The sequence below is a fragment of the Stenotrophomonas sp. LMG 10879 genome (genome assembly GCF_002750935.1).
Classification (GTDB): Bacteria; Pseudomonadota; Gammaproteobacteria; order Xanthomonadales; family Xanthomonadaceae; genus Stenotrophomonas; species Stenotrophomonas lactitubi_B.
On the sequence record NZ_PEJT01000001.1, the window covers coordinates 57,672 to 288,357 of the forward strand.

Annotated in this window: 189 protein-coding genes and 2 pseudogenes (2 of these 191 only partly in view); 74 read left to right on the forward strand and 117 right to left on the reverse strand. The window is 66.0% G+C overall.

All coding sequences use genetic code 11. The annotated features are described in order from the left end of the window. Together CR919_RS00250 and cueR are read left to right on the forward strand one after the other, a co-directional pair. Window positions 1-805, forward strand: the 3' end of a protein-coding gene (locus CR919_RS00250) for a heavy metal translocating P-type ATPase (RefSeq protein ID WP_099818315.1). The gene continues 1,697 nt to the left of window position 1, outside the view; 805 of the gene's 2,502 nt are visible here — the last part of the coding sequence; the start codon falls outside the window, past its left edge; it ends in the stop codon at window positions 803-805. Between the two features lie 12 nt (window positions 806-817). Beyond that, window positions 818-1,270 (forward strand): Cu(I)-responsive transcriptional regulator, encoded by a 453-nt coding sequence (gene cueR, locus CR919_RS00255; protein ID WP_099818316.1) that lies wholly within the window; start codon window positions 818-820, stop codon window positions 1,268-1,270. 76 nt (window positions 1,271-1,346) lie between these two features. Here cueR and CR919_RS00260 read toward each other — a convergent pair whose 3' ends face one another. Then, window positions 1,347-1,541, reverse strand: coding sequence for a heavy-metal-associated domain-containing protein (locus CR919_RS00260; RefSeq protein WP_099818317.1), 195 nt, complete (start codon window positions 1,539-1,541; stop codon window positions 1,347-1,349). Window positions 1,542-1,692: 151 nt separating this feature from the next. After that, on the reverse strand, window positions 1,693-4,767 hold the full coding sequence (locus tag CR919_RS00265; RefSeq protein ID WP_099818318.1) for a TonB-dependent receptor: 3,075 nt from the start codon (window positions 4,765-4,767) through the stop codon (window positions 1,693-1,695). 1,026 nt (window positions 4,768-5,793) lie between these two features. On the opposite strand from CR919_RS00265, the gene CR919_RS00270 reads away from it, so the two are divergent. The 6 genes from CR919_RS00270 (at window position 5,794) to CR919_RS00295 (ending at window position 15,668) form a co-directional block, all read left to right on the forward strand. Then, window positions 5,794-8,232, forward strand: a complete 2,439-nt coding sequence (locus tag CR919_RS00270; protein WP_165787234.1) for a GH92 family glycosyl hydrolase — start codon at window positions 5,794-5,796, stop codon at window positions 8,230-8,232. Window positions 8,233-8,328: 96 nt separating this feature from the next. Next, a complete protein-coding gene (locus tag CR919_RS00275) occupies window positions 8,329-9,378 on the forward strand; it encodes a LacI family DNA-binding transcriptional regulator (protein ID WP_099818319.1) in 1,050 nt (349 codons plus the stop codon). A gap of 70 nt (window positions 9,379-9,448) precedes the next feature. Continuing rightward, window positions 9,449-10,762, forward strand: a complete 1,314-nt coding sequence (fucP, locus tag CR919_RS00280) for an L-fucose:H+ symporter permease (protein WP_099818320.1) — start codon at window positions 9,449-9,451, stop codon at window positions 10,760-10,762. Between the two features lie 7 nt (window positions 10,763-10,769). Beyond that, window positions 10,770-11,765, forward strand: coding sequence for a carbohydrate kinase (locus CR919_RS00285; protein WP_099818321.1), 996 nt, complete (start codon window positions 10,770-10,772; stop codon window positions 11,763-11,765). Next, on the forward strand, window positions 11,762-12,988 hold the full coding sequence (locus CR919_RS00290; protein WP_099818322.1) for an AGE family epimerase/isomerase: 1,227 nt from the start codon (window positions 11,762-11,764) through the stop codon (window positions 12,986-12,988). The genes CR919_RS00285 and CR919_RS00290 overlap by 4 nt, the downstream gene beginning before the upstream one ends. Window positions 12,989-13,046: 58 nt before the next feature. Continuing rightward, window positions 13,047-15,668 (forward strand): glycoside hydrolase family 2 protein, encoded by a 2,622-nt coding sequence (locus CR919_RS00295; protein ID WP_099818323.1) that lies wholly within the window; start codon window positions 13,047-13,049, stop codon window positions 15,666-15,668. An 80-nt stretch (window positions 15,669-15,748) separates the two neighbouring features. Here the strand turns inward: CR919_RS00295 and mtnC are convergent, their stop codons facing one another. From mtnC to CR919_RS00320, 5 genes are all read right to left on the reverse strand, one after another. Then, complete coding sequence (gene mtnC, locus CR919_RS00300; RefSeq protein WP_099818324.1) at window positions 15,749-16,444, reverse strand: acireductone synthase; 696 nt, start codon at window positions 16,442-16,444, stop codon at window positions 15,749-15,751. 3 nt (window positions 16,445-16,447) lie between these two features. Then, on the reverse strand, window positions 16,448-17,005 hold the full coding sequence (locus tag CR919_RS00305) for an acireductone dioxygenase (protein WP_049467060.1): 558 nt from the start codon (window positions 17,003-17,005) through the stop codon (window positions 16,448-16,450). Between the two features lie 92 nt (window positions 17,006-17,097). Continuing rightward, a complete protein-coding gene (locus tag CR919_RS00310) occupies window positions 17,098-17,739 on the reverse strand; it encodes a methylthioribulose 1-phosphate dehydratase (RefSeq protein WP_099818325.1) in 642 nt (213 codons plus the stop codon). A 547-nt stretch (window positions 17,740-18,286) separates the two neighbouring features. Further along, a complete protein-coding gene (locus tag CR919_RS00315; RefSeq protein WP_099818326.1) occupies window positions 18,287-19,714 on the reverse strand; it encodes an amino acid permease in 1,428 nt (475 codons plus the stop codon). A gap of 97 nt (window positions 19,715-19,811) precedes the next feature. After that, window positions 19,812-21,287 carry an amino acid permease gene (locus CR919_RS00320; RefSeq protein ID WP_099818327.1) on the reverse strand — a complete coding sequence of 492 codons (1,476 nt, stop codon included), beginning with the start codon at window positions 21,285-21,287 and terminating at the stop codon, window positions 19,812-19,814. A 176-nt stretch (window positions 21,288-21,463) separates the two neighbouring features. Here CR919_RS00320 and CR919_RS00325 point away from each other — a divergent pair, with 176 nt between their 5' ends. Next, window positions 21,464-22,033 carry an NUDIX hydrolase gene (locus tag CR919_RS00325; protein WP_207760999.1) on the forward strand — a complete coding sequence of 190 codons (570 nt, stop codon included), beginning with the start codon at window positions 21,464-21,466 and terminating at the stop codon, window positions 22,031-22,033. Between the two features lie 118 nt (window positions 22,034-22,151). Here the strand turns inward: CR919_RS00325 and serA are convergent, their stop codons facing one another. Beyond that, on the reverse strand, window positions 22,152-23,393 hold the full coding sequence (serA, locus tag CR919_RS00330; RefSeq protein ID WP_099818329.1) for a phosphoglycerate dehydrogenase: 1,242 nt from the start codon (window positions 23,391-23,393) through the stop codon (window positions 22,152-22,154). A gap of 169 nt (window positions 23,394-23,562) precedes the next feature. Between serA and CR919_RS00335 the strand changes: the two genes are divergently transcribed. The 3 genes from CR919_RS00335 (at window position 23,563) to CR919_RS00345 (ending at window position 27,181) form a co-directional block, all read left to right on the forward strand. Then, window positions 23,563-24,951 (forward strand): FAD-binding oxidoreductase, encoded by a 1,389-nt coding sequence (locus CR919_RS00335; protein ID WP_099818330.1) that lies wholly within the window; start codon window positions 23,563-23,565, stop codon window positions 24,949-24,951. A 63-nt stretch (window positions 24,952-25,014) separates the two neighbouring features. Further along, window positions 25,015-25,314: a DUF2388 domain-containing protein gene (locus tag CR919_RS00340; protein WP_099818331.1), complete on the forward strand. Its 300-nt coding sequence runs from the start codon at window positions 25,015-25,017 to the stop codon at window positions 25,312-25,314. A 100-nt stretch (window positions 25,315-25,414) separates the two neighbouring features. Beyond that, window positions 25,415-27,181, forward strand: a complete 1,767-nt coding sequence (locus CR919_RS00345) for a DUF4105 domain-containing protein (protein WP_243379766.1) — start codon at window positions 25,415-25,417, stop codon at window positions 27,179-27,181. On the opposite strand, the gene CR919_RS00350 is transcribed toward CR919_RS00345, so the two are convergent. Next, a complete protein-coding gene (locus CR919_RS00350; RefSeq protein ID WP_099818332.1) occupies window positions 27,159-28,226 on the reverse strand; it encodes an ATP-binding protein in 1,068 nt (355 codons plus the stop codon). The genes CR919_RS00345 and CR919_RS00350 overlap by 23 nt on opposite strands. After that, the gene (locus CR919_RS00355; protein WP_099818333.1) at window positions 28,226-28,942 is read right to left on the reverse strand and encodes a response regulator; all 717 of its coding nucleotides are present in this window, start codon (window positions 28,940-28,942) and stop codon (window positions 28,226-28,228) included. The genes CR919_RS00350 and CR919_RS00355 overlap by 1 nt, the downstream gene beginning before the upstream one ends. Window positions 28,943-29,072: 130 nt before the next feature. Here CR919_RS00355 and CR919_RS00360 point away from each other — a divergent pair, with 130 nt between their 5' ends. The 4 genes from CR919_RS00360 to CR919_RS00375 all read left to right on the forward strand — a co-directional run bounded on the left by CR919_RS00360 (window position 29,073) and on the right by CR919_RS00375 (window position 34,562). Continuing rightward, a complete protein-coding gene (locus CR919_RS00360; protein ID WP_099818334.1) occupies window positions 29,073-30,221 on the forward strand; it encodes an efflux RND transporter periplasmic adaptor subunit in 1,149 nt (382 codons plus the stop codon). A gap of 21 nt (window positions 30,222-30,242) precedes the next feature. Beyond that, the gene (locus CR919_RS00365; protein ID WP_099818335.1) at window positions 30,243-33,407 is read left to right on the forward strand and encodes a multidrug efflux RND transporter permease subunit; all 3,165 of its coding nucleotides are present in this window, start codon (window positions 30,243-30,245) and stop codon (window positions 33,405-33,407) included. After that, a complete protein-coding gene (locus CR919_RS00370) occupies window positions 33,388-33,780 on the forward strand; it encodes a nuclear transport factor 2 family protein (protein WP_099818336.1) in 393 nt (130 codons plus the stop codon). The genes CR919_RS00365 and CR919_RS00370 overlap by 20 nt, the downstream gene beginning before the upstream one ends. An 83-nt stretch (window positions 33,781-33,863) precedes the next feature. Then, on the forward strand, window positions 33,864-34,562 hold the full coding sequence (locus CR919_RS00375; protein WP_099818337.1) for an MliC family protein: 699 nt from the start codon (window positions 33,864-33,866) through the stop codon (window positions 34,560-34,562). Between the two features lie 50 nt (window positions 34,563-34,612). Here the strand turns inward: CR919_RS00375 and CR919_RS00380 are convergent, their stop codons facing one another. The 7 genes from CR919_RS00380 to CR919_RS00410 form a co-directional block, all read right to left on the reverse strand. Next, complete coding sequence (locus CR919_RS00380) at window positions 34,613-35,161, reverse strand: hypothetical protein (protein ID WP_099818758.1); 549 nt, start codon at window positions 35,159-35,161, stop codon at window positions 34,613-34,615. After that, window positions 35,151-35,717 carry an elongation factor P-like protein YeiP gene (yeiP, locus tag CR919_RS00385; protein WP_099818338.1) on the reverse strand — a complete coding sequence of 189 codons (567 nt, stop codon included), beginning with the start codon at window positions 35,715-35,717 and terminating at the stop codon, window positions 35,151-35,153. The genes CR919_RS00380 and yeiP overlap by 11 nt, the downstream gene beginning before the upstream one ends. Window positions 35,718-35,766: 49 nt before the next feature. Continuing rightward, window positions 35,767-36,537, reverse strand: coding sequence for an SDR family NAD(P)-dependent oxidoreductase (locus CR919_RS00390; protein WP_099818339.1), 771 nt, complete (start codon window positions 36,535-36,537; stop codon window positions 35,767-35,769). A 79-nt stretch (window positions 36,538-36,616) separates the two neighbouring features. Continuing rightward, a complete protein-coding gene (locus CR919_RS00395; protein ID WP_099818340.1) occupies window positions 36,617-39,190 on the reverse strand; it encodes an EAL domain-containing protein in 2,574 nt (857 codons plus the stop codon). Further along, window positions 39,187-40,080, reverse strand: a complete 894-nt coding sequence (locus tag CR919_RS00400; protein WP_099818341.1) for a hydroxymethylglutaryl-CoA lyase — start codon at window positions 40,078-40,080, stop codon at window positions 39,187-39,189. The genes CR919_RS00395 and CR919_RS00400 overlap by 4 nt, the downstream gene beginning before the upstream one ends. A gap of 169 nt (window positions 40,081-40,249) precedes the next feature. Continuing rightward, window positions 40,250-40,636, reverse strand: coding sequence for a VOC family protein (locus CR919_RS00405; RefSeq protein WP_099818342.1), 387 nt, complete (start codon window positions 40,634-40,636; stop codon window positions 40,250-40,252). 1 nt (window position 40,637) lies between these two features. After that, window positions 40,638-41,426, reverse strand: a complete 789-nt coding sequence (locus CR919_RS00410) for an enoyl-CoA hydratase-related protein (protein ID WP_099818343.1) — start codon at window positions 41,424-41,426, stop codon at window positions 40,638-40,640. 119 nt (window positions 41,427-41,545) lie between these two features. Between CR919_RS00410 and CR919_RS00415 the strand changes: the two genes are divergently transcribed. Genes CR919_RS00415 through CR919_RS00425 form a run of 3 tightly spaced genes read left to right on the forward strand, consistent with a single transcriptional unit; the run spans window position 41,546 to window position 43,913 of the window. After that, a complete protein-coding gene (locus CR919_RS00415) occupies window positions 41,546-41,800 on the forward strand; it encodes a FeoA family protein (protein ID WP_099818344.1) in 255 nt (84 codons plus the stop codon). Next, window positions 41,797-43,659, forward strand: a complete 1,863-nt coding sequence (gene feoB, locus CR919_RS00420; RefSeq protein WP_099818345.1) for a ferrous iron transport protein B — start codon at window positions 41,797-41,799, stop codon at window positions 43,657-43,659. Before CR919_RS00415 ends, feoB begins: the two co-directional genes overlap by 4 nt. After that, window positions 43,659-43,913, forward strand: a complete 255-nt coding sequence (locus CR919_RS00425; RefSeq protein WP_099818346.1) for a DUF6587 family protein — start codon at window positions 43,659-43,661, stop codon at window positions 43,911-43,913. Before feoB ends, CR919_RS00425 begins: the two co-directional genes overlap by 1 nt. Window positions 43,914-44,094: 181 nt before the next feature. Here CR919_RS00425 and CR919_RS00430 read toward each other — a convergent pair whose 3' ends face one another. After that, window positions 44,095-44,676 carry an NAD(P)H-dependent oxidoreductase gene (locus tag CR919_RS00430; protein WP_099818347.1) on the reverse strand — a complete coding sequence of 194 codons (582 nt, stop codon included), beginning with the start codon at window positions 44,674-44,676 and terminating at the stop codon, window positions 44,095-44,097. Between the two features lie 54 nt (window positions 44,677-44,730). Continuing rightward, window positions 44,731-45,126 (reverse strand): MerR family transcriptional regulator, encoded by a 396-nt coding sequence (locus tag CR919_RS00435; RefSeq protein WP_099818759.1) that lies wholly within the window; start codon window positions 45,124-45,126, stop codon window positions 44,731-44,733. 159 nt (window positions 45,127-45,285) lie between these two features. Here CR919_RS00435 and dapB point away from each other — a divergent pair, with 159 nt between their 5' ends. From dapB to CR919_RS00465, 5 genes are all read left to right on the forward strand, one after another. Then, window positions 45,286-46,017, forward strand: coding sequence for a 4-hydroxy-tetrahydrodipicolinate reductase (gene dapB, locus CR919_RS00445; RefSeq protein ID WP_099818348.1), 732 nt, complete (start codon window positions 45,286-45,288; stop codon window positions 46,015-46,017). Window positions 46,018-46,344: 327 nt separating this feature from the next. Next, entirely contained in the window at window positions 46,345-47,475 is a 1,131-nt protein-coding gene (gene carA, locus CR919_RS00450) for a glutamine-hydrolyzing carbamoyl-phosphate synthase small subunit (protein ID WP_099818349.1), read from the forward strand. Between the two features lie 149 nt (window positions 47,476-47,624). Next, entirely contained in the window at window positions 47,625-50,867 is a 3,243-nt protein-coding gene (gene carB / locus CR919_RS00455) for a carbamoyl-phosphate synthase large subunit (protein WP_099818350.1), read from the forward strand. 8 nt (window positions 50,868-50,875) lie between these two features. After that, window positions 50,876-51,340 carry a transcription elongation factor GreA gene (gene greA / locus CR919_RS00460; protein ID WP_176022519.1) on the forward strand — a complete coding sequence of 155 codons (465 nt, stop codon included), beginning with the start codon at window positions 50,876-50,878 and terminating at the stop codon, window positions 51,338-51,340. Window positions 51,341-51,343: 3 nt separating this feature from the next. Beyond that, window positions 51,344-52,264, forward strand: a complete 921-nt coding sequence (locus CR919_RS00465; protein ID WP_099818351.1) for a phosphoglycerate mutase — start codon at window positions 51,344-51,346, stop codon at window positions 52,262-52,264. A 38-nt stretch (window positions 52,265-52,302) separates the two neighbouring features. Here the strand turns inward: CR919_RS00465 and CR919_RS00470 are convergent, their stop codons facing one another. Together CR919_RS00470 and CR919_RS00475 are read right to left on the reverse strand one after the other, a co-directional pair. After that, window positions 52,303-53,361, reverse strand: a complete 1,059-nt coding sequence (locus tag CR919_RS00470; RefSeq protein ID WP_099818352.1) for a DUF1176 domain-containing protein — start codon at window positions 53,359-53,361, stop codon at window positions 52,303-52,305. Continuing rightward, complete coding sequence (locus CR919_RS00475; RefSeq protein ID WP_099818353.1) at window positions 53,362-54,405, reverse strand: DUF1176 domain-containing protein; 1,044 nt, start codon at window positions 54,403-54,405, stop codon at window positions 53,362-53,364. A 122-nt stretch (window positions 54,406-54,527) separates the two neighbouring features. Here CR919_RS00475 and recJ point away from each other — a divergent pair, with 122 nt between their 5' ends. After that, window positions 54,528-56,285: a single-stranded-DNA-specific exonuclease RecJ gene (recJ, locus tag CR919_RS00480; RefSeq protein WP_099818760.1), complete on the forward strand. Its 1,758-nt coding sequence runs from the start codon at window positions 54,528-54,530 to the stop codon at window positions 56,283-56,285. Between the two features lie 12 nt (window positions 56,286-56,297). Here the strand turns inward: recJ and CR919_RS00485 are convergent, their stop codons facing one another. Beyond that, window positions 56,298-57,347 carry a DUF1176 domain-containing protein gene (locus CR919_RS00485; RefSeq protein ID WP_099818354.1) on the reverse strand — a complete coding sequence of 350 codons (1,050 nt, stop codon included), beginning with the start codon at window positions 57,345-57,347 and terminating at the stop codon, window positions 56,298-56,300. A 133-nt stretch (window positions 57,348-57,480) separates the two neighbouring features. Here CR919_RS00485 and CR919_RS00490 point away from each other — a divergent pair, with 133 nt between their 5' ends. Then, the gene (locus CR919_RS00490; RefSeq protein WP_099818355.1) at window positions 57,481-60,360 is read left to right on the forward strand and encodes a VIT domain-containing protein; all 2,880 of its coding nucleotides are present in this window, start codon (window positions 57,481-57,483) and stop codon (window positions 60,358-60,360) included. Window positions 60,361-60,462: 102 nt separating this feature from the next. Here CR919_RS00490 and CR919_RS00495 read toward each other — a convergent pair whose 3' ends face one another. Further along, window positions 60,463-61,674: an acyltransferase family protein gene (locus CR919_RS00495; RefSeq protein WP_099818356.1), complete on the reverse strand. Its 1,212-nt coding sequence runs from the start codon at window positions 61,672-61,674 to the stop codon at window positions 60,463-60,465. Between the two features lie 198 nt (window positions 61,675-61,872). Between CR919_RS00495 and CR919_RS00500 the strand changes: the two genes are divergently transcribed. The 8 genes and pseudogenes from CR919_RS00500 (at window position 61,873) to CR919_RS00535 (ending at window position 73,614) form a co-directional block, all read left to right on the forward strand. After that, the gene (locus tag CR919_RS00500; protein ID WP_099818761.1) at window positions 61,873-62,715 is read left to right on the forward strand and encodes a LytTR family DNA-binding domain-containing protein; all 843 of its coding nucleotides are present in this window, start codon (window positions 61,873-61,875) and stop codon (window positions 62,713-62,715) included. 90 nt (window positions 62,716-62,805) lie between these two features. Beyond that, a protein-coding gene (prfB, locus tag CR919_RS00505) for a peptide chain release factor 2 (RefSeq protein WP_099818762.1) occupies window positions 62,806-63,931 on the forward strand; the annotation gives its coding sequence in 2 pieces (ribosomal slippage) (window positions 62,806-62,880 and window positions 62,882-63,931; 1,125 coding nt in all). 99 nt (window positions 63,932-64,030) lie between these two features. Next, on the forward strand, window positions 64,031-64,813 hold the full coding sequence (locus CR919_RS00510; protein ID WP_099818357.1) for a helix-turn-helix transcriptional regulator: 783 nt from the start codon (window positions 64,031-64,033) through the stop codon (window positions 64,811-64,813). A gap of 488 nt (window positions 64,814-65,301) precedes the next feature. Further along, window positions 65,302-66,693 carry an NAD-dependent succinate-semialdehyde dehydrogenase gene (locus tag CR919_RS00515; protein ID WP_099818358.1) on the forward strand — a complete coding sequence of 464 codons (1,392 nt, stop codon included), beginning with the start codon at window positions 65,302-65,304 and terminating at the stop codon, window positions 66,691-66,693. Between the two features lie 75 nt (window positions 66,694-66,768). Then, the gene (locus CR919_RS00520; RefSeq protein ID WP_099818359.1) at window positions 66,769-68,409 is read left to right on the forward strand and encodes an acetolactate synthase large subunit; all 1,641 of its coding nucleotides are present in this window, start codon (window positions 66,769-66,771) and stop codon (window positions 68,407-68,409) included. Between the two features lie 175 nt (window positions 68,410-68,584). After that, on the forward strand, window positions 68,585-70,096 hold the full coding sequence (gene lysS, locus CR919_RS00525) for a lysine--tRNA ligase (protein WP_099818360.1): 1,512 nt from the start codon (window positions 68,585-68,587) through the stop codon (window positions 70,094-70,096). A gap of 203 nt (window positions 70,097-70,299) precedes the next feature. Further along, window positions 70,300-71,446: pseudogene (locus CR919_RS00530) on the forward strand (two-component system response regulator). Next, window positions 71,443-73,614, forward strand: a complete 2,172-nt coding sequence (locus CR919_RS00535) for a response regulator (RefSeq protein WP_099818361.1) — start codon at window positions 71,443-71,445, stop codon at window positions 73,612-73,614. Before CR919_RS00530 ends, CR919_RS00535 begins: the two are co-directional and overlap by 4 nt. 96 nt (window positions 73,615-73,710) lie before the next feature. On the opposite strand, the gene CR919_RS00540 is transcribed toward CR919_RS00535, so the two are convergent. The 5 genes from CR919_RS00540 to betI form a co-directional block, all read right to left on the reverse strand. Next, window positions 73,711-74,583 (reverse strand): crotonase/enoyl-CoA hydratase family protein, encoded by an 873-nt coding sequence (locus CR919_RS00540; RefSeq protein WP_099818362.1) that lies wholly within the window; start codon window positions 74,581-74,583, stop codon window positions 73,711-73,713. A 161-nt stretch (window positions 74,584-74,744) separates the two neighbouring features. Then, a complete protein-coding gene (locus CR919_RS00545) occupies window positions 74,745-76,421 on the reverse strand; it encodes a long-chain fatty acid--CoA ligase (protein WP_089240952.1) in 1,677 nt (558 codons plus the stop codon). Window positions 76,422-76,622: 201 nt separating this feature from the next. Continuing rightward, entirely contained in the window at window positions 76,623-78,305 is a 1,683-nt protein-coding gene (gene betA, locus CR919_RS00550) for a choline dehydrogenase (RefSeq protein ID WP_099818363.1), read from the reverse strand. Between the two features lie 101 nt (window positions 78,306-78,406). Next, window positions 78,407-79,879, reverse strand: coding sequence for a betaine-aldehyde dehydrogenase (gene betB / locus CR919_RS00555; protein WP_099818364.1), 1,473 nt, complete (start codon window positions 79,877-79,879; stop codon window positions 78,407-78,409). A 41-nt stretch (window positions 79,880-79,920) separates the two neighbouring features. Then, the gene (gene betI, locus CR919_RS00560) at window positions 79,921-80,511 is read right to left on the reverse strand and encodes a transcriptional regulator BetI (RefSeq protein ID WP_099818365.1); all 591 of its coding nucleotides are present in this window, start codon (window positions 80,509-80,511) and stop codon (window positions 79,921-79,923) included. A gap of 170 nt (window positions 80,512-80,681) precedes the next feature. On the opposite strand from betI, the gene CR919_RS00565 reads away from it, so the two are divergent. Beyond that, window positions 80,682-82,232, forward strand: coding sequence for a BCCT family transporter (locus CR919_RS00565; RefSeq protein ID WP_099818366.1), 1,551 nt, complete (start codon window positions 80,682-80,684; stop codon window positions 82,230-82,232). A gap of 195 nt (window positions 82,233-82,427) precedes the next feature. On the opposite strand, the gene acnA is transcribed toward CR919_RS00565, so the two are convergent. After that, entirely contained in the window at window positions 82,428-85,181 is a 2,754-nt protein-coding gene (gene acnA / locus CR919_RS00570) for an aconitate hydratase AcnA (RefSeq protein ID WP_099818367.1), read from the reverse strand. A gap of 272 nt (window positions 85,182-85,453) precedes the next feature. Here acnA and CR919_RS00575 point away from each other — a divergent pair, with 272 nt between their 5' ends. The 5 genes from CR919_RS00575 to acnB all read left to right on the forward strand — a co-directional run bounded on the left by CR919_RS00575 (window position 85,454) and on the right by acnB (window position 93,113). Then, window positions 85,454-87,544: a DUF4034 domain-containing protein gene (locus CR919_RS00575; protein ID WP_099818368.1), complete on the forward strand. Its 2,091-nt coding sequence runs from the start codon at window positions 85,454-85,456 to the stop codon at window positions 87,542-87,544. Further along, the gene (locus tag CR919_RS00580; RefSeq protein ID WP_133119573.1) at window positions 87,534-89,459 is read left to right on the forward strand and encodes a M48 family metallopeptidase; all 1,926 of its coding nucleotides are present in this window, start codon (window positions 87,534-87,536) and stop codon (window positions 89,457-89,459) included. Before CR919_RS00575 ends, CR919_RS00580 begins: the two co-directional genes overlap by 11 nt. A 391-nt stretch (window positions 89,460-89,850) precedes the next feature. After that, the gene (locus CR919_RS00585) at window positions 89,851-90,075 is read left to right on the forward strand and encodes an AbrB/MazE/SpoVT family DNA-binding domain-containing protein (RefSeq protein ID WP_008268694.1); all 225 of its coding nucleotides are present in this window, start codon (window positions 89,851-89,853) and stop codon (window positions 90,073-90,075) included. A 6-nt stretch (window positions 90,076-90,081) separates the two neighbouring features. Next, entirely contained in the window at window positions 90,082-90,480 is a 399-nt protein-coding gene (locus CR919_RS00590; RefSeq protein ID WP_008267153.1) for a type II toxin-antitoxin system VapC family toxin, read from the forward strand. 41 nt (window positions 90,481-90,521) lie between these two features. Next, window positions 90,522-93,113: a bifunctional aconitate hydratase 2/2-methylisocitrate dehydratase gene (gene acnB / locus CR919_RS00595; protein WP_099818370.1), complete on the forward strand. Its 2,592-nt coding sequence runs from the start codon at window positions 90,522-90,524 to the stop codon at window positions 93,111-93,113. Between the two features lie 162 nt (window positions 93,114-93,275). Here the strand turns inward: acnB and CR919_RS00600 are convergent, their stop codons facing one another. The 64 genes from CR919_RS00600 to CR919_RS00915 form a co-directional block, all read right to left on the reverse strand. Then, window positions 93,276-94,256: a hypothetical protein gene (locus CR919_RS00600; protein WP_099818371.1), complete on the reverse strand. Its 981-nt coding sequence runs from the start codon at window positions 94,254-94,256 to the stop codon at window positions 93,276-93,278. Between the two features lie 44 nt (window positions 94,257-94,300). Continuing rightward, window positions 94,301-95,884 (reverse strand): hypothetical protein, encoded by a 1,584-nt coding sequence (locus CR919_RS00605; protein ID WP_099818372.1) that lies wholly within the window; start codon window positions 95,882-95,884, stop codon window positions 94,301-94,303. A gap of 92 nt (window positions 95,885-95,976) precedes the next feature. Beyond that, on the reverse strand, window positions 95,977-97,050 hold the full coding sequence (locus CR919_RS00610) for a chemotaxis response regulator protein-glutamate methylesterase (RefSeq protein ID WP_099818373.1): 1,074 nt from the start codon (window positions 97,048-97,050) through the stop codon (window positions 95,977-95,979). Next, the gene (gene cheD / locus CR919_RS00615) at window positions 97,047-97,643 is read right to left on the reverse strand and encodes a chemoreceptor glutamine deamidase CheD (protein WP_025878962.1); all 597 of its coding nucleotides are present in this window, start codon (window positions 97,641-97,643) and stop codon (window positions 97,047-97,049) included. The genes CR919_RS00610 and cheD overlap by 4 nt, the downstream gene beginning before the upstream one ends. After that, complete coding sequence (locus tag CR919_RS00620; protein WP_099818374.1) at window positions 97,640-98,509, reverse strand: CheR family methyltransferase; 870 nt, start codon at window positions 98,507-98,509, stop codon at window positions 97,640-97,642. The genes cheD and CR919_RS00620 overlap by 4 nt, the downstream gene beginning before the upstream one ends. A gap of 32 nt (window positions 98,510-98,541) precedes the next feature. After that, a complete protein-coding gene (locus tag CR919_RS00625) occupies window positions 98,542-100,806 on the reverse strand; it encodes a methyl-accepting chemotaxis protein (RefSeq protein WP_099818375.1) in 2,265 nt (754 codons plus the stop codon). A gap of 827 nt (window positions 100,807-101,633) precedes the next feature. Then, window positions 101,634-104,003, reverse strand: a complete 2,370-nt coding sequence (locus tag CR919_RS00630; protein ID WP_099818376.1) for a methyl-accepting chemotaxis protein — start codon at window positions 104,001-104,003, stop codon at window positions 101,634-101,636. A gap of 98 nt (window positions 104,004-104,101) precedes the next feature. After that, entirely contained in the window at window positions 104,102-104,485 is a 384-nt protein-coding gene (locus tag CR919_RS00635; protein WP_025878966.1) for a hypothetical protein, read from the reverse strand. A gap of 137 nt (window positions 104,486-104,622) precedes the next feature. After that, the gene (locus CR919_RS00640) at window positions 104,623-105,114 is read right to left on the reverse strand and encodes a chemotaxis protein CheW (protein ID WP_099818377.1); all 492 of its coding nucleotides are present in this window, start codon (window positions 105,112-105,114) and stop codon (window positions 104,623-104,625) included. A 277-nt stretch (window positions 105,115-105,391) separates the two neighbouring features. Next, entirely contained in the window at window positions 105,392-106,165 is a 774-nt protein-coding gene (locus tag CR919_RS00645) for a flagellar brake protein (protein ID WP_099818378.1), read from the reverse strand. A gap of 179 nt (window positions 106,166-106,344) precedes the next feature. Next, on the reverse strand, window positions 106,345-108,591 hold the full coding sequence (locus CR919_RS00650) for a methyl-accepting chemotaxis protein (protein WP_099818379.1): 2,247 nt from the start codon (window positions 108,589-108,591) through the stop codon (window positions 106,345-106,347). A gap of 385 nt (window positions 108,592-108,976) precedes the next feature. Beyond that, the gene (locus CR919_RS00655) at window positions 108,977-110,956 is read right to left on the reverse strand and encodes a chemotaxis protein CheA (RefSeq protein ID WP_099818380.1); all 1,980 of its coding nucleotides are present in this window, start codon (window positions 110,954-110,956) and stop codon (window positions 108,977-108,979) included. A 45-nt stretch (window positions 110,957-111,001) separates the two neighbouring features. After that, entirely contained in the window at window positions 111,002-111,367 is a 366-nt protein-coding gene (locus tag CR919_RS00660) for a response regulator (protein ID WP_025878971.1), read from the reverse strand. Beyond that, window positions 111,364-111,672: an STAS domain-containing protein gene (locus CR919_RS00665; RefSeq protein ID WP_059064119.1), complete on the reverse strand. Its 309-nt coding sequence runs from the start codon at window positions 111,670-111,672 to the stop codon at window positions 111,364-111,366. The genes CR919_RS00660 and CR919_RS00665 overlap by 4 nt, the downstream gene beginning before the upstream one ends. Before the next feature lie 84 nt (window positions 111,673-111,756). Continuing rightward, on the reverse strand, window positions 111,757-113,274 hold the full coding sequence (locus tag CR919_RS00670) for a chemotaxis protein CheW (protein ID WP_243379772.1): 1,518 nt from the start codon (window positions 113,272-113,274) through the stop codon (window positions 111,757-111,759). Continuing rightward, a complete protein-coding gene (locus CR919_RS00675) occupies window positions 113,271-114,053 on the reverse strand; it encodes a ParA family protein (protein ID WP_099818381.1) in 783 nt (260 codons plus the stop codon). Before CR919_RS00675 ends, CR919_RS00670 begins: the two co-directional genes overlap by 4 nt. Window positions 114,054-114,057: 4 nt before the next feature. Then, a complete protein-coding gene (motD, locus tag CR919_RS00680) occupies window positions 114,058-115,071 on the reverse strand; it encodes a flagellar motor protein MotD (RefSeq protein WP_099818382.1) in 1,014 nt (337 codons plus the stop codon). 1 nt (window position 115,072) lies between these two features. Beyond that, window positions 115,073-115,813 carry a flagellar motor protein gene (locus CR919_RS00685; RefSeq protein ID WP_099818383.1) on the reverse strand — a complete coding sequence of 247 codons (741 nt, stop codon included), beginning with the start codon at window positions 115,811-115,813 and terminating at the stop codon, window positions 115,073-115,075. A gap of 125 nt (window positions 115,814-115,938) precedes the next feature. After that, complete coding sequence (locus tag CR919_RS00690; RefSeq protein WP_099818384.1) at window positions 115,939-117,777, reverse strand: chemotaxis protein CheA; 1,839 nt, start codon at window positions 117,775-117,777, stop codon at window positions 115,939-115,941. A gap of 2 nt (window positions 117,778-117,779) precedes the next feature. Then, complete coding sequence (locus tag CR919_RS00695; RefSeq protein WP_099818385.1) at window positions 117,780-118,385, reverse strand: protein phosphatase CheZ; 606 nt, start codon at window positions 118,383-118,385, stop codon at window positions 117,780-117,782. Next, window positions 118,385-118,777, reverse strand: a complete 393-nt coding sequence (cheY, locus tag CR919_RS00700; RefSeq protein ID WP_005413247.1) for a chemotaxis response regulator CheY — start codon at window positions 118,775-118,777, stop codon at window positions 118,385-118,387. The genes CR919_RS00695 and cheY overlap by 1 nt, the downstream gene beginning before the upstream one ends. A 19-nt stretch (window positions 118,778-118,796) precedes the next feature. Beyond that, window positions 118,797-119,540, reverse strand: coding sequence for an RNA polymerase sigma factor FliA (locus CR919_RS00705; protein ID WP_025878979.1), 744 nt, complete (start codon window positions 119,538-119,540; stop codon window positions 118,797-118,799). Further along, window positions 119,537-120,424: a P-loop NTPase gene (locus tag CR919_RS00710; RefSeq protein ID WP_025878980.1), complete on the reverse strand. Its 888-nt coding sequence runs from the start codon at window positions 120,422-120,424 to the stop codon at window positions 119,537-119,539. The genes CR919_RS00705 and CR919_RS00710 overlap by 4 nt, the downstream gene beginning before the upstream one ends. After that, entirely contained in the window at window positions 120,411-122,030 is a 1,620-nt protein-coding gene (flhF, locus tag CR919_RS00715; RefSeq protein ID WP_099818386.1) for a flagellar biosynthesis protein FlhF, read from the reverse strand. Before flhF ends, CR919_RS00710 begins: the two co-directional genes overlap by 14 nt. Before the next feature lie 145 nt (window positions 122,031-122,175). Next, a complete protein-coding gene (flhA, locus tag CR919_RS00720) occupies window positions 122,176-124,278 on the reverse strand; it encodes a flagellar biosynthesis protein FlhA (RefSeq protein ID WP_099818387.1) in 2,103 nt (700 codons plus the stop codon). Further along, on the reverse strand, window positions 124,275-125,405 hold the full coding sequence (flhB, locus tag CR919_RS00725; protein ID WP_089240997.1) for a flagellar biosynthesis protein FlhB: 1,131 nt from the start codon (window positions 125,403-125,405) through the stop codon (window positions 124,275-124,277). The genes flhA and flhB overlap by 4 nt, the downstream gene beginning before the upstream one ends. A gap of 165 nt (window positions 125,406-125,570) precedes the next feature. Next, window positions 125,571-127,700 carry a bifunctional diguanylate cyclase/phosphodiesterase gene (locus CR919_RS00730; protein ID WP_099818388.1) on the reverse strand — a complete coding sequence of 710 codons (2,130 nt, stop codon included), beginning with the start codon at window positions 127,698-127,700 and terminating at the stop codon, window positions 125,571-125,573. Window positions 127,701-127,862: 162 nt separating this feature from the next. Further along, complete coding sequence (fliR, locus tag CR919_RS00735; protein ID WP_099818389.1) at window positions 127,863-128,654, reverse strand: flagellar biosynthetic protein FliR; 792 nt, start codon at window positions 128,652-128,654, stop codon at window positions 127,863-127,865. A 16-nt stretch (window positions 128,655-128,670) separates the two neighbouring features. Continuing rightward, complete coding sequence (locus CR919_RS00740) at window positions 128,671-128,940, reverse strand: flagellar biosynthetic protein FliQ (RefSeq protein WP_005413254.1); 270 nt, start codon at window positions 128,938-128,940, stop codon at window positions 128,671-128,673. Between the two features lie 109 nt (window positions 128,941-129,049). Then, the gene (gene fliP, locus CR919_RS00745) at window positions 129,050-129,829 is read right to left on the reverse strand and encodes a flagellar type III secretion system pore protein FliP (protein WP_099818390.1); all 780 of its coding nucleotides are present in this window, start codon (window positions 129,827-129,829) and stop codon (window positions 129,050-129,052) included. A gap of 1 nt (window position 129,830) precedes the next feature. After that, complete coding sequence (gene fliO, locus CR919_RS00750; protein WP_099818391.1) at window positions 129,831-130,238, reverse strand: flagellar biosynthetic protein FliO; 408 nt, start codon at window positions 130,236-130,238, stop codon at window positions 129,831-129,833. Then, the gene (gene fliN, locus CR919_RS00755) at window positions 130,235-130,570 is read right to left on the reverse strand and encodes a flagellar motor switch protein FliN (RefSeq protein ID WP_099818392.1); all 336 of its coding nucleotides are present in this window, start codon (window positions 130,568-130,570) and stop codon (window positions 130,235-130,237) included. The genes fliO and fliN overlap by 4 nt, the downstream gene beginning before the upstream one ends. Next, window positions 130,567-131,571, reverse strand: a complete 1,005-nt coding sequence (fliM, locus tag CR919_RS00760; RefSeq protein ID WP_025878989.1) for a flagellar motor switch protein FliM — start codon at window positions 131,569-131,571, stop codon at window positions 130,567-130,569. Before fliM ends, fliN begins: the two co-directional genes overlap by 4 nt. Window positions 131,572-131,581: 10 nt before the next feature. After that, window positions 131,582-132,097 carry a flagellar basal body-associated FliL family protein gene (locus tag CR919_RS00765; RefSeq protein ID WP_099818393.1) on the reverse strand — a complete coding sequence of 172 codons (516 nt, stop codon included), beginning with the start codon at window positions 132,095-132,097 and terminating at the stop codon, window positions 131,582-131,584. Between the two features lie 198 nt (window positions 132,098-132,295). Beyond that, window positions 132,296-133,453 carry a flagellar hook-length control protein FliK gene (locus tag CR919_RS00770; protein WP_099818394.1) on the reverse strand — a complete coding sequence of 386 codons (1,158 nt, stop codon included), beginning with the start codon at window positions 133,451-133,453 and terminating at the stop codon, window positions 132,296-132,298. Further along, window positions 133,453-133,935 (reverse strand): flagellar export protein FliJ, encoded by a 483-nt coding sequence (gene fliJ, locus CR919_RS00775; RefSeq protein ID WP_099818395.1) that lies wholly within the window; start codon window positions 133,933-133,935, stop codon window positions 133,453-133,455. Before fliJ ends, CR919_RS00770 begins: the two co-directional genes overlap by 1 nt. Next, window positions 133,932-135,332 carry a FliI/YscN family ATPase gene (locus tag CR919_RS00780; protein ID WP_099818396.1) on the reverse strand — a complete coding sequence of 467 codons (1,401 nt, stop codon included), beginning with the start codon at window positions 135,330-135,332 and terminating at the stop codon, window positions 133,932-133,934. Before CR919_RS00780 ends, fliJ begins: the two co-directional genes overlap by 4 nt. Beyond that, window positions 135,329-135,937: a FliH/SctL family protein gene (locus tag CR919_RS00785; RefSeq protein WP_180167444.1), complete on the reverse strand. Its 609-nt coding sequence runs from the start codon at window positions 135,935-135,937 to the stop codon at window positions 135,329-135,331. The genes CR919_RS00780 and CR919_RS00785 overlap by 4 nt, the downstream gene beginning before the upstream one ends. Before the next feature lie 29 nt (window positions 135,938-135,966). Then, window positions 135,967-136,953 (reverse strand): flagellar motor switch protein FliG, encoded by a 987-nt coding sequence (gene fliG, locus CR919_RS00790; RefSeq protein WP_099818764.1) that lies wholly within the window; start codon window positions 136,951-136,953, stop codon window positions 135,967-135,969. Window positions 136,954-136,963: 10 nt separating this feature from the next. Further along, window positions 136,964-138,610, reverse strand: a complete 1,647-nt coding sequence (gene fliF, locus CR919_RS00795) for a flagellar basal-body MS-ring/collar protein FliF (protein WP_099818398.1) — start codon at window positions 138,608-138,610, stop codon at window positions 136,964-136,966. Between the two features lie 12 nt (window positions 138,611-138,622). Beyond that, on the reverse strand, window positions 138,623-138,988 hold the full coding sequence (gene fliE, locus CR919_RS00800) for a flagellar hook-basal body complex protein FliE (protein WP_025878997.1): 366 nt from the start codon (window positions 138,986-138,988) through the stop codon (window positions 138,623-138,625). Between the two features lie 808 nt (window positions 138,989-139,796). Beyond that, complete coding sequence (locus tag CR919_RS00805) at window positions 139,797-141,302, reverse strand: sigma-54 dependent transcriptional regulator (protein ID WP_099818399.1); 1,506 nt, start codon at window positions 141,300-141,302, stop codon at window positions 139,797-139,799. Continuing rightward, window positions 141,299-141,676 carry a response regulator transcription factor gene (locus CR919_RS00810; RefSeq protein WP_049460600.1) on the reverse strand — a complete coding sequence of 126 codons (378 nt, stop codon included), beginning with the start codon at window positions 141,674-141,676 and terminating at the stop codon, window positions 141,299-141,301. Before CR919_RS00810 ends, CR919_RS00805 begins: the two co-directional genes overlap by 4 nt. Window positions 141,677-141,690: 14 nt before the next feature. Continuing rightward, window positions 141,691-143,100 carry an RNA polymerase factor sigma-54 gene (gene rpoN / locus CR919_RS00815; protein ID WP_099818400.1) on the reverse strand — a complete coding sequence of 470 codons (1,410 nt, stop codon included), beginning with the start codon at window positions 143,098-143,100 and terminating at the stop codon, window positions 141,691-141,693. A gap of 300 nt (window positions 143,101-143,400) precedes the next feature. Beyond that, the gene (locus CR919_RS00820; RefSeq protein WP_025879002.1) at window positions 143,401-144,033 is read right to left on the reverse strand and encodes a response regulator transcription factor; all 633 of its coding nucleotides are present in this window, start codon (window positions 144,031-144,033) and stop codon (window positions 143,401-143,403) included. Window positions 144,034-144,124: 91 nt separating this feature from the next. Further along, a complete protein-coding gene (locus tag CR919_RS00825; protein ID WP_099818401.1) occupies window positions 144,125-144,703 on the reverse strand; it encodes a PilZ domain-containing protein in 579 nt (192 codons plus the stop codon). Further along, entirely contained in the window at window positions 144,700-144,993 is a 294-nt protein-coding gene (locus tag CR919_RS00830; protein ID WP_099818402.1) for a hypothetical protein, read from the reverse strand. The genes CR919_RS00825 and CR919_RS00830 overlap by 4 nt, the downstream gene beginning before the upstream one ends. Next, complete coding sequence (gene fliS / locus CR919_RS00835) at window positions 144,990-145,406, reverse strand: flagellar export chaperone FliS (RefSeq protein WP_089241027.1); 417 nt, start codon at window positions 145,404-145,406, stop codon at window positions 144,990-144,992. Before fliS ends, CR919_RS00830 begins: the two co-directional genes overlap by 4 nt. A 129-nt stretch (window positions 145,407-145,535) precedes the next feature. Continuing rightward, window positions 145,536-146,954 (reverse strand): flagellar filament capping protein FliD, encoded by a 1,419-nt coding sequence (fliD, locus tag CR919_RS00840; RefSeq protein WP_099818403.1) that lies wholly within the window; start codon window positions 146,952-146,954, stop codon window positions 145,536-145,538. A gap of 443 nt (window positions 146,955-147,397) precedes the next feature. Beyond that, window positions 147,398-148,639 (reverse strand): flagellin, encoded by a 1,242-nt coding sequence (locus CR919_RS00845; RefSeq protein WP_088099870.1) that lies wholly within the window; start codon window positions 148,637-148,639, stop codon window positions 147,398-147,400. 86 nt (window positions 148,640-148,725) lie between these two features. Further along, on the reverse strand, window positions 148,726-149,883 hold the full coding sequence (locus CR919_RS00850; RefSeq protein WP_033831047.1) for a flagellin: 1,158 nt from the start codon (window positions 149,881-149,883) through the stop codon (window positions 148,726-148,728). Between the two features lie 72 nt (window positions 149,884-149,955). After that, the gene (locus CR919_RS00855; protein ID WP_099818404.1) at window positions 149,956-151,173 is read right to left on the reverse strand and encodes a flagellin; all 1,218 of its coding nucleotides are present in this window, start codon (window positions 151,171-151,173) and stop codon (window positions 149,956-149,958) included. Between the two features lie 442 nt (window positions 151,174-151,615). Next, window positions 151,616-152,818: a flagellar hook-associated protein FlgL gene (gene flgL, locus CR919_RS00860; protein WP_099818405.1), complete on the reverse strand. Its 1,203-nt coding sequence runs from the start codon at window positions 152,816-152,818 to the stop codon at window positions 151,616-151,618. Beyond that, on the reverse strand, window positions 152,815-154,695 hold the full coding sequence (gene flgK, locus CR919_RS00865; RefSeq protein WP_099818406.1) for a flagellar hook-associated protein FlgK: 1,881 nt from the start codon (window positions 154,693-154,695) through the stop codon (window positions 152,815-152,817). The genes flgL and flgK overlap by 4 nt, the downstream gene beginning before the upstream one ends. An 8-nt stretch (window positions 154,696-154,703) precedes the next feature. Beyond that, entirely contained in the window at window positions 154,704-155,897 is a 1,194-nt protein-coding gene (gene flgJ, locus CR919_RS00870) for a flagellar assembly peptidoglycan hydrolase FlgJ (protein ID WP_099818407.1), read from the reverse strand. A gap of 1 nt (window position 155,898) precedes the next feature. Next, window positions 155,899-157,032, reverse strand: a complete 1,134-nt coding sequence (locus CR919_RS00875) for a flagellar basal body P-ring protein FlgI (RefSeq protein ID WP_243379775.1) — start codon at window positions 157,030-157,032, stop codon at window positions 155,899-155,901. 8 nt (window positions 157,033-157,040) lie between these two features. After that, window positions 157,041-157,733: a flagellar basal body L-ring protein FlgH gene (gene flgH / locus CR919_RS00880; protein WP_025879104.1), complete on the reverse strand. Its 693-nt coding sequence runs from the start codon at window positions 157,731-157,733 to the stop codon at window positions 157,041-157,043. A 22-nt stretch (window positions 157,734-157,755) separates the two neighbouring features. Next, window positions 157,756-158,541 carry a flagellar basal-body rod protein FlgG gene (gene flgG / locus CR919_RS00885; protein WP_025879105.1) on the reverse strand — a complete coding sequence of 262 codons (786 nt, stop codon included), beginning with the start codon at window positions 158,539-158,541 and terminating at the stop codon, window positions 157,756-157,758. 103 nt (window positions 158,542-158,644) lie between these two features. Then, window positions 158,645-159,394 carry a flagellar basal body rod protein FlgF gene (locus CR919_RS00890; RefSeq protein WP_099818408.1) on the reverse strand — a complete coding sequence of 250 codons (750 nt, stop codon included), beginning with the start codon at window positions 159,392-159,394 and terminating at the stop codon, window positions 158,645-158,647. A gap of 32 nt (window positions 159,395-159,426) precedes the next feature. Then, on the reverse strand, window positions 159,427-160,650 hold the full coding sequence (flgE, locus tag CR919_RS00895) for a flagellar hook protein FlgE (RefSeq protein WP_032974827.1): 1,224 nt from the start codon (window positions 160,648-160,650) through the stop codon (window positions 159,427-159,429). A 32-nt stretch (window positions 160,651-160,682) separates the two neighbouring features. Next, window positions 160,683-161,366, reverse strand: coding sequence for a flagellar hook capping FlgD N-terminal domain-containing protein (locus CR919_RS00900; protein ID WP_025879108.1), 684 nt, complete (start codon window positions 161,364-161,366; stop codon window positions 160,683-160,685). A gap of 23 nt (window positions 161,367-161,389) precedes the next feature. Continuing rightward, window positions 161,390-161,797: a flagellar basal body rod protein FlgC gene (flgC, locus tag CR919_RS00905; RefSeq protein ID WP_025879109.1), complete on the reverse strand. Its 408-nt coding sequence runs from the start codon at window positions 161,795-161,797 to the stop codon at window positions 161,390-161,392. 3 nt (window positions 161,798-161,800) lie between these two features. Further along, window positions 161,801-162,196: a flagellar basal body rod protein FlgB gene (flgB, locus tag CR919_RS00910; protein WP_025879110.1), complete on the reverse strand. Its 396-nt coding sequence runs from the start codon at window positions 162,194-162,196 to the stop codon at window positions 161,801-161,803. Window positions 162,197-162,347: 151 nt separating this feature from the next. Beyond that, the gene (locus tag CR919_RS00915; protein WP_025879111.1) at window positions 162,348-163,292 is read right to left on the reverse strand and encodes a chemotaxis protein; all 945 of its coding nucleotides are present in this window, start codon (window positions 163,290-163,292) and stop codon (window positions 162,348-162,350) included. Window positions 163,293-163,423: 131 nt separating this feature from the next. On the opposite strand from CR919_RS00915, the gene flgA reads away from it, so the two are divergent. From flgA to CR919_RS00935, 4 genes are all read left to right on the forward strand, one after another. Next, window positions 163,424-164,080 carry a flagellar basal body P-ring formation chaperone FlgA gene (gene flgA, locus CR919_RS00920; RefSeq protein WP_099818409.1) on the forward strand — a complete coding sequence of 219 codons (657 nt, stop codon included), beginning with the start codon at window positions 163,424-163,426 and terminating at the stop codon, window positions 164,078-164,080. Between the two features lie 75 nt (window positions 164,081-164,155). Next, window positions 164,156-164,461: a flagellar biosynthesis anti-sigma factor FlgM gene (gene flgM / locus CR919_RS00925; RefSeq protein WP_025879113.1), complete on the forward strand. Its 306-nt coding sequence runs from the start codon at window positions 164,156-164,158 to the stop codon at window positions 164,459-164,461. Then, window positions 164,458-164,796: a flagella protein gene (locus tag CR919_RS00930; RefSeq protein ID WP_025879114.1), complete on the forward strand. Its 339-nt coding sequence runs from the start codon at window positions 164,458-164,460 to the stop codon at window positions 164,794-164,796. The genes flgM and CR919_RS00930 overlap by 4 nt, the downstream gene beginning before the upstream one ends. Before the next feature lie 91 nt (window positions 164,797-164,887). Further along, complete coding sequence (locus CR919_RS00935) at window positions 164,888-166,105, forward strand: ATP-binding protein (RefSeq protein WP_099818410.1); 1,218 nt, start codon at window positions 164,888-164,890, stop codon at window positions 166,103-166,105. A 41-nt stretch (window positions 166,106-166,146) separates the two neighbouring features. On the opposite strand, the gene CR919_RS00940 is transcribed toward CR919_RS00935, so the two are convergent. Beyond that, window positions 166,147-167,922, reverse strand: coding sequence for an EAL domain-containing protein (locus CR919_RS00940; protein WP_099818411.1), 1,776 nt, complete (start codon window positions 167,920-167,922; stop codon window positions 166,147-166,149). A 4-nt stretch (window positions 167,923-167,926) separates the two neighbouring features. Further along, window positions 167,927-170,029 carry a PAS domain-containing sensor histidine kinase gene (locus CR919_RS00945; protein ID WP_099818412.1) on the reverse strand — a complete coding sequence of 701 codons (2,103 nt, stop codon included), beginning with the start codon at window positions 170,027-170,029 and terminating at the stop codon, window positions 167,927-167,929. 144 nt (window positions 170,030-170,173) lie between these two features. On the opposite strand from CR919_RS00945, the gene CR919_RS00950 reads away from it, so the two are divergent. Next, entirely contained in the window at window positions 170,174-172,933 is a 2,760-nt protein-coding gene (locus CR919_RS00950) for an EAL domain-containing protein (protein WP_099818413.1), read from the forward strand. Window positions 172,934-173,199: 266 nt separating this feature from the next. Here CR919_RS00950 and CR919_RS00955 read toward each other — a convergent pair whose 3' ends face one another. From CR919_RS00955 to CR919_RS00990, 8 genes are all read right to left on the reverse strand, one after another. After that, window positions 173,200-173,727, reverse strand: coding sequence for a hypothetical protein (locus CR919_RS00955; protein ID WP_099818414.1), 528 nt, complete (start codon window positions 173,725-173,727; stop codon window positions 173,200-173,202). A 151-nt stretch (window positions 173,728-173,878) separates the two neighbouring features. Beyond that, complete coding sequence (locus tag CR919_RS00960; protein ID WP_099818415.1) at window positions 173,879-174,343, reverse strand: hypothetical protein; 465 nt, start codon at window positions 174,341-174,343, stop codon at window positions 173,879-173,881. 161 nt (window positions 174,344-174,504) lie between these two features. Then, a complete protein-coding gene (locus CR919_RS00965; RefSeq protein WP_099818416.1) occupies window positions 174,505-174,720 on the reverse strand; it encodes a hypothetical protein in 216 nt (71 codons plus the stop codon). Window positions 174,721-174,818: 98 nt separating this feature from the next. After that, on the reverse strand, window positions 174,819-176,009 hold the full coding sequence (locus tag CR919_RS00970) for a methyl-accepting chemotaxis protein (RefSeq protein WP_099818417.1): 1,191 nt from the start codon (window positions 176,007-176,009) through the stop codon (window positions 174,819-174,821). Between the two features lie 218 nt (window positions 176,010-176,227). Further along, window positions 176,228-176,842, reverse strand: a complete 615-nt coding sequence (gene hflD, locus CR919_RS00975) for a high frequency lysogenization protein HflD (protein WP_099818418.1) — start codon at window positions 176,840-176,842, stop codon at window positions 176,228-176,230. Beyond that, the gene (mnmA, locus tag CR919_RS00980; protein WP_089241078.1) at window positions 176,839-177,981 is read right to left on the reverse strand and encodes a tRNA 2-thiouridine(34) synthase MnmA; all 1,143 of its coding nucleotides are present in this window, start codon (window positions 177,979-177,981) and stop codon (window positions 176,839-176,841) included. Before mnmA ends, hflD begins: the two co-directional genes overlap by 4 nt. Further along, a complete protein-coding gene (locus CR919_RS00985; protein ID WP_099818419.1) occupies window positions 177,978-178,439 on the reverse strand; it encodes an NUDIX hydrolase in 462 nt (153 codons plus the stop codon). The genes mnmA and CR919_RS00985 overlap by 4 nt, the downstream gene beginning before the upstream one ends. 1 nt (window position 178,440) lies before the next feature. Beyond that, on the reverse strand, window positions 178,441-178,929 hold the full coding sequence (locus CR919_RS00990) for a hypothetical protein (RefSeq protein WP_099818420.1): 489 nt from the start codon (window positions 178,927-178,929) through the stop codon (window positions 178,441-178,443). A 113-nt stretch (window positions 178,930-179,042) separates the two neighbouring features. Here CR919_RS00990 and clpS point away from each other — a divergent pair, with 113 nt between their 5' ends. Next, entirely contained in the window at window positions 179,043-179,369 is a 327-nt protein-coding gene (clpS, locus tag CR919_RS00995; protein WP_025879127.1) for an ATP-dependent Clp protease adapter ClpS, read from the forward strand. 112 nt (window positions 179,370-179,481) lie between these two features. On the opposite strand, the gene CR919_RS01000 is transcribed toward clpS, so the two are convergent. Continuing rightward, window positions 179,482-180,294: an APH(6) family putative aminoglycoside O-phosphotransferase gene (locus tag CR919_RS01000; protein WP_099818421.1), complete on the reverse strand. Its 813-nt coding sequence runs from the start codon at window positions 180,292-180,294 to the stop codon at window positions 179,482-179,484. A gap of 138 nt (window positions 180,295-180,432) precedes the next feature. On the opposite strand from CR919_RS01000, the gene clpA reads away from it, so the two are divergent. After that, on the forward strand, window positions 180,433-182,715 hold the full coding sequence (clpA, locus tag CR919_RS01005; RefSeq protein ID WP_049467362.1) for an ATP-dependent Clp protease ATP-binding subunit ClpA: 2,283 nt from the start codon (window positions 180,433-180,435) through the stop codon (window positions 182,713-182,715). Window positions 182,716-182,788: 73 nt separating this feature from the next. On the opposite strand, the gene CR919_RS01010 is transcribed toward clpA, so the two are convergent. The 3 genes from CR919_RS01010 to aat form a co-directional block, all read right to left on the reverse strand. Beyond that, a complete protein-coding gene (locus CR919_RS01010; RefSeq protein ID WP_099818422.1) occupies window positions 182,789-183,184 on the reverse strand; it encodes a hypothetical protein in 396 nt (131 codons plus the stop codon). A gap of 201 nt (window positions 183,185-183,385) precedes the next feature. Continuing rightward, window positions 183,386-183,604, reverse strand: coding sequence for a translation initiation factor IF-1 (gene infA, locus CR919_RS01015; RefSeq protein WP_005409596.1), 219 nt, complete (start codon window positions 183,602-183,604; stop codon window positions 183,386-183,388). Window positions 183,605-183,690: 86 nt separating this feature from the next. Further along, window positions 183,691-184,431 (reverse strand): leucyl/phenylalanyl-tRNA--protein transferase, encoded by a 741-nt coding sequence (gene aat, locus CR919_RS01020; RefSeq protein WP_099818766.1) that lies wholly within the window; start codon window positions 184,429-184,431, stop codon window positions 183,691-183,693. A 71-nt stretch (window positions 184,432-184,502) separates the two neighbouring features. Here aat and CR919_RS01025 point away from each other — a divergent pair, with 71 nt between their 5' ends. Together CR919_RS01025 and CR919_RS01030 are read left to right on the forward strand one after the other, a co-directional pair. Continuing rightward, a complete protein-coding gene (locus tag CR919_RS01025) occupies window positions 184,503-185,771 on the forward strand; it encodes a hypothetical protein (RefSeq protein WP_099818423.1) in 1,269 nt (422 codons plus the stop codon). 102 nt (window positions 185,772-185,873) lie between these two features. After that, window positions 185,874-187,151 carry a hypothetical protein gene (locus CR919_RS01030; RefSeq protein ID WP_099818424.1) on the forward strand — a complete coding sequence of 426 codons (1,278 nt, stop codon included), beginning with the start codon at window positions 185,874-185,876 and terminating at the stop codon, window positions 187,149-187,151. Between the two features lie 21 nt (window positions 187,152-187,172). Here CR919_RS01030 and CR919_RS01035 read toward each other — a convergent pair whose 3' ends face one another. Continuing rightward, window positions 187,173-188,297, reverse strand: a complete 1,125-nt coding sequence (locus tag CR919_RS01035) for a GNAT family N-acetyltransferase (RefSeq protein ID WP_099818425.1) — start codon at window positions 188,295-188,297, stop codon at window positions 187,173-187,175. A gap of 192 nt (window positions 188,298-188,489) precedes the next feature. Here CR919_RS01035 and CR919_RS01040 point away from each other — a divergent pair, with 192 nt between their 5' ends. Beyond that, window positions 188,490-189,965 carry an N-acetylmuramoyl-L-alanine amidase gene (locus CR919_RS01040; protein ID WP_099818426.1) on the forward strand — a complete coding sequence of 492 codons (1,476 nt, stop codon included), beginning with the start codon at window positions 188,490-188,492 and terminating at the stop codon, window positions 189,963-189,965. 117 nt (window positions 189,966-190,082) lie between these two features. Further along, window positions 190,083-190,979 carry a hypothetical protein gene (locus CR919_RS21265; RefSeq protein WP_207761000.1) on the forward strand — a complete coding sequence of 299 codons (897 nt, stop codon included), beginning with the start codon at window positions 190,083-190,085 and terminating at the stop codon, window positions 190,977-190,979. Here the strand turns inward: CR919_RS21265 and trxB are convergent. Next, window positions 190,903-191,874 (reverse strand): thioredoxin-disulfide reductase, encoded by a 972-nt coding sequence (gene trxB / locus CR919_RS01050; protein ID WP_099818427.1) that lies wholly within the window; start codon window positions 191,872-191,874, stop codon window positions 190,903-190,905. The genes CR919_RS21265 and trxB overlap by 77 nt on opposite strands. A gap of 232 nt (window positions 191,875-192,106) precedes the next feature. Between trxB and CR919_RS01055 the strand changes: the two genes are divergently transcribed. From CR919_RS01055 to lolA, 3 genes are all read left to right on the forward strand, one after another. Then, window positions 192,107-194,470, forward strand: a complete 2,364-nt coding sequence (locus CR919_RS01055; RefSeq protein WP_099818428.1) for a DNA translocase FtsK — start codon at window positions 192,107-192,109, stop codon at window positions 194,468-194,470. Between the two features lie 36 nt (window positions 194,471-194,506). Further along, window positions 194,507-196,447: a DUF3857 domain-containing protein gene (locus CR919_RS01060; RefSeq protein ID WP_099818429.1), complete on the forward strand. Its 1,941-nt coding sequence runs from the start codon at window positions 194,507-194,509 to the stop codon at window positions 196,445-196,447. A gap of 110 nt (window positions 196,448-196,557) precedes the next feature. After that, the gene (gene lolA, locus CR919_RS01065; RefSeq protein WP_099818430.1) at window positions 196,558-197,196 is read left to right on the forward strand and encodes an outer membrane lipoprotein chaperone LolA; all 639 of its coding nucleotides are present in this window, start codon (window positions 196,558-196,560) and stop codon (window positions 197,194-197,196) included. Between the two features lie 75 nt (window positions 197,197-197,271). Here the strand turns inward: lolA and CR919_RS01070 are convergent, their stop codons facing one another. Then, complete coding sequence (locus tag CR919_RS01070) at window positions 197,272-198,432, reverse strand: hypothetical protein (RefSeq protein ID WP_099818431.1); 1,161 nt, start codon at window positions 198,430-198,432, stop codon at window positions 197,272-197,274. 319 nt (window positions 198,433-198,751) lie between these two features. On the opposite strand from CR919_RS01070, the gene CR919_RS01075 reads away from it, so the two are divergent. Continuing rightward, entirely contained in the window at window positions 198,752-200,050 is a 1,299-nt protein-coding gene (locus tag CR919_RS01075) for a replication-associated recombination protein A (RefSeq protein ID WP_243379779.1), read from the forward strand. Between the two features lie 87 nt (window positions 200,051-200,137). On the opposite strand, the gene CR919_RS20990 is transcribed toward CR919_RS01075, so the two are convergent. Next, on the reverse strand, window positions 200,138-200,503 hold the full coding sequence (locus CR919_RS20990; RefSeq protein ID WP_133119574.1) for a hypothetical protein: 366 nt from the start codon (window positions 200,501-200,503) through the stop codon (window positions 200,138-200,140). Between the two features lie 185 nt (window positions 200,504-200,688). On the opposite strand from CR919_RS20990, the gene CR919_RS01080 reads away from it, so the two are divergent. Then, entirely contained in the window at window positions 200,689-201,090 is a 402-nt protein-coding gene (locus CR919_RS01080) for a DUF805 domain-containing protein (protein ID WP_099818433.1), read from the forward strand. An 84-nt stretch (window positions 201,091-201,174) separates the two neighbouring features. On the opposite strand, the gene CR919_RS01085 is transcribed toward CR919_RS01080, so the two are convergent. Continuing rightward, the gene (locus tag CR919_RS01085) at window positions 201,175-201,549 is read right to left on the reverse strand and encodes a hypothetical protein (protein ID WP_099818434.1); all 375 of its coding nucleotides are present in this window, start codon (window positions 201,547-201,549) and stop codon (window positions 201,175-201,177) included. Window positions 201,550-201,807: 258 nt separating this feature from the next. On the opposite strand from CR919_RS01085, the gene CR919_RS01090 reads away from it, so the two are divergent. From CR919_RS01090 to CR919_RS01130, 9 genes are all read left to right on the forward strand, one after another. After that, a complete protein-coding gene (locus CR919_RS01090; RefSeq protein WP_099818435.1) occupies window positions 201,808-202,836 on the forward strand; it encodes an alpha/beta hydrolase-fold protein in 1,029 nt (342 codons plus the stop codon). A gap of 121 nt (window positions 202,837-202,957) precedes the next feature. Then, entirely contained in the window at window positions 202,958-204,337 is a 1,380-nt protein-coding gene (locus tag CR919_RS01095) for an ATP-binding protein (RefSeq protein WP_099818436.1), read from the forward strand. A gap of 50 nt (window positions 204,338-204,387) precedes the next feature. Next, on the forward strand, window positions 204,388-205,434 hold the full coding sequence (locus tag CR919_RS01100; protein WP_099818437.1) for an ABC transporter substrate-binding protein: 1,047 nt from the start codon (window positions 204,388-204,390) through the stop codon (window positions 205,432-205,434). Next, on the forward strand, window positions 205,431-206,474 hold the full coding sequence (locus CR919_RS01105) for an iron ABC transporter permease (RefSeq protein ID WP_099818438.1): 1,044 nt from the start codon (window positions 205,431-205,433) through the stop codon (window positions 206,472-206,474). Before CR919_RS01100 ends, CR919_RS01105 begins: the two co-directional genes overlap by 4 nt. Further along, on the forward strand, window positions 206,471-207,232 hold the full coding sequence (locus CR919_RS01110; protein WP_099818439.1) for a heme ABC transporter ATP-binding protein: 762 nt from the start codon (window positions 206,471-206,473) through the stop codon (window positions 207,230-207,232). Before CR919_RS01105 ends, CR919_RS01110 begins: the two co-directional genes overlap by 4 nt. 69 nt (window positions 207,233-207,301) lie before the next feature. Continuing rightward, on the forward strand, window positions 207,302-208,051 hold the full coding sequence (locus tag CR919_RS01115; protein ID WP_099818440.1) for a hypothetical protein: 750 nt from the start codon (window positions 207,302-207,304) through the stop codon (window positions 208,049-208,051). A 383-nt stretch (window positions 208,052-208,434) separates the two neighbouring features. Next, window positions 208,435-210,477, forward strand: a complete 2,043-nt coding sequence (fusA, locus tag CR919_RS01120) for an elongation factor G (RefSeq protein WP_099818441.1) — start codon at window positions 208,435-208,437, stop codon at window positions 210,475-210,477. Between the two features lie 237 nt (window positions 210,478-210,714). Then, window positions 210,715-210,987, forward strand: coding sequence for a hypothetical protein (locus tag CR919_RS01125; RefSeq protein WP_099818767.1), 273 nt, complete (start codon window positions 210,715-210,717; stop codon window positions 210,985-210,987). A 111-nt stretch (window positions 210,988-211,098) separates the two neighbouring features. Then, window positions 211,099-211,854 (forward strand): SapC family protein, encoded by a 756-nt coding sequence (locus CR919_RS01130; protein WP_099818768.1) that lies wholly within the window; start codon window positions 211,099-211,101, stop codon window positions 211,852-211,854. Window position 211,855: 1 nt separating this feature from the next. On the opposite strand, the gene CR919_RS01135 is transcribed toward CR919_RS01130, so the two are convergent. Both CR919_RS01135 and CR919_RS01140 read right to left on the reverse strand, forming a co-directional pair. Continuing rightward, on the reverse strand, window positions 211,856-214,183 hold the full coding sequence (locus CR919_RS01135; protein ID WP_243379784.1) for an ATP-binding protein: 2,328 nt from the start codon (window positions 214,181-214,183) through the stop codon (window positions 211,856-211,858). Then, entirely contained in the window at window positions 214,180-214,806 is a 627-nt protein-coding gene (locus CR919_RS01140) for a response regulator transcription factor (RefSeq protein WP_099818442.1), read from the reverse strand. Before CR919_RS01140 ends, CR919_RS01135 begins: the two co-directional genes overlap by 4 nt. A 766-nt stretch (window positions 214,807-215,572) precedes the next feature. Between CR919_RS01140 and CR919_RS01145 the strand changes: the two genes are divergently transcribed. The 7 genes and pseudogenes from CR919_RS01145 (at window position 215,573) to CR919_RS01185 (ending at window position 226,975) form a co-directional block, all read left to right on the forward strand. Further along, window positions 215,573-215,944 carry a DUF3653 domain-containing protein gene (locus CR919_RS01145; protein ID WP_343124852.1) on the forward strand — a complete coding sequence of 124 codons (372 nt, stop codon included), beginning with the start codon at window positions 215,573-215,575 and terminating at the stop codon, window positions 215,942-215,944. A 672-nt stretch (window positions 215,945-216,616) separates the two neighbouring features. Next, window positions 216,617-217,099: pseudogene (locus CR919_RS01155) on the forward strand (site-specific integrase); the annotation flags it as partial. Window positions 217,100-217,318: 219 nt separating this feature from the next. After that, on the forward strand, window positions 217,319-218,338 hold the full coding sequence (locus CR919_RS01160; RefSeq protein ID WP_207761001.1) for an ABC-three component system protein: 1,020 nt from the start codon (window positions 217,319-217,321) through the stop codon (window positions 218,336-218,338). Beyond that, window positions 218,335-218,847 (forward strand): ABC-three component system middle component 2, encoded by a 513-nt coding sequence (locus CR919_RS01165; protein WP_099818445.1) that lies wholly within the window; start codon window positions 218,335-218,337, stop codon window positions 218,845-218,847. Before CR919_RS01160 ends, CR919_RS01165 begins: the two co-directional genes overlap by 4 nt. After that, complete coding sequence (locus CR919_RS01170) at window positions 218,810-220,687, forward strand: hypothetical protein (protein ID WP_133119575.1); 1,878 nt, start codon at window positions 218,810-218,812, stop codon at window positions 220,685-220,687. Before CR919_RS01165 ends, CR919_RS01170 begins: the two co-directional genes overlap by 38 nt. A gap of 713 nt (window positions 220,688-221,400) precedes the next feature. Beyond that, window positions 221,401-222,528: a hypothetical protein gene (locus CR919_RS01175; RefSeq protein WP_133119576.1), complete on the forward strand. Its 1,128-nt coding sequence runs from the start codon at window positions 221,401-221,403 to the stop codon at window positions 222,526-222,528. Between the two features lie 613 nt (window positions 222,529-223,141). Further along, window positions 223,142-226,975, forward strand: coding sequence for a GNAT family N-acetyltransferase (locus CR919_RS01185; protein WP_133119577.1), 3,834 nt, complete (start codon window positions 223,142-223,144; stop codon window positions 226,973-226,975). A 423-nt stretch (window positions 226,976-227,398) separates the two neighbouring features. Here CR919_RS01185 and CR919_RS01190 read toward each other — a convergent pair whose 3' ends face one another. The 3 genes from CR919_RS01190 to CR919_RS01200 form a co-directional block, all read right to left on the reverse strand. After that, on the reverse strand, window positions 227,399-227,710 hold the full coding sequence (locus CR919_RS01190) for a hypothetical protein (RefSeq protein WP_099818450.1): 312 nt from the start codon (window positions 227,708-227,710) through the stop codon (window positions 227,399-227,401). 115 nt (window positions 227,711-227,825) lie between these two features. After that, window positions 227,826-228,422 carry a hypothetical protein gene (locus CR919_RS01195; protein ID WP_099818451.1) on the reverse strand — a complete coding sequence of 199 codons (597 nt, stop codon included), beginning with the start codon at window positions 228,420-228,422 and terminating at the stop codon, window positions 227,826-227,828. 412 nt (window positions 228,423-228,834) lie between these two features. After that, complete coding sequence (locus CR919_RS01200) at window positions 228,835-229,545, reverse strand: hypothetical protein (protein WP_099818452.1); 711 nt, start codon at window positions 229,543-229,545, stop codon at window positions 228,835-228,837. A gap of 576 nt (window positions 229,546-230,121) precedes the next feature. Between CR919_RS01200 and CR919_RS01205 the strand changes: the two genes are divergently transcribed. Both CR919_RS01205 and CR919_RS21300 read left to right on the forward strand, forming a co-directional pair. Beyond that, window positions 230,122-230,478 (forward strand): hypothetical protein, encoded by a 357-nt coding sequence (locus CR919_RS01205; RefSeq protein ID WP_099818453.1) that lies wholly within the window; start codon window positions 230,122-230,124, stop codon window positions 230,476-230,478. Between the two features lie 12 nt (window positions 230,479-230,490). Next, on the forward strand, window positions 230,491-230,686 hold the beginning of the coding sequence (locus tag CR919_RS21300) for a hypothetical protein (protein WP_243379787.1). Its footprint extends 305 nt past the window's final position; the window shows 196 of its 501 coding nt (coding positions 1-196); it begins with the start codon at window positions 230,491-230,493; its stop codon lies off the right edge, out of view.

A 230,686-nucleotide genomic window follows, 5' to 3' on the forward strand; every position in this document is an offset into this window, starting at 1 on the left:
CGCGCTGCCGGAGATGGTTGATTTCGAGTCGGTGACCGGCATGGGCGTGCGTGCCACCGTCGATGGCGCACGCGTGGAAGTGGGCGCCGATCGTTTCATGCGTTCGCTGGGCGTGGACATCGGTGCGTTCGCTGCATTGGCCGAGCGCCTGGGCAACGAAGGAAAGTCGCCACTGTATGCCGCCCTCGATGGCCGCCTGGCGGCGATCATCGCAGTTTCCGATCCGATCAAGCCGAGTACGCCGGCCGCCATTGCCGCCCTGCACCAGCTTGGCCTGAAGGTGGCCATGATCACCGGTGACAACGCTGCTACCGCGCAGGCCATCGCCCGCCAGCTCGGCATCGATGAAGTGGTGGCCGAAGTGCTGCCGGAAGGCAAGGTGGAGGCGGTACGCCGGCTGAAGGCGGCTTACGGTCAGATCGCGTTCGTCGGTGATGGCATCAACGATGCGCCGGCGCTGGCCGAGGCCGATGTCGGGCTGGCGATCGGCACCGGCACCGACGTTGCGGTGGAATCGGCTGACGTGGTGCTGATGTCCGGCAACCTGCAGGGCGTGCCCAATGCCATCGCGCTGTCGAAGGCGACCATCGGCAACATCCGCCAGAACCTGTTCTGGGCCTTCGCTTACAACACCGCATTGATCCCGGTCGCGGCCGGTGCGCTGTATCCGGTATGGGGCGTGTTGTTGTCGCCGGTGTTCGCCGCCGGTGCCATGGCCCTGTCCAGTGTGTTCGTGCTCGGCAACGCGCTGCGCCTGCGGCGCTTCCAGGCGCCGATGACGGACGCGTCCCATGTGGCCCACTGAAGGAGCGATTGCATGAACATCGGTGAAGCATCGAAGGCCTCCAGCGTGTCGGCCAAGATGATCCGCTATTACGAGCAGATCGGCCTGATTCCGCAGGCTGACCGCACCGGTGCGGGCTATCGCGCCTATTCGCAGGCCGACGTGCATCGGCTGCGTTTCATCCGCCGCGCGCGTGATCTCGGCTTTTCGGTAGCCGAGATCACCGACCTGCTGGGCCTGTGGAACGACACGTCGCGGCATAGCGCGGATGTGAAGCGCCTGGCCGAGCAACACATCGATGACCTGGAACAGCGCATCGAGAACATGCGGCAGATGGCCGATACATTGAAATCGCTGATCAGCTGCTGCGCTGGTGATGATCGACCCGAGTGCCCGATCCTGCAGCGGCTGGGTGAAGGCGAGGAGGGCGCTGCGCCGGTTGCAGCGCCCGCAGGGGCAGTACGCAGGCGCGCGCGCAGGACCTGACCAAGACAGATGGAAAAGAAAATGCCCGCCCGGCAGTTGCACGGGGCGGGCATCGTTCATGCAATTGGCAGGGTGATCAGGCGGTACGCGGCGGGAAACCCGCTTCGCTCAGCGCCGCGACGATCTGCGCTTCGCTGGCCGAGGTCTGCACCTGCACGCGACGGCTGGCCGGGTCGGCCGACACGGTCGCTGCCGGGTCGACCAGCTCGATCGCCTTGGTCACGCTGCGTGCGCAGCCACCGCAGGTCATGCCTTCCACATGGAATTCCATCTGTAGCTCCTTTGATGCTCTGGGGGTGGAGCCAGTGTGCACGTTCCAACGATGGCAGGGTCAAGCGATACGCTGAACAAAAAACGGCAGCCACCTGTACCAGCGCGGCTGCCGTGGAGGATCGTCCCCGCGCGCAGGCGGGGGTACTGCGTTAGAACTTCCAGTTCACGCCGAAGTACAGCTGGCGGCCGGCGTAGATGTTGGACAGCAGGCGGGCCTGGCTGTCGTTGCCCAGATAGCTGCGCAGCTCGGACTTGGTGGCGTTGAGCACCGAGGCGGTAACGGTCCAGTCCGGAGTCAGGTTGTAGGCCACGTTCAGATCGAGCTGGTCGTAGGGCTTGGTGTAGGTGGTGAGGCCGTTGTTGAGGCCGCCGACCACTTCACCGCGACGGTTGTACGAGGCGCGTGCGAGGAACTTTTCGTTCTCGTAGAACACGGTCACGTTGGCCTGGTTCTTGGCGCTGCCCACCAGCGGCGAGGAACCGATCTCTTCGCCATCCAGCACGATCGAAGCCAGGTTGGTGTCGTTGTAGGTGTAGTTGGCCTGCACGCCCAGACCGAAGTCGAAGGTGTACTGACCATACAGCTCCACACCCTGCGAGACACCGTCACGGCCGTTGGCCTGGGTTTCATACTTCTGCACCGTCACCGATTGCCCGCCAACGGTCATCTGCTGGTCGCGCACCACCGGCACGGTGAAGTTGTCGACGTTCTTGCGGAACAGCGCCACGCCGGCCACTGAACCCGGCTTGAAGTACCACTCCAGGCCCAGGTCGAACTGCACGGCCTCGAACGGCTCCAGCGCCTTGTTGCTGCCCGAGCCGTACCAGCCGGGGGTGTCGGTGCCGCCGGCGACGCGGCGGTCGTTGCTGTATTCCTCGCTGACGTAGCGCAGGCCGCCCGGGTAGGCGATGGAGGTGTAGCTCGGGCGGGCGATCACCTTCGATGCGGCACCACGCAGCACCAGATTGTCGGTGATGTCCCAGGCGATGTTGAAGCTGGGCAGGAAGTCGGTGTAGGTCTTGTCCAGCGAGCTGAGCGTGTAGACCTTGTCACGGACCTGGTTGTCCGGCAGGCGCACGAATCCGCCCTGGCAGCGCAGGTTCGGATCGGCGGCCGGATCATCGCAGCTCATCGGTGCGCCGCTGGCGTTGTCCACGAAGTAGTCGTTGAAGCGCTCGACCGAATCGCTGGACTGGGCGAACTGCTTGGTGCGCACCACGCGCACGCCGACGTTGCCGCGCACGCGGTCGGTACGGAAGTTGGCCTGGAAGTAACCCGAGTAGATCTTCTCGTTGACGTCGTAGACGAAGTCCTCCTCGGTACGGTTATGCGAGCCGCCGTAGGTCTTGTTCAGGTAATCGATGTAGGCCGGGTAGTTGATGCCCGGGAACACGTTGGCGTTGAAGCCACCGGTGATGTTGCTGATCGGATTGGACAGGAAGAAGCCCGGCTGGGCATTGCCGGCGGTCGGATCGCAACCGGCCTGGTAGCGGTTGTTGTCATAGTCGGCCGGATCCAGGCCCGGGCACACCCAGTAGGTGTTGCCGGTGTTGCGGTGGACCTGGCCGTCACGGTACTTGGCGCCGAACTGGATCGAGTCCAGCCAGCCGGCTTCGAACATCTTGGTGACGTCGGCCTGGAAGTAGTTCTGCTTGACCTCGGTCTGCATCCACGACGAATCGGTCGAGCCGGTATCCACTTCGGCGATGCCGGCCATCAACTGCTGCTGCAGGTCCGGCGAGAACTGCACCGACGGCGTACCGGTCAGGTCCCACGCGGTGTACTGGTTACCCGACTGCCATTGGTTGCCGACCTTGCGGCGCGGCTTGGCCGACATCCGGAAGTTCATCGACGGGCCACCTTCGGACCAGGTGCGGCCACCGGTGAACGAGGCCTTCCACAGCGGGCTGATGTCCCAGTCGATGGTCAGGTCGGCAGTCTGCGAGAGCGCCTTTTCCTTGCTGTAGCCACCGGTCAGCTGCGGGGTGGGGATGGTGCAGTCGTCCGGGCCCCAGCCACCGGGCTTCATGCCGGCCGCTGCGGCTTCGTCTTCACTGCAGTAGTAGGTCTTGCCGGCCAGCTTTTCGTACTGCGCACCGGTGACGATGCTGCCGCTGGGGTCGAAGCTGAGCCCGTTGAGCAGGCGGCCGCCATCCCAGTTGCCGTCCTGGTTGTAACGGGCCAGGTTCCACTCCGGCACCTTCAGCATGTTCTGGGTGTAATCACCCTGCAGTTCGAAGCGGAAGTAATTGGCGGTCAGGGTCAGGTTGTCGATCGGCTTGAACTGGAAGGTCAGCTGGCCGCCCTTGCGCTCGCGCTTCTCTTCCTTCACCGCGAAGTTCACCGAGGTCGGCATGAAGAACTCGCTGTAGTTCTTGCCGGTCTGGTTGTTGAAGCCGGACTGGCCCCACCAGTAGTGGATGCCGTCCTGTTCCAGCAGGTTGCCGTTGGCATCGCGGGCGGTGGTGTTGTTGCCGTACCACTGGTAGTCCTCGGTGCTGGCTTCCATGGTGCGGCTGGTGCGCTTCTGCTGGGTCACGCCGACCAGCACGCCGAAGCGCTCGTCCTTGCTGTGCCAGGAGTACAGCGCCGACACCTGCGGGTCGACGTCGTGGCTGGTATCGGACGAGGTGCCTTCCAGGTTGACGTAGCCGGAATTGGCTTCCATCTCCAGCGGGCGGCGGGTGTGCAGGATCACCGTGCCGCCGATGCCGCCTTCGTCGATGCGCGCTTCCGGCGACTTGAACAGCTCGGCGCTGGACAGCATGTTCGACGGCAGCAGGGTGTAGTTGAACGAGCGGGTGGCTTCGTTGTTGGTTTCCGACGAGGCGACGAAGTTGCCGTTCAACTGGGTCAGGGTCAGGTCGGGCGCGAGGCCGCGCACGCTGACCGACTTGCCTTCGCCACCGCTGCGGGTGATGACCACGCCGGGCACGCGCTGCAGCGCGTCGGCCACGTTCTTGTCGGGGAACTTGCCGACGTCCTCGGCGGTGATCACTTCGACCACAGCGTTGGCGTCGCGCTTCTGCTGCAGGCTCTTTTCGATCGCGTAGCGGTAGCCGGTGACCTGGACGCTGTCCAGGGTGGTGGCGTCCTGCGCGCCGGTCGTTGCCGCCTGCTGCGCGGAAGCGCCAAGCGGAGCGACGGCGGCGGCCAGCGCCAGCGCGATGGCCAGCGACAACGCGTCGTGGCCCTGCGTACGTGTTGATTGCTTCATTGCCATCTCTCCCTCTCTCCTGGATTGATCCGGTGACTGACTGACGCGGAAACTTGAATCGATCTAATTCGTGATGCCGATCTTGCCTTCGCCGTGCAGATGCAACGAGCGCCTGGCGGATGACGCGGCACGTCCTGTCTTGCTCCCCAACTCCGGGCCATCGCGCTGTCGTCTTGGATCGATCTAAGCGATGGGCGGGGCGATTTTTAGCACGGCCGACGTGCCGACGCATGTTGCTGCGCAATATGGCAGCGACGTGTCGTACAAATGACCCTTTGTGGAAAGTTGCTGTAAGCGGTTACATGCGCAAACGGGGTGGGTCGGCCGGGCTGCGCCCGGCACCCGCAGAGGCCGAAGCCAGGGCAACAGCAACAGCAACAACAACAGCGGCTTTCCGTGGGATGGCGGGGTGGGTCCGGTTGCGGGGGACGCTGCAAGTACGTCCCTGTAAGCTCGGTCGCGCCATCCGTGGCGCTCACGCCCCCGCAACCGGACCCACCCCGCCTTCGACAGATTCCCGACGCCTTTGGTGGGTGTGGACCTTGGTCAACACTTGGATCCACGCCATGCGTGGATGAAATCCAATTCCATTCGATGATTTCGAAATCGGTAGGAACATCCATCCACGCATGGCGTGGATCTACCAGACATCAGGAAACTGTCAGGGGTGGGGCGGTGTGGGTGTGCAGGACCGTTGGCGCCATGGATGGCGCCATCGAGCCCCCATGGATGGGTTTACGGCGTGTCCTGCGTACCCACACCGCCCCGCCCAGCTCGGCAACCTGATTCTGCCCTTGCTCCGGCCTCTGCGGGTGCCGGGCGCAGCCCGGCCGAAGCCCCCTCTCATGCTGCGCCGCAGAATGCATTGGGCGAAATTCCCATGCTCTACTTGAATCGATCTAAATCCGCCGGGGTGCGGATTTGTACCGATGGAAACGAGGGCTCGGCCTGTGCTGCCGGTCTTCGCTGCCGCCCTGCCGCCAAGGAGTCCTGCCCGTGACCAGGTTGTCCCGCCGTCGTCCCGCCCGCCGCCTGTCGGCATTGTCCCATCGGCCCTTGGCCCGCATCGCCTGCCTGCTGGCGCTCGCGGTGACGCCCTGGCTGCAGGCCGCACCGGCCGCGCTGGAGCGCGAGGTCAATACCTTCATTGGCAGCAAGGATGACGGCAACACCTTCCCCGGTGCCTCGGCGCCGTTCGGCCTGATCCAGGTCAGCCCGATTGGCAGCCACTATTCGGGCTGGCGCTACGACGACGACAAGATCCGCGGCTTCGGCCACTCGTTCCTCTCCGGCGCCGGTTGCTGGGAGCAGGGCGGGCAGGTCTCGGTGCTGCCGGTGACCGGCAGCATCGGCCCCGGCGGTGATTTCGATACCGGCAACCCCAAGCAGTTCGACCACAAGGCGTATGCCTCGGCCTATACCCATGACGGCGAAATCGGCCAGGCCGGCTACTACAAGGTGCGCCTGACCAGCTACGGCGGCATCGATGCCGAAGCCACCGCACGTACCCGCGCAGCTGCCGAGCGCTACACCTTCAGCCAGGGCAAGGGCGATGGCCACGTGCTGGTCAATGTCGGCCAGGCCAACGAGCGCCACTCGGTGATCGGCAGCGTGGTCGATGTGGTCGGCGACCGCGTGGTCGAAGGCAAGCTGGTCACCAAGAGCTTCTGCGGTGGCCATCAGTACACCACCTGGTTCCGTATCGAGTTCGACCGCCCGTTCAAGGCGCATGGCACCTGGGGCGAGGGCGGCGGTCTGCCGGGCGCGCGGCACAGCATGGAAGGCGAGCAGAAGCCGAATGGCGCGTGGCTCAGCTTCGACCTGGCCAAGGGCCAGTCGGTCACGGCCGTCAGCGCGATTTCGCATGTGGACGCCGAAGGCGCGCGCACCAACCTGCGCGCCGAGGGCATGCAGGGCGGGGCGCTGCTCGGCTTCGATCGCATGCGCGCGCTGTCGCAGCAATCGTGGCGCGAGCAGCTGGCACGCGTCCGCGTGCAGGGTGGCAATGGCGATGACCGCACCGTCTTCTACAGCGCGCTGTACCACGCGCTGCTGCAGCCGATGACCGGCAATGATGCCGACGGCCGCTACCGTGGTTACGACGATGGCATCCATCGCGCCGATGGCTGGACCTACTACGAGTACTTCTCGCTGTGGGATACCTACCGCGCACAGAACCAGTGGCTGGCGCTGACGCGCCCGGACGTGGCGCGCGATATCGGCCGCACCCTGCTGGCGATCGACGAGCAGGGTGGTTGGCTGCCGCGCTGGGGCTATGCCAATTTCGAGACCAACATCATGACCGGCGACCCGGTCACCCCCTTCATGGTCGATCTGTGGCGCTTCGGTGCACTCAAGGGCCGCGAAGGACAGGCATGGGATGCGCTGCGCCGCAACGCGTTCGGCACGCCGCCACTGAACTCGCGGATGGCCGGTCGCTCCGGCAACCCGACCTACCTGGACAAGGGCTACGTGGTTTACGACCGTGCGTTCCCGTCCAAGGGCATGGACGTCGATCCTCACCATGGTGGTTCGGCAACGCTGGAGTACGCACTGGCCGACTGCGCGCTTTCGCAGATGGCCGATGGCCTCGGCCATGCGCAGGACGCGGCGACGCTGCGTGAGCGCGGTCGCAACTGGCGCAAGGTGTGGGACCCGCAGGTACGCGATGCGGAAACCGGCTTCAGCGGCTTCCCGCGCCCGCGCACCGAAGACGGCCAGTGGTATACCCCGGCTGATGGCCATTACAGCCCGCGCTCGCACCATGGCTTCCATGAAGGCACCGCCTGGCAGTACCAGTGGCTGGCGCAGCAGGACATGCCGGGGCTGGTCGAAGCGATGGACGGTCGCGAGCAGGCGGGCCGCCGCCTGGATGCGTTCTTCGCGATGGATGCACTGCAGGCCGACCCGCTCAATGCGGCGCGCCGCGAGTGGGTGGTGGGCCCGTACAGCTACTACAACCAGTTCCGCTACAACCCCAACAACGAGCCCGACCTGCATTCGCCGTGGCTGTACACGCTGATCGGCCAGCCGTGGAAGACCGCCGCAGTGGTGCGTGCGGCGCAGCAGCTGTTCACCAATGCGCCCAATGGCGTGACCGGCAACGATGACCTCGGCACGATGTCGGCCTGGTACCTGTTCAGTGCGATCGGCGTGTACCCGGCGGTGCCGGGCAGCGGCGAGTTCCTGCTGCATACGCCGCGCTTTGCCAAGGTCGAGGTCGAGCTGGGCAACGGCCGCACCCTGCGCATCGAGGCGCCCGGCGCCGATGGCCGCCGCCTGCAGTACGTGCAGGGCGTGCAGGTCGATGGCCAGGCACATGCCCCGGTGTGGCTGGGCTGGAACCAGCTGCAGCAGGGCCCGAAGCTGCGTTTCGCCCTCGATGGCACGGCGCCGACGCAGGGCTGGGGCACGGCGGTGAAGGATCTGCCGGTGTCCTGGTGCGCGGCCCCGGGCAGCCAGCTGCACTGAGCCGGGCTGTGCCGTTCGAGGCAACCCAGCGAACGGCACGGCACGACAGGGCCGCGATCCATTAGGCTTGAGCATCCATCGGAGTGCGGGAAGACGATGAACGACAACGGCGACAGTTCCAGCAAGCGTTCCGGCAAGGCGGTGACGGTGACCGACATCGCCCGTGCCATCGGCGTTTCGCGCGCGACCGTGTCGCTGGTGCTGCGCGGCAGCCCGCTGGTCAACGTCGATACCCGCGCCCGGGTGGAGGCTGAGCTTCGCCGCCAGCGCTATGTCTACAACCGCGCGGCGGCGAACCTGCGGCGACGCACATCGTCCAGCATCGCGCTGGTCATCAACGATCTGTCCAACCCGTTCTTCGCCGAATTCGCTTCCGGTGTGGACGAGGCACTGGGCGGGCGTGGCTACGTGACCCTGCTCGGCAGTACCGGCGAGTCACCCGAGCGCCAGCAGGCGGTGCTGTCCACGTTGATGGAGCACACGCCTGCAGGCCTGATCCTGTCGCCGGCCGAAGGCAGCGATGCCGCGCTGCTGCGGCAGGCGCTGGGTGCCAATGCCAACGTACTGCTGTTCAACCGCGAGCTGGAAGGCGCCGAGTGGGACTTCCTGACCCTGGACAACCAACATGGCGCCTACCTGGCCACCCGCCACCTGATCGAGCGCGGTCATCGCCAGATCGCCTTCTTCGGCGGTCATGCGGCATCGAGTTCCTGCCACCAGCGTCGCGCGGGTTTCCAGCAGGCACTGGCCGAAGCCGGGCTCGCGCTACCGCCGGGCTGGATGATCGAATCGGCACCCAACCGGCTGGAAGCGGCCGCGCGCACCGACGAACTGTTTGTCGACGGCCATCGGCCGAGCGCGGCGGTCTGCTACAACGACACCGTCGCGCTGGGCCTGATGCTGGGCCTCAACTCGCGCGGCATCCGTCCCGGCGGTGATTTCGCGGTGACCGGCTTCGATGATATTTCCGAAGCGTCGGTCGCCGTGCCGCCGTTGACCACCTTGACCGCCGATCCGCGCGAGCGCGGCCGGCAGGCGGCGTCCCTGCTGCTGCAACGACTGGAGGAACCGGATGCGCCCCCACGGCGCACGGTCGCCCCGGTACAGTTGCGCATCCGCGAAAGCAGTGCCGCACGTCCGAACTGATGCTCTGCTGCTGAACTGATTGCACCCTTCCACGCACCAACGACCTTTCGCGCATCGAGGCGCGTACCGCATGCCGATCTCCGCAACGCCCCGCCCATCCGGTTCCCCGGGCAACCAGCCTGCCGTCACCAACGGCAAGGCGCTGGCCGTGGTCACCACCATCTTCTTCATGTGGGGCTTCCTGACCTGCCTCAATGACATCCTGATTCCGCACCTGAAGGCGGTGTTCGAACTGAACTATGCCAAGGCGATGCTGGTGCAGTTCACCTTCTTCGGCACCTACTTCCTGATGTCGTTGCCGGCCGGGCGGCTGGTGGCAGCGCTGGGCTACAAGAAGGGCATCGTGGCCGGCCTGGTGATCGCCGGCATCGGCGCGCTGGGTTTCTGGCCGGCGGCCGAGCTGCGCGTCTATGGCGCCTTCCTCGGTGCGTTGTTCGTGCTGGCTACCGGCATCACCGTGCTGCAGGTAGCAGCCAACCCGTATGTCGCGCTGCTTGGCCCGGAGCAGACCAGCTCCAGCCGCCTGACCCTGGCGCAGGCGCTGAATTCACTGGGTACGGCCATTGCGCCGATCTTTGGCGGCATGCTGATCCTGTCCAACACGGCCATGAGCGGCGAGCAGATCGCCGCGCTGCCGGCCGCCGAGCAGCTGGCCTACCGTACCGCTGAGGCGCACGCGGTGCAGGGCCCCTATGTGGGCCTGGCCATTGCGCTGGTGCTGCTGGCCCTGTTCGTGTTCCTGTTCCGCCTGCCGGCGCTCAACGACACCACCGAGCAGGCTGACGAGGGTCATCAGCACAGCTATCTGGATGCGCTGCGCAAGCGTCACCTGCTGCTGGGCGTGCTCGGCATCTTCTTCTACGTCGGTGCTGAAGTATCGATCGGCAGCTTCCTGGTCAACTACCTGTCGATGCCTACCATCGGCGGCTTCAGCGAGCAGGAAGCCACGCACTATGTGTCGGCCTACTGGACGATGGCGATGATCGGTCGCTTCGCCGGTTCGGCGCTGCTGGCGCGCTTCTCGCCGAGCCGCCTGCTGGCGATCTTCGCGCTGGTCAATGTCGGCCTGCTGACGCTGACCATGATGACCTCCGGCAATGTCGCGCTGTACTCGGTGGTGGCGATCGGCCTGTTCAACTCGATCATGTTCCCGACCATCTTCGCGCTCAGCATCGAGCGTCTGGGCCCGCTGACCAGCAAGGGCTCGAGCCTGCTGATCATGGCCATCGTCGGTGGTGCCGTGGTGCCTTACCTGCAGGGCGTCCTGGCCGACCACGTCGGCGTGCAGGCCAGCTTCATCCTGCCGCTGCTGTGCTACGGCTACATCATTTTCTACGGACTGGTCGGCGCCCGCGCGCCGGCTGCCGGCACGCACGGAGGCTGAGTCGAAAATGGGTTCCATCGTCTGCTTCGGCGAAATTTTGATCGATCTACTAGCGCAGCCGCCGGCCTCGGCCGATACCCCGCGCGCGTTCCTGCAGTACGCCGGTGGTGCACCGGCCAACGTCGCGGTGGCCGCCGCACGGCTGGGCGCGAAGACCCAGTTCGTCGGCATGCTCGGCCGCGACATGTTCGGCGACTTCCTGGCCGAGAGCCTGAGCGAACACGGCGTCGGCACCGACTACATCGTGCGCACCGACGCGGCCAAGACCGCGCTGGCCTTCGTGGCGCTGGACGCGGGCGGCGAACGCAGCTTCAGCTTCTACCGTCCGCCTGCCGCCGACCTGCTGTTCCGTGACAGCGACTTCCAGGCGGGCTGCTTCGATGGCGCGCAGTGCTTCCATGTCTGTTCCAACAGCCTGACCGAAGCGGACATCGCCGAAGCGACGTTCGCCGGCATGGACCGCGCGCGCACGGCCGGTGCGGTGGTCAGCCTGGATCTCAACCTGCGTCCGGCGCTATGGCCGGCCGATGTCGACCCGACACCGCGGCTGTGGCAGGCGCTGGAACGCGCCGACCTGGTCAAGCTGTCGCGGGAAGAACTGGAGTACCTGGCAGCGCCGCTTGGCGATGACGGCGAGGTACTGGTGCTGCGGCGCCTGCTGGCCGCGCAGGCGCGCTGGGTGATCATCACCGACGGCGCCGCCACGCTGCATTGGTACACCCGCGAAACGCAGGGCAAGGTCACCAGCTTCCGCGTGCCCACCGTGGACACCACTGCCGCCGGCGATGCCTTTGTTGGTGGCGTGCTGGTCGGGCTGCTGGAGCGGGGTGGGGCGGGTGCGGGCTTTGCCGCGTTCTGCCAGGACCCGCAGGCGATCGCCGCCACGCTGCGCTTCGGCGCCGCCGTTGGCGCACTGGCGGTGACCCGCAAGGGCGCGTTCGCTGCGATGCCCTCGTTCGATGAAGTGCAGCAGTTGCTGCAGGCACAGGACCTTCCCGCATGAGCACCTCGCCCGATTTCCGTTCTCCCGCTTTCCTGCGCGCACACATCGCCGACACCATGGCGTTCTACCACCCGCGCTGCATCGATCCGAAGGGCGGTTTCTTCCACTACTTCCGTGACGACGGCAGCATCTACGATGCCAGCCATCGCCACCTGGTGAGCAGCACCCGTTTCGTCTTCAACTACGCCATGGCCTACCGCGAGTTCGGCAATGCCGAGTATCGCGATGCGGTCGAGCACGGCGTGCGCTACCTGCGCGAGGTGCATCGCAACCCGGTCACCGGCGGCTACGCCTGGACTCTGCGCGAGGGCGTGGTCGAGGACGACATGAACCACTGCTACGGCGTGGCCTTCGTGCTGTTGGCTTACAGCTGTGCATTGAAGGCGGGTATCGAAGAAGCCCGCACGTGGATGGATGAGACCTGGCAGCTGTTGGAAGCGCGCTTCTGGGAAGCGGAGCACGGCCTGTACAGGGACGAGGCCGACGGCCAGTGGAACTTCACCGGCTATCGTGGCCAGAACGCCAACATGCACATGTGCGAGGCGATGCTGGCTGCGTTCGAGGCCAGTGGTGAGCAGCGCTATGTCGAGCGCGCGCTGCAGCTGGCCGACAACATGACCCGCCGCCAGGCGGCCAAGGCCGCTGGGCTGGTCTGGGAGCACTACGACGTCAACTGGAACATCGACTGGGACTACAACCTGGACGATCCCAAGCATCTGTTCCGGCCGTGGGGCTTCCAGCCCGGCCACCAGACCGAGTGGGCCAAGCTGCTGCTGATCCTGGACCGCCACGTGCAGGCCAACTGGCTGCTGCCGACCGCGCAGCATCTGTTCGATGTGGCGGTGGAGCGCAGCTGGGACGAGGCGCGCGGCGGCCTGTACTACGGCTTCGCACCGGAGTCGCGCCGCCAGCCGGGCATGGACGGTGCGCCGATCGGCGGCGACAGCTTCGTCTGCGACGACGACAAGTATTTCTGGGTGCAGGCCGAGACGTTGGCCACCGCCGCACTGATGGCCAAGCGCACCGGCGATGAGCGCTACTGGCAGTGGTACGACCGTCTCTGGGCGTACTCGTGGGAGCACTTCGTCGACCACCGGTACGGCGCGTGGTTCCGCATCCTCGACGCTGACAACCGCAAGTACAGCGACGAGAAGAGCCCTGCTGGCAAGGTCGATTACCACACCATGGGCGCCTGCTACGAAGTGCTGAACGTCGTGCGTTGAACATCGTCCGAATGCAGTAGTGCCAGGCCATGCCTGGCAAAAACAACAGGAGCATCACGTGCATCGCCTTCCCCTCGTTGTCCGTCTGCTCCTGCTGCTGATCGCAGCTGTCGCGTTCTCCGCCTCTGCCGCCCCGCTGCAGGCGCAATGGGAATTCCGCCTGCTGCCCGGCGACGCGCAGGGCGCGGCGCATCCGGGCCTGCAGCAGTGGCGCGCGGCCACGGTGCCGGGCAGCGTGCATACCGACCTGCTGGCGCACGAGCTGATCCGCGATCCGTACGTCGGCGCGCCCGAAGCCGAGCTGCAGTGGATCGGCCTGGCCGACTGGGAGTACCGCGCCCGTTTCGATGTGGACGCCGTCACCTTGGACAAGCCCAACGCCGAGTTGCGCTTCGATGGCCTCGATACCTATGCCGAGGTAAAGCTCAACGGCAAGCCGCTGCTGCGTGCCGACAATGCCCACCGCACTTGGCGCGCCCGCGTCGAAGGCCGCCTGCGGGCGAAGGGCAACGAGCTGCAGATCGTGTTCCGTTCGCCGATCCGCACGCTGCTGCCGGGCGTGCAGGCGATGCCGCACAAGATCGCCGGCAATTATCCTTCGCCCTACGGCGATGAGCCCAAGGACGCGATGGTCGGCAACTTCGCGCGCAAGCCGGCCTACCACTTCGGTTGGGACTGGGGGCCGCGCTACGTCACTGTCGGCGTCTGGCGCGGCGTTGACCTGCAGGCATGGGGCGCGCATCGGTTGACCGACCTGGCCGTGCGCACTGATGCGCTTGATGCAGAAAAGGCGACGTTGGCCGTAGTGCTGCAGGTGGAACAGGGTGCGGCCGCCGGTCCGGTGGCGGTGGACGTTGAGGTGCGTGATCCCGACGGCCGCAGCGTCGCACGGGTGCAGCGCACGGTCGAGCTGAAGCCCGGCAAGAACAGCGTGGAGGTGCCGGTTGAACTGGCCAAGCCGCGGCGCTGGTGGCCGGTCGGCCATGGTGCGCAGGACCGCTACACCGTAATGGCCTCGCTCGACGGTGGCGCCGACTCCACGTTGAAGCGCGAACAGCGCATTGGCCTGCGCACGGTCGAGCTGCGCCGCGAGCGGGACGACAAGGGAGGGCAGGGCTTCGCCTTTGTCATCAATGGTGTGCCGATCTTCGCCAAGGGCGCGAACGTGATCCCGTTCGACGCCTTCCCTGCGCGCGTTGATGCCGCGCGCCTGCGCCAGGTGCTGGTCGCCGCGCGCGATGCCAACATGAACATGCTGCGCAACTGGGGCGGCGGTTACTACGAAGACGATGCGTTCTTCGATACTGCCGACGAACTGGGCCTGCTGGTCTGGCAGGACTTCATGTTCGGTGGCGGCATGCAGCCCGGTTACGACCCGGCATTCCGCGCCAGCGTGGTCGCCGAGGCGCGCGACAACGTGCGCCGGCTACGCCACCATCCCAGCATCGTGTTGTGGTGTGGCAACAACGAAGAAGAGACGGCGTGGAAGGATTGGGGCCATGGCCGCGACCTGAAGGCCGCTGATCCGGCGTTCGCAGCGAAGGTCTGGCAGGGCTACGTCGATCTGTTCGGCAACGACCTGCGCCAGGTGGTGAGCGAAGACGGGCTGGGCGTGCCGTACTGGTCCAGTTCGCCCAGCAATGATCTGGACGAGAAAGCCAACGACTCCGCCCGCGGCGACAAGCACTACTGGCAGGTGTGGGGCAATCCGGCACTGCCGGTGCAGGCCTATCTGCGCGAGACCCCGCGCTTCATGTCCGAGTACGGCCTGCAGGCCTGGCCTGCGGTGGCAACGGTGGACCAGATCGCTACTCGTGCGGAGCAGCGCATCGACAGTCCGGTGATCCGTGCACACCAGAAATTCATGGCCGGCGAGGGCAATACGCGCCTGCTGCACTACATCGAACTGGGCTACGGCACGCCGAAGGACTTCGAGGACTTCGTCTATCTGAGCCAGGTGATGCAGGCCGATGGCATCGCCATGGCGGCGCTGCATCATCGCGCTTCGCGACCGTACACGATGGGCTCGCTTTACTGGCAGCTCAACGACGTCTGGCCGGGTGCCTCGTGGTCGAGCGTGGACTACTTCGGCCGCTGGAAGGCGCTGCACTTTGCCGCGCGCCGCTTCTTCGCGCCGGTCACCGTGGCGGCGCTGCGCGATGAGGGCAGGACGCGCGTGCGCGTGATCAACGACCAGGCCGCGCCGTTGGATGCGCGGTGGCGCCTGCGGGTGATGGACGTGGAAGGCAAGGTGCTGCGTCGGCGCGAGCAGGCGGTGACACTGGTCGCTGCCGGGGTGACCGATATCGGCAATTACGTGGATGCCGAACTGCTGGCCGGCGCCGATCCGGCACGGACCGTGGCGGTGTTCGAGCTGCTGCAGGACGGCAGGGTGACGGCGCGGCAGGTCGTCGGATTCGTCGAAGCCAAGGACCAGGTACTGCCACGGCAGCAGCTGACATCAACGTTGGCGATCGACGGTGACCACTACCGCCTGCGGCTGCAGAGCGCAGCGCTGGTGCGCGCGGCCTGGATCGATTTCGGCGCGCTCGACGTGCAGGTGGAAGACAACCTGCTGGACCTGCTGCCGGGCGAAAGCCGTGACATCGCCGTGCGCGGACCTGTGGACCTGACTGCGTTGCGTGAAGCGTTGAAGGTGCGCACCCTCAACGATCGTTGAGGGGCACGCTTTGGTAGGTGCCAACCTTGGTTGGCACACCAGAAGCATGCCAACCAAGGTTGGCATCCACCAGTTTTTGCTTACAGCTGGATCTGCTGGAAGTTCTCGACGCGGTCATGGCCGTTGGCGGCTGCACCAATGCGCGGCATCGGGTAGTCGTCCAAGCGATCGATCAGGCGTGTCTGCAGGCCGGCTTCGCGGGCGGCGTCCAGTTCCTCGACCACATCGGACAGGAACAGGATCTCGCCAGCGGGAACGCCGATGGTCTGCGCGATATGGCGATAGCTGTCGGCCTCGCGCTTGCCACCGACTTCGGTATCGAACCAGCCCGACACCAGCGGACTGAGGTCACCGGCATCGCTGAAGCCGAAGAACAGCTTCTGCGCCGGCACCGAGCCGGAGGAGTACACATACAGCGGCAGCCCCGAGGCGTGCCAGCCCTTCAGCACCGGCGCCACTTCCGGGTAGAAGTGCGCGGTGTAGTCGCCACGACGGTAGCCCGCGTCCCAGATCAGTCCCTGCAGGGCCTTCAGTGCGGTGTGCTTGCGGTCCTGGTCGATCCAGCCCTGCAGCGTCTCGGCCACCAGGCTGTCCTGGCAGGCGCCGCCGATCTCGCTGGCGACGGCGTCCAGCCAGCGACGCACCTCCGGCTGCTGGCCATGTTCGGCGACGAAGCCGGGCAGCGCCTGGCGTGCGTACGGGAACAGCACGTTCTTGACGAACGAGATGCTGCTGGTGGTGCCTTCGATGTCGGTCAGGATGACGCGGGGCTGCATTGATCAGGACGCCTGGGTCGGAATGTAACGGGGGAATTTCTGCGCGATGTCGGTGCCGGTGAAGTGACCGACCCAGCCATCCGGCTCGGTGAAGAAGCGGATCGCCACGAAGCTGGGCTCATCGCCCATGTCGAACCAGTGGGTGGTGCCGTCGGGCACGGCGATCAGGTCATCCTTCACGCACTCGATCTCGTAGACCTTGTCGCCCACGTGCAGGGTGAACAGGCCCGAGCCGGCGACGAAGAAGCGCACTTCGTCTTCCTTGTGGAAGTGTTCGTCGAGGAACTTCTTCCTCAGCTCGGCGCGGTTCGGATTGTCCGGGGCGATCGAGGCCACGTCGACGCTCTTGAAGCCGCGTTCGGCGACCAGGCGGTCGATGTCGGCGCGGTAGGCGGCGAACACCTCGTCCTGGCTTGCGCCCGGCGCGACCGGCGCGGTGGCCTGCCAGCGTTCAAAGGTGACGCCGATCTTCTGCAGTTCGGCAGCGATGACCGCGCCGTCCTGGGTGTCCAGCAGCGGCGATTCGGGGCGGGTGTCGTCGTAGATGCGCAGTCGGCTCATGGCGGCAGCTTGAACGTCTCGGGGGGAGGACAGGGTAGCAGGGTGGCAACGACGGCCAGATTCCAGAATGGCATCTGGCCTTACCGGAAACGTCAGCGGCGCAGCTTGCGCAGCTCCAGTTCGCAATGCAGCAGGAACTCGAACGCTTCCATGTGCCGGCGCGCTTCGGCCATGTCGCGGCCCCACGCATACAGGCCATGGCCGTCGATCAGGTAGCCCCACAGGGTCTGGGTGTCGAGCAACGCGTCAACCTGGGCCGACAGCACGTCCATGTCCTGGGTGTTGGCGAACACCGGGATGTCGATGGCCATCTCGTGGGTGCTGTTGCCGGCGAAGGCCTTCAGCAGTTCGTAGCCCTCCACCCGGATATGGCCCTGCGGCGCATACAGGCGCGAGGCGATGGTCTGCACCGGCGAATGGGTATGCAGGACGCAGCCGATCTCAGGGAAGCGGCGGTACAGCTGGGTATGCAGCAGGGTTTCGGCGGACGGGCGCAGCGGGCGGCCGACGGCCTTGCCATCGAAGTCCACCACCATGATGTCGTCTTCGATCAGCCGGCCCTTGTCCTTGCCGGACACGGTGATCGCGGCGTGGCGGTCATCCAGGCGGTGGGAGAAGTTGCTGCTGGTGGCCGGGGTCCAGCCGGCCTGGGCCAGTTCGCAGACGTTGTCGATCAGCAGCTGGGCCAGTTCGCTCAGGCGCGCGGTGTCGTAGGGGAAGGTGGGGGCGTTCATGGGGGCGATTTTACTGGATTCGGCCAACGGCTGAGCCCCTCGTGGTTGGTCGAGTGGAGCGGTTCATGGGGTGGGCGGGGCAGGTGGGCCGTGCAGGGGACGCTGCAAGTACGTCCCTGTAAGCTCGATGGCGCCATCCATGGCGCCAACGCCCCTGCTCGGCCCACCCGCCCCGCCCCTGACAGGTTCCTGCGGGCGGCCAGCCCCGGAGTGAAGAAGGAAAAGCGAAAGCGGGTCGCTGCGCTGCGCTTGCTCGGAGCGGAGCATGGCTCCGCTCTACAGCAGATTCGTCCCCGACCATTCATTTCCGGGAACGCTTCATCCACGCATGGCGTGGATCTACTGACAGCTGCGTGGACCTGTCGAAGGCGGGGAGGGGTGAGATTGCGGGGGCGTGAGCCGCATGGATGCGGCGACCGAGCTTACAGGGACGTACTTGCAGCGTCCCCCGCAATCTCACCCCTCCCCGCCAAACCCTCAAACCCGCCGGTGCTGTTGCTGTTGCTCCAGCGGGTGCAGGGCCGCAGGCCCTGCAATGCAGAAAACCTTACTTCCCCCGCAGGCGGCTGTGCTTGAAGCCGTAGAAGAAGTAGATCACGAAGCCGACGAACGTCCACACGCCCATCAGCATCCAGTTGTGCAGCGTCATCGCCGACAGCAGCGCCAGGCAGCTCAGCACGCCCAGGCCGCAGATCAACCACGCGCCCCGGATGCGGAACGGACGCGGCAGGTCCGGCTGGGTGCGGCGCAGGATCAGCACGCCGGCACAGACCGCCGCGAAGGCGATCAGCGTGCCCATCGAGGTCAGTTCACCGAGGATGTCCAGCGGGAACAGCGCCGCCAGCAGGGCGATGCCGATGCCGGTGATGACCGTGTTGATATGCGGCGTGCGGTACTTCGGGTGGATCTTGGTGAACACCGGCGGCAGCAGGCCGTCACGCCCCATGATCATGAAGATGCGCGGCTGGCCGATGATCATCACCAGCACCACCGAGGACAGGCCGATCAACGCACCGATCTCCACCACCACCCGCAACCAGCCCAGCTGCGGGTGCGCGGCCACGGCGGTGACCACTGGCTCGTCGGTGCCCAGCAGCTGGTAGGGCACCAAGCCGGTCATGACCGCAGCCATCGCGATGTACAGCACCGTGCAGATCACCAGCGACAGCATCATGCCGATCGGCATGTCGCGCTGCGGCTTGTGTGATTCCTGCGCGGCCACCGATACGGCTTCGAAGCCGATATAGGCGAAGAACACCATCGCCGCGCCGCGCAGCACGCCTTCCATGCCGTACTTGCCGGGGCCTTCGTTGGCCGGGATGAACGGGGTCCAGTTGCTGGTGTCCACGTATTTCCAGCCGACCACGATCACCAGCACGATCAGGCCGGTCTTGAGGATGACCATGGCCATGTTCATCGCCGACGACTTGCTGATGCCGACGTAGCACAGCCAGGTCAGCAGCAGCACCAGGATTGCGGCGGGGATGTTGGCGATGGCGCCGGTGGGGCGCAGCTGCGCGTCCAACGGGGCACTGACCAGCGCAGCCGGTAGATGGATGTCGAAATGGCTGAGCAGGCTGAGGAAATAGCCGGTCCAGCTGACCGCCACGGCCGAGGCGGAGACGCCGTACTCGAGCACCAGCATCCAGCCGATGAACCAGGCCGAGAGCTCGCCGAAGGTGGCGTAGGTATAGGTATAGGCGCTGCCGGAGACCGGCACCATCGCCGCGAACTCGGCATAGGCCAGGGCGCAGAAGGCACAGCAGATCGCGGCCAGCACGAACGACAGCATGATGGCCGGGCCGGCGTGGTTGGCGGCAGCCTGGCCGGTGATGACGAAGATGCCGCCGCCGATCACCGCACCGATGCCGAGTGCGGTCAGGCCCCAGGGGCCGAGGTGGCGACGCAGGCTCAGGCCATTGGCGTCTTCGTGGGCGGCGTGCGGGTGCTTGGTGGCCCACAGTTGCTTGAACATGTGTGGTGGTCTTGTGCGGTGCGCCCCGTGAACGGGCGCGGGCGGAAATGCTTGCGGATATCGACGGGCCGGCGCAGGAGCCGGCCCGTCGGGAGGATCAGGGCGACTTGGCCAGCTTGCTGTGGCGGATGCCGTAGCCGAAGTAGATCAGCAGGCCCAGCACGGTCCAGCCCACGAACAGGTGCCAGTGCACCACGAACGCCTGCCAGAACAGGAACAGGCACGACAGCGCGCCCAGCGGGCAGATCACCCACACCAGCGGCACGCGGAACGGGCGGTGCAGCTCCGGGCGGGTGTAGCGCAGGATCAGCACGCCCACGCAGACCGTGGCGAAGGCCAGCAGGGTACCCATCGACACCAGCTCGCCGAGCACGTTCAGCGGCACCAGGCCGGCCAGCGAAGCGGCGATCACGCCGACCACGATCGTGGCCCAGTACGGGGTGCGGAAGCGCTTGTGGACCTTGCCGAACACCTTCGGCAGCAGGCCGTCGCGCGAGATGGTGTAGGCGATGCGGGTCTGGCCCATCATCATCACCAGCACCACCGAGGACAGGCCCGCGATCGCGCCGATTTCCACGGCGGTCTTCAGCCAGGACAGGCTCGGGTAGGCTTCCAGTGCGGTGGCCACCGGCTTGTCGGTGCCCAGCAGGTGGTACGGCAGCATGCCGGTCAGCACCGCGCAGACGATGATGTAGACGATGGTGCAGACCGCCAGCGAGCCGAGCAGGCCGATCGGCATGTTGCGCTGCGGGTCCTTGGTTTCGCCGGCGGCGGTGGAGACCGCATCGAAGCCGATGTAGGCGAAGAACACGATGGTGGCCGCGCGGAACACGCCACTCCAGCCGAACTCGCCGGACACGCCGGTGTTTTCCGGGATGAACGGATGCCAGTTGGCCGGGTCCACGTGGGCCGCGCCGATGCCCACGAACAGGCAGATCACAAACACCTTGATGGCCACAATGATCGCGTTGACGAACGCGGACTGGGTCACGCCCACGTACAGCAGGCCGGTCACCGCCGCCACGATCAGTACCGCCGGCAGATTGAACAGCTTGCCGGAGGCGGCGAACTCGTGCCCGTTCCAGGCGATCGGCGCCGCACTCAGTGCGTCCGGGAACGGCATGTGCAGCGTGGTGGTGATGAAGCTGATCAGGTACGCCGACCAGCCCACCGCGACCGAGGCCGAGGCGAACAGGTACTCCAGCACCAGGCACCAGCCGATGAACCAGGCCATGCCCTCGCCGAGGGTGGCGTAGGAGTAGGAGTAGGCGCTGCCGGAGACCGGCATCATCGCGGCGAACTCGGCGTAGCACAGGCCCGCCAGCGCGCAGGCGATCCCGGCGAACACGAACGACAGCATCACCGCCGGACCGGCGTGGTTGGCCGCGGCCTGGCCGGTGAGCACGAAAATACCTGCGCCGATCACCGCACCAATGCCAAGCATGATGAGGTGTTTCGCCGTGAGGGTCCGTTTCAACGTGGCTTCGCCGTCCAGGCTGCCTTCGATGGGTTCGCCGGCATCGACGTGCCCGGCCGGTTCGACCGGCTTGACCCTCAACAGAGCTTTCAGCATGCAGTACTTCCTGATGATCGGATTGGGAGGGCTGCCGGTACATTGCCAGCGGCCCGAATGGTGCAGGCCGCGCAAACGGCCCGCTGTACCTTAGCCAATGCTGAAGGCACCGCACAAGCGCAAACGCAACAATGAGCGGCGATAATGGCCGGTATTTTTCCGGGCACCCCGCATTCATGAGCGAAACCACCGAATCCCTTGCCGTGCTTGACGATCGCCTGCGCCGCCTGCTGTATGACTATGCGCGCAAAGAACCCGCCCACGACGCCCTCGCTGCCGAATTCGGCACATTGATCGACGATGCTGAGGATGCCTTCCGCCGCGAGCGGCTGGCAGGCCATTTCACCGCCAGCTGCTGGCTGGTCAGCGCCGATGGCCAGCGCCTGCTGCTGACCCACCATCGCAAGCTGCAGCGCTGGCTGCAGCTGGGCGGCCACGCCGACGGCGACCGCGACCTGGCCCGGGTGGCGCTGAAGGAGGCCGAAGAGGAGTCCGGCCTGACCGGGCTGGTGCTGGACGATCCGGCGATCTTCGACCTGGACAAGCATTGGATTCCGGAACGCAAAGACGTGCCGGGGCACTGGCATTACGATGTGCGTTTCGTGATCCGTGCGCTGGGCGGCGAGGATTTCGTGCTCAGCGAAGAGTCGCTGGAGCTGGCCTGGCGCCCGGTGGCCGAGGTCGCCGGCGATCCGCAGTCGGATGAATCGATGCAGCGCATGGCGCGCCGGTGGCTGGCACGCTGAAAAAATACATCCACGCATGGCGTGGATCTACCAGGGGATCGCGCGCCCAGTAGATCCACGCCATGCGTGGATGGCGTGGTGCCGGATGCATTCCGCCGGGCATGGCCCGGCGCCGCCATCAATACAGAATGCGCGTGCGCAACGTGCCCGGAATCGCCGCCAGTTCGTCACGCACCGCGCTGGCCTGTTCCTCGCTGGCGGTGATGTCGATCACCACGTAACCCACCTTCGGGTCGGTGCGCAGGAACTGGCCGTCGATGTTGACGTTGTGCCGCGAGAAGATCTCGTTGACCTTGGACAGCACGCCCGGCACGTTCTGGTGGATGTGCAGCAGGCGCAGGCTGTCGGCGTGCTCGGGCAGGGTCACTTCCGGGAAGTTGACCGCCGACAGGGTGCTGCCGTTGTCGCTGTAGCGCACCAGCTTGGCGGCCACTTCGATGCCGATGTTGTCCTGCGCTTCCAGCGTGCTGCCGCCGACGTGCGGGGTCAGGATCACGTTGTCGTGGCGGGTCAGCGGCGATTCGAAGACATCGCCGTTGCCCTTCGGCTCGACCGGGAACACATCCAGTGCAGCGCCACCGATGTGGCCGCTGGCCAGTGCAGCATCCAGCGCATCGATGTCGACCACGGTGCCACGCGCGGCGTTGATCAGGTGCGCGCCGCGGCGCATCTTTGCCAGCTCGGTGCTGCCGATCATCCACTGCGTGGATGGCGTCTCCGGTACGTGCAGGGTCACGATGTCGGCACGCGCCAGCAGGTCGTCCAGGCTGGCCGCCGCCCGGGTATTGCCCAGCGAAAGCTTGGTTTCCACATCGTGGAAGATCACCTGCATGCCCAGCGATTCGGCCAGTACGCCCACCTGGGTGCCGATATGCCCGTAGCCGATGATGCCCAGCACCTTGCCGCGCACCTCATGGCTGCCGCTGGCCGACTTCGACCAGCCGCCGCGATGGCACTCGGCGTTCTTCTGCGGAATGCCACGGGTCAACATGATCGCTTCGGCGATCACCAGCTCGGCGACGCTGCGGGTGTTGGAGTAGGGCGCGTTGAATACCGGTATGCCGGCCAGCTCGGCCGCATCCAGGTCGACCTGGTTGGTGCCGATGCAGAAGCAGCCGACCGCAATCAGGCGCTTGGCCTCGGCCAGCACCTCGGCGCTGAGCTGGGTGCGCGAACGGATGCCGACGATGTGCGCCTCGGCGATGCGCGCCTTCAGCTCGTCCTCGGGCAGTGCCTTGGTGTGCGCTTCGATCTGGCTGTAGCCGGCGGCGCTGAACACCTCCACGGCGGTCTGGCTGACCCCCTCCAACAACAGTACGCGGATATCCTGCTTCGGGAACGAGGTCTTCTTCGGCGACATGGGGCGGCACGGCCAGTGGGACAGGGGCTGACCACTATGCCAGATCGCAACGCCCATGGTGCAGTGCGCAATTGGTTGCAACTGCAGCTATCGAAGGCGCTGCGGGGCTGGACGCTGGGCCCCGCCGCTGGCACGCTTGCCCGTTCTTCACGCCCCGCGCTGGACCGTCATGACCGATTCCCGCATCGCCTCGTTGCAGCAGGCCTGTCCCGGCCTGAAGCTGAAGACCGACCCTGCCGACCTGGAGCATTACGGTCGCGACTGGACCCGGCGCTGGACGCCGGCGCCCTTGGTGATCGCGTTGCCGGCCACGGTGGAAGAAGTGCAGGCAGTGATGCGCTGGAGCGCGGCCGAAGGCGTGGCGGTGGTTCCGTCCGGTGGTCGCACCGGCCTGTCCGGCGGCGCGGTGGCGGCCCATGGCGAGCTGGTGCTGAGCCTGGAGCGGATGAACAAGGCGCTGGAGTACGACGCCGTCGACCGTACCCTGGTGGTGCAGGCCGGCATGCCGCTGGAGGCGCTGCACAACGCCGCGCTGGAGCACGGCCTGATCTACCCGGTGGATTTCGCCGCGCGCGGTTCCTGTTCGATCGGCGGCAACATCGCCACCAATGCCGGTGGCATCCGGGTGATCCGCTACGGCAATACCCGTGAATGGATCGCCGGACTGAAGGTGGTCACTGCCACGGGCGAACTGCTCGAGCTCAACAAAGGCCTAATCAAGAACTCGAGCGGCTACGATTTTCGCCAGTTGCTGATCGGCTCGGAGGGCACCCTGGGCGTGATCGTCGAGGCCACGGTGAAACTCACCGATCCGCCGCCGGCCAGCAACGTGATGCTGCTGGCGCTGCCCAGCTTCGACGTGCTGATGCAGGTGTTCGCCGCGTTCCGCGCGCGACTGCAGCTGCAGGCCTTCGAATTCTTCACCGACCGTGCGCTGGAGCACGTGCTGTCCCACGGCGCGCAGGCACCGTTCGATGAAGTACATCCCTATTACGTGGTGACCGAATTCGCTGCCGGTGACGAAGCGCAGGAAGCGGCGGCAATGGCCGCCTTCGAAGACTGCATGGGCAATGGCTGGGTCAGCGACGGGGTGATCAGTGCCAGCGATGCGCAGGCGGCGCAGCTGTGGCGCCTGCGCGAGGGCATCACCGAGGCGCTGGCGCGCTACAAGCCCTACAAGAACGATGTCTCGGTGCGGATCTCGTCGATGCCGGCGTTCCTGGCCGAGACCCAGGCGCTGATCGGCGACGCCTACCCGCATTTCGACGTGGTCTGGTTCGGCCATATCGGTGACGGCAACCTGCACATCAATGTGCTCAAGCCGGATGACACCAGCGATGCCGACTTCGTGACCCAGTGCGAGCACGTGACCAAGCTGCTGGCGCAGGTGCTGGCGCGCTTCAATGGCAGCATTTCGGCCGAGCACGGTATCGGCTTGGTCAAGAAGGGCTACCTGGACAGCACCCGTGGCCCGGCCGAGATCGGGCTGATGAAGGCGGTCAAGCGCGCGTTCGATCCCGAAGGGCGGCTGAATCCCGGCAAATTGTTCGACCTTTGACACGGGCAAAGACTTCACCCAGCCGTTACGCTCCACCCACCCAAATCAACGAACTTCCTGACCATGATCCGTCCGCTCCTGCTGGTTGCCCTGTTGTCCCTGCCGCTGGCCGGCTTCGCTTCGAGCTTTGCCGGCACCTCGGCCGGGTCGGCGACGGGCGCCTCTTCGGGTTCCTCGGGCAGCAGCTCGGGCGATGACAAGGTGGTGCTGGCCGCACGCGATGATGCGGCGGCTTTTGTCGCCAGCGATGGCCAGATCCGTGGTGCACGCCTGCAGGCGGCGCTGGTGCACCTGCGCGAGCAGGATGCAGCTGCGCAGCAGCAGAGCGACCTGCAGCTGGCGCGCGCGCTTCTGGCGCGTTGATCCGGGCAACATGACCTCCGCGTCATCGCTTGCTGTAGAGCCGAGCCATGCTCGGCTGAATGCCAAGCGCAGACGGACGATCACAGCTGCCACGCATGGCGTGGCTCTACTGCTGGCCGCTCAGGTCGCGCACGCGGCTGATCGCCTGCAGCTCGACCCGGCCGGTCTCGATCCGGCACAGCAGCAGCTCGCCAGCCAGACCCTCGCCGATGTGCAGTCACTGCTGCCGGAAGGCCTCCTGGCTGCATTGCCGGCGCAGGTGCAGGTGCGCTGGAGCGATGACCTGCCGGCCGATGTGCATGGCCGTGCCTTCGCCGGGCGCATCGCGCTGCGCCGCGACCTGCTGGATGACGATGTGGCCGGTGCCCGTCGCGCCCGCCGCAGCGCGCTGGTGCACGAACTGACCCATGTTGCTGACCGCAACAGTACGCACTGGTCGCGCAGCGCCCGCTGGCGCGACCTTGCCGGTTGGCAGCGCAAGCCGTGGCATCTGGGCCGCGGTGACAATGCCTTCCGCGACCGCAGCCCCGATGCCTACGAGCTGACCGACCCGGCCGAGTACCTGGCGGTGAACGCCGAACACTTCGTGCTGGATGCAGAGTTCGCGTGCCGCCGCCCGGCACTGGCGCAGTGGTATCAGGCGCACTTCGGTACGCCGCCATCGTTGCCTGCGCCGCACTGCGCTGGCACCGTTCCACTGCTGCAGGCCGATGCGGAAGAGGGCGCGGCGTCGCTGCTGCAGCTTGACCCGTCGCGTGTGTACGCCGTGGACTATCTGTTCGCCGAAGGCAGTGCGCAGCCGATGAGCCGCTGGGGCCACAGCATGCTGCGGCTGGTGATCTGCCGTCCCGGCCGCGCACCGGGACCGGACTGCAGGCTGGACCTGGAGCATCACCGGGTGCTGTCCTTCCGCGCCTTCGTCGACGATGTGCAGATTTCCAACTGGCGCGGCCTGACCGGTGGTTATCCTTCGCGCCTGTTCGTGCTGCCGCTGCAGCAGGTGGTGGACGAGTACACCAAGGTCGAACTGCGCGGACTGGCCTCGCTGCCGCTGCAGCTGGACCGCAGCGAGATCGCCAGCCTGCTCGAGCGTACTGCACAGGTGCACTGGAGCTATGACGGCCGCTATTACTTCGTCAGCAACAACTGCGCGGTGGAGACGGCAAAGCTGCTGCAGGCAGGTGTTCCGCGTCTGGGCGAAGCCGGCCTGGCGCAGCTCAGCCCGCGCGGGTTGCGGCGGCGGTTGGCGCGGCTGCATGCCCTGGACGAGCAGGTGCTGGCCGATTCCGCGCAGGCCCAGGCGCAGGGCTACTACTTTGCGTCTGCGCGCGACCACTACCAGCAGTTGTTTTCGGTTGCCGCCGCGCAGATGGCATTGCCGGCGCGCGATGTGCGCGCATGGCTGGCGCTGCCGGCGCAACAGCGGGCGCCGTGGTTGCTGCGCGGTGATGTGCGCGCCAGTGCCGGCCTGCTGCTGTTGGAACAGGCGGCGCAGCGGCGCGCGGAACTGCGCGCACGCGACGCATTGAAGCGGCGGTTGCTGGCTGACCCGGACAGCAGCGCCACCCGTTCACTGCGCGCGTTGCTGGAACAGAGCGGGCAGTGGTTGCGGCCCGGCCAATTGCTGGCCGACGCCGGCTACGGCCTGCCGCAGGCGGAAGAACAGGCAGAGGTGGCACGCGCAGTGGCCATCGCCAGCGCACAGGCCATACCCGCCTGGCAGGCACTGCGCGTGCAGCTGCGCGCGCAGTTGCCGCCACCGCAGCGACGTGAGCTGGATGACATCGACAACAATCTGGCAACGTTGGGCGCGCGCGTGCGTGAGCAGGCCGCCGAAGTGCCGCCTACTGGCGCGGCAGCTCGATGACGAAACGACTGCCGCCGGCCGTGCCCGGGGTGCAGTAGACCTGGCCGCCGTGTGCATCGGCGATGGCCTTGACCACCGCAAGGCCGAGACCACTGCCACCGCCCAGGCGCGATCGTGAACCGTCGCCGCGCATGAACGGATTGAAGATGTCCGCATGCAGGGCCGGATTGATACCCGGGCCTTCGTCCTCGATCGCCACCTGCACATGGGCCACGGTGTCATGCACGGCGATGCGTACCTTGCCCGGGTTGGCATAGCGGCGCGCGTTCTCCAGCAAGGCCAGCAACGCCTGCCGCAACCGCGTCGGATCGCAATGGGCGGGGTGCTCCTCGCGGCTGGTCTCCAGCTCCAGCACGAAGCCGGCACTGCGGAAAGCGGGATCGACCAGGGTCATCACCGAATGCACTTCGGCCACCACATCGGTGCGGGCGCGGCGCACATCAAGGCGGGCATTGTCGGCCAGGCTCAGCACCCGCAGGTCCTCGATCAGCCGTGACAGGCCCTCGACCTGCGCCAGCAGACTGCGGAACTGCGACTCATCGGGCTGGAACACGCCTTCGGCCAGGCCCTGCAGGCGCCCGCGCAGGATCGTCACCGGCGTGCGCAGTTCGTGGGCGATGGCCGCGTGCCACATCACCCGTTCGCTTTCCATGTGCTGCAGGCGGCGCGCCATCGCGTTGAAGTCGTCCACCAGCGCTGCGACCTCACCGGGGGAGTTGGCCTCGGCCGTGGCGCGCGCGCCGAGATCGCCGCCAGCCAGTGCGCGCACGCTGTCCACCAGTGAATTGAGCGGCGACAGGATGCGATGGGCCAGGCGGAACGAAGCGGCGATCGCCAGCGCCAGGCCGGTCAGGATCACCCCGACCATCCACGCCAGCTCCGGTCCCGTCGGCAGCCAGCCTTCCGGCTCTTCGGCGCTGGCCGGGAAGAATTCGATCAGCACGGCATACAGCAGCCACGAAGAGAGGATCACCATCACGATGACGCCGACGACCATCAGCGACATCGAGACGATGATGTGCCGGCTGAGCCCGGAGCGCCGCATCAGCGGTCGGCCATCAGTCGGTAGCCGACACCGCGCACGCTGGCCGGAATCTGGGTGAGGCCCACTTCGTCCAGTTTGCGCCGCAGCTTGCTGACATGGCTGTCCACGGTGCGTTCCAGTGCTTCGCTTTCCGGCAGGCATTCGTGCATCAGCTCGCTGCGGCTGAAGATCCGTGACGGCGCCAAAGCCATGCAATGCAGCAGCTTGAACTCGGTCAGGGTCAGCAGCAGCTCGTGGCTGTAGCCGTCGCCTTCCACATGCACCGCGTGGGTGGCGGTGTCGATCAGCAACGGGCCGACGCGCAGGGCAGTGGGCGCATCCGCCCGCGCACTGCGCAGCGTACGCCGCAGTACTGCACGCACGCGTGCTGCCACCTCTGCCGGGTTGAACGGCTTGACCACATAGTCATCGGCACCCATCCGCAGCGCGGTCAGCTTGTCCAGATCCTGGTCCAGCGCGGTCAGCATGATGACCGGCGTTTCGCCGCGCTGGCGCAGCTGGGTCAGCACGCTCCAGCCATCCAGCCGCGGCAGCTGCACGTCCAGCAGTACAAGGTCCGGGCGCATGCTGCGATGCAGGTCCAGGGCAATCTGGCCATCGGCCGCACGCAGGGTGCGCAGGCCCTCGCGTTCAAGGTAGGCGGCAAGGATGTCGGCGATCTCGGCTTCGTCCTCGACGATCAGGACCAGCGCCGCGAGGGCAGGGGAGGCATGCATGGCAAGGCGAGGCCGGAAGGTGCTTGCCCTCCATCGTATCTCCACAGTTCCTCCATCGAAACCCCATCATCGCCACGCACACTGCGCGCTTCATGATTCGTCAGCCGCGCCTGCGGCACTGTGCACAGCAATGAGAACCTTCAGGACTCCGGTCGCGCTGGTCGCGACCTTCGCCTTGGCCATGACGGCCTGCTCCCGCCCCGAACCCAGCGTCGAAGCGGTGCCGCGTGTCAGCGTGGTCACTGTCGGCCCGCAGGTGGTGCAGCGCGATGATGAACTGCCCGGTCGGGTGGCGGCGGTGCGCACCGCGCAGATCCGTGCGCAGGTCGGCGGCATCGTGCAGCGCCGGATGTTCGAGCAGGGTGCGGAGGTGCATGCCGGGCAGCCGCTGTTCCAGATCGACCCGGCGGCATTCCGCGCCGACGTCGATTCGGCGCTGGCGGCCCTGCAGCGCAGCGAGGCCGCCCTCGGCCGCAGCCGTGTGCAGTCACAGCGGCTGCAGGCGCTGGCCGCTGCGCAGGCGGTCAGCCAGCAGCACCGCGATGATGCCAGCGCCGAGCACGAGCAGGCCCGCGCAGCGGTCAACGAGGCACGCGCGATCCTGGCGCGACGCCAGCTCGACCTGCGCTACGCGACGGTCAGTGCACCGATCGATGGCCGCATCGACCAGGCATTGGTGACCGAAGGCGCGCTGGTTGGCGTCGCCGATGCCGAGCCGATGGCGGTGGTGCAGCAGATCGATCAGGTCTACGTGGACGTGCGCCAGCCGGCATCGCAGCTGCAGTCCCTGCGGCGTGGCGCGGTGGACGGCGAGCTGCCGGTGACGATCATCGGCGCGGCGGGTTCGCCGCTGCCCGAGCGCGGCCGGTTGTTGTTCTCCGGTGTCAACGTCGATGCACGCACCGGCGATGTGATCCTGCGCATCCTGGTCGACAACCCTGAGCGGCAGCTGTTGCCGGGCATGTATGTGCGTGCCCGGGTGCCACGCGGTGCGCCGGCCAGCGCGCTGCTGCTGCCACAGCAGGCGGTGCTGCGCAGCGCCGGTGGCCAGGCGTATGCCTGGGTCATCGCCGCCGATGGCAAAGCAGTGATCCGCACACTGGAGGTGGACGGCAGCGTCAACCGGCAATGGCTGGTGCGGCATGGCCTGAAGGCGGGCGAGAAGGTCGTGGTGGAAGGCCAGGAGCGCCTGCAGGAAGGCGTGCTGGTCGACCCGCGCGACTGGCAGGTCCCCGTTGCCAGTGCCAGTGCAACGCCTACACCCGCAAGCCAGGGCTGAGCCCTTCCAGGAACCCACGACATGGCTCGTTTCTTCATCGATCGCCCGGTATTTGCCTGGGTGCTGGCGATCTTCGTCATCCTGGCCGGCGTGCTGGCCATTCCGCGGCTGGCGGTCGAGCGCTATCCGGCGGTCGCGCCGCCCAGCGTCAGCATCTATGCCAGCTATCCCGGCGCCAGCCCGCAGACGTTGAATGACGCGGTGGTCGGCCTGATCGAGCGCGAGCTGTCCAGCGTCAAGCATCTGCTGTACTTCGAATCGTCGGTGGACACCTCCGGCGAAGCGTCGATCACCGCCACCTTCAAGCCCGGCACCGATCCCGAGCTGGCACAGGTGGACGTGCAGAACCGGATCAAGGCGATCGAGCCGCGCCTGCCACGCAGCGTGCGCCAGAACGGCCTGTTCGTGGAGGCTGCCGACTCGGGGTTCCTGATGCTGGTGGGCCTGCGCTCACCCGATGGCAGTGTCAGCGAAGCGGCGCTGGGCGATTTCATGGCGCGCAACATCATCGAAGAGCTGCGGCGCATCGACGGCGTCGGCCGCGTGCAGTTGTTCGGTGCCGAACAGGCGATGCGGATCTGGCTGGATCCGACCCGGCTGACCGGCTACGGCCTGACCATGGTCGATGTGGCCAGCGCGATCGAGCAGCAGAACCTGGAGATCTCGCCGGGTCGCATCGGCGATTCGCCCGGCGTTCCCGGCCAGCGCATCACCGTGCCCTTGAGTGCCGAAGGCCAGCTGTCCACGCCCGAGCAGTTTGCAGCGATTGTGCTGCGCGCCGGTGCCGATGGTTCGCGGGTGTTGGTGGGTGACGTCGCCCGGGTCGAACTGGGTGCGCAGAGCTATGCCTGGGGCACGCGCGAAGATGGCTACCCGGCGACGGCGGCCGGTGTGCAGCTGCGCCCCGGTGCGAATGCGGTGCGTACCGCCACGGCTGTGCGCGAGCGCATGGCCGCCCTGCAGCCGCTGCTGCCGCAGGGCGTTGAATCCAGCATTCCGTTCGATACCGCGCCCTTCGTCAAGGTCTCGATCCAGAAGGTGCTGCAGACCCTGGTCGAGGCGATGCTGTTGGTCTTCGCAGTGATGTACCTGTTCCTGCAGAACTGGCGCTACACGCTGATCCCCGCCCTGGTCGCGCCGATCGCGTTGCTGGGCACCTTCGCGGTGATGCTGGCGCTGGGCTTCTCGATCAACGTATTGACCATGTTCGGCATGGTGCTGGCGATCGGCATCATTGTTGACGATGCGATCGTGGTGGTCGAGGGCGTGGAGCGGATCATGGCCGAAGAAGGCCTGCCGCCGCGGGAGGCCACGATCAAGGCGATGCGTGAGCTGACCGGTGCGGTGATCGGCATCACCCTGGTGCTGACGGCGGTGTTCATCCCGATGGCGTTGGCCAGTGGCTCGGTCGGTGCGATCTACCGCCAGTTCAGCGTGGCGATGTCGGTGTCGATCCTGTTCTCGGCACTGCTGGCGCTGAGCCTGACCCCGGCGCTCTGCGCGACGCTGCTGCGCCAGGGCACGCGTGGCCACCATGGCCGCGGCGGTGTGTTCGGTGCGTTCAACCGTGGCTTCGAGCGGATGACCGGGCGTTACCAGCAGGGCGTGGCGGCGGTCCTTCGGCGCAGTGGCCGGGTGATGGGCCTGTTCGCTGCCTTGCTGGTGGCACTGCTGATCGGCCTGCATTGGTTGCCGGGCGCGTTCCTGCCGGAAGAGGACCAGGGCTATTTCATGACCTCCATCCAGCTGCCGGCCGAAGCAACCGCCGAACGCACGCTGGCGGTGGTCGAGGCCTACGAACAGCATGTCGCCTCGCGGCCTGCGATCGCCTCCAACCAGGCAATCCTCGGCTACAGTTTCTCCGGCTCGGGCCCGAGCGCGGCGTTGACCTACACCATGTTGAAGGACTGGGGTGAGCGCGGCGGCAGCACCGCAGCGGATGAGGTGAAGGCCGCGCAGCAGGCCATGGCGACGGTGCCGGAAGGCGAGGTGATGAGCGTGATGCCGCCGGCCATCGACAGCCTTGGTCGTTCCTCCGGCTTCTCGTTGGCACTGCAGGCGCGTACCGGCCAGGGCCAGGCCGAGCTGCGCGCCGCCCTGCAGCAGCTGTTGAAACTGGCGGAAGCCAGTCCGTTGCTGGCGGAGGTGCATGCCGATGGGCTGCCTGCGGGCAGCAACGTGCGGCTGGACATCGATCGCGCCAAGGCCGAAGCGATGGGCGTTGCATTCACCGATATCAGTGCAACGCTGTCGGCGGCGATGGGCTCGCAGTACGTCAACGATTTTCCCAATCGCGGGCGCATGCAGCAGGTCATCGTGCAGGCCGATGCCCCACACCGGATGGAGCTGGAGGACGTGCTGAAGCTGTATGTCCGCAACAGCGAAGGCGGCATGGTGGCGCTGTCCGAGCTGGTCAGCCCGCAGTGGACCGAGGCGCCGCTGCAACTGCAGCGTTACCTGGGGTTCCCGGCATTGAACCTGTCCGGCGCACCCGCCAGCGGCGTGTCCACCGGCCAGGCCATGATCGAGATGGAGCGCCTTGCACAGCAGCTGCCCGCGGGCTTTGCCCTGCAGTGGACCAGCCAGTCGCTGCAGGAGCGCGAGTCCGGTGCGCAGGCGCCGTGGTTGCTGCTGCTGTCGATGCTGGTGGTGTTCCTGGTGCTGGCGGCGCTGTACGAGAGCTGGTCGATTCCGCTGGCGGTGATGCTGGTGGTGCCGTTGGGCCTGCTCGGCGCCGTTGCCGCGGTGCTGCTGCGCGGGATGCCCAATGATGTGTTCTTCAAGGTCGGCATGATCACGGTGATCGGGCTTTCGGCGAAGAACGCGATCCTGATCGTCGAGTTCGCCCGCCAGCTGCAACAGCAGGGGCGCGGCCTGGTCGAGGCCGCCATCGAAGCGGCGCGGCTGCGGCTGCGGCCGATCGTCATGACCTCGCTGGCGTTCGCGCTGGGCGTGGTGCCGCTGATGCTGGCACAAGGTGCTTCAAAGGAAACGCAACAGGCCATCGGTACCGGGGTGTTCGGCGGCATGGTCAGTGCGACCGTGTTGGCCGTGTTCTTCGTGCCGGTGTTCTATGTGGTGGTGCAGGGTGCGCAGCAGTGGCTTGCGCAGCGCCTGCGTCGACGCCGGCCGACGCCGGGAGGACGCGTGGATGGAAAGCAGGTGGATGGAAAACAAGAACCGTGAAGGCCTGTACGACGCGCAGCTGCGCGTGCTGGAGCAGCAGCTGCGCGATGCGTTGCTGGACGGTGACCATGGCGCTGTAGCTGCCCTGCTGTCGCCGGTGTTGTTCATGATGGACGGGCAGGGCGGCCGGATGCTCGACCTGCCCTGGCTGCGGGACTGGCGGCAAGGACGCCTGCAGATTCTTGCGCTGCAGGTGCATGCATTTGAAACGTTGCTGTGTGGACGCCTGGCGTTGTTGTCCGGCGATGTTCAGCTGCATGTGCACTGGCTGGGACGCGAACACGTGCAGCACTTTCGCCTGTTGCGCGTCTGGACAAGCGCTTCCAGTGCCAGCGGCGCGCAGCTGCTGTCGATGGCGGTGCTGACAGGCTGAACACGGTCATGCAGCTTTCAGGCCCCGTTTGCGCGCAGATGGTAGGGTCCAAGGTCTCTGTAGTTTCGACAAGGAGTCGAGCCATGCGTGTAATTCCCAGTCTGTTGGCGGCTTCCCTCGGCCTTGCGCTGAGCGCCTGCCAGCCGGCGCAGACGCCGGCATCCAGTGGCGCAGCCGATGCGGCCGCAACGCCGGCACCGGCACCTGTGGCTGCCGCTGTTGATGGCGGCGGCAACGAAACTCTCTACCGCTGCGGCGACCTCGACGTGCGCGCGACCTTCAACGGCGAAGACGCAGCGACGGTTGTGATCGGCGAGCGCAGTTTCGCGATGTCCTCCGAACGCGCGGCCTCCGGAGCGAAATATGCCGATGGCAAGGGCAACAGCTTCTGGACCCGCGGCAGCGACGAAGCGCTGCTCAGCCTGAAGGGCGAGGCGGACCGTGAGTGTGGTGCGGTGGAAGCGACCGAGGGCGATGGCAGTGCCGGCAACGCCGCGTTCCGTGCCACCGGCAACGAGCCCGGCTGGCTGGCCGTCGTCGACGGTGATGCGCCGGGCCTGCAGGTGGAGGTCGACTACGGCGAGCGCCGCTTCGCGGTCGCCAAGCCGACCGAGGGCGCAGACGGCTGGGTTGGCAAGGCGGCCGATGGCACCGACATCAAGCTGAGCTTCCAGCGCACCACCTGTCAGGACGACATGAGCGGTGAGGCGTTCGAGGCCAAGGCGATGTTGACCGTGGGCACGCGCCAGTACCACGGCTGCGGCAACTTCGGCGCGAAGTAACGCGTGGTTACGCGGATCGGTAGCGCCGGGCCATGCCCGGCGTTGATCGGTCAGTCCTCACAGGGCTTCAAGTCCAGCTCGAACACCAGGTCGTAGCGGCTGTTGATCCCGATCAGCGCCTTGCGGATCGCACAGTCTCCGCGATGGCGCGTGACCAGATCGGTGAAGATCTTCTCGCGACCCTCGCAGTACGTCGCGCTGGCCTCTTCGAGCTCTCGACGGCGCTCGTCGTCGTAGGGCTCTTCGCCGGCGAAATGCTGGCAGGTGTTTTCGCGCGCGAGAAACGCCTGCACGTCGTCGGGCATCTGACAGTAGATGCGTATGTCTTCGATGTCGTACACGTCGTTGGAGACCGCACAGCCAGCGGCGGCACGGACCTGTTCCAGTTCCTCGTAACTCGAGGGCAGACTGGCAGCGGAGGGCTCCTCGGCGGGTTCCTGCAGGGTCGCGGGCGACGCCGCTGCCGGTGCGATGGGAGCCGCCGGATCGACCGCTACGCCCTCTGGCGTGGCACCACCTGCGCCGTTGTCCGCTGCCTGCGGCGAGCACGCCGCAAGCAGGGACAGGCAGGCGATCAGTGCCGCGCGGTTAATCGGCACGGCCGGCAAATTCGCCGGTGGCGGTGCTCACCAGCACACGCTCGCCGTTGACGATGTACTCCGGCACCATGATCTCGATGCCAGTGTTGAGCTTGGCCGGCTTCGGGCGCTTGGTGGCGGTACCGCCCTTCAGTTCCGGCGGCGTCTCGATCACTTCCAGCACCACCGAGGCCGGCAGCTGGATGGCCACCGGCTGCTCGTCGATCACCTGCACGTAGATGCCGGTCAGGCCGTCGGTGATGTAGCCGGCGTCATCGCCGATCACGTCCGCGTCCAGGGTGTAGGGGGTGTAGTCCTCGTCATCGAGGAACACGAATGCATCGCCGTCCTTGTACGAATAGGTGGACTGGCGGCGCAGCAGTTCGACTTCGACCAGGTTGTCGTCGGCATCGAAGCTGGCATCGAGCTTGTTGCCGCCCGGCACGCTGTACATGATGAAGCGGAAGCGGACGTTGCCGCCGCGACCCTGCGGCGAGCTGCGCTCGATGTCGCGGATCTGGTAGACGCCGTTGTTGAACTCGACGACGTTGCCCTTCTTGATGTCGTTGGCTTTCATGATGATGTTGGTCGTTGGGGGAGGGCGCCGTCCCGGCGCCCGGGGGGAATCACTTCGGAGCGAGCCGGGTGGCGCCGTCCAGGCGGATGGTCTCGCCGTTGATATAGGTGTTGCCGAGGATGTGGCCGACCAGGCTGGCGAAGTCTTCCGGCTTGCCCAGGCGCGACGGGAATGGGATCGATGCGGCCAGCGATTCCTGCACGGCCTCGGGCATGCCATCGACCATCGGCGTCCAGAACACGCCCGGCGCGATGGTGTTGACGCGGATGCCGAAGCGCGACAGCTCGCGGGCCATCGGCAGGGTCATTGCCACCACGCCACCCTTGGAGGCGGAGTAGGCGGCCTGGCCGATCTGTCCTTCGTAGGCGGCAACGCTGGCGGTGTTGATGATGACGCCGCGCTCGCCGTCCACCCCGGCCTCGTTGTGCTGCATGCGATTGGCGGCGGCCTTGGCGACGTTGAAGCTGCCGACCAGGTTGACCATCACCGTGCCCTGGAACCCGGCCAGCGGCATCGGGCCTTCCTTGCCCAGCACGCGGCCAGCGCCGAGGATGCCGGCGCAGTTCATGGCGACATTCAGGCCGCCGAGGAAATCGAAGGCCTGGTCGATGGCCGCCGACACGGACGCTTCATCACTGACGTTGACATTGAAATAGCGGGCGTTGTCCTGCCCCAGCTCGGCAACAGCGGCCGCGCCCTTGGCGTCGTTGAGGTCGAACAGGGCGACCTTGCCGCCCTGGGCAACCAGGTGCTGGGCCACGGCCAGGCCGAGGCCGGAGACGCCGCCAGTGATCACGGCACGTACGGAAGATTGCTGCATTGCACGGTCCTGCAGGTTCAAGAACCGCCGATTCTAACGGAAGCGACGGCAGCCGCCGTTGTGCACTGCGCCGCCGGCCTCAGCCCAGTTCGCGGGCGCGGCGCAGGCGACGCTCGAAGTCGGCGGCGGGCAGTCCGTGGGCGAACAGGAAGCCCTGGCCGACGGTCACCCCCAGGTCGAGCAGGCATTGCCGTTGTGGTTCGGTTTCCACACCTTCGGCGACCACGCCCAGGCCGAGGCTGCGGGCAATCGCGCAGACCGCCTCGCAGACCGCCACATCCGAGCGGTTGCGGGGGATGCCCTCGACGAACAGCTGGCTCAGTTTCAGCCCATGGATGGGCAGCCGGCGCAGGTAGTTCAGCGCGCTGTAGCCTTCGCCGAAGTCATCGATGGTCAGCATCACCCCCATCTCGCGCAGGCGGGCGAAAGTTCGTAGGGTGTCCGGCGCATCTTCGATCAGCACCCGCTCGGTGAACTCCAGCTCCAGCACGCTGCCGGGCAGGCCGAACTCGTCCAGCACCTGCCGCACCCAGCGCGCGAGATCCTCGCCGACGAACTGCCGCCAGGACACGTTGACGGCCACCCGTACCAGGCCGAGCCCATCGTCCTGCCATTGCCGTACCTGCCGGCAGGCTTCGCGCAGCGCCCATTGGCCGATGCGCACGATGTCGCCGGTGTGCTCGGCGTGGCGGATGAACAGGTCCGGGCGCATCGGCCCCAGCTGGATGTTGTGCCAGCGCATCAATGCCTCGCAGGCGATGGTGGCGCCGCTGCGCAGGTTGACCTGTGGCTGGTAGACCAGGTGGAACTCGTCGCCATCGAGGGCCTTGTGCAGGCGGCTCTCGATCTGCAGGCGGTCATGCTGGCGCTGTGCCAGTTCCGGGGAAAACACCTGCCAGCCGTTGCGGGTGCGCCGCTTGCACTCGTACATCGCGGTGTCGGCATTCTGGATCAGCTGCTGCGGCCGGTCGCCATCACGCGGTGCACGGGCGATGCCGATGCTGGCGGTGACCGGGAACTCGTCGCTGCCCAGCTGGAACGGCGCAGAGAAGGCCGCGGTGATGCGCTCGGCCAGCTGTTCGGCCTGGTCCGGCTGGTCGCGCAGGTCGCAGATCACCAGGAACTCGTCGCCACCGAAACGGGCGAGCAGGCCTTCGGTGCCGATTGCGGTGGCGATGCGCCGGGTCGCTTCGATCAATAGTTCATCGCCGGCGTTGTGGCCGAGCAGATCGTTGACCACCTTGAAGCGATCCAGGTCGATGTACAGCACCGCCACGCGGTCGTGGCTGGGGCTGTCCATGCGCACGCCGAGGTCGCTCAGCACCGCATCGCGGTTCATGATCCCGGTCAGCGGGTCGGTGCGGGCCTGCACGCGCAGGGTTTCCTCGGCCTGCTTGCGCTCGGTGATGTCCTGCACGGTGCCGGTGATGCGCGCGGCATCGACATCGCCGGCCGAGACCTCGCCGATCATCCGGATCCAGAACGAGTGGCCATCGCGGCGCTGGCCCTGCAGCTCCAGGCCGAAGCTGCTGCGGTGTTCGATGGTGTCGGCCAGCGCCTGCTGCAGGGCGGCGCGGTCGTCGCTGCGCAGGCAGTCCAGCAGGTCCGGCATGTCTTCCATATCTGCCGGCTGGCCGACGATGCGCCGCGCCTCATCGGTGAGGTACAGGCGCTGCAGCCCGCGATCCCACTCCCAGCCGCCGATGTGGGCCAGTGACTGCGCGCGCGCGAACAGGGTGTTGTTGCGCTTCAGTTCGGTGATGTCACTGAACATCGCATACACATGGTCGGCCTGGTCGCAGCCGTTGCCGAACACCGGCACGTTGGTGGTGGACAGCCACAGCATGCGTCCGCGCGGGCGGTGGTAGAGGCCGATGATGGTGCTGCGGATCATCCGCCCGGCCTGGAAGCAGCGGCTGGTCGGCCACTGTGCCTGGGTCAGCGGATGGCCATGTTCGTCGACGATGATCCACGCCTCGGGATCGAGCATCGAATTCAGGCCCACGCCACCACCGGTGAGGCCGAGGATGCGGTGCGCGGCCGGGTTGGCCGACAGCACGCGCAGATCACGGTCGAACAGGATCACGCCCTTGTCGATCGACTCCATCAACAGGCGATAGCGCGACTCGGCGCGCCAGCGCCCGCTCAGGTCGCGGGCGACGGCGACGATGCAGGGCTGGCCACGGTCCTGGAAGCCGGCCGAATGCACCTCGACCGGAAAGCGACTGCCGTCGCCGCGCATGTTGGTCACTTCGATGACGTAGGTGTCGCCGCGGTTCAGCGCCTCCCACACCGGTTGCAGATGGTCGCTGGGCAGGTCCGGGTTGAGCAGTTCGATGGGCTGACCGACGATGTCTTCGCGCCGCCGATCGTAGGCGATGATGCCGGCACGGTTGACGTCCAGCACCACGCCTTCGGCGCTGAGGATGCTGACCGGGTCGGGCACCGCATCGAACAACGCGGCATAGCGGGCCTGGGTATCCAGTTCGCGCTGCTGTGCATCGGCCAACGCCTGCCGCGCCTGGCGCAGCAGCCTGGCCTGGGCAGGCGGTGGCGATGCGGCCAGCGCCGCGTCCAGAGCGGCCAGCGCGTCGTCGGTTGCGGCGGGAGCATCGCCGATGGCCGGTCGGTCGCGCGGGCCGCTGTCGTTCATGTCGCCGCCAGCGCCTGCCCGACGCGGCTGGCGGTGGCGCGGCCGAGCAGCCCCGCCAGCCAACGCCCGGTCTCTGCCAGCGATGGCAGGTCAACACCGCACTCCAGGCCCAGGCCCTGCAGCAGGTACACCACGTCCTCGCTGGCCACGTTGCCGCTGGCGCCCTTCGCGTACGGGCAGCCGCCGGCACCGGACACGGCGCTGTCGACCACGCGCACGCCTTCTTCCAGGCAGGCGGCGATGTTGGCGATGGCCTGGCCATAGGTGTCGTGGAAGTGCACGGCCAATGCGCTCATCGGGATCTCGGCAGCCACCGCCTGCAGCATCGCGCGGGCCTTGCGCGGCGTACCGACGCCGATGGTGTCGCCCAGCGAGATTTCGTAACACCCCATCTGCTGCAGGGCACGGGCGACGCGCACGACGTCGGCCAGCGGCACCTCGCCCTGGTAGGGGCAGCCGAGCACGGTGGAGACGTAGCCACGCACGCGCACGCCGTCGGCGGCTGCACGGCGCAGGATCGGCTCGAAGCGGGCCAGCGATTCATCGATACCGGCGTTGGTATTGGTGCGGTTGAAGGCTTCCGATGCAGCGGTGAACACCGCGACTTCCTGCACGCCGACGGCGCGTGCGCGGTCGTAGCCCTGCTCGTTGGGCACCAGCACCGGATAGGCGATGCCCGAGTGGCGCTGGATGCCGGCATAGACTTCGGCCGCGTCGGCCAGCTGCGGCACCCAGCGCGGGCTGACGAAGCTGGTCGCCTCGATGGTGCGCAGGCCGGTGGCCGACAGGCGATCGATCAGGGCGATCTTGTCGGCGGTGGCCACGGCCTGCTTTTCGTTCTGCAGCCCATCGCGTGGGCCGACCTCGACGATGCGGACGAAATCGCTCATCGCGGCACCCCCGCGGCAGGCGGGACGGGACGGGCAGGGCGGATGGGATCGACTGGGGTCACGGCGGTTCCTGGGAAACGGAGGCGGCCCGGTCTTCGCCAGGCTGCCAGATGAGATACGCAGGCGGGTCGCACGAGCGGCCACGCCTGCGCCTGTTTTGACGGAGGGCCTACCCGGGCAGGTGGCAGACCGCCTCGATGTTGTTGCCGTCCGGATCGATCACGAAGGCGGCGTAATAGTCCGGGTGGTACCACGGGCGCAGGCCGGGGGCGCCGTTGTCGCGGCCCCCTGCGGCCAGGGCGGCGGCGTGGAACGCATCAACCTGGGCCCGTTCGCCGCAGACGAAGGCCACGTGCACGCCCTGGCTGAGGGGTGCCGCATTGCCCAGCCAGAAGAACGGTTTGCCGTGTTTGCCGAAACCCACGTGGTCGTGGGCGCCGGTCTGTTCGGCACTGACCTCCATCACCAGGCCGATCTGCAGCGGCGCCAGCGCCTGCAGGAAGAAGACCTTGCTGCGCGGCAGATCGCCGGTGTTCACACCAATATGGTCCAACATGTCAGGCCTCCGTGACCCAGTGCGGTGCGCGCTTGTCGAGGAAGGCGCCCAGGCCTTCCTGGCCCTCGGCAGACACCCGCAGGCGGGCGATCAGGGCGGCATTGTCACGGTCCAGGCTGTCGCGATCATCGGCGTCGCGCACCTGCCGGACCAGCAGTTTGGCCGAGGCCGAGGCGATCGGCCCGGCCTTGTCGAGCAGGGCCAGCTGCCGCTGCACCGCTTCGTCCAGGCGCTCGGGCTCCACCAGGTGGTGGATCAGGCCGATGCGCAGGGCGGTGTCGGCGTCGAAGTGCTCGCCGGTCGCAAACCAGCGGCGGGCCTGGCGGCTGCCGATGGCCTCGATCACATAGGGCGAGATCACTGCCGGCAACAGGCCCAGACGGCTTTCGGTCAGGCCGAAGCGGGCAGCGCTGGTGGCAATGGCGATATCGCAGCAGGCCACCAGGCCGACACCCCCACCGAAGGCGGCGCCGTGGACACGGGCCAGGGTCGGCTTGGGCAGCTCGTCCAGGGTGCGCATCAGCCGGGCCAACGCCAGGGCGTCCTCGCGGTTGTCCGCCTCGCTGGCCGTGGCCATGCCGCGCATCCACTGCATGTCGGCACCGGCGGAGAAGGAGGCGCCGTGGCCTGCCACCACCACCGTGCGCACCGTGTCATCGCGGCCGGCTGCTTCCAGGGCGGCGGTCAGCCGGGCGATCAGGCCGGCATCGAAGGCGTTGTGCAGCTCCGGCCGGTTCAGCCAGAGGGTCAGGACAGCGCCATTGCGCTCGATCTGCAAAGCATCGTTCATGGGATTCCGGGGTTGCTCCATACCTGTATGGATCATAGCGGGCCATTGGTCATGGGCCATGACGCGACGCGGGAATGTTAGAATCGAGAACCATTTACATCCAGCAGAGAACACGCTAGATGACGCTGTCCGAACTGCCCCTGCACACCTCGGCCGTGGTCGATTCCGTGCAGTACCTGCATGCCAACGATGCCATCGCCCGGCGCCTGCGCGAGCTGGGCTTCGTCAAGGGTGAGGAAGTGCGCCTGGTGGCGCGGGGTCCGGTCGGCGGCGAGCCGCTGCTGGTGCAGGTCGGGTTCACCCGTTTCGCGCTGCGTATCAGTGAGGCCCGGCGCGTGGTCATCGACCCGGCCAGCCAGGAGCGACGCGCATGAGTGCCACCGCAACCGCCGCACCGCTGCGCATCGCGCTGGTCGGCAACCCCAACAGCGGCAAGACCGCTCTGTTCAACCAGCTGACCGGCAGCCGGCAGAAGGTCGCCAACTACACCGGCGTCACCGTCGAGCGCAAGGAGGGCCGCCTGCGTGCGCCGTCCGGCCGCGAATTCGCCGTGCTCGACCTGCCGGGCGCCTACAGCCTGCATCCGGCCAGCCTGGACGAGGCGATCACCCGCGACCTGTGCCGGGGCTTCTACCCGGGTGAGGCCGCGCCGGACGTCCTGTTGTGCGTGATCGACGCCACCAACCTGCGCCTGCACCTGCGTTTCGCGCTGGAACTGCGCGAGCTGGGCCGGCCGATGATCATCGCGCTGAACATGGTTGATGCCGCGCAGCGTCGCGGTATCCAGATCGACGTTGCCGCGCTGGAGCGCGAGATCGGTGTGCCGGTGGTGGAAACCGTGGCGGTGCGCAAGCAGGGCGCGCGTGCGCTGGTGGAACGCCTGGACACGATGGTGCCGCACCTGGATGCGCCGCTGGCCGGTGTTGAAAAGGACGTGGATTACCACGCGCAGGTACGCGCGATCCTGGCCGCCGCCGTGCGCATGCCGGCGCGGACCGCGAAGATCGACGACACGCTGGACCGCTGGCTGCTGCATCCGGTGTTCGGTTTGATCACCCTGGTCGTGGTGATGTTCCTGATCTTCCAGGCGGTGTTCGCCTGGGCGACGCCGCTGATGGATGGCATCGAAGCCGGCTTTGCCTGGCTGGGTGAGCTGGCCGCCAGCGTGCTGCCGGCTGGGCCGCTGACCAGTCTGCTGACCGACGGCATCATCGCCGGCCTGGGGGGCGTGGTGGTGTTCCTGCCGCAGATCCTGATCCTGTTTGCCTTCATCCTGGCACTGGAGGAGTCCGGTTACCTGCCGCGCGCTGCGTTCCTGCTGGACCGCATGATGGCGGCGGCGGGTTTGTCGGGGCGCTCGTTCATTCCTTTGCTGTCCAGCTTCGCCTGTGCGGTGCCGGGCATCATGGCCACCCGCAGCATCCAGGACCCGCGTGACCGCCTGGCCACGATCCTGGTGGCACCGCTGATGACCTGCTCGGCGCGCCTGCCGGTGTATGCGCTGTTGATCGGCGCGTTCATTCCGGCCGGCAGGATCGGCATTTTCAACCAGCAGGGCCTGGTGCTGTTCGGCCTGTACGTGGCCGGCATCCTCAGCGCGCTGGTGATGTCATGGGTGATGAAGAAGTGGCGCCGCGACAAGAGCGAGCACCCGCTGATGCTGGAGCTGCCGTCGTACCGCATTCCGCATCCGCGCGACCTCGCCGTCGGCCTGTACGAGCGCGGCATGATCTTCCTCAAGCGCGTCGGCGGCATCATCCTGGCGCTGACCATCCTGTTGTGGTTCCTGCTGTCGTTCCCGGGCGCGCCCGCCGACGCGACGATGCCGGCCATCGACTACAGCTATGCCGGCCAGATCGGCCACGCGATGACCGCGATCTTCGCGCCGCTGGGCTTCAACTGGCAGATCTGCATCGCGCTGATTCCGGGCCTCGCCGCGCGCGAAGTAGCGGTGTCCTCGCTGGCGACGGTGTACGCGCTGTCGGCTGCCGATGACGATGCGGCGATCTCCGCGCTGTCGCCGGTGGTGGCTGATGGCTGGTCGCTGGCCACCGGTCTGGCCCTGCTGGTGTGGTTCATCTACGCGCCGATGTGCATCTCGACGCTGGCCACCATCAAGCGCGAGACCAACTCGTGGAAGCAGATGGGCTTTGCGGCGTTCTACCTGTTCGCCGCGGCGTACGTGGCTGCCCTGATCACCTACCAGGTGACCGTGGCGCTGGGGGGCGGCTGATGGACGCCGGCCTGCTGATCCAGTACCTGATCATCGCGGTGGCCGTGCTGGTCAGCGCCTGGGTGGTGCTGAAGAAGCAGGCGCCCGGTACCGTGCGCAAACTGCGTGGCGCGCTGGCACTGGCGCTGCTGAAGCCGGGCCGTGCGGTTTGGCTGCAGGCGTTGGGCCGGAAGATCGCGCCGCCGGCCACTGGCGGTGGCGGCGCATGCGGCGGCTGTGACAGTTGCGGGCCGACGCCGCCGAAGCAGCACTGAGGCTGCCTTTCCTGCTTTGGCGGGTGCGAAGCTTGGTTCGCACGCCCTTGATCCTCATCCACGCATGGCGTGGATCTACTCATCTCCTGCGCCGCCCTCCAGCGGCGTCGGAATTGATCATCCACGCATGGCGTGGATCTACGTTGCGGGCCGGGCGAGGCGGGCCGTTCGCCGCGACGCGTCAACGCGCCTGCGCACCCAGCTCGGCCGCTTGAGCCAGCCAGCGTTCGCGCTGTTGCGGCGTGCTGCTGCGCACGGCGCCCAGGCGGCTGACCCGCACCGGGCGGATGCCGCAGAATTCCAGGATGGTGCTGCGGATCTGGGTAATGCCCGGGTCGCGGTAGATCCACCGGTAGTACCAGGGCGGCGTGTCCAGGGTAGTGATGACCCGCGCGCTGCGTCCAGCCAGCAGCCGGTCCCACCACACCGAATCGCGCCGGTAGCGGAAGGCGAAGCCTGGCAGCAGCACGCGGTCGAAGAAGCCTTTCAGCAGCGCAGGCATCGCGCCCCACCAGGTCGGGTAGACCAGCACAAGATGATCGCAGGCCTGGATCGCGTCGGCGGCATCCTGCAGGTCGGCTTCCAACGGCTGGATCTGGCGATAGCCGTGGCGAAGTGCCGGGTCGAACTGAAGGTCGCCCAGGGCGATCAAGCGCACGCGGTGGCCGGCGTTGCTGGCGGCGGTTGCGTATCGCTGGGCGAGGGCGCCGCACAGGCTGTCGCGGTCGGGATGGCCAAGCAGGATCAGGATGGAGCGGGGCACGGCAGTCTCGGAAGCTGGAAAACCGCGACCGTGCGCTATGCCCCAGGGGCAGAGTCAACCACCGGCGGGGCAGCCAGCGGCAGCCAGAACGCAAAGACCATCGCCCTGCTGCAGCCATTGCCGCAGCTCGTCCGCCACCTGCTGCAGTTCGACCTCGATGCGGGCAAGCCGCTCGCGCTCGGAAGCAATCGCAGCGCGCTGGCGCTCCAGCAGGACCAGCACTGCCGGCCAGTCGAGCTGGCCGTCGCTGCGCTGCAGGCGGGTGATGGCGGCCAGTCCGATGCCCAGCCCCAGCGCCTGCCGGATCAGCTGCACCCACGCCACATCCTGTTCGCTGTAATCGCGATAGCGGTTCAGGCGCGGCACTGGCGGCAGCAGTCCGCGTGCCTCGTACAGGCGGATCGCCTTGGCGCTGGCGCCGGTGCGGCGCGCGACCTCGGAAATGCGCACCGTTTCAGCCCTGCATTCGCGCAGGCGGCATGATGGCGTCAGCGCGAATGCAGGGCGGTTCGCAAAGGTGCATGAGGTGCGGGCCAGCGCTTGTAGGGGCACGCAGCGTAGCAGCGACAGCGCTTGCCGGACCATGCGTGCTGCCGCTAGCCTGCGTGCATGAACCAGACTCCCCTGCGATTGCTTATTCACGGCGCCTCCGGGCGCATGGGCCAGGCCCTGTTGCGGCTGGCCGCCGAACACCCTGATTCCCTGCAGATCGTCGCTGCGGTGACCGGCCGCGCGCCGGCCCAGCGGGTGATCGATGGTGTGCCGTTCTTTGCTGCGAGCGAGGTGCCGGGGGCGCCGGTGTTCGACGTGGCGATCGATTTCAGCCTGCCGGAGGGCTTCGATGCACTGCTGGCACTGTGCGTGGAGCGCGGCGCAGGCCTGGTGTCGGGCACCACCGGCATTTCCACTGCGCAGCGCCAGGCGCTGGAGGCGGCGGCGGTGAAGATCCCGCTGGTGTGGGCGTCGAACTTCAGCCTGGGCGTGGCGGTACTGGACGAGCTGGTGGAGCGTGCGGCGCAGGCGCTGGCCGGCTGGAACTGCGACATCGTTGAATCGCACCATACGCAGAAGAAGGACGCTCCCTCGGGCACGGCGCTGACCCTGGGCGCTGCGGCGCAGCGCGGCGGGGCTGAGCCGCAGTACGCCAGCCTGCGCGCCGGTGACATCGTCGGTGAGCACCTGGTGCAGTTCACCGGCCTGGGCGAGCGCATCGAGCTGGTGCACCGGGCCACCAACCGCGACATCTTCGCCCGCGGGGCGCTGTTTGCCGCGCGCCAGCTGCAGGGCCGGGCGGCGGGCAGCTACCGGGTGCGGGACCTGCTGGACGGTCCGAACGGATGAACTGGACGGGGTCGGATCCCTTTCCGGCGGAAAGGGTTCTGACCCCATCTGTGGGCACCCGGGTTCAGAGCCTTTCCCGTTCGGGAAAGGATCCGACCCCGCCCTGCGGCCTGCATACGCCCCCGGATTGAAATGAATGCGCAATCGCCTGTTCATGAATGGCGATAACCGCTGGCGCGCGCGCCCCGGCACCGCTACAATTCGCACTCGCCGAATCACGAAAGCCGGACCGGTCCCAGACCGTACGTCCGCGCTTTTTTGCAACCGGATTTCCGTGAAGCGCAGGCGTGACTTCGGCACCCCCTCGGTAGCCAAAGTGAGAATTCCGTGACCCAAGCCGCAATCCTCGTCCTCGAAGACGGCACCGTATTCGAGGGCGAATCCGTAGGCGCGCCCGGCCTGTCCGTCGGTGAGGTGGTGTTCAACACCGCCATGACCGGCTACCAGGAAGTGTTGACCGATCCGTCCTACGCCCGGCAGATGGTCACGCTGACCTATCCGCACATTGGCAACACCGGCATGACCGACCAGGACAATGAAGCGTCCAAGGTGTGGTCGGCCGGCCTGATCGTGCGCGATGTGCCGCGCCGCCCGAGCAGCTGGCGCAGCCAGGTGTCGCTGCAGGACTGGCTGATCCAGCGTGGCGTGGTCGCCATCGCCGGTATCGACACCCGCAAGCTGACCCGCATCCTGCGCGAGAAGGGCGCCCAGAACGGCGCGCTGATGGCCGGCGACGGCATCGATGTGGAAAAGGCACTGGAAGCGGCCCGCAAGTTCCCCGGCCTGAAGGGCATGGATCTGGCCAAGGTCGTCACCACCGACAAGTCCTACGTCTGGACCGAGGGCCAGCTGGACCTGGACGCCAATGCCTTCGTCAGCGTGCCGGCCAAGTACAAGGTCGTGGCCTACGACTTCGGCGTGAAGACCAACATCCTGCGCATGCTGGCCGAGCGCGGCTGCGAGGTCACCGTGGTGCCGGCGCAGACCCCGGCTGCTGAAGTGCTGGCGCTGAAGCCGGACGGCGTGTTCCTGTCCAACGGCCCGGGCGACCCGGAGCCGTGCGACTACGCGATCACCGCGATCAAGACCTTCATCGACGTGAAGATCCCGACCTTCGGCATCTGCCTGGGCCATCAGCTGCTGGGCCTGGCCTCGGGCGCGAAGACGATCAAGATGGGCCATGGCCACCATGGTGCGAACCATCCGGTGCAGGACCTGGACAGCGGCCGGGTGATGATCACTTCGCAGAACCACGGTTTCGCAGTGGATGAAGCGACCCTGCCGGCCACCCTGCGGGTGACCCACCGTTCGCTGTTCGACGGCACCAACCAGGGCATCGCCCGCACCGACGTGCCGGCCTTCTCGTTCCAGGGCCACCCGGAAGCGTCGCCGGGCCCGACCGACGTCGGTCCGTTGTTCGACCGTTTCGTGGCGCTGATGGACCAGGCCAAGGCGTGATCAGTACGCCGCCGGTTCGCCGGTGGCGTCGCGATGGACCGTAAGCCTCCGCATCGCGGCTGCCCCTGGCGCGGCGCTGCGGATCAAGATTCCTGATCGACAGCGTGCGATCACCCCCCTTGTCACGCTGTACTGACTTAGAGAAGAAAATGCCCAAGCGCACTGACCTCAAGACCATCCTCATCATCGGTGCCGGCCCGATCGTCATCGGCCAGGCCTGCGAGTTCGATTACTCCGGCGCCCAGGCCTGCAAGGCCCTGCGTGACGAGGGCTACCGCGTGGTGCTGGTCAACAGCAACCCGGCCACGATCATGACCGACCCGGAGATGGCCGACGCCGTCTACATCGAGCCGATCAACTGGCAGACGGTCGAGAAGATCATCGCCAAGGAAAAGCCCGACGCGTTGCTGCCGACCATGGGTGGCCAGACCGCGCTGAACTGCGCGCTGGACCTGGCCGACAACGGCGTGCTGGAGAAGTACAACGTCGAGCTGATCGGCGCCAAGCGCGAAGCCATCATGATGGCCGAGGACCGCGAGCTGTTCCGCGTGGCGATGAGCGAGATCGGCCTGGAGTGCCCGACCGCTGCCGTTGCGCACACCCTGGACGAAGCGCTGGAGATCCAGACCCGCGTCGGCTATCCGACCATCATCCGCCCCAGCTTCACCCTCGGCGGCAGTGGCGGCGGCATCGCCTACAACCGCGAAGAGCTGATCGAAATCGTCAACCGCGGCCTGGAACTGTCGCCGACCACCGAAGTGCTGGTCGAAGAGTCGGTGCTGGGCTGGAAGGAATTCGAGATGGAAGTGGTCCGCGATACCGCGGACAACTGCATCATCGTCTGCTCGATCGAGAACCTGGACCCGATGGGCGTGCACACCGGTGACTCGATCACCGTGGCCCCGGCGCAGACCCTGACCGACAAGGAATACCAGCGCCTGCGCGATGCCTCCATCGCCGTGCTGCGCAAGATCGGCGTGGATACCGGTGGTTCGAACGTGCAGTTCGGCATCAACCCGGACACCGGCCGCGTGGTGGTGATCGAGATGAACCCGCGCGTGTCGCGTTCCTCGGCGCTGGCCTCCAAGGCCACCGGCTTCCCGATCGCCAAGGTCGCCGCCAAGCTGGCCGTGGGCTACACCCTGGACGAACTGAAGAACGAGATCACCGGCGGCCTGACCCCGGCCTCGTTCGAGCCGTCCATCGACTACGTCGTCACCAAGATCCCGCGCTTCGCGTTCGAGAAGTTCCCGGCTGCCGATGCGCGCCTGACCACCCAGATGAAGTCGGTGGGCGAGGTGATGGCAATGGGCCGCACCTTCCAGGAATCGATGCAGAAAGCCCTGCGTGGCCTGGAAACCGGCAAGGTCGGCTTCGACCCGACCGGCCTGGACCTGAGCAACGAAGACGATCTGCAGACCCTGCGTCGTGAGCTGAAGGCGCCGGGTCCGGAGCGCCTGTTCTTCGTCGCCGACGCGTTCCGCGCCGGCATGAGCGTGGAGGACATCTTCAAGCTGTCCTACATCGATCCGTGGTTCCTGGACCAGATCGAAGAAATCATCGCTGCCGAGGCCCAGGTCGCGGCCGATGGCATCGACGCACTGGATGCGGCGCGCCTGCGCAAGCTCAAGCGCGCCGGGTTCTCCGACGCCCGCCTGGCCCAGCTGACCGGCACCAACGAAGCGGCCGTGCGTGCGCTGCGTCGTGCGCACAAGGTGCGCCCGGTGTACAAGCGCGTGGACTCCTGCGCCGCCGAGTTCTCCACCGGCACCGCCTACCTGTACTCGACCTATGAGGAAGAGTGCGAAGCCGCGCCGAGCAACCGCGACAAGATCATGATCCTCGGCGGTGGCCCGAACCGCATCGGCCAGGGCATCGAGTTCGACTACTGCTGCGTGCACGCGGCACTGGCGCTGCGCGAAGATGGCTATGAAACCATCATGGTCAACTGCAACCCGGAAACCGTGTCGACCGACTACGACACCTCCGACCGCCTGTACTTCGAACCGCTGACCCTGGAAGACGTGCTGGAAATCGTCGAGCTGGAGCAGCCGAAGGGCGTGATCGTGCAGTACGGCGGCCAGACCCCGCTGAAGCTGGCACGCGCGCTGGAAGCCAACGGCGTGCCGGTGATCGGCACCAGCCCGGACTCGATCGATCTGGCCGAAGACCGCGAGCGCTTCCAGCAGCTGGTGGAGAAGCTGGGCCTGAAGCAGCCGCCGAACCGCATCGCCCGCAACGACCAGGAAGCCCTGCTGCTGGCGCGCGAGATCGGCTACCCGCTGGTGGTGCGCCCGAGCTACGTGCTGGGTGGCCGCGCGATGGAAATCGTCTACGGCGAATCCGACCTGGCCCGCTACGTGCGTGACGCGGTGAAGGTGTCCAACGATTCGCCGGTGCTGCTGGACCGCTTCCTCGACAACGCCGTCGAGTGCGACGTCGACATCATCGCCGACGCCCAGGGCAACGTCCTGATCGGTGGCGTGATGGAGCACATCGAAGAGGCCGGCGTGCACTCGGGCGATTCGTCCTGCTCGCTGCCGCCTTACTCGCTGTCGGCTGAAACCCAGGCCGAGCTGCGTCGCCAGGTGATCGAGCTGGCCAAGGCCCTGAACGTGGTGGGGCTGATGAACACCCAGTTCGCGATCCAGACTGACGAGGAAGGCAACGACACCATCTTCCTGCTGGAAGTGAACCCGCGTGCCTCGCGCACCGTGCCGTTCGTGTCCAAGGCCACCGGCATGCCGCTGGCCAAGATCGCGGCCCGCTGCATGGCCGGCAAGACCCTGGAAGAGCAGGGCGCCACCAAGGAAATCGTGCCGGACTACTACTCGGTGAAGGAAGCGATCTTCCCGTTCGCCAAGTTCCAGGGCGTCGACCCGATCCTTGGGCCGGAGATGCGCTCCACCGGTGAGGTGATGGGCGTGGGTCGCAGCTTCAACGCCGCCTTCGCGCGCGCGCAGGAAGCCGGCGGCATCAAGGCACCGCCGGTCGGCAAGGCCTTCGTGTCGGTGCGCGACCCGGACAAGAAGCGCGTGCTGCCGGTGGCCAAGGCCCTGCTGGCACGTGGCTACAGCCTGGTCGCCACCCGTGGCACCGCAGCGTGGCTGCAGCAGCACGGCATGGACTGCGAGATCATCAACAAGGTGGTCGAGGGTCGCCCGCACATCGTCGATTCGATCAAGAACGGCGAGATCGTCTATATCGTCAACACGACCGAAGGCCGTGCCGCGATCAACGACTCGTTCTCGATCCGTCGCGAGGCGCTGCAGCACCGCGTCACCTATTCGACCACCATTGCCGGTGCCAAGGCGCTGGTGGATTCACTGGAATTCCGCGGTACCGGCCCGGTCTGGTCGCTGCAGGAACTGCACAAGGAGTTGAACGCATGAGAGCACCCATCACGATGAAGGGCGCGCAGCGACTGCGCGATGAACTGGATCACCTGAAGTCGGTCAAGCGCCCGAAGGTGATCGCCGCGATCGCCGAAGCGCGCGAGCATGGCGACCTGAAGGAGAATGCCGAGTACCACGCCGCGCGCGAGGAACAGGGCTTCATCGAAGGCCGCATCAAGCAGCTGGAAGGCGAGCTGTCGCACGCCGAGATCATCGACGTGAGCAAGCTCAATGCAGGCTCCAAGGTGGTGTTCGGCGCCAGCGTGACCCTGGCCGACGTGGAATCGGACGAAGAGAAGAAGTACCAGATCGTTGGCGATCTGGAGGCGGACATCAAACTGGGCCTGATCGCCATTTCCTCGCCGGTTGCCCGCGCGATGATCGGCAAGCTGGAAGGCGACTCGATCGTGATCGATGCGCCGGCTGGCCAGCGCGAGTACGAGATCGTCAGCGTCAGCTACCAGGACTGATCCGTGGCGACGGCGACCCTGCTGTTGCCGGCACGCAGCCGCTTTGCGGTGGCTGCATTGCCGGATGATGTGGCGCGTGCCCTGGGCCGCGCCACCACCTCGCAGGGCGACGCCGGTGAACGGGCGCAGCTGCTGCGTCACTTCACGGTCGCCGCGCCGCACTGGCCGGTGGCCGCGTTGACCCGCCAGCGTGACGTCGGCGATGCTGCCGGCGCCTGCTGGCTGCGTGCCGATCCGGCCTGCATGGTGCCGGACATGCATGGCGCGCGCATGATGGGCCACGGCGAAACGCTGCGGCCCAGCCTGGCCGATACGTTGGCCCTGTTGCCCGTGTTGCAGCCGCTGTTTGCGGATGCAGGCTTCGTGCTGGATGCACCCGATCCTTCGCGCTGGTACCTGCGGCTGCCGATCGGCACCGAGCTGCCGGAGTTCGACAGTCCGGACGAGGTGCTGGGCGATGACCTGTTCTCGCACCTGCCACCGGGTGAGGCGGGTCGCCGCTGGCGAGCGCTGATGACCGAAGCGCAGGTGCTGCTGCATACCCATTCGTGGAACCAGCAGCGCGCCGCGCAGGGCCAGCAGCCGATCAATTCGCTGTGGTTCTGGGGCGGTGGCGTGATGCCGGTATCGGTGGCCACGCCGCATGCGCAGGTGCGCAGCCGCGATGCGCTGCTGCAGGGCCTGGCCCAGGCCGCAGGCGTAGCGGTCGATGGCGAGCAATCGGTCGATGCACTGGTCGATCTGCGCCAGCTGCGTTCGTTGCAGCAGCTGGGCAACGACGCGATCCGCCCGCTGTTGGCCGCGCTCAAGCGCGGTGAACTGCAGCGTTTGGTACTGGATTTCGAGGACGGCCTGCAGTTCCAGCTGGACAAGGGCCAGCGCTGGCAGTTCTGGAAGAAGCCGCGGCAGCTGCACGACGGTTGAGGCAAGGTGGTAGCGCCGGGCCATGCCCGGCGGATGTGCTATTGAACGTCGGTGACGTAGGTCGGCAACTGCCAGTGCCTGCGGCTCGGGCCGGTGCAGTAGTGACCGACAAACTCCGCGCTCAGGATCAGACGGGTTCCATCCCACGCCCAGTGCCGGCTCGTATCGCAGGCATCCGTACCGGCCACGAACCCTTCTTCAAGGAACACGGCGTGCGGATAGAGCGGAAACAGCGGGGTCGACGAGAGCAGCTTGGGTGCGAACGGTGGACGGTCGCGGATCAGCCAGGTACCCGCCGGGACGAAGTGTTGCTCGGTCGCACAGCTCAACATGGCAAGGACATGGGTGGCATCCACCCGTTCGATGCGTAGCTGGCGCGACGACATCCGTTCGCAGGCGTTCCGCGCGGCGGCCACCGGCTGCAGTTGCTGCAGCAGATCTGTCCGCTCAGCCAGCTGACCATCGTCGTCATGTGCTTCGACCAGCAGGGGCGGTGCCTTCAGCGGTGGCGCGGCTACTGCAGCCGGCACCTTCGATTCCGGCTGTGCGCCCTTGCGCACCAGTGCGCCCGGGGTGTCCAGCCGACCTTGTGCCTCGTCCATCTTCAGCAGCAACGTGCGGATGCCGCGATCCGACAGTGACCACGCGTGGCCGGGGGCGTCGCTCATCTCGATGCGCCTGTCCTCCAGCAGTGCATCGATCACTGCTGTCACGTAGTGCGCGGGCAGCTGCAGGCCAACATCGAGCGCTTCGCTGTGGCCGATTGCACCGAGGTCCCTTCCGTCCACGCGCAGTCGCAACGTCCCTTCGGGTGCCACCGCCACAGGGGTACGTGGCGCGTCCTCGGCGCCCTCGGCCATTGACAGCCGTGCGGTGACCGCGGTCTGCGGCCCGCCGGCACGTTCGAGCAGCACGCTCAGCATCAGCGGTGCCAGCGGGCCGTAGACTGCCAGCCGGCAGGTGCGGGTGTTGTCGCAGGCCAGCACCCCGTCACCCTCGACGAACGATGTGCCAAGCGGTTCAGCGGCCGAGGCAACCGAGGCCAGAGTGAGGGAGGCCAGCAGCAGCGGCGCGCGTAACAGTGAGGATGCGCGCACTCAGCGAACCTCGCTGACCAGCGTCGGCAGCATCCAGTGCCCGCCCGGCATGCCGCGGCACAAGCCGGTACTGAATGCACTGCTTGGCTGGAATCTGCGACCATCCCAGGTCCAGTCCGAGCCGGAAACGCAGTCGCCGATGCCTCGGCCCTTGTAGCGTGCGTACAGCGTGCGCTCGCCGCGCGAGAAGCCCTCTGCTTCCAGCGTGACCGTCTGCGGGGCGTAAGGGGGCTGGTCGCGCGCGATCCAGAAACCATTGCTGTAGTTGTACGCACCCATCTGGCACAGCGCCTGCACCAGCACATGGCGCTCGTCCAGCCGCTCGATCACCATTTCCGGGGTTCCCTTGTACTCGATCAGGCGCGGGCAGTCGTCGCTGTCGCCGAGCGTGGCAATCAACGCGTCGCGCAGCGCTTCGCTGCTGCCCAAGGCGCTGTCTCCGGAGCGCGGGGACGTCAGCGCCGCGCTCACGATCACAGGCTTGACGCGCGCAGCCGGCACGCTCGCTTCGGCACGCGCGCCACGCCGTATCAGGGCGCCGGGCGTACCCACGCGCCCTTGGGCCTCGTCCATCTTCAACAGCACGGCGGCGGCGCCACGATCGGAAATTGGCCAGCGCGCGTCTTTGCTGTCGATCACCTCGATGCGGGCCTGGCCGGGCAGGGCGGCGAGCAGGGCTGCAACCTGCGTCGGTCGCAGCGTCACCGCTTCGTCGGCCCCGGTATCCTGCACGGGACCCAGATCACGGCCGTTCACCTGCAGACGCATCGATCCTTCAGGCATTGTGCTTTCGCCATCTTCACCGACCCGCAGCCGCGCCTTCACCGCCGTGCCGGGACCACCGGCGCGTTCCAGCATCAGGCCCAGCAGGCTGTCAGCCTGTTCCGGGCCATAGCCTGCAGCGCGGCAGGTGCCGGTGTTGTCGCAGGCCAGGAACCAGTCGTGGTGCACGAACTCGATGCCGGGTTCCAGCGGCGTGTTTCCGGCGTGGGAAGCAAGTGGCAGCAACAGGCTGGCCAGCAGTACGGACAGCGGGCGATACATGGCGGATTCCGTTTCAGAAGCGAACAAGCATGGGCGATCACCCCGCCTGCGCCAAGCCCGCGCAGAGCCAGACACGCCGAGCGGGGTATCATGCGCGGGTCTTCCGTAACCCGGCGATGCCGATGTCCCTTGCCGCCGATGCTGCGCCGCTGTCCTCTGATTCGCCGATGATCCGCCGCCGCGATGCGGTTGCGCCCGGTAGCTGGCCGGATGGCACGCTGCCACTGTTGGCGCGCCTGTACGCCGCACGTGGTGCGCACACCCCGGAACTGGCGCTGCCCAGGCTGGGCAACCTGCATGCGCCGGAGCTGCTGACCGGCATCGATGCGGCCGTGGACCTGTTGGTCCAGGCCATTGCAGCGGACAAGCGGATCCTGGTGGTCGGCGATTTCGACTGCGACGGCGCAACCGCCTGCGCGGTCGGTGTACGTGGCCTGCGCATGCTCGGCGCGCAGCATGTCTTCCACGCGGTGCCCAACCGCATGGTGCACGGCTACGGCCTGTCACCGTCGCTGGTGGACGAGCTGGCTGCGCTGCAGCCGGATCTGCTGGTCACCGTCGATCACGGCATCGCCTGCCATGCCGGCGTGACTGCGGCCAAGGCGCGTGGCTGGCAGGTGCTGGTGACCGATCACCATCTGCCCGGTCCGCAGCTGCCACCGGCCGATGTCATCGTCGATCCGAATCTGGACGGTGACGCCTTCCCCAGCAAGTCGCTGGCCGGCGTCGGCGTCATCTTCTACGTGCTGATGGCGCTGCGCCGCCGGATGCGCGAAGCGGGTGTGTTTGCCGATGGCAAGGGGCCGGACCTGACCACCCTGCTGGACCTGGTGGCCGTGGGCACCGTGGCCGACCTGGTGGTGCTGGATGCCAACAACCGCGCCCTGGTCAGTGCGGGTCTGCGTCGGCTGCGCAACGGCCAGGGCTGCGTCGGCCTGAAGGCCTTGATCGAGGCCAGTGGCCGCGACGCCGCGCGACTGACCGCCACCGACATCGGCTTCGGCCTTGGCCCGCGCTTGAACGCAGCCGGCCGGCTGGAAGACATGGCGCTGGGTATCGCGCTGCTGCTCACCGAAGATCCGCGGCAGGCCCGCGACATCGCGCAGACGCTGGAGCAGATCAACGCCGAGCGGCGTGCGGTGCAGCAGTCGATGACCGATGACGCCGAACAGGCGCTGTCGCGGGTGGTGCTCGATACCGCCGGGCAGCGTCCGGTGGCGGCCTGCCTGTTCGATGCCGATTGGCACCCAGGTGTGGTGGGCCTGGTCGCGTCGAAGATGAAGGATCGCCTGCATCGTCCGGTGATCGCGTTCGCCCCGGCCGAGCCGGGCGCCGATACCCTGCGCGGTTCGGCGCGTTCGATCGCCGGCCTGCATATCCGTGATGCGCTCGCGCTGGTGGATGCACGCCATCCCGGCTTGATCGAGCGCTTCGGCGGTCACGCGATGGCTGCCGGCTTGAGCATGCGTCTGGATCATCTGGCCGACTTCGAAGCCGCCTTCGTCGCCACCGTGCTGGAAATGCTCGACCCGGCGGCACTGCAGCAGCAGGTGCTCAGCGACGGCGAGCTGGCAGCGGACGAACTCGATCATCGCCATGCCGATGCGCTGCGCCTGGCCGGACCGTGGGGACAAGGCTTCCCCGAGCCGTTGTTCGACGGGCACTTCGAAGTGGCCAACTGGCGCGTGCTGAAGGAGCGGCACCTGAAGCTGGAGCTGCGCCTGCCCGGCGTACCGGGCACGATCAACGCGATCCATTTCGGTGGCTGGCACGGCAATGCGCCTGGCAAGCATGTCCACCTGGCCTACCGGCTGGTCTGCGATGACTATCGAGGTGGCGCCGCGATCCAGCTGATCGTCGAGCACTGCCTGCCCGCATGAAGAAGGGGGGCGTCAGCGGACCTCGCTTACCCGCGTCGGCAGTTCCCAGGTTCCGCCGGGAACGCCGCGGCACAGGCCGCCGCTGATCGCCGAGGTCGCGATGAAGCGCGTGCCATCCCAGGTCCACGTTTCATCCGACACGCAGTCGGCCAGACCACGGCCCTTGTGCGAGGCGACAATCTGCCCGTCGCCGTAGTCGATCGCATCGCTGGTCACCCGCTGCGGCTGGTAGGGCGCTTTCTCACCGATGACCCAGTAACCATCGCCGGTGTTGTAGGCGGCGCGCCAGCAGGGAACATTGACCAGCAGATGCTTGGCATCCAGGCGCTGGATCTGCAGTGGTGAGTTGCTGATCGGAAGATCCGGGTCGGCGTCGAGCAGGCCTTCGCAGCTGGGCTCTTTCAGGGTGGCGCGCAGCGCTGCACGCAGCGCCGGTGACGCGGCCAGCTTGGCAAACGCCGGGTCGTCCGGCGGCGTCGACAAGGTCGCTGCCTTGCGCACCAGGGGTTTGGCAACGGCGGCCGGCACGCTGCTTTCGGCGGCAGTGCCCTTGCGCATCACCGCGCCCGGTGTCCCCACGCGGCCCTGGAACTCGTCGGCCTTCAGCAATACAGCCGCTGCACCCTTGTCCGACAGCGGCCACGCATGGCCGGTGGCATCGACAACCGTGATGCCGCCATCGCGCACCAGCGCCGACAGCACTGCGGTGGTCTGCGCCGGGCTCAGCGCATAGGTACCTGTGTCCTTGGCCGGCGCCAGCACGCCGAGATCACGCTGCTGGATGCGCAGGTGCAGTGCGCCCTTGGGCTGCGGCTGGTCATCGATCGGCTGCAACGACACGCGGCCGTTGATGGCTTGATCAGGGCCACCCTGCCGCGTCAGCAGCACGCTCAGGGTGCTGTCATCGCCACTGGCATAGCCGGCCGCGCGGCAGGTGCGGGTGTTGTCGCAGGCCAGGACCCAGTCGTGATGCTGGAAATACAGCCCGGCAGGCGCGTCGACGGCGCCGGCGGCCAGTGGCCAGCACAGGGCCAGCAGGGTGGGAAGCAGGGGAGAACGCATGGGCATCCTTGCGCGGGATCGGGAAGTCGCACATGGTGCGCCCAGGGGCGGCGAAGAGCCAGCATCGAATCGCGTTAACCCCATCCCTCCGTCTGGTGCGTTCAAGCAATCACGATCCCATTGGAGTCCTGTCATGGTCTTCGCCCGATGCTGCACCGTACTGCTGTTGGCCTTGGCAACCTGGCCGGCTTCGCCCCAGGCGTCGCGTCGTCCGGCGCCGCCGATGACGTCCACGCCGCTGCTGATCGCACCCGCGGCGGAACAGCCCGTGCAGCTCCGACAGGCGCGCATCGAGGGTGAGGTGCAGGCCGGCATCGCCCAGACCCGGATCACCCTGGAGTTCCACAACCCCAATCAGCGCGTGCTGGAGGGTGAGCTGCAGTTCCCGCTGGGCGAGGGCCAGCAGATCACCGGCTTCGCCCTGGACATCAATGGCGAACTGCGCGAGGCGGTGCCGGTGCCCAAGGACCGCGGTCGCCAGGTGTTCGAGGAGATCGCCCGTCGTGGCGTCGATCCGGGCCTGCTGGAGCAGACCGCTGGCAACCAGTTCCGGCTGCGCGTGTATCCGCTGCCCGCCGGCGGCAGCCGCCGCGTGCAGCTCGTCGTGCGCGAGCCGCTGGCATACGCCGGACAGGGCTGGCGTTGGACACTGCCGCTGCAGTTCGTCGCTGGCGCCGCTGCCGTTGAACTGGACGTGCAGGCACCGAAGGGTGCTGACACGGGCGATGCGCCGTTCCGCATCGCCGATGGTCGCCTGCACTGGCAAGGTCGCGGCGCGCAGTTGCCGACCCAGCTGCAATGGACGCTGCCGGCCGAGCGCAAGGCACAGGTGCAGGTTGCGCGCTGGCAGGACGGTCACTACCTGTTGGCACAGCTGCCGGTGCCGACGTCGGCCGCGCCACGCCGTGTGCCGTCGGAAGTGGGGCTGCTGTGGGATGGTTCCGGCTCCGCTGGCCAGCGTGATCGCACCCGCGAGTTCGCGCTGCTTGATCGCTACTTCGCTGCGATGGGCGAAGGCAACGTCGCGCTGACGGTGCTGCGTGATCGTGCCGAGCAGGTGCGTCGTTTCCGTATTCGCGGCGGCGACTGGAGTGAACTGCGCCGGGCATTGATGGCGGTGCAGCCCGATGGTGCCAGTGCGCTGGCGCAGTGGCAGCCGCAGCCGGAGGTGAAGGAATACCTGATGGTCAGCGATGGCCTGCTGACCTACGGGCCGGAAACACTGCCGGCGCTGGCCGCCGACCAGCGCCTGTTCGCGATCAGCAGTGCAGGTGCACGCACCGATGCCATCCGCCTGCGTGGTTGGAGCGAGGCGCATGCAGGTACTTTCGTGGCGCTCGGCAGCGATATCGATGCCGCCGCGCGGGAGCTGCTGTCGGTACCGCTGGATGTCCAGATCGACGCCGGACGTGGCGTGCAGGATGTGGTGATCGATCGCCGCAGCCAGGCTCAGGGTTGGCTGTGGTTGCATGCACGGTTGGCGGCCGAAGGTGTGCCGATGCGGGTACGCGTGGCTGGCGGCGAGTGGCAGGCACTGCCCGCGACGCAGAAGAACGAAGACGGTGATCTGCTGGCCGGCCTGTGGGCACAGGCGCGCCTGCAGCAGTTGTCGAGCGATCGACGCAGCAACCGTGAGGCGATGCAGCGGCTGTCGCAGCAGTTCAGCCTGGTGGGCCCGGATACCTCGCTGATCGTGCTGGAAACCCTGGACGACTACCTGCGCTATGCGATCCGTCCGTCGGGCAAGCTGCGCGCCGAGTATGACCAGCGCTTCGCTCGTCAGGTGGCAGACCGCGATGCGGCCGACCGCCAGCGCCTCGACAAGGTGGTGACGCAGTGGCAGCAGCGCCAGCAGTGGTGGAACCGCAGTTGGCCGAAGGGTGCACCGCCGCAGTCGGATTCGAAGGCACTGGAGGTGGCGGCCGGCGCCCCGCCGGCACCGGTAGCGATGCTGGTTGCTCCGGCACCGGCCGCAGCGGAGATGCAGTTGAATGCAGCCACTGCGCGCCAGCGTTCGGTCGCACGCCCGGCACCGGCACCGGCGCCCATGCAGGAAGCAGCGGCCGATGCGATGGCAGCCGAGCCTGCCGCTGCCAATGACGGGCAGCTGGGAATCAAGCTGGCTGCGTGGCAGCCGGATTCGCCGGTTGCCCGCCGCCTGCGCCAGGGGCCCTCGTCGCAACTGTACGACCGCTATCTGGCCGAGCGCGCTGCGAACGCCGACAGCAGCGCGTTCTTCCTCGACGTGGCCGATCTGCTGATCGAACAGGGGCAGCGCGATCTTGCCCTGCGCGTGCTCTCCAACCTGGCCGAGATGGAGCTGGACAACCGCCATCTGCTGCGCGTTCTCGGCTACCGGTTGATGCAGGCCGACGCTCCGGCGCTGGCGGTGCCGGTGTTCGAGCAGGTGCTGGCGATGGGCGAGGAAGAACCGCAGAGCTTCCGTGACCTGGGCCTGGCGCTGGCCGCAGCGGGCAAGCCGCAGCAGGCGCTGGCGCCGTTGTATCAGGTGGTCGTGCGGCCCTGGGATGCTCGTTTCGACGGCATCGCGCTGATCGCGCTGGATGAGCTGACCAACCTGGTGGCCGGCAGCACGCCGCGCCTGGATACCCAGGGCATCGACCCGCGCCTGCTGCAGGCGATGCCGCTGGACCTGCGCGTGGTACTGGCCTGGGATGCCGACAACAGCGACATGGACCTGTGGGTGACCGACCCGAACGGTGAGCGCGCGTACTACGGCAACCGCCTGACCTATCAGGGCGGGCAGATGTCGCAGGACTTCACCGGTGGCTATGGCCCGGAACAGTTCTCGCTGCGCAACGCCAAACCGGGCAAGTACAAGGTGGAGGCGAACTACTTCGGTAGCCGCCAGCAGCTGGTCACGGGGGCGACGACGCTGATGCTGCGCCTCACCACCCACTGGGGCACGCCGAAGCAGAAGGACCAAGTGGTCACGATGCGACTGAAGGACCGTGCCGAGACCGTGCTGGTCGGCGAATTCGAGGTGCGTTGACCACTTCGACGCCCGTGTAGGGTCGAGCTTGCTCGACTGCTTCGCTGTAGAGCCGAGCCTGTGCTCGGCTCATGGCACAAGCAGCCGAGCGTGGGCTCGGCTCTACAACCGTGCCGTTGCGGCGCGTGCGATCGGTGACTCTGGTGGATTGGCACGCAGCCCGAACAGCGGCCGCAGCCAGCGCACGCGCCGCACCAGCAGTTCGTGGATCAGCAGGCAGCCGCCGACCGTGCCGACAATCACCAGCAGCGGCTCCAGCCACGCGCCCAGCTGCAGCGGTCGCAGCCAGTACAGCAGTACGATCAGCACGGTCTGGTGCAGGATGTACCAGCTGAAGACCGCCTCGCGGCAGTAGCCCAGGCCACGCCATGGCCGCGCAAGCAGGACCTGCGCCCAGCCGAAGATGGCCAGCAGGGCGCACCAGGTGTACATCGCGCGGCCGACGCGCTCGGTCTGCGCCCATGGCAGCGACAGTACCCATTCCGGCAGATCGCCAACATCGGGTATCCGGGCCAGTGCGCGGATGCCCAGTTCGACAGTCAGCCCGATCACGGCCAATACCAGGGTCAACCGCCGGCCACGCACCAGCAGATCCCATCCACGCTGCCAGCGCGCCGCAAGGAAGCCACCGAGGAACAGGGGCAGCGATTCGGCGTGGACATACAGGTCATCGACCAGTGCATGGGTCGGTGGGTGCTCCGGCAGGATCACCAGCAGTGCCCACGCCAGCCACAGCACCGGCAGCAGCAGGCCCAGCGTGGCGATCCAGCGGTCGCCCAGAGGCAGATCCGGCAGGCGCTGACGTAGCGGCCGCAACATGCTGGCCAGCAGGATCGTCAGCAGCGTGTAGGGGATCAGATAGGCCAGGTACCACAGGTGGTTCCAGGTGAAGCCATAGGCGGCACCGCTGAAGCTGGCGCCCGGCCAGGGCCGGAATTGCCAGTAGCGCCACAGGAAGGCGCCGAGCCCCGGCGTTACGTCGCCCTTGTCCACCGCCTCACAGTAGGCCTGTAGGGAAACGACCGCGACGACGCCGAACAGCAGCGGCAGCAACAGGCGCCAGCCGCGCCGCAACGCGAACCGCCACCGGCCATGCGCGGGCAGGCACAGGCCCAGTGCAATGCCGGAGATGGCGAACAGCAGCGGCATGCGCCAACGATTCAGCGCGATCATCGGCCACTGCAGCCACCCGGCCGTGTGGCTGCTCTTGAGGTGGAAGTCCCATCCGGCCACGTACGCCATGGCCACGTGGTAGAGGATCAGCAGTCCGAAGGCGCCGATGCGCAGGGTGTCGAGGTCGTGGCGGCGGGTCATCGCGCTATCCGTGTTGGTGTCGTTGCAGGATGGAAGACCTTCCGGGGTGTCGCCAGCAGGAGGGGGTGGCTGGATGCCCCGCAGGGCCCAATGGCGGGGGCTGGGGGACGAATGGCGTACGTCACCGGGGCCGTGGTTGGCGATAATCCAGTGATGGACGAGCACAACCAGCAGGACCCGCAAGTGCGTGGCGAACCAATGGGCAGCAGCAGGCAAGGACGGCAGGTAGCCGTGTTCTGGGTCGTACTGTTCCTGGGGACGGCGGTGGCCAACGTGCTGGCCAAGGTGATGATGACGGCGCGCGATGGACTGCCCTCGCAATGGAGGGCGACGACGATCGACGAGTTCAGCAGCGCGCTGGTGTCGCTGCTGCTGCTGGCGTTGTTGATCCGCGCCGCCTCGCGTTGGCCGCTGCACGCCGACACCTGGCGGCAACGACTGATGCCGTACCTGCTGGGTGCGGTCGCGTGGTGGCTGCTGCACGTGAGTGGGATGGTCCTGCTGCGCAAGGCCGCGCACGCCGTGCTTGGCAGCCGCTACACCTTCGGTGACTGGCCGGCGCAATGGTTCTATGAGTTCTTCAAGGACATCCAGACCTACGCGCTGCTGGTCTCGGCGGTACATGCCGTGGCCTGGTTCGGTCGTCGCCGGCAGGGTGAAGCGACCCTGCTGGCCGCCCCCGATGAGGGCCCACCGGTCGAGCCGGTCGATCGTCCCGACCATTTTCTGGTGCGCAAGCTGGGCAAGGAGTTCCTGGTGGCCACGGCCGACGTCGAGTACGCCCAGGCCGCCGGCAACTACGTGAACCTGCGGGTGCGCGGCCATGACTACCCGCTGCGGATCACCATGGCGGTGCTGGAAGCGCGGCTGGACCCGGCTCTGTTCCTGCGCAGCCACCGCAGCTGGCTGGTCAACCGTGACCAGCTGCGCTCGATCGAGCCGCTGGATGGCGGCGAGGCCTTGCTGCACATGGCTGACGGGGCCCGGGTGCCGTGCAGCCGGCGCCAGCTGCCGCTGCTGCGGCAGGCCTTGGGCGGGTAGGGGCGTGGCAGGGCGGGACCGGCTTCTGCGCCGGTTCACCCCGGCCTGCGGTATCATTTGCAGTCATCTTTTGAATGTATGACCGCCGACATGATCGAACTGAATCCTGTCCGCCAGCGCATCGCCGATCTGACCGATCGCGTGTTGTCGCTCCGGGGGTATCTTTGACTACGACGCCAAGAAAGAGCGTCTTGAAGAAGTAACGCGGGAGCTGGAAAGCCCCGACGTCTGGAACAACGCCGAGTACGCCCAGAACCTGGGGCGCGAGCGCTCGACCCTGGAAAAGACCGTGGGCGGCATCGCCGCGGTGCTGGAAGGCCTGAGCGACGCCACCGAACTGCTGGAGCTGGCCGAGTCCGAGCAGGACGAGGACACGGCGCTGGCCGTGGTGGCCGACCTGGACAAGCACCAGGCGCACGTGGAGAAGCTGGAGTTCCAGCGCATGTTCTCCGGCCAGATGGACACCGCCCCGGCGTTCGTCGACATCCAGGCAGGCGCCGGTGGTACCGAAGCCCAGGACTGGGCCGAGATCCTGCTGCGCATGTACCTGCGCTGGTGTGAATCGCGCGGTTGGAAGACCGAGCTGATGGAAGTGTCTGGTGGCGACGTCGCGGGCATCAAGTCGGCCACGCTGCGCGTGGAAGGGGACTACGCCTATGGCTGGCTGAAGACCGAGACCGGTGTGCACCGCCTGGTGCGCAAGTCGCCGTTCGACTCGGACAACCGCCGCCATACCAGCTTCACCTCGGTGTTCGTGTCGCCGGAAGTGGACAACAACATCGAAATCGACATCAATCCGGCCGATCTGCGTACCGACGTGTACCGCTCCTCCGGTGCCGGTGGTCAGCACGTCAACAAGACCGAATCGGCGGTGCGTATCACCCACATCCCGACCAACACGGTCGTGGCCTGCCAGACCGGCCGCAGCCAGCACCAGAACCGCGACAACGCGATGAAGATGCTGGCCGCCAAGCTGTACGAGCTGGAAATCCAGAAGCGCAATGCCGAGCGTGATGCGGTGGAAGCCACCAAGTCCGACATCGGCTGGGGCAGCCAGATCCGCAACTACGTGCTCGACCAGAGCCGTATCAAGGACCTGCGCACCGGCATCGAGCGTTCGGATACGCAGAAGGTGCTCGACGGCGATCTGGATGAATTCGTCGAGGCCAGCCTGAAGGCCGGCCTGGCGGTCGGCTCCAAGCGCATCGATGCCTGATGCGTGCCCGGCGACAGCGGTACCGTCCGCTGCCCGGGCCCTGCGTTGCGGGACGTCATCGGCGTCCCGCAATGCCGTTGAAACCTGCAGGGCAGGGTGATGATGCGCAGTGAAGCCGAACGCAAGGAACTGGGTGGCTTTCTCAAGGCCTGCCGCGCGCGGGTCGAGCCAGCAACACTGGGCCTGCCAGCGGGGCGCAGGCGCACGCCGGGCCTGAAGCGCGAGGAAGTCGCGCTGGCGATCGGGGTCAGCGTCAGCTGGTACACTTGGATCGAGCAGGGCCGCGAAGTGCGCGCCTCGCCCGAGGTGCTGGAGCGCCTGGCGCAGGTGCTGCGGATGAGCGACGACGAGCGCGCCTACGCGTTCGCGCTGTCCGGCTACGGGGTGCCGCTGGAGTTCCCCGACGAAACGGTGACCGACGGCCTGCGCCAGCTGGTGGAGGCAATGCAGCCGATCCCGGCATACGTGCGCAATACCCGCTTCGACATCCTGGCCTGGAACCCGGCCATCGCCGATCTGTTTGTCGACTACGGTCAGTTGGCGCCGCATGAGCGCAATACGCTGCGGCTGATGTTCCTGTATCCGCCGTACCGCACGCTGATCCTCAACTGGGAAGAAATGACCCGAGGTCTGCTGGCCAGCTTCCGCGCGGCGATGGCGCAGGCACCGGACAAGGCGCCGTTCCTAGCGCTGGCCGAGGATATCGGCACGCACAGCGAGCAGTTCCGCCAATGGTGGCCAGAGCACGATGTCCGTCGTTTCGACGAAGGTGCCAAGAAGCTGAACCATCCCACGCGTGGACTGCTGGACCTGCAGTACGTGGCGTTGGTACCGGAGAGCCGGCACGACCTGTCCCTGGTGACCTACCTGCCGCGCAGGTAAGGGGTTTGGCGGGGCGGTGTCGGAGTGCCGCGATCGAGTAGATCCACGCCATGCGTGGATGCTTTTCGATTTCAATTCGAGATAGTCGATCTCGATGGAAATTCATCCACGCGTGGCGTGGATCTACTGTGTCGACCAAGGTCGACACCTACCAACAGCCGCGGGAATCTGTCGAAGGCGGGGTGGGTCCGGTTGCGGGGGCGTGAGCGCCATGGATGGCGCGACCGAGCTTACATGGACGTACTTGCAGCGTCCCCTGCAGCCGGACCCACCCCGCCATCCCACGGAATGCCGCTGTTGCTGTTGCTTCCGTTGTTGCTGTTGCCTCTGCGGGTGCAGGGCGCAGCCCTGCCGGGAACCCCACCCCATTCAGGCAGGTAAGTGCAGGTCACAGGATAAACAGACGCCTTGTTGCCTCCGCCGATCGGGTCCACATTCCTTGTCAGGAAACGGGCAGCCGCCCGTTGTCGAGACAACAGGAGACCTGCATGTCCGCTTCCCCCGCAGCCCCCGCTGCCATTTCCCGCGACCCGGCCACCGGCCAGCAGATCGCCAGCCACCCCTTCGCCACTGCCGCCGAACTGGAAGCGATCCTTGATCGCGGCCAGGCGGGCTTTGCTGCCTGGAGTGCGCAGTCACTCGAACAGCGCGCGGGCGTGCTGCGTGCGATGGCAGCCGTGCTGCGCCGCGACCGTGAACCCCTGGCCGCGCTGGCCACCGCCGAGATGGGCAAGGTCCACGCCGAGTCGTTGGCCGAGATCGAGAAGTGCGCGGTGTTGTGTGACTGGTACGCCGAAAACGGTGCGGCGTTCCTGCGCGATGAGCCGACCGCGGTGGCCGACAACAAGGCCTATGTCTCCTACCTGCCGCTGGGCGTGGTGCTGGGCATCATGCCGTGGAACTTCCCGTACTGGCAGGTGATGCGCGCGGCCGTGCCGATCCTCATGGGCGGCAACGGCTTCCTGCTGAAGCCGGCCGAAAACATCGTCGGCACCGCCGGGCTGCTCGCCGCTGCGTGGCGCGATGCGGGCCTGCCGGAGGGCACCTTCATCGCTGCCAACATCAGCCGTGAGGGCACCAGCGCCGCCATCGCCGATGACCGTATCGCGGCGGTGACCCTGACCGGCAGCGTCGCCGCCGGGCGCAGCATCGCCGCGCAGGCTGGACAGGCGCTGAAGAAAGTGGTGCTCGAGCTGGGTGGCTCGGATCCGTTCATCGTGCTGGCCGACGCCGACCTGGACGCCGCAGTCGATGCCGCCGTCGCCTCGCGCTTCCAGAACACCGGGCAGGTGTGCATTGCCGGCAAGCGCATCATCGTCGAAGAGCCGGTGTACGAGCGCTTCGTGGCGTTGTTCTGCGAGCGGGTGCAGGCGCTGACCGTCGGCGATGGCCGCGAAGCCGACAACCGGATCGGCCCGATGGCCCGCCAGGACCTGCTTGAACAGCTTGATGCGCAGGTGCGCGCCTCGGTCGAGGCCGGTGCGCAGCTGCTGGTGGGCGGCAAGCAGCTTGATCGCCCGGGCAGCTTCTACGCCCCCACCGTGCTGGCCGGCGTCGAGCCGGGAATGCAGGCCTTCGACACTGAGACCTTCGGGCCGGTGGCGTCGATCAGCCGTGCGCGCGATGCCGACCATGCGGTGGAGCTGGCCAACCAGAGCGAGTTCGGGCTCAGCGGCAATCTGTGGACGGGCGACCACGCCCGTGCGATGCAGCTGGCGCGCCGGCTGCAGACCGGCGGCGTGTTCGTCAACGGCTTCTCGGCCTCCGATCCGCGCGTGCCGATCGGCGGCGTGAAGAAGAGTGGCTTCGGCCGCGAGCTGTCGCACTTCGGTATCCGCGAATTCGTCAACGCGCAGACGGTGTGGTTCGACCGCCGTTGACGCGGGCCATCCACGCTTGCTGTCAGCATCCCTGCAACGTTCCATCATCACGCACTGCGAGAAGGACGTCATTCCATGTCCAAGGGTTCCGATCTGCTCGTCGCCGCACTCGAAAACGAGGGCGTCGAGCGCATTTTTGGCATTCCCGGTGAAGAGAACCTCGATGTCGTCGAGTCGCTTCGCCACTCCAGCATCGAGCTGGTCATCACCCGCCACGAACAGGCTGCCGTGTTCATGGCCGCCACCTACGGCCGCCTGACCGGCAAACCGGGCGTCTGCCTGGCCACGCTTGGCCCGGGCGCACTGAACTTCACCACCGGTGCCGCCTATGCGCTGCTCGGTGCGTGGCCGGTGATCATGATCACCGGGCAGAAGGGCATCGTCGCCAGCAAGCAGGCGCGCTTCCAGATCGTCGACATCGTCAGCACGATGAAGCCGCTGACCAAGTCAGCGCGGCAGATCGTCTCGGCACGCACCATCCCGACCATCGTCCGCGAGGCGTTCCGCACCGCCCTGGAAGAGCGTCCCGGCCCGGTGCTGCTGGAACTGCCCGAGGACATCGCGGCGATGGAGGTCGAGGACGTCGCACTGATCCCGCCACACCCGGTGGATCGGCCGATTGCCAGCCCCGAGGCGCTGGACCGCGCGGCGCAGATCATCCGCGACGCCAAGCGGCCGCTGCTGGTGATCGCGTCGGCCGCCTCGCGGCCGCAGTCCAGCGAGGCGCTGTCGGCCTTCGTGCTGCGCGCCGGCATTCCATTCGTCACCACGCAGATGGGCAAGGGCGCGGTGGCCGGTGGCTCGGGCCTGTACATGGGCACGGCGGCGCTGAGCGAGCGCGACTACGTGCACATGGCCATCGACCAGGCCGACGTGATCGTGACCATCGGCCACGAGGTGACGGAGAAGCCGCCCTTCGTGATGCGCCCGGGTGGCCGCACGGTCATCCACATCGGCTATTCGCAGGCCGCGGTGGAGCAGGTGTACTTCCCGCAGGTGGAGGTGATCGGCGATATCGGCCGCTCGCTGACCCTGCTGGCCGACCGTATCGAAGGCAAGGTGGACAACGCCGCTGCACTGCTGCCGCTGCGCGCGACGATCCTGGAGCACATCGCCGATCGTGCCGAAGAGGCCGGCTTCACGCCGCAGCGGCTGGTGCATGACGTGCGCCAGGTGATGCCGCCGGACGGCATCGTGGCGCTGGACAACGGCATGTACAAGATCTGGTTCGCGCGCAACTACCGCACCCAGGTGGCGAACACGCTGCTGCTGGACAACGCATTGGCAACGATGGGCGCGGGCCTGCCGTCGGCGATCATGGCCTCGATCCTGTACCCGCAGCGCCGCGTGCTGGCGGTGTGTGGCGATGGCGGTTTCATGATGAACAGCCAGGAGCTGGAGACCGCGCGTCGGCTGGGACTGAACCTGGTGGTGCTGATCCTCAACGACGGTGCCTACGGGATGATCCGCTGGAAGCAGGCGGTGGACGGCTTCGCCGATTACGGCATGACCTTCGGCAATCCGGACTTCGTCAAATACGCCGAAGCCTATGGCTGCCAGGGGCATGAGGTGACCGCGATCGAGCAGTTCATTCCGACGCTGGAAGCGGCGTTCACGGCGGGTGGCGTGCATCTGGTGTCGGTGCCGATTGATTATTCGGAGAACCAGCGGGTGCTGGTGGACGAGCTGCGGCAGGCGTTCCCCGGGAACGGGTAGGTGCGGATGGTTGGGTAGCGCCGGGCCATGCCCGGCGGATTTCCGGGGAACGACCGCCGGGCATGGCCCGGCGCTACCGGTTCCGCAGGGGCCGGGGCAGGGCGCTTTTGGTATGCTGGGCAACCGGCTGTGCCGGGCGCAAGACTCCCCCTCACTACACGATTCCCGCAGATCCATGAGCGAAGCTACCGATACCCCCCCCGTCGACGAAAACAAGTTGATCGCCGAGCGCCGTGAGAAACTCAAAGCGCTGCGTGGGCAGGGCATCGCGTACCCGAACGACTTCCGTCGCGAGGACTTCGCCGGCAGCCTGCAGGAAGAATTCGCCGATGCGGAACAGTGGACCGCCGAAACCCTGGAAGGCAACGGCCGCCAGGTGAAGATGGCCGGTCGCCTGATGGCCAAGCGGGTCATGGGCAAGGCCAGCTTCGCCCAGATCCAGGACGAATCCGGCCGCATCCAGCTGTTCCTGCAGGGCAGCGTGCTGGGCGATGCCTACACCGCCTTCAAGGGCTGGGACGTGGGCGACATCATTGCGGTCGAGGGTGGCCTGACCCGCACCAAGACCGGCGAGCTGTCGGTCAAGGCCGAGTCGATCCGCCTGCTGACCAAGTCGCTGCGCCCGCTGCCGGACAAGTGGCATGGCCTGGCCGACGTCGAGCAGCGCTACCGCCAGCGCTATGTCGACCTGATCGTGACCCCGGAGTCGCGTGCGGTCTTCATCAAGCGCTCGAAGATCATCCGTGCGATGCGTGCATGGCTGGACAACCGCGACTTCCTCGAAGTCGAGACGCCGATGATGCATTACATCCCCGGCGGCGCGGCGGCCAAGCCGTTCACCACCCACCACAACGCGCTGGACCTGGACCTGTACCTGCGCGTGGCGCCGGAGCTGTACCTCAAGCGCCTGACCGTCGGTGGCCTGGAGCGCGTCTACGAGATCAACCGCAACTTCCGCAACGAAGGTGTCAGCACCCGCCACAACCCGGAATTCACCATGATGGAACTGTACGAGGCGTATGCCACGTACAACGAGATCATGGACCTGACCGAAGGCGTGATCCGTGACGTGGCGCAGTCGGTGAACGGCTCCACCACGGTGGAGTGGGACGGCGCCAACATCGACCTGGGCCCGGCGTTCCGCCGCTGGCGCATGGACGAGGCGGTGCGCCACCACAACCCGGAAATCTCGGCGGAAGACTGCACCGACCGTGACGCGCTGCTGCGCCATTGCGAGCGCTTGAAGATCCGCGTCAAGCCGTCCTACGGCTGGGGCAAGCTGCTGCTGGAGATCTTCGAAGCCACCGTCGAGCACACCCTGATCCAGCCGACCTTCATCACCGACCACCCGGTGGAGGTCTCGCCGCTGGCCCGTGCCAACGACAACGATCCGGGCTACACCGACCGCTTCGAACTGTTCGTCAACGGCAAGGAACTGGCCAACGGCTTCTCCGAGCTGAACGACCCGGAAGACCAGGCCCAGCGTTTCCAGGCACAGGTGGCGGCGAAGGAAGGCGGCGACGACGAGGCCATGCACTACGACGCCGACTACATCCGTGCGCTGGAGTACGGCATGGCGCCGACCGGCGGCCTCGGCATCGGCGTCGATCGCCTGGTGATGCTGCTGACCGGCAGCAGCTCGATCCGCGACGTGCTGCTGTTCCCGTACATGCGTCCGGAGCAGTAACCGGCTTTTTCGGCGTCCGTTTGTGCGCGCCGTCGCGGTTTGAGACGGCGCCATTGACGCGTCCCGCACTCGGCGTATCGTTATTGCACAACCTTGACACCGGCTATGGCTTGATGGCGTCAGGGGAGGCCGCAATGTGGAGAATTCGCTTCACATTGTGACGACGATCATGAATCGGGGAGCTTGTGACGGGAGTCGAGCCGATGCAGGGTGCCAGCGTGCGCAGCGGCGGGGTATCCTCGCCCGCTGACCTTTCAGCATGGTCGAGAAAGCAGGCAGAGAACGCCTTGAACATCGTCATCGTCGACGACCAGACTTCCGCACGGACGATGCTTCGTCACGTCATCGAGGACATCGCGCCGGAACTGAGCGTGCATGACTTCGGCGATCCGTTGACCGCGCTGGCGTGGTGCGAATCGTATCCGGTCGACCTGCTGCTTCTCGATTACCGCATGCCGGAGATGGACGGGCTGGAATTCGCCCGCCGCTTCCGCCGGCTGCCCAAACACCGCGATATTCCGGTGATCCTGATCACCGTGGTCGGCGACGAGCCGATCCGCCAGGCGGCACTCGAAGCCGGCGTGATCGATTTCCTGGTCAAGCCGATCCGTCCGCGTGAGCTGCGCGCACGCTGCTACAACCTGTTGCAGCTGCGCCAGCAGACCGAGAACGTGAAGCAGCGCGCCCTGTCACTGGAGCAGCGGCTGCTGGCCAGCATGCATGAGGTGGAGGAGCGCGAGCGCGAAACGCTTTCACGGCTGGCACGTGCGATCGAGTTCCGTGATGCCGGCACCAGTGCCTACCTTGAACGGATGGCGCGCGTGGCTGGCCTGATCGCCGAGCAGCTGGGCCTGCCGGAAAGACGACGTCAAGTTGATCGAAATGGCTGCGCCGCTGCATGACATGGGCAAAATCGCCATTCCCGATGCGGTGCTGCTCAAGCAGGGCAAGCTCAATGATGAGGAGCTGGCGATCATGCGCCGGCATCCGCGCATTGGCCACGAACTGCTCAGTGGCAGCCAGAACCGCTTCATCCAGGTCGGTGCATTGATCGCGCTGCGCCACCATGAGCGTTACGACGGCAGTGGTTATCCCGATGGCCTGGTCGGCGACGCGATTCCGCTGGAGGCACGCATCGTTGCCGTGGCCGACGTGTTCGATGCGCTGATCTCGCCGCGCCCCTACAAGGAAGCGTGGACGATGGAAGCCACCATGGCCTACCTGTATGCCCAGCGTGGGCGCCTGTTCGACCCGCGTTGCGTGGATGCATTGCTGCGTGGCCGCGAACAGCTGGAGCAGATCTGCGCCGAGCATTCCACAGCTTCGGCACGGCCGGGACTGGGCGAGTGAAACGCCTGCTGTCGAGATTGCGTCTTCGCCTGTCCCAGCGCCAGGACAGCGAGCATGGCCAACAGATCGTCCGCATCATCCTGATCAGTCTGATCCTGGCGTACGTACTGTTGCCTTCGGCGCGGCATGAGCTGCCGCACAGCCAGTATGTCGGTGTGCTGGCGATCGTGTTGACCGGCCTGAGCCTGTCGCTGCTGTTGTTCGGCTGGCTGTTGTGGCGACCGCAGCGCTCCGATCCCCGGCGCGTACTGGGCATGCTGGCCGATTACGGCCTGATCGCCGCCGGCATGATCCAGATGGGTGAGCCGCTGTCGTGGGTCTACATCGTGGTGATGTGGGTGACGGTGGGCAACGGCATGCGCTTCGGCAACCACTACCTGTATGTGGCCGTGGCGATGGCGATGGTCAGCTTCGGCAGCACCGCACTGTCCACGCCGTATTGGCAGCAGAATGCACGCCTGGCCATCGGCCTGTGGCTTGGCCTGGCGGCGGTTCCGCTGTATTTTTCCACGCTGCTGCGGCAGTTGACCGAAGCGATGGCCGAGGCGCGGCGCGCCAGCGAAGCCAAGAGTCGATTCCTGGCCAACATGAGCCACGAGTTTCGCACCCCACTCAATGGATTGAATGGCATGACAGAAGTGTTGGCGACCACGCGCCTGGATGACGAGCAGCGTGAGTGCGTGAGTACCATCCAGGCGTCATCGCGCAGCCTGCTGGCGCTGGTCGAGGAAGTGCTGGACATCTCGGCGATCGAGGCCGGCAAGCTGCGCGTCGTTGCCGAGGATTTCGTTCTTTCCGAAGTGATCCAGGCCATCGGCCTGATCCTGTTGCCGCAGGCCAAGGCCAAGCGCCTGGACTATCGGGTGAAGGTGGCCGAGACCGTGCCGCCGACGCTGCGCGGCGATGTCGGGCATCTGCGGCAGATCCTGCTCAACCTGGCCGGCAATGCGGTCAAGTTCACCGACCACGGCCGGGTCGAGATCCGCGTCAGCGTTGTCCACGCAGACACCCAGGGCGGGGTGCGGCTGCGCTTCGACATTCTCGACACCGGCATTGGCGTCGCACCGGCGATGCGCCCGCGCTTGTTCGAGGCCTTCGAGCAGGCCGACGTCAGCATGGCCCGTCGCCATGAAGGTACAGGCTTGGGCACGACCATCGCCAAGGGGCTGGTCGAAGCGATGGACGGCGAGATCGGTTACCTGGACAACCCGCCGCAGGGCAGCCACTTCTGGGTGGAACTGCCGTTCGCGCCACCGCAGCCGGTGGTGCCGGGTGCGGTGCCGACCCTCGCTGCGGGCGACGAAGCCGGTGCCGGCGGCAATGTCATCGCCTTTGCCGATCCGTTCCTGCGCCATCGCGCGCGCGTGCGCAGCATGCAGATCCTGGTCGCCGACGACCATGAGGCCAACCGCATGGTGCTGCAGCGGCTGCTGCAGAAGGCCGGGCACAAGGTGCTGTGCGTCGATGGTGGCGAGGCGGTGCTCGACGCACTGGCTGAAAGCGAGTTCGATGCGGCCATCGTCGATCTGCACATGCCGGGCATGAGTGGCCTGGACATGCTGAAGGAACTGCGGGTGATGCAGGCCGGTGGCGGCCCGCGCACGCCGGTGCTGGTGCTCAGCGCCGACGTTACTCCCGAAGCGATCCAGCGCTGTACCCAGGCCGGTGCACACGCGTTCCTGGCCAAGCCTGTAGTGGCCGTGCGCCTGCTGGATACCCTGGCCGAGATCGCCAACAACGCCCAGCTCAAGGCCAGTGCGCCGCCGATCGTGCGCACCGTCACCAACCTCGATGGCGTGCTTGATACCGGCGTGCTGGATGAACTGGCGTCGCTGGGAATGGGCGAGGGTTTCGAGCGTGAATTCATCCGCCAGTGCCTGGACGATGCCGAATCGTGCCTGCGCAAGGCCGAAGGCGACGGCGAAGCGGCCCGCTGGGGCGCTTTCCGCGAGCAGTCCCATGCGATCAAGGGCGTCGCCAGCAACCTGGGCCTGGTGCGCGCGTCCAACCGTGCCGGTGAGTTGATGCGGATGGCCGACTGGCAGCTCAAGGCCGAATGGCGGCAGCGTCTTGCGGTGCTGCAGGGGGCGATCAAGGAAGGCCGGCAGGCGCTCGATGCGCGCGCAGAGCGCAAGGCGCGTGGTGTGGCCGACGACGGCGAGCGCTAGCGCTGGGTCCGTGCGGCAGGCTGCCGGGCGCTGCACGCCCCATAAAAAAAGCCCGGTGGCCAGCCGGGCTTGAACCCTGCGGGGGAGGGGAACGTATCAGGCCACATCCAGATTGGCGCGTCGGGTCTGCGCCTTGATCAAACGGTCCATGGTCCGCAGCGAACGGTCGCCCAGGGCCAGCGCCGAATCGACCCAGACCTTGGTGATTTCCAGCAGTTCGTCATAACTGACCGCCTGCGCCAGGTTGCGCGCGGCATTCATCGCCAGGTACGACTGTGGCAGGCGCTGCTGCTGGCGGATCATCTCTTCGACTGCACTGCGACCTTCACCTTTCCTGACCAGCACGTCGACCACGCCCATCGCGTGCATCTCCTCGGCGCTGTAGACACGGCCGTCGAGGATGATCTTCTCGGCCAGCTGCGGCGCCACCCGGCGGCACAGGAACGAGTAGGCGCCCATGCCCGGGAACAGGCCGAACAGCACTTCGGGCAGGCCCATGCCGCAGCCTTCCTCGGCCACGATGGTGTGGCAGGCCAGGGCCATTTCCAGGCCGCCACCCAGTGCATCGCCCTGGATCAGGGCGATCGAACGGACATCGCCGCCGAAGCCGGTGTGCAGATGGTGCACGCCCTCCACGCAGCGTTGCGCGTAGGTCAGCAGCAGGTCGCGGTTGCCTTCGCGGATCAGGCGGGTGAACAGGTCCAGGTCGCCGCCCAGGTTGTAGGCGGCGGCGTCGGAGGCCAGCACGAAATGGCGCAGCTGGCCGCTGTGGCGCTGCGCCGGGCCGCGGGTGATGGCGCTCATGTAGCTCCACATCTCGTCCAGCATGTCCTTGCGGCAGCAGGGACGCACGCCGGTGGAGGCGTCGGCGTGCATGAACAGCCAGTGGGCGGCGCCGTCGGCGCTGTCCTGGGTGCGGATGGTGGCATAGGGCGAGCCGCTGCTGGGCAGCTTTTCGATGGTACTCATGGAAGGGTCCTCGGCGGTGCGGCCCGCAGATCAAGGTGGTGGCCGGCGGGCCGAACGGTCCACTCACGCGGCGATGCTACACCGGCCCCGGGCCCGCGCACGCGAAAAGGCCCGGGTCGTTGCCGACCCGGGCCTGAGTGCGTTCAACTTTCCGCAAACCCTTACGGGGCGGGCGTATCGCGGAGTTCGCGACGCAGGATCTTGCCGACGTTGGTCTTCGGCAGCTCTTTTCGGAATTCAACGATTCTGGGGTGCTTGTAGCCGGTCAGGTTGGCCCGGGCGTGTTCCTTGACCATCTCGGCGGTCAGGTTCGGGTCCTTCTTGACGATGACCACCTTGACCACCTCGCCGGACTTCTCGTCCGGTACGCCCACTGCGGCCACTTCCAGCACGCCCGGCATCATCGCGATCACGTCTTCGACTTCATTCGGGTACACGTTGAAGCCGGACACCAGGATCATGTCCTTCTTGCGGTCGACGATGTAGAAGAAGCCGTGCTCGTCCATCTTCGCCATGTCGCCGGTGTGCAGCCAGTCGTCGGCGTCGATGGCCTTGGCGGTTTCCTCGGGGCGCTGCCAGTAGCCCTTCATCACCTGCGGGCCGCGGATGCACAGTTCGCCCACTTCACCCAGCGCCAGGATGTTGCCGTTGTCGTCCTTGATGCAGGCATCGGTGGACGGAATCGGCAGGCCGATCGAGCCGTTGTACTCGGCCAGGGTCAGCGGGTTGATGCAGGCCGCCGGCGAGGTCTCGGTCAGGCCGTAGGCCTCGACTAGGGTGACGCCGGTGGTCTTCTTCCAGCGTTCGGCCACCGCACGCTGCACGGCCATGCCGCCGCCCAGGGTCACCTTCAGCGAGGAGAAGTCGACGGTGTCGAAACCGGGGGTGTTGAGCAGGCCGTTGAACAGCGTGTTGACGCCGGTGATCGCGGTGAAGCGCACCGACTTGAGCTCCTTGACGAAGCCCTTCATGTCACGCGGGTTGGTGATGAGGTGGTTGCAGCCACCGAACTTCATGAAGACCAGGCCGTTCGCCGTCAACGCGAAGATGTGGTACAGCGGCAGGGCGGTGATGATCCATTCCTTGCCCATCTCGATGCCCGATGCGCTGATCCAGGCCGAGGCCTGCTGCATGTTGGCGATCAGGTTGCGGTTGGTCAGCATCGCGCCCTTGGCCACCCCGGTGGTCCCGCCGGTGTACTGCAGGAACGCCACGTCGTCGTGGTCGATCTCGACCTTCGGCAGCGTGTGGCGGCTGCCCAGCTTGAGCGCCTGTTTGAAGCGCACCGCGCCCTTCAGATGGTAGTTGGGCACCATCTTCTTGATGTACTTGAGCACGAAGTTGACGATCACGCCCTTGGTGCCGAGCAGGTCGCCCAGGCCGGTGGTGACCACATGCTTGACCGGCGTATCGGCGATGACCTGTTCGACGGTGTCGCCGAAGTTGTCCACCACCACGATCGCGGCAACCCCGGCGTCGACCAGCTGATGCTTCAGCTCGCGCGCGGTGTACAGCGGGTTGACGTTGACCACGGTCAGGCCGGCACGCAGCACGCCGAAGGTGGCCACCGGGTACTGCAGGCAGTTGGGCATCATCAGGGCGACGCGGTCGCCCTTCTTGAGCTTCAGCTCGCCCAGCAGGTAAGCGGCGAACTGCTCGACCAGGGCATCGGTCTCACCGTAGGTGAGGGTCTTGCCGAAACTGGAGTAGGCCGGTCGGTCGCGGTACTTCGCGACGGACGCGTCGAAGACCGAAACTACCGAATGGAACTCGTTGACGTCGATTTCGGCGGGAACGCCTTTCGGATAGCTCTGCAGCCAGGGACGATCCAGACTCATATTCCCCCTCCAGGAATCGTAATGATGGGTGCGGCGCGGACAGTATCCGCCAGAACCGCTCTCCGCAGCATACCGTCCCGTAGGGAAAACGCGAAGAGGCGTGCCGCGTAGTGGCTGGATGCGTCAGAAGACGCCGGGCATGGCCCGGCGCTACCGAAGGGGCAGAGGCAGCGCCGGGCCATGCCCGGCGAAGCAGCCGTGTCAGCCGCGGCTGCGCACCGGAGCGCCGTTGGCCTTGTAGTACGGCGCAGTGCTGCGCGGCAGCGGGGTGCGGCCACGGATCACATCGGCCAGCTTCTCGGCGATCATGATGGTCGGCGCGTTGAGGTTGCCGGTGACCACCTGCGGCATGATCGAGGCATCGACGATGCGCAGGGCTTCCAGGCCGTGCACGCGACCCTGGCCGTCGACCACCGCCATCGGATCATCGGCGTGACCCATCTTGTTCGAGCACGACGGGTGGTAGGCGGTCTCGGCATGCTCGCGCACGAACGCATCGATCTGCGCGTCGGTCTGCAGCGCGCTGCCCGGCGAGATCTCGCGGCCACTGTACGGTGCCAGCGCCGGCTGCGCGAAGATCTCGCGGGTGATCCGGATCGCCGAACGGAACTCGCGCCAGTCCTGGTCGTGCGACATGTAGTTGAACAGGATGCTGGGATCTTCGCGCGGGTCCTTCGAGCGCACGTGGATGCGGCCACGGCTCGGCGAGCGCATCGAACCGACATGCATCTGGAAGCTGTGCGCCTTGATCGGGTTGGATCCGTTGTAATTGATCGCCACCGGCAGGAAGTGATACTGCAGGTTGGGCCAGTCGAATTCGGCATCGCTGCGGATGAAACCGCCAGCTTCGAACTGGTTGCTGGCGCCGATGCCGGTGCCCAGGAACAGCCATTCGGCGCCGATCGCCGGCTGGTTGTACAGCTTCAGTGCCGGGGCCAGCGAGACCGGCTTCTTGCACTCGTACTGCAGATACATTTCCAGATGATCCTGCAGGTTGGCGCCGACGCCGGGCAGGTGGTGCACCAGGTCGATGTCGAGGCTGCGCAGCAGGTCGGCCGGGCCGACGCCGGATCGCTGCAGGATCTGCGGCGAGGCGATGGCGCCGCCGCACAGCAGCACTTCGCGGCGGGCGGTGGCGCGCTGCGGCTGGTCGTTGTGCAGCCACTGCACGCCCACGGCGCGCTTGCCCGAGAACAGGATGCGGTCGGTCAGCGCGTGGGTGACGATGGTCAGGTTCGGGCGCGGCTTGGCCAGGTCCAGGTAGCCACGCGCGGTGCTGGAGCGACGGCCCTTCGGGGTGACCGTGCGGTCCATCGGACCGAAGCCTTCCTGCTGGTAGCCGTTGAGATCGTCGGTGCGCGGGTAACCGGCCTGCACGCCGGCCTCGACCATCGCTGCGAACAGTTCGTTGTTGCCGGCCTTGGGCGTGGTAACGCGCAGCGGGCCGTCACCGCCGTGGTAGTCATTGGCGCCGATGTCGCGGGTTTCGGCCTTGCGGAAATACGGCAGGCAGTCCAGGTAGGTCCAGTCTTCCAGGCCCGGCATGCCGGCCCAGTTGTCGTAGTCCATCGCGTTGCCGCGGATGTAGCACATGCCGTTGATCAGCGACGAACCGCCCAGGCCCTTGCCACGACCGCAGTCCATCCGGCGGTTGTTCATGAAGGGCTCGGGATCGGTCTTGTACGCCCAGTTGTAGCGGCGGCCCTGCAGCGGGAAGGCCAGTGCGGCGGGCATCTGGGTACGGAAGTCGAGCCGGTAGTCCGGGCCACCGGCTTCCAGCAGCAGCACGCTGACATCGGCATCTTCGGTGAGGCGGGTGGCCAGCACGTTGCCGGCCGAACCGGCGCCGATGATGATGTAGTCGTACTCGTTATGGGTGCTCATGGTTGCTCTCCTGCAGGCCGGGCGCACTGCGTGCAGGCGTCCCGGCGGAATGTCGGATCGGCGCGGTGGCCGGACGATGGGCGGTGCTCGGGGCGCGCCGGTCAGAACACGCTGGCGTAGTCGCCCAGTTCGACCTGCACCGACTTGATGCGGGTGTAGTGGCCGAGGGTGGAGATGCCGTTCTCGCGGCCGACACCGGACTGCTTGTAGCCACCGACCGGCATTTCCGCCGGCGACTCGCCCCAGGTGTTGATCCAGCAGATGCCGGCTTCCAGGCGATGGATGATGCGATGTGCGCGGCTGATGTCCTTGCTGACCACGCCTGCGGCCAGGCCGAAGGTGGTGTCGTTGGCACGACGCACCACTTCGTCCTCGTCGTCGTAGGCGAGGATGCTCATCACCGGCCCGAAGATTTCTTCCCGGACAATGGTCATGTCATCGCGGCAGTCGGAGAACACCGTCGGCAGCACATAGGCGCCCTCGGCCAGGGCGCCGTCGGTGGCGCGACCGCCGCCGGTCAGCAGGCGCGCGCCTTCGCTCTTGCCGCTTTCGATGAAGCGCAGCACGTTGTCCATGTGCGGGAAGCTGGTCAGCGGGCCGAAGTTGGTCTCGGCGGCCATCGGGTCGCCGATGCGGATGCGCTTGACGCGCTCGACCACGGCGGCTTCGAACGCGGCCAGCATGCTGCGCGGCACGAACACGCGGGTGCCGTTGGTGCAGACCTGGCCGGAGCTGAAGAAGTTGGCCATCACCGCGATGTCGGCGGCGCGGTCCAGATCGGCGTCGTCACAGATCACCAGCGGCGACTTGCCGCCCAGTTCCATGGTCACCTCCTTCAGCGACGACGAGGCGGCGCTGGCCATCACCTTCTTGCCGGTGGCGACGCCGCCGGTGAAGGAGATCTTCTCGATCACGGGGTGCTCGGTCAGCCAGTTGCCGATCTCGCGGCCGGGACCCTGCACGACGTTGAACACGCCGTCCGGCACGCCAGCTTCGGTGTAGATCTCGGCCAGCTTGATCGCGGTCAGCGGGGTCACTTCGGACGGCTTGAACACCATCGCATTGCCGGCGGCCAGGGCCGGGGCCGACTTCCACATGGCGATCTGGATCGGGTAGTTCCAGGCGCCGATGCCGGCGACCACGCCCAGCGGCTCGCGGCGGGTATAGAAGAAGCTCGATTCGCGCAGCGGCAGCTGGATGCCTTCGATGGCCGTGGCCAGGCCGGCGTAGTACTCCAGCACGTCGGCACCGGTGACGATGTCCACCGTGGTGGTTTCGGCCAGCGCCTTGCCGGTATCCAGGGTTTCCAGATGGGCCAGCTCGTCATTGCGCTCGCGCAGGATCTCGACGGCGCGGCGCAGGATGCGCGAGCGCTCCATCGCGGTCATCGCTGCCCACACCTTCTGGCCTTCGCTCGCGCTTTCAACCGCGCGCTCGACATCGGCCTGGCTGGCGATCTGCACGTCGGCCAGCACCTGGCCAGTGGCCGGGTTGATGGTCTGGAAGGTCTTGCCACTGGTGGCATCGATGCGGCGGCCGTGGATGTAGAGCTGTTGCACGGGCAGGGTGGTCATCGGCTTGCTCCTGGAAGGGGTGGGGCGGGTTGCTGGCGCGCTCAGGGCGCGTTGGCCTGCAATTGGAAATCGATGTAGCCGTAGGCGATGCGGCGTGCCTTGTCGGCGTTGAAGTCACCGCCGACCAGGCTGCCGCGCAGCCACAGGCCGTCGATCATCGCGGCCAGTCCGCGTGCGGACAGGCGTGCCTGTGCATGCGGCAACTGGCGGTTGAACTGGTGGCAGAGGTTGGAGAACAGTCGCTGGTCGTTGGCACGCTGCAGCCGGGTCAGTTCCGGCTGATGCATGCTCGCGGCCCAGAACGTCAGCCATACACGCATGGCGGTCCCGTTGGTCTGGCTGTCGTCGAAGTTGCCATCGACGATGGCGCGAAGCTGTGAACGTGCGTCGTCGGCGGCCGCGTCGCGATAGCGGGCGACGGCGGCCTTCAGCTCGCGCAGGATCTGCCGCATCGCGGCATTGAGCAGGCCGTCCTTGTCGCCGAAGTAGTGGGCGACGATGCCGCTGGACAGGCCGGCCTTCTTGGCGATGGTAGCGACGGTGGCATCGGCCATGCCGATCTCGTCGATGGTCTGGAAAGTGGCCCGGATCAGCTGCTCGCGGCGGACCGGTTCCACGCCTTTCTTCGGCATTGTCTCTCCACGGATTGCGACCCGGGATACCGGGCTGGTGAAGATCATACTTTTTATTGATTGAACGTTCAATCAATAAACCCTACGATGCCGGTCGCGCCCCCACGCCATGGGCCCGGTTTCCGGTCCGGCCCCGCCCATGTGCCCCCCTGGACTGATGAGACGACCCCATGTCTTCCCTGGCTCATCCCAAGCGCTCGCCCCTGCGCTTGAACCGTTTCGTGTTCTTCAGTTCGTCGGTCTCCATCGGCATCCTCGGTGCGTTGACCGTGTTCTTCCCACAGGCCAGCGAGCACTGGCTGCAATGGGCACAGGCCGAGGTCTCGGCGGCGTTCGGCTGGTGGTACATGCTGCTGATCGTGGCCTGCCTGGGCTTCGTGCTGTGGCTGGCGTTCTCGCCGTATGGCCGCATCCGCCTGGGCCATAACGAGGAATCGCCCGCCTTCGGCTACGTGGCCTGGGTGTCGATGCTGTTCTCGGCCGGCATCGGCATCGCGCTGCTGTACTACGGCGCCTACGAGCCGCTGGACCATTTCCTCAACCCGCCCGGGCAGCCCGGCGGCACCGTCTCGGCCGGACGCGAAGCAATGGTGCTGACCTTCCTGCACTGGGGGCTGCACGGCTGGGCGTTGTACGCCCTAGTCGGCGTGGCGCTGGGCTACTTCGCCTACCGCCGCAACCTGCCGCTGGCGCTGCGTTCGGCGCTGTACCCGATCTTCGGCGAGCGCATCCATGGCCGCATCGGTGACATGGTCGATGGCTTCGGCATCCTGGCGACGCTGATCTCGATGGTCACCAACCTGGGCATCGGTGCGCTGGTGGTGCAGTCCGGCCTGGTCTACCTGTTCCACATCCCGGATACGCCGCAGGTGCTGGTGGCGATCGTGCTGGTGATGATGGTCGTGGCCACCATCGGCGTCGTTGCCGGTGTGGAGAAGGGCATCGCCTGGCTGTCCAACCTCAACGTGCGGCTGCTGTGCCTGCTGCTGCTGTTCGTGCTGGTGACCGGTCCGACCCTGCACCTGTTCGATGGCCTGGTGCAGAACACCGGCGACTATCTGGGCGCGTTCGTGCGCAAGAGCTTCGACATGTACCTCAATGACCCGAAGGGGCGTGAGTGGATGGGCTCGTGGACGCTGTTCTACTGGGCCTGGTGGATTGCCTGGGCACCGTTCGTGGGCCTGTTCGTGGCGCGCATCTCGCGCGGCCGCACCATCCGTGAAGTGATCATGGGCGTGCTGCTGATCCCGCTGGGTTTCACCCTGGCGTGGCTGTCGATCTTCGGCAACACCGCCATCGACCTGGTGTTGAACCACGGCCAGGCGGTGCTGGGCGAAGTGGCCCAGCATGATGCGGCGATGACCCTGTTCAAGCTGCTGGAGTACCTGCCTGCAGCGCCGTACATCGCCGGTGCGGCGGTGGTGATCGGTTTCGTGTTGTTCCTGACCCCGGTTGATTCGGGCACGCTGATGATCGCCAACCTGTGCACCCGGCGTGTCGATGATGGCGTGGAGGACGGGCATGACGCGCCGATCTGGCTGCGCGTGTTCTGGGCGGCGGGCATCACCGTGGCCAGCGTCGGCCTGCTGCTGGCCGGCAACTTCAGCGCGATGCAGACGGCGGTGGTGCTGTGCGGCCTGCCGTTCTCGTTCATCCTGGCGTTCTACATGTGGGGCCTGTTGAAGGCGCTGCGTACCGACCCGGATGCGCCGCGCCGGTGATGTTGTGTAGAGCCGAGCCGATGCTCGGCTGCTGCTCGCGGAAATGCAGCCGAGGGCAGCCTCGGCTCTACACGGAAGCAAAAGGAAGGGCCGGATCTGCGAGGATCCGGCCCTTCTTCTTGTAGAGCCGAGCCCATGCTCGGCTGATGCTGTGGCGATGCAGCCGAGCGCGGGCTCGGCTCTACAGGTCAGGCGTTACTTGCTGGCGAGCTGGCGCAGCACGTACTGCAGCAGGCCACCGTGGCGGAAGTACTCCACTTCCTTCGGGGTCAGCAGCATCACCGACACTTCGAAGGTCTTTTTCGTGCCATCGGCCTTGGTCGCGGTGACCGTGGCGCGCTTGCTGGCACCATCCTGCAGGCCGGTGACATCGATCACTTCCGAACCGTCCAGGCCCAGCGACTGTGCGTTTTCACCGTTGCGGAACTGCAGCGGCAGTACGCCCATGCCGACCAGGTTGGAGCGGTGGATGCGTTCGAAGCTTTCGGCGATGACCGCCTTCACACCCAGCAGCAGGGTGCCCTTGGCGGCCCAGTCGCGCGAGGAACCGGTGCCGTATTCCTTGCCGGCCAGCACCACCAGCGGCACCTTGTCGGCCTTGTACTTCATCGCCGCATCGTAGATTGCCAGCTTTTCCGGCTGGCCGCCGTTGGCCGGGTAGTACAGGGTGTTGCCGCCTTCTTCGCCACCGAACATCAGGTTCTTGATGCGGATGTTGGCGAAGGTGCCGCGGACCATCACGTCATCGTTGCCGCGGCGGCTGCCGTAGCTGTTGAAGTCGGCCGGCTGCACGCCGCGCTCCTGCAGGAAGCGGCCTGCCGGCGAATCCTTCTTGATGTTGCCGGCCGGGGAGATGTGGTCGGTGGTGATCGAATCGCCGAACAGGCCCATCACCCGCGCGCCGTGCACGTCGTCGATGGTGCCGACCTGCATGGTCATGCCGTCGAAGTAGGGCGGGTTCTTGATGTAGGTGGAGGCATCGCTCCATTCGTAGAGATCACCGTCCGGCGAGGCGATGGTGTTCCAGCGGGTGTCGCCCTTGAACACGTCGGCATAGTTCTGCTTGAACATCTCCGGGCCGACGGTAGCGGCGATGACGTCGCCGATTTCCTTGTTGCTCGGCCAGATGTCGCGCAGGTATACCGGCTGGCCATCGCTGCCGGTGCCCAGCGGTTCGCTGGTCAGGTCAATGTCGGTGGTGCCGGCGATCGCGTAGGCCACCACCAGCGGCGGGCTGGCCAGGTAGTTCATCTTCACTTCGGGGTGCACGCGGCCCTCGAAGTTGCGGTTGCCCGACAGCACCGAGGTCACCACCAGGTCGCCACTGGCGATGCCGGCACTGACTTCGGTCGGCAGCGGGCCGGAATTGCCGATGCAGGTGGTGCAGCCATAGCCGACCACGTAGAAGCCGATCTTCTCCAGCTCGGTGAGAACGCCGGCCTTTTCCAGGTAGTCGGTGACCACGCGCGAGCCTGGGCCAAGCGAGGTCTTGACCCACGGCTTGCGGTCCAGGCCCCTGGCGGCCGCGTTGCGGGCCAGCAGGCCGGCGCCGATCATCACCGCCGGGTTAGAGGTGTTGGTGCAGGAGGTGATGGCGGCGATGACCACCGCGCCATCCTTCAGCCGTACCTTCCTGCCGTCCATCTCGATGTCGGCGTAGCCCTTGGCCAACTGCTCGTTGCCCACTGCGGCGCCGCCGCCTTCATTGACGAAGGTGGAGACATCCTCGCTGCGCTTGTCACGGTTGGCGGTCATGCCGACCAGGGCGTCGCGGTAGTTCTTCTGCACGTCTTCCAGCAGCACGCGGTCCTGCGGGCGCTTGGGGCCGGCCAGCGAGGGCTTGACCGTGCCCATGTCCAGTTCCAGCGTGGTGCTGTACTGCGCATGCGGGCTGTTGGCGTCGTGCCACAGGCCCTGCGCCTTGGCATAGGCTTCGACCAGGGCGATCTGCTCTTCGCTGCGGCCGGACAGGCGCAGGTAGGTCAGCGATTCGTTGTCGATCGGGAAGATGCCGCAGGTGGCGCCGTATTCCGGGGCCATGTTGCCGATGGTGGCGCGGTCGGCCAGCGGCAGGTGCTGCAGGCCGTCGCCGTAGAACTCGACGAACTTGCCGACCACGCCGAGCTTGCGCAGCATCTGGGTGACGGTCAGCACCAGGTCGGTGGCGGTGGCGCCTTCGGGCAGCTTGCCGGTCAGCTTGAAGCCGACCACCTGCGGAATCAGCATCGACGAGGGCTGGCCAAGCATGGCCGCCTCTGCCTCGATGCCGCCCACGCCCCAGCCGAGCACGCCGATGCCGTTGATCATCGTGGTGTGGCTGTCGGTGCCGAACACGGTATCGGGGTAGGCGATGGCCTTGCCGTCCTTGTCCGCGGTCATCACCACGCGAGCCAGGTTTTCCAGGTTGACCTGGTGGACGATGCCGGTGTTGGGCGGCACCACCTTGAAGTTGTCGAAGGCCTTCTGGCCCCAGCGCAGGAAGCCGTAGCGTTCCTGGTTGCGCTGGAATTCGATCTTGCCGTTGAGGTCCAGTGCGTCGGGCTTGCCGAACACGTCCACCTGCACCGAGTGGTCGATGACCAGTTCGGAGGGGATCAGCGGATTGATCTGTTCCGGGCGACCGCCGAGCTTGACCACCGCATCGCGCATCGCGGCCAGGTCAACCACGCAGGGCACGCCGGTGAAGTCCTGCAGCACCACGCGTGCGGGCATGAAGGCGATTTCGGTGTCGGGCTCGGCGCTGGGCTGCCAGCGGGCGACGGCCTCGATGTGATCCTTGCCGACGGTGACGCCGCCATCCTCGTGCCGGAGCAGATTCTCCAGCAGGATCTTCATCGAGTAGGGCAGGTGGGAGATGTCGAAGCGCTGGCCCAGCGTGGGCAGGCTGAAGTAGTCGTAGGTCTTGCCGCCGACGTCCAGCTGGCTGCGGGTGGAGAACGAATCGCTCATGCGGGGAAACTCCTTCTTGCGGATGGCTTGCACTGGCCCACCGCGGCGGGCCTGCTTGCGTGTGACGGTGGCGTTGCGGCCGCCCGATCCCCGCCAGTATGGCCGAGCGGAGAGGGGCCGGAACGCCCTTGGCGCAGGACGCAAGGTTACAGGGCTGTATGTAGTGCCGATGTCACGGTTCTTCGTGCCCCTGCCGATTTTGCAACTTTCTTCATGGCGGCTGCTGGCGAGGCCAACCAGAGTGAACGGTTGATCCCAGCAAGTTCCAGCCAATGACCCATGAACGCCTGACCGCCCCCCACGAACGCCCGGAGGTCGCTGATGCCGTCAGCGCCCGTAACACTGCCCGGGAGCTGCTTCTGGCCGGTCAGGGGCAGGCCCTGGACGCCCTGTTTGCCAGTCGTGACGACCTGGAGGAGCCGCGGACCGGGCTGGGCTCAGCGCAATGGCTGATGCAGCAGCTGATCGCGCCGTGGGTTGAACAGATCCGGTTGATGGAGCTGTTGCGGGAGTGGGGTGCACGGTGCCCGCAGAGCTACCATGCCTGGCTGGTGCTGGGTGCTGCCTGGGCGCAGGCCGCCGCACGCATCCGTTCAGCACGGTGCGCGAACCAGGTGGGCCGCAGTCAGTGGATCGGCGCCGGCCTGGCCAGAGACCACGCAGTAGCCTGCTTCCTGCAGGCGCTGAGCTGTGACCCGCGCGGGCGACAGGCATGGCATCGACTGTTGAGGGTCACGTGCTATCTCGGTGAGCCGCAATGGCTGCTGGATCAGCAGGTTGGCAAAGTGCCGGATGCGTACCCGGACACTGATGGCCATGATGAGCTGACCTGGCAGGCAGGATTGGCGCATGTGGCGTCCCTCGGCGGGGCTCTGCAGCAGATGCCCTGCCTGCCGGAGTGCCTTGCACCACGGCTGCCGCACGAGTTCGAGGACGGCAAGATCTACTGGCTGCGGCAGGCATTGGCAGTCAGCCCCAACGACCTGGACCCTCTGGGTGACTATCTGTATTTCCTCTATCCACGCTGGGGAGGAAGCCACGAGCAGATGCAGGGTTTCATCGACGGTCCGATCTGCAAGGGGCTGACCGAGGCGCAGCGCAATGATCTGCGCGAGCTGAAGGAGAATGACTGGATCGGGATGATCGATGACAGTGAAGACCCGGAGGACATCGCGCAGGTAAGGGAAAGCCTTGATGCCCTGCTGGCTGCAGACTTGCTGCCGGATACCCGTGCACGTGCGTTGAGGGCCTATACCCGGCACCTTGCCTATCAGGCACGGACGGAGGTGGGCGGCGAAGTTTGCTGGAACAAGGCTGAAATGCAGCGCGTGTACGCGATGTTGGTGGAGATGTTCGAGCTGATGCCTTACGCATTCGCCGAGCGGAGTCTGTATACGCTGGAGCAGTGCGTCGCCCATGTTGGAATTGATGACAGCGCTGGTCTGATGCGCCGTTGCCTGGAGCTTGAAGAGCTTCTGCATAACGATGCGTGTGCGCTGTTGTGGCTGGACGTCGCCCGCCAGTGCGATGCCTTTGGTCTTGCTGGCGATGCGCCCTTGGCGGCTGGCTGCAGGGAAGCCCGCTTCGACCTGGCGCTGCGTATGGCCGAGGCTCAAGGCACGGATGTGGGCCAGCACGCATTCAATCTGTATGACGGCATCGATTCGGATGCCGGGATCGCATTGTTCGAGCGACTTGTCGCACGTTGTCACGCGGGCGCCATGCTGGTGTACTCCGGCGAGCTATCGCCAGATGCACCGCCCGCCAAGCGCGGTCGTGCGGTCCCGGACGCGGCCCGGAGCGCGGCGCTGCTCGAAACCGCCGCGGCCGCCGATCACCCGGTTGCCCTGTGCAACTGGGGGCTCAGGCGTGCAAAAGCCTTCTATAGCGATGGTTGTCCCCAAGCGCGCGCCGACGCGCTGCGTTGCTATCGGCGTGTCAACGAGGTCACGCTGCCGCACGATCGGGCTTGGCCGTACGCAATGCAGACCCTGGTGCGGATGCTTTGGGAAGGAACCACGGATGAGCAGCATGAGGCAGTCCATACCGTCCTGGTTCGTATCTGGCTTCAGGATGACACTGAGCTGGAGGCATGGGCGTCCAGATTCTTCGCCGACGCATTCCTTGCGGGCATCGGTGTCGTCACCAACCGCTGGCTGGCAAGCGTCTGGCTGGAGCGCGCCAGCGAGCGTGAGCCGGACGATCCGGACCTTGCAGACCTGCAGGATCGCCTGCAGATGAAGGGCCACTGGCTGGGCGGCCTTCGTTGGCGCCGCGCCATCGAACGTGATCGGAAGCAGGCTGACCCCGTGGCCTACGCGCTGACGTTCGGTGAGGCGCCACCCGACTCAGATGCAGGCTGACGCGACATCGGCCGCGTGGTCGGCCCGCCGGGTTCGTGAGGCTGCGGGCGGGGTGCTGGCGGGCATTGGAGGCGTGGTTCTGTTGGCCCTGCCGCTGGCAGTGATCGCGACAGCTCCGCTGATCGCTGTACTGACACTAGCCTGGGCCGGGCATGCCAGCCTGCCGTGGTTGCACGTCCTGCTGGTTCCCATGCCGGTGCTTGCGCTGCTTCATCTGTGCGCCGTCACTCGTATGCTGGCCGGGTATCGGGCGACACCTGCCGATGTGGCACCGTGGCCGGCCGTGCGAAGGAACGAGGCCCCTGCGTTGTTCGCGGTGTTGGATGCCGTAGCAGCAGCGAGGAGGCTGGCGCCCATCGATCAGATCTGGATCCACGATGAGTGCAATGCCTCGATAACGATCGAGCGTCGCTGGCGTCCGGGGACCACGCCGGTGCTGCGGGTGACACTGGGCTTTCCATTGATGGCGATGCTCTCACCCGAGCAGCTGCGGGCGGTCATCGCACACGAGCTGGGGCACGTCGAGGGAGCGCGTGCTGTATTGCACACGCTGCTGGTCAGATTGCTGGCACTGACATCGCGTAGGGCGCCGGACGGTGCAGGTACGCGGTACGCAAGATCAATGTGGAGTCTGGTGGCGTGGGTCGGCCGACTGTGCGGTCCACTGGCCGAGCGCCGATGGCGTCGCCTCTCGTACAGCTGTGAGTACCGCGCCGACCTTGCGGCGGCGCAGTGCTGCGGAAGCGCGCAGGTTGCGCAGACGCTCGCGATGATCGGATTGGCAAGGCATACGCTGTCAACGCACTGGTGGCCTTTGTTCTTCCCCGTGGACACGCTGCCTGACGCGCCGGAAGGAAAACCCTTTGCAGGGTTGCTGGATGGGGCGCTGCACTGGCCCGGCCCGAGTGAACAGCGCTACTGGCTCGACGAAGCCGTGCTGTGCGGTGTTGCACCTTTGGAGGCGCATCCACGGTTGAGTGACCGGATTCGCATGTTGCTGGGCAATGGCACACCGGTGCTGGATCCGGTGGGTGAGGGGCGATCGGCGCTCTCGGTGCTGGTGCCGATGCTGACGTCCACGTTGCTGGCGGATGCGCTGGATCGCCGGTGGCCTGCCGATGCTGCTGACGCGTGGCGGCGGCATGTGCAGCGGTGCGAGTGCCTACGCCGGGATCGTGACCAGCTGCTCTGTCGCCGGAGTACCCAGGCACTGCCTGCACGCGCGCTGGAACGGCTGGGCTGGCTGCAGCGGGAGCTGGCGGAGGCGGATTGGCAGCAGATCCTGAACGATGCGGTGGTCTCCGGCGAACAGGATCTCACGCTTGCGCATTCAATGCTGATCGGCGACGCCATTGACAGCGGAGATGGTGCAAAGGCGTTGGAGATGCTTGACCGCTGTGCGGGCCAGTCGATCGACATGGATCGACATTGCCGCCGGTTGCGATTGCGACTTCTGCACCGGGCAGGGACAGACGCCTCCACCCTGGCGGCTCTGCGGCGTGACGTGGCTGCCGACGCACTCGCGGCGCATGTCGAGGCCGAGGAATGGGACTGGCTGGATCCGCTCAGTGTCTTTGAACCATTTGAGATGCCTGATTACGTACGCGAAGACATGGGGCGCGCATTGCGGCGCGTACGGGCGATCGCGAGATCGGTAAGCCTGTTGCAGCAACGATCGCGGTGGCGGAGCGATCGCCACAGGCTGGTGGTCGTGGTGGTGCCTGACGCAGGGCCGAAGGAAACCATTCTTGATCGGCTGCGCGTCAGTGACAGCCACCAGCGGCTGCGTTGCATTCAACTGCTTGACGCTGTGCAGCTTCCTGAAGGGCTGGCATGGATGGGCACGGTAGAAATGCCAGATAGCGGGCTCGCGGCGCGAATAGTGCGCGGCAAGGCATTTGCCCAGCGGATCTGATGCTGGCAGGGCAGGCGGGCTTTGCCAGTGCGCTTCGGTTTGCGGGCGGTCCCGGCCACGGCTTGCCGCGCGTTTGACTACCGGCTGGCGGGTTCCTGGCGGACCAGATATTTTCCCGTTCAGGAAAGATGGGCTCACGTAGCACGACGAAAACAGCGCCATGGGTGGCCGTTGGCGGCGGCTACCCGTGGGCGCTAGCAAACTGATACCTGAACGACTATCGCCGGGTGACATTCGCGGAAATCTGCCGGCGGACCTGCAGCCGCAGCGGGCAGGGAAGGGGCGAGCGTATCAGGTTCACTGCCTGCCTGCGGTCGGTGTTGCAGGGACGCAGCTGGCGGTATGGCCCTTTCGGTATGTATAATTCATGCATACCGAAGAGGGCGTACCGATGGAAGCCACTGTTGCAGAACGCGGACAGATCACCCTGCCCAAGGCGGTGCGTGATGCCCTCGGCCTGACCAAGGGCACGCTGCTGAAGGTCGAGCTGGACGGCAGCCGCATCATCCTGCGCAAGAGTGTTGACGATGCCATTTCACGGGCACGCGGCAAGTTCGCGCTGGACGGCTTCGAATCGTCCGACGCAGCCGTGCGTTCGGTGCGCGACGAGGACTGATCGGTGATGATCGCCGTCGATTCGCCGGTACTGGTCGAGCTGCTCAGCAATGGTCCGCAGGCCGATGCCGTGGAGGCCATCCTCCGGCAGAGCCTGGTCGGTGGCCGCGTGGTGGTCTGCGGCGCGACCCTGGCCGAAGTCTGCGCATCACTGCGCGGCGGCGCCGAGGTGCTCGAAGCGCTGGAAGAAATGGGCGTGCACTTCAACCCGATGGAAGCCAAGTCGGCGTTGCGCGCCGGCGAGATGCACCGCCGTCACCGCCAGCGCAGCGGCAGCCGCCGCAGCCTGGACGAATTCATGGTCGGCGCCCACGCACTGCTGCAGTGCGACGGCCTGATCACCTGGAACGACACGTTTTATCGCGACTACTTCAAGGGCCTGAAGCTGATCGTGCCGCAAGCCTGAGCCCACTTTTTATTCACCTCACGCATTACCCGGGAGTTGTCATGTTGGAAGCCTACCGCCACCACGTCGCCGAGCGCGCTGCGCTTGGCATCCCGCCCCTGCCGCTGACCGCGCAGCAGACGGCCGATGTCATCGAACTGCTGAAGAACCCGCCGCAGGGCGAGGCCGAGTTCCTGCTCGACCTGCTGACCCACCGCGTGCCGGCCGGCGTCGATGACGCTGCCAAGGTCAAGGCCTCGTACCTGGCCGCGATCGCACTGGGCAGCGAGCAGAACCCGCTGATCAGCCGCGAGCGCGCCACCGAACTGCTGGGCACCATGCTGGGCGGTTACAACGTCGCGCCGCTGGTGCAGCTGCTGGACGATGCCAGCGTCGGCGCCATCGCTGCCGACGCGCTGAAGAAGACCCTGCTGGTGTTCGACGCCTTCCACGACGTGCAGGAAAAGGCCAAGGCCGGCAACGCCAACGCCCAGTCCGTGCTGCAGAGCTGGGCCGATGCCGAGTGGTTCACCAGCAACCCGGAAGTGCCGCAGAGCCTGACCGTCACCGTGTTCAAGGTGCCGGGTGAGACCAACACCGACGACCTGTCGCCGGCACCGGACGCGACCACCCGCCCTGACATTCCGATGCACGCCCTGGCGATGCTGAAGAACAAGCGCGACGATGCGCCGTTCACCCCGGAAGAAGACGGCAAGCGCGGCCCGATCCAGCAGATCCTCGACCTGAAGGACAAGGGCCACCTGGTCGCCTATGTCGGCGACGTCGTCGGTACCGGTTCCTCGCGCAAGTCGGCCACCAACAGCGTGCTGTGGTGGACCGGCGATGACATTCCGTTCATCCCGAACAAGCGCGCCGGTGGCGTCTGCCTGGGTTCGAAGATCGCCCCGATCTTCTACAACACCATGGAAGATGCTGGCGCGCTGCCGATCGAGCTGGACGTGTCGAAGATGGAGCACGGCGATGTGGTCGAGCTGCGTCCGTACGAAGGCAAGGCGCTGAAGAACGGCGAAGTGATCGCCGAGTTCCAGGTCAAGTCCGACGTGCTGTTCGACGAAGTGCGTGCCGGTGGCCGCATTCCGCTGATCATCGGCCGTGGCCTGACCGGCAAGGCGCGCGAAGCGCTGGGCCTGGCCCCGACCGACCTGTTCCGCCTGCCGGTACAGCCGGCCGACACCGGCAAGGGCTTCTCGCTGGCACAGAAGATGGTCGGCCGCGCCTGTGGCCTGGCTGAAGGGCAGGGCATGCGCCCGGGCACCTACTGCGAACCGAAGATGACCTCGGTGGGCTCGCAGGACACCACCGGCCCGATGACCCGCGACGAGCTGAAGGACCTGGCCTGCCTGGGCTTCTCGGCCGACCTGGTGATGCAGTCGTTCTGCCACACCGCGGCCTACCCGAAGCCGGTGGACGTCAAGACCCACCACACCCTGCCAGAGTTCATCTCCACCCGTGGCGGCATCTCGCTGCGTCCGGGCGACGGCGTGATCCACAGCTGGCTCAACCGCATGCTGCTGCCGGATACCGTCGGCACCGGCGGCGACTCGCACACCCGTTTCCCGGTAGGCATTTCGTTCCCGGCCGGTTCGGGCCTGGTCGCCTTCGCCGCTGCCACCGGCGTCATGCCGCTGGACATGCCGGAATCGGTGCTGGTGCGCTTCAAGGGCAAGATGCAGCCGGGCGTGACCCTGCGTGACCTGGTCAACGCGATCCCGCTGTACGCCATCAAGTCGGGCCTGCTGACCGTGGCCAAGGCTGGCAAGAAGAACATCTTCTCCGGCCGCATCCTGGAAATCGAAGGCCTGCCGGAACTGAAGGTCGAACAGGCGTTCGAACTGTCCGATGCCTCGGCCGAGCGTTCGGCGGCCGGTTGCTCGGTGCGCCTGAACAAGGAACCGATCATCGAGTACCTGACCAGCAACATCACCCTGCTGAAGTGGATGATTGCCGAGGGTTACCAGGATCCGCGTTCGCTGCAGCGTCGCATCGAGAAGATGGAAGCGTGGCTGGCCAACCCGGAGCTGCTGGAGCCGGATGCCGACGCCGAGTACGCCGCCGTCATCGAGATCGACCTGGCCGACATCCACGAGCCGATCGTGGCCTGCCCGAACGACCCGGACGACGTGAAGACCCTGTCCGAAGTCGCGGGTGCGAAGATCGACGAAGTGTTCATCGGTTCGTGCATGACCAACATCGGTCACTTCCGCGCGGCTGCCAAGCTGCTGGAAGGCAAGCGCGACCTGCCGACCCGCCTGTGGGTGGCCCCGCCGACCAAGATGGATGCGTCCGAGCTGACCAAGGAAGGCGTGTACGGCACCTTCGGCGCCACCGGCGCACGCATGGAAATGCCGGGCTGCTCGCTGTGCATGGGCAACCAGGCACAGATCCGCGAAGGCTCCACCGCGATGTCGACCTCGACCCGCAACTTCCCGAACCGTCTGGGCCGCAACACCAACGTGTACCTGGGTTCGGCCGAACTGGCCGCGATCTGCTCGCGTCTGGGCCGCATTCCGACCAAGGAAGAGTACATGGCCGATGTGGGCGTGATCGCCGCCAGCGGCGCGGAGATCTACCGCTACATGAACTTCGACCAGATCGAGGAATACCAGGACGTGGCCAACACGGTCGCTGCCTGAGGGTAGTGCCGGCCGCTGGCCGGCATCCAGCTGAAACGAAGAGCCCCCGGTGAACGCCGGGGGTTTTTTGTTGTGCGGATGATGCCTGGTAGTGCCGGCCGTTTGCCGGCACACGCGCGAGGTCAAGAGCGTTGCCGGCCAGCGGCCGGCACTACCGGGGCGTCAAGCCTGGGTGACGGCGGCCGCTTCCTCGGTCACGGCTGGCGCGTCCGTAGGCAGCTCCGGTTCCGCGGCCGTTTCCGGCAGCACACCGTGGTCGGGGAACAGGCGCGGCAGTTCGGCGACGAAGCGGACCATGCAGGCTTCGGCGAATTCACGCGATGCGGCTTTCGCCTTGGCGTAGTTGTCGGCCTGCCATTCCTGCAGCGGGGCAACCCGCGCTTCGTCCTGGCAGTGCACGCCCTGGCCGCCACTGGCGCTGCGGAACAGCTTGCGCACCAGCGGGAAGCCGATGGTTACATCGTGGCGCAGCTCGTAGGGTGTCTCTGCGTCGCTGAGCTTCTGGTACACCAGCGACCACTGACCGGCGCTGGCCTCCACGGTACGCTCGTCGCTGGGAATGGCGCCGGGATGCGCTGCGAAATAGAGCGCCAGCTGCTCACGGATCATGCCCGGCAACGCGCCGTAGGCCGGGCTGGGCACGGATTGAATGTCGTCGCCACGCACGTTGTTCTTGCTGAAGCTGTTGCTGGTGCCGATGTCACCCACGCCAGTGACGAACGCCAGAGCGGACAGCCCGACCTTGGCCGCGGTGACGGCAGCAGTGTCGGCGCGCATTACCAGGCGCAGGACAGGGTCGCCCACGCGATTGCCGTTGGGCCCAAGCCCCAGGCCGGAGGTGACCTTCACCCGTTGCAGGCTGCTGAGATCGGTGGCGGGCGCCGGAGCCGCTGCAACATTCCCGGCGGCGGGGGCGGCCACGGTTGCCGCTGCTTCATCAACGGATCCAGCAGCCGTGGACGCAGCGTCCGATGCCTCTGGCGCCGGTGCGGCATTCGCCGCCGGATCGGGCGTTGCCTCGGTCGCGGCTACGGCGGCGGCGACAGGTGTGGGTGCGGGCGCTTCGTCGATGGCGTGGGCCGACGGAGCCAGCAGCAGGCAGGCCGCGATCGCGGCGGTGAGGCAGGTTGGGCGTAATGCCACGGTGGTACTCCTTGGGGAAAAATGATGGAGGCGCGCGCTGCGACTCACTGCGCCACGAATTCCTTGATCGGGAACGCCTTGCAGTGGCTCACCGCAGTGGCGATGTCGAGCGGAGCATCGGCGGCGGCATTGCGGCGCTGGTTCACTGACGCCGCTTCCTCCCACAGGCTGGGCAACACCTGCGGTGCATCCAGCACGCGTTGGCGAACGGCATCGTGCAGGACGCTGCTGTAGTCCGTGGCCGGTACCACCACGCACAGGCGCGTGCCGGGATTGCCGCTGGCCTGTTGCAGCATCTGCTGCAGTGCCTCGCTGCTGCCCGCATCGTCGCTCAGCTGCTTCGGCGCGCTGCCTTGGTTGGCATCCTGGATCTGCAGCTGGCCGGGGTTGAACAGCAGCACCTGCATGTCCTGGCGCGGCTCGATGCGGACCGGCGCGCGGGTGCCCTCACAGATGGTCGGGGTCGCCCGTGCCTGCTGCGGGGTCATGCTGCCGTCGGCATGCACCTGGCGGATATGCAGCCGACAGATCTTGTCGGCCACTTCAAATTCCACCTCGTAATCCTGGCCGGGTCTGGCCACGAACTGGCCCGACAGCTTGCCGTCGCAGTACAGGCGACTGCTTGCGTCGAAATGTGCCTCGAAGATCAGCGGCTTGCCACCGGGGACTTCGTATTCCTGGTAGCTCAGCATGGAGAACCGCTCGTTCTCCTTGCTGCGCAGGGTTTCCGTGACGGGGATGCCGCGCACGCCCTTGTCGCCGGCGTTGTTGTACTTGACGTCGATCCTGTCGCGGTAGTCTTCGCGGCAGGCGGCATCGGTGTACAGGGTGGTGGTCCGCCCCAAGGCGGCGTAGACGCGCACGCGTGCCGGTGGCACGACGCCGTCAGCGTAGGCGCTGACATCTTCAGCGGCCAACGGGCGCGGGTACATCGCGGGGATTCTCTTGACCAGCTTTTCGATGCATTTCATCGTGATCATCTGCGCGGCCGCCTTGAGCCGCGCGTAATCATTGGCTTGCCATGCGTCCAGAGTCGCCCGGTTGTCGCTGTCATTGCAGCTGATGATTTCCGCCAGCGTGCCGTCGGCACGGCGCTGCTGGATGGTGCTGGAGTGATTGAGGCGGTAGAGGGGATCCTTCCGCGTATTGCCCTGGTGCACCAGGGCCCATCTGTCCGCACTGAAGCGCAGGGTGCTGGCTTGGTTGGGCACGGCATCGGGGACGTGCCTGAAGTAGCCGCCCACCAGTGCCTTGGCCACCGACGGCATGAGGGTGATGGCGGGGCTGGCCTGGCTCTCGACGATGCTGCCGGGCAGGGTGTTGCGCCGGAAGTAGTCCGGCTCATTGCCGCTGAAGAGCAGTGCCAGTCCCTTCGGGGTGAGCGCCTCGCTGTCATCGGGGGTAACGATGCGCAGTGCTACATCCGGTGCGTGGACACGCTGCGATCCGGTATCCGGACCGCTCTGGATCTGGACCCGCTCGGTCCACGGTGCAACACCGTCCGTGACGGCGGCAGCGGCAGGGGTGGCCTGCGGCGATGGCGGCAGCCCGTCAGCGGCAGCCGTCAGTGGGACCAGCAGGGCGGTCGCCAGCAGGGATGATTGAATGCGGAAGGTACGCTGGGCCATCGTCAAGCTCCTTGAAAAGCAAAACAGCCACGCCGACCCTTCCGGGGCCGGCGTCTGGAAGACAGGGTGAGGCGGTGCAATGCGGTGGACGGTCAGCCGCGGGCCAGCGCCAGCAATCGTTCCGTAATGCGCTCCAACGGCACCTGTTCCTCGGCCGCGCCGAGCTTGAACGCGGCACCGGGCATGCCCCAGACCACGCTGGTGGCCTCGTCCTGCACCAGCGTCGGCGCACCGGCCTGGCGCATTTCCAGCAGGCCGCGTGCGCCGTCATCGCCCATGCCGGTGAGGATGGCGCCGATGGCATTGCCGCCGGCGGCCTGCGCCACCGAGCGGAACAGCACGTCGACGGCCGGCTTGTGCCGGTTCACCGCCGGGCCGTCGTCGACCCGGCAGCGCCAGCGCGCACCGTCGCGGATGATCCGCAGGTGCTTGCCGCCGGGTGGCAGGTACGCGTGGCCGGGCAGCACCGCTTCACCATCGCTGGCTTCGCGTACCGCCATCGCCGAATGGCGGTCCAGGCGCTCGGCGAAGGCGGTGCTGAAACTGGCGGGCAGGTGCTGGGTCATTACCACTGCGGGACCGTCGGCGGGCATGCCTTCCAGCACCACGCGCAATGCTTCGGTACCGCCGGCCGAGGAGCCGATGGCGATCAGGCGGTCAGTGGTACGGAACTGCGTTGCTGCCGGACGCATGGCCGGGGCGGCGTCCAACGTGAGTTTCGGTGTGGCAACGCGCACCAGCGGGCGCACCCGTGAGCGCGCGGCCATCTTCACCTTGGCGATGATTTCATCGGCATAGGCCTGCAGGCCACGGGCTACATCAAGCTTGGGCTTGGAAACGAAGTCCACCGCGCCCAGACCCAGCGCCTGCAGGGTGGTATCGGCACCGCGCTCGGTCAGCGACGAGATCATCACCACCGGCAACGGGTGCAGGCGCATCAGGTTTTCCAGGAACGCCAGGCCATCCATGCGTGGCATTTCCACGTCCAGGGTGATCACGTCCGGGGCCAGGCGCTTGATCTTCTCGCGGGCCAGCAGCGGGTCGGCAGCGGTGCCGACCACGTCGATGGCCGGATCGCTGGACAGGATTTCGGTGAGCATCTGCCGCACGACGGCGGAATCGTCGACGATCAGGACCCGGCAGGGGGCGTTGCCGGTCAGGGTCATTCGAACAGCTCCACGCCACCGGTGACCGGGGCCTTCGACAGGCGTGCGCGCACGGCCGATTCGGTCGCGGCCACTTCGGCTTCGTGGGCGTGCGGCAGGCGCTGCACGACGACGCGGCCGGTATCGGCGAAGAACCAGATCTTGCGCGGGTGGATGCCGCACAGGTCCTCGGCGAGGATCGGGATATGCTCGGCCTGCAGGTACTGGCGCACGAATTCGGCGTTGCGCGTGCCTACCGGATTGCTGGTGAAGCCCTTCAGCACGTTGGCACCACCGAATACCTTCGCCTCGATGCGCTTGCGATGTGCGCCACGCTTGAGCATGTCGTTGATCAGCAGTTCCATCGCGTAGCTGCCATAGCGTGCGGGCGCGCCGTCGCCGGCGTTGCCCTCGGGCAGCAGGAAGTGGTTCATGCCGCCGATCTTCAGTACCGGGTCGCGCAGGCACGCCGCCACGCATGAACCCAGCGTCGTGGTCAGCGCGGTGGTGTCATCCACCACCAGGTACTGGGTCGGCAGCAGCTTGGCGGCGATGGTCTTGAAGCGTGCGTCCTGGTAGCGCATCACATCATCGGTGCGCAGCGAAGCATTCATGCGCTGGCTCCCTGCGCGCGCCGGTACAGGGTACGGCCGCAGGGCTGGATCAGATCGGCGGCGTGCAGGTAGTTCTCCGAGTGGCCGGTGTAGAGCAGGCCGTCGTCGGCCAGGTGATTGACCAGGCGGCCGAGAATCGCGCGCTGGGTCGGCTTGTCGAAGTAGATCATCACGTTGCGGCAGAACAGCGCATCGAACGGGCCGCCGACGTCGTAGCGCGGCGCCAGCAGGTTCAACGGGCGGAACTCGATCAGCTCGCGCAGCGCCGGCAACACGCGGCACTGGCCTTCGTTGGGGCCGCTGCCGCGCTGGAAGTAGCGGCGACGCAGGTCCGGATCGAGGCCGGCGACACGGTCGATGTTGTAGACGCCGCGCCCGGCGGTGGCCAGCACCTGGGTATCGACGTCGGTGGCGACAATGCGCACCGGCGGCTTCAGGGTGCCGAACGCTTCGCAGGCGGTGATCGCCATCGAGTAGGGCTCTTCACCGGTGGAGGCGGCGCACGACCACAGCAGCAGCGGGCCGCGCCCGTTGCGCTGCTGCAGTTCCTCGCGCAGCTTGTCGAAATGGTGCGGCTCGCGGAAGAACGCGGTGAGATTGGTGGTCAGCGCATTGGTGAATGCCTGCCACTCGTCACCATCGCCCTGTTCCAGGTGATCCAGGTACTGCTGGAAGCTGCGCATGCCCAGCGTGCGCAGGCGGCGCGACAGGCGTCCGTACACCATGTCGCGCTTGGCCGGGGCGAGGGCAATGCCCACGCGCTGGTAGATCAGGTCGCAGACGCGGCGGAAATCACGGTCGGCGAACTCGAATTCGCGCGTACCGCTGACGATGGGGGTAGGGCTCTGCACGGGTGACGTGTCCATCGGCGGGGCGGCGGCCGCAGCCGCCGCGAGGATCAGAATTCCTGCCAGTCGCCGTCGTTGGAAACGACGGTGCTGGAGTGGGTACGGCGGATCGGTGCGGGTGTCGACGGCGGCCGCGACGGTGCAGCACTGGCGGCCTTCGGTGCGACCTTCGCGGTCACCGCCTTCACTGCGACGGCGACCTGGTTGTCGAGACGGAAGATCGCGACGGCGTCGGCCAGCTGCGCGGCCTGCTCTTCCATCGCACGTGCGGCGGCGGTGGCTTCTTCCACCAGCGCGGCGTTCTGCTGGGTGGTTTCATCCATCTGCACTACGGTCTGGTTGACCTGTTCGATGCCGGCCGACTGTTCCTGCGAGGCGGCGGAGATCTCGGCCATGATGTCGGTCACGCGCTGCACCGAGGCGACGATCTCGCCCATGGTGCTGCCGGCCTGGTGGACCAGGCTGGAGCCTTCGGCGACCTTGCCGACCGAATCATCGATCAGGCCCTTGATCTCCTTGGCGGCGGCGGCCGAGCGCTGGGCGAGGGTACGCACCTCGCTGGCGACCACGGCGAAACCACGGCCCTGTTCGCCGGCACGGGCCGCTTCGACTGCGGCATTCAGCGCCAGGATATTGGTCTGGAAGGCGATGCCATCGATGACCGAGATGATCTCGGCGATCTTCTTCGAGGACGCTTCGATGGCCGACATGGTGGTGACCACCTGACCCACCACGCTGCCGCCCTGCGAGGCCACGCCATGCGCACCGATGGCGAGCTGGTTGGCCTGGCGTGCGTGCTCGGCGTTCTGGCGCACGGTGGAGGTCAGTTCCTCCATCGAAGCGGCGGTTTCTTCCAGGTTGGCCGCCTGCTGTTCGGTGCGGCGCGACAGGTCGCTGTTGCCCGAGGCGATCTCGCCGGCCGACAGGGTGATGCTGGAGGCGCTGAGCTGGATCTGGCCAACGATCTGGGTCAGCTGGCTGACCGTGGCGTTGGCATCGTCACGCATGCGCGCGAACACGCCCTGGTAGTCACCATGCATGCGTGCGGTCAGGTCGCCGTCGGCGATGGACGACAGCAGCTGTGAGAGCTTGCCGAGGTTGTCATCACTGACCGCCATCATGGCGTTGAGGTTTTCCAGCATGGTGCGGAAATCGTGATCGAAGCGCTGTGCGTCGCCGCGCTGGCTGAAGTCGCCGGCGGCTGCGGCACTGGCCAGCTGCTTGATCTCGGCATTGATGCGGCCGAGGTTGGCCTTGACCGTGTCGACGGTGGTGGTCATCGCCGCCTTTTCGCCCGGGTAGCGGGCGATGTCGCCGCTGAGGTCGCCGACGGCGTACTGCTGCACGACGTGCAGTACATCGTGCAGGGTCTGCACGTGGCTGCCGACCAGGACGTTGGTTTCCTGCACCATCAGCCCGTATTCGCCGGGGAAGGCGCTGGCGTCGATACGGTAGCTGAGCTCACCTTCATCGTGACGGCGCGCCATCTCGCGCTGGCCACTGATGACTGCGTGCAGCTGCTGCTGCATGCGTGACATCGCTTCGAGCAGGCGACCGGGTTCGTCATGCGGCTGCGGGCCGATGTGGCTGTCCAGCTTGCCGCCAGCGATGCCCTCTGCGACGGCGGTAGCCTGCTTCAATGGGCGCGCGATGCGGTTGCCGATGACCCAGCTCAGGGCCAGCACGATCAGCACCAGCACGCCGCCGGCCAGGGTCATGATGGCGGTGAAGACCAGTGCCTGCTGCTGCACGTCATCCATGTAGACGCCGCTGCTGACCACCCAGTTCCAGGGCTTGAACAGGCCGGCATAGGCGACCTTTTCGACCTCGCCCTTTTCGCCGGGCTTGGCCCAGCGATAGGCGACGAAGCCGCCGCCGGCCTTGGCCGCTTCGATCTGGTCGTAGTAGATGCGGATGCCATCGCCGGTACGGAAATCCTTCATGTCCTTGCCCACCAGATCCTTGCGGAACGGGTGCATGAGCACGTGATAGCCGGTGTCGTAGATGTTGTAGTAATAGGTATCGTTGTGCGCGCGCATGACTTCCAGCGCCTGCAGCGCGGCGGCCTTGGCGGCTTCTTCGCTGAGTTCACCGGTTCCGGCCAGGCGGTGGTAGTGGTCGAGGATGCCGTAGCTCAGTTCGACCTGGGTCTTCAGCGAAGACTTGCGGGTATCGGTGAGGTCCAGGTACTGCATGCGGGCAGCGATCACCGACAGCGCGATCACGCCCAGCGCGATCAGCAGCGTGAGCAGGTTGAGCTTGCGCCGGACGGAGAGATTGCTGAAGTAGTGTTGCCAGCGATGCAGGAGATTCATCGAGCAGTACCCGGGTCGTGGTGGGTGGAGGCGCCGGTGCTGGTCGGGAGCAGCGGTGACATGACCGTTATCGGCCGCGGGGGCGGGGGATTGAGGCGGGCTGTTCGAACGTATTCAGGTTTCCTTGCAGCGGCGTCTGCGGCGCTGCCTGCGGCAGGCTCTGAAGCAACAGCAACAGCAACAGCAACAGCAACAGCAACAGCAACGGCGGTTGGTCGGCTCTGCGATGTTTAGAGGGAGCCGTGCGGGGATGGGCTGGCGGGACACGCCGTAAACCCGTCCCTGGGGGCTCGATGGCGCCATCCATGGCGCCAACGGTCCCGCCAGCCCATCCCCGCACGACTCATCAGGCATTCCAATGTCGGACGGCAAGAGCGTTGGGTTTCCAGGTGGAAAGAGGGGTCAGATCCGTTTTCCTGCGGAAAACGGATCTGACCCCGGAAACGGTGCGGCTGGTGCTCTTGCTCTTCCTTCTTCAATCCGGGGTGGATCGCGCACGGAAACCGTCCGTGGCCGGGAGGGTTGGCTGCGCAGGGGCGTAAGCGCCATGGGCCCGAGGCATGCCTCGGGCGGGTTGGGCAGGACGCCCAACCCCGGTCTTGCCGTGTGCGCAGGACAGCGCACACGAGCAAGGCGCGCCCGAGCCTACAGGGACGTATTCACGGCGTCCCCTGCGCAGCCCATCCTCCCGGCCAACCCTCAGCAGCCTAGGGCTTCGAGCGACCACCACGAGGGGCTTCGCCGTTGGCTGGATAATCAGATACTCCGGAAACAAAAACGCCCCAGCGCAGGGCCGGGGCGTATTCGTGGGTCAGGTCAGGCAGGAATCAGAACTCCTGCCAGTCTCCATCGGCCAGTTCGGTCACTGCCGGGCGAGCGCCGCTGACGCGTCGGGCCGGCGGTGCCATCGGTGCCGGGGCAGCCGGGGCAGCAGCACGCGGTGCCGGCGTGCGCGCGGCGACCACGACTTCGGCTTCGTCGACCACGAAGATCGATACCGCCTCGCTCAGATGACCCGCCTGTTCTTCCATCGCACGTGCGGCAGCAGTGGCTTCTTCCACCAGCGCGGCGTTCTGCTGGGTGGTTTCGTCCATCTGCACCACGGTCTGGTTGACCTGCTCGATGCCAGCGCTCTGCTCCTGCGAGGCAGCGGAGATCTCGGACATGATGTCGGTCACGCGCTGCACCGAGGCGACGATCTCGCCCATGGTCGCGCCGGCCTTGTGCACCAGCGCCGAGCCGTCGTTGACCTTGCCGACCGAGTCGTCGATCAGGCCCTTGATCTCCTTGGCCGCTGCGGCCGAACGCTGGGCGAGGGTGCGCACTTCGCTGGCAACCACGGCGAAACCGCGGCCCTGTTCGCCGGCACGGGCGGCTTCGACTGCGGCGTTCAGCGCCAGGATGTTGGTCTGGAAGGCGATGCCGTCGATCACCGAGATGATCTCGGCGATCTTCTTCGACGAGGCCTGGATGGCCGACATGGTGGCGACCACCTGGCCGACCACTTCACCGCCCTGCGAAGCCACGCCGTGCGCACCGATGGCGAGCTGGTTGGCCTGGCGCGCGTGTTCGGCGTTCTGGCGCACGGTGGAGGTCAGTTCCTCCATCGAGGCGGCGGTCTCTTCCAGGTTGGCCGCCTGCTGCTCGGTACGGCGCGACAGGTCGCTGTTGCCCGAGGCGATTTCACCGGCGGCCGAGCTGATTGCGCGGCTGGACTGCTTGATGCGGGTGACGATCTCGCTCAGCTGTGCGGCGGTGGCGTTGGCATCGTCACGCATGCGGGCGAACACGCCCTGGTAGTCGCCATGCATGCGCACGGTCAGGTCACCCTGCGACAGTGCGGCCAGCAGGCCAGAGATCTGTTCGATGCTGCCCGAGTTGGCGTCCAGCAGGCCGTTGATCTGCTGGGCCAGCTGCAGGAAGAAGCCTTCCTTGTCGTTGGCATCGATGCGGCCGGACAGGTCGCCGGCAGCAGCCTGGGCGATCACCCGTGCGACTTCTGCCTCGACCTGTGCTTCCTGGGTGCGGTCGCGCCATTCCACCACGTAGCCGACGGTGTCGCCGTCTTCGTTGCGGATGGTCGACACGACCTGGGCGAACTGCGCATCGCCGTACTGCATCGGGCGGCGGGCAACGCCATGCTGCTTGAGGTTGGCCAGCAGGGTGTTGTCCATCTCGCCACGGTGCTCGAGCACGGTGACCGGCTTGCCGACCAGCGAGGCGTGTGCGTCGAAGTCCGGCAGGTCGCGGCGCAGCTCGTCCTGGTACTGGGCCAGGGTCTGCTGCAGGGCGCGGTTGCTGTAGACGATGGTGTTGCTGGGATCGGTCAGGTAGACACCGGTCGAGCTGTAATCCAGCGCGGTGCGGATACGCAGGTTCTCGCGGGCGATCGCCTGGTCGGTTTCGGTGCGCTCGCGCAGGTCGCGCTGCATGCGCTGCATGGCCTGCATCAGTTCGCCCACTTCGTCCTGGCGGCTGACATCGATGTGACCATCGAGCTTGCCACCGGCGACGTCGTTGGCCACCGAGACGGCGCCACGCACGCTGCCGACCAGGGCACGGGCGAACAGCCACACCAGCACCAGGCCGAGTGCGGCACCGCCGAGCAGGGCGATCACGGTCAGCACGGCCGAGGCGGAGTAGGTGGAGGCGGCTTCGTCGCGCGAGGCGCGGGCGAGGCGGTTGTCTTCGGCGATCAGCGCTTCCAGCGCGGCGCCCGCCTTGCGGTGCTTGGTGCGGGTCTCGCCGACGAAGGTGTCGATCGCATCGTCGGGCAGGTCCAGCTCCAGCATTTCGGTGACGCTGTCATAGGAAGCCAGCGCGTCCTTCCAGTCCTTGGCGAAGGTGTCGAACAGCTTTTTCTGCTGTGCGTTGTCGACCAGCTTCGGATAGTCCTTGATCGACCTGTCCATGCTGGTGCGCAGTTCGACGGCCTGCTTGCGGGCGTCGGCCTTGACGTCGTCGCTGGCGCGGATCAGCTGCTGGTAGGCGCTGTTGCGGTACTCACCGAGCATGCCGCGCATTTCGCCGGCCATGCGGATGCTTTCCATGCGTGAACCGGCCAGCTCGGTGGTCACGTTGTTCAGCGAATGCAGGCCACGGTAGGCGACGATGCCCTGCAGCAGCATCACCAGCAAGAGGACACCGAAGGTCAGCATGAGCTTCGGCATCAGTTTCAGGTTGTTGATCCACGGCATGGGCGTTGCGATCTCCTAAGGCAGACGCGGCCGGGCGCGGGGCCCGGTTGCAACAGCCACGCCGGCACGCTGGCCGGCGCGGTCTGACGGACAGCGGATTACTTGATGTTGGCCAGCTTCAGGCTGGACGGCGAGCTGACTTCGATTTCCGCACGCGAGGCATCGCGCTGGATCTTGCCGATCACGCACACGGTCTTGCCTTCCAAGGTTTCCAGCGGGAAGGAGAACTTGCCGCGGTTCTCGCCGGCGATGCGGGCCGAGAAGGTGTGGCGCGGGAAGGCGCCGCCCATGTACAGGAAGGTCGGCTGGCCTTCGGAACCTTCTGCGAAGCGGGCCTTTTCGACCTTGCCGCAGACCATGCCGTCCTTGCCGACGGCGCGCGGTGCCATCTCCGGCGGAATCATCTCGGCCGACTGCGCGAAGGCGGAGGAAGCGGTGGTGGCCAGGACGGCAGCCGAAACGAACGCAAGCAGGGACTTCATCGGGGTGATTCTCCGGGGATGGTGATGGTGGATCCGGCCTTGGCGCGTTCCTGCGCGACCGGCTTCTGTCCCCCTATCGGCGTGAATGGGGGGAACTGAAGGGCTGCGTAACAGAAACGTGAAGAAGGTCCGTTTGTTCAGGCGGCGGCGTCTTCGACGACGTGGGTCTGGCCCATGTCGGCGCTGTCCAGCAGGGTTTCGATATCCAGCAGGATCAACATGCGGTCGTCGTGGGTGCCGATGCCGGAGATGAAGCGGGTGTCGACGGCGGCGCCGAATTCCGGGGTCGGGCGGATCTGCTCGGCCGACAGCGGGATCACGTCGGAGACGCTGTCGACCACGATGCCGACCACGCGGTCTTCCACGTTGAGCACGATCATCACGGTGAAGGCGTCGTAGCGGGCGTCTTCCAGGCGCAGCTTCAGGCGCAGGTCGATCACCGGCACGATGGTGCCGCGCAGGTTGATGACACCCTTGATGTAGTCCGGGGCATCGGGGACGCGGGTGACGGCGTCGTAGCCACGGATTTCCTGCACCTTGAGGATGTCCACGCCGTAGTGCTCGGCACCGAGGGTGAAGCTGAGGAATTCGCCATCGGCGCCGGCGGCGGAGCTGTTCTTGTCGTTCATCGAGGGGTCCTGGTTCTGCCGGAAGTGCCGGTGTCAGGCTCGATATCGGCCCCGTAGTGGGGGACTTTAGAGATCCATCCACGCATGGCGTGGATCTACTAGGGCTGCATCCACGCATGGCGTGGATCTACTGGGGTTGCATCCACGCATGGCGTGGATCTACTGGGGTTGCATCCACGCATGGCGTGGATCTACTGGGGCATGCATCCACGCGTGGCGTGGATCTACCAGGGATGGTAGTGCTGGCCGCTGGCCGGCAGATCCGGTTGTGGATGTGTCAGAGCTCGCCGTTGCGGCGTGCCTTGCGCTGGCGGTCGATGCGGAAGATGTAGCGCTGGATGGCGCTGTCGCCGCCGCGGGGCAGGTCGTCGAAGCGCATGCCGACGCGCTTGACCTCGGTGCCGTTGGGCAGGCGTTGCGGCAGCAGGTTGCAGACCACCAGTGAGATCTGCAGGTCCGGGCCATCGGGCATCGACAACTGTGCCCGGTAACGCTGTTGCAGGCTGAAGACCGCGCAATCGACGGGCACGGTCACCGCCAGGCCGCCGCCACTGATGTCCACCACCCGCATCGACAGCGCTTCGGCCTGGGCCTCGCCCGGCGGCAGCAGCAGGTGCGGTGAATCGGTGATGGGGGTCTCCAGCCGGTACAGTTCACGCCGCTGCAGGTGCACCAGCTCATCGGGGAACGGTGCCCGGAAGGCGACATGGCCTTCGTTGTCCACGCGCTGCAGGTCGTGCAGGCGGAAACGCACCATCACCCGTTCCAGCTGGGCGAAGCAGAGCAGGTGGTCGGCCTGTTCGGCGGCGCGGTTGGAGGCTTCCTGCGGGCTGCCATCGAGCAGCAGGATGTCCTCGTCCTCGTCCAGTTCGAGCAGGGCGGTCGGGAAGGAGCGATCGCGGCCGTCGATATGGGCGTTGATCAGTGATCGCTGCTCGATCAAAGAACGCAGCAGCTGCCGCACCTGGCGGGGATTGCGGACCAGGAAGCGATCGTCGGCGGCGTCGGCCGCATGGACTTCGGGCGGTGCAGTGTCGTGGCCGTCGGACATGGAATCTGTGGTCAGGGGCGGGCGCCGACGCGTGTGGGCGCGTGGCTCGAAAGAAGTATCGGCTGCGTTGCGGATTTATGTAGCACCGCACGCGTTCGACTGATTCGTTGTGCCATGCCGGACACCGAAGGGCCAGCGGTCCGCTGTCGGGGTGGCGCGCGGCCACCCCGATGCTGCGATCAGAACTCCTGCCAGTCGCCGTCGCCGGCCAGCGCCGGCTGCGCAACGGGCTTACGCACGCGCGATGGCGTGGCGATGGGCGCAGGCGCCGCCTTGCGCGGTGCATTTCCGGCCGCGGACATCGCCGCACGCGGCGCCGCGTTGCCTGCGCTCGGCGCGGCCAGGCGGAAGCGTGCAACGGCCTCGCCCAGCTGCGCGGCCTGGTCTTCCATCGCCCGCGCGGCTGCAGTGGCTTCTTCCACCAGCGCAGCATTCTGCTGGGTGGTTTCATCCATCTGCACCACGGTCTGGTTGACCTGCTCGATGCCGGCCGACTGTTCCTGCGAGGCGGCGGAGATCTCGGCCATGATGTCGGTCACCCGCTGCACAGAAGCGACGATCTCGCCCATGGTGCTGCCGGCCTGGTGGACCAGGCTGGAGCCTTCGGCGACCTTGCCGACCGATTCGTCGATCAGGCCCTTGATTTCCTTGGCAGCGGCGGCCGAACGCTGGGCGAGGGTACGCACTTCGCTGGCGACCACGGCAAAGCCACGACCCTGTTCACCGGCACGGGCGGCTTCGACCGCAGCGTTCAGCGCCAGGATGTTGGTCTGGAAGGCGATGCCGTCGATCACCGAAATGATCTCGGCGATCTTCTTCGAGGAGGCTTCGATGGCCGACATGGTGGTGACCACCTGGCCGACCACTTCGCCGCCCTGCGAGGCCACGCCATGCGCGCCGATGGCGAGCTGGTTGGCCTGGCGTGCGTGCTCGGCGTTCTGCCGCACGGTGGAGGTCAGTTCCTCCATCGACGCGGCGGTTTCTTCCAGATTAGCGGCCTGCTGCTCGGTGCGGCGCGACAGGTCGCTGTTGCCCGAGGCGATTTCGCCTGCGGCCAGGGTGATGCTGGAGGTGCTGGCCTGGATCTGGCTGACGATCTGGGTCAGCTGGGCAACCGTGGTGTTGGCATCGTCACGCATGCGGGCGAACACGCCGTGGAACTGGCCGTCCATGCGTGCGGTCAGGTCGCCCCCGGCGATAGCCTGCAGCAGCTGCGACAGCTGGCCCAGGTTGCCGTCGGCGACCTGCATCATGCTGTTCAGCTGCTCGATCATCACGCGGAAATCGTGATCGAAGCGCTGCGCATCGCCACGCTGGCTGAAATCGCCGGCGGCGGCAGCCGAGGCCAACTGCTGGATCTGCGTGTTGATCGCCAGCAGGCTGGCCTTGGCCGCATCCATCGATTCATGCAGGATCGCGCGGCTGCCCGGCAAGCGGCGGGCATCGGGGGCGAGGTTGCCGGTGGCGTACTGGTTGAGCACGTCGATGGCATCACGGATCGCGTCGAGGTGCTCGAAGATCACCGTGTTGATGCCGCCGGCGAGCTGGCCGTAGACGCCCGGGAAATCTTCCGGAATGCGGTGGCTGATATCGGGTCCGGCATGCATCTGTGCCATCAGCTGGGTCTGCTCGGAGAAGCGACGCAGCATCGCGGTCATCTCCGCGGTAGCCGCCAGCATGCGGCCCGCCTCATCCTTGCCGTTGGCCTGGGTGGTGACGCTGAGGTCGCCACGGGCAACCGCCTGGATGGCATGCACGGCCTTGCCCAGCGGACCAACCACGGCGCGCGAGATGACCACGGCCAGGGTGGCGGCGACTACGACCAGCAGCGCGATGGCGGCGATGATGGCCAGCATGCTGTTGCGGTGGGTTGCGTTGGCGTCGTCGATCTTGCCCTGCATCTGGGTTCCCAGCAGCGCACCCAGCGCCTTCAGGTCCTCAAAGGCCTTGCGGCGCAGCGGGCGCGACTGCTCATCGGAGATCTGCCGGGCGGTCTCGCCATCACCCGCCGTCGCCGCTTCGCGCAGCTTGGTATTGGCGGCGAAGTAGCCATCGACGTCGGCCTGCACGGCCTGGTACAGCGCGCGCTCCTTGTCGCCGGCCGGCAGCTTGGCATAGGCGGCCAGCTGCTCGCGCACTACCGCAGCGGTGTCATTCATGCGCTTGTTGTAGTCGGCCACCTTTTCCGGCTGGTCCAGCATGCTGATCTGGGCCAGTTCATAGGTGCGGAACTCACCCAGCTGCGAGCGCACTTCACCGAGGTACTGCACCGATGGGATGTCGTTGGTCGCCATCGAGGTCAGCTTGGCATTGGCTTCGGACAGGCGGACCAGGGCGAACGCACCCAGCACGACGGTCATCAGGGTGGTCAGGGTGAATCCCACAGCCAGCTTGCGGGCGATGGGCAGATCGTGGAACCACTTCATGCAGGGTGCTCCAGGGTGGGCAGAATACCGGCGGCGGCGCCGCAGGCAAAAGGTCGTTGCAGGAGGGAACGGTGGTGCCGGGTGAAGGATCGGTGACTGCCGTCATTTCGAGATAGCGGCGCCTGCGCGGCGGACTTTATGGACCTGTGTCACATTCGCTGGCGTAGGGAGATGCGGCGCAAAGCACGCCCTGGCGAGGCGTTCGCATCGACATCGTGGTTTCAGGCGAAACCATGCCCACGACGAAGTTCACAGTGCAGATTGACGGAGTTCAAAGCGGACCGCGCAGCCCTGTCAGCCGCGAAGGAGGGGTGCTGTTGTATGCGCGCGCAAACAAAAACCGCCGCCCCGGAGGGCGGCGGTCAGGCGCGGCGCGTGGAGCGGCTCAGGCGGCCTGCGGTACCCGCAGCGAACGCACCAGGCCGCCGATGTCGACGATCAGGGCGACGCGGCCGTCACCGAGGATGGTGGCGCCGGAGACGCCGCCGATGCGGCGGTAGTTGTTCTCGATGTTCTTCACCACGACCTGCTGCTGGCCGACCAGTTCGTCCACTTCCAGCGCGATTTTCTGGCCATCGCCTTCCACCACCACCACCAGCGATTCACTGCCGGGTGCGCGTTGTCCATAGCCGTAGTACTCGCTCAGCGACAGGATCGGCAGGTACTCGCCACGCACGCGCAGCACGCGGCCTTCGCCGGCCATGCTGCGGATGTCGTCGGGCTGCGGCTGCAATGCTTCAAGCACGTAGGCCAGCGGCAGGATCAGGGTTTCGCCGGCCACCGCAACGGTCATGCCGTCGAGGATGGCCAGGGTCAGCGGCAACCGGATCAGCGTGCGGGTGCCGGTGCCGAGGCCGCTTTCAATCTGCACCTCGCCACCGAGCGCCTGGATGTTGCGGCGGACCACGTCCATGCCGACGCCACGACCGGACAGGTCGGTGACCGCATCGGCGGTGGAGAAGCCGGGCTGGAAGATCAGGTCCCAGACCTGCGAATCGGTCGGGTTGTCCGGCACGGCCAGGCCGCGTTCGTGCGCCTTGGCCAGGATCTTCTCGCGATTCAGGCCGCGGCCGTCGTCGCTGACTTCGATGACGATGTGGCCGCCCTGGTGCGAGGCTGCCAGGGTGATCGTGCCGGTCTCGTCCTTGCCGGCGTCGCGACGCACGTCCGGCATTTCCAGGCCGTGGTCGATCGAGTTGCGGACCAGATGCACCAGCGGATCGGCGATCTTTTCAATCAGGCCCTTGTCCAGTTCGGTGCCTTCGCCGATCGTGCGCAGGCGCACGTGCTTGCCGAGGCGGCCGGACAGGTCGCGGACCAGGCGCGGGAAGCGGCGGAAGACTGCGTCGACCGGCAGCATGCGCACGCCGATCACCGCTTCCTGCAGATCGCGGGTATTGCGTTCAAGCTGGTCCAGGCCAGCGAACAGGCACTCGGCATGGACCGGGTCCAGCGCGTGCGAGACCTGCTTGAGCATGGCCTGGGTGATGACCAGTTCGCCGACCAGGTTGATCAGTGCATCGACCTTGTCGACGCTGACGCGGATGGAGGTTTCCGCTTCCTGGCTGGCGCCGGCGCTCGCCGTCGGTGCGGCAGCGGCAGGCGCGGGGGCAGCCACTGGCGCGGCAGCCGGTGCCTGGGTGGCGAGGCTTGGCGGTGCGGCCGGACGGATGTCCAGTTCGCAGTCGTCCAGCACCCAGGCGAAGGTGTCTTCGATCTTGCTGCGCGGCACCTTGCCGACCAGGCCCAGGTCCCACGCAAGGTGGGCTTCGAGCGGATCGAGCTGGGCAAAGCCGGGCAGGCGATCCATGCGTGCGGCGACCTGCAGCGAACCCAGGTGTTCCAGTTCGCGGATGATGCGCAGCGGGTCGTTGCCGCTCATGAACAGCGACGGCGCCGGAGTGAAGCCGATCTGCCAGGCTTCCGGTGTGTCGTCGACCTTGCTGGCGGCGGCCGGCGCAGCGGCGGCCGCCGCCTGGCCGGACAGCACCGATTCCAGGCGCGCTTTCACCGCAGCAACCGCTGCAGGGTCGGCGGGCTGGCCGTGCTCGGCCTCGCGCAACAGGGCACGCAGCACGTCCACCGACGACAGCATCGCATCGACGGCGTTGCCTTCGAGAGCGCGCTTGCCGGCACGCAGCTCATCCAGCAGCGTCTCCAGCACGTGGGTCAACCCGGCGATGGCATCGAAGCCGAACGTGCCGGCGCCACCCTTGATGGAGTGGGCGGCACGGAACACCGAGTTGATGATCTCCGGGTCCTGTTGTCCCGATTCCAGGGCCAGCAGGCCAGCCTCCATGGCGTCGAGGCCTTCGCGGCTCTCCTCGAAGAAAGTGGCGTGGAAGCGTTGCAGGTCCATGCTCATGGCAGTGGCGATCCGGAAGCGAAGAGGGGGAGCAGTGCGGGGCGATCAGCCCAGCACTTTCTGCACGGTGGCGACCAGCTGTTCGGGATTGAACGGCTTGACCAGCCAGCCGGTGGCACCAGCGGCCTTGCCTTCGGACTTCTTGTCCGCGGCCGATTCGGTGGTCAGCATCAGCATCGGCGTGAACTTGTAGTCCGGCAGCTGGCGCAGTTCGCGGATCAGTGCGATGCCGTCCATGTTCGGCATGTTGACGTCGGTGACCACCGCATTGAAGCGTTGGCCCTTGGCACGTCCGAGCGCGACCGCGCCGTCTTCAGCTTCTTCGACGGCAAAACCGGCCGAGGTGAGGGCGAAGGAAACCATCTGGCGCATCGACGCCGAATCGTCCACCACCAAGATACGTGCGCTCATGCAGCGTTCTCCACAGATTTCAGGTTGTCATGGGGTACGTCCAGGCCCAGGGCCTGGGTGACGCCCAACAGGCGTGCAGCGTCACGGAAGGTTGCAGTGCAACCGTGGAAGCCGGTGCCCAGGCCTGCCTCGCGGCGGGCCTGTACGAAGGCACACAGCACCTGCACGCTGGCGGTATGGATGCGACCGACCTGGCTTGCATCCAGGGTCAGCTCGCCTGCTTCCGCCACCAAGGGCGAAAGGCGGTTCTTGAGCTCGGTGCTGCTCTCGATGCCGAGATCCTCACCCAGTTCGACAGTGCTCATCGTTGCTCCGGACAAACGGTTCCAGCATTCATAACGGCACCGCGCGGTAGTTCTTTAGGGGCGTGATCGGCGCGAAGTGCCGATTCACCCCAGCAGCTGCGTGGCGTCGAGCAGGATCATCGGCCGCTGGCTGATACGGGCCACGCCGCGGAACAGGTCATTGGAGATCTGGCAGATGCGGGCGGTATCGGGCGGTTCGATCTGCGAGTCGGTCAGGTTGGCGACGTCCTCCACGGCCGACACGCGCAGGCCCAGGGTCTCGCCGTTCTCTTCGAGCACGACGATGCGGGTCTGCGCGTCATCCTCGGCGGACGCCGCGCCCAGGTGCAGGCCAAGATCCATCACCGGCACCACCTGGCCGCGCAGATTCATGATGCCGAGCATTTCCGGGGCGGTACCGCGCAATGGCAGCAGCGGCACCGGCAGCACCACTTCCTGCACCTTCAGCAGCTCCAGCGCGTAGGCCTGGGTGCCGCAGCGCAGGCGCAGCCAGCGCGAGGTGCGCTCGCCGGCGCGGCGGTTCTGCGGGTGCGGGCTGCTGGCGGGCTGATGCGCCTGCGCCTGCAGCTCCTGCCAGGTGCCGGGGCGGTTGCTGGACGGGGTGTCGACCGCGATCCGTGGCGGCGGCATTACGGCGGCGCGGGTCATCGACGGCATCGCTGACGGTGCCGGGCGCACTGCAGGCGTGGCAACGGCCGGCGCGGTGATGGCGGGAACCACGTCGCCATCGGCGGCAGCTTCGAACGCGGCCTGCAGCCCGGGACTATCGGTGTGCGCGAGGCTGTCGGCGGCGTCGGTTTCGTAGATCACTTCGTCCGGCAGGTCATCCCAGGTGGGTTCCGGCGCGGGCGGTGCGACAGGGGCAGCAGCCACGGGCGCGGTTTCATGGATCACTTCAGCCGGCAGATCGTCCCAGCTCGGTTCGCGCTCGGCGTCGGCTGCAGGCGTGGCAGCGGCGTCGAAGGCGGCCTCGAGCGCCGCATCGTCGCTGGCCGGGGCGGCCGCGACGGTGTCGGTTTCGTAGATCACTTCGGCCGGAAGATCGTCCCAGGTGGGCTCGCGCTCGGCGTCGGCTGCAGGCGCGGCGACGGCGTCGAAGGCGGCTTCGAGGGACGCATCGCCGCTGGCCGGGGCGGCCGCGACGGAGTCGGTTTCGTAGATCACTTCGGCCGGAAGGTCGTCCCAGGTGGGCTCGCGCTCGGTGTCGGCCTTAGGCACGGCGACGGCGTCGAAGGCGGCCTCGAGCGCCGCATCGTCGCTGGCCGGGGCGGCCGCGACGGTGTCGGTTTCGTAGATCACTTCGGCCGGCAGATCGTCCCAGGTCGGTTCGCGCTCGGCGTCGGCTGCAGGCGTGGCAGCGGCGTCGAAGGCGGCTTCGAGCGCCGCATCGTCGTTGGCCGGGGGCGCTGCGACGGTGTCGGTTTCGTAGATCACTTCGGCCGGAAGTTCGGCCCAGCTGGGCTCGCGCTGGCCGTCGACTGCTGCACTCGTCGGGCGCGGCGTGGCATCTGCGGCGACCGGTGCGACCGGTGCGACCGGTGCCACGGCAATGTCGCCGAGCAGCTCGTCCAGATAGTCATCCAGCATGCCGGTGGTGTTCATGCCGCCTGCTCCAGGGCGCGTGCGTCCTCACCGAGGATCCAGTTCAGCGCGCGGCGATAGGCCGCCAGGCCACGGCCCGGGTAGTCCTCGCCGATGCTCGGCAGGGTCAGCCCGGCCGCGTTGCTGATGCGGGTGTCGATCGGGATCGCATCTTCCCAGACGCGGCTTGCGTGGCGGTCCTGCATGGCGCGCAGCGATTCATTGCCGGTGCGGGTGCGGCGGTCGAACAGCGTCGGCAGGATCGAGATCGGCAGCGGGCGGCGGCGCGAACGCTCGACCATCTCGCCGGTGCGGACCATGCCATCCAGGCCGTGCAGGGCCAGCGGCTCAGCCTGGGTGGGGATGATCAGGCGATCGGCCGCGGCCAGCGCGTTGATCATCAGCAGGCCCAGGGTCGGTGCGCAGTCCAACAGGATGTAGTCGTGCTGACCCTGGTGGCGGGCGAGGGCGTTCTGCAGTGCCAGGCCCAGGCCCGGCTGGTTGGCGCTGCGTCGTTCCAGCGTGGCCAGCGAGGCCTGCGCGCACACGTAATCGAGCCCGCCGATGTTGCTGGCGTGGCTGAGCGTGGACAGGTCGGCCGGTGGTGCGCCGAACAGTTCCAGCACGCCGCTGGGTGCCGGTTCGATCGGCACACCGAAGGCGCGGGTCAGCGAGGCATGCGGATCGAGATCGATCAGCAGCACGCGGTGGCCGAGCGCGGCCAGGCCGCGACCGAGGGCGAGGGTGGTGGTGGTCTTGCCGACTCCGCCCTTCTGGTTGGCGACTGCCCAGATGCGCATCGGATTACTCCTTCATTGCCGGGGGAACGGCGGCGCCGACACGGCTGCCAGCCGGCACCGGTGGCAACTGCACCGGTGCGATGGGGGAACTGGAGGTGGTGGCCGGTGCTGCGGCGGCCTGTTCGCTCGCGTTGCGGGTGGCCCCGGTCGCGGCATTCAGGCGTTCGCCCAGCGGGTCCACCGAATGACTGGTGTCGGCCAGGATGATGACCATCACCCGCCGGTTGCGGTTGCGGCCCTGCGCACTGTCATTCGCTTCGCGCGGGCGGAACTGACCGTAGCCGACCATCGCCAGCCGCGACGGCTGCAGGCCCTGGTCGGCAAACAGATGCACGACGCTGGCCGCGCGCCCGGCCGACAGTTCCCAGTTGGACGGGAAGGTGGCGGTGGCAATCGGCACGTTGTCGGTGTGGCCTTCCACGCGCACGCTGTTGGGCACGTCGCGCAGCACACCGGCCAGGCTGGCCAGGGTGTCGCGCGCGTGCACGTCCAGCGCTGCCGAGCCGGTCGGGAACAGGATGTCGCTGTTGATCTCGACTTCGATCCACAGTTCGGTGCGGCGCACGCTGATCATGCCGCGGTCGATCAGCGGCGCCAGCGCAGCGGTAAGGCGGTCGGCGATGCTGTTGAGCTGGCGCTCGGCACGCGCGATCTGCTCCTGGTTGTGCACCGACACCGGCATGCGCATCTGCGAGGCCATCGCCGGCAGCAGGGTGGGGTCGTGCGATGGTGCGGGTGCGGACGGCCCGATCTTGGTGCCGGACTTGATCACCGACGGGCTGTCCCAGCCGCCGCCCTGCACCTGCTTGTTGCCGACCTGCACCGGATTGATGGTGCGCGGCGCACCACCGAAGGCATCGGTGAGGGCGTCGGCCATGATCCGGTACTTGCCCTCGTTGACCGAGGAGATCGCGTACATGACCACGAAGAAGGCGAGCAGCAGCGTCATCAGGTCGGCATAGGGGATGGCCCATGCTTCGTGGTTGGCGTGCTCTTCGTGGTGCTTGCGGCGGGCCATGTCAGTGCAGGAAGCCGGAGAGGTTGGTTTCGATGTTGCGCGGGTTCTCGCCCTGGGCGATCGAGATCAGGCCTTCGATGACCATTTCACGGTCGCGGCTGGAATGGGCGATCACGCCCTTCAGCTTGGCGGCGATGGGCAGGAACAGCAGGTTGGCCGAGGCGATGCCGTAGATGGTGGCGGTGAACGCCGCTGCGATGCCGTGGCCGAGCTTGCTCGGATCGGCCAGGTTCTTCATCACCGCGATCAGGCCGAGCACGGCGCCGATGATGCCCAGCGTAGGCGCATAGATGCCCATGGCCTCAAATACCTTGGCGCCGGCCTGGTCCTGGTGTTCCTGGCTGCCGAGTTCGATTTCCAGCATGTGCCGGATCGATTCGGGTTCCACACCGTCCACCAGCAGTTGCAGGCCCTTGCGCAGGAACGGATCACGCTGCGCTTCCACCTGCGATTCCAGGCCGAGCAGGCCCTGGCGGCGGGCGATGTTGCTCCATTCCACGATCTGCTGGATCAGTTCGCGACGGTCGCTGTGCGGCGGGCGCACGACCCAGCGCACGATCTTGAACGCATGCTTGAACACCGCCGGCGCGGTATGCAGCAGGATGGCCGCCACGGTACCCACGATCACGATCACAAAGGCGGCAGGCGACCACAACGACGCCAGCCCGGCGCCCTTGAGGATGCTGCCACCGACCAGCGAGGCCAGGGCGAGGAAAAGTCCAATGAGGCTGAGTCTATCCATGGGTCCGGTATCGGCTTGTATGAATGGGACTTGAGACACCGGGAGAATCTGGTGTAACGGAGTTCACAGTTTCCTGTGTCGCCGGGCTGGCCCGGCGCTCTTGCGTGTCGCGTTCAGGAATCGGGTCAGTCGTGTGGGCTGCGCAGTCCGTCCACGTCCAGGATCAGTGCCATGCGACCATCGCCGATCAAGGTTGCACCGGCATAACCGCGCAGGCCGCGCAGGGCTTTCGGCAGCGGCTTGATGACCACTTCCTCGCGCCCGCGCACCTGGTCCACCACCAGCCCGAAGCGCGCTTCACCGGCCTGCAGCACGACGATGGTCAGCAGCGGCGAGGCGGCCGGCGTCACATCCAGCCATTGCCGCAGGTCGACCAGCGCCAGCGTGTGCGAGCGACGGTCCAGCACGGCGCGGCCATCGAACCAGCCCAGCGAGGTGCGCGGTGCATGCAGCACTTCCATCACGCGGGCCAGTGGCAGGGCGTAGACGTCTTCGCCGGCCTGCACCAGCAGGGTCGGCAGGATCGCCAGGGTCAACGGCACACGGATCATGAAGCGGCTGCCGCGGCCCAGTTCCGACTGGATCTGAATCTGCCCGCTCAGCTCGCGGATGCGCGACTGCACCACGTCCATGCCGACGCCGCGGCCGGAAATGTCGGTGACCTGCTGCTTGGTCGAGAAGCCCGGCAGGAACACCAGGTGCAGGCATTCCTCGCTGCTCAGGCGGGCGGCGGCTTCCGGATCGATCAGGCCCTTTTCGCGTGCCTTGGCGCGCAGCTTTTCCGGATCGATGCCGGCACCGTCGTCCTGCACTTCGATGCTGACGTAGTCGCCTTCCTGCTGCGCCGACAGGCGCACGTGGCCCATCCGCGGCTTGCCCTGCGCTTCGCGCAGATCAGGCATTTCCACGCCATGGTCGATGGCGTTGCGGACCAGGTGCACCAGCGGGTCGGCCAGCGCTTCGACCAGGTTGCGGTCGAGCTCGGTCTCCGCGCCGATCAGTTCCAGGTCCACTTCCTTCTTCAGCGAACGCGCAACGTCGCGCGCCACCTTCGGGAAGCGCGAGAACACCTTGCCGACCGGCTGCATGCGGGTGCGCATCACTGCCGACTGCAGGCGCGCGGTGGCGATATCCAGCGTCGACACGGCACGGTCCAGCTCTTCATCGCGCAGGCGTGTGCGCAGCGTCTTCAACCGGTTTCGTGACAGCACCAGTTCGCCGATCAGGTTGACGATGGCGTCCAGGCGCTTGGTATCCACGCGCACGGTGTGTTCGGCTTCGGCGACGGGCTTGTTGGGCGCCGGCTTGGCAGCGGGTGCGGCCGGCGCGGGCGCCGGTCGTGGTGCCGGTGCGGCAGCAATCGCGGCGATGGCGTTGCTGCCCGGGGCGGCACCGCCATGCAGCTGGTCGAGCAGCGCCTCGAACTCGTCTTCGCTGATCATGTCGTCGGCCTTCTTCGCCGCCGCCACGGGTGCTGGCGCCTTGCCGCCGTGCAGCTGGTCGAGCAGGGCTTCGAACTCGTCGTCGGTGATCAGGTCACCACCGCCGGCACCCGGCGTGGCGGCCGAGGGCGCAACCGCGCCACCGCCATGCACGTCGAACTGGGCGACCAGTTCGGGCGGGGCAAAGCCGGGCTCGGTACCCGAGGACACCGCGTCAAGCATCGACTGCAGGTAGTCCAGTGATTGCTGGGCGGCATCGAAGTGATGTGCCTGCAGTACGGCCTGGCCGGCACGCGCGGCGCCCAGCGCCTCTTCGGCGGCGTGGCACAGTTCGACCATCGCGGTGATGCCGAGGAAACCTGCGCCGCCTTTCAGCGTGTGGTAGCCACGGAACACCGCGTTGAGCTGTTCATTGTCCTGCGGTGCCTGTTCCAGCGACACCAGCTGTTCGCCGAGGCGATCCAGGATTTCCTGGGCCTCGATGATGAAATCGGCAGTGATGTCGTCGGCTACCGCGCCCATGGTTACAGCCCCAGATCCGACAACAGGTCGTCGGCGTCGTTCTGCGAGACCGCATGGCGGTCCAGCCCTTTCAGTGCCGGCCCGGCCAGTTCCGGGTCGGTGCGATGCTGTTCCGGCGGCAGGCCGAGCGCGCCGAAGCCTTCGTGCACGCGGCGGACGATGCCCACCACGCGGCGGATGATCTGTCCGGTCAGGTCCTGGTAGCTCTGGGTCAGGGCGATCTCGGTGAGGTTGTGGCGGATGCGGTCCAGCTGCACGTCCTGGCCCGGCTGCAGGCCATCGGCGCGCAGCTGTTCGGTCAGGTTGCGGCACTCTTCGGCCAGGTCCAGGGTGCGGTGGGTGGCCTGTTCGGTCATCGCCACCACGTGGTCCAGGCGCGCGCAGGCGTCGTCCAGCTCGCCGGCTTCATCGGGCACGGTCGGCAGTTCGCCCAGTGCCTGGCCCAGTTCGCGGGCCAGCCGCGAAAGGCCGCTCATCATCGGCTGGGTGCGCAGCGCCACCAGGCCGTCGATGCGCTGGCGCCAGGCCGCCTCGTCGCCGGATTCCAATGCATCCAGGGCTTCCTGCAGGCGCAGGGCGAGGGCGCTCTTGTCGACCGTGGTGTCCATCAAGCGCTGGCCGCCAGGCGTTCGAAGATCTTGCCGAGCTTCTCTTCCAGCGTCTGTGCGGTGAACGGCTTGATGATGTATCCGTTCACGCCGTTCTGCGCCGCTTCGATGATCTGCTCGCGCTTGGCTTCGGCGGTCACCATCAGCACCGGCAGGGTCTTCAGCTTGGCATCGGCACGGATCGCCTTCAGCAGTTCGATGCCGGTCATCACCGGCATGTTCCAGTCGGTCACCACGAAGTCGAACGGCTGGCTCTGCAGCAACGACAGCGCGGCATGCCCGTCCTCGGCTTCGGCGGTATTGGTGAAGCCCAGATCGCCCAGCAGGTTCTTGACGATACGACGCATGGTCGAGAAATCGTCGACGATCAGGATGCGCATGTTCTTGTTCAAAGCAGAGTTCCTTTGTTGATCAGCTCTCGAGGCCGGCGTCGGCCGCCTCGAAAATCTTCAGTCGGCCACGCAGGCGCAGAACCGCCTGGCCGTGGATCTGGCAGACCCGCGACTCGCTCACGCCGAGCACTGCGCCGATCTCTTTCAGGTTCAGTTCCTGCTCGTAGTAGAGCGACAGCACCAGCTGTTCGCGCTCGGGCAGGTGGCCGATGGCATTGCCCAGCTCGCGGCCGAACTCGCCGCGTTCCAGCACCTGCTGCGGGGTCGGGCCGCCCTGGGCGACGGTGTCCAGCTCGCCCTGGTCTTCGATGCGTGATTCCAGGCTCAGCACCTGCCCGCGCGAGGCGTCTTCCATCAGGCGCAGGTACTCGGGCAACGGCATCTCCATCGCGGCGGCCACTTCGGTGGCGCTGGCGGCGCGGCCGGTGCTCTGCTCCAGGCGGCGGATGGTGGCAGCGGCGTCGCGGGCACGGCGGTGCACCGAACGCGGCACCCAGTCGCCACGACGGATCTCATCGATCATCGAACCGCGGATGCGGATCGAGGCGTAGGTCTCGAACGAGGCACCCTGGTCGGCGTCGTAGCTGCGCGACGCTTCGATCAGGCCCATCATGCCGGCCTGGATCAGGTCGTCCACTTCAACGCTGGCCGGCAGGCGTGCGGCCAGGTGGTGGGCGATGCGCCGCACCAGGTCCGAGTGCTGGGCGATTACTTCATTGGCCGCCGTGCGCTGGACCTCTCTGTACTGGGCGGCGCCTTTCATGCGGCCACCCCACGCTGCTTGATGATGCGTTCGAGGAAGAACTCGACGCCACCGCGCGGCTCGGTCGGTGCCTGCCAGCGAGCGGTGCGGCGGGCGATCTCGGTGATCGCCAGTGCCGACGGGCTGGACGGATAGGCCTTCACCACCGGCTGCTGGCGCTGCACCGACAGGCGCAGCCAGTCGTCCTGCGGCACGCAGCCGAGGTAGTTCAGCGAGACATCGGCGAGGAATTTCTCGCAGACGCGGGTCAGCTTCTCGTACAGCACGCGGCCTTCGTTGGGGTCGCGCACCATGTTGGCCACCACCTGGATGCGGTCCACGCCACGCTCGCGCGACAGCACCTTGATCAGGGCATAGGCGTCGGTGATCGAGGCCGGTTCGTCGCAGACCACCACCACGGTGTCCTGCGCGGCCTGGCAGAAGGTCAGCACGCCATCGGTGATGCCGGCGGCGGTGTCCACCACCATGATGTCCAGCTCGCGCTCCAGTTCGGAGAACACGTTGACCAGGCCCACATGCTCGGCCGGGGCCAGCTCGGCCATGTGCCGGCGGCCGGACGCGGCCGGCACCACCAGCACGCCGTTCGGGCCTTCGATGATCACGTCATCCAGGCTGCAACGCCCAGCGACCAGGTCGGCCAGGGTATTGGTGGGGCTCAGGCCGAGGATCACGTCGATGTTGGCCAGGCCGAGGTCGGCATCCAGCAACAGGGTGCGTTTGCCCATGCCGGCAAGCGCCACGGCCAGGTTGGCCGACACGTTGGTCTTGCCGACGCCGCCCTTGCCGCCGGTCACGGCAATCGTGCGCACAGGGCCGAGCGGCTCGCTGCGGGTCGCCGTCAGCGGGAAGGTGGTGGTCAGCTTGGCGTACTCACGCGACGGCATGGTTCAACTCCGGGTTGCAGGGCATATCGGCCGCGCGGCGCAAATCTTCAAGGCGAAGTACAAGATTGGCTGCACTGGCCCGGTGCAGGTCGTCCGGGACGTCCTGGCCATCGGTCACCCAGGTGATCGGCAGCTTGTGGTCCACCGCCACCGACAGGGCGTTGCCGAAGCGGCCGGTCTCGTCCAGCTTGCTCAGCACCAGGCCCTGCAGGTTGGCCGCGCCGAAGCGGCGCACCACCTCGTCCATGTCGCCGAAGCTGGTGTTGGCCGGCAGCACCAGCAGGGTGCGGACCTGGCGGGCAGCGCGCAGCCACTGCAGCTGGGCGGCCAGTGCGCGGTCGCGCGGGCCCAGGCCGGCGGTGTCGATCAGCACCAGCTTGTAGTCCTTCAGGCGCTCCAGCAGCTGGTCCAGATCGGTGCCGCTGTTGGCCTCGTGCACCGCGATGCCGAGCTGGCGGCCATAGCCGTACAGCTGTTCACGGGCGCCGATGCGCATCGTATCGGTGGTGACCAGGGCGACGTCGCGGGCGGCATGGGCTTCGGCGAAGCGCGAGGCCAGCTTGGCGATGGTGGTGGTCTTGCCGGCACCGGTCGGGCCGACCAGAGCGATCACGCCGCCTTCCTCCATCGGGTCGACCGGGGCGATCGGCAGCTTGCGCGAGATCAGCCCCAGCATCAGGCCGCGGCCACGATGCGCTTCGGTTTCCAGCGGAATCTGCATGGCCACGTCGCGGGCGATGCCAGCGTCGAAGCCGTACTCGTCCATCAGGTCCAGCGCGGTGGCGCGTACCGGGCAGCCGCGCAGGCGCTCATCGGTGAAGCGGTTCATTTCGCGCTCGATCACCTGGCGCATGCCGGCCACTTCCTGGCGCAGGTGGCGGATCTCGGCGTCGTCGGCGACCAGGGTGAGGGCAGGTGCCGGTGCCAGCGCCGGCAGCGGTGCCGGTGCAGCTTCCGTCGGCTGCACGGCAACCGGCGCATGGGGTGCTTCGTCTTCGGGCGCTGCGGCGGCCTGGCTGGCAACCGGCAGCGGCGGCGGCGAGACTGCCGGCAGCTGCGCGCTGTCTTCCAGCGGCGGATCGATCTGGAAGCGGGCGCGGTTCACCGCGGCAGCTGCGGCCGGCAAGGGCGCAACGATGGCGTCGGCAAACGGGGCGAAGATCTGTTCCGGCAGCGTCGATTCATTGACGGCGGCGCGCGCCAGCGTAGCGGCGAAACCGGTGCTGCCACGGGTCGGCACGATTTCGTCGGCGCTGTCGAGGGTGCGGCCGGTCGCGCCGACGGCAGCGCGGGCGAGGGCGGCGACGGCGGAAGTGGTGGCTGCCACCGGCTCCGGTGCCGGGGTGTTGCTGCGACGGCGGGTGACCGCGGCGATCACCGCGTCGGCGGCGGTACGCGGCTTCGGTGCGGGCGGCGGCGCCACGTCGCGACGCGACGCTTCCAGGGCGCGCTGCACGGCGCTCTCATCGTAGTTGGCGGCTGCCACGATCTCGATGCCTTCCTCGATCCGGCGGTTGGACAGGATCACGGCGTCAGGACCATGTTCCTTGCGCACCAGGTTCATGGCCGAGCGCATGTCGGCGGCGACGAATCGTTTGATTTTCATGCTGTGGTCACGGGACGAAGTCGGCGGAGTGGCGGTCGGAGAACGCGGGTGGTCGGTGGTCTGCACGGTTCGGGTTCCCCTTGGAATCTGTCTGTTGCGGGTGTTTGAAAGTGGTGTCTGTTTTCTGGCGCTTTGCAGGGCGGCGTCAGCTGATCGTTCCGACCAGCTTCAGGCGCTTGTCCTCCGGCACCTCGCTGTAAGCCAGGACCGACAGCGACGGAACGCTGTGGCGGACCAGGCGGGCCAGCGCGGCGCGCACCGGGCCTGGTACCAGCACCACCGCGGGCTCGTTGCGGGCTTCCTGCTTGCTGACACATTCGGCCAGGCTCTGGTGCAGTCGCTCAGCGAGTCCGGGTTCCAGCGCGGCGCCGTTGCCCTGCGTGGACTCCTGCAAGACACGTTCCAATTGCGGGTTGAGGGTGAACACCGGCAGCTCCGCCGACATTCCGGCGATCTCCTGCACGATGAAGCGGCCCAGCGCGGTGCGCACAGCGGCGGTCAGCGTGGCCGGGTCCTGGCTGTGCGGGGCATGTTCGACCAGGGCTTCGGCGATCTTGCGCAGCTGGCGGATCGGAATGCGCTCGACCAGCAGGTTCTGCAGCACGCGCACCACCGCCGACAGCGGCAGCGCCTTCGGCGTCAGATCTTCGACGAGCTTGGGCGCGCTCTTGGCCAGGTTGGCCAGCAGATGCTGCACTTCCTCGTGGCCGAGCAGTTCCGGTGCGTGCTCGCGGATCAGGTGCGAAAGGTGGGTGGCCACCACCGTGGCCGGGTCGACCACGGTGTAGCCCAGGGTTTCTGCCTGGGCGCGCTGGTGCGGCTGGATCCAGGTCGCATCCAGGCCGAAGGCCGGGTCCTTGCCGGCGATGCCTTCCAGCGGACCGAGCGCACTGCCGGGGTCCAGCGCCAGTTCGCGGTCGGGATGGATTTCGGCGGTAGCCACCGGCACGCCATGCACCAGGACCCGGTAGCCGTTGGCCGGCAGTTCCAGGTTGTCGCGGATGTGCACCGACGGAATCAGGAAACCGACGTCCTGGGTGAGCTTGCGGCGCACGCCCTTGATGCGCGGCATCAGTTCGCCGCCCTGGTTGCTGTCCACTAGTGAGATCAATCGATAGCCGACTTCCAGGCCCAGCGGATCGACCGGGCGCAGTTCATCCCAGCTCAGTTCCGCCGTGGGCGCGGGGGCCGCGGGGCGGCCCAGCGCGTTCAGTGCGTTGGTTTCGCCTGCCGCGGCGTCGGCCTGCGCTGGTGCCAGGCCCTTGCGGTACACCTTCCAGGCGATGAAGCCGAGGATCGCGGCCAGCGTCAGGAAAGCGACGTTGGGCATGCCCGGCACCAGGCCGACCACGCCGAGGATGCCGGCGGTGATGGCCAGCGCACGGTACTGGCCGAACACCTGGCCGGTCATTGCCTGTGCCATGTCCTGCGAACGCGAGGCACGGGTAACCAGCATCGCCACCGCACTGGAGACCAGCAGCGCCGGCAGCTGCGCCACCAGGCCGTCACCGATCGACAGCAGGGTATAGGTGGCCGCGGCCTCGCCGAACGGCATGCCATGCTGCAGCACGCCCACGGCCAGGCCGCCCAGCATGTTGATGAACAGGATCAGGATGCCGGCGATCGCATCGCCGCGGATGAACTTGCTGGCACCGTCCATTGCGCCGTAGAAGTCGGCTTCCTCGCGGACCTCTTCGCGGCGCAGCTTGGCTTCCTCGCGCGTCAGCAAACCGGCGTTGAGATCGGCATCGATCGCCATCTGCTTGCCGGGCATGGCATCGAGGATGAAGCGTGCGGTCACTTCCGAGACGCGGCCGGCGCCCTTGGTGATGACCACGAAATTGATGATGGTCAGGATCGCGAACACCACGATGCCGACGGCGTAGTTGCCGCCGATCACGAATTCACCGAACGCGGCGATCACCTTGCCGGCCGCTTCGTGGCCGTTCTGGCCGTTGAGCAGGATCACGCGGGTGGAGGCCACGTTCAGCGCCAGCCGCAGCATGGTGGTGATCAGCAGCACGATCGGGAAGATGGTGAAGTCCAGCGGGCGCTTCACGTAGACCACCGCCAGCAGCACCATCAGCGAGATGGCGATGTTGAAGGTGAACAGCGCATCGAGCACCGGCGCGGCCAGCGGCACCACGACCATGGCCAGCAGGGCCAGCACGATCAGCGGCGCGCCCAGGCCCTGGCGGATCATCTCAAGCGCGCGGCGGGTATTGAAGCTGGATGCCTGGGCGCTCATGGGCGGCCCCCGTTGCCGAACTCATCAACCTGGATGTGCGGCGTGGACGGCATCGGGCCGGTCCGCCAGCTGCGCAGCTGGTAGACGTAAGAGAGGACCTGGGCGACGGCTGAATACAGTCTCACGGGGATTTCCTTGCCGAGTTGGCCTTCCCGATACAAGGCGCGTGCCAAAGGCGGGGCAGAGACGATGGCGACCTTGTTGCCGTCGGCCACTTCACGGATGCGCAGGGCGGTTTCATCCACGCCCAGGGCGACCACGGTGGGCGCATTCATGGCCCCACCTTCGTACTTCAGGGCCACCGCATAGTGGGTCGGGTTGACCACCACCACGTCGGCGGTGGGTACCGCCTCCATCATCCGGCGGTTGGCCATCTGCTGCTGCAGCTGGCGGATGCGGCCCTTCACTTCCGGGCTGCCTTCGCTTTCCTTCATTTCCCGGCGCAGCTCTTCGCGGGTCATCTTCAGCTTGCGCATCCAGTTCCAGCGCTGGTACGGCGCGTCGATGGCGGCGAGCACCAGCATGGCACCGGCGGTGGCCAGCAGCAGCCGCAGGGTAAAGCCCAAGCCGTCGCCGATGGCGGTTTCCAGCGGCTGGTGGATCAGTCCGCGCAGGGTGTTGAAGCTGGTCCACACGACCATGCCGGCGGCGACGCCGACGAAGGCCACGCGCAGCAGCGACTTGATGAACTCGGCCACCGCTTCGGGGCCGTACAGGCGCTTCAGCCCGCTCATCGGGTTCATGCGGTTGATGTCGGGCATCATCGCCTTGGCCGACCAGCGCAGGCCGCCCATCACCACCGGCGCCAGGAAACTGGCCAGCAGGCAGACCAGCACCAGCGGCGCGATCACCCACATCAGCTGCAGCAGCAGGTCGCCGAAGTGGCCGAACAGCGCCTTCGGGTGCTGGCGCAGGCTCTGTTCGGGGCTGAGCGCATGGCGCATCCAGGCGCTGGCGCCGCTGGCCATCGAGCCACTCATGGCCATCACCGCGATCACCCCGGCGCCGAACACGGCGGCCGTGCCCAGTTCACGCGAGCGCGGCAGGTTGCCCTGTTCGCGGGCGTCGCGCAGGCGTTTTTCTGTCGGTTGTTCGGTTTTTTCGCCGGCGGATTCGTTCTCGGACATCACAGGCACTGCAGCAGGGGATGCCGGGCTGCGTGCAAGAATCGTTCCGTGACGGCGCATGTGCCAACCGAAGTTGGCGCCTGCCGGAGCAGGTACCGGTAGCGCCGGGCCATGCCCGGCGAGCGGGCAGCCTGGATCATTGCATCCGCCGGGCATGGCCCGGCGCTACCCCGGGGGCTGGTCCTGCGGGCTCTGCGCCAGCTCCACCCGTGGCCGCGGCAGGTCGTGCAGTTGCATGAAGCGGGCGGCGTCCACCGGCCGGCCGAGCAGGTAGCCCTGCAGGTAATCGCAGCCCAGGCGCTCCAGGTAGGCGCGCTGCGCGGCGGTCTCCACGCCCTCGGCCACGATATCCATGTCCAGTGCATGGCCCAGCGCCACGATGGCCGACACGATCACCACGTCTTCGGCGCTGTGTTCCAGGTCGCGCACGAACGCATGGTCGATCTTGATCTCGGTGGCCGGCAGGCGCTTCAGGTACAGCAGGCTGGAGTAGCCCGTGCCGAAATCATCGATGGAAATGCCCACGCCCAGGGCGGAGAAGCTCTGCAGCAGGCGCAGGCTGGTATCGGTATCGCGCATCACCGTGCTCTCGGTGATCTCCAGCACCAGGTTGCGCGGGGCGATCGCGTAGCGCTCGATCACCTCGCGTACGTCCTGCAGCAGGTGCGGGGAACTGAACTGCACCGGCGACAGGTTCACCGACATCGTCCAGCCGTCGTGGCCGGCATCGTGCCAGTGGCGCAGCTGCTGGCAGGCCTGGTCCAGCGCCCAGCGGCCGATTTCGTTGATCGCACCGCTGCGCTCGGCCAAGCGGATGAAGCGGTCCGGCGGAATCAGGCCCTGTTCCGGGTGGCGCCAGCGGATCAGGGCTTCGGCGCCGGCCACCTTCTGCGTGGCCACGCGGATCTTCGGCTGGTAGTGCAGGAACAGCTGCTCGCTGCCGATCGCCCGGCGCAGGTCGGCCAGCAGGCGGAACTGCTGCTCGGCGCTGTCGTTCATCCAGTCGGCAAACAGCACGAACGCGTTGCGGCCCGACTCCTTGGCCTGGTACATCGCTGCATCGGCGAAGGCCATCAGCTGGCGTTCGCTGGCGGCGTGGTCGGGGCAGATCGCGATGCCGATGCTGGCGGTCACCTGCAGTTCGTGGTCCGGCAGCAGCGGGCCGCTGCCCACCGCCTGCAGGATGCGCCGGGCCAGGGTCGGCAGGTCCTCGTCGTGCTCGATGCGCACCACCAGCACGAATTCGTCGCCGCCCAGCCGGGCCAGCATGTCGTGCGGCCGCAACAGCTGGCGGGTGCGTTCGGCCACCGCCACCAGCAGCGCATCGCCAGCCTGGTGGCCATAGGCATCGTTGACCTGCTTGAAGCCATCCAGGTCCATGAACATCACCGCGAAGCGGCTGCCGCCCTGTTCGGCCTCGGCCAGCGCCTGCACGATGCGCCGCTGCAGCAGCAACCGGTTCGGCAGGCGGGTGAGCGGGTCGTGCAGCGCGGCCTGGGTCAGTTCCTGCTGGGCGTCGGTCAACGAGGTGCTGAGCAGCGAATTACGCAGGCGCAACAGCTGTGCCTCCACCCGCTGGTCCAGCCAGGACACCACCAGCACGACTGCCAGGATCGCCACGGTCAGCACCACCACCAGCATCGCCAGCCAGTTGTTCTGCAGGCCATCGCCTACCGCGGCGCCGCACACGCTGCCTTCGGGGAAACGGGCGGCGGCCATGCCCGTGTAATGCATGCCGACGATGGCCAGGCCGAGCAGTCCGGCGGCGGCCAGGCGGTCGCCGATGCGGGTGTGCTGCGCGCGCAGGCGGAAGGCCACGTACAGCGCGGTCCATGACGCGGCCACCGCAACCAGCAGCGACAGCAGCAGCCACACCGGCTGGTAGTCGATGCCCGGCTGCATGCGCATCGCGGCCATGCCCACGTAGTGCATGCTGGCGATGCCGCTGCCCATCAGCAGGGCACCACCGGCCAGGCGCGGATGGGGCAGGGTGCGCAGCGATACCAGCCACAGCGCGAACACCGACGAGCCGATCGCCAGTGCCAGCGACAGCAGGGTGATGGGCAGGTCGTAGCCCAGCGGAATGGGCAGGTCGAAGGCGAGCATGCCGATGAAGTGCATCGACCAGATGCCGAGCCCCATCGCAAAGCCGCCGCCGAGGCGCCACCACCAGGTCGCGCCCTTGCCAGGCGCGGTGACGGTGCGCCCGGCCATCGCCAGTGCGGTGTAGGACGCCATCACTGCAACCAGCAATGAAGTCGCGACCAGCCACGGGTTGTACGTGCCTACCAGCATTCGTCAGTCTCCCGGACCTGCCTGTCAACGGAAAAACTACGGTGGGGCATGCGTAAGGCGGGCGACCAGAGACCGCCGGTTGCAGCGTCCCCCCGGTCGCTGCCCATTCACTCTAACGCGGGCACCGGGGGGGACGGCAAGCAGCAAAACGTGATGACCGCGTCAGCGGGTCACGGCACCGGCAGCCTCGAAGGCGGCATCGAACAGGCGCTGCACCGGCGGGCCCATTTCACCGACCAGCAGGGTCAGCAGGAACAGGCCCAGCAGGAGCGAGACCGGCAGGCCCAGCTGGATCGGATTCAGTGCCGGCGCCGCGCGGGCCAGTACGCCGAAGGCCAGGTTCACCGCCAGCATCGCCACGGTCAGCGGGATGGCCAGGGTCAGCGCCCCGCGCAGCACGGTCAGCAGGAAGGTCGGCGCGATGCTGAAGAAGGCATGCGGGTCGGGCAGGGGCGCGCCGATCGGCAGGGCGCGGTAGCTGTCCACCACCAGCGAGATCAGCGCCAGATGGCCGTTGGCGGTGAAGAACAGCAGGCCGAACAGCAGGTAGAACCACTGGCCGATGACACCGGAGGTGCCGCCGCGCAGCGGGTCGCTCATCTGCGCAAATGCCAGGCCGGTGCCCTGCGCGACCAGTTCGCCGGCCATCGCGCCCGCCTCGAATACCAGACGCAGCATGAAACCGATGGCCACGCCGATGGCCAGCTCGCGGGCGATGGTCAGCACGGTGGCGGCGTCGAAGCCGGTCCAGTCCGGTACCGGCGGCAGCAGGGGCGCCAATGCGATGGCCAGGGTGCCGGCCAGCATCACCCGCACCCGGCCGGGCACGGCGCGGGTACCGATCATCGGCATTGCCATGGCCACCGCGCCGATGCGCAGCAGGGTCCACAGCACGGTGCCGATCATGCCGAAGGCATTCAGGCCGTCGGCAGCCATCTGGGTGGCGGCGTCCATCTGCGTGCGCGTCCGTCTAGCCGATCAGGTGCGGAATGCGCTGGAACAGCAGCGTGGTGAATTCGACCAGATGGCCGATCAGCAGGCTGCCCAGTGCGAACAACACCGCAGTGAGCGCTGCGGCCTTGGCAACGAAGGCGATGGTGGGTTCGTTGAGCTGGGTCGCGGCCTGCACCACGCCCACCACAACGCCGACCACCAGGACGGTCAGCAGCAGCGGGCCGGCAACCCACAGCACGGTGATCAGGCCGCCACGCAGTTCGGTCAAGGCAAGTTCGGGAGACATCAGGGTTCCATCGGTAGCGCCGGGCCATGCCCGGCGGTGGTCAATGCGGCGGCCGGCACTGCCCGGCGTCGCGCCTGTAGGGCCGAGCCATGCTCGGCTGACCTTCGGATCAGGCCGGATTGAAGCTCGCCGCCAGCGTGCCGACGGTCAGCACCCAACCATCGACGAGCACGAACAGCAGGATCTTGAACGGTGCGGAGACCAGCATCGGCGACAGCATCATCATGCCCATCGACATCAGCACACTGGCCACCACCAGGTCGATGATCACGAACGGGATGAAGATCAGGAAGCCGATCTCGAAGGCGGTCTTCAGTTCACTGGTGACGAACGACGCGACCAGCACCGGGAACGGAATCGCATCGGGGCTGGCGTAGGTGCCGTGCCCGGCGATGCCGGCGAAGGTCATCAGGTCGGTCTCGCGGATCTGCGCCAGCATGAAGGCGCGCAGCGGCGTGGTGGTCAGCGTCCAGGCGGTCTGGAAGTCGATCTCGCCATTGAGATACGGCGCCATGCCGGTGCTCCAGGCCTTGTCCCAGGTCGGCAGCATGATCATCGCGGTGAGGAACAGCGCCAGCCCCAGCAGCACCTGGTTGGACGGCGTCTGGCCGGTGCCCAGCGCCTGCCGCAGCAGGCCCAGCACGATGATGATGCGGGTGAAGGAGGTCAGCACCAGCAGCATCGACGGGATCAGGGTGATCGCCGTCATCAGCAGCAGGGTCTGCAGCGGCAGGCTGACCGGCGCACCGCCGATCTTGCCGACGTTGATATCCGGCAGCGGCGTGCTCGGCGCACCCGGGGCGGCGAACGCCAACGCAGGCAGCAGGCACAGGGCGATCAGGCTCAGCCACGGCAGCAGGGTGGCAAGACGGGAACGGGTCACACGCATGTCAGGGGTCCTTGCGCAGCCGCTGTTGCAGCAGCTGGGCGAAATTCGGCAGGTTCTTCAGGTCGGGGACGCGCCCCGGCGCGGGTGGCGGCAGCGGTTCGGGCAGGGTGTGCAGGGTGTTGATGCCGCCTGCAGTCACGCCCAGCAGCAGCTGCTGGCCATTGACCTCGACCACCACCACGCGCTCCTTGGCGCCAACATTCAGGCTCGCCACCAGCTTCATGCCTTCGGCCGGGCGGAAGCCGCTGCCGGGCAGGCGTTTGAGCAGCCAGCCCAGGCCGATGACCAGGGCCAGCACGGCCAGCAGGGCCAGCACCGCACCGAACAGGCTCGGTGCGGCCGGCGCATGCTGGCCGATCTGCGGGGCCGTCTTGGCGACGGCCAGCGTGGTGGCGGCGAGTAGGCTCAACGCAGTCTCCGGATCCGCTCGCTGGGGCTGACCACATCGGTCAGGCGCACGCCGAAGCGGTCGTTGATCACCACCACTTCGCCATGGGCGATCAGCGTGCCGTTGACGAACACGTCCAGCGATTCGCCGGCACCACGCTCCAGCTCCACCACCGAACCCTGGTTGAGCTGCAGCAGGTTGCGGATCGGCAGGCGGGCGCGACCGACTTCCAGCGACAACGTCACCGGCACGTCGAGGATCACGTCCAGGTTCAAATCCGGGCCGGTCGCCTCATCGGCCTGCAGGTTGGTGAACTGTGCCGGAGTCGGTTCGAGGGCGTCGATATCGTTCATTGCGGGTCTTCCTGGATGACGGGTACGCGCGGACGGGTGCCCGGCGGATGGGTAGCGGTGATCTTTACGGCGTTCATGCCGTTGGCGACGCCGAACTCACCGGTGAACACCGGGATGTTCTCCACGCACAGCGGCACCTGCGGGCTGAGGTCGATCGGCAGGATGTCGCCGACCTTCAGCCGGGTCAGGTCGCGCAGGGTCATGCGCTTGCTGGCCAGCACGCTGGAGAGGGTGACTTCGGCAACGTTGAGCTGCTCGCGCAGGGTGCGGCCCCAGCTCTCGTCGCGGTCGTTGCGGTCGCTCTGGATGCCGGCGTCGAGCAGTTCGCGGATCGGCTCCAGCATCGAGTACGGCAGCGTCACGTGGATGTCGCCGCCACCGCCGTCGAGTTCGACATGCAGGCGGCACACCACCACGTATTCGCGCGGCGTCACGATGTTGGCGAAGTGCGGGTTGATCTCCGAGTTGATGTACTCGAATTCCACGTCCATCACCGGGGCCCACGCTTCGCGCAGGTCGGCGAAGGTCTGCTTCAGCAGCAGGTGGATCACCCGCATCTCGGTAGCGGTGAACTCGCGGCCTTCGATGCGCGTGGGGTAGCGCCCGTCGCCACCGAAGAAGTTGTCGACGATGGCGAACACCAGGGTCGGTTCGAACACGATCAGGCCGGTGCCGCGCAGTGGCTTGAAGCGGATCAGGTTCAGGTTGGTCGGCACATACAGCGAGTGCATGTAATCGTTGAACTTGATCAGTTCGATGCCGCGCACGGACAGTTCGGCCGAACGCCGGATCAGATTGAACAGGCCGATCCGCCACAGGCGCGCGAAGCGCTCGTGGACCATTTCCAGGGTCGGCATGCGACCGCGGATGATGCGGTCCTGGCTGGCGAAATCGTAGGAGCGTGCTTCGCCACTGGGGGCGTCCGGCTCGGTTTCGACCGCGCCACTGTCCACGCCATGCAACAGGGCATCGATCTCATCCTGGGACAGCAGGTCATTCATCGGGGAGCCCTTACTGGGTCACGAAGCTGGTGAACAGCAGGTCGTCGGCACCGTTGCTGCCGGTCTCGGCCTTCAGCACCTTCTGCACTTCGGCCAGCGAATCGGCCTGCAGCTTCTGCTTGCCGGCGATGTCGGCGATCTGCTGCGGGCTGACCTGCGAGAACAGCATCAGCAGACGTGCGCGGATGGCCGGGGCATGGGTCTTGATCGCTTCCAGCGCGGCCGGATCCCGGGTCATCAGCTGCACTTCCACCTGCAGGTAACGCGGGCCGTCGATCGAACCGTTGAGGTTGACCACGAACGCCGGTTCCAGCGCGAAGTACTGCGCCGGGGCCGGGGTGGCAGTCTTCTTCGGCGCCTGCGCGGTCTTGTCTTCGTGCTTGGACTGGGTGAAGAACCACACCCCGCCACCGGCGGCGCCGGCGGCCAGTACGGCGACCAGGGCGGTGATCAGGATCGGACTACGCGGCTTGGCGGTCTTGTCCTTGTCGGCGGTCTTCTTGGTTTTGTCAGCGGCTGCGGCCACGGGGTGAAGCTCCTGAGGGTTGCTTCACCGGGATATGCAAGGGGTGTGCCGGAGTGCTCGGCGAGGGGCGCGACGGAATTCCGTCGGGTGTTCAAATCGGTAGCGCCGGGCCATGCCCGGCGGAATGTCGGTAATCCGCCGGGCATGGCCCGGCGCTACCCGTGTTCTGGTGGGTGCCAACCTTGGTTGGCACGCCTGTCAGGCGTAAGCGTCCAACAACCCGCGCTGGCGGATCAGCTGCGACGCCGACACCGTGGCGTCGCCCAGTGACGGTTCTCCGTCACCACCGCGACCGCCGCCGGCCGTCTGGCTGCCCGGATTGCCGTCGCCGCTGTGCTGCTGGCCGACATCGGCATGGGCCAGCTGGAAGCCCTGCTCGCCGAGCAGTTCACGCAGGCGCGGCAGACTGCTTTCCAGCGCCTGGCGTACATCCACATGCGGGCTGCTGAAGCTGGCATGCACCTTGTCGCCGTTCATCTGCAGGCGCACGTCCACCGGCCCCAGGTCTTCCGGGTTGAGGCGGATGTGGGCATGGCCGATCTTCTGGTCGGCCAGCCAGCCGATGCGCGCGCCGATGGCCTGGTCGAAACCATCATCGCCCAGCACCGGCTTGGGGGTCGGTTCGCCATTGAAGACGGCATTGCTGGCCAGTGCGGCCTTCAGATCCTGCAGGGCGGCGGGCAGCGGGGGCTGCAGCGGCGCCGGCGGCGCGCGGTCGCCGATCTGCAGGCTGTCGCCGTCGTCGGCACGATCCAATGCCTTGCCACCCAGCACCAGCTCGGGCAACGGCAGGCCGCTGGCCTCAGCGTCGCCGCCAGCGGATGCCGATGCACTGGTGGCTGGCGCTGCCGCACCCTGTGCGACGTTGGCGGCCACTGCGGCGGCCGGCAGTGCCGGTGCAGCGGACGGCAGCGCTTCGGCATCGCTGGCGGTTGGCGGCGGCAGCGCCGGTGTCGGATCGACGCCGGTGGGCACGGCCAGCATCAGGCCGGCCAACCCCAGTGGCGGCCAGGGTGCGTCGTCCGCGCTGGCCGGCGCGTCCTTGTCATCGGCCGCTGCAGACGTTGCCGGTACAGCGGGTGTCGATGTCGTGGCGTCCGTGGCGGCGGTTTCGCCGTCGGCCGGTCGCGGCGTCGCCTTGCCCGGATTGCCATCGGAGGTTGACGTGGCGTTGGCCGGCTTCGCGGGGCTGCTGGCGGTGGCCGCCGCGCCGGTAGTGGCGGTCGACGCGCTGCCGCCTTGCAGCATCTGGCCGAAATCCTTGCCCGAATCAGTGCTCGAGGTGCGCGTACTGCTGGCATTGCCGCTGCCGCCGGGCGTCGGTGCGCTGGCGTTGCTGCTCAGGGGTGAAGGCATCACGACCGGCCTCCCTGCTCGCCATCATCCTGGTCTTCGGTCTGTGCCAGGCGCGCGCGGCGTGCGCCGATGTCATCCATCTGGCGCTGGTCGCGGCGGTCGGTCACCACCTTTTCCTGCGCGCGGTAGCTGGCGGCCAGCTGTTCCAGCACCGCCTTGTCACGGCTGGCCAGGATCAGGCGCGCACGCTCGGCTTCCACTTTTTCGCGGTTGCCGTTGACGGTCTGCTGCTGCTGTTCCACCGCGCTGTCCAGCCGGTCCAGGAAGGCGCGCCGGTTCAGCAGCTGCGCCGGGCTGGTCGCGGCCATCTGCGCGTCGGCCATCTGTTGCGAGGCATACTCCTCGGCGTAGCGACGCAGTTCGTCCAGGCGTGACAGATGGGTGTCGAGCACGGTCTGGCGCTCGGCCAGGTCGCGGGCGACCGCGTCTTCGTGTTCCTGGGCCCGCTTCAGCAGCGGATCGATGCGCTTGGACTGGATCATGTCAGCCTCTCATTCTCTTGTTCCACCAGGCGCTGCAACGCCGCCTGGCTGTGCGGTAGATCTGCGGCCTTGGCGACATCCTGGCCGAGGAATTCCATGATTTCCGGCCAGCGCTCAAGGGCTTCATCGGTTGCGGCGTCGTTGCCCCGCTGATAAGCGCCGATGGCGATCAGGTCGCGGTTGGCCGAGTAGGCCGAGACCAGCCGCTTCAGCTTGCGGATGCGCAGGCGCCACGGTTCGTCGGCGATTTCCGTGACCACGCGGCTGACCGACGATTCCACGTCGATCGCCGGGTACAGGCCGCTGTCGGCCACGCGGCGCGAGAGCAGGATGTGACCGTCAAGAATTGCGCGCGCGGCATCGGCGATCGGATCCTGCGGATCGTCGCCCTCGGTCAGCACGGTGTAGAAGGCGGTGATCGAACCGCGGCCCTTGGCGCCATTGCCTGCACGTTCAACCAGTGCCGGCAGCTTGGCGAACACCGAGGGCGGATAGCCGCGAGTGGTCGGCGGCTCACCTACCGACAGGCCGATCTCGCGCTGCGCCTGGGCGAAGCGGGTCAGCGAATCCATCAGCAGCAGGACGTTCAGGCCCTGGTCGCGGAACCACTCGGCGATGGCGGTGGCGCGGTAGGCACCATGCAGGCGGGCGAGCGGCGGACGGTCGGCCGGGCTGGCCACCACCACGGCGCGGCGCAGACCTTCCTCGCCGAGGGTGCTTTCAACGAAATCGCGCACTTCGCGGCCACGCTCACCGATCAGGCCGACCACGATCACGTCGGCGGCGGTGTAGCGGGTCATCATGCCCAGCAGCGTCGACTTGCCGACGCCGGAACCGGCGAACAGGCCGACACGCTGGCCTCGGCCGATCGGCAGCAGTGCATTGATCGCGCGCACGCCCACGTCCAGCGGCTGGGTGATCGGTTCGCGTGCCAGCGGATTGATCGAGACGCCCGCCATGCCGACGTGGCCTTCCGCACGGATCGGGCCCTTGCCGTCCAACGGCACGCCATCGCTGTCGATGACGCGGCCGAGCAGGCCTTCGCCCACTTCCACGCCACCACGGCGGGCCGATGGCACCACCCGCGCATTCGGCAGCAGGCCATGCAGTTCGGCGCTGGGCATCAGGTAGGTGCGTTCGCCGGCGAAGCCGACCACTTCGGCATCGACCCAGCCGCCATCGACCACTTCCACCTTGCAGCTGGCGCCGAGCGGTGCTTCGCAGCCGACCGCTTCCAGGGTCAGGCCGACCGCCCGGCGCAACACGCCCTCGCGGATCAGCCCGCGGCCGTGCGCGGTGTCGACCTTCAGGCTGTCCAGGCGGTTGCCCAGGCGCAGATTGCGGGCAACCGCCCAGTCGGCCGGCGGCGACGGTGTCGCGGCGGTATCGGTGTTCATGCGATGGCTCCGGTCTGGCGGATCACGGCATCCAGGGCGCCGCGCAGGCGCGCTTCCAGCGTGCCGTCGATGCGCACTGCTTCAGCATGCACGCGCAGGTCACCACGGCTCAGGCTGGTGTCGGGCACCAGGCGCTGCTGCGGCGACAGGGTCAACAACGGGGCGAGGGCGGTGATGTCATCCGGATGCAGGCGCACCTCCACCTCACGGTTGCTGCCGCCTACGGCGTCAATCGCCTCGCCGACCAGTTGCCCCAGCAGCGCCGGATCGGCCTCGTAGGCACGGCCGACCAGCGCACCGGCGATGCGTACCGCCAGTTCGCCGAGCGCGCCGACCACTTCATTTTCCAGGCGCGCCAGCGGCCGTCCGAAGTTGTCGAGGATGCCCTCGATCTGCGCGACCAGCCGGCGCACCTCGGCCTGGCCCTGGCTGAAACCATCGGCATGGCCGTGGTCGAAACCTTCCTTCTCGGCGCTGTCCTGGATCGCCTGGATTTCTTCCAGGGTAGGCAGCTGCAGCGGCGGCTCCGGCTCATGCTCCGGGTCCGGCTCGGTGAGTTCGAAGGCATCGTCGTGGTCCAGCACCGGTTCGGGCTGGGCCAGCAGATCCGGGGCAAGCCAGCGCACGACGTTGCTCACAGCATCGCCTCCGCGCTGCCACCGATGGTGACGGTGCCCTCATCGGCCATGCGCTTGACGATGGCCAGGATCTCGCGCTGCGCCACTTCCACGTCGGACAGGCGCACCGGGCCGCGCGCTTCCATGTCTTCCAGCAGGATCTCGGCCGCGCGCTGGGACATGTTGCGGGTGATCTTGTCGCGCACCTTGATGTCGGCGCCGCGCAGCGCCAGGCCCAGTCGTTCGCCGCTGACTTCGCGCAGCACCAGCTGCATCTCGCGGTCGTCCAGGTCCACCAGGTCGTCGAACACGAACATCAGGTCCTGGATGCGGCCGCTCAGCGGTGCGTCGATGCGTGCGATCTCGCCCAGGATCGCCTGGTCCTGGCCGCTGTCCATGAAGTTGAGGATGTTGGCCGCACACTGCACGCCGCCGATGTTGGACGACTTCAGGTTCTGGTTGCCGGCGAACTGGCGTTCCATGATCTCGTTGAGTTCGTTCAGCGCATTGGGCGGAATACCGTCGAGGGTGGCGATGCGCAGCAGCACGTCCACACGGGTGCGGTCGGGCAGCAGCTTCAGCGCGTCGGCGGCCTGGTCGGTTTCCAGGTGCGCCATCACGATCGCGATGATCTGCGGGTGCTCGTTGCGCACCAGATCGGCCACCGCACGCGGGTCCATCCACTTCAGTGCATCCAGGCCGGTGGTATTGCGGCCCAGCAGGATGCGGTCGATCAGATTGCCGGCCTTCTCGCTGCCCAGCGCCTGCACCAGCATGTTGCGGATGTAGTCGTCCGAGCCCACGCCCAGCGAGGTCTTCGAGCCCAGTTCCTGGCTGAACTGGTCCATCACCCGTTCCACCTGTTCGCGGGTGATGTCGGACATGGTGGCCATGGCGATGCCGATTTTCTGCACCTCCTTCGGCTCCATGTGGCGCAGCACTTCGGCCGCGTCCAGTTCACCCAGCGACAGCAGCAGGACGGCGGCGCGCTGCACGCCGGTCAGGGGAGCGACCTCAGTCATTGGCCACCCAGCCCTTGACCACCTGGGCCACGCGCTTGGAGTCGGTCTTCACGGCTTCACGCGCCATCCGCAGTCGTTCCTCATAAGAATCCACCGGCAGGGCCAATGCTTCCGGCCCGCCCAGGCTTGCCCGGTCGGCGCCGAGCGCCGGCAGCGGGGTGCCATCGTCATCGACCAGCTGCACGTCCGCGGTATGCGGTTCCAGCGCCAGTTCTTCGTTCTTGCGGTTCTGCCCGGTGATGCCACGCAGTGCCGGGCGCAGCACGCCAAACAGCAGCGCCATCACCACCAGCGCACCCAGCAGCATGCGGCCGGCATCGTGCACCCACGGCAGTTCCCACCAGGCCGGGCCTTCCACCGGCGTGGTATCACGCACGAAAGGGGCATTCATCACCGACACGGTGTCGCCGCGCTCGGCACTGAAGCCGACGGCCTGCTTGACCAGTGCCTCGACCCGGGTCAGTTCGGCCGCCGACAGCGGCTGCGGTGCAACCTTGCCGTTGGCGCCGGCGCGCGGCACGTTGTCCACCAGTACCGCGACCGATACGCGCTTGATGCGGCCGGCTGGCTGCCGGGTGTGCTGCAGGGTGCGGTCCAGCTCGTAGTTGCGGGTCGCGTTCTTGCTGCTTTCGGTTGGCGCCTGCGCGGTGGCCGGTGCGGCGGCCTGGCCCGGCGGACTGTTGCTGGTGGCACCCGGTACGCCCTGCGGGCCCGGCGTGCTGCTGCTGTTCTCGCTCATCTGCTCGCTGCGCAGCTTCTGCGGCTCGCCGTTGTAGAGCTCGCGCGCTTCTTCGGTCACCGAGAAGTCCATGTCCACGCTGACTTCCGGATTGACCCGGCCGGGGCCGGTCATCGGTTCCAGCAGTTCGCGGATGCGCTGGTTGAACGAGGTTTCCTGGCGGCGCACCTGTTCGAACTGGGCAGCGTTGACCGCCGCTTCGCTGTTCGGGTCACTGACGCTGAGCATGCGCCCGCTCTGGTCGACCACGGTGACGCGTTCCGGCGCCAGATCGGGAATGGCGGCAGCCACCATGTGCACAATCGCATCGACCTGGCTGCGTTCCAGCTGCTGGCCGCCGCGCAGTTCCAGGGTGACCGAGGCACTGGCCACGTCACGCTGGCGGGTGAACGCGCTGGGCTTGGGAATGGCCAGATGCACGCGCGAATCGCGCACCGGACGCAGCGTGTTGATGGTGCGCGACAGCTCGGTTTCCAGTGCGTGCTGGTAGCGCGCGCTTTCCACGAACTGGCTGACACCGAAGCCCGGGTCGCGCTCCATCAGCTCGAAGCCGAGCTTGCCGCTGTCGGTCAGGCCCGAGCCCGCCAGTTTCAGGCGGGCATCGTGCAGGTTCTTTTCCGGCACGGTGATGCCACCGGTGGCCGGGTCCAGCTGGAACGGAATCTGTGCGGCACGCAGCAGGTCGGTCGCTTCAGCGGTGGCCTTCTGGTCCAGGCCGGTGTACAGCGGCACCATGCCCGGCTTCTGCGACCAGAAGAACACGAACAGGCCTGCCGCCACGGCCACGGCGATCATCGCCATCAGTCCGAGCCGACGGGTGATCTGCAGGCTTTGCAGCCGGTCGAACCACTGGCCCGCCTTTTCGGCGTTCAGGGATTCCTTGGAGAGCGACAGGGCCATGCGTTTCTATCCTTACAGCGGCATGTTCATCACGTCCTGGTAAGCCTGGACGAGACGGTTACGGACTTCCACGGTGGCGCGGAAGGCGATCTGGGACTGCTGCGAGGCGACCATCACCTTGGCCAGGTCGGCGCCGGGCTCACCCAGTTCGAAGGCCTTGGCGAGGGCGCCGGATTTCTGTTGCGCGTCGTTGACGCCGGCGATGGCGCCGCGCAGGGTTTCGGTGAAGCTGGCAGGCTGGACCTGCGGCGCATCCAGCACCGTGCCCGGCAGGGCATTGCTACGCGGCGCTTCGGCCAGCGGGTTGAGCGCGGGCTGTCCCACCTGGGTCTGGTAGGAGCGGATCTGGGAAAGGATCGAAGTGACGGAGTGGGACATCTGCAACGGTTCCAGAAACAGGGATGGGGGTGTCTGCTGGAGCTAGTGCAAGTGCCGTGCCGAAATGGCTGATCGGTTCAGTGACGTGAGGGTTGGGGGGTGTTCGGCAGGGCTGCGCCCTGCACCTGCCGAAGCAACGGCAACGTCAACGTCAAAAACCTGCATTCCGTGGGATGGCGGGGTGGGTCCGGTTGCGGGGGACGCCGTGAATACGTCCCTGTAGGCTCGGTCGCGCCATCCATGGCGCTCACGCCCCCGCAACCGGACCCACCCCGCCTTCGACAGATCTCCGCGATGTGTCGGAATGGCGTTCCGTGCTGCTGGTGGGTGTCGACCTTGGTCGACACAGTAGATCCACGCCATGCGTGGATGGGGCGTTCCTGGGGATGTGTGACGCGTCATTTCACCGGCGTCGGTTTTTTGGCCTATGGCTCCAACTGGAGCGGCGCAGACCTTCAACAGATAGATGTGTCGACATATACTCCGCGTGCTTCGAAGCAAGCTCGGCGCTACATGGCGCGAACCCTCCGTCACAAGGAAACCGCCGGAGGCGTGGGCGGGTCAGGTTGCGGGGGCGTGAGCGCCATGGATGGCGCGACCGAGCTTACAGGGACGTACTTGCAGCGTCCCCCGCAACCTGGCCCGCCCGCGCATCGCGCAGGAAGCCAGCTGTTGCTGTTGCTTCGACCGCTGCTTTGGCTGTCGCCTCTGCGGGTGCCGGGCGGCAGCCCGGCAACAACACCCCCCACAAACACCAACGCCCGGGCAAGCCCAGGCGTTCGTGCCCCCTTCATGCTGGCAACGCGATTCAGCTGGCCAGTTCGGCCGGCTCGCGTTCGATGCCGTACTTGCGCAGCTTTTCCACCAGGGTGGTGCGGCGCAGGCCGAGCAGCTGGGCTGCGTGGGCGACTACGCCCTGGGTGCGTTCCAGTGCTTCGTTGATCAGGCCCAGTTCGATGTTGGCCATGTGGTTGCGCAGGTCCAGGCCGTCGTCCGGCAACGCGGCGGGCGCGGCGGCGCGGTTGACGGCGATGCCGTGTTCGAGCGACGGCTGGTTGCCGCTGCCCGGGGTGTGGAACGAGAAGCTGCGCAGGTCCAGGCGCTCTTCGCTGGCGACCACCGGCGGCGCTGTGGCAACTGCCATGGTGGCCAGCGCGGCATCACCGCGATAACGTGCCGGCAGATCCTGCACGCGCACCGAGCCACCCGGGTGCAGTACCGCCAGGCGTTCGACCAGGTTGGTCAGCTCGCGCACGTTGCCCGGCCACTCATAACCGGCCAGCGCCTGCAACGCTTCCGGGGTGAAGCGCACTTCGCCACGACCGGTACGCGCCAGCTGGGTGGCGATGGTTTCCACCAACGCCGGCAGGTCTTCGCGACGCTCGCGCAGCGCCGGCACGTCGATCGGGAACACGTTGAGGCGATAGAACAGATCCTCGCGGAACTTGCCATCGGCGATCCGGCTTTCCAGGTCGCGATGGGTCGCGGCGATCACCCGCACGTTGCAGCGGATGGTCTGGTTGCCGCCAACACGCTCGAAGCTGCGCTCCTGCAGCACGCGCAGCAGCTTGACCTGCATCGGCAGGCTCATGTCGCCGATTTCATCGAGCAGCAGGGTGCCGCCCTCGGCCATTTCGAAACGGCCCTTGCGCGCCGTCAGTGCGCCGGTGAAGGCGCCTTTCTCGTGGCCGAACAGTTCGCTTTCCAGCAGTTCCGCCGGAATCGCTCCGCAGTTGATCGCCACGAACGGACCGTCGCGGCGTGGCGAGCGCTGGTGGATGCTGCGCGATACCACTTCCTTGCCGGTGCCCGATTCGCCCAGCACCAGCACGGTGGTGTCGAATGCGGCGACCTGTTCGATCATCGTGCGCAGTGCGCTGACCGCCGGACCATTGCCGGTCGGGCCTTGGTCCTGCACGGCACCGGCCTGGTGTTCGGCATCCAGGCGCTTGAGGCTGGCACGGCGCAGCAGGGCTTCCATCTGCGCATGGCGCAGCGGCGCTTCCAGCGGCCAGATGTTGGCTTCATGCAGGCCATGCCGGTGGGCGAACGCAGTGGCGTCACCGTCGGCCAGCAGCACCGGCGGCGGCAGGCTGCTGCCACCGAGCCAGGCGTACAGCGCGGTGCTGGCGGCACTGTCGTCCAGGTTGCCGACGATCACCGCCATCCAGTCGTTCTGACGCTGGCGGGCCAGGTCGAAATCGGCGGCGTCGGAAACCCAGCGCGGGTTGAAGTCCATGAATTCCAGCAGGGCGACGGTGCGCTCGGCACGCACCGCATCGTTGTCCAGTACCAGGATGCGCGATTCGCTCACGACCGATCCTCCCTGAGGCCTTCCAGGATCGGCATGACTTCCTGGATGTAGGACAGCTTGCTGACGAAGTTGTCGGCGCCGGCGCGCAGCGCGTGTTCGCGGTGCTCGACGTCGTCGAAGTGGCTGGCAATCACGATGTACGGTGCATCGTCCTGCGACTTGATCAGGCGGGTGGCCTGCAGGCCGCCCATTTCCGGCATTGCCAGATCCATCAACACCACCTGCGGGCGCAGGCTCTCCGAACGTTCGATCGCTTCCAGGCCGTTGCCGGCGCTGCCGACGATCTGCAGCCAGTCGATCTTGCGGAAGTGGCGCATCGCCGCGTTGATGAAGCCCTCGTGGTCATCGACCAGCAGAACTGTGAGCTTGTTCATGTCCAACATCCTTTTCAGCCCACCCGGGCCAGCTGCGGTTGCCTGGCGTTGACCCGGCGCCGTTCGCGGGCCGGGGCGATATCCAGTTGTTCGCGGTATTTTGCGACGGTTCGACGGGCAATGTTCACCCCCTGGCGGGACAGCAGGCCAGCGATGGCCTCGTCGGCCAGCGGGCGACCGGCGGGCTCGGCGTCGATCAGGCGGCGGACCATGGCCTTGACCGCCTGGCCGGACACGCTGGCCCCTTCCAGGCGCACGGCGAAGAAGTGCTTGAGCTCGAAGGTGCCGCGCGGGGTCTGCAGGTACTTGCCGGTGGTGATGCGCGAAACGGTGGATTCGTGCATGCCGATTTCCTCGGCCACTTCCTTCAGGGTCAAGGGTGCCATGGCTTCCTCGCCACGCACCAGGAAGGCCGCCTGGCGCTCGACGATCACCCGCGCGGTGCGCAGCAGGGTGTCGTAGCGCATCGACAGGCCGCGGCTGAACCAACGCGCCTCCTGCAGCATCTCGCGCAGCGCGGGGGCGGCGTCGCTGGTCTCGGCGAGGGCCTGTTCGTACTGGCTGTTGATCGACACCCGGCGGCTGGTGGCCGGGTTCAGTGCCACCTTCCATTGTTCATCGGCGTGCCAGGCGACCACGTCGGGCACCACCACCGCATTGCGCTCGGGCAGCAGGCTGTCGCCCGGGCGCGGCTGCAGCGACAGGATCAGGCGAACGGCTTCGCGCACGTCCTCGATCTCGGCATCGTGCTGGCGGGCGAGGGCAGGGTAGTCGTGGGCGGCCAAGGCATCGAGCGCGCCGTCCAGAATGCGCGCGGCGAGATGACGTGCCGGCACCACCCCGTGCAGGCTGCACAGCTGGGCCAGCAGCGATTCGCGCAGGTCCTGCGCGGCCATGCCGGCCGGCTCGCCTTGCAGCAGGTGCTGACGGATCGCTTCAACGCCGTTGGCATCGATGTCGAACTGCGCGCTGGCCAGCAGCTGCAGCTGTGCCAGCGGTGCCTGCAGATAGCCGGCATCGTCGCAGTGTTCCAGCCAGAAGGCGGCCACGGCCAGTTCGCGCTCGTCCAGGTCCAGCGCCAGGCGCTGCAGCACGCGCAGCTGCGGATCGCTCGATTCGCCAGCGGCGATGCGTGCCATGCGGTCGTCATCGCCGTCCTGCCAGTTGGCGCCGGACACATCCCACATCGAGGATTCGGGCAGCTCGTCGAACGCAGCCGTATCGAGCGTGGTTCTGGCTGCATCGGTGGCTTCAGCGGCGGGCGCTTCGGCGTCTTCGATTTCCAGCAGCGGATTGGATTCCAGCAGGCGCTGGATTTCCTGCTCCAGGTGCAGGCCGTCGAGCTGCAGCAGCCTGATCGACTGCAGCAACTGCGGGGTGAGGTGAAGCTGTTGACCCAGCTGGGTCGAAAGTGAAGCCTTCATCGTGAGTCCCCGGCGCCGCTCCCCGACGCCTTGTGGAACACATCTTGCTTTTGATCCGGCAGGCGCGGAATCGGGGGGTTCCTGAGGGGGTTGGTGGTATTCCCGACAGTTTGTAAGGAAATCCCCTACACAAGCGCGGGAATTTGACGATTCCGGTCGCTAACTCATTGATTCGTGGTCGATCGCCGTGGTGCTCGCCCGCGCTCCTCGTACGGAATCCCGTCGGGGCACGTGTGGGTGACGGTATTTCGTCGCCAAGCCCGTGGGCGGCACCACGGCGTTACCCGTGTCGCGAGGACGTCATTCCAGCTCGTGCTGGTGGCGCGCAGCCAGCAGCAGCAGATCGTTGGCGCGACGGCAGCCCAGTGATTCCATCATTCGCGCGCGATGGGTCTCCACCGTCTTGACGCTGATGCCAAGGTCGGCGGCGATTTCCTTGTTGCTCTCGCCCTTGCCGATGCGGCGAAGGATCTCGCGCTGGCGCGGCGACAGTGCGGCTATGCCGGTCGGCTTTTCGCGGCCGAGCATCGGTGCCAGCATCTTGGCCGAGATCTGCGGGCTCAGGAATACCTGGCCGGCATGCGCGGCACGCAGCGCCAATTCCAGTTCCTGCGGCGCGGCATCCTTCACCACGAAACCGACGGCGCCGCGATCGAGTGCATCGCGCACGTGGGCGGCGTCATCATGCATGGTCATCATCACGATGCGCGTACCCGGTGCGCGCAGGCGGATGTCGCTCAGTGCTTCCAGGCCGGTACGGCCGGGCAGCGACAGGTCCATCAGCACCACATCCGGCGCGTGCTGCAGGGCCATCTGCAGTGCCTGTTCGGCATTGCTGGCCTCGGCGACGAGCTGCACGTCGGCAAACCCCTGCAGCAGCCGCGCCAGGCCGGCGCGAACCAGGGTGTGATCGTCGACGATGAGAACTCGCACAGGCACGCTGGAGGTTGGGGAGGGGGGTCCACCTTAACTTAGCTGAACGGGCACGCCAAGGGCTGGCCGTATGCCTGCATGGTGGCAGATTTCAGCGTGCGCGACGGGCCTCGGCCACCTGCCGCCGATGCAGCCGGAACAGATGCCGTTCCATTGCCATTTCCAGACCATCGCCGAGGTGATGGAAACGCAGCCACAGGTAGTGGCCGCCGCCGCCATCGGCTGCTTCGGCGATGACTTCCACCGGCAGGTCGATATGGTCGGGCAGCCAGTCGCTGGGTTGCAGGCGGACGACGCCGGCCTGGCCGGGCAGGCTGCCACTGCGCGGGCCCAGCTGCAGGCGGATGCCGCGGCGCGACCAGCGCACCGGGCGCAGCGTCGGTTCCTGGCCCTGCTGGCGGATCAGGCGGCCGAGCAGGACCATGGTCAGGTCCACCTTGGCTTCCAGGCGCTGCAGCTGCAGGCTGGCTTCGCTGCGTTCTTCGTGCTCGTCGATGCGACTGTCTTCGACCAGCGCCAGGCTGCGCAGCAGGCCTTCGGCACTGCTGGTCCGGCCCACTGCACTGCCGGCCTGGAACTCGGCGGGAAGGGCCAGTTCGCAGCTGAGCGTTTCGTCGAACAGCTCGCTTTCGGCCGGGTGGTGCAGGGACGTGGTCGGCAGGACGGTCATGCCAGCGATTCTGCCTGCAGGTAGGCATGCGCGGCGCGAAGGGAGCGGCGGCCGTCCTGCATCTGCACCGATACGGCATCGCGGCGCTGGCGCAGCAGGCCAATCAGGCTCTGCTGGCGTTCCAGCAGCGCCGACAGCGGTGCGTGGTCGGCGCTGGTCAACGGTTGGCTCAGCAGGGCATGCAGGGTGCTGTCATGGCCGTCGAGCAGGCTGTCGGCCTGTTCGAATGCCTCTTCGTCGAGGGCCTTCTCGAAGGCATCCAGCTGCGCATTGAGCTCGAGCAGGCTCATGGCGCCACCGCCGCGGGACGGCGCTGTTCGTGCGGGATGGCATTCCAGGCACCGTCGATTTCGCCCAGCAGCTGCAGCGATTCGTCCAGTGCAGCGCGATCGTTGTGCAGGTTGGCCTCGGTCAGGCGCTGCAGCAGGTAGTCGTACAGGGCCGACAGGTTGCCGGCGATCTCGCCGCCGGCTTCATGGTCCAGCGAGCCGTTGAGGTGGGCGACGATCGCGCATGCTTCGCCGATCGCCTTGCCCTTGCCGGCCTGATCGCCTTGTTCGAGGGTGGCCTGGGCACGGCGTACGCGCTCCAGTGCGCCGGACAGCAGCAGCGCCACCAGTTTGTGCGGATCGGCATCGGCGACCGCACTGGTCACACCCACCTGGCGGTATTGCTCGGCGTACTGACGGCTGGAACCGTACATTCGTGATTCTCCCTTGCGCGGGGTGCCGGGGTGCGGTCGAAGGGACCGTTGACGCCGGCACTGCGATGATTGCTGTTGCGTCCGTTATCGGTGCGTACGGCGCCAAACTTGAGCGCCGTGCGTGTTTCCTCAGCGGTTCAACTGGGCCAGCTGCTGCTGCAGCGCGGTGTTGCTCTGCTGCAGCTTGCCCATCAGGCTGTCCAATGCCACGAACTGCTTCTTGTAACGGGCCTCGACACCGACCATGCGCGCGTCCAGGTCCTTGCGGCGCTTGTCGATGTTGTCCAGGGTGGTGTTCAGTCCCTTGGTGCGGGCGACGAAGGCGCCTTCCTTGCCGACCGTGGTGCTGACGTAGCCGTCCACCAGTGAATACAGCCGGCCGGCACCACCGGTATCGCCGGTGACCGCCTGGCGGATCTTCTCCGGCTGGGCGGCGAGGGCGGCGGCGAACTTGGTGCTGTCCAGCACCAGGGTGCCATCGGCGTTGGGGTAGCCGCGGGTCTGCAGGCCCAGCGCCTTGGCGTCCAGCTGGTCGCCCGCCAGGTCCTTGAGCACGCCGGACATCGTCGAACGCAGCTGCGCGATCGCGCCACGCATCTGTGCGTCGCCGGTCAGTGCGGCGGCTTCCTTGGTCTTCGGGTCGTACTTGGTTTCGGTGTTGATCGCCGCGACGGCCGCGTTGTAGGCGGTCACGAACTCCTGCATCACCTTGGTCGCGGCAGTGGTGTCGGTGCTGATGACCACCGTGCTCTTGCCCTGTTCCTTCAGGTTCAGGGTCAGGCCTGGCACGGCATCGGCCACGGTGTTGCTGGCACTCACTACTTCCACACCATCAATGGTGAGCAGCGCATCCTTGGCGGGGCTGTTTTCCTTCAGGCTGCCGACCAGCGCACCCAGCTTCGGATCGCTGCCGGCGTATTCCAGCTTGATGGCGCTGGCTGCACCGGTCTTTTCCTGGGCGATGGACAGGTACTGGTTGTCGCCGGAGCTGATCAGCGTGGCCTGCACGCCTTCCTTGCGGCCAGCGGCGTCGATCTTGTTGCGGACGGTGGTAAGCGTGTCGCCTTCCTCCACCTGCACGTTCATCGTCTTGGCCTTGTCACCCACGCCGACGGTCAGCGTCAAGGTTCCGGCACCGAAGGTGTCGGTCTTGGGCACCGAGGTGTCGGCGATCAGCTTGTGTGCCGATGCCAGGTTCTTCACCTCGATCAGATGGGTGCCGTTGGACGCGGCGGCCTTGCTGGTGCCCACGTCGTACAGCGCTACCGACGCGGTCAGCACATCGTTGGCGTTGTTGGGGCCGGCTTTGCCGGTGGCGGTGACGGTGCGGGTGTCGAAGGCGGTGGTGGCCTTCAAAGCGGTCAGTGCGGTCTTCAGCTTGTCGAAGGCCGAGGTGACCGTGCCGAGCGACGACAGCTGCATCTTGGTCTTGGACTGCTGCAGGTTCAGCGCATTGTCGGCCGGCTTGCGGTCCGCCGCGACCAGCTGGTTGACGATGCTGGAGATGTCCAGCCCTGAGCCAATGCCACCGTATCCAAAGTCTGCCACGTCGTTTCTCCTGGTATACGGGCCTGGCCGTCGTGCGGCGGCCCGTCGTCAACGAAAATAGCGGCCTGCGCCGCTGGGTCTTGAGGACTTCGTTGATGCATGCGCCGTGCCACTGGCCGGCAGGGCAGTTCTGGCACGCTGGTTGCAGGAGGTCTGGGGCAGGGTGCGGGTGGGTTCACCGCGGGCTGCCGGGGGTCTGTAAAAAACCCTCCCCCAATGCAGGGGAGGGATCAGGCTACTGACAATCGGGGGGAGACGAAGCCGCCCGGTACGTACAGTCAAAATGCACAACGCTGAAAGAGAGGTCCGCAGGGGCGGGCGATGCCAAGCCGGTTCGGGACGCTTCCCGGGCCGGGCATGGCCCGCATCTGTGTACGCCGTGGCTGTCGGGTTGCCGCTACCGTCGGTTCAATCCGACGGTAGCGGCGCCTTCTTGCCGTGGATCAGCGCAGCAGGCTGAGCACGCCCTGCGGCACCTGGTTGGCCTGGGCCAGCATGGCCGTACCGGCCTGCTGCAGGATCTGGGTGCGGGTCAGCTCAGCGGTTTCCTTGGCGAAATCGGTGTCCTTGATGCGGCTGCGCGACGCCGACAGATTCTCCGACGAGGTCTGCAGGTTGGCCACCACCGAGGTGAAGCGGTTCTGGATCGCACCGAGGTCGGCGCGGGTGCTGTTGATCGAGTTCAACGAGTTGTCGACGATCTCCAGCGCCTTCTGTGCACCTTCCACTGTGGAGATGTTCACCGACGACAGCACGCTAGCAGTCACGCCGGTCATGGTGCCGCCGTTTGTGCTGCTCTCGTCAAGGCCGATGTTGGCGAAATCGGCAGCGACGGCGGTAGCGCCGGCGGTGGCCGGGCCGCCGGCGGCCAGTGCGAAGGTCTGGCTGTCTTTCACCGACGACAGGCTGATAACGCCCTTGTCCACGCTGGCCATGACGCCGGTTTCGCCCAGTTTCGCATTGATGGCGGCGGCAGTAGCCTTGGAAATGGACTCTCCGGCCTTGACCGAGATGTCACCGATGTTGATGGCGGTGGCCGTGCCACCCTTCGGGGTGACCGACACCTGCAGACCGGTAAACTTGGTGTCAGCGGTGGCCAAGTCCTCGTTCACGGCAGCGGTGGCAGCATTATCCAGCGCGGTGCCTTTGTAGGCCACCGCGAAGGTGGAGTTGCCCAGCGAGGCTGTCTTTGCGTCGACTACCTTGTCGATGGCGATGGCCTGACCGGCGTTGGCGCCGACCTGGAACAGCTGGCTGGAGAAGGTGCCATCCAGCAGCTTGGTGCCGTTGAACTCGGACTGCTTGGCGACGCGGTCGATTTCCGAGACCAGCTGAGTGACTTCGGCCTGCAGCGCCTTGCGGTCACTATCGGAGTTGGTGGCGTTGGCGGCCTGCACCGACAGCTCGCGGACGCGCTGCAGGTTGTTGCCGATTTCGGTCAGCGAACCTTCGGCGACCTGGGCCAGCGAGATGCCGTCGTTGGCATTGCGGATGGCCACGTCGGTGCCGCGGATCTGGGTACCAAAGCGCTCGGAAATCGCCAGGCCGGCCGCGTCGTCCTTGGCGCTGTTGATGCGCGAACCGGAGGACAGGCGCTGGATGGTGGTAGCGAGCGAGCTGCCGCTGGTGCTCAGGTTGCGCTGAGCATTCAGGGACATGGTGTTGGTGTTGATGACTTGTGCCATGGTGCTTTTCCTTTGGCGAAGGTGGAACGTATTTCAGGATCCGGGCGCCGCGTCATGCGACGCCCGGAGGTCGATCAGAGAGCGGATCAGCGCAGCAGGCTGAGCACGCCCTGCGGCACCTGGTTGGCCTGGGCCAGCATGGCCGTACCGGCCTGCTGCAGGATCTGGGTGCGGGTCAGCTCAGCGGTTTCCTTGGCGAAATCGGTGTCCTTGATGCGGCTGCGCGATGCGGACAGGTTTTCCGACGACGTCTGCAGGTTGGCCACCACCGAGGTGAAGCGGTTCTGGATCGCACCGAGGTCGGCACGGGTGCTGTTGATCGAACCCAGCGCCTTGTCGACCACTTCCAGTGCCTGCTGTGCACCCTTGACGCTGGTGACATCCAGGCTCTGGACCACGCTGCTGGTCGCCGTGGCTGCAGCAGTGGTGGTGGCGGCAGCCAGGCCGGAGCCGGCGACGGTGCCACCGACAACCAGATCCTTCTCGGCCTTGACCGAGCTGAGTACGATCTGATCCTTGCCAGCACCGCCCACGGTTGCGTATACGCCCGACTCGCCGATCTTGGCGTTGATGGCAGTGGCCATCGACTTGGCAATCTCGGCGCCGGTCGCGCCGTTTTTGTAATCGACCTTGTCAATGGCGATCGAGTTAATGGTCAAGCCAGCAACCGAGCCATCAGCGGTTGCGGCGGCGATCGCGGTGCCGGTGACATCAGCAGCGAACTTGGTAGTGCCCAGCGAACCGGCCTTGGCATCGACGGTCTTGTCGATGGCGATGGCCTGGCCCGCATTGGCGCCAACCTGGAACAGCTGGCTGGAGAACGAACCGTCCAGCAGCTTGGTGCCGTTGAAGTCCGACTGCTTGGCGACGCGGTCGATTTCCGAAACCAGCTGGGTCACTTCGGCCTGCAGCGCCTTGCGATCGCTGTCGGAGTTGGTGGCGTTGGAGGCCTGCACCGACAGTTCGCGGACGCGCTGCAGGTTGTTGCCGATTTCGGTCAGCGAACCTTCGGCGACCTGGGCCAGCGAGATGCCGTCGTTGGCATTGCGGATGGCCACGTCGGTACCACGGATCTGCGTGCCGAAGCGCTCGGAGATGGCCAGGCCGGCCGCATCGTCCTTGGCACTGTTGATGCGCGAACCGGAGGACAGGCGCTGGATGGTGGTGGCCAGCGAGCTGCCGCTGGTGCTCAGGTTACGCTGAGCATTCAACGACATCGTGTTGGTGTTGATTACTTGTGCCATGAGGAGAGGTCCTTGAGCGGTTGCACGTGAGTTGGGTTAGACGCCCCCGACGTGCCCCGGGGGCGGCTCATGTCAGCGCTGCAACAGGCTGAGCACGTTCTGCGGTACCTGGTTGGCCTGGGCCAGCATGGCCGTACCGGCCTGCTGCAGGATCTGGGTGCGGGTCAGCTCGGCGGTTTCCTTGGCGAAGTCGGTATCGCGGATGCGGCTGCGCGATGCGGACAGGTTCTCCGAGGAGGTCTGCAGGTTGGCGACCACCGAGGTGAAGCGGTTCTGGATGGCGCCGAGGTCGGCGCGCACGCTGTTGACCGATTCGAGGGCCTTGTCGACGATCGACATCGCCTTCTGTGCGCCCTCGGCCGTGGTGACGTTCAGGTCCTTGACGAAGCTGGTCGTTGCGCCAGTCAGCGTGCCGCCGTTGGTGCTGGTCTCGGTCAGGCCCAGGCCGGCGATGGTGGCGGCGGTGACGCCGGCCGGCGGGGTGGCCGCGCTGACGCCCAGGGTGAAGGTCTGGCCGTCCTTGACCGACGCCAGGCTGACCACGCCGGCGTTGACGGAGGCGACCACGCCGGTTTCGCCCAGCTTGTTGTTGATCGCAGCAGCGGTGGCCGAGGTGATCGACTCGCCTGCCTTCACGGTGAAGTCGCTGACGGTGACCGTGGTGGCGGTGCCGCCCGGCGGGGTCACCGAGATCTGCAGGCCGGAGTAGGTGGTATCGGCGGTGGCCTTGTCGACGGCCAGAGCGGTGCCGGTGTAGCCGTTGGCGAAGTTGGCCGCGCCCAGCGAATCGGCCTTGGCGTTGACCACGCTGTTGATGGCGATGGCCTGGCCGGCATTGGCGCCCACCTGGAACAGCTGGCTGGTGAACGAACCGTCCAGCAGCTTGGTGCCGTTGAAGTCGGCCTGCTTGGCGACGCGGTCGATCTCGCTGACCAGCTGGGTCACTTCAGCCTGCAGCGCCTTGCGGTCGCTGGCCGAGTTGGTGGCGTTGGAGGCCTGCACGCCCAGTTCGCGGATGCGCTGCAGGTTGTTGCCGACTTCGTTCAGCGAACCCTCGGCGACCTGGGCCAGCGAGATGCCGTCGTTGGCGTTGCGGATGGCCACGTCCAGACCACGGATCTGGGTGGTGAAGCGCTCGCTGATGGCCAGGCCGGCGGCGTCGTCTTTCGCGCTGTTGATGCGCAGGCCGGACGAGAGGCGCTGGATGGTGGTAGCGAGCGAGCTGCCGCTGGTGCTCAGGTTGCGCTGAGCGTTGAGCGACATCGTATTGGTGTTGATTACCTGTGCCATGGGGTCGTCTCCTCTTATGTGGAACCCGTTGGTGAATGAAACGAAGCGCCGCCTGATTTTTTTGTTTGGCTGTGTGCTTCGCCGTTGCCAAATGAATAACGGCGCTTTGTCAACAACCTTTAGCGGGGAATTTCGTTGCAGCCGAATTTCGTCGCTGAAGGCTGTTTTTCCGGGGATTTCCGTCCGCCCGGAAGGGGCGGGGTGAACCCTGGGAAGGGCGGCCTGTCATGCCTGCCCCACGCTGATGAAGGTATCGGCGGGGGACGGCTGGGCTTGATGGGCGATCTCGGCACATCCGCCGGGCATGGCCCGGCGCTACCAGGGCCAACCCTTGGGTGGCGCCGGGCGGTACCGGGCCAGCGCAGCGGTACATGACCGCGGAAACGAAAAAGGCCGCGATGCAGGGCATCGCGGCCTTGGGCTCCAACGCGGGCGCGTGGAATCAGCGGATCTTGTTGAACAGCGACATCGACTGCATCTGCGAGAACAGTGTCTGTGCCGCCTGCAATGCGGTGCTTTCCAGCTGGTACTGGCTCAACGCGTCGGCGTAGTCCAGGTCGCGCATCTGCGACAGCGTGGTCTTCAGCGTCACGCCATTGGCCTCACGCATTTCCGCCGCATTGTCCAGCGCATTCAGCTGCGCACCGCCGGCAGCACGCGAATCGATCATCCGTTCCGCAGCGCGGCCGACATCGCGCAATGCGCTCTGCAGTTCGTTCTGCTGCGCGGCCATCTTCGCCGGCGTACCGGTATCGGCATCCAGCGCGGCGATCAGCTTGTCCATGGTGCCGAAGATGTCGCGACTGCTGGCCGCCTGCACGTTGAAGCTGTCACCTGTCGCTGGCGCGCCCGCGATCTGCAGGCGAACGCCGTTGATCTCCAGTTCGCTGCCGGCCTTGTAGGTGCCGGTGCTGGTCACGTTGCCGGCACCGTCGAGCACTTCGTACTGGTCGGCGGCAGTGAAGCGCACACTGAACGACTGCCCGTTCCAGCTGTCGCTGCCATCGCGGGTGATGTTGGTCAGCACGCCGTTGCCGGTGTTGCCTGCCGCTGCGCTGCCATCAACGAAGCCATCGCCGGTGGGAATGCGCAGGAAGATCTCGCTGCCGGGCAGGGCATCGCGCACGTAGGTGTCCGGGCCGACTTCCACCTGGCGCTGGGTCTGGTCGCCGCGATAGACAACTTTGCCGTCAATCCTGGCGAACGGCGGATCGCTGTCGTTGGTACCACCGAACACGTAGCGGCCGGTGCCATCGCTGCTGTTGGCCAGCGACAGCAAGCCCTCTCGGATCTGGTTCAACTCGGTGATCAGGGTCTTCTTGTCAGGCGCGCTCAAGGCGGGATTGCTGGCCTGGATGGTCAGATCGTTGACGCGTGCCATCAGGTCGTTGACCTGGGCGAGGGTGTTTTCCTGCACACCCAGGCGGTTCTGCACGTTGTTGCCGTTGAGCTTCATGCGCTCCAGTGCGGCCAGGCTGCGGTCCAGGCCAACCGCGGCACCTGCGGCGACCGGATCGTCCTTGGCGCTGACGATCTTGCTGCCGGTGGCGATCTGCTGTTCCAGATGGCTGAGCTTGGCCTGCTTGGCCATCATCAGCGCGACCGACTGGCTGTACATCATCCCGGTGGAGATACGGTTGCTCATCGGCGCACGGCTCCCAGGATGGTCTGGAACATGGAGTCGGCAGTGGAAATCAGCTGCGAGGCGGCCTGGTAGGCCTGCTGCAGGCGCAGCATGTCGGCCGCTTCCTCATCGAGGTTGACGCCCGAGACTTCGTCACGCGCCGCCTGCGCCTGGTCGGCGATCACCTGCTGCGCCCCCAGCGAGTATTCCGCCGAACGCGCCGCCGCGCCGACCTGGGTGGTCAGCCCGCCCAATGCGCCGCCCAGTGTCACCGTGCCGGCGTTGAACGCCTTGGCCGATTCCACCTTGGACAGCTTGGTCGCGTTGCTGTTGTCCGACGAGCCGGCCGGGGTCGGGGTGATGTTGAAGGTGTCGCCATTCTTCGGCACGCCATCGAGCACGAAGCTCCAGCCGTTGGCGCTGATGGTCTGGCCGGGCGTGTAGGTCTGCGGCGGGCCACCATCGATGGTGTAGGTGGTGGCCGAGGTGAACACGATTGCAGCCGGGTTGCGCAGGTTGGCGTTGGCTGAGTCGGTCACGGTCACGCCGCTCAGCTTGCCGGTACCGGTGTTGGCCAGTGCTGCCGCACCCTTGATCGCGGCCGCCGCGGCAATGCGCGAGGGATCGGTGATCGCCATCTCCAGGCTGCCGGCCACCCCGGCTGTCGGCTGCAGCAGGAAGCGGTCGTTGGCTGCCGGGGTACCGCCAACCACCAGCTTCACGCCGTTGATGACCAGTGGGTCAGCGGCAGTACCGGTGCCGGTCAGCGGCACGCTGGCGCCGGTGTCGGCGCGGCTGGCAGCCCAGTTGCTGCCATCGAACTTCAGCACGATGTTCTGCGCTTCCAGTTTGCCGAGATCGCCGTAGCTGGCGGTGATCGAGCCGGTGCCGGTGTTGCCGGCATTACCGGTGACACGCGGCGTGCCGATGTTGAAGAAGTCGCCGCCCATCTGGCCGTACAGGTCGACGCCTTGGCGGTGGGTGCTGTTGAACGTCTCGGCCAGGCCGACGGCCAGCTTGCCCAGTTCGGCCTGGGCCGGGGTCAGCACGGTGTCGCGGAACTCGAGCAGGCCACCGATCTGGCCGCCGACCGCCTTCGGGTCCAGGGTAATGGTGCCGCCCTGGGTCTGCAGCGCCAGCTGCAGGCGCTCGGGCTGGTACGGGTCGGCCACCGTAGTGACCTTCGATGCGGTGGTGCCCACCACCAGCGCCTGGCCGCCGGCGGTGTAGACGTTCATGATGCCGCCGTCCTGGACCACCGCGGTGCCGCCGGTGTAGCCCACCAGCTGCGAGATCAGTTGATCGCGGCGGTCCAGCAGGTCGGGCGCGGCGTTGGCGATGTTGGTGCCGATGGCACCGTTGATCTGCGCGATCTCCGACGCCAGCCGGTTGACCTCGGTGGCACCGGCCATCAACCCGTTGTTGACCTCGCCATTGAGGTTGTTCAGATGGGTGTTGAGCTGGCTGAAGCGGTTGGCCAGCGCCTTGCCACCATCCAGCATGTTCTGCCGGTCGGCGGTACCGGCCGCGTTGGAGGACAGACCGCTGACGGTGTCGAAGAAGTTCGACCAGACTCCGGCCACGTTGGTGGCCGCGTCGGAGAACAGCGCATTGACCCGGTCGGCCATGCCCGAAAGCTGCTTCAGGCGCGCCAGCTCACCGCTGCTGTCGAGCAGGCGCGAGATCGCCAGCTGGTCGGCCGCGCGGCGGATGTCGACGATGCGGGTGCCGTTGCCAACGTCGCCATAGCCGTAGTTCTGCGGGGTGGCGGTGGCGAAGTCGACCTTCTGCCGGCTGTAGCCGGGCGTGTTGAGGTTGGCCACGTTGTGGCTGGTGGTGGCCAACGCACGCTGGAAGGCGAGCAGGGCACTGGTACCGGTGGAAAGTACGCTGGACATGGGGTTCCTCAACGACGAGTGATACCCAGCGCCGCGGTTGCGGTGCTGGCGAAGGTCTGACCGATGCGTGAGCCGGCGTCGGCCACGGCGGCCACGGCGCGCTCGATGGTCGGGCCGCCGGCGATCGCGGCGATCTTGGCCGCGTAACGCGGGTCGGTGGCGTAGCCGGCACGTTGCAGGCCGCGCGCGAAGCCCTGCACATCGGTGCCGGCCTGCAGTGCCTGCTGGTAGCGCGGGCTGGTCTTCAGCAGGCGCACGTAGTCGGCAAAGCTCTCCGCGGGCGAGGTGTAGGCGCGGAAGCTGGCGGTCTCATTGCGGCGCACGCCATCGACGTACTCATGGGTACCGGCGGTGGCGCTCTGGCCCTTCCAGCCGGTGGCCTTGATGCCGAACAGGTTGTGCGAGGTGCTGCCGTCGGCATGCTTGATCTGGCGCTTGCCCCAGCCGGTTTCCAGCGCTGCCTGCGCAACCAGGGCGCGGGCGTCCACGCCCAGTTCCTTGGCCGCGCTCTGCGCGTGCTGCCAGATGCTGGCGACGAAGCCTTCGGGTGTGTGCGCGCCCAGCTGGGCGACGGCGGTGCGGGTGGCCAGCGCATCGGCCGGGGTGCCGCTGCTGCCGCGGTTGCTGGCGGTCGGCGCCCACTGGTCGCTGGCAGCGGCCCAATCGGCACCACCGATGGCGCCGGCATAGGGATCGTCGGTGCCCAGCGAACGGTGCATGCTGCTGCTTTCCCGGCCCGCGATCAGGTCCAGCGCCTGCTCCATCGGTGCGACCGAAGACTGCGCGCCGTCCTGCACACCGGCCGCCATCTGCTGCAGCATGCGCACGGCCTGGCCGGCATCCTGCAGCGGCAGCGACGGCGCCGCCGGCGCATTGAGCTGGTAGGCGCGGCTGGCCTTGGCCGGATCCACGCGGGTATCCAGCGCCGGGCCATCGGCCTGCGCACCGGACAACTGGCGGGTGATCATGCTCGACAGGCCCAGCCCCTTGCCGCGGGTCATCGCCTCGGCGATTTTCTGGTCGTACATCTCCCGGAACATCTTGTTTTCACCCGGGAACAGCGAATCGCCAAAGCTGGCATCACGCATGCTCTTGACCAGCATCTGCGCGAACTGGCCTTCAAGCTGGCGCGCGACCTTGTCGATCTTGGCCGGGTCGTTCTGCTGGGCTGGGCTCAGTTCGAATGCGGGAGTGATGCGCATGTCAGATCACCTCGAGCTCGGCGCTCAGGGCGCCGGCCTGCTTCAGTGCTTCCAGGATCGCGATCAGGTCGCCTGGTGCCGCGCCAACGGCATTCACCGCATGCACGATCTCGTCCAGGGTGGTGCCGCCATTGAACTTGAACATGCGGCTGCCATCGTTGGTGGCAGTGATGGTCGACTGCGGCGTGGCCACGGTCTGGCCACCGGCGAAGGCGTTGGGCTGGCTGACGTTGGTGTTTTCCTGGATGGTCACCGTCAGCGAACCGTGCGAGATCGCGGCCGGGCCGACCCGGACCTGCTGGCCGATGACCACGGTGCCGGTACGCGAGTTGACCACCACCTTGGCCGGCGCAGCGCCCGGGGTCAGTTCCAGGTTTTCGATGCGTGCCAGCAGGCCGATGCGCGCACCGGCATCGGTCGGCGCACGCACGGCCACCGTGCCACCGTCCACGGCGCGGGCCGAGCCCTCGCCGAAGGCATTGTTGAGTGCACCCACCATCCGCGAGATGGTGGTGAAGTCGCTGTTGTGCAGGTTCAGGGTGATCTCGCCGCTGGCACCGAACACATCGGGCAGGGCGCGCTCAACGGTCGCACCGTTGGGAATGCGGCCGACGCTGGGCACGTTCACCGACACGCGCGAACCGTCCTTGCCCTGCGCGCCAAAGCCGCCGACGATCAGGTTGCCCTGGGCAATCGCATAGATCTGGCCATCGGCACCGCGCAACGGCGCCATCAGCAGCGAGCCACCGCGCAGCGACACCGCGTTGCCGATGGAGGACACGGTGATGTCGATCGGCTGGCCGGGCTTGGCGAACGGCGGCAGCTCGGCATGGATCGCCACGGCTGCAACGTTCTTCAGCTGCGGGTTGACGTTGGCCGGCACGTTGACGCCGAGCTCGCCCAGCAGGTTCTTCAGGCTCTGCACGGTAAAGGGCGCCTGGCTGGTGCGGTCACCGCTGCCATCCAGGCCGACCACCAGGCCGTAGCCCACCAGCGCATTGCCACGCACGCCGCCCACCTGGGCCAGGTCCTTGATGCGCTCGGCGCTGGCCGGGGCCATCACCATCAGCAGCAGGACCAAGCAGTAGAGCGACGCCATGCGTCGCTGCAGGAAATATCGGAATGAAATCTTCATGGCCATACTCAGAACGGCGTCAGGCCGGAGTTGAAGAAGCGGCTCAGCCAACCCATCGCGTTGGACTGCGCGACAGGGCCGCGGCCGCCATAGACGATGCGCGCTTCAGCCACGCGGCTGGAGGGCACGGTGTTGTCCGCGCTGATGTCGCCGGGGCGCACGATGCCCTGTACCTGCACCAGCTCATCACCCTGGTTCAGCCGCAGGTTCTTCTGCCCCTGCACCACCAGATTGCCGTTGGGCAGGCGCTGCACCACGGTCACGGTCACGTTGCCCTGCAGGCGGTTGCTCTGCGCGCTGTTGCCCTTGCCGGTGAAGTCGCGCGCGCCCTTGGCCGTCGCACTCAGGATGTCCTTGCCGCCCAGGGTGACCGGTGCACCGAGAATCGACGGCGTGCCGAGGCTCAGGTTCGATTCCTTGTTGGTGGCGGTGTTGGCACTGGTCTGCGCGGTGGTGTTTTCCAGCAGGGTGATGGTCAGCAGGTCGCCGACATCGCGCGCACGGCGGTCCGAATATAGCTGCAGCGTCGGGCCGGCGGCGTAGATCGCGCCGGCGGTCGGTTCGGCCTGCGGCGGCATGATCGGCTGCAGCGGCGCCATCGTCGGATAGGGGCGCACGTCGCCAGCGATCACGCAGCCACCGAGCAGGGCAGCCACGGCGCAGGCGAGGGCAGTACGGGCGAAGGAAGAAAGGGGCGACATGGCAGTTTCCCGGTGAGGGCGGTCAGAGCTTGTTGCTGAGGTAGCCGAGCATCGAGTCGGTGGTCGAGATCGCCTTGGCGTTCATTTCGTAGGCGCGCTGGGTTTCGATCATCGACACCAGCTCTTCCACCACGTTGACGTTGCTGCCTTCCAGCGCACCCTGCACCACGGTGCCAAGGCCGTTCAGGCCGGGGTTGCCGTTCTGTGCCGGGCCGGAGGCCGTGGTTTCCAGGAACAGGTTTTCACCGCGTGCCTGCAGGCCCGCCGGATTGACGAAGTCGGTGAGGGTCAGCGCACCGACTTCCACCGATGCCGCACCGTCAGCCATCTTCACGCTGATGGTGCCGTCGGTACCGATGGTCACCGACTGCGCGCCTTCGGGAATCTGGATGCCCGGCTGCACCGGGTAGCCGCTGTTGGTGACCAGCTCGCTGTCCTGGTTGATCTTGAACGAGCCGTCGCGGGTGTAGGCCGAGCTGCCGTCGGGCATCTGCACTTCGAAGAAGCCGCGGCCGTTGACCATCACGTCAAGCGCGCGACCGGTCTGCTGCTGGCTGCCCTGCTCGAAGTTCTTGGCGGTGGCCACCACGCGCACGCCGGTGCCGATCTGCAGGCCGGTGGGCAGCTGGGTCTGTGCCGAAGAGGAACCGCCGGGCTGGCGCACCTGCTGGTACAACAGGTCCTCGAAGCTGGCGCGGTCCTGCTTGAAGCCGGTGGTGTTGGTGTTGGCGAGGTTGTTGGAAACCACCGACATGCGCATCTGCTGCGCATCCAGTCCGGTTTTCGCGATCCACAATGCCTGGTTCATCTTCGGAGTCCTGTCTGGGTGAAGCCGGCCGCGCGATGCGGCCCATGGGGTAGGGAGTGCAAGCGGCGTGCCAGCACCGGCTCAGGCCGGTGCCGGAATTCCGTCAGCTGCCCAGGCGCAACAGGCTGTTGGCGCTGCGCGCGTTGTCATCGCCGTGCTTGATCACCTGCACCTGCATTTCGTACTGGCGCTGCAGCTGGATCATCTGTACCAGCGCGCCGGCGGCATCGACGTTGCTGCCTTCCAGCTGGCCGCTGTGCACCGCCGTGCCCTGCGCCTGGGCGAACGGCTGCAGCGGATCGGTATTGCGGAACAGGCCATCCAGGCCGCGTTCGAGGCGCTCATCCGGCGCCTGCACGACCTTGATCCGGCCGATCATCGCCATCGTCTGCGGGCCTTCGCCCTGCGGGATGATCGAGATCGTGCCGTCGTTGCCGATCTCCATCGCCTGGTAGGGCGGAATTGCTATCGGGTTGTTGTTGTCATCCAGTACCGGACGGCCGCTGGAGGTCACCAGCTGGCCGTTCGGGGTCACCGACAGCGCGGCGCCACGGGTGTAGGCCTCGCTGCCATCGGTGGACTGCACGGCCAGCCAGGTGCCGGTCTGCAATGACAGGTCCAGCGGCTTGCCGGTGATGTGCTGCGCGCCGGCGGTGCGGTTGAAGCCTGCATCGACGTGCAGCGCATCCACCCGCGAGGCAAAGCCCGGGCCACGGATCGGGAAGGCTTCGGTGTTGGCCAGCGCTTCCTTGAAGCCGGGGGTGTCCGAGTTGGCGAGGTTGTGGCTGAGCGTTCCCTGCGCCTGCAGGGAGGCGCGGGCACCGGTCATCGCCACGTAAAGGGCTTTATCCATGCGAGGAGTTCCGTGACAGGGTCAGCAGGTCATCAACGGATGTTGATGACGGTCTGGGTGATCTGGTCCTGGGTCGTGATCATCTGCGCGTTGGCCTGGAAATTACGCTGCGCAGTGATCATGTTGACCAGCTGTTCGGTCAGGTCGACGGTGGAGGATTCCAGCGAACCGGCCTGGATCTTGCCGAGGTTGGAGGTGTCGGCGGCGCCGGTGCGCGGCGTGCCCGAATCGAAGGTCTCCACCCACAGGTTGTTGCCCTTCTGCTCCAGGCCCTGCGGATTGTTGAAGCTGGTCAGCGCCACCTGGCCCAGCGGCTTGTCGTCGCCGTTGGAATAGCGGGCGAACACCACGCCGGTTTCCGACACGGTGATCTCGTTGAGCTTGCCGGCCGCGTAGCCATCCTGCTGGGTGTTGCGCAGGGCGAACTTCTCGCCGTACTGGGTCGAGCCGCTCACATCCAGCGTCATGTTCAGCACGCCAGCGCCGGTGGTCGGGGTGAAGGTGCCCAGGCTGATCTTGCCGTTGGCCGGTGCGGTCAGCTTGCCGGCGTTGTCGAAGGTCAGCGGGGTCGGCGTGCCGGCCGGCTGGCCATCGACGTAGTTGTGCACCGTCCAGGCGTTGGTGGCCGCTTCCTTCACGAAGTAGGACACCTGGGTATGGCTGACGCCCAGCGAGTCATACACGGTGATGCCGCCGCTGGAGTGGCTGTAGCTGTTGGAATTGGTCGGGTCGAAGGTGGTCACCGTCGGCTGCTTGGCATTGCCCGGCAGGGTGAAACCAACCTTGACTTCGCTGGTCTGCTTGGGCGGGCTGTCGGTGGTCAGCAGCTGCAGGTCGACCAGGCGGCCGGCGTCGAAGTTGGTGCCGTCGGCGTTCGGTGCGAACACCTGCAGGCGTGCGCCCTGCGGGTTGACCACGTAGCCGGCGGCGTCGGTCTGGAAGTTGCCGGCGCGCGAGTAGACGCGTGCACCGTTCATGTTCATGGTGAAGAAGCCCTCACCGGAAATGGCCATGTCCAGGCTGCGGCCGGTCTGCTCGTTGTTGCCCTGGATGAACTGCTGGGCGACGTTGGAGACGCGCACGCCCGAGCCGATCGCGTTCTTGGACAGGCCGTAGCTGGTGGCGGCGAACAGGTCGGCGAATTCCGCGCGCGACTGCTTGAAGCCGGTGGTGTTGACGTTGGCGACGTTGTTGGCGGTGACGCTCAGGTCCGAGTTGGCAGCGTTGATGCCGGACAGGGAAATGTTGAAGCCCATGGGATGCTCCTGTTGGATGCGGTGGGTGCGGCTCAGCTGACGCGGAGCACGTAGTCGAGAGGGGCCGTGCCCAGGCCCTTGAGATTCAGGTAGAGGCCGTCGGAACCGACGGTCACGCTTTCCACCGGCGCCTGCACGAAGGTGGACAGCTTGGTGCTCTTGCCGGTGGTGTCGACGTGGTTGGCGACGATGTTGTACTTGCCCGGCTCCATGCGCTTGCCGTTGGCATCCTTGCCGTCCCAGGTGAACGCGGTCTCGCCGGCAGCCTTGGCTTCAACGCTGATCGAGGTGACCTTGGCGCCGTTGGCGTCGGTGACGTCCACGGTGACGATGCCGGCGGCCGGTGCGGCAACCGTGCCTTCCACTGAACCTTCCTTTTCCAGCACCAGCTTTTCCGACGGCACCAGCACCTGGTGGCCGACCAGGGCGGCGCCACGCAGCACCTGGTCGCTGGCCATCGACTCCTGGAAGCCCTTCACCGACTTGTTCAGATCGGTGATGCCCTGCACGGTCGACATCTGCGCCATCTGCGAGACCATCTGCGTGTTGTCCATCGGCTTCAGCGGATCCTGGTGCTGCAGCTGTTCGGTCATCAGGCGCAGGAAATCGGCCTGGTCCAGCGTGTTCTTCTTCTTGGTGGCGTTGCTGTTGGGGGCGTTCAGGCCGAGGGCGGCGTAGACGTCCTGGTTGCTCTGGTTGTTGACGGCAGTGGTCATGGCGGTGTCCGGTGCAGCGGGCCTCAGCGGCCCATGGTCAGGGTGGCCAGGGCCAGTTCCTTGGCGGTGGTCAACATCTCCACGCCGGCCTGGTAATTGCGCGAGGTGGAGATCAGGTTGACCATCTGCGCCACCGGATCGACGTCGGGCTGGTAGATGTAGCCATCGCCGTCGGCCAGCGGATGGCCCGGCTCGTAGCGCTTGATCGGCGCCGCGTTGCTCTGGGTGATTTCCTTGACCTGCACCGAGGTGATGTTCGGATCGGTCTTGCTGGTGACCGCCTGGAAGATCGGTTCCAGCGGCTTGTACACCGCGTCGGCGGAGCCGGCGATGCTGTCAGCGTTGGACAGGTTGGAGGCGATGGTGCTCATGCGCACCGACTGCGCCTGCAGTGCGGAGCCGGCGATGTCGAAGATCGGCAGGTTGCTCATGGCTTATTGCCCCGTGATCGCGGTGAGCATGGAACGCACCTTGCTTTCGACGAAGCTCAGCGAAGCGCGGTATTCCAGTGCAGCGCGGCCATAGGCGGCGCGTTCGGCATCGGGGTCGACGGTGTTGCCGTCGATGCTGGGCTGCACGCCCTCGCGGGCCACCTGGAACGGATTGAGGCCACTACCGATTTCGTAGTGCTGCTCGTTGGTGGTGGTCATCAGGCCGTTGGCATCCAGCCCTTGGGCATGGCGCAGGGCCGAATCGAAGTCCAGGTCCTGGGCCTTGTAGCCGGGGGTGTCGGCATTGCCGAGATTGCTGGCGATCAGCTTCATGCGCTGTTCGCGCAACGGCATTGCCTGGGCATGGACGCCCAGGTAGTCGGTAATCAGGTTGCGCACGGTGCACTCCCACGGGAACGTTGCCCGGGAAGCTGCAAGTGGTGTGCCAAAGGCGCGGGGTCAGATCCCCGCAGGGGCTCTGACCCCGCGGGTCACGCATTGCGATGTATGGGGTCGGAGCCCCTTTTGGGGTCCGACCCTACGGGCGGCCTTACGCCGCCATCGCTACCTTGCGCAGGCGATCCAGCACGAAGTCGGCCAGCTCGTGCGGCGAATACTTGGCGACGAAGGCATTGGCCCCCACGCGCTCGACCATCGCGTTGTTGAATACGCCCGACAGCGAGGTATGCAGCAGCACGTACAGCCCGGACAGGCCGGCGTGCCGCCGGATTTCCGTCGTCAGCGTATAGCCGTCCATCGCCGGCATCTCGATGTCCGAGATCACCATGGCGTAGCGTTCGGCCGGGTTTTCACCCGAGGCATGGATCTGCAGCAGGTGGTCCAGTGCCTGCTTGCCGTCCGAGAGCAGGGTCGCACCCACCCCCAGCTGGTCCAGCACGCTGCGGATCTGCTGCCGCGCCACGCGTGAATCATCCACCACCAGCACCTGCAGCTGCGGGGCATCGGCGGGCATCGCCATAGCCGGGTCGAGCACCGCTTCACCGCGCACCTGCGCGATGTCGGCCAGCACGCTTTCCACGTCGATCACCTGGATCAGCTCGCCCTGGAAGCGGGTCACTGCGGTCAGGTAGCTGGATTCGGCGCCCAGTTCCGGCGGCGGGTGGATGTCTTCCACCGCGATGTTGACGATGCGCTCCACGCCGCTGACCAGGAAGCCCTGGATCGAGCGGTTGAACTCGGTCACCACCAGATAGCCCGGTGCAGTGTCCGCATCCGGCTCGCGCTCGGGGTGGCCGATGGCCAGGCCCAGGTCCAGTACCGGCACCGAGCGGCCGCGTACATCGGCCACGCCGGCAAACTGGCCGGGCAGGCCGGGCACCTGGAACAGCTCCGGGCGGCGCAGCACTTCCTGCACCTTGAAGACGTTGACGCCAAAAAGCTGACGTCCGCCGAGGCGGAACAGCAGCAGCGCCAGGCGATTGTGGCCGGCCAGTCGGGTTCGCTGGTCGATCCGGTTGAGCAGGTCATGGGACATGGCTGCTGTATCGGCGCGGGCAGGGTGGAACTTGAGGGCGAGTGCAGAGGCGGGCCGGCAAGGTGTCCACCCTTTGCCAGTGGCACGCAGCTTGCACGCGTCTGGGCCAGGTCTTACCGACAGGAGGCGCCATGCGCCGCATTGCTTCTTTCCTTGCCATTGCACTGGCCGTGGCCGCGCCGTGGGCAACCGCAGCCGACTGGCAGCCGGTGGCCAGCATCCGCGCCGCGGCACTGTCGACCCTGGCCGCAGGTACCGAAGGTGAGGCGGTCGTCGCCGATGCGCTGCGTCTTCCCAAATGTGGCGGCGCATTGCAGGTGCAGCCCACGGCCAACACCACGGTGGAGGTGAGTTGCCCCGATGCCGGCGGCTGGCGCCTGTTCGTGCCGGTGAAGGTGCGCCGCAACCAGACCGTACTGGTGCTGACCCGTGGCATTGGCACTGGAGAATCCATCGCCGCCGCCGATATCAGTACTGCCCAGCGTGACGCGGCACGGATTGCCGGCGCAGTGCTGGCCGATCCTGCCGCAGCGATCGGCCGCATCGCCCGTCGGCCGTTGCCGGCGGGAACCCTGTTGTCCAGCAACGATCTGGTGGCACAGCGTCTCATCAAGCGAGGAGACAGTGTGGCACTGGTATCGCGGCGTGGCTCGGTCGAGGTCCGTATCGCCGGGCGCGCACTGGGCGATGCCGGGCAGAACGAGCGCGTCTCGGTGGAAAACCTGTCCTCGCGCCGTATCGTGCAGGGCACGGTGGACGCGGCCGGTGACGTAATCGTGGCGCGTTGAAATAATGCAGAATTCCCCTAAAGATCACGGCCCTGCGGCCGTTATCCCTTGTGTACGGCAACTCCAGGACACCCCATGAGCCAGAAAATCGACGGCAACCTGCAGGTCCCCCAGGCACTGCGCAGCGTGACCACCCCGGCCGCCAAGCCCGGCGTGAGCACCGATTCGGCGGCACGTCCGGTCGAGGCGGCTGACAGCCTGCGCCTGACCGGCGAAGCCACCAACCTGCAGGCCATCGAGCGTGAGCTGAGCACCGCCCCGGCGATCGACGCCCAGCGTGTTGCAGCGGTGCGCGAATCACTGCAGAACGGCACCTACAAGATCAATCCGGACGCGATCGCTTCGCGCATGCTTGAACTGGACCAGCAGCTGCAAGGATGACCGCGGCGATGAGCGAGCCGCTGCAGCGCCTTGCCCAGGCCCTGGACGTTGAACGCCAGGCCCTGGTCGAGCACGACGTGCACGCCCTGATCCGTGCCACCGGTGCGAAGCTGGAAGCGCTGCGTGCGCTGGAAGGCGCGCCACCGGTGGGCGAGGGCGAGCAGCTGCAGGAACTGGCCGAGCGCAACCGTGCCAACGGCGTGCTGCTGTCGCGGCGTCGGCGCGAGGTCAACTGGGCACTGCGCCAGATGGGCCGCACCGAAGAGTCCTCGGCATACGATGCCAAGGGCCAGTCGCATACCGTCACTGCGCGCCGGCCGCTCGCCGTCGCCTGACCTGCCGGCGGTCGGCTGACTGCCCGATGGCGGCTGTCGGCCGCCGCACGAGCGCGTATATTGGGCGCCTGTTTGATCGCCTCGAGTCGCCGTGTCCGCCGCCAACGTTCTGGTTACCGCCCCCCTTCCGCCGCAACCGGTGCTGCAGGCCCTGCTTGAGCGCCTGCGCGAAGGTTTGTTGCTGTTCACCGAAGATGGACAGGTGGCCTTGGCCAACCCGGCCGCACAGAGCCTGCTGGGCAGCGACGAAGGCGCCTTGCCGCCGCCGCAGCGCCTGCGTGAACTGCTGCCGCCGGATGCCCTCGAACATGCGCGCCAGCACGGTCACTGGAACGGCAGCCTGCCGCTGGGCGAGGGCGTGGTCATCGCTCATCTGTACTTCCATGGCGAGCCCGGTTCGGGGCACTACCTGGCCTTGTTCCGCCATATCGAAGGCCAGGAAGACTACGAACGCGAACTGCAGCAGCGCCATGCCGAACTGCGCCAGGCCTACCTGCGCTTGAACGGCACCCAGGAAAAGCTGCTGCAGTCGGAGAAGATGGCCTCCATCGGCCAGCTGGCTGCCGGCGTGGCGCATGAGATCAACAACCCGATCGGCTACGTGCATTCCAACCTGGGCAGCCTGCAGGAATACCTGCGCAGCCTGTTCACGGTGATCGAAGCCTACGAGCGTGCCCTGCGGGCGCCGGACCCGAAGGCGTTGATTCCGGAAATCGACGATATCCGTGACCGCCTGGACATCGATTTCATCAGCCGCGACCTGCCGCAGCTGATGGCCGAATCACGCGAAGGCATCGAGCGGGTCACCCGTATAGTGCGCGACCTGAAGGACTTCTCCTATTCCGGCCGCGATGAGTCGTGGAAGCTGGTCGACCTGCATTCCGGCCTTGAATCGACCATCAACATCATCTGGAACGAGCTCAAGTACAAGGTGCACCTGGTACGCGAGTTCGGCCAGCTGCCGCTGGTGGAATGCCTGCCGTCGGAGTTGAACCAGGTCTACATGAACCTGCTGCTCAACGCCGGCCACGCCATCGCCGAGCGCGGCACGATCACCGTGCGTACCGGCGTGGACGGCGACACGGTGTGGGTGGAATTCGAAGACACCGGCGGTGGCATCTCGCCGGAACTGCGCCAGCGCATCTTCGATCCGTTCTTCACCACCAAGCCGGTGGGCAGCGGTACCGGCCTGGGCCTGTCGATCTCCTACAGCATCATCAACAAGCACCACGGCCGCATCGACCTGGACAGCACCCCGGGCGTCGGCTCGCGCTTCCGCCTGGTATTGCCGATCAAGCAGCCGCGGTAACGGTAGTGCCGGCCAGCGGCCGGCACTACCCGTATGCAGGATCAGCGCAGCGGTGAACGATCCTCGCCGCCGTCGGCCGGCTCGGCGGCGACCGGCCCACCGTTGCTGCGCCGCTGTTCCTCGTAGGTGCGGAACGCCTGGTGGATGTGCTTGCGCAGCTCGTCGTCGTTCCACGGCTTGGTCAGGAACCGGTAGATCGCACCACGGTTGATCGCATCGGTCACCGTGTTCAGATCGGTATAGCCAGACAACACCAGACGGATCGTGTCCGGGTACAGCATCTTCACCCGGCCCAAAAACTCGGTGCCGCTCATGTCGCTCATGCGCTGGTCGGACAGGATCACCTGCACGTCGTTGATCGCCAGCAGATCGAACGCATCGCGCACGTTGCCTGCGGCCAGGATGCGGTAGCCATCGCGGCGGAACAGGCGCACCAGCGAGCGAAGCACGTTCTCCTCGTCGTCCAGCAGCAGCAGGGTGCGGTCCGGCCGGGTTTCGGCGAATGCTTCCGGACGCAGGTAGCGGCGACGCAGGGTCATGCCCGCGGCATCGGCCGACATCGGCTCGCCGAACAGATAGCCTTGGAACACATCGCAGTCATTGCGACGCAGGAAGCCGAGCTGCGCCTGCGATTCCACGCCGTTGGCGATCACCGTCATGCCCAGCTGGTGGCCCATCGCAATGATCGCGCGGGCGATCGCCGCTTCACGATTGCCGGCAGGCGCGCTCTTGATGAAGCTGCGGTCGATCTTCAGCTTGTCCACCGGGTAGCGCACCAGCGCACTCAGGCTGGAATCACCGGTACCGAAGTTGTCCAGGCTCAGGCTGATGCCTTCGTTGCGCAGGTTGGCCAGTGTTTCGTGGACGAAGTTGACGTTGTTGGTCAGGGCGCTTTCGTTGATCTCCAGCGTCAGCATCTGCGCCGGCACGCCAGAGGCCTGGATCACGCCCATGACCTCGGCAAAGAAGTTCGGCCGCAGCAGCTGCAGGGTGGAAACATTCACCGCGATGGTGAAGTCGTCGAAGCCCTGGTCGCGCCACAGCCGGGCCTGCTTCAGCGCGCCTTCCAGCACCCAAGTGCCGATCTGCACGATGATGCCCAGGCGCTCGGCGGTGCGCATGAAACGCTCCGGCACCAGCATGCCCAGCGTGGGCGACTGCCAGCGCAGCAGCGCCTCCATGCCCACCACGTGGCCATCGCGGGCGCTGACCAGCGGCTGGTAACGCAGCTTCAGTTCGCCATTGGGAATGGCATCGACGATCTGCCGCGCGATGATGCTCTCGCTGTGCGCGCTCGGCGGCGTGTCCACCGCATGGATGCGCACCGCATTGCCACCTTCGCGGGCGGCCTGGTACAGCGCGTCCTCGGCATGGTCGAGCAGGCGCGAGGCATTGCTGGCGTGCTCCGGGCACAGGCTCACGCCCAGCTTGCCGGTCATGAACAGCGTGTAGGGCAGTACCGAGAGGGGCAGCTCCATCTGCTGGCGGATCTCTTCGGCGAAATCCTCGGCCAGCGGCAGATCGGCGGTGCGCGGTACGGCAATCAGGAACTCATCGCTGCCATGCCGCCACAGCATGCCGCGTCCGCGCAGATAGGACTGCAGACGCTGGGCGACCAGCACCAGGGCCTGATCACCGACCTCCGCGCTCATGTTCTCGTTGACCGAGGCGAAGTGGTCGATGTCCACATGCATCAGCATCAGCGGGGTGCCTCCGGAAGCGGCTTCGGCGACCATCGCCTGCAGCTCGGGGTTGCCGGCGCCGAGGCGATCAGGCGCATCATCGATGCTGACCGGGGGCAGGTTGGGGTTCCACATGGGCTCAGTATTCCGCTGACTCGACGGCCGCCGTAACAGCGGCCTGGTAAGGAAGGTGGACATCGACGAGGGTACCGGCGCCATGCGCCGACTCGATCCGCACATGGCCGCCCACGCTCTGCGCGCGCTCGCGCATCACGATCAGGCCCAGGCCGCGCGGGCCATCCGGGTCGAACCCTTCGCCATCGTCACGGATCATCAGGTGCAGCCCGCGCTGGTCGACATCGCGCAGCTGCAGCACCACCTGGCTGGCGCGCGCGTGGCGCAGCACGTTGGTCAGGCTTTCCTGAGCGATGCGGAAACAGGCCTGTTCGATGCTGTTGTCCGGGCGCGTGGGCAGCGATTCGATCTCGGCCTGCAGCTCGACGCTGGACGAGCGGAACAGCACCCGCGCCTGCCAGCTCAATGCTGCCTCCAGGCCCAGTGCATCCAGCTGCGGCGGCCGCAGCAGGGTGGAGATGTCGCGCAGCTTGGCGACGGTGGTATCGGCCAGGCTGACGATCTGCGCCAGGTCCTCGCCGCGCCGTTGCGCATCGTCCTCGTCCTGCGCCGCATAGGCCGAAAGCTTGATCGCGGTGATCGCCTGGCCGATGTCATCGTGCAGGTCGCGCGAGATTGCCCGCCGCTCGTCCTCCTGCAGCGAGAACAAGCGGCCGGCCATCGCCTGCAGCTCGCGGTTGCTGGTCTCCAGCGCACTGCGGGTCTGTTCCGATTCGCTCAGGTCGCGCACGATCAGCAGCTTGCAGTCGCGCCCGCCATAGCGCACGTCGCCCACTGCAAGGCCCGCCTGGAAGCTGCGGCCATCGGCACGCTGCATCGCCACCACACTGCTGTGGCCCGGGCTGTGATGGGGCTGTCCGGCGCGCATCTGCGCGCGCGTGCGGGCCAGATCGGCGCCTGCCACCAGGGCCGACAGCGGTTCGCCCAGCAGCGTGTGGCTGCCGTAGCCGAACAGGCTGGCCGCCCATGCATTGGCATACAGCACATGTTCGTCGGACAGGATCACCACGCCATCGGGCAGTACCCGCACCAGCTCGCGGAACTGCTCCTCGCGTTCGCGCAGCAGGCGCCGCGACTGTTCGCGCTCGGTTACGTCCTGCAGGGTGCCCAGGATCCGGTCACGGCCAGCCTCATCCACACCGCTGGCGGCACGCAGGTGCACCATCAGCGCGCGGCCATCCATTGCCAGGACTGGCAGCAGCACATCCACCTGCACCTGCTCACCCGAGCACAGCTCGGCCAGCACCTGCTCGGTCTGTGCCGCGGTGGCCGGGTCGGCTGCCACCAGCAGTTCGTCGAAACGGTGCCAGCGTCGCGCTTCGGGCGGGCGACGGCCGAGCAGGCGATAGACCTGGTTGGAGTAGCGGCCCTGGCCGGTGGACGGGTCCAGCTCCCACGCGCCGATCCGGGCCAGTTCGTGGGCTTCTTCCACCCGCGCCAGTGCCTGGTCGCGCCGCAGCTGGGCCAGGTCTTCGGCGGTGCGGTCGATGGCGATCAGCAGGCGCGCAGTGTGCCCGTCGTAGTCGATCGCGTTCGAGCGCAGTTCCATCTGCCGCAGGCTGCCGTCGCGCAGCTGCAACTGCGCGCGCAGGATGCACAGCTGCTCGGGTGCCTCGCGGATCTCCTCCAGCTTGGTCTGCAACGCCTGGTCCTGGCCTGGTGGCCAGAGCACATCGATGGTCTGCGTCAGAAGCGAATCGCGGTCCCAGCCGAAGGTGCTGCAGGCGGCAGGATTGGCGTCGAGGATGGCCAGCGTGTCCAGGTCATAGACCAGGATCGGGCCCGGGTTGCCTTCGAACATCTGCCGCAGGCGCAGCTCGGAGGCCTGCAGGCGGGCATGGGTGTGCAGCACATGCTCGGCCAGCGGCCGCAGCAGCAGGTACAGCAGGCCCGCGCTGGCCAGGGCGAAGAATGCGCCCTTCACGCTCTGCCAGAGTGCTGCCTGCTGTGGGTCCGGCACGAGGGCCGTCACCGCACCGTCGCTGGCGATCATCCACGCCAGCGCCATTGCCAGGTAGCTCAGCACCACGCGCCGACGGTCGCGACCCAGCGCCTGCGCCATCCGCGGGTCGGGAACAGGGGCAGTGCCGGTCGGTTCTACGGGCATGGACAGGGCAGGCAGGAGGGCAGGGATGAGGGGGTGCCGGTCATCTTACCGCGCAGGTGTGCGCTGGCCACTCAATTATCCGCCGCAGGCGCCGTTAACCACTGCGTGCCCCGCTGTCGGGCGTTTCATCCGGAGCAAGATCGCGTGGACCAAGGGATCATCGCCAGCCTGCTGCAGCATCCGCTCGCCTCGGCGCTGGTCATCGTCGACCGTAGCGGTCGCCCGCTCGCGGCCAATCCGGCCGCGCGCGAGCACGGTCTGCCGGCCACGGTGGCTGCCTACGCGCCGATGCTGGAGGACCTGCGCCTGCTGGCCGCCGACGGTGGCATCGTCGCCTGCACGCTGCCGGGCGGCCCACGCGGCCATTACGCAGGCCACCTGCGCGCCGTGCATGATGGCAGCGGCAATCTGCTCGCCTTCACCCTCAGCGTGCCCGAGCCGGTACCGATCGACGGCGGTGGTCGCTGGGAGCTGGCGCTGGACAGCGCTGGCCACAGCCTGTGGGACTGGGACATCCCCAGCGATCGGGTGTCCCGCACGCCTGCGCTGGGCGAGGAAACCGCCACCCAGATACTGGCGCGCGTGCACGCCGACGACATCACCCAGGTTCGTGCCGCGCTGGATGAACATCTGCAGGGCGGCAGTGAGCAGTACAGCGCCCAGTTCCGTTTCCGCCAGGCCGATGGCCAGTGGCGATGGGTGCTGGACCGTGGCCGGGTGGTCGCGCGTACCGCCGATGGCCAGCCGCTGCGCATGGTCGGCACCCATACCGACATCGAACAGCAGAAGCAGCTGGAAGCCCTGCTGCAGGAGCAGCAGCTGCATCTGCGCGAAGCCCAGCGCATCGCCAGCATGGGCAGCTGGTCGTTCGATCCGCATAGCCGCCATTTCTGGTGGTCGCCGGAGCTGCGCTCGCTGCTGGCGCTGCAGCAGGGCAGCATTCCGGGGCAGCGACGCTGGCTGAAGCAGCTGCACCCGCGCTCACGCGGTGCACTGCGTGCCGCCTGGCGCCGCCTGTGGCGTGATGGCCGGGCTGCCAACATCGAACTGGAACTGACCCGCGGCAACGAACCCTCGCAGCATCTGCGGCTGTGGATGCAACCGCTGCTGGACATGGACGGCCAGCCCAAGCGCTTGCTGGGGCAGGTGCAGAACATCACCGAACAGCACCAGACCGACGCGCTCATCCGCTGGCGCACCGAGCTGCTCAACCGCGTATCCGCGCTGGGCCGCATCGGCGGCTGCGAGATCGAAGTTGCCACGCGCAACATGCAATGGACCGAGGAGTGCTATCGCATCCACGGCCTGCGCAAGGAGCCGATCACCCTCGACCAGGCGCTCGCGCTGTATGCCGAGGACTCGCGTGCAGCCTTTGAGGCGGCGCTGGGGCGGATCGCTGGAGGCGGCCTGCCCGAGCAGCTGGATCTGTGCTTCTACCGCCAATCCGGCCTGCGCGTATGGGTACAGGTGCTGATCGAACTGGATCGTCGCGATGGACTGCCGCCGCGCTTCGTGGTCCTGTTCCGTGACATCACCCGCGAGCGCGAAGCCAACGAACGCATCGAGCTGCTGGCCCATTACGATCTGCTGACCGGGCTGCCCAACCGCGTCCTGCTGGGCGAGCAGACATCCGAGGCCATCGAGGAAGCGCGCGATCGCGGCACCTCGCTGGCCATGCTGTTCATCGACCTGGATGGCTTCAAGAACATCAACGACAGCTTCGGCCATGCCACCGGCGATGCGCTGCTGAAGGCCGCCGCGACCCGGCTGCACCAGAACCTGCGCAACAACGACCTGTTCGGCCGCTTCAGCGGCGACGAGTTCATCGTGGTGCTGCGCGACCTGGCCGAGCCGGAAGATGCCGGGCATGTGGCGCGCAAGCTGATCAATTCGCTGGCCGAACCGCTGCGCCGTGGCGAGACCACCTTGAAGGTGGGTGCCAGCGTGGGCATCGCCATGCTCGGCGAGAGCCAGACCGACTTCGATTCCCTGCTGCGCGCAGCCGACGCGGCGATGTACGCGGCCAAGGAGGCCGGCCGCAATACCTATCAGTATTACAGCCAGGACGCGTTGGCGCGGATCCAGCGGCGGCTGGAGATCGAGCACGGCCTGCATGGCGCCATCGAGCGCGACGAGTTCAGCCTGGCCTACCAGCCGCTGCTGCACGCCCATCACGGCGAGCCGCCGGCGATCGAGGCGCTGCTGCGCTGGCATCGTCCGGGGATCGGCTACTGCAGCCCGGCCGAGTTCATTCCGATTGCCGAAAAATGCGGCGAGATCGTCCGCATCGGCGACTGGGTGCTGTCCGAAGCCTGTCGCCAGGCGGCAGCGTGGGACCGTGCTGGTCTGCACTTCGAGCGCATTGCGGTGAACGTGTCGGCGGTGCAGTTGCGTGATCGTGGTTTCGCCGAACGCGTGATCGAGATCTGCCACGCGCATGGCTGGCCACCGCAGCGGCTGGAACTGGAACTGACCGAGTCTGCCCTGATCCGTGACACCGACATCCTGCGCCACTGCTTCGACGTGCTTGAACGGCATGGCGTGCCGCTGGCGGTCGATGACTTCGGTACCGGCTTCTCCAACCTCAACTACCTCAACCGCTTCCCGGTCGGCCGGCTGAAGATCGATCGCAGCTTCGTGCAGGGCATGTTGCATGATTCCGGTACCGCCGAAGTCACCCAGGCGATCGTGCACCTGGGCCACGCGCTGGGCATGAAGGTGGTGGCCGAGGGCGTGGAAACACACCAGGAAGAAGACATGCTGCGCCGGCAGGGCTGCGATGAGATCCAGGGCTACCTGTACTCACGCCCGCTCAGCCCGCGCGACCTGGCGCAGTGGCTGCGCCAGCAGCACCTCGCGCCAGGCCGCACCGACGCCGCCAGCGAAGTGGTGCTGGCGCGTTGAGGCGCCGCGACCCTGCCTTGGTGGGTGCCCGCACGGTGGAACAGGTCCTGGTGGGTGCCGACCGTTGGTCGGCACGGTTGCCTGCACGCGCGATCATCCACGCATGGCGTAGATCTACACTGCTCTGGTAGATGCCGACCTTGGTCGGCACCGATGCCTGCACGCGCGATCATCCACGCATGGCGTGGATCTACACTGCTCTGGTAGATGCCGGCCTTGGTGGGCACTGATGCCTGCGCGAGCGTTCATCCACGCATGGCGTGGATCTACTTTGGCGCGGCAACCAGCCGCTGCGGGAGCTCGGACCGCAGCCGTGCGCGCACCGCTTCGACCACGTCTGCATAGCGTCGCCGCTGGATGTAAAAGCCCATATAGAACAGCAGCAGGGCCACCAGCATCGGCCACGCCGCTGGCCGGACCAGAATGATCGGCACCAGCATCAGCGTCAGGCCCAGCGCGAACCAGCTGCACAGCCCGACCACCCGCACCTCCCGGCGCCGCGCGTCGATCATCACCCGGCCGCGCATCAGCGGAAAATAGCGACCTCCGAAGCTGGGCGCGAAGCTCTCGCGAAAGGCGATGCTGCCGTCAGGCAGCGCATGGAACACCAGACGCAACCAGGTGTCGGTCGGCAGGTCATGCTCCAGGCCAGCGAGCGAAAGCTGGGCCAGCTCTGCAGGCGTAGCAGCGATGCGTTGGTTGAACAGGACGATACCGGTGCGGAAGAAGAACGGCGCCCACATCACCAGCAGCAGGACCTCGACCAGCAGCAAGGTAATCAAGGCGATGGCCATCGGTCTTCCATGAACGGGATCGGCGCATCATGCCATAGCGGCTGCGTAGTATCCGGAAGCTGCCTGGTAGATCCACGTCATGCGTGGATGACGTCCAGAACGAGCCGCAGTCCTGGCGGGCCCGTCCAAAGAATCTAGCAGTTTCTTCGGATCAATCCTCTTCCACCAGATCGCTGAGATCGAGAATTTGTGGGTCAACACTGTGTGCGACGATGCTGCGGATCATTCCGGGCTTGGGCCGAAGTGAATAGGCCAGCATCGTGTGGATGGGATTGAACTCCAGCCAGAGACAGGATGAGTGCCCCACGACTACCGGCATGTTGAAACTGATCTCCTTGGGATCATCCAATGGGAGAGTCCATTTGCCACCGTGATGCTGGCACACGAGATCGCCAAGATAGCGTGCAAACACAACTCTCAGAGCACCCTGTTCGTCCTCCGACAGCGCTGCAGACATCAGTGCGTACAGGAACTCAAGGCGATCAAGGCTCTCCAGGCTGCCATCAAGGTCGATGCCGTGGGAGTGGCCTTGGTCGACCAACCACTCAATCTGGTCGTCCATGATCATCAGAAAGTCATCGAAGACCTCGTGGGCCTTTCCAAGGTCGAGTGCCATTTTGAATCCTGAGCAGCAAGGCAGAGCGGGGAGTCTGTCCCGCTTTCGCAGCTCAAGCCATGCAATAAATCTGAAAGCACTGTCGGCAGAGAGCGCCGATCGATGCAATAGATTTGAGACTGCAGTCGTTCAGGTGAAAGCCATCCACGCATGGCGTGGATCTACTTCAGCGCATCCCCATCCAGCCCCAAGTCCCACGCCAACCCCAGCAGGTCGTCGCCGGCCACAACCGGGGCAGGGCGCGCGTCGGCCAGCTTCTGCAGCTCCTGCATTTCTTCCCGGGCCACATCTTCCAGCTGTCGCAGCTGCTCACGTACGCCCGCATTGCGCGGACGCTCGTTCTCGTTGATCGGGGGCAGGGCACGGATCAGGGTCATGGTGCGCTTGCAGGATGCATCCAAAGGCGGGTCACACGCAAAGGCCCCGGCGGAACCGGGGCCTTGCACGCTGCCGGAAGAGGCAGCGGACATCAGGATCAGAACAGCTCGACCGCGCCGGCGGCCATGCTCTGCTGGGCAACCGGCTTGTGCGGCGGGCGCTCCCATTCGCTGCGCAGTTCGCGCAGGCGGTTGCCGGTGCGCTGCAGGGCAGTGGCGATTTCTTCGTCGAACACGCCGCCATTGCGATGCAGCAGTTCCTGCAGGGCCACCGCTTCGCGATTGATCGCGGTCAGGCGGTCCAGGTGGGTATGCACGCCGCCCAGGGCCTGGGTGGCGATGTCCTCGAACTGCAGGGCGCGCACTGCTTCGGCCACGCTGCCATCAATCGAGCGGGCGCAGTCGGACACTTCACGCATGCCGTCGCCCAGCGATGCATTGATCTGCGCCACGTTGTCGAGCATCGCCGCCGCTTCCTGGCGCGCTTCACGGGAGCGGTCCATATCGCGCGAGGCCATGTGCGAAACCGTTTCGCGGACCTTGGCGATGGCGTCCTTGGAGCTGTGTGCCAGCTTGCGGATCTGCTCGTTGAAGGTGGTCGAACGCTCTGACAGGTTGCGGACCTCGTCGGCGACCACGGCGAAACCACGACCGGCTTCACCGGCGCGCGCAGCTTCGATGGCGGCGTTCAGGGCCAGTAGGTTGGTCTGGTCGGCGATCGACTTGACGTCTTCCAGCAGCGCGAAGATGCCATCCAGGTGCTGCGCCATCTGGTCGATGTGCTGCACGGTGGTGCTGCTCTGGCCGCTGACCTGTTCCAGCGCTTCCACCAGCTGTTCCATGCGGTGGCTGGCGTGCTGGGCGAAGCGGGCAACGTCGAGGCCGGCGCCGCCTTCGTCACCGGCGCGGTCGACGATGCGCGACAGCGCCTGGCTCTGCTGGCGCGACTTGCGGTTCATGGCATCGAAGCTGCCGCCGAGGCTGGAGACGGCCTGGCGGATCAGGTCGCGGGCGCGTTCCACTTCGCCACGCGAACCGTCGATCTCGTTGCCAACGAAGTTGCGCAGCTCGGTCAGCAGCTGGTCCTGCTCACGCAGGACACGGGCATGTTCCGGGGAACGGTGCGCCTGGGCGCGGGCGGTCCACCACGCAAAGCCGAGCCAGCTCAGCGTCATCGTGGTCAGGATCGCCCAACGCAGGGCGACCGGCCATTCGAAACCGATGGCGAAGGGGAGCAGCAGGGTCAGAGCCAGGGGGGCGGCCAGACGGATGAAAATGCGTGAGTACATGGACGTTCTCGGGAGGTGCACGGAGGATGTATCGGCCGTACCCCCTTTCTCTTTAACGTCGATGTGCTTTGAAATGCATTCTGAATGCGCCGGTTTTCCGGCGCGGTCGGGCGGTCTGGGGTCAGAGCCCTTTCCCTGCGGGAATGGGATCCGACCCCGGGCGGTCGGTTGGCGGGGTCGGATCCCTTTTCCACGGAAAAGGGCTCTGACCCACAGCGTCAGGCCAGCTGGCGGTCCACGGCCTCGACCATCGCCTTGCGGCTGAGCAGGAAGTCCCAGTAGCTGCCACCCAGCTGCCGCCACAGCACCGCTGCGCGCACGGCGGCCAGCAGCAGCGCGCGGATCTCGGCCACAACGCCAGCCTGGCCGAGGTAGTGCGGGTTGCCCTGCACCATCACCCGCGGCTTGAGGTGACTGATGGTGTCTGCATACAGCCCGCCCAGCGCGGCCAGTACTTCCGGGTGGCCACTGTCACCCAGCTCGGTGGCCTGGCGCTGGGCGCGCTCGATACCCGAGGCGACCTTGTTCACGGTGGCGCCGTCCTGCACGAAGCGTCGCTCCAGCTGCAGTACCGACAGGGCCAGCTTGGGCAGGATCGGATCCTGGCCCTGGCTGCGGAAATAATTGTGCAGCAGGCGCAGGCCGGATTTCAGCGCATGCCGATCCCCAAACACTGCCTGCGGCGAGGATGCATCGATGCGGAACACGCTGTCCACGGCGGTGCGCACGGCGGCGGCGTCGGAATGGCCGGTATCGGCGATACGGCGTACCTGCTGCAGGGCCTGGGCAATGCCGGCCAAAGCCAGAACGCGGTCGTCGACAGTGAAACTCATGCAGCGAGTACCTCAAAAGGAGAAGGGGTGGTGCGCAGGCGCTGTTCCAGCGGCGCGTCGGTGGCGGCGATCACCGCGCCACCCAGGCAGACCTCACCGTCATACAGCACCAGGGATTGCCCGGGGGTGACTGCACGCTGCGGCCGGGCGAAGGAAACCTGCACGCTGCCGTCGTCGAGCACGTCCACCGTGCACGGCTCGTCCGGCTGGCGGTAGCGGGTCTGCGCGGTGCATTCAAAACGCCGTGCCGGTGGCGCGCCGGCAATCCAGTGCGCGGTCTCCGAGCGCAGCCGGTTGGACAGCATCCATGGGCTGTCGCGATCCTGGTCCACGTACAGCACGTTGCTGGCCACGTCCTTGCCGACCACATACCAGGGAGCGGCAGGGCGGCCGCGCACGCCGCCGATGTTCAGGCCTTCGCGCTGGCCCAGGGTGAAATAGAAGACGCCAGGATGCTCGGCGATCACGCTGCCATCGCTGGGGTCGAGGATCTGCCCGGTCTTGGCCGGCAGGTAACGACCGAGGAACTCGCGGAAATCGCGCTCGCCGATGAAGCAGATGCCGGTGGAATCCTTCTTGGCGTGGGTCGGCAGGCTCACGTCGCGGGCAATCCGGCGCAGGTCGCTCTTTTCCAGATCACCAATCGGGAACAGGGTGGCCGCCAGTTGTTCCTGCCCCAGCTGGTGCAGGAAGTAGCTCTGGTCCTTGGAGCGATCGGCACCGCGCAGCAGCAGCCATTGATGCCCGCGCTGGGCAATGCGCGCGTAGTGGCCGGTGGCGATGCGCTCGGCGCCCAGCTCGCGGGCAGCATCGAGGAAGTGCTTGAACTTCACTTCGCGGTTGCACAGCACGTCCGGGTTGGGCGTGCGGCCGGCGGCGTACTCGGCAAGGAAGTGTTCGAACACCCCCTGCCAGTATTCGTTTGAGAAATCGCGGAAATGGAACGGGATGCCCAGCAGCCCGCATACCGCCACCGCATCGCGGCGGTCGTCCTCGGCGCGGCAGTCACCGCTGCCGTCGTCGGCCCAGTTCTGCATGAACAGACCGGCCACGGCCTCGCCCTGCTGTACCAGGCGCCAGGCGGCCACGGACGAATCCACGCCGCCAGACACGCCAACCATCACCCGTGGGCTGCTCATGCGACCTCCCGGACCAGTGCAAGCGGGTAGCGCTGGCCCGCCAGGTAGTCGGCCAGCACCTGCCAGACCAGCGGGCTGCGCTGGCGTCCAGCGGCGGCCTGCAGTTCGGCCGGGGTCATCCACAGCGCCCGATCGATGCCGGCATCCAGCGGCCGCGCCCGGTCATGCGAGAGCGGGCGCGCGGCATAGCAGAAGCGCAGGAACGGGGTGCCGTCCCCGGCGGTCCACTGGTAGCAGCCGATGAAGGCGGTCAGCTCCACCGTCCAGCCGGTTTCCTCGACGGTCTCGCGCAGGGCGGCCGCAGCCAGGCTTTCGCCCGGCTCCAGGTGCCCGGCCGGCTGGTTAAGCACCTGCCGGCCTTCGATGGTCTCTTCAACCAGCAGCACCCGGCCGCCGTCGACCACCACGGTGGCGACGGTTGCGTGCGGTGCCCAGCGCGGGTCCGGCGAGGTGTTCAACTCAGAGGTCGTCCTTCTTGGTCAGCTCCAGCTCCATCGCATCGGCGGTGCGGATGGCCGCATCGATGGCGTCGCTGAGCTGGTCGGCGGTGGCGTCGGCATCGATCTTGACCACGAACATCGCGGTCGACTCCTGCTTCACCCAGCCGCCCATCTTGGCATCCTGCGAGTCTTCCAGCAGGCGGTTGGCCACGGCCACCGGGAACTGCTTGGTCTGCGAGGTGTAACCCGGCGACCAGATCTCACGGATGTTGTGGGTGCCGAAGTCTTCCACCGACGAGCGCACGTAGACGATCTGGGTGCGATCGCCCTCGACGTCGAACACCATCTGGTAATCGCCGTCTTCATCCACCTCGTAGGTGTAGCCCAGCTTTTCCAGATGACGTGCAACGGCCTTGTCGGCCTTCGCGCTGTCAGTGGTGGTCGCAGCGCCAGCGGTGCCAGCGGCAGCCAGGGCGATCAGCAGGGCGGAGAGAAGGGTCCTTTTCATGAAGATCCTGTGAAACCAAGAGTGTGGGAAGGTGCAATTGTGACGGCGGGCGTCCGTGCCGTCCATTCCGCGCAGGGCCTGCGCAAGGCCGACTCACCCCTTATAATCGGCAGATGCCTCGCGAGTCCGCCCCCGATTCCCACCACGAGCACGGCGTTGCCGTGGAGCCCGCGCGCCCGGAAGTGGCGCCGCCGCCGTTCTATCAGGTCATGCTGCTCAATGACGACTACTCCCCGATGGATTTCGTCGTGGACGTCCTGCAGCAGTTCTTCAACATGGACCTGGACAAGGCCACCCAGGTGATGCTGCACGTCCACACCCGTGGCCGTGGCGTCTGCGGTGTGTTCACCCGTGAAGTGGCCGAGACCAAGGTGGCCCAGGTCAACGAGTACGCGCGGATGAACCAGCATCCGCTGCTGTGCACGATGGAAAAGGCCTGACCGCCCACGATCTGTAGAGCCGAGCCGATGCTCGGCTGCTTTCTGCCCGGGCGTATCGACCCCGGATGGAGCGTGCCTACCAAGGTGGGCACCTACCAGGGCAGGCAGAGTGTCACGCCCCCGCCAGCGCCTGCAGGGCCATCCCGGCTACCGCCTCATCGATGTCGGCCGGGTCGCCGTCATCCCGGAACCACACCGCTGACAGCCCGGCACTGGCCGCGATCCAGCGCAGCAGTCGCGTGCGCTCGATATCGGCCAGCCGGCAGACCTGTTCCAGCCGGGCGTGGAAGCGCTCGGGCCGCGTTGCCACGTGGATGCCTGGCCCGCACAGGTCCGGGTTGCTGAACATCGTGGTGTAGTCGAACGCGCGGTCACCCAGCAGCCGCTTCGGGTCGATCGCCAGCCAGCCCCGCGTGCCGAAATCGAGCACGTTGTCGTGATGCAGGTCGCCGTGCAGTGGCCGTATCTCCTGCTCCTCCTCCAGCAGTGCCATCGCCAGCGATCTGCACTGTTCCAGCAATGGCGGCAGCGACGCCCTTGCCTGCAGCAGATCAACGAACCATCTACGCAGGCAGACCAGGTCTTCTGGCGGCGCGCTCCGTGGCCGGTGCAGCTGCTGCAGGACCTGGCACAGGATCACGGTGCAGGCGTCGTCCTCGCCCTTGATCGAACGTTGCCGCAGCGAATCGCCGTGCGCGCGTTCGATCAGGATCGCCGGCCCCTCGTGGGCCAGCAGGCGTGCGGCACCGTCGCCGTTCCACCAGCGCAGCAGGCGATGGCCGTTCTGTTCCTCTGTCTCCGTGCTCACCTTCAACATGGCCGCCTCGCCAGAGGCGGTCAGCACCGGCCAGAGCCGGGCATGGGGGGTACGGATCGAAGGACCATCACGTCGCAATCGCCAGCGGCTCAGGTAGGGTTCGCTCATGGTGAGGGTGCTGTCCTGGAGTGAACGATGATCAAGCGGTTCGCACTGCTAACGCCATCTGAACGTCGCAATCCGCTAGGGTGATGGAAATCGCGTAGTCAGGCCGCATATTGTCCCCAACTGCCGCCGGAGTAATCCATGTTCAGCAAAGACCTCGAACACACCATCGGCCAGTGCTACAAGCGCGCCCGTGAGGCCCGACATGAGTTCATGACGGTCGAACACCTGCTGCTGGCACTGCTCGACAACCCGTCCGCTCAGGCCGTACTGAAGGCCTGTGGTGCCGACGCCGACCGCCTGCGCCAGGAGCTGGAGCAGGCCATCGAGGCTTCCGTGTCCCGCCTGGCCGAAGATGATGGCCGCGATACCCAGCCGACCCTGGGCTTCCAGCGCGTGCTGCAGCGGGCCGTGTACCACGTGCAGTCCTCCGGCAAGAAGGAGGTCACCGGCGCCAACGTGCTGGTCGCCATCTTCGGCGAAAAGGACTCCCACGCCGTCTATTACCTCAACCAGCAGGACGTCACCCGGCTGGATGTGGTCAATTATCTGTCCCATGGCATCGCCAAGCTGGGTGAGGAAGGCGAGCAGCCGTCCTCGTCCGAGGGCGAGGGTCGCATGGAAGGGGGTGAGGGTGAGCCGAAGGGCGATGCCCTGACCGAGTTCGCCAGCAACCTCAACGAACAGGCCCGCGCCGGTCGCATCGACCCGCTGGTCGGCCGTGCCGACGAGATCGAACGCACCATCCAGGTCCTGTGCCGCCGCCGCAAGAACAACCCGCTGTACGTGGGCGAGGCTGGCGTCGGCAAGACGGCCATTGCCGAGGGGCTGGCCCGGCGCATCGTCGAAGGCTCGGTGCCGGACGTGCTGGCCGATGCGGTCATCTACTCGCTCGACCTGGGCGCGCTGGTGGCCGGCACCAAATACCGTGGCGACTTCGAGAAGCGCCTGAAGGGTGTGCTGACCGCGTTGAAGAAGGTGCCCAATGCGGTGCTGTTCATCGACGAGATCCACACCATCATCGGCGCCGGTTCGGCGTCGGGCGGCACCATGGATGCCTCCAACCTGATCAAGCCGGCCCTGGCGTCGGGCGAGCTGCGCTGCATCGGCTCGACCACGTTCCAGGAATACCGCGGCATCTTCGAGAAGGACCGGGCGCTGGCCCGTCGCTTCCAGAAGATCGACATCGTCGAGCCGACCGTGGGCGAGACCTACGAGATCCTGCAGGGCCTGAAGTCCAAGTACGAAGCCCACCACGGCGTGACCTACGCCGATGAAGCGCTGCAGGCTGCGGTCGACCTGTCGGTCAAGCACATCGCCGACCGCCTGCTGCCGGACAAGGCCATCGACGTGATCGATGAGGCCGGTGCCCGCCAGCGCCTGTTGCCGGAAGGGCAGCGCAAGGAGCTGATCGACGTCGAAGAAGTCGAGGCCATCGTCGCCAAGATGGCGCGCATCCCGGCCAAGCAGGTCAGCGCCACTGACAAGGATGTGCTGCAGCATCTGGAGCGCAACCTGAAGATGGTGATCTTCGGCCAGGATCCGGCCATCGGCACCCTGGCGTCGGCCATCAAGCTGGCGCGCTCGGGCCTGGGCAATCCGGAAAAGCCGATCGGCAACTTCCTGTTCGCCGGCCCCACCGGTGTCGGCAAGACCGAGGTGACCAAGCAGCTTGCGCTGCAGCTGGGCATCGAACTGGTCCGGTTCGACATGTCCGAGTACATGGAGCCGCATTCGATCAGCCGCCTGATCGGTGCGCCTCCGGGCTACGTCGGCTTCGACCAGGGCGGCCTGCTGACCGAGAAGATCGTCAAGACGCCGCACTGCGTGCTGCTGCTGGATGAAATCGAGAAGGCGCACCCGGACATCTTCAACATCCTGTTGCAGGTGATGGACCGCGGCGTGCTGACCGACACCAACGGTCGCGAAGCCAACTTCAAGAACGTGGTGCTGGTGATGACCACCAATGCTGGCGCGGCACAGGCCTCGCGGCGTTCGATCGGGTTCACCAAGCAGGATCACGCCACCGATGCGATGGAGACCATCCGTCGTGCGTTCACGCCGGAGTTCCGCAATCGCCTCGATGCTGTGGTGCAGTTCCAGCCGTTGGGCTTCGAGCACATCCTGCGCGTGGTGGACAAGTTCCTGATCGAGCTGGAGATGCTGCTGCAGGAGAAGCACGTCAGCCTGTCGGCCACCCCGACCGCGCGCGACTGGCTGGCCCACCACGGCTTCGACCCGCTGATGGGCGCCCGCCCGATGGCGCGGGTGCTGCAGGACAAGGTCAAGCGCCCGCTGGCCGACGAACTGCTGTTTGGCAAGCTGGTCAATGGCGGCAAGGTCAGCATCGACGTGCGCAACGACGAGCTGGTGGTCGAGGCGCAGGCCGAGCCGGAACGGCTGTTGCCGGCCACGGTGGAGTAAGGCTGTGCCGGGCATTGCCCGGCGACGGAAGCAACGACAGGGCGGCTACGGCCGCCCTTGTCGTGTCAGTCCTTCAGCGGCCGCGCTGGCGGGCCATGCGCTTGAAGGTAGCGGCTTCCAAAGGTTCGATCCGATCGACCGTGCAGCTGGCGCGGTCGGTCTTCAGCTCGCTGCGTGAATCACCGCACAGCTGGTTGCTCTCGCCCTGGGTTTCAAACGCCAGCCGGCGCGAGGTCACGGCGCTGCTGCAGGTGCGAGTGAACACGACGCGGTAGTGCTGGTCACCATTGCGCAGCAGCACATCGCGATCGGCGCCGGCGCGGACGATCTGCTGATCCTCGCTCAAGGCAATGCAGCTGTCGCCAGTGCTGGCTGGCGGCGTGTCGGCGGCCTGGGCGACGGGTGCGATCAGGGCAGCAGTGATGAGTGCGAGCGCGGCGAAGCCGGCGGGCAGGGAAGACATGTTCATGGCGGGGGCAGGGTGGCGATCCGGACTGGATCGGGTGCCACGATGACGCCGCCGCTGCGAATGCGAATCTGCCGCAAGCATGGCTGACCGATGTCACGGTGCATTCGGTCAGGGTGCCGTCCGGCAGGGCCGGATTCCAGGCATGACAAAAGGCCAGCGTCCAGGGCTGGCCTTGTCGGGGTGGCGCAACGCGCCAGCCGCTTACTTCATTCGGTAGGTGATACGACCCTTGGTCAGGTCGTACGGGGTCATTTCAACCTTGACCCGGTCACCGGTGAGGATGCGGATGTAGTTCTTGCGCATGCGGCCGGAGATGTGGGCGATGATTTCGTGCCCATTTTCCAGACGAACGCGGAAAGTGGTGTTCGGCAGCGTCTCGCTGACGGTGCCCTCGAACTCGATGGAATCGTCTTTCGACATGTAGTCCTGTGCGGTTCAGAAAACGGCCACGTTGGGCCTAAGGCGCAGCATTTTACGCGTCAAACGCCCAGCTTGCAAAGATTGCGTTATTCCCCGGCAAAATCCGCTGCCGGCACGCGCCCGAGCAGCCGGGTCCAGGCACCTTCCCGGCCCGGCGCCTGCACCGCGCTGCGGACCTGCTCCAGAAACGGCGCGCGCGGCAGGTGCTCGGCGCCCATGCGCAGCAGGTGCGGGTTCTCCACCTGCGCATCGATCAGTGGCCAACCCCAGCCGTGCAGCGTGCGTGCCAGTGCCGCCAGCGCCACCTTGGAGCCGCCAGTGGCGCCACTGAACATGCTTTCGCCGAAGAACATCGCGCCGATGGCCACGCCGTAGATGCCGCCGACCAGCGTCTGCCGGTCCCACACTTCGAAGGAATGCGCGAAACCCAGGTCGTGCAGCTGACTGTAGGCATCCACCATCGCCGGGCTGATCCAGGTGCCGTCCTGGCCAGGACGGGGCGCGCTGGCGCAGGCGCGCATCACCTGGCTGAAGGCGGTATCGGCGGTCACTTCCCAGGTGCTGCCGCGCAGCTGCCGGCGGAACCTGCTGCTCAGGTGCACGCCGTCGGTGCGGAACACCATGCGCGGGTCCGGCGACCACCACAGGATCGGCTCGCCCTCGCTGAACCACGGAAAGATGCCGCCGGCATAGGCGTTGAGCAGGCGCAGCGGGTGCAGGTCGCCGCCCACGGCCAGCAGGCCATCGGGCTGGCGCAGCGCGGTCTCGGCCGGCGGGAAGGGGGCATCCGGCGCATCGGCCAGACGCCAGGGCAACTGACGGGTCATGCCGGCATTGTATTCGTCGTGGCGATACGCGATGTCTGGCACCATCACGCTTCACCGGCAAGGAGCCCCGCATGAGCGACCCCATTACCGCCATCCTCGATGCGCACGATGCGCCGCGCACACGCAATGACAGCCTGGGCATGCTGTTGACCCTGGCCAGCGAAGACCGCCCCCAACTTGGCGCGCTGCTGCTGCAGGCGCTGGAGCGCCGCTCGCCCAGCTCCACCTTTCTCGATACGGCGCTGGATCTGCTGCCGGATGAAGCTGTCGCGCCGGTCTGCAGCGATGCCTGGCGGCGCTATCGTGAGGGCGAGCGCAGTGAGCTGCTGACCAGCGTGCTGGAGTTCGCCAGCTACCAGGCGCCGCAGGTGCTGCAGGACGACTGGGACGCGCTGCTGACGGTCGCCATCGAAGATGACATCCAACTGGCCCCGCAGATCTGGCAGGCGCTGCCGCCGCCGCTCGCGGCGGACTGGGCGCATCGGTTGACCGACGCCGATGACGATCGCGAACTGGAACGCGCCAAGGCACTGCTGTTGGCCGCCCAGCCGGAAACCCATGCCGCCGCCCGTGGTTACCTCGCCGACTGGAGCGATCTCGACGCGGAGGTGTGGGCGCACTGGGCGGGCCTGGCCGATGGTCCCCGGCTGCACCGCCTGCATGGCCAGCAGCCGCTGCACCTGCGTTTTGGAAGCAGGCAGCACCGCGCGCAGGTGGCCGAAGAGCCGAGCTGGCGCAAACGGATCTGGCGGCTGCATCCCACCTGGAATGGTGGTCAGGTGCGGCATGTGGGGAGCATGGGCGGCCCGCTCGATGCCGTGTGCGGCAGCTGCCATGCACCGCTGCAGCGCCTGCTGCAGACCGACACTGCGGCGCTGGAAGAGGGAGCGGCCGGCTCGATCACCCTCGGCCTGTGCCTGGACTGCTGCGGCTGGGAAGATCCGCCCGTGCGCTTCTATCGCCACGATGCGGAAGGCCTGCCGAGCTGCCACCCAAGCCAGCACTGCGAAGTGCCGATCAATCCCACCGACAGCGGCGATCTGATGCAGGCTGAGGTCGGTCTTGCTGCGATGGACAGCCCTCGCTGGCAGCAGCAGGACTGGGGCCAGTCCAATCATCGGCAGAACCTGTCGCGCGTGGGCGGCGCGCCGAGCTGGGTGCAGAGCGCGCACTACCCGGCGTGCATCGACTGCGGCGAGCAGATGCCTTTCGTGATGCAACTCGACTCAACGTTGCCGACCACCAATGAAGGCATGCTTCTGTGGGGAAGCGGCGGCATGCTCTACAGCTTCTGGTGCGGCAAGTGCCGGGTGAGCGGGCACTTCTGGCAGTGCACCTGAGCGCCTCGATCGCCTGAAGGCTTCCATTTTTGAGATTTGTTGCATTCCCTTGTGAGGCACCTCCAGTCACCCTTTTGGTTTACATGCCCTGGGCGGACTGCCATGACCTGTATTGCCGCCATGCAAGAGCTGCTTGAGATCGCTCAAACGCCCGGGGGCTCAGATAGAGCCTTGGTTGCGATTCTCGATCTCTCTGAGCGTGATCCCGCCGCCCTCTCAACACTGCTCATCCTGGCGATGAAGGCTCGGGTGGAGAGAAGCGGGATGCTAAGGGCTGCGGCTGAGTTGCTGCCGGATGACCGTGCCACAGAGATTTGCAGGTTTGCTTGGAGCGAGTTCAAGAGCGGTAACAACCACTGGCTGGCAGCCGAGATCGCGGCGCAAGCGGCCTATCGCGTCCCCGGATTGCTTCAGGATGACTGGGATGCCGTCCTTCGACTGTCGGCCCAAGAGCCCATAGAAGGTCCGTTCTGGCGGGAGCTGCCGATTGAGGTCGGCCGGCGATGGATTCAGGAGGCCAGAGGGGCATCATCGTCTGCTGCTGGCTTGCCCGGATTGCCGCTTGCGATGAGTGGGGTAGTGGAGTTCCAGGACGCCGTGCGTGATCCATTCGATTCACGGGATGAGCCTTGGGCAACAAGAAGACGTGAGGGATTGTCTGGTCTTGAGGTGGGCTCGGGACGCGCGCTGCATGGAGTGCGTGGACTGCACCTGCGTTTCACTGCGCAACTCCAGCGCTTGCAACTGGCGGAATCCACGAGCGTGGAGCGTCGCCTCCAGCGTTTGCATCCAACCTGGAAGGGTGGGGATGCGAAGGCAACGGCACGCATGGGTGGTCGCCTGGAAGGGCGATGTGGAATATGCGGCTCACCATTGCAGCGTTTGCTGGAACTGGAGCTGGCGTTGATCGGCCCGTGCACCCTCTCGATGGTGACACTCGGCATATGCCTGGACTGCCCAGACAATGGAGAGTCCGGTTGGTGCCACGGAGATCCCGTGTACTTCCGCCACGATGCGCAGGGTCTTCCCTTCGCCCATGAATCGCAGGTTCTCGACCCGCGTGCATGTTCCGAAACGTCGACTTCGCTATTGGTGGCGTGCGTCGATCTGGTCGAGCTTCCGGGTCGCTTCTGGCAACCGCCTAGCTATATGGGCGGCTGGCAGAATTACAGCCGGGTGGGCGGACTGCCATCATGGATCCAGAGCGGGTTCTATCTGTCCTGTCCCGATTGTTGCCGCACGATGTTCTTTGTCATGCAGCTTGACTCCCACATTCCTTTGGATGACGGCTCTCTGATGCAGTGGATGAATGGAGGAATGCTCTATACGTTCTGGTGTGACCATTGCCGGATCAGTGGGCACTACAGCCAGTACTCTTAGCTCATCCGAGCCAGCCCGACGCTACGGTTCCGCACGAAACGGGCTATGCCCCTGCAGTTCCTGCTGGTAGCGCCGCACATCCCGCCGCTCCTGCCGGCACCAGTCGCGCAGCGCCTCGGCAAACTCCGCATCGGCCACCCAGTGCCGGCTTCGCACGATGGTCGGCAGGAAGCCACGCGCCAGTTTGTGCTCGCCCTGCGCGCCAGGCTCGAAGCGGGCTATCCCCTCGCGCAGGCAGTATTCGATGCCCTGGTAGTAGCAGGCCTCGAAGTGCAGACCGGGCAGGGTGGCGCCGCCCCAGTAACGGCCGTAGAGCGTGTCGCCACCACGCAGGCACAGCGCACCGGCAATGGGTTCGCCGTCCTGTCCGGCCAGGAACAGCACCAGCCCACGGCCCAGTGAAATTGCCAGATGGCGCAGGAATGCCTCGGTCAGCGCTGGCGCGTTGCCGTATTCCAGGAAGGTCTGCAGGTAGAAGCGGTACATGGCTTGCAGATCGGCGCGGCTCGCTTCGTCGCCATGCACCACCCGGAAGCTGATGCCCTGTCGGGTGACCTTGGCCCGCTCCTGGCGGATGTTCTTGCGGTGCTTGTGGTTCATGGCACCGAGGAACTGCTCGAACGTGCTCCAGTCGCCCGGGTTCTGCCACTGGAACTGGATGTCCTCGCGCAGCAGCCAGTCGTCGCCGAAAGCGGTCTCGTCAGCTGCCGTGTGGAAATTGATGTGTGCTGACGACACGCCGAGTGCGGGCATCTGTTCGCGCACTGCCGTCAGCAGCGCAACACGCTGCGAATCGTCACGGGCCAGCAGGCGCGGGCCGGTCACCGGCGAGTACGGCACAGCGCCGAGCCATTTCGGGTAGTAGTCGCGTCCGTGGCGCGCATAGGCATTGGCCCAGGCATGGTCGAAAACGAACTCGCCGTGCGAGTTGGTCTTCAGGTAGCCGGGAAGGGCGCCGACCAGGGTGTCCCCGTCCCAAAGGGTGAAATGCTGCGGCTGCCAGCCCCAGTCCTCGCGCAGGCAGCCATAGGTTTCCAGGCCGGCAAGGAATGCGTGGCTGACGAACGGGTTGCGGCCGTCGTGCAGGGCATCCCAGTCGGTGGCGGGAATGGACTGCAGGGAGTCGAGGAAGCGGGCGGAGTGCATGGGGAGAAAGGATAGGGCAGGACGATCACGAACGGTGTTGGCGGGGCCGGGTTGGTTTGTTCTGGTTGGGGATGAGGGAAGTTTGAAATCTCCATCGGTGTGCGCCTGGTGCGGAATCGCTGGCGCATGGCTGGGCAGGGTGGCGGGGCGCTGCATGAGCGGCGTGCATCCCGCCACATGGAGAAATCAATAATGAAGGGATTGAAGCTTGCAACTGCCGTGGTCGCGTGCGGCCTGTTCTTTGTGTCACCAGTGTTGGCTTCTGGAGTCGAGCACTCGTCCTCAGTCGAAGATCCGGGCATGTATGCCGAGCTGCTGGCGCTGCTTGAACGCGAGATTGGCGCCCAGTTGACGCGTCATCTGCAAGAGGAGGGCAGGTTGCGCCAAGTGACTGTGAGTGTGGCAGTCGATCCGCAAAAGCGCAGGATGGTGGTCGACTTCGGCCCCGGATACCTTCCGGGCGATGAGCAGAACTATGGAGAGCTCTTCCTCATCCCATTGGCCGCTGATCTTCGGCATTACTCGGATCAGGCAGGCTTGGAAATCCTGGATGTGGAGTTCCTTTTTCAGGGCAAGCCAATAGAGGCGCATTTTCCAGAAGATCACCCTCTGCCGAGGGCGGCGAAATCCCGATCCGCGCACACGCGGGCTCTGGTTTCATCGAGTCATGGATATATTGCCTTGCATCCCAGCAGGGCGTGGGAATTCCAGCGCCCTGCTCCGCTCGGCCTGCAGGAGGACGTATTGAGCCCTACATACGGGGACGAACTGCAGGATTTGCTGGAGCAGCGAAGTGGATTGGTGGTGCATCGCGCTCGTAGTCGTTCTAAAGACCCGCATCCGGAGTCTGGCTACCCTTGGGAACAGATGTCTTCCAGGTATCACCTGAAAGCGCTCTTCCCCGAACGTGCCGACATATGGAATGAACTTCCAAATAGTCCCAGCAGTGATCGAGAGGTGAAGGAGGATATCCGTGCTCGTCCCAACTACGCCAATCACCTTGGCGTCGACGTAATGCTGAGCCTGCACACGAATGGAAACCCCTCCCCCGGCGTTCGCGGCGCCGAGGTCTATCATCATCGGACCAAGCCAGAGGACAAGGCGCTGGGTGACAGCATCCTGTGCGGCATGAGAGAGGTGATCCATGCGCAGCCCGGGTACGAGAGTTTTCCTATTCGTGTCGAATCGGTTGCTGAAGGCCACGGTGAGAACCGCATTGGCACGATGCCGTCGGTGATCGTCGAGACTGCCTATCACTCCAATCCGGAGGATGTTGCGGCACTGCAGGATCCCGCCTTCCGATCTGCTTCAATGAAGGGGGTAGAGAAAGGCTATCGCCTGTGGGCGACCGGGAGGTCCTGCGAGACCTTGGCCCTTGATTCTCTGGCAGATGTGCAGATACCGGTACGTTCGTCGCTCATTGTCCCGGTCGCGTTCAAGGGCAATCCCCAGTATCCCGTAGTGCTGGAGCTGGGCGTCGCCTCTTGCGTGGGGGGGAACTGTACGCCTTCGGACGAGGAGTTCATGGACCCAAGCCAGCCAGTGCAGCTGGAGTTGCTCTGCAACGGAAGTGGCGCCGGAACCGTTCGCTGGCGGACACGCCTGCGCGATGCCGATGGCGTAGTGACGGAGTATCAGGAGTTCAATCAATCCTGCGTTCTGACCTAGGCGGTTGGCAGTGTTGCATTTGCCTGGCATGGCCTGGCGCTGCTGAAAAGAAAAGGCCGGCGCTTTGGTGTCGGCCTTGGATCACCCGACACCGCCGAACCTTTCAAAGGAACTGATATGAACTTCATGCGCGCGTTCCGCCGCATTGGATTGGCGTCGATCATTGCCTGCACATTACCCTGTCCGCAGGCGCTTACTCAGCCTTTACCGCCCGCCGCTGAGACAGATGTGGCGTTGGATCTTCTATTGACGCGGCAGGCACAGAAGATCCTGGATGACCACCAGTTGCGCAGGTCCAGATCCACGGGCATATCAGTGGGCGCCTCGGTTGATATCCAGCAACGGAAGCTCGTCATCAGCTTCGGGGCTGGAATCCTGCCGTCGGAGGACGATCATTCGCTCGAGGAGCTGGAGCAGTACATCAGGAATACCCTGGAGGCCTATACGATGCAGGCCGGCGTAGGCGAAGTTGAGACGGTCATTCTTTACGAGGGAAAGCCCTACTGGGAACACTTTCCTCGCGGCATCAGTGCGCAACAGCAAGGCTCTGCCAGGCAGGCAGAGGGCCAGGTTCTTGTCTCGTCCAGTCACGGGCTGCTGAGAGTGCACCCTGGCATGGAGTGGAAATTCCAGCGGCCTGTACGCAATGGTGTGCAGGAGGATCTGATTACGCCCGGATATGCGGACGAACTGCAACGGCTGCTGGAGGATCGCGGGGGTGTGACCGTGTATCGTGCGCGTCGCGGCGTGGGCGGTGCGCACCCGGATTCAATGCGTCCGTGGTACGAGATGTCAGCTCGTTACCATCTCAAGGATCTTCTTCCTGATCGGACAGATATCTGGAATCACTTTGCGAACAGTACTGCGAGCGACTTTGAAGCGGGCGCTTTCGCGCCCGCTTCGAGTCAACCATTCCTCGACGCTACAGAAGCCAGCCTCAGCTGGCCTTGCCCTGTGCATCCAGGTAACGCTCGGCATCCAGTGCGGCCATGCAGCCGAAGCCGGCCGAGGTGATCGCCTGGCGGTAGTGCTGGTCGGCCACGTCACCGGCGGCGAACACGCCTTCCACCGAGGTCTGGGTGGCGTTGCCGCCCAGGCCCGAACGGATTTCCAGATAGCCGTTGTTCATGGCCAGCTGGCCGTCGAACAGCTGGGTGTTCGGGTGGTGGCCGATGGCCACGAAGAAGCCGTGCGCATCGATGTCGCGGGTGCTGCCGTCCAGGGTCGACTTCACGCGCACGCCGGTCACGCCGGCCTCGTTGCCCAGCACTTCTTCCACCTGGTGGTGCCAGACGGTTTCGATCTTGCCGGCTTCGACTTTGGCGAACAGCTTGTCCTGCATGATCTTTTCCGCCTTCAGGGTATCGCGGCGGTGAACCAGGTAGACCTTGCGGGCGATGTTGGACAGGTACAGCGCTTCTTCCACGGCGGTGTTGCCGCCGCCGACCACGACCACGTCCTGGTCACGGTAGAAGAAGCCGTCGCAGGTGGCGCAGGCGGACACGCCGCGGCCCTTGAACTCGTCTTCGGTCGGGATGCCCAGGTACTTGGCGGTCGCGCCGGTGGAGATGATCAGGGCGTCACAGGTGTACTCGTGACTGTCGCCGATCAGCTTGAACGGGCGCTGCGACAGGTCCGCGGTGTGGATGTGGTCGAAGATGACCTCGGTCTCGAAGCGCTCGGCGTGGGCCTGCATGCGCGCCATCAGGTCCGGGCCCATCAGGCCATGGGCGTCACCCGGCCAGTTGTCCACTTCGGTGGTGGTCATCAGCTGGCCACCCTGCTGCAGGCCGGTGATGACGACCGGCTTCAGGTTGGCGCGGGCAGCGTAGACGGCAGCGGTCCAACCGGCCGGGCCGGAACCGAGGATGACAAGACGCTGGTGGCGGGAGGGCAGGCTGGTGCTCATGTAGACTCGCGAAAAGGTAGATGGGACAAGGCGCGGCGATGTTTGCACAGCATCCTTGGCTGGTCATAGAGTGGCGGCTGGGGCAGGGCGATTCAAGCCGATGAACAGAACAGCGCCATCCACGGGCGGTTTCGGGCCCTGTCCCCGCTTGTGCGGCAACGGATAACTGAAAACTGACGCCGTCTCGTTTATTATCAAACACTAACAGCGCATTCCAAAGGTATGGTCTAAGGTGGCGAAGCAGGTCCCCGAACGCTCCAAGTCCGACGACAAAAAGCCATCGCGTCGCACGGCGGCAGCGGCCACGACTGACAATCCACGCCGTCAGCGCCTGTGGCGCGACCTGGGTCTGATCGCCATCGCGCCGGCGCTGCTGTATCTGGCTGCCAGCCTTTTCACCTATTCAGCGACGGACCCGGGCTGGTCGCACACCGGTAGCGTGGTCGCGCCGGTCCACAACATGGGCGGCCGCGCGGGTGCGTGGATCGCCGACGTGCTGCTGCAGCTGTTCGGCTATATCGCCTTCCTGCTGCCGGTGGTGCTGGGCGCGCTGGCCTGGATTGCGATGTTCGGCCTGAAGCGCGAGAGCAAGGGCGAGAACGATCTGGACCCCGCATTGCGGCTGGTCGGGCTGGTCGGCTTCCTGATTGCCGGCACCGGCTTCCTGCACGTGCGCCTGTTCAGTGGCGATGTCTCCAGTGCCGGCGGCATCCTTGGCAAGCTGGTCGGAAATTCGCTCAGCGTGGGCTTTGGCGCGCTGGGCGCCAACCTGTTCGTGCTGGTGCTGCTGCTGGCCTCGATCACCCTGGCCACAGGCCTGTCCTGGTTCGTGGTGATGGAGAAGATCGGTCGCGGCGTGATGTCGCTGGCGCCGTTGCTGGAGCGCAAGAAGGAGCAGGCCACCGAATGGCAGCAGACCCGCGTGATGCGCGAGGAGCGCCAGGAAGTGCGCAAGGCCGATGCCGAAGTGCGCGCCAAGCGCGAGCCGGTGAAGATCGAGCCGCGCCCCGAGCCGGTGATCGAAAAGAGCGACCGGGCCAAGCGCGACAACCAGATCCCGATGTTCCGCGGCGTCAATGGCGACGGCTCGGACCTGCCGCCGCTGGCCCTGCTGGATGATCCCAAGCCGCAGCCGGTGGGCTACGACAAGGACACCCTCGACGCGCTGTCGCGGCAGATCGAGTTCAAGCTCAAGGACTTCCGCATCGATGCCCAGGTGGTCGGCGCCAACCCCGGCCCGGTCATCACCCGCTTCGAAATCGAGCCGGCGCCGGGCATCAAGGTCAGCCAGATCAGTTCGCTGGACAAGGATATCGCCCGCGGCCTGTCGGTCAAGTCGGTGCGTGTGGTCGATGTGATCCCGGGCAAGTCGGTGATCGGCCTGGAAATCCCCAACGTCACCCGCGAGATGATCTACCTGTCCGAGCTGCTGCGCTCGAAGGAATACGACAAGTCGGCCAGTTCGCTGACCCTGGCGCTGGGCAAGGACATCGCCGGCCGCTCGACCGTGGCCGACCTGGCGCGCATGCCGCACCTGCTGGTGGCCGGCACCACCGGTTCGGGCAAGTCGGTGGCGGTCAACGCGATGGTGCTGAGCCTGCTGTTCAAGGCGTCGCCGAAAGACCTGCGGATGCTGATGATCGACCCGAAGATGCTCGAACTGAGCGTCTACCAGGGCATCCCGCACCTGCTGGCGCCGGTGGTCACCGACATGAAGGAGGCCGCCAACGGCCTGCGCTGGTGCGTGGCCGAGATGGAGCGCCGCTACAAGCTGATGAGCGCGGTGGGCGTGCGCAACCTGGCCGGCTTCAACAAGAAGGTGAAGGACGCGCAGGACGCCGGCCAGCCGATGATGGACCCGCTGTTCAAGCCGAACCCGGAACTGGGCGAGGCACCGCGTCCGTTGGAGACGCTGCCGTTCATCGTCATCTTCATCGACGAATTCGCCGACATGATGATGATCGTCGGCAAGAAGGTCGAAGAGCTGATCGCGCGCCTGGCGCAGAAGGCACGTGCGGCCGGCATCCACCTGATCCTGGCCACCCAGCGCCCGTCGGTGGACGTCATCACCGGCCTGATCAAGGCCAACATTCCCACCCGCATCGCCTTCCAGGTCAGCTCGAAGATCGATTCGCGCACCATCCTCGACCAGTCCGGCGCCGAGACGCTGCTCGGTCACGGCGACATGCTGTACCTGCCGCCAGGCACGGCGATGCCCGAGCGTGTGCACGGGGCCTTCGTGTCCGATGAAGAAGTGCATCGCGTGGTCGAGCACCTCAAGGCGATGGGCCCGGCCGACTATGTTGACGGCGTGCTGGATGAAGTGCAGACGATGGGCGATGGCGTGGTGGTCGGTGCGACTGGCCTGCCGGAGACCAGTTCCGGCGGCGGCGATGAGTCCGACCCGCTGTACGACGAAGCGCTGCGTGTGGTCACCGAGACCCGTCGTGCCTCGATTTCCGGGGTGCAGCGTCGCCTGAAGATCGGCTACAACCGCGCAGCGCGACTGATCGAGGCCATGGAAGCGGCCGGTGTGGTCAGTTCGCCCGAGCACAACGGCGACCGCACGGTGCTGGCACCGCCGCCGCCGAAGTAAGCCCTGCCGCATTCCCGACGTCCAAGGAACCGACGCATGCTTCAACCCGTTTCCTGCGCGCTGGCGCTGGCCTGCCTGCTGGCAGCCGGCCCGGCGCTGGCCGATGCCGCCGCGACAGCCGTACCCGCGGTCGCGCCGCCATCCACCGGCAGCGATGCCGAGGCCAGCAACAACTTCAGCTTCGTCCGCTACCGCGCCGACTACCAGGTGCGTGCCGACGCCGGCAACGTACAGACCGAAACCTACGAAATCCTGCTCAAGACCAAGGCAGCGGTGGAGCAGTTCAGCCAGGTGCGGTTGAGCTACAGCGAGAAGATGGAAACGCTGGACGTGGTCAACGCCTATACGCTGACCGCCGATGGTCAGCGCCGCGAGGTGCCGGCCGACCGCATCTATACCCAGGAAAGCTATTCCAGCGCGTCGGCGGCGATGTATGCCGACCGCAAGGTGCGGGTGATCGTGTTCCCCAACCTGGCGCCGGGCACGCGACTGTTCTACCAGGTGCGGCGGACCCAGCTGACGCCGTACTTCCCAGGCTACTTCGGCCTGTGGGAAACCTTCAATGTGTTCACCCAGTACGACGACGCCGAGGTGACCCTGAGCGCGCCGGCCAATCTGCCCATGTTCGTGGACAGCCGCGGCGTGCAGGGCAGTGACCGGCCGGTGCTGAAGAACGGCCAGGCGCAGTGGCGCTGGCGCTACCAGCGCCGCGAGCCGATGCAGGCGCAGAACTGGTCGGCGGCGGTGTGGGAGTTCGGGCCGAACATCATGGCCAGCACCTACCGCGACTGGGCGCAGATGGGCCGCGCCTATCAACTGAAGGCAGGGCCGGCCGCGCAGGTCACCCCGGAGATCCAGGCGCTGGCAGACGAAGTCACCGCCGGCGTCAGTGACCGTCGCGCGCAGGCCGATGCGCTGTACCGCTGGGTCGCGCAGAACATCCGCTACGTGGCGGTGTATCTGGGCAATGGCGGCCTGGAGCCGAACAGCGCGCAGAGCATCCTCGACAACCACTACGGCGACTGCAAGGACCACGTGACGATCCTTGAAGCGTTGCTGGCGGCCAAGGGCATCACCAGTTCGCCGGTGCTGATCGGTGCCGGTGGTGGTCCAACGCTGCCGAAGATTCCGCTGCTGGGCCGCTTCAACCACGCCATCACCTATGTGCCCGAGTTCGATCTGTACCTGGACTCGACCAGTGCCTGGGCGCGCTTCGGCCAGTTGCCCGATAGCGACCTCGGCGCGCCGGTGCTGCACACCCGCGACGCCACTCTGGCGCGCACGCCGGCCAACGACCCGCAGCGCAACGCGACGGTGATGGACGTGCGCTTCACCTTCGACGCGCAGGGCAATCTGCGTGGTGAGACGGTGCCGCAGCTGAGCGACAACGCCGAGATCGGCATGCGCGCGCAGTTCGCCCAGCTCAATGCGCAGAACCGCGCGCGCGCTGAAGAATCGATCATGGCCGCGTCCGGTTTCGATGGCCGTGGCCAGCTGCAGCTGCAGGGTGTACCGGTCGACCTGACCCGGCCGTTCGGTTATCGCATGGCGTTCCAGGCCGAGGACTACGTGGACTTCGACGTGGCCGGCGGCATGGCCGTACCCGATCCGCCGGGTGGCGAATCGGTGCGTGGGCTGTATGCCAGTGCTTCGGCACCGGACAACGAGACGCCGTTCTACTGCAATGCCAGCCTGCGTGAGGAAACCTATCGCCTGCAGTTCCCGACCAATGCCCCGATCATCGCGATTCCCGGCAGCCAGCGGTTTGCCAATGCGGCCGGCGAGTATCGGGTCGACTGGAGCCGGCAGGGGCAGGAAGTGACCGTGCATCACCGCCTGCAGCAGAACGCGGTGCGCGGCGCCGAGGCGCTGTGCCAGCCGCAGGACTACGCTGCCTTCCGCGCGCTGTTCCGCGAGGTGCGCCGGGGCTTCCGTGGCCAGGTGCTGTACGGCAAGCTGCCGGGCGCTGGCGGCTGAATCGCCGATCAGCGATCAGGGCGTCATAATGGCGTCCTGATCGCCCATTCATCTTTTGCCGGGCACACTGGCACCCAACTTTCCTGGCCGCGCGCCCACAGGATTCCTGCATGAACCTTCGCCTCCGTCGTTTCCTTGCCACCACCACCCTGGCCGTGGCCTGCGCCGCCGCCGGCAGCGCCTGGGCCGGCGCCCGTGATGACCTGAAGACCTTCACCACCGGCCTGAAGGGCCTGGATGGGCAGTTCAGCCAGCAGGTGTTCGACAGCCGCGGCAAGGTCAAGGAATCCACCAGCGGCCGCGTCGCCTTGTCGGCACCGCGCCTGTTCCGCTGGGAGTACGTGCGCCCGCATGAGCAGCTGATCGTGGCTGACGGCAAGAAGGTCTGGATGTTCGAGCCGGACCTGGAGCAGGCGACCGTGCGCGAGCAGGGCAAGGAAGAGCAGAACAGCCCGCTGACCGCGCTGATCAACCCGGCGCTGCTGGAGCAGCAGTACGACGTGAGCGAAGAGGCCGCACAGCGTGACGGCCTGCAGTGGCTGTCGCTGTCGCCGAAGCGCGATACCGAAGCCAGCTTCCAGTACGCCGCGCTGGGCTTCAACGCGCAGGGCCTGGCGAAGATGGAGATCACCGACGCGGTCGGTCAGCGCACCGTGATCAGCTTCAGTGGCTGGAAGCGCAACCCCACCTTCGCCGCCAACACCTTCCGCTTCACCCCGCCGGCCGGCACCGACGTCATCGGCAACTGATCGTGGCCGCCGGGCAGGGCCCGGCGCTACCGCCCCTGGTAGGTGTCAACCTTGGTTGACACGCTTTCGGCCGGCTCATCCGTTGTCTGGGTGAACAATGACCTGCCACGCAGCGCCATCAAATCGCATCAGGTCCCAGGGCGTCAGCACCCACAGCGTGCTGCCGGCGGAACTAATGTCAACGATCGTCGCATTTCTCAGTTCTTCGGGGATGCCTTCCAGCAAGGGTTCAACCAAGCCAGTGACGAGGCTGTAGACGTACAACCCTTCATTTTCCGTGCCTATATAGATCTTCTGCTCGTGCTGGCAGGCGGAATTGAAATTGACCTCTTCGCCTACGTCGTGGCGCAGGCACTCAAATCCAGTGGAAATGTCGCCCGTAATGATGGTGCCTTCCGTGCCGACAAAGACGAGGCGACCCTGGTCAGTTCTGCAGGCATGAAACAGCTCCGCAGTGGTGACTTGCTCGGGCAGTGTCCAGTTCAAGCCATCCCAATGCGCAATCAGGCCATCAGAGCCGATTGCGTATAGGTCTGCTAAGCCGGTTCCGCAGAGGTCGTTCACGCTGGCCACGTCAAAACTGGCGAGCAACTCCCTGTACGCAGGGTCCTTGCGGCCCTCAGCAATCTGGTTGCGCGTTTCGTCGAACTTCCGGCGCAGCTCGGCCTCACGCTTCGCCGGATCAGTGGGTAGTGGGGCAGCGCCGTCAAGTTCAAATATGTGGCCGCAATACAAAAGCCACGTTTCGAAATCCATCGAATCAAGATCGTCCTCGAGGCTCCTGCGCTCGGGTGCGGGGAAGTGAGTGGGAAGTTGCTTCCACCCAGCCTCGTTGCGGTGATAGATCATTCCGTGCACACCGCAGCAGAACAGATCTTCACCCAGCTGCCGAATGCGGGTCAGGCCGCCTGTATCCGCCTTAATGCGCTCAACCGTGGCGCCAGCGCGGGTGTAGTCTTCCAGCTGTCCCCAGTAGTCCAGCGCAAGCACCCGCCGCGGGCCACTGTTGTCTGCTGCTGGGATGAATAGCGTGGACATGACCTGGAAGTCCGGCAGGTCGTGATGGAACCATCCTTCCTGAGGTACCCGACCAAAGACGAACATTCGGGTGGGCGGGCCGGGATCTGGATCGTAGTACTCATGGCCTGGGCCGAGGGCGGCAGCCAGGTAGTAGATGTCCGCGTCGACAGCGCAGCCGGCAACGAACTCAAGGACATTGGATTCGGGATCGCGCACGCGTAGGTCCTGGATGGTTGAGTTCCGAATTCTCGGTTGTTGGAGACGGCGCGTGGTGCTGAGGAGAGGTAAGCCTCGTTGAATCAGTGGCTTATCATTGGATTTGCTTCGGCGGTTACGGCCCATTTCCGACAGTTTCCGAGGTTGCCGGCCAGCGGCCGGCACTACCGTTCATGGTCCGCCGGGCACGGCCCGGCGCTACCGCCCCTGGTAGGTGCCAACCTTGGTTGGCACGCTCTCGCGGTACAATGACCACGTGCCAAGACATCGCTCCACTTCATTCCCCGGTCCCGATCTGCTGAGTGTCGATCGGGAACACATGCGCCCGCTGGCCGAGCGCATGCGCCCCCGCACCCTGGACGAAATGGTCGGGCAGAAGCGTCTGCTCGCGCCGGAAAGCGCGCTGCGCCGCGCCGTTGAATCCGGGCGCGTGCATTCGATGATCCTGTGGGGGCCGCCCGGCTGCGGCAAGACTACGCTGGCGTTGCTGCTGGCTGAATACTCCGACGCCGAATTCCGCGCCATTTCCGCGGTGCTGTCCGGCCTGCCGGAGGTGCGCCAGGTGCTGGCCGAGGCGGCGCAGCGCTTCGCCGAAGGCCGTCGCACGGTGCTGTTCGTCGACGAAGTGCATCGCTTCAACAAGGCGCAGCAGGATGCGTTCCTGCCGCATATCGAGCGCGGCACCATCCTGTTCGTCGGCGCCACCACCGAGAACCCGTCGTTCGAGTTGAACTCCGCGCTGCTGTCGCGTTGCCGCGTGCACGTGCTGGAAGGCGTCTCGCCGACCGACATCGTTGAAGCGCTGGAACGTGCATTGGGCGATCGCGAACGCGGCCTCGGCGAAGAACACATTGAGGTTGCGCCGGAGCTGCTGCTGGAAATCGCCACCGCTGCCGATGGCGACGTGCGTCGTGCGTTGACCCTGCTGGAAATCGCCGCCGAACTGGCGGGCGGGGAGGGTGGGCGTATCACGCCGCAGACCCTGACCCAGGTGCTGGCCGACCGTACTCGCCGTTTCGACAAGGGCGGTGAGCAGTTCTACGACCAGATCTCGGCGTTGCACAAATCCGTGCGCAGTTCCAATCCCGATGCCGCGCTGTACTGGCTCACGCGCATGCTCGACGGCGGCTGTGATCCGTCGTATCTGGCACGCCGGCTGACCCGCATGGCCATCGAAGACATCGGTCTGGCCGATCCCCGCGCGCAGAGCATGGCGCTGGAGGCATGGGACATCTACGAGCGGCTGGGCAGCCCGGAAGGCGAGCTCGCCTTCGCCCAGCTGGTGCTGTACCTGGCCAGCACCGCCAAGTCGAATGCCGGCTATGCGGCCTTCAACCAGGCCAAGGCCGATGTGCGCGACAGCGGCACCGAAGAAGTGCCGCTGCACCTGCGCAATGCACCGACCAAGTTGATGAAGGAACTGGGCTACGGCGCCGAGTACCAGTACGACCACGACGCCGAGGGCGGCATCGCGCTGGATCAGACCGGTTTCCCCGATGCGATGGGCGAGCGGGTGTACTACAACCCGGTGCCGCGCGGACTGGAGATCAAGCTGAAGGAAAAACTCGACCGGCTGCGTGCCGAGCGCGAGGCGGCGAGGGCGGCCAAGAGCCGCTGAGCTTCGCTTCTGTAGAGTCGAGCCATGCTCGACTGCTTTTGACGACCGAGACCGCCGTTTACGCACACCCCCATAGTGGCGGATACGTCAGCCTGCGCCGATCAGTATCAGGTTGGTGCCTGTGGGATGAAGCCAGAGAAAGACTTCCTGCTTGCCCTTCCGATAGCCGGACGAGCAGACCGCCTGCCAACCCTTGCCACAATTGACCTCGGGGAATCCGTAGACGGTTGGGTGAGAGTACTCGCGTGGCGTTGCGACCCATCCAGCCTTTAACAGGGCACGACGCAGCGTTTTGTAGTCCATTTCCCATTGCGCACCCATTGCTTTTAGCGCGCCAGGCATTGGAGGCGGGTTTGCCTTGAGGCTGCCCATCATGTAGCCGGGCTCTATGTAGCCGGGTTCTGTTGAGGGCGGTGCGGACGTCAGGAGTAAGGCAATCAGGATGCTCTTCATCTGCCCGAGCGTAGTGGTGTTGCCACGCTAGTCAAATGGCGCTGACGCAAATGCCACTGTGAAGAGCAAAAGGGCCGTATGGAGGCCCCCTCCCCAGTGAGGCAGCCGAGCATGGCTCGGCTCTACATTGCCCCGCCCGTGTGCATTTGGCAGACTGCGCGGCTCTTTTTTCAAGGAACGACGCCGTGCAGGAAATGATTCTGCCGTTGAAGCGCTACGCCCAGTTCGAAGGCCGCGCCAATCGCCGCGAGTACTGGATGTTCCAGCTGTTCCTGTTGCTTGCGGCTACCGCGGTAGGCGCGATTTCGATGATGGTGGCATTCGTTGCTGCGGTTTTCCTGCAGGCCGATTCCAGCTGGATGGCCGGGATCACCATCGGGGCACTGGCGCTGGTAGGTCTGCTCTGGCTGGCCACGATCGTGCCGCTTATCGCAGTGACCGTGCGCCGCCTGCATGACTGCAACCAGTCGGGCTGGCTGTACCTGCTGGCGCTGGTGCCGATGGGTGGCCTGGTGATCCTGGTGTTCGCGCTGTTGCCGGGTACGCCGCAGGACAATTCCTATGGCCCGGTGCCCGCCGGCCCCTGATGTCGCCAACGTCGCCTCACACAACGAAGCCGGCTTTGAGCCGGCTTCGTCGTTTGCGCACTGCTGTCAGCGCTGCCGGACCGATTACTGCAGTACGCAGTCGCCCAACGCCAGGTAGTCCGATCCCGAGCTGAACTGCAGCGTGCAGCTGGCGGTGAAGGAAACGCCTTCCTCCATCGCTGCCAGCTTGGCGTTCTGCTCGTCATCGGAAGCGGTCAGGCGGGCCAGCACCTGGCCATCCTCGTCGCCGGCTTCCAGGACCGGCTCGCCCTGCAGGTTGCTGGAGGCGCCCAGGCTCACCGCCGTGAACTGCACGGTCTGGTTGAGCTCTTCCAGCCCAAGGGAGGAATAGCCGGCCTCTTCATAGGCCGAATACAGCCCGGCAAGGCTTGGCGCGGCGTGGCCTGCCAGCGGGGCGAGGAGGCCGGCGACGAGTGCGATCAGTGCTTTGTGCTTCAAGGTGTTCTCACAATCATGGGATCCGATCCCATGGCGGTTGTGGAGCTGATGGGCAGGGGCCACGCAGGCGCCCGCGAGGGCGGGGCGATTCCTGCGCCCCGATGGCGGGAAAAGTAGATGAACACGGACTTCCGGCGCAAGCGCTGGCGCGCGCGTGATACACAGCGTGACGTTTGATCGATGTGATAATCATTCGCGTTTAAGGTAGACTGCGGTCCCTTGTGAACCGGTGGCCGTGTGCCGCTTTCGCCGTCACTGATGAAGTCTTCCGTCCTGCCTCCGCGCCGTGGCCCGCTGCTGTCCGGCCTGGCCGCCTTGATGATGGGCCTGCTCCTGGCTACTCCGTATGCATACGCGCAGCAACGCAATCCGCTGCAGAAGATGGGCCAGACCGTGCTCGATGAGCCGGCGGCCAGTTACCGCTTCGAGCGTTTCGTGATCGATAGCCCCGACCAGCAACGCCGCTGGCGGGTGAATGTCGCGATCCCGGCCAAGGCCTCGAAGACCCCAGCGCCGGTGCTGTACGCGCTGGACGGCAACGCCGTGGCAATGGTGCTGGACCAGCCGTTGCTGGCCGAGCTGGCCGCACGCAAGGCGCCGCCGGTGCTGGTGCTGATCGGCTACGACAACGACCTGCGCATCGATTCGGCCGCGCGCACCCGCGACTACACCGCGTGGATCGATCGCGCCGATGATGAAAGCGGCAAGACCCAGGCCGTTGGCGGCGGCGCAGCGGCGTTCCTCGACATGATCGAGCGCCGCATCAAGCCTGAAGTCGAGCGCCGGGCGAAGATCGACACCCAGCAGCAGGCGCTGTGGGGGCATTCGCTGGGCGGCCTGTTCGTGCTCAGCAGCCTGTACACCCGTCCGGCCGCCTTCCAGTACTACCTCAGCGCCAGCCCGTCGTTGTGGTGGAGCCAGGGCGCGCCGCTCGGTGATGCCGAGCAGCAGTTCGTGCAGAACGCACACGGTCAGCCCGCGAAGGTGTGGCTGATGCTCGGCGGTGCCGAGCGCGTCGGCGACCGCGGCAAGCGTGACATGAGCAATCCGCGCGTGGTCGCGCATCTGCGCCGTATTGGTGGCGCCACCCCGGATGCGGCGATGCAGCTGGCCGAACGCTTGGACAACGTGCCGGGGCTGAGCGTGCAGTACCGCGAGTTTCCCGGCCTCGGCCATGGCCCGATGCTGCCTGCGTCCTTCCACGCGGCCCTGCATGAGCTGTATGGCGTGACCGACCGCAGCGCCGGTGACGGCCAACCGACCGGTGGTGACAACGCCGCCGAATGAATCCCCCGCACGGCAGTGCCGTGCGACCCCACTACCCAGGCGGACTGTCGACGTGCAGCGGCCAAGGCAACCGATGAATCCCGCGCCACCAGGCGCGGCCTACGTGTGCAAGGAGCCTTCCATGTCGTTCCGTCCGTCTTTCCGCCTCACTTCCCTGGCCGCCGGCCTGCTGCTGGCAGTGACCGCCACCGCACAGCCGGTGTTCGACCAGCCGGCCAGCGCCACCTTCAAGGGCCAGGTTGTCTCACGCGGTGAGAACGTGGTTCCCGGCAGCACCGCCGATGTCACCGGCCGCGGCTTCGTGCCGGACCAGCAGGTCAGCCTGCTGCGTGGCGATACCGTGCTCAACAGCCAGCCGGTGGTGGTCGATGCCGATGGGAACTTCAAGACCCAGCTGGCCATTCCGGCCGACGCGGTGCCGGGCACCCATCCGGTGGTGGTGCGCGCCAGCCAGCCCGCCGCCGCAACCGTGCTGAAGCTGCGCGTGTCGCCGCAGTTGCCGCTGTCGGGCCAGGCGAAGTTCGCCACCCAGTCCAACAAGCTGGTGCCGGGCCTGTACCAGTCGGCCTACAGCGCCGCCAGCAACGCAGTGTTCGTGACCTCGGCCGTCGGTCGCCCGCCGGTCACCCAGTCGCAGCTGCTGAAGCTGGACCCGAAGTCGCTGAAGGTGATCAAGGCCATCACCCCGGCGCAGGTGCCGGGCAGCACCAACGGTGCGGTGTTCGCGGTGTACGGCGTGGGCGTGGATGATGCCAACGGCAACGTCTGGGTCAGCAACACCCGCCAGGACACGGTGGCCGTCTATCGCCAGGCGGATCTGTCGCTGGTCCACCAGTTCCCGGTCGGCACCGTGCCGCACGCCCGCGACGTCGTGGTCGACAGCACGCACGGCAAGGTGTTCGCCTCGGCCAGCGGCGAAGACCACCTGTCGGTGTTCGATGCGAAGACGCTGAAGGCGCTGGCGCCGATCACCCTGGCCTCCGGCGTGGACGACGAGAAGTTCGTGCCGATGAGCCTGGTGCTGGATGAGCCCAGCGGCAAGCTGTTCACGGTCAGCATCGGTACGCCGGAAGCGGCGGTGATCGATGTGGCCAGCGGCAAGGTCGACAAGGTCATCGACCTGGGCAATTCGATCAGCGCCTCCGGCGTGGCCTTCGATGCCCAGCGCAACCGCCTCTACGTGGCCTCGCAGGGCACCGACAACCTGCTGATCGTCGACGTGGCCAGCGGCAAGGTCGTGCACGACGTGCCGGTCGGCGCTGGCGCACTGAACGTGGCCTTCGATGCGAAGAGCGGCCTGGCCTATGTCACCAATCGCGGCGCAGGCACGGTCACCGCGGTTGATCGTGATGGCAAGGTGGTCGGCAACCTCGATGGCGGCACCTTCCCCAATCACGTCCGCGCCGATGGCAAGGGCAATGTCTTCGCCGTGAACAAGTCGCGTGGCGCTGAGGATCCGAAGGGTGACCGCATCACCCGCATCAGCCTGCGCCAGCCGTAAGCCACAGGGCAGGGCGGCACCCCGTCGCCCTGCCAGCAAGGAGAACCTGCATGAACATCGCTTCCCGCCTGCGCCTGTGCGCGCTCCCGCTTGCCGTTTCACTGGTGCTGGCCGCCTGTGGCGACAAGGCACCGCCGTCTTCGGGCAACCCCGACGCAGCTGCGACGGCTGCCGCTACCGCCGAGGCCGGGGCACTTCCCGCAGGCTGGCAGCGGGTGGCGGGCAATGACGTGCCGACCCTGCCGGGGCAGCAGGCGGTTCTGCCGACCAAGGTCCAGTCCGACGATGGCGCCGGTGTGGAAGTGGATGACACCAGCCGGATCATTGCCGGCGGTGACGACATCATCGCGGTGATTGAAGCACTGGGGCTGGGCAAGCAGGTGTTCGCCGCGCCGACCAACACCACGACTCAGGCAGGCCTGGCCGCGCCGCACCAGTTCCTGTTCAACCGCACCACCGGCGTGGAGGGCGTGCTGAGCCTGCAGGGCTCGCTGTTCATCGGCAACAGCCTGCGTCGCCACACCGAACTGGCCAAGAAACTGCGCGAAGTGGGCGAGCCCGCAGTGGTGATCGATGACCTGCAGCCGGCACCGGACAAGGTGCGCAAGATTGCCGCCGTGCTCGGTGTGGCCGATGCAGGGCAGACCTTGGCCACGCAGGTGCAGCGCCAGCTGGATGAGGCGGCCGCGATCGGCAGGGGCCTGGGGCATGCGCCGCGGGTGATCCATGTGTCGGCGACGGGTGCAGGCGGTTCACCGACCGTGGCCGGTGCCGACAGCGCATCGGCCAAGCTGATCGCGCTGGCCGGCGGCATCAACATCGGCACCGAGGCCGGCGTGGCCAACTATTCGCAGCTGAGCAACGAAGGCGTGGTCGCGGCGGCACCGGAAGTGATCCTGGTGACCGAGCATGACCTTCAGCTGTTCGGTGGTGCCGAAGGCCTGTGGAAGGCCTACCCGACGCTGAAGCAGACCCCGGCCGGACAGGCCAACCGGGTCTGGGTGATGCCGGATGCGCAGCTGAAGTACGCCAGCATCGGTTCTGGTGCAGGTGCGCAGGCGTTGGCCAAGGCGCTGGCGGCGCTGCCGAAGGCATGAGTCCTGCGGATCGACGCCGCCGTCGCGGGCGGACGATGTTGTTGATTGCGCTGGTCGCACTGCTGGGTGCGGTGCTGGCGTCGTTCGCCGTGGGCCCGCTGCGGCTGCCGCCTCTGGAAGTGATGCAGGCGCTGGCGGTGAAGCTGGGTCTGCTCGATCCGCAATCGGTCAGCAGTCGTGACCTGGCCGTGGTGTGGCAGCTGCGCATTCCGCGTGCGCTGCTGGGGGCCATGGTGGGCGCGGCGCTGGCGATGGCCGGCGCCAGCCTGCAGGGACTGTTCGGCAATCCGCTGGCCGATCCGGGCATCGTCGGTGTCAGCCAGGGCGCTGCGTTGGGCGCGGTGGCGGCGATCGTGCTCGGTGCCGCGGGTGCAGCCGGCTGGCTGGTGCCGGTGGCGGCGTTCGGCGGCGGTGCCGCCGCGATCGGGCTGACCTACGCGTTGGCGCGGCCGGGCAAGGGTAGCGGGAATGCCACGTTGTTGCTGGTGGGCATTGCGATGGCCGCATTCTGCTCGGCATTGATCGGTTTCCTCACCTACATCGCCAACGAAAGCGAGCTGCAATCGCTGGTGTTCTGGCAGATGGGCTCGTTGGCGCGCGCCAACTGGGCCGATGTGGTCGCGGTGTTGCCGCTGTTTGCCATCGGTGCATTCGCGCTGCAGCGCCTGGCCACGCCGCTGGACATGCTGGCGCTGGGCGAACGACAGGCGCAGCACCTGGGGCTGGATGTGGCGCGTACACGGCGCCTGCTGGTGGCGTTCAGTGCGCTGTTGGTGGGCTCTGCGGTGGCATTCGCTGGTTCGATCAGTTTCGTCGGCCTGGTGGTGCCGCACGTGGCGCGCCTGCTGGTCGGCCCCGGCCATCGCTGGCTGCTGCCGTTGTCGGGCCTGCTGGGGGCGCTGCTGATCGTGGTGGCCGACACCGCTGCACGCACGCTGGATCCCCCGGCGGAGATCCCGCTGGGCCTGTTCTCCGCCGCGCTGGGCGCGCCGTTCTTCCTGTGGCTGGTGCTGCAGCAGCGTCGCAAGGCAGTCGCATGAGCGCTTTTCTGCAATTGCGCGACCTGGTGGTGCGCCGCCAGCAGCGCGAGATCCTGCATGGCATCACCCTCGAATTCCAGCCCGGTACGGTGACGGCGCTGGTGGGGCCCAATGGCGCCGGCAAGTCGACGCTGCTGGGTGTGGCGGCCGGCGATCTGCGCGCCGATGGTGGTGACGTGCATCTGCACGGACGCCCGCTGCGTGACTACAAGGCCGGGCCGCTGGCACGCGAACGTGCGGTGATGCCTCAGGAACACGGCGTGCGCTTCGCCTTCAGCGTGGAAGAAGTCGTGGCGATGGGCCGCCTGCCGCATCCGCCGGACCCGCAGGTGGACGATGCGCAGGTGGAACGCGCGATCGATGCTGCCGAACTGCAGGCGTTGCGCCTGCGCGAAGTGCAGCAGCTGTCCGGCGGCGAATCGGCGCGGACCACCTTCGCCCGCGTGCTGGCACAGGACACGCCGTTGCTGCTGCTGGACGAACCTACGGCTGCGCTGGATCTGCGCCATCAGGAGCGCACCCTGCGCAGCGTGCGTGCCTGCGCCGAAGCGGGCACGTGCGTGATCGTGGTGCTGCATGACCTCAACCTGGCAGCCGGCTACTCCGATCGCATCGTGCTGCTGGAACAGGGCAGGGTGGCCGCTGACGGCACGCCTTCGGAGGTGCTGACCGAGGCCAACCTGCGGCGCGTCTACCAGCAGGACGTGGTGGTGCTGCAGCATCCGCGCCGCGGTGTGCCGTTGGTGGTGGTGACCTGATGCGGTAAAGCCGCGCAGAGCGGGGCGAAGTATCATTGGCGGTTCGTTTTTCTCAACGGAATGACCCCCATGAAATACATCCTCCCGCGCGCAACACTGCTGGCTTCGATCATTGCTGCTTCGTGCACGGCGCACGCCGCTCCCGTCCGCACGGTTGTACTGGACAAGGTGGCTGACCAGGCGACCTCGATCGAAATCCGTCATGCGAAGGGTGCCGGCGCCGCCTCCGATCTGTTCACCACGCATTACTACACCGGTGGCGCGATGCTGATGGCCTGGGGCAATCAAAGCGTGCTGCTGCTCTGCAAAAAGTCGGCGTATCTGAAGCTGCCGGGCATGAAGCCTGCGGCCAGCGAACTGCCGCTGGAGAAGCGGCAGATGATCGGCTACGAAGCAATGATGGCGGGCTACGGCGGCATCGCTGCCGTGGGTGGACTGGTGGATGGCAAGATCGAAGTTGCCGATGACGGCAGTGAAGTGCGCCGCCAGGCCGAGCGGTCGTGGGCCTACGGTGTTGAACGCTACGACGTGATCAGTCAGCGCATGCCCAATGGTGCGCTGCGCGTGCGCGCACTGAAGACCGCCACGGTGAACAATGCTAAGCCGTCGAAGCCGGGTGACACCTTCAGTACCGAAGACGACCAGGCGGCCCGCCTGCGTGAGCTGGGTGCGGTGGGCAGCTGGACCGAAGTGACGATCCACGACACACCCCGTCGCGGCGAGATCAATGCCGCCTTCCCGCTGAAGGACTGGGTGTCGGTGACGGGGGATCACGCCGCGACGGTGGGTGAGGCGCGGCGTATCAACGGCTGCGAGTGATCACTTTTGAAAGATCCTCGCTTCATTGCGCCTCATCGTTCTATTCATGCGCGCAATATTCACTTGCGCGCCAGACAGACAGGTCTAGAATGCGCCGCATGAACCGGATGCCGCTCCTGAAGTTTTTCACCCTGACCCGCGCAAGCGCGGAACGGGCGTGTCTGCCTGGAGCCCCACGAGGCCGCTGATCGCGGCCTTCGCTGGACCATCCACAGAGCGCCCTTTCGGGGCGCTCTTTTCGTTTCCGCCTTCCATCCCTCAACCCGCTCCACCGCAAGGAGAACGTGCCATGCACCAGATCGCCGAGACCGAACGTCAGCCGCACACCCTGTAGCCAACCGGGGTGTGCGGCCCCCGAAGTTGGCCCAGCAGGAACCCATCTCATGAACACCAATACCCAAACTCTGTCGCGTCTTCGCAACCTCGGCATCATTGCCCACATCGACGCTGGCAAAACCACCCTTACCGAACGCCTTCTGTGGAAGACCGGCGAGATCCACCGCGTCGGCGAAGTGCATGACGGCAACGCGACTACCGACTTCTCGGCGATCGAGCGCGAGCGTGGCATCACCATCGGCGCCGCCGCCGTACACGCGCAATGGGCGCCGCGCGATCTGCCGCTGCATCAGCTGACCCTGATCGACACTCCCGGCCACATCGACTTCGCCATCGAAGTCGAGCGCTCGCTGCGCGTGCTCGACGGTGCCGTGGCCGTGTTCTCGGCCGTGGACGGCGTGCAGCCGCAGTCGGAAACCGTGTGGCGCCAGGCGCGCCGGCATGGCGTGCCGTTGATTGCGTTCGTCAACAAGATGGATCGCATCGGCGCGTCGTTCGAGCGCGTGCTGGAGCAGCTGCAGGACAAGCTGCGGGCGCGACCTTGGGCGCTGGGCGTACCGTTGGGCAGTGAAGGTGACTTCCATGGCTGGGTCGACCTGGTCGATGGCCGCGTGCTGCACTGGCAGGACGGTGGCGCGGCGACAGTGACGGCATGGAGCGAGGCCGAGCGCGCGCAGTGGCAACCGCAGCGCAATGCGCTGGTCGAGGCCGTGGCCGACCATGACGATGTGCTGGCAACGGCGTGGCTGGAAGGCCGTGACATCGACGCGGCGATGCTGCGCGCAGCGATCCGTCGCGCGACGCTGTCTGGCGCCGGCGTGCCGGTGCTGGCCGGTGCCGCGTTCAAGGACAAGGGCATCGAAACGCTGCTGGATGCGGTGGTCGATTACCTGCCGTCGCCGCTGGATCGTCCTGCGGTTACGGCCGAAGGCGAGGGCGGGGACGTCCTGCTGCCGCCGGACCCGGACGGCCCGTTGGCGGGCCTGCTGTTCAAGATCACCCACCAGCAGCACGGCGCACTGAGCTTCGTGCGGCTGTACTCGGGCACCTTGAAGGTGGGCGACAACGTGGCCAGCTCGCAGCACCCGCAAGGGCGCCGCATCAGCCGGCTGGTGCGCGTGCAGGCCGACCAGACCCAGGACATCGCGCAGGCGGTGGCCGGCGACATCGTGGCGGTGCTGGGCTGGAAGGATGCGGTCAGCGGTGAAACGCTGAGCGGGCGAGGGCAGCCGTTGCGCCTGGAGAGCATCCAGGCGCAGGCCCCGGTGCTGGCGTGGCGGCTGGAGCCGGCGCGTGCGGCCGACCTGATCCGGTTGGCGCAGGGCCTGGCCAGCCTGGCCCAGGAAGATCCCTCGTTCCGGGTGGAAACCGATGGCGACACCGGTGAAACCCTGGCCTGGGGCATGGGCGAGCTGCACCTGGAAGTGATGGTCGAACGCCTGCGCAGCGAATGGAAGCTGGACATCGGCATTGGCGCGCCGCGCGTCGCGTACCAGGAGACACCGCAGCGTGCCGTTGAAGGTGTGGTTGGCCGGCTGGTCAAGCAGACCGGTGGCCAGGGCCAGTTCGCGCACGTGGTGCTGGACGTGGCGCCGCGCGACGACGGCGAGGTCGTGTTCAATGACCGCATCGTTGGTGGCGTGGTGCCGCGCAACTTCATCGCTGCGGTGGAGAAGGGCGTTCGTGCCGCGCTGTCGGAAGGCCCCCAGGGCCATCCGGTGGTCGGCATCGAGGTCAGCCTGGTGGATGGCCAGACCCACGCGAAGGATTCGTCGGAGATGGCGTTCCATCGGGCAGGCAGCGAGGGCATCAAGGCCGCGCTGGCGGCCAGCGGCACGCAGCTGCTGGAACCGGTGATGGCGGTGACGGTGCATTCGCCGTCCGCCTCGGTGGGTGACGTGGTGGGCGATCTGAATCGTCGCCATGGCCGCGTGGCCCGCATCGACGACCAGGACGGTCGCGCCGAAGTCAGCGGATTCGCGCCGCTGGCACAGCTGGTCGGTTACACGACCTCGCTGCGTTCGCTGAGCCAGGGGCGCGCCAGCAGCGAATCGCATCTGCACGGCTACGAGCCGGTGCGTGTGTCGTAAGGAAGGAGCAGGGGAGCCCGTTCGCGGGTTCCCCTTTTTGCGTATTGGCGGGGGCTCATCCACGCATGGCGTGGATCTACCCAAGGAAGTAGATCCACGCCATGCGTGGATGGGTGCCATCCGTGCGCCACGCACCTGCACTGCATTGCAACAAAACTGCAGAAAAAGCTGGATTAAAGTGATGCCTCACGATAAATTGCGCACCCCCCGTTGCTTGCCGCCGCCCGCACCCTGCCCATGCGTGATGACAATGATCCCGGAACCCTGGAGCTGCCCCTGCCGCGCAAACGCGGTCGGCCGCCCAAGTTCGGGTACGCAATGAGCGACGCGCAGCGGGCTGCACGCTATCGGGCACGCCGCGCAGGGCAGGCCAACCACGCCGACGTGCGGCACTGCAGCGACATGGTCCTGCTGGACAAGATCCGCGCAGCAGTCAGTGCGCGCGACACCGAGTTGGCCGGCTTCCTGGTCCACGTTCTGTGGCAGCGTTATCCGTTGCAGCTGAAATAAGTGAGCTGCGGGGTGGCCGTTGTCACCTGCCTTGTTGATAATGCGGGATTCAGGTTGTTCCCGCTGGCGCGCCCGGGATGGCAGGCGCGCATGATCGACATGGTTTCCACGATGACCACCACCAGCGACACCACCACCGAAGCTGCGCCGAGCAGCGCGCCCCTGTTCTACACCCGTCCGGTGCCGCTGCAGGCGGATCTGCACGCCGATCTGCGCATCCTGCCGGGCAAGCTCGAGTTCGCTGCCAGCAGCAACTCGATCCCGCTGGTGCTGGGCGAATTCTCGCTGGCGCTGCACCACTTCCCGATCCTGTTCGCAGGCCCGAGCGCGGTGCCGATGGCCGCCGTGGGTGTGACCACCGACAACCTGTTCATCACCGATGGCCTGTGGGACGACGAGACCTACATCCCGGCCTACCTGCGCCGCCATCCCTTCATCTTCATCGACACCGGCGCGGACAATGACTTCCTGCTCGGCATCGACGAAGAGAGCCCGCGCATCGTCCGTGGTGGCGAAGAAGGTCAGCCGCTGTTCGTCGATGGCAAGGCCACCGACATGGTGCAGCAGGCACTCGAGTTCTGCGGCCAGTTCACCCGCGAACACGAACAGACCCAGGCGTTCTCCAAGGCGCTGGTCGACAACGGCCTGCTGGTCGAGCGCAATGCAACCGTGCGCCTGCCCGATGGCCGCGAGTTCAACCTCAACGGCTTCTTCGTCGTCGACGTGGAGAAGTTCATTGCGCTGCCGGACGCGACCGTCGTCGAATGGCATCGCAATGGCTGGCTGGCGCTGATTCACCAGCACCTGATGTCGCTGGGTCGCTTCAACGACCTGACCCGCCGCCAGGCGGGACGTAACGCCGCCTGATTCAGGCCGCCGGCGTGGCTTCCGTACTCCGGGAGCCACGCCAGCTTTGCATCTCTGCCAGTATCTGGCGCGCATCGTCCCACCTGGGGGGCACGCAGTCGCCCAACTCCCAGAGTTCACCGGCAAGCGCCGCCATGCCGCCCGCGCCGAGCATCTGCAACACGCCTTGCAGTCGATGCGCGTGATGGCGCAGTCGAGCGGCATCGCAATGATCGATCGCCTCCTGCAGGCATTGCACCTCACGATCGACATCGTCTTCGTAGGCGACCGCCAGCTCGTCGGCACCACCCGCGCTGGTGCTGGCCGTCACAAGCTGGCCCAACGCCTCCAGCAGCGCATCGACCTGCAGCGGCTTGAACAGCACCGCGTCGATGCCGGCCGCCTGGCAGCGCAGGTCGTGGTCGACACCGGTGAAGGCGGAGAGCGCAAGCAGGCGGGTGCGAGGTGCTCCTTCCGTCTCACACAGCCGCAATTGCCGGGCCAGCGCATAGCCATCCATTCCCGGCAGGCCGATGTCGAGCATCACCAGCTCGCAGGGCGCCTCCCTCTGCAGGGCCAATGCCTCGTCGGCATTGGCAGCTTCCTGCACCGTCGCGCCCCAACAGCGCAGCTGGGCCGCAATAACCCGGCGGTTCAGTGCGTGGTCCTCGACCAGCAGGATGCGCGTACCGGTCAGCTGGGGCAGGGTGGGTGCGGCTGCGGGGGTCGGCGGATCCTCCCGCACCCGCTGCACGGGTAGGCGAAGAATGAAACGACTGCCACGGCCATGCACGCTATGAACATCCAGAGTGCCGCCCATCGCTTCGGCCAGCGTGCGACAGATCGACAGGCCCAGCCCGCTGCCGCCGCGCTGCCTGCCGACGTCGGCCTGCTGGAAGGGGGCGAACAGTCCCTTCATCTGCGCTGGCGCGATGCCGATGCCGCTATCGATGACTTCTATCAGCAGTGATGCGGGCTTTGCCGGCGTATCCAGCTGCAGGCGCAGTTCAACGCCGCCTACGTCGGTGAACTTGACGGCATTACCGAGCAGGTTGTCGAGCAGTTGCCGCAGGCAGTCCGGGTCGGTTGCAAGCAGTGGAAATGGCGCCTGGGGCGCGGACAGCTGCAGGCGCAGCGCTTTCTTCTGCGCCTCGGCTGCAATGGCCTGCAGCGCCTGCGTGCATACCGCATGTGCGTCGCAGGGCAGCAGCTTCGGCCGGAAAGTGCCACTGGCCAGACGGGAAAAATCCACTGTGCGATTGAGCAGTCCGCGCAGTGCCTGGCCCGCATTGGCAGCGGCGGCCACCAGCTCGCGCTGGCCAGCCGGCAATGGCGCCTGGCCCAGCAGGTCGATTGACGCCATGACCGCCTGGGCCGAATTGCGCACCTCATGGCTGAGCATGCCGGCCATCTGGATCTGCTTCTGATCAAGCCCCTGCTGCAGGCGTAGTCTGCGCGTGGCCAGCAATGGAAGCGTCAGCAGAACAGCGACCGCAGGCAACAGCCAGAGTGTGGCGGCACTGAACTGGTGCCGCAGCGTCTGCCCGAACGCGGCCGGCAGCGCCTGCTGGGCCCAGCGCTGCAGCAGCTGGGCATGCTCTTCGATGGTGATGTCGTCCAGAGCTGTCTCGATGCGCTCAAGCAGCTTCTGGTCTTCGCGCCTGGCAAGCAGGTGCAGCTGGGTTGGAAAACTGGCATCAAGCACCTGCAGGCGCAGGCTGTGGGAAAAGTGCCGCCGCGTCATCGCACGCGCAGTGGATTCCAGGCCGATCGCTACGTCGGCGATGCCGGCATCCACCGCCGCCAACGCCGCGCGCATGCTGGGCTGGGGCAGGACGGCTACTGCAGGGTGGTGTTCGGCCAGCCACGCTGGATAGGGGCCGCCTTCAACGGCTGCGATCCGCAGCGTGCCGACATCGGCAACCCGGCGCGGCAAGCGCTCACCAATGCGGCCAGCCAGCACGCTCGCGCCACCATGAAAGCTGCGCGAGGGCGCCAGGCTGGGGCAGGGCAGGCGCGCGCCATCGCCACCGCCCTGCACCAGTACAAGGTCCGCCCGGCCGTCACAGACGGCTGCCATCGCTGCGAGGGTGCTGGGAAACGGGACTTCGACGAAGGCCAGTCCGGAATGACGGGCGACGAGCGCAGCATAGCCATGCGCCAGCGTCTGCAGCACCTCGGGGTCGGTCGCATCTTCGGGGGCGGGATGCAGCGTGGGGCCCGCGGCCACCCGCACCTCGCGTCCAGGCGCCCACACTCCGTGCTGGACATCGCCTGCGGATGTGCAGGGAAGCAGGGTAAACAGCGCCAGCAGCAAGAACCAGCGTGCGCGCTTGAACAGCGCAGTCACAGTACCTCCAACTGCTGGCGCATCGCGAAGATCTCCGCATCATTGCGCAGGCCCAGCTTGCGCAGGGCTGCAATCTTCTGCGTGCTGACGGTCTTGACGCTACGGTGCCGGTGCAAGGCAATCTCGGAAACGGTCAGCCCATCCAGGACCAGCCGGATGACCTCGCGTTCGTTCCGGCTCAGCGCGTCGCAGGGTGTCAGCAGCTTGCACGTCGGCGGTATCCGGCAAAGCCCTTGGGCGACGCGCACGACCGCGTCGGAAAGTTCGGCCAAAGGCTCGGATTTGCCGACAAATCCACTGAGTCCGGCATCCAGCAGGTGATTGATGATCGCTACCGAGTTCTGCCCCGCGAAGCCAAGCAGCGTTACCTGCGGCAGCGCCTGGCGCAGATGCTGGACGAGCTCGGCGCCGCTGATATCGCCGGGCGCCAGGGTGATGTCGATGATGGCCACATCCGCGTGGCACTGCTGCAGGGCCAGCACGAAGGCCTGGCTGCCACTGTGGCTGGCGACGATCTCGAAGCGGCTGTCACTGCCGAGATGAAAGGCCGTGCCACGGCGGACGACGTCATGGTCATCAAGCAGGGCCAGGCGAAGCCGGCGCGGTGCAGGGAATCCGTTCATGCGCAGGAGTGTTGTCAGCGCCGAGTGGCGTGGCGCTCATTCTGGCGCCGCTGTCGCGTCGAGCATCGAAAACGTTCGATTTTTGAGACTTTTCTTAGAGCGTGGTTGGCAGAAGTTGGACTGTTGTGTCGGCAATGGCACGGGGTGCGTGTGGTGCAGTAGCCTGATGCGTCTGCCGGCTTCTGAGTTGCGTCCGCAGGAGTGCGCGGGTTGCGTGTGAAGCGGATGCTGACAATGCGCGGCGCTGGCAGGACGCCAGCATTGAGGGTGGCGCTGAGTACGGGACGCTCAAAGCCGAAGCGGCTGATGGGTCTTAGGGAGCCAATTAACGTGACGCGTCACGGTGACTGGATTGCTGGGCGGTGAATTCTGCAGGGCTGAGGGCTTGGATGACTCTCAGAATTCAACGTTCGCCCGGTGATGCATGCTTGGTTGGTTGGGGGTGAGCGTGCGACCGGTGGTCGGCGTGTGCTGTAAGGATGGGCTGTGGTGAGTCTGGATGCTGCCGGCAGCCAAGGTGTGCGGCAGCTTGATGGCTGGGATGGATGGGGATAGAAGCTGCGGTGATTCTGGGGGCATCCTGGGGTGGCTGGGCGGATGACGGACTGGATGCCTAGCTGCTTTGAACATAATATACATTATGCGAAATACGACGTAGCCGACACGGGCTGCGGCGGCTGGCTGCTTTCGTGGGTCCTGCTTGGCAATGGCTCTGGCTCGGCTCTTGCCTGCCTGTTCGTTCACCCGACAAGGACGAGCTCGCAGCATGATCAAGATAGATCCCCACGACCGCATAGATCTAACCGGCCCTTGGGCCGGTTTCGGCTTTCAGGGCGGCCACATGTTCACCCCGGAGGGTCACCAGCTGGATCCCTGCGATATGGCCTGGTGGTCGCTGACCTGCAACATCGCCCGGGAATGGAGGCTGATGATGGCCGAGGCCCGCGCCGAGGTGGCCACCCGATCGGTACCGCCCCGAAAGGCTTGTGCCACAACGAAATCCAGCGTCATCTACCTTGCCGAAGCCCTCAGAATTCGCCGAGAACGGCGGTTGGGCGTGCGTGGCCCCGGTTCCGACGCCGAAACTTCCAATGTGGTCTACATGAGCCGTGGGCCGAGGCCGCGCCAGCGCGTGTGAGGCGCTTGCGTAGGGGCGAAGCCCCTACACCCCGTAAAATGCCCGCTGGATCACTTGGGGGTGCCATAGATGGCGAATTCGACGGGCTTGATTTGGAAAGTGGCTCTAGGGGTGTTCTTGGGCGGCAGCGCGTTGCTCTTGGCAACCTGCGGTGTCCTGGGCGTGGCCGGAAACGCAGCTATGAAGGAACAGGAACGTGCCGGTGAGGCCCTCGCACGCCAGATATACCCCGAGGTGCCAATCGACGAAGTGCGTAGCACGCGCGAGGCCGCAGAACGGGCCGCAAGGCCCAAGGTGCTTCCGCCGGGTCACCGTTGCATCAACGGCCAAACGTTCCGCCGAGTTGAGAACGGCTGGGTGCAGGTTTCGTCAGCCTGCACCCCGTGATGCGTCACGCTAGTTTCCGCTGTAGCGATTCTGGACCGATTCCGGGAATGTAGACATAGGCCGCTCACCAACAGAGATGACGGCGCCCGGAACAGCTGCAGCTGGTGCCTGTAGGACCTGCGTAGAAGCAAGCTGCACCTGTGAGCCGGGATCGTCCTGGCGTGGCGCGCGGTAAGGGTTGTAAGCAGGGCCGTCACGTGCAATCGCAACGCACACCTGCAACCTGACCTTAGCCTTGGTGCCCTGTTCCGTGAGGCACGTACAGCTAGTGTCGGCATCGGTGGTGGCGGCCGCCGGCGTAGCGAGATCGCTGCGGCCGACCTGCGCGACCTGCGCCGTATTGGCGAGGCGGGCTATATCTACCGACTGGAGCACAGCAAGACTCAGCAGACCGGGGTTACGGCCTCCTCGACGCCGGACAAGCCGGTGCTCGATCGGGCCGCCCTCGCCCTGCAGGATTGGTTGGAAGCGGCGGGCATCACCGAGGGAGCCATCTTCCGGCGGCTATGGAAACAGCGGGTGGGCCCTGCCCTGTCCCCGGCCGCTGTGGGCGAGATCGTGCAGCGGCGAGCGCGCTTGGCCGGGCTGGAGGGGGATTTTGGCGGGCACAGTCTGCGGTCGGGGTTCGTGACCGAGGCTAGTCGTCAGGGCGTGGCATTGCCGGCGATCATGCAGCTGACGGAGCACCGGTCGGTATCGAGTGTGATCGGGTATTTCCAGACGGGCGGTGCTACGGCAAATCCCGCTGCTCGCCTACTGGAAGATTGACGGCCCAGAGCGGGCTACGGGCGCGCGTTAATCGATGCGCGCCGCTCCACCTCCGATGGCTTATCCTGTGGCTGCTGGACCTGTACTACCGCCAAGGGAGGGGGCGTGGCCACAAGTAAACCAGGTAAGGGAGCCGGTGCGCCGCTATCAGCGCTACCGCCGCCGACCCCTTGGCCTAATGCGAATGCACGCCTTCTTGGCGTGGGGGCGGGACTACCCGTGCAGCCGCTGGATCGGCTGGCTCAGTTCAGCGCGGCAGATTTCGAGCGCTTCACGCTTGAGTGGGCATCTGACTACCTCTCGACGCAAGTTGAGGTCGCTGAAGCTCAGCAGCGCGGCGGTGCCGGCGACAAGGGGAGAGACGTAGTCGTGTGGCTTGATCCCTCGGGGACAGAGCCGCGCCGCTGGAAGCTATATCAGTGCAAGCACTACGGCGACCGTCTGGGCCCCGGCGTCGCGGCGGGTGAGATCGCCAAGGTTCTCTATTACACGCTCCAAGGCGACTACACATCGCCTGAAGAGTATTGGTTTGTCACTCATAAGGGCACGACTTCTACTCTTCAGGATCTCTTGGATGATCCAAAGAAGCTGCGCGATTTCGTAACTGAGAACTGGGACAAACACTGCGCGGGGGCGATTACATCCAAGGCAATAGTGGCTCTCACTAAGGGGATGAAATGCCACATTGCCTCGTTTGACTTCAGCATTTTCAAAGCGAAGCAGCCGCTTGAGCTCATCTCCGAACATGCTCAGACCAGGTACCACCTGACCGTATTCGGTGCGCCGCTGATAGAAAGGCCGCCTCCGCCGGAGCCCCCTTCGTCGGTTGCGCCAACAGAGTCCGGCTATATCACCCAGTTGTTCGAAGTTATTGGGGAGGCCATGGAAGTAACTATCAGCGCCCCCAGTGACTTCATACATATATCCACTTACAAGGGCATTTTTGAGCGCTCTCGTATTACTTTTTACTGCGCTGAGGGCCTTAAAGAGCTGGCCCGAGATCAGATGGCCGATCCAGCGTTCTTTGAAACTCTGCTCGGCGAGTTCCGGGAGGGCCTGTACTACACATACACGACAACCGGTCAAACCGGATTGAATCGCCTCAAAGACACTGTGAAGGCGGCCCAGTCGCTACAGCTTGGTGGGCACGTGTTGGCCCCTCATGTGCAAGCAAAGGACCGCGAGGGCATGTGTCACCAGATGGCGAACGAGGGCATTCTGAAGTGGTGCGTCACATGATGAACAATGACCCAACCTCACCACGACCTCCGCGCCCTTTCAACACGCCCTTGGAGTGCGGCCTTCGAACGCTATTTGTTCTGAATGCCACCAATGGAGCAACGTTAGATCTCCAGCGGCTCGTTTCATATGACTATCTCCTTGTTCACTCCGGCGACATACCTCATGGCCCGCCCAGCCTGCATCCAGCTGTGCCTCTTCGTGGAACAGAGCTTCTGATTAAACGTGACCTGGTGCGCGCCGGATTGAATCAGATGTTCAGCCGTGAGTTGCTCATGAAAAGCTTTGATCGTACGGGAATCATGTATAGAGCAACGGCGCTAACGGCAGCTTTTGTAGGCCTGCTCAAGTCCGACTACGCCACAGCACTTCGCTACAGAGCAGAATGGATCGTATCGAACTTCGGAAGCGATTCAGACGAAGAGCTAAACGCCTTTATGTCGGCCAATGTGGGCAAATGGGGAGCCGAGTTTGAGCGGCTTACTGCGCTACGCGATCTGGAGTTGTAAAGCGATGTTTCAATTACGAAAGCTCGTATTGCGCGGCGCCGGTGTTATGGATGCCATGGAAACCTTCGAACCGGGCGGGAACATTCTTGCGGGCGAGTCCGACACCGGAAAGAGCTACCTGCTTCACTGCATTGACTACGTCTTCGGCGCAGATGAACTACGGAAGCGAATCCCCGAGGCCGAAGTGTATTCGGATATTTTCGTCGAGCTAGAGAACTCGGCCGGAGAATTCCTGACGCTCAAGCGCCACTTGGCTGGAGGAAAGATCGCCGTCTACCGATCAAGGTTCGAATCCATGAGCGCAACCCAGCCCGAGGTCGTGACCTCCAAGCGTGGGACGGGTAAAGGCATCAAAGACATCTCGGCTGTCCTCTTTGCTTTTGCGGGGATCCCTGAGGCGGTGCTCCGCAAGAATAACCGCGGGGCGACTCAGCGTCTCTCTATGCGGATGTTTCTTCCGGTGCTCTTAATTGACGAGATCGCTGTTATTGATGACCGCTCGCCGGTACTTGGGAAGAGTGGATTTAGTGAGACCGCACACAAGCGCACTTTCTCTTTCATGCTTTCCGGCAAAGATGACGAGGGAATTGTAACCAGCGAAGAACAGGTGCTTGTAAAGGCGCGCTCTACTGCGCAACTTGGCGTTATCACGGAACTTCTGGCGCCTCTTGAAGAGCGCGCGGCAAAACGCCAGTTCGCGTCGCCCTTGGCCTCCGAAGAGATTCACGAAGCGATTAACAGCATTAGTGACCACCTCACGTTGATCACCGACGAGCGGACAAATCTCTATTTAGAGCGAGAGGCGTCCACCGCAGAGCTGAACCGAGCTGAGTACCAAGTCATTGCTTTGAAAGAACTACTGTCGCGGTACCACTTGCTTGATGGCCGCTATGCCTCGGACTTGGAGCGCCTTGACTTCGTAGCCGAGGGCGCTCACTACTTCAAGGAGTTGCAGGAGACGCGTTGCCCTCTTTGCGATCAGGTCATGGACGGCGCTCATGAACACTCCGCTGAAGCATCTGCGGAGAGTGTCCACCAGTCAGCGCGGGCGGAGGCAGGAAAGATTCTCGGGCATCGCGCGGACTTGGCGGAGACTATTGAGGCCGTCACTTCACGCATGCAAGAGCAGGCCATGCAAGCCGCTGCGGCTAAAGCAAACCTATCGCGAATTGAAGATAGGCTTACTCAGGTAATAATTCCGTCCTTCACCGAAGTCGCCGCCCGTCTCGACGACCTGGTCAGTCATAGAATTGAGCTTGAGCGCGCCAATAGCGAGCGTGATCAGATTCGCAACCTCAGCGAGCTCAAGCGACAGATCGAGACCGCGCTGGACACGAAGGAAGAGAAGGAAACGTGGCAACAGTTGCCCGCAAAGGCACTGCGAGAACTCTGCTCCGAGATTGAGACCATCTTGGGCAAGTGGAGCTGGAAGGGTCCGGGACGAGTAGATTTCGACCAGAAGGAGTATGACATTGTTGTGGATGGTCAATCTCGCCAATCGCACGGCAAGGGCGTTCGCGCGGTCCTCTATGCAGCTTTCGCGATAGGGCTTCTTCGGTACTGCAGGAGTAAAGGCACGCCCCACCCCGGCATGGTGATAATTGACTCACCGCTGACGAGCTACAAAAAAGGGAAGTCCAGTTCTACTGGTGATGGCCCAGTTGACCCCGGAATCGAGGCCTCCTTCTGGGAATCGATGGCGGGCCTCGATGATGGAATTCAGGTTGTCATCGTCGAGAACAAAGAGCCGCCCCAAGACGTAGCCGAAAAAGTCCACTATCAGTGGTTCGCAGGCGACGCCGCAAAGCCGGGCGAACGCGCCGGACTGATTCCCCGGTAACAGCCTCGATTGGCAAACCCGTCCCATATCGAACCGCCCGCCACTAACCGACGCAATCCTAGTGGCCATCGCGCGCTTGGTAGATGGCTCACAGACCGACGAGTGCGAGCCAGCCACTCGAACATCGAGTTTCAGATTGATAAGGCAAAGCTGGCTTCGGTAGATCCCGGTAGGCGATCAAAGCCTATTGGGCAGTCAAAGCTGGTTCGCCCGGTGCTGAGTTGGGCGCTGTCAATCGACAGGCCGTCCGGAGAAATTCTTGTCGCCGGACTGTTATCTACGGCTCAGGCTTACGGAGGCTTCCGCCCCGCTGCCGCGAACTACTGTGGTGCTGAGGAAATTGCCAACCTTTCAGCAGCCTTCGACCTACAGAGCGGGCAGTTGGGGGCTGGTGGCTCGCTCTGGCCCAAAGTCCTATCGCCGCTGGCCGCGGAGGAGCTAACTGCGGGACTTGGGGCTTACGCGGAGGGGGCCCCTAGCGGCGCTCTCGATAGCCCCTTCGTTGCCGGTACCGCTAAGGACCTATGGAGGCTACCACCGCAATCGCTGGCGCTTGGCTTCGTGTCCGGCCCAGGCAGACACGCTAATCATTGGCTCATACCTTTGATGATGGTGGAACTAGAATGCCGGCAATCAGGGGTTCTCGGGCGCCCCTTAGAGGCGTCCTTAGTTCATAATTTGCCCAGTGACCTGGGGGGGGGGGCATAAGACGCATGCGGGACGAACAGTACATACGCACAGAACTGGGTCTGCTGGTACCTCGCGGTTCGGTCGACTCAAAACAACCAGCAGCGCTTCCTGATGCCGACCTAGACGCTTCGGCCAAAACAACTGTCGGCCATAGCGACCGTTGGCTTAACCTCGCGTCTATTTTCATACAACTAGTGACTGTGGTTGTTCTGTGGCTAACGTTCAAAAACACAGTAATCCCTACCCAGCAGAAGGAGCTACTTGCAGAGCAAGTGGCAGGCCTTGAGCAAGATCGAAAGAAAACAGTGGCAGACATTGAGCACGGCAGACGCACAATGGAAAAGTTGAACAGCACCCTGTCCGGCCAGAGGCAAGAACTAAGCAGGCTGCAGCAGGAGCGAAACGCGCTCGAGATCGAGTCAAGACGAGCACATGCTGAAGCAATAGCCGCACAAGCCAAGGAGCAGGCCGCGCAGCTCTCGACAAAGTCCGCCCAGAAAGGCCTAACAGACGCAAGATGGAGAATCTTTTCAGAAGAAGCAAGCTGGCAAATTCTTCGTGCGGACACTGGAAGAACGTTAATCTACAAGCATATAAGTAATGCTGCTGATTCCGCAAATTCAGCTGCGGAAAAGCAAACAGCGGCTCAGAGTATTGTTCGAGACATCGAGCTATACGAGAAAAATTGGCCCGACTACAAGACGCTCGTGAAGTTAACGGGCGATCACATCAGGGCGTTGCGCAGTCCGCACTACACGGTTGAGATGGCTAACGAATTTGCAGATCAATTTGAAAAGGAGGGTGCTAAATTTCAATGCGAACGCCCCAATTTCGCAAAAATGAAAGAGAAATACCTACTCGCTCTGGCGAATGCTGGAAAAGAAGCAAGCGAAGAAGCAAAGCGACAGATGGATAAAATTCGGCGCGAGTACGCCGCAAAAGGTCAGGCACCTGTATTCCAGGAGGGATGGGAGGAAAATGCGACACGGATGAGTCTAGTCGGCCTGGAGTACAGCGTTAAAAGGGACCTAACTAATGAACTGATTGAGCTCCCGAACGAATGCGAGCAGCGCTTCAAAGCCATCGGCGCAAAGTTTCTTGAGGAGAGGAGTGGAAGTCCACAGGCGCTACCGGACGACATTCTGTACTAGTTCGATGCATCCGCGAGAACGAGACTGGCACTCCAATGGATGCTGACGTTGCCGCCCGCCACCCCAGGCTAGTGCTGAACGGGTCGGGAGTTGCCCTTACCTACCCCCGATAAATCTTCCTAATCCTCTGCCGGCAAGCCGGGGCAGCCAGCGCGTCCCACCATCGGTCCAACAGCAGCCGGACCACCGCGCCCTAGGGCCACCCGAACGCGCCCTACGGCGGGGCCCTCGCCTCGTGCCAGGGCCTGATCTGCAGCGGCAAACACCTCGCGTCGGGTAAGCAGATCTCAGGGGCACTGGTTCAAGTTAGCTGCTTGGACTGCGGTCTCGCCCACTTTCTCCATCAACAGCAACGGGAATCGGCGTTGGTCGATGGGGCGACGCTGCCCGCGGCGGCTCACCCCTACGACGCACAGCCGATACCGGCATATGGGCCATCTTCCGCGATCGTCCAACGCGAACCTGGTCTGCGCAGTTTGGTGCCATAGTCGACGCCTAGTCTAGACTGGGCTGAATGTGCAGCCTCGCCTGTTGCCTCGACCAGTCGGGAGCGAGGCATGGAACAAAACGCCGGCACTCCGGCCGGAACACCTAAACCGCATGGAGCGAACTTGTGAATAATACGCTGCCCGATTCAATGGATAATTTTCTTGGCCTTGTGGGGCATCTAGCTGCTAAGTCCACTCTCGGGCACGACCTGGAGACCGTGGCTGAAGAGAATGCGGAGTTGGTTGCACAGCTGGCCGAATATCAGCGGGACGGTACAGTGGCCCTGGCCGCCAGTTTGCTGACTCTCCCCGAGCATCAGCGTCAGTGCGGCCGCTTTGAGCAACTTGTCGCGCTTGCGCTAATTTATTGCAAGGGCACTAAGGTAGCAACCGTCGCTGACGCCGCTCGCTGGTACGAAGCGCTTGGGAACTCGGAAAGCGCTTTTGGCGAGGACCCTGCAGAGGACGTCTTCGTTAGCGTCGTCGGCAACAATCGCGGCGACCACCTAGTGCTGGAGGGCATCTGGGAAAGCGCCGGCTTCTACACGCAGTACCTTGTAGACGTGGTGTTTGCGATGCCGGCGACGGCAAAGTACGAGCCTCTCAAGCGCCGGGTTCAGGCGTTGCTTCGGCTATCCAATCTCGTCTGCAAAAGCGCCTCGCTCGCCCGGCTTCAGGATGGCGGCGACACGAACCACGAAGCGCTGGATACTGGCGGGTTGGACGCAGATAGCCTAAGGGTGCGCGTGGCCTTCACCACCAAACAGCTGAAGTCCGCCGACATATCGATAGCCGATCTTGCGCAATTTGCACTGGGTGAGGAACAGATCAGGACTCTCGGTGTTGCCGCGCTTGGCGACGGCAGCCTGGAACAGCGCCCCCTGCTCCGGACTAAGGACGGCTTTCTGGCTGCGATGCCCACGGCCCTTACTGTCGCCATCCGCCATGAGGTGATTCGTTACGTCAAGAGCCTCGGCGAGCTTCCAGTATTGGATCGAGCATTGGCCAATGTCTACACAAAGCACATCGGCGGAACTCGCGTACTGGGCGGCGCTGCAAACCTGCGGGTGGAATGGCAGCGGCATGGAACTACCCACTTCTCGGTGATGACCTCTGAGCTTGATGTTGGCCATCATGTTGCATTCGTCTTCATGCTGCCAAGCATGACGCAACACACAGATTCAGCGTTCACGGACATTCTATCAATCGACAAAGGTACGCTGGCATTTATCAATCGCGCCGCTAAGCACGCTGCGGAAGGTATTGCCAAGGCCCCGGGGTTTCAGCGCGGCCTATTGATCCAGGTTGTATGTGGATGGGGGGCTGGCTTTGCAGGCGAGATCGCAAGTATTGACGACGAGCGCTGGCAGTCGCAATGGCTATCTGCCGCAGACTTCGTACGGCTTGGCTCCCTGCCGGACATGACGCCGTTGTCTTTTTGGCGCATCCTGGACGCAAACGAGGCTGTGCACAAGGCCGGTGTATCCATCCTCAATATCAACGGCGCGCTCAATCTGATTGGCTGGGTGCGGTCAAATGATGGTCAACTTGTGCCGCAAGACCAGTTGACCGGCCACCGGATTGGCCCGAATTCACCCTTGATGCTCCAAGTCCCCACCGATTTGATCCGCGCGGTACGCTCCGCCGCAGACAGCGCTTACGACCACCATCGTGTCAAGGACAATGGCGGTCGTTGGCATAGTGTGCTGCGGCCATCTGCCGAAGACTTCTTCCCGTCCGACCGGCTGGTCCGGTGCTATGCATCCATGGATGACGCTGGTCGCGGAGTGATGTCGGCCGTCTATGAGGGTAACAACAACTTCTGGATGACGATGGAGGCCCCCAGCATCGAAGACCGGAATCTGGAGTATGAACTTTGGAACATGGCCCGGGTCTGGTTAAGCCGCGTTGGCGCAGGCATTGAAGCGCTGTACGGAAAGCTTCCGAGCGATCGATCCTTCAAGGTGTACCTGCGTTTTGAAGGCTCCGATAATGTCACTCGCTTCACGACTGCCATCGAGCGAAGCGAGCTTGAGTCGCTCTGGCGGCTGGAACGAGTCAGCGAGCAACAGGCAATCCGCATATGTGTGGAAGATGGCTTCTTGGCGGGATTCCGCGCGGCTGACAATCGTGCCGAACGCACGCTCGTCAGAGCGCTGGGTACCGCATTTGGGTCACTGCTACGCTTGGATAAGACATCGGATGTCGGAACAGAGGTTGAATATTATTGTGTGCCTAACGACACGGCGCGCAGCTTCCACATTATTGAAGGAAAGAACTTCAGTGATCGGGTTCAGCCAATAACGCGCCCGATGCTAGCCCTTGAATCTGTCGAGTACAGCGCGGGCCGGGTTGGCTTGGGTTGGCGAGCTGTTGAGAGTGAAGCTCCGGCCAGCTACAGAGGCAAAGAGGCTACCAGCGCCCTTCTCACCAAGGTGGTAGATCTTCTTATCACCGATATTGCCGATGAACTCGCGACGTTCAATCGCACGTCATGTCTCCACAGGTTGATGGAGAACATTGAGCGCGCACGCACCGGAGAGCGTCAGTGGCATCGCACGGCGGCGGCAATCTTGGGCCTGCATGAGAGCGATCCGGCCAAGGACACCGTGATTGCGCAACAACTCGGCCGCTTTGCCGGTGCCGCGCTTTTTTCCCGACTGATCGCCGAGATGGCAATCTGCGCATGCCCTCTGAGCGGAGGAATTGATCCGTCGGACATGGCGCTTACCCGCCTAATGGCGCGGGCGGCCTTGCTCTACCGGATCGGCGGGTTTTCTGATGCGATCCGCTTCGGCATTCTTCCTGCCGAGGTTGACATCGCGCCACTTGGGGACCTGCTGTTCCGGGACGATCTGGGCCACATGGTGGTCGAGCCGCTGCTATCAAAGGCAACGAACGAGCAGTTTGAAGCCCATGCCAATCGACACGAACGACACTATTCGCAGCTTGTACCCAAGCCAGGCGGGAGTGCGCCTGTCGTGGACCCCAAGATTCTTGAATTCATGGAGATATTTAAGGAGGAGATGGGATTCACGACTGTGGATGCCTTCCATTTTGCACAGGCCGCCGAGGCGCTGGGTATGGATCGCGGACTCGCGGTGTTTGAGATCAGCAAGAGCGAGCTTCTTGAGCGCGTGGTGGACGAAAGGATGGAAAGGCAAGCGGCTGAAGCTGTCTTCCAGCAATTCACTCTCGCCACGCGATCGAACTGGAGCAAAGTGCCAGGCGGCTTTAAGCTTGCCGACATCTACCCATGGCGACTGGGGCGGCGCCTTTCCATTGCAGCACGCCCAATTCTTCAGATCGACGACTCGCCCGATCCCACAGTGCTGATCGCGCCTGGTCTTCTGCGCAGATCGGCCGAGTACGTCGTGGATGGGGCCTTTACCGGGCGACTAAGCCGCGACTTCTTCAAAACCAAGTCAATGCGTGACCGTTGGCTTGGGGAGGCGCGGGATGGTCGTGGATTTGAGGAAGCAGTGGGGCAGGCCCTGATGGCCGCAGGATGGAATGTGCGCGTGGGCATTGGGTTCCCCGAGATCCTCGGCCATGGACTGAGCTATGACCCCGGCGACGTCGACGTCCTCGCCTGGCGGACCGACAGCAATGCTGTACTGTTCATTGAGTGCAAGGATCTCTCGCTGACACGGAACTATTCTGAGGTGGCCTCGCAGCTCTCTGAGTATCAAGGCGAGGTTGTTGACGGCCAAGCAGACAAGTTGAAGAAGCATCTGAACCGCGTGACCTTGGCCCGAAGCAATGCTGCCAGCATTGCAGCGTTCACCTCTATAGCCAGTCCGGCAATTGTTTCATGGATGGTCTTTAGCGGTGTTTCGCCACTTCACTTCGCCAAGATCCCCGCACTTTTAGGGACGCACGTCGGGCGAATTAGCGACCTTGAGCGGTACCACCTGCTTCCCCAGGGTGAGATTGATTCCCCAAACACCTCAGCTTAACTGATTCCCTGCCACGTAACCTTCCCTCGCCCGCACGACGGGCGAGGCGACGCGAGGCCAGCCGCAACCTTTGCCCCCATTGCCGGGGCAGATCAGCCGACGTCCCCCTCTTCCAGACGTTCCACGCGGGGCCGGATGGGTCCTTCCCCCTGCCGCCCGCGCCTAGTGGAAGATCCCGGGAGCCGGGAGCGGGAACCCCAAAAGTGAAGGGGGGGCGACTTGCCCCCCCCTCTATCCGGGGCGTCGCACGGATCGTCGTTATCCACGTTCGCCTTGTCGGGGACGGTCCTACCCTCCGGCATTGGCAGCCGCCCCGCCCCCTTATTTTGCTCAGCCCAGCAGAACCCACTCAGGGCTGCCGGTCCCGACTGCATCCAGCCACGCCCACCGAACCGAGATGGTCCTTCGACACCGCCTACTCGATCAGTGGCCACAGCGGCCTTCCGCTTCATCAGTGGGCGCACCGCGGCCAGCCTCACCAGCGCCGGCGCCTGCAACGGTGGCACCCTCATCGAGTGCCGCTGCGGAGTCCTCTGGACCCATCATCATCTGGTAGTGCGCGCCGTGCTGAGTCTCTTCGAAAGCTTGCTTGAAGATCGACAGGTACGGACCGACCGTTGCTTCGTCCGCCACAACGTGCAGGTCATCGTTGAAATTGTGCGATCCATCGTTGATCCATGAGAACAGCGATGCACAGATCTGCTGGTCACGCCCTGCAAATTTCGCGATGATCAAGACGCCCGCAGTACAAGCAGCCGGCGATGTGGCGGTCGAGTGAGGGCAAGGGGCTGTCTCCTCATCGCGGTCTGGATGGTTGAATGAGTCTTGTGACTGGTTGGCAGACGCAACATCACGTCTCGCGCAGTGCAGTGATGGTCCAGCGAAACGGCTCGCGGTACTGCTCGGCTAGCGACGACTCCATAATCTGGCTGTAAGCCACCACGTTCCAATCTTGCGTGAGTTCGTGTTCGGCAAGCATCCGCGTCGCCCAGTCCGTGTCGGGCACGACGACACCGGCACACGAGGAGTCAAAGGCCAGCGCATCGGCGTGCAGGCGCCATTCCCGCTCCCACGTGAAGTCGACCGGCTCGTTGGCAGTGGGCTCGTAGGTCATGTGTCGCCACTGATGGCTCGGGGGCAAGTAGTGGGCCTCAGCCAGCGGCTGGTAGATTACCGGACGCGCACATTGTGCGTAGAGCCAGCGCTTGTCGAAGATCAGTCCGAACGGCGCGTAGCGTCCGTAATCCCATCGGTTGACGAGGCCTTCGGTGAGCGCGGCGAGTGGCGCCTCGGTGAAGCAGACGCAACGGTAGCGATTGAGGATCAACCGATCGCTGCCTCGTAGGCGGCCGTCGGCCAGGATTGTGCAGAGCCGTTCGTAGGCGGCTTCCGGGGAAGGGCCCTGCGTGAAGTGAATGAGCTGATCGGACAAATCTGCACGTGACATTGAGCGTTATCCTGCGGCTGCGCCTAGGTTTGGTGAATATGAGAATCGATTTCGTAGAAAAAACCACGCCTTGTAGCCGACAGGGCTATCGCGATACCGTCGAGCACTACGCTCTTACCGACCTATAAAGAATTCAGTATCGCGTTTATATCGGCGCGACGCACCCAATCTAAATGAGCGATGGCTCGAAGTAGACGCAGGCTAGAGCGCCAGATTCGGATCACTGCCCCACGACTGCCGAAGCGAAAATCATGGTTGCTCCGATTTCAACTATAGGGGCTGTGGGTGCCTCCGCAGAGTCTGCTTCGGAGCGGAAGCCGCACTTCCCTACCCCCGATAAACATCCCTTATCGCTTCTTCCTGAGCGGAAGCGCACTGCAACTCCGAGCTTAACCCTTACCGAAATCCAGCCCTATTGGGTTGCTGGGACAGTGATCACGCCCTTTCGCACAATCTCCAACCTCCCAACATCGCCAACCGGAACTAGCACTGCAGCCTTCCGCGTCGGGTCCCACAGCGCATAGCTATCACCGAGACGGCCAATCAGGATCAGGCCACCCTGCACCTTTCCATCGACTGTCACAGCCGTCACGTGCTTGCCGCCGCCGGAGGAGATCTTCTCGGCACGCTGGGAACCAAGCATGCTTGACGCTATCGAGACGTAGACCAGCATCACCAAGGCGTAGATCAGCCAAGGGGAATCTTTCACCGCGGTGGGCACCACCGGCGAAAGATGCACGATCAGCGCACAGATGACCGTCAGAAGAACCCCTATCAGAAGAGGCCACGTGTTCGACCACCAAAGCAGCAGCCCTATGGCAGTGAAGAAAAGCACTGGAAACAGCCATGCGAACAGCTTGCTTTTGGAGCTGCCGCTCGTCACCTTTGTCTCCACCCAGCCGCCAAACAGCGAGGCCAGCAGCATGAGAAACAGCACCATGCCGATGCCTGCCAGGCCAGCCAGTGCCAGCTCGCTCACGGCGACAAACTGAAAGGGATCAAGGCCAAAGTGGCCCCAGTACGCCTTCAGATAGAGCGCGCCTTGAATCAAGCCAAACGTGACGACAGCCGAACCCCAGCCAGCCACATCGGCCATCGATAGTCTTTTTTGCGTACTTTCCATGTACTCCCCCTTTCAAGCGCCCCTGACGCATCCCGGATAGTGCCATGGCGTGGAGCGCGGCGTCAGCCACGCGGTGCAATCGGATTGCAGCGGACCATGGCAGGCCTGAATGGGCATCGAGTGATCGCTCCGTCCATCCATTTGTCGCGTCTGCCCTACTCCCGGCCAGAGCATGTCGGTACCGCCGCGAAATGTGCGCGCGAATCGGGATCGCCGACAGACCTTGCAGGTCAAGCCTCTAGTGCCCTTCCCTGCCATGCAACAATTCTGAAAACGTCGAAAGCAGTGACGGCATTGCCCTTACTGTATTGGCATCGCACACAACCGGGCGTATTCCTTTCCATGCCGCCGAGCATCGGCGGCCGGGATTCGAAACCCCGATTGTGTGGATGTAGTTTGCGCTTGCCAGCCGGCACCGCCCCGCGCGGTGTCGGCTGGCAATCCGTCTGCCGGCTATGGCGGGCGGTGCGTGGAGGCCTTGCGCCTGCCCGGTCATCCACACACGGGGTTTCGAACCATGCACCGTTCGCCACCTTTATCGGTGGCGGCTTCTGCCTGCACGCAAGGAGCCCTGCCATGACCACTCCCTACTCCCCTGCCCCACAGCCCATCCATGAGGAACGCTCGGCCGCGCCCGCCGTGGACCCCAACACCCTCATCGCTCTGCTGCACAGCATCGGCTCGGGTGTTGCGGCTAACGGCCAGCCCTGGCCAGAGCGCCATCAGCTGCGTGGCCGGCAGATGGCACTGGCTGATACCGATTGCTCACTGACAGGCCTGCGCGTGGTACTGGAGGTGCTGCTCGCCGCCGAACGCACGCGCCAGAACGGCGAGCCGGACCAGTACGTCGGCGACCGGGTGATGGAAGGGCTGATCATGGCCGGTATGGGGCTCGCAGCCCACGCAAGCGAACGGCTGCAGCCTGAAGGCTGAAGGATTGCTCTGGTGAAGTGCACGCTGGTTGTGCGCACTCCGCTGGTGAAGGTGCACCAGGGGATGATGTGGGTGCTTTTTCTGGCACTGGTCGTTGCAGCACGGATTCATTGGCCAGAGCCTGAAGAACCAGAGATCCTCGCGTACCGGGGCGTATCCGATGAGGCGTTCTGGACGCTGCGCCGTCACGCGCTCCGTTTCGCAGAGG

Excerpts from the sequence above, each read along its gene's own strand:
- cueR (WP_099818316.1), top strand. The coding sequence starts at position 818 with ATGAACATCGGTGAAGCATCGAAGGCCTCCAGCGTGTCGGCCAAGATG.
- CR919_RS00260 (WP_099818317.1), bottom strand. The coding sequence starts at position 1,541 with ATGGAATTCCATGTGGAAGGCATGACCTGCGGTGGCTGCGCACGCAGC.
- CR919_RS00265 (WP_099818318.1), bottom strand. The coding sequence starts at position 4,767 with ATGGCAATGAAGCAATCAACACGTACGCAGGGCCACGACGCGTTGTCG.
- CR919_RS00275 (WP_099818319.1), top strand. The coding sequence starts at position 8,329 with ATGAACGACAACGGCGACAGTTCCAGCAAGCGTTCCGGCAAGGCGGTG.
- fucP (WP_099818320.1), top strand. The coding sequence starts at position 9,449 with ATGCCGATCTCCGCAACGCCCCGCCCATCCGGTTCCCCGGGCAACCAG.
- CR919_RS00285 (WP_099818321.1), top strand. The coding sequence starts at position 10,770 with ATGGGTTCCATCGTCTGCTTCGGCGAAATTTTGATCGATCTACTAGCG.
- CR919_RS00290 (WP_099818322.1), top strand. The coding sequence starts at position 11,762 with ATGAGCACCTCGCCCGATTTCCGTTCTCCCGCTTTCCTGCGCGCACAC.
- mtnC (WP_099818324.1), bottom strand. The coding sequence starts at position 16,444 with ATGCAGCCCCGCGTCATCCTGACCGACATCGAAGGCACCACCAGCAGC.
- CR919_RS00305 (WP_049467060.1), bottom strand. The coding sequence starts at position 17,005 with ATGAGCCGACTGCGCATCTACGACGACACCCGCCCCGAATCGCCGCTG.
- CR919_RS00310 (WP_099818325.1), bottom strand. The coding sequence starts at position 17,739 with ATGAACGCCCCCACCTTCCCCTACGACACCGCGCGCCTGAGCGAACTG.
- CR919_RS00315 (WP_099818326.1), bottom strand. The coding sequence starts at position 19,714 with ATGTTCAAGCAACTGTGGGCCACCAAGCACCCGCACGCCGCCCACGAA.
- CR919_RS00320 (WP_099818327.1), bottom strand. The coding sequence starts at position 21,287 with ATGCTGAAAGCTCTGTTGAGGGTCAAGCCGGTCGAACCGGCCGGGCAC.
- CR919_RS00325 (WP_207760999.1), top strand. The coding sequence starts at position 21,464 with ATGAGCGAAACCACCGAATCCCTTGCCGTGCTTGACGATCGCCTGCGC.
- serA (WP_099818329.1), bottom strand. The coding sequence starts at position 23,393 with ATGTCGCCGAAGAAGACCTCGTTCCCGAAGCAGGATATCCGCGTACTG.
- CR919_RS00335 (WP_099818330.1), top strand. The coding sequence starts at position 23,563 with ATGACCGATTCCCGCATCGCCTCGTTGCAGCAGGCCTGTCCCGGCCTG.
- CR919_RS00340 (WP_099818331.1), top strand. The coding sequence starts at position 25,015 with ATGATCCGTCCGCTCCTGCTGGTTGCCCTGTTGTCCCTGCCGCTGGCC.
- CR919_RS00350 (WP_099818332.1), bottom strand. The coding sequence starts at position 28,226 with ATGCGGCGCTCCGGGCTCAGCCGGCACATCATCGTCTCGATGTCGCTG.
- CR919_RS00355 (WP_099818333.1), bottom strand. The coding sequence starts at position 28,942 with ATGCATGCCTCCCCTGCCCTCGCGGCGCTGGTCCTGATCGTCGAGGAC.
- CR919_RS00360 (WP_099818334.1), top strand. The coding sequence starts at position 29,073 with ATGAGAACCTTCAGGACTCCGGTCGCGCTGGTCGCGACCTTCGCCTTG.
- CR919_RS00365 (WP_099818335.1), top strand. The coding sequence starts at position 30,243 with ATGGCTCGTTTCTTCATCGATCGCCCGGTATTTGCCTGGGTGCTGGCG.
- CR919_RS00370 (WP_099818336.1), top strand. The coding sequence starts at position 33,388 with ATGGAAAACAAGAACCGTGAAGGCCTGTACGACGCGCAGCTGCGCGTG.
- CR919_RS00375 (WP_099818337.1), top strand. The coding sequence starts at position 33,864 with ATGCGTGTAATTCCCAGTCTGTTGGCGGCTTCCCTCGGCCTTGCGCTG.
- yeiP (WP_099818338.1), bottom strand. The coding sequence starts at position 35,717 with ATGAAAGCCAACGACATCAAGAAGGGCAACGTCGTCGAGTTCAACAAC.
- CR919_RS00390 (WP_099818339.1), bottom strand. The coding sequence starts at position 36,537 with ATGCAGCAATCTTCCGTACGTGCCGTGATCACTGGCGGCGTCTCCGGC.
- CR919_RS00395 (WP_099818340.1), bottom strand. The coding sequence starts at position 39,190 with ATGAACGACAGCGGCCCGCGCGACCGACCGGCCATCGGCGATGCTCCC.
- CR919_RS00400 (WP_099818341.1), bottom strand. The coding sequence starts at position 40,080 with ATGAGCGATTTCGTCCGCATCGTCGAGGTCGGCCCACGCGATGGGCTG.
- CR919_RS00405 (WP_099818342.1), bottom strand. The coding sequence starts at position 40,636 with ATGTTGGACCATATTGGTGTGAACACCGGCGATCTGCCGCGCAGCAAG.
- CR919_RS00410 (WP_099818343.1), bottom strand. The coding sequence starts at position 41,426 with ATGAACGATGCTTTGCAGATCGAGCGCAATGGCGCTGTCCTGACCCTC.
- CR919_RS00415 (WP_099818344.1), top strand. The coding sequence starts at position 41,546 with ATGACGCTGTCCGAACTGCCCCTGCACACCTCGGCCGTGGTCGATTCC.
- feoB (WP_099818345.1), top strand. The coding sequence starts at position 41,797 with ATGAGTGCCACCGCAACCGCCGCACCGCTGCGCATCGCGCTGGTCGGC.
- CR919_RS00425 (WP_099818346.1), top strand. The coding sequence starts at position 43,659 with ATGGACGCCGGCCTGCTGATCCAGTACCTGATCATCGCGGTGGCCGTG.
- dapB (WP_099818348.1), top strand. The coding sequence starts at position 45,286 with ATGAACCAGACTCCCCTGCGATTGCTTATTCACGGCGCCTCCGGGCGC.
- carB (WP_099818350.1), top strand. The coding sequence starts at position 47,625 with ATGCCCAAGCGCACTGACCTCAAGACCATCCTCATCATCGGTGCCGGC.
- CR919_RS00475 (WP_099818353.1), bottom strand. The coding sequence starts at position 54,405 with ATGTATCGCCCGCTGTCCGTACTGCTGGCCAGCCTGTTGCTGCCACTT.
- recJ (WP_099818760.1), top strand. The coding sequence starts at position 54,528 with ATGTCCCTTGCCGCCGATGCTGCGCCGCTGTCCTCTGATTCGCCGATG.
- CR919_RS00485 (WP_099818354.1), bottom strand. The coding sequence starts at position 57,347 with ATGCGTTCTCCCCTGCTTCCCACCCTGCTGGCCCTGTGCTGGCCACTG.
- CR919_RS00490 (WP_099818355.1), top strand. The coding sequence starts at position 57,481 with ATGGTCTTCGCCCGATGCTGCACCGTACTGCTGTTGGCCTTGGCAACC.
- CR919_RS00495 (WP_099818356.1), bottom strand. The coding sequence starts at position 61,674 with ATGACCCGCCGCCACGACCTCGACACCCTGCGCATCGGCGCCTTCGGA.
- CR919_RS00500 (WP_099818761.1), top strand. The coding sequence starts at position 61,873 with ATGGGCAGCAGCAGGCAAGGACGGCAGGTAGCCGTGTTCTGGGTCGTA.
- CR919_RS00510 (WP_099818357.1), top strand. The coding sequence starts at position 64,031 with ATGATGCGCAGTGAAGCCGAACGCAAGGAACTGGGTGGCTTTCTCAAG.
- CR919_RS00515 (WP_099818358.1), top strand. The coding sequence starts at position 65,302 with ATGTCCGCTTCCCCCGCAGCCCCCGCTGCCATTTCCCGCGACCCGGCC.
- CR919_RS00520 (WP_099818359.1), top strand. The coding sequence starts at position 66,769 with ATGTCCAAGGGTTCCGATCTGCTCGTCGCCGCACTCGAAAACGAGGGC.
- lysS (WP_099818360.1), top strand. The coding sequence starts at position 68,585 with ATGAGCGAAGCTACCGATACCCCCCCCGTCGACGAAAACAAGTTGATC.
- CR919_RS00540 (WP_099818362.1), bottom strand. The coding sequence starts at position 74,583 with ATGAGTACCATCGAAAAGCTGCCCAGCAGCGGCTCGCCCTATGCCACC.
- CR919_RS00545 (WP_089240952.1), bottom strand. The coding sequence starts at position 76,421 with ATGAGTCTGGATCGTCCCTGGCTGCAGAGCTATCCGAAAGGCGTTCCC.
- betA (WP_099818363.1), bottom strand. The coding sequence starts at position 78,305 with ATGAGCACCCATAACGAGTACGACTACATCATCATCGGCGCCGGTTCG.
- betB (WP_099818364.1), bottom strand. The coding sequence starts at position 79,879 with ATGACCACCCTGCCCGTGCAACAGCTCTACATCCACGGCCGCCGCATC.
- betI (WP_099818365.1), bottom strand. The coding sequence starts at position 80,511 with ATGCCGAAGAAAGGCGTGGAACCGGTCCGCCGCGAGCAGCTGATCCGG.
- CR919_RS00565 (WP_099818366.1), top strand. The coding sequence starts at position 80,682 with ATGTCTTCCCTGGCTCATCCCAAGCGCTCGCCCCTGCGCTTGAACCGT.
- acnA (WP_099818367.1), bottom strand. The coding sequence starts at position 85,181 with ATGAGCGATTCGTTCTCCACCCGCAGCCAGCTGGACGTCGGCGGCAAG.
- CR919_RS00575 (WP_099818368.1), top strand. The coding sequence starts at position 85,454 with ATGACCCATGAACGCCTGACCGCCCCCCACGAACGCCCGGAGGTCGCT.
- CR919_RS00580 (WP_133119573.1), top strand. The coding sequence starts at position 87,534 with ATGCAGGCTGACGCGACATCGGCCGCGTGGTCGGCCCGCCGGGTTCGT.
- CR919_RS00585 (WP_008268694.1), top strand. The coding sequence starts at position 89,851 with ATGGAAGCCACTGTTGCAGAACGCGGACAGATCACCCTGCCCAAGGCG.
- CR919_RS00590 (WP_008267153.1), top strand. The coding sequence starts at position 90,082 with ATGATCGCCGTCGATTCGCCGGTACTGGTCGAGCTGCTCAGCAATGGT.
- acnB (WP_099818370.1), top strand. The coding sequence starts at position 90,522 with ATGTTGGAAGCCTACCGCCACCACGTCGCCGAGCGCGCTGCGCTTGGC.
- CR919_RS00605 (WP_099818372.1), bottom strand. The coding sequence starts at position 95,884 with ATGGCCCAGCGTACCTTCCGCATTCAATCATCCCTGCTGGCGACCGCC.
- CR919_RS00610 (WP_099818373.1), bottom strand. The coding sequence starts at position 97,050 with ATGACCCTGACCGGCAACGCCCCCTGCCGGGTCCTGATCGTCGACGAT.
- cheD (WP_025878962.1), bottom strand. The coding sequence starts at position 97,643 with ATGAATGCTTCGCTGCGCACCGATGATGTGATGCGCTACCAGGACGCA.
- CR919_RS00620 (WP_099818374.1), bottom strand. The coding sequence starts at position 98,509 with ATGGACACGTCACCCGTGCAGAGCCCTACCCCCATCGTCAGCGGTACG.
- CR919_RS00625 (WP_099818375.1), bottom strand. The coding sequence starts at position 100,806 with ATGAATCTCCTGCATCGCTGGCAACACTACTTCAGCAATCTCTCCGTC.
- CR919_RS00630 (WP_099818376.1), bottom strand. The coding sequence starts at position 104,003 with ATGCCGTGGATCAACAACCTGAAACTGATGCCGAAGCTCATGCTGACC.
- CR919_RS00635 (WP_025878966.1), bottom strand. The coding sequence starts at position 104,485 with ATGAAGTCCCTGCTTGCGTTCGTTTCGGCTGCCGTCCTGGCCACCACC.
- CR919_RS00640 (WP_099818377.1), bottom strand. The coding sequence starts at position 105,114 with ATGAACGACAAGAACAGCTCCGCCGCCGGCGCCGATGGCGAATTCCTC.
- CR919_RS00645 (WP_099818378.1), bottom strand. The coding sequence starts at position 106,165 with ATGTCCGACGGCCACGACACTGCACCGCCCGAAGTCCATGCGGCCGAC.
- CR919_RS00650 (WP_099818379.1), bottom strand. The coding sequence starts at position 108,591 with ATGAAGTGGTTCCACGATCTGCCCATCGCCCGCAAGCTGGCTGTGGGA.
- CR919_RS00655 (WP_099818380.1), bottom strand. The coding sequence starts at position 110,956 with ATGAGCATGGACCTGCAACGCTTCCACGCCACTTTCTTCGAGGAGAGC.
- CR919_RS00660 (WP_025878971.1), bottom strand. The coding sequence starts at position 111,367 with ATGAGCGCACGTATCTTGGTGGTGGACGATTCGGCGTCGATGCGCCAG.
- CR919_RS00665 (WP_059064119.1), bottom strand. The coding sequence starts at position 111,672 with ATGAGCACTGTCGAACTGGGTGAGGATCTCGGCATCGAGAGCAGCACC.
- CR919_RS00670 (WP_243379772.1), bottom strand. The coding sequence starts at position 113,274 with ATGAACACCACCGGCATGCTGGATGACTATCTGGACGAGCTGCTCGGC.
- CR919_RS00675 (WP_099818381.1), bottom strand. The coding sequence starts at position 114,053 with ATGCGCATCTGGGCAGTCGCCAACCAGAAGGGCGGAGTCGGCAAGACC.
- motD (WP_099818382.1), bottom strand. The coding sequence starts at position 115,071 with ATGGCCCGCCGCAAGCACCACGAAGAGCACGCCAACCACGAAGCATGG.
- CR919_RS00685 (WP_099818383.1), bottom strand. The coding sequence starts at position 115,813 with ATGGATAGACTCAGCCTCATTGGACTTTTCCTCGCCCTGGCCTCGCTG.
- CR919_RS00690 (WP_099818384.1), bottom strand. The coding sequence starts at position 117,777 with ATGGGCGCGGTAGCCGACGACATCACTGCCGATTTCATCATCGAGGCC.
- CR919_RS00695 (WP_099818385.1), bottom strand. The coding sequence starts at position 118,385 with ATGGACACCACGGTCGACAAGAGCGCCCTCGCCCTGCGCCTGCAGGAA.
- CR919_RS00705 (WP_025878979.1), bottom strand. The coding sequence starts at position 119,540 with ATGAAAGGCGCCGCCCAGTACAGAGAGGTCCAGCGCACGGCGGCCAAT.
- CR919_RS00710 (WP_025878980.1), bottom strand. The coding sequence starts at position 120,424 with ATGCCGTCGCGTGAGTACGCCAAGCTGACCACCACCTTCCCGCTGACG.
- flhF (WP_099818386.1), bottom strand. The coding sequence starts at position 122,030 with ATGAAAATCAAACGATTCGTCGCCGCCGACATGCGCTCGGCCATGAAC.
- flhA (WP_099818387.1), bottom strand. The coding sequence starts at position 124,278 with ATGAGCGCCCAGGCATCCAGCTTCAATACCCGCCGCGCGCTTGAGATG.
- flhB (WP_089240997.1), bottom strand. The coding sequence starts at position 125,405 with ATGTCCGAGAACGAATCCGCCGGCGAAAAAACCGAACAACCGACAGAA.
- CR919_RS00730 (WP_099818388.1), bottom strand. The coding sequence starts at position 127,700 with ATGCTGGTAGGCACGTACAACCCGTGGCTGGTCGCGACTTCATTGCTG.
- fliR (WP_099818389.1), bottom strand. The coding sequence starts at position 128,654 with ATGGACGCCGCCACCCAGATGGCTGCCGACGGCCTGAATGCCTTCGGC.
- CR919_RS00740 (WP_005413254.1), bottom strand. The coding sequence starts at position 128,940 with ATGTCTCCCGAACTTGCCTTGACCGAACTGCGTGGCGGCCTGATCACC.
- fliP (WP_099818390.1), bottom strand. The coding sequence starts at position 129,829 with ATGCGTGTGACCCGTTCCCGTCTTGCCACCCTGCTGCCGTGGCTGAGC.
- fliN (WP_099818392.1), bottom strand. The coding sequence starts at position 130,570 with ATGAACGATATCGACGCCCTCGAACCGACTCCGGCACAGTTCACCAAC.
- fliM (WP_025878989.1), bottom strand. The coding sequence starts at position 131,571 with ATGAATGACCTGCTGTCCCAGGATGAGATCGATGCCCTGTTGCATGGC.
- CR919_RS00770 (WP_099818394.1), bottom strand. The coding sequence starts at position 133,453 with ATGCCTTCACCCCTGAGCAGCAACGCCAGCGCACCGACGCCCGGCGGC.
- fliJ (WP_099818395.1), bottom strand. The coding sequence starts at position 133,935 with ATGATCCAGTCCAAGCGCATCGATCCGCTGCTGAAGCGGGCCCAGGAA.
- CR919_RS00780 (WP_099818396.1), bottom strand. The coding sequence starts at position 135,332 with ATGAACACCGATACCGCCGCGACACCGTCGCCGCCGGCCGACTGGGCG.
- fliF (WP_099818398.1), bottom strand. The coding sequence starts at position 138,610 with ATGGCCCTGTCGCTCTCCAAGGAATCCCTGAACGCCGAAAAGGCGGGC.
- fliE (WP_025878997.1), bottom strand. The coding sequence starts at position 138,988 with ATGTCCCACTCCGTCACTTCGATCCTTTCCCAGATCCGCTCCTACCAG.
- CR919_RS00810 (WP_049460600.1), bottom strand. The coding sequence starts at position 141,676 with ATGAACAAGCTCACAGTTCTGCTGGTCGATGACCACGAGGGCTTCATC.
- rpoN (WP_099818400.1), bottom strand. The coding sequence starts at position 143,100 with ATGAAGGCTTCACTTTCGACCCAGCTGGGTCAACAGCTTCACCTCACC.
- CR919_RS00825 (WP_099818401.1), bottom strand. The coding sequence starts at position 144,703 with ATGACCGTCCTGCCGACCACGTCCCTGCACCACCCGGCCGAAAGCGAG.
- CR919_RS00830 (WP_099818402.1), bottom strand. The coding sequence starts at position 144,993 with ATGAGCCTGCTCGAGCTCAATGCGCAGCTGGATGCCTTCGAGAAGGCC.
- fliS (WP_089241027.1), bottom strand. The coding sequence starts at position 145,406 with ATGTACGGTTCCAGCCGTCAGTACGCCGAGCAATACCGCCAGGTGGGT.
- CR919_RS00845 (WP_088099870.1), bottom strand. The coding sequence starts at position 148,639 with ATGGCACAAGTCATCAACACCAACACCATGTCCCTGAATGCTCAGCGC.
- CR919_RS00850 (WP_033831047.1), bottom strand. The coding sequence starts at position 149,883 with ATGGCACAAGTAATCAACACCAACACGATGTCGTTGAATGCTCAGCGT.
- CR919_RS00855 (WP_099818404.1), bottom strand. The coding sequence starts at position 151,173 with ATGGCACAGGTAATCAACACCAATACGATGTCGCTCAACGCTCAGCGC.
- flgL (WP_099818405.1), bottom strand. The coding sequence starts at position 152,818 with ATGAGCAACCGTATCTCCACCGGGATGATGTACAGCCAGTCGGTCGCG.
- flgK (WP_099818406.1), bottom strand. The coding sequence starts at position 154,695 with ATGTCCAGCGTACTTTCCACCGGTACCAGTGCCCTGCTCGCCTTCCAG.
- flgJ (WP_099818407.1), bottom strand. The coding sequence starts at position 155,897 with ATGCGCATCACTCCCGCATTCGAACTGAGCCCAGCCCAGCAGAACGAC.
- CR919_RS00875 (WP_243379775.1), bottom strand. The coding sequence starts at position 157,032 with ATGAAGATTTCATTCCGATATTTCCTGCAGCGACGCATGGCGTCGCTC.
- flgH (WP_025879104.1), bottom strand. The coding sequence starts at position 157,733 with ATGTCGCCCCTTTCTTCCTTCGCCCGTACTGCCCTCGCCTGCGCCGTG.
- flgG (WP_025879105.1), bottom strand. The coding sequence starts at position 158,541 with ATGAACCAGGCATTGTGGATCGCGAAAACCGGACTGGATGCGCAGCAG.
- CR919_RS00890 (WP_099818408.1), bottom strand. The coding sequence starts at position 159,394 with ATGGATAAAGCCCTTTACGTGGCGATGACCGGTGCCCGCGCCTCCCTG.
- flgE (WP_032974827.1), bottom strand. The coding sequence starts at position 160,650 with ATGGGCTTCAACATTTCCCTGTCCGGCATCAACGCTGCCAACTCGGAC.
- CR919_RS00900 (WP_025879108.1), bottom strand. The coding sequence starts at position 161,366 with ATGACCACTGCCGTCAACAACCAGAGCAACCAGGACGTCTACGCCGCC.
- flgC (WP_025879109.1), bottom strand. The coding sequence starts at position 161,797 with ATGAGCAACCTGCCGATCTTCGACATCGCCGGCTCCGCACTGCAGGCG.
- CR919_RS00915 (WP_025879111.1), bottom strand. The coding sequence starts at position 163,292 with ATGTCCCATGACCTGCTCAACCGGATCGACCAGCGAACCCGACTGGCC.
- flgA (WP_099818409.1), top strand. The coding sequence starts at position 163,424 with ATGCGCCGCATTGCTTCTTTCCTTGCCATTGCACTGGCCGTGGCCGCG.
- flgM (WP_025879113.1), top strand. The coding sequence starts at position 164,156 with ATGAGCCAGAAAATCGACGGCAACCTGCAGGTCCCCCAGGCACTGCGC.
- CR919_RS00930 (WP_025879114.1), top strand. The coding sequence starts at position 164,458 with ATGACCGCGGCGATGAGCGAGCCGCTGCAGCGCCTTGCCCAGGCCCTG.
- CR919_RS00940 (WP_099818411.1), bottom strand. The coding sequence starts at position 167,922 with ATGTGGAACCCCAACCTGCCCCCGGTCAGCATCGATGATGCGCCTGAT.
- CR919_RS00945 (WP_099818412.1), bottom strand. The coding sequence starts at position 170,029 with ATGCCCGTAGAACCGACCGGCACTGCCCCTGTTCCCGACCCGCGGATG.
- CR919_RS00955 (WP_099818414.1), bottom strand. The coding sequence starts at position 173,727 with ATGGCCATCGCCTTGATTACCTTGCTGCTGGTCGAGGTCCTGCTGCTG.
- CR919_RS00960 (WP_099818415.1), bottom strand. The coding sequence starts at position 174,343 with ATGGCACTCGACCTTGGAAAGGCCCACGAGGTCTTCGATGACTTTCTG.
- CR919_RS00965 (WP_099818416.1), bottom strand. The coding sequence starts at position 174,720 with ATGACCCTGATCCGTGCCCTGCCCCCGATCAACGAGAACGAGCGTCCG.
- CR919_RS00970 (WP_099818417.1), bottom strand. The coding sequence starts at position 176,009 with ATGTACTCACGCATTTTCATCCGTCTGGCCGCCCCCCTGGCTCTGACC.
- hflD (WP_099818418.1), bottom strand. The coding sequence starts at position 176,842 with ATGAGTTTCACTGTCGACGACCGCGTTCTGGCTTTGGCCGGCATTGCC.
- mnmA (WP_089241078.1), bottom strand. The coding sequence starts at position 177,981 with ATGAGCAGCCCACGGGTGATGGTTGGCGTGTCTGGCGGCGTGGATTCG.
- CR919_RS00990 (WP_099818420.1), bottom strand. The coding sequence starts at position 178,929 with ATGAAAAGGACCCTTCTCTCCGCCCTGCTGATCGCCCTGGCTGCCGCT.
- clpS (WP_025879127.1), top strand. The coding sequence starts at position 179,043 with ATGCCTCGCGAGTCCGCCCCCGATTCCCACCACGAGCACGGCGTTGCC.
- CR919_RS01000 (WP_099818421.1), bottom strand. The coding sequence starts at position 180,294 with ATGAGCGAACCCTACCTGAGCCGCTGGCGATTGCGACGTGATGGTCCT.
- clpA (WP_049467362.1), top strand. The coding sequence starts at position 180,433 with ATGTTCAGCAAAGACCTCGAACACACCATCGGCCAGTGCTACAAGCGC.
- CR919_RS01010 (WP_099818422.1), bottom strand. The coding sequence starts at position 183,184 with ATGAACATGTCTTCCCTGCCCGCCGGCTTCGCCGCGCTCGCACTCATC.
- infA (WP_005409596.1), bottom strand. The coding sequence starts at position 183,604 with ATGTCGAAAGACGATTCCATCGAGTTCGAGGGCACCGTCAGCGAGACG.
- aat (WP_099818766.1), bottom strand. The coding sequence starts at position 184,431 with ATGACCCGTCAGTTGCCCTGGCGTCTGGCCGATGCGCCGGATGCCCCC.
- CR919_RS01025 (WP_099818423.1), top strand. The coding sequence starts at position 184,503 with ATGAGCGACCCCATTACCGCCATCCTCGATGCGCACGATGCGCCGCGC.
- CR919_RS01030 (WP_099818424.1), top strand. The coding sequence starts at position 185,874 with ATGACCTGTATTGCCGCCATGCAAGAGCTGCTTGAGATCGCTCAAACG.
- CR919_RS01035 (WP_099818425.1), bottom strand. The coding sequence starts at position 188,297 with ATGCACTCCGCCCGCTTCCTCGACTCCCTGCAGTCCATTCCCGCCACC.
- CR919_RS01040 (WP_099818426.1), top strand. The coding sequence starts at position 188,490 with ATGAAGGGATTGAAGCTTGCAACTGCCGTGGTCGCGTGCGGCCTGTTC.
- CR919_RS21265 (WP_207761000.1), top strand. The coding sequence starts at position 190,083 with ATGAACTTCATGCGCGCGTTCCGCCGCATTGGATTGGCGTCGATCATT.
- trxB (WP_099818427.1), bottom strand. The coding sequence starts at position 191,874 with ATGAGCACCAGCCTGCCCTCCCGCCACCAGCGTCTTGTCATCCTCGGT.
- CR919_RS01060 (WP_099818429.1), top strand. The coding sequence starts at position 194,507 with ATGCTTCAACCCGTTTCCTGCGCGCTGGCGCTGGCCTGCCTGCTGGCA.
- lolA (WP_099818430.1), top strand. The coding sequence starts at position 196,558 with ATGAACCTTCGCCTCCGTCGTTTCCTTGCCACCACCACCCTGGCCGTG.
- CR919_RS01075 (WP_243379779.1), top strand. The coding sequence starts at position 198,752 with ATGCGCCCGCTGGCCGAGCGCATGCGCCCCCGCACCCTGGACGAAATG.
- CR919_RS20990 (WP_133119574.1), bottom strand. The coding sequence starts at position 200,503 with ATGAAGAGCATCCTGATTGCCTTACTCCTGACGTCCGCACCGCCCTCA.
- CR919_RS01090 (WP_099818435.1), top strand. The coding sequence starts at position 201,808 with ATGAAGTCTTCCGTCCTGCCTCCGCGCCGTGGCCCGCTGCTGTCCGGC.
- CR919_RS01095 (WP_099818436.1), top strand. The coding sequence starts at position 202,958 with ATGTCGTTCCGTCCGTCTTTCCGCCTCACTTCCCTGGCCGCCGGCCTG.
- CR919_RS01100 (WP_099818437.1), top strand. The coding sequence starts at position 204,388 with ATGAACATCGCTTCCCGCCTGCGCCTGTGCGCGCTCCCGCTTGCCGTT.
- CR919_RS01105 (WP_099818438.1), top strand. The coding sequence starts at position 205,431 with ATGAGTCCTGCGGATCGACGCCGCCGTCGCGGGCGGACGATGTTGTTG.
- CR919_RS01110 (WP_099818439.1), top strand. The coding sequence starts at position 206,471 with ATGAGCGCTTTTCTGCAATTGCGCGACCTGGTGGTGCGCCGCCAGCAG.
- CR919_RS01115 (WP_099818440.1), top strand. The coding sequence starts at position 207,302 with ATGAAATACATCCTCCCGCGCGCAACACTGCTGGCTTCGATCATTGCT.
- fusA (WP_099818441.1), top strand. The coding sequence starts at position 208,435 with ATGAACACCAATACCCAAACTCTGTCGCGTCTTCGCAACCTCGGCATC.
- CR919_RS01125 (WP_099818767.1), top strand. The coding sequence starts at position 210,715 with ATGCGTGATGACAATGATCCCGGAACCCTGGAGCTGCCCCTGCCGCGC.
- CR919_RS01130 (WP_099818768.1), top strand. The coding sequence starts at position 211,099 with ATGACCACCACCAGCGACACCACCACCGAAGCTGCGCCGAGCAGCGCG.
- CR919_RS01140 (WP_099818442.1), bottom strand. The coding sequence starts at position 214,806 with ATGAACGGATTCCCTGCACCGCGCCGGCTTCGCCTGGCCCTGCTTGAT.
- CR919_RS01145 (WP_343124852.1), top strand. The coding sequence starts at position 215,573 with ATGATCAAGATAGATCCCCACGACCGCATAGATCTAACCGGCCCTTGG.
- CR919_RS01165 (WP_099818445.1), top strand. The coding sequence starts at position 218,335 with ATGATGAACAATGACCCAACCTCACCACGACCTCCGCGCCCTTTCAAC.
- CR919_RS01175 (WP_133119576.1), top strand. The coding sequence starts at position 221,401 with ATGCGGGACGAACAGTACATACGCACAGAACTGGGTCTGCTGGTACCT.
- CR919_RS01195 (WP_099818451.1), bottom strand. The coding sequence starts at position 228,422 with ATGTCACGTGCAGATTTGTCCGATCAGCTCATTCACTTCACGCAGGGC.
- CR919_RS01200 (WP_099818452.1), bottom strand. The coding sequence starts at position 229,545 with ATGGAAAGTACGCAAAAAAGACTATCGATGGCCGATGTGGCTGGCTGG.
- CR919_RS01205 (WP_099818453.1), top strand. The coding sequence starts at position 230,122 with ATGACCACTCCCTACTCCCCTGCCCCACAGCCCATCCATGAGGAACGC.